Origin of the sequence: Roseobacter denitrificans OCh 114 (genome assembly GCF_000014045.1) — a bacterium.
Classification (GTDB): Bacteria; Pseudomonadota; Alphaproteobacteria; order Rhodobacterales; family Rhodobacteraceae; genus Roseobacter; species Roseobacter denitrificans.
In genome coordinates this window covers 114,749-342,811 of record NC_008209.1, presented here as the reverse complement: position 1 = coordinate 342,811, position 228,063 = coordinate 114,749, and the positions used below count along the sequence as shown (strand labels likewise).

The 228,063-nt window shown below is 58.5% G+C and carries 219 protein-coding genes, 1 tRNA gene and 3 pseudogenes (2 of these 223 only partly in view); 101 read left to right on the top strand and 122 right to left on the bottom strand.

The window, feature by feature from the left end; translation table 11 throughout:
• Positions 1–606, top strand: the 3' portion of a protein-coding gene (locus tag RD1_RS01640; protein ID WP_011566694.1) for a hydroxypyruvate isomerase family protein. It extends 156 nt beyond the left edge of the window; 606 of the gene's 762 nt are visible here — the last part of the coding sequence; the start codon falls outside the window, past its left edge; its stop codon occupies positions 604–606.
• A 91-nt stretch (positions 607–697) separates the two neighbouring features.
• On the opposite strand, the gene polA is transcribed toward RD1_RS01640, so the two are convergent.
• The 12 genes from polA to RD1_RS01585 all read right to left on the bottom strand — a co-directional run bounded on the left by polA (position 698) and on the right by RD1_RS01585 (position 11,387).
• Entirely contained in the window at positions 698–3,499 is a 2,802-nt protein-coding gene (gene polA / locus RD1_RS01635) for a DNA polymerase I (RefSeq protein ID WP_011566693.1), read from the bottom strand.
• Positions 3,500–3,596: 97 nt separating this feature from the next.
• Positions 3,597–3,773 carry a zinc-finger domain-containing protein gene (locus tag RD1_RS20590; protein ID WP_074958561.1) on the bottom strand — a complete coding sequence of 59 codons (177 nt, stop codon included), beginning with the start codon at positions 3,771–3,773 and terminating at the stop codon, positions 3,597–3,599.
• Between the two features lie 167 nt (positions 3,774–3,940).
• Positions 3,941–4,309, bottom strand: coding sequence for a hypothetical protein (locus RD1_RS01630; RefSeq protein WP_146120767.1), 369 nt, complete (start codon positions 4,307–4,309; stop codon positions 3,941–3,943).
• A 23-nt stretch (positions 4,310–4,332) separates the two neighbouring features.
• Positions 4,333–4,827 carry a phage virion morphogenesis protein gene (locus RD1_RS01625; RefSeq protein WP_011566692.1) on the bottom strand — a complete coding sequence of 165 codons (495 nt, stop codon included), beginning with the start codon at positions 4,825–4,827 and terminating at the stop codon, positions 4,333–4,335.
• 5 nt (positions 4,828–4,832) lie between these two features.
• On the bottom strand, positions 4,833–5,198 hold the full coding sequence (locus RD1_RS01620) for a helix-turn-helix domain-containing protein (protein WP_011566691.1): 366 nt from the start codon (positions 5,196–5,198) through the stop codon (positions 4,833–4,835).
• 184 nt (positions 5,199–5,382) lie between these two features.
• Positions 5,383–6,303: a phage protease gene (locus RD1_RS20405; RefSeq protein ID WP_050759039.1), complete on the bottom strand. Its 921-nt coding sequence runs from the start codon at positions 6,301–6,303 to the stop codon at positions 5,383–5,385.
• A gap of 2 nt (positions 6,304–6,305) precedes the next feature.
• Positions 6,306–7,202, bottom strand: coding sequence for a Mu-like prophage major head subunit gpT family protein (locus RD1_RS01610; RefSeq protein WP_044032882.1), 897 nt, complete (start codon positions 7,200–7,202; stop codon positions 6,306–6,308).
• 452 nt (positions 7,203–7,654) lie between these two features.
• Positions 7,655–8,065, bottom strand: coding sequence for a regulatory protein GemA (locus RD1_RS01605; protein ID WP_011566688.1), 411 nt, complete (start codon positions 8,063–8,065; stop codon positions 7,655–7,657).
• Positions 8,062–8,385, bottom strand: a complete 324-nt coding sequence (locus RD1_RS01600) for a hypothetical protein (RefSeq protein ID WP_011566687.1) — start codon at positions 8,383–8,385, stop codon at positions 8,062–8,064. Before RD1_RS01600 ends, RD1_RS01605 begins: the two co-directional genes overlap by 4 nt.
• Positions 8,382–8,720, bottom strand: a complete 339-nt coding sequence (locus tag RD1_RS01595; protein WP_011566686.1) for a hypothetical protein — start codon at positions 8,718–8,720, stop codon at positions 8,382–8,384. Before RD1_RS01595 ends, RD1_RS01600 begins: the two co-directional genes overlap by 4 nt.
• Positions 8,720–9,484, bottom strand: a complete 765-nt coding sequence (locus RD1_RS01590; protein ID WP_044032881.1) for an ATP-binding protein — start codon at positions 9,482–9,484, stop codon at positions 8,720–8,722. Before RD1_RS01590 ends, RD1_RS01595 begins: the two co-directional genes overlap by 1 nt.
• A 34-nt stretch (positions 9,485–9,518) precedes the next feature.
• Positions 9,519–11,387 carry a transposase domain-containing protein gene (locus RD1_RS01585; RefSeq protein WP_044032880.1) on the bottom strand — a complete coding sequence of 623 codons (1,869 nt, stop codon included), beginning with the start codon at positions 11,385–11,387 and terminating at the stop codon, positions 9,519–9,521.
• A gap of 348 nt (positions 11,388–11,735) precedes the next feature.
• Between RD1_RS01585 and RD1_RS01575 the strand changes: the two genes are divergently transcribed.
• The 5 genes from RD1_RS01575 (at position 11,736) to RD1_RS01555 (ending at position 19,592) form a co-directional block, all read left to right on the top strand.
• A complete protein-coding gene (locus tag RD1_RS01575) occupies positions 11,736–12,248 on the top strand; it encodes a hypothetical protein (protein WP_143090237.1) in 513 nt (170 codons plus the stop codon).
• 302 nt (positions 12,249–12,550) lie between these two features.
• Positions 12,551–15,526: an error-prone DNA polymerase gene (locus RD1_RS01570; RefSeq protein ID WP_011566682.1), complete on the top strand. Its 2,976-nt coding sequence runs from the start codon at positions 12,551–12,553 to the stop codon at positions 15,524–15,526.
• Between the two features lie 74 nt (positions 15,527–15,600).
• The gene (gpmI, locus tag RD1_RS01565) at positions 15,601–17,118 is read left to right on the top strand and encodes a 2,3-bisphosphoglycerate-independent phosphoglycerate mutase (protein WP_011566681.1); all 1,518 of its coding nucleotides are present in this window, start codon (positions 15,601–15,603) and stop codon (positions 17,116–17,118) included.
• Complete coding sequence (locus RD1_RS01560; RefSeq protein WP_011566680.1) at positions 17,103–18,245, top strand: murein hydrolase activator EnvC family protein; 1,143 nt, start codon at positions 17,103–17,105, stop codon at positions 18,243–18,245. The genes gpmI and RD1_RS01560 overlap by 16 nt, the downstream gene beginning before the upstream one ends.
• A gap of 6 nt (positions 18,246–18,251) precedes the next feature.
• Complete coding sequence (locus tag RD1_RS01555; protein ID WP_011566679.1) at positions 18,252–19,592, top strand: S41 family peptidase; 1,341 nt, start codon at positions 18,252–18,254, stop codon at positions 19,590–19,592.
• 299 nt (positions 19,593–19,891) lie between these two features.
• On the opposite strand, the gene ilvD is transcribed toward RD1_RS01555, so the two are convergent.
• Entirely contained in the window at positions 19,892–21,655 is a 1,764-nt protein-coding gene (gene ilvD, locus RD1_RS01550; protein WP_011566678.1) for a dihydroxy-acid dehydratase, read from the bottom strand.
• A 203-nt stretch (positions 21,656–21,858) separates the two neighbouring features.
• On the opposite strand from ilvD, the gene RD1_RS01545 reads away from it, so the two are divergent.
• From RD1_RS01545 to RD1_RS01530, 5 genes are read left to right on the top strand one after another with little or no spacing between them, the layout of a single operon-like run.
• Entirely contained in the window at positions 21,859–24,801 is a 2,943-nt protein-coding gene (locus RD1_RS01545) for an ABC transporter transmembrane domain-containing protein (protein ID WP_011566677.1), read from the top strand.
• 9 nt (positions 24,802–24,810) lie between these two features.
• Positions 24,811–24,981, top strand: coding sequence for a hypothetical protein (locus RD1_RS21425; protein ID WP_011566676.1), 171 nt, complete (start codon positions 24,811–24,813; stop codon positions 24,979–24,981).
• 9 nt (positions 24,982–24,990) lie between these two features.
• Complete coding sequence (locus tag RD1_RS01540) at positions 24,991–25,890, top strand: CPBP family intramembrane glutamic endopeptidase (protein WP_011566675.1); 900 nt, start codon at positions 24,991–24,993, stop codon at positions 25,888–25,890.
• 58 nt (positions 25,891–25,948) lie between these two features.
• A complete protein-coding gene (gene accD, locus RD1_RS01535) occupies positions 25,949–26,893 on the top strand; it encodes an acetyl-CoA carboxylase, carboxyltransferase subunit beta (protein WP_011566674.1) in 945 nt (314 codons plus the stop codon).
• A complete protein-coding gene (locus tag RD1_RS01530; protein ID WP_011566673.1) occupies positions 26,890–28,164 on the top strand; it encodes a bifunctional folylpolyglutamate synthase/dihydrofolate synthase in 1,275 nt (424 codons plus the stop codon). The genes accD and RD1_RS01530 overlap by 4 nt, the downstream gene beginning before the upstream one ends.
• Positions 28,165–28,169: 5 nt before the next feature.
• On the opposite strand, the gene zapE is transcribed toward RD1_RS01530, so the two are convergent.
• Complete coding sequence (gene zapE / locus RD1_RS01525; RefSeq protein ID WP_044032877.1) at positions 28,170–29,228, bottom strand: cell division protein ZapE; 1,059 nt, start codon at positions 29,226–29,228, stop codon at positions 28,170–28,172.
• Positions 29,229–29,361: 133 nt separating this feature from the next.
• Here zapE and RD1_RS01520 point away from each other — a divergent pair, with 133 nt between their 5' ends.
• Entirely contained in the window at positions 29,362–30,603 is a 1,242-nt protein-coding gene (locus RD1_RS01520; RefSeq protein ID WP_044033303.1) for an MFS transporter, read from the top strand.
• On the opposite strand, the gene RD1_RS01515 is transcribed toward RD1_RS01520, so the two are convergent.
• The 6 genes from RD1_RS01515 to RD1_RS01490 form a co-directional block, all read right to left on the bottom strand.
• Positions 30,600–31,523: an alpha/beta fold hydrolase gene (locus RD1_RS01515; protein WP_011566670.1), complete on the bottom strand. Its 924-nt coding sequence runs from the start codon at positions 31,521–31,523 to the stop codon at positions 30,600–30,602. The two genes, RD1_RS01520 and RD1_RS01515, sit on opposite strands and share 4 nt — an antisense overlap.
• The gene (locus RD1_RS01510; protein WP_011566669.1) at positions 31,520–32,443 is read right to left on the bottom strand and encodes an ornithine cyclodeaminase family protein; all 924 of its coding nucleotides are present in this window, start codon (positions 32,441–32,443) and stop codon (positions 31,520–31,522) included. The genes RD1_RS01515 and RD1_RS01510 overlap by 4 nt, the downstream gene beginning before the upstream one ends.
• Entirely contained in the window at positions 32,440–33,072 is a 633-nt protein-coding gene (locus tag RD1_RS01505; protein WP_011566668.1) for an HAD-IA family hydrolase, read from the bottom strand. The genes RD1_RS01510 and RD1_RS01505 overlap by 4 nt, the downstream gene beginning before the upstream one ends.
• 20 nt (positions 33,073–33,092) lie before the next feature.
• A complete protein-coding gene (locus RD1_RS01500) occupies positions 33,093–33,548 on the bottom strand; it encodes a YaiI/YqxD family protein (RefSeq protein WP_011566667.1) in 456 nt (151 codons plus the stop codon).
• Positions 33,545–34,375 (bottom strand): S-formylglutathione hydrolase, encoded by an 831-nt coding sequence (gene fghA / locus RD1_RS01495; RefSeq protein WP_011566666.1) that lies wholly within the window; start codon positions 34,373–34,375, stop codon positions 33,545–33,547. The genes RD1_RS01500 and fghA overlap by 4 nt, the downstream gene beginning before the upstream one ends.
• Before the next feature lie 69 nt (positions 34,376–34,444).
• Complete coding sequence (locus RD1_RS01490) at positions 34,445–35,374, bottom strand: AEC family transporter (protein ID WP_011566665.1); 930 nt, start codon at positions 35,372–35,374, stop codon at positions 34,445–34,447.
• 280 nt (positions 35,375–35,654) lie between these two features.
• Here RD1_RS01490 and RD1_RS01485 point away from each other — a divergent pair, with 280 nt between their 5' ends.
• The 3 genes from RD1_RS01485 to RD1_RS01475 all read left to right on the top strand — a co-directional run bounded on the left by RD1_RS01485 (position 35,655) and on the right by RD1_RS01475 (position 38,434).
• A complete protein-coding gene (locus RD1_RS01485; protein WP_011566664.1) occupies positions 35,655–36,272 on the top strand; it encodes a TetR/AcrR family transcriptional regulator in 618 nt (205 codons plus the stop codon).
• Between the two features lie 83 nt (positions 36,273–36,355).
• Positions 36,356–38,017 (top strand): DNA polymerase Y family protein, encoded by a 1,662-nt coding sequence (locus tag RD1_RS01480; RefSeq protein WP_011566663.1) that lies wholly within the window; start codon positions 36,356–36,358, stop codon positions 38,015–38,017.
• A 69-nt stretch (positions 38,018–38,086) separates the two neighbouring features.
• The gene (locus RD1_RS01475) at positions 38,087–38,434 is read left to right on the top strand and encodes a DUF2794 domain-containing protein (RefSeq protein WP_011566662.1); all 348 of its coding nucleotides are present in this window, start codon (positions 38,087–38,089) and stop codon (positions 38,432–38,434) included.
• A 12-nt stretch (positions 38,435–38,446) separates the two neighbouring features.
• On the opposite strand, the gene RD1_RS01470 is transcribed toward RD1_RS01475, so the two are convergent.
• The 3 genes from RD1_RS01470 to RD1_RS01460 all read right to left on the bottom strand — a co-directional run bounded on the left by RD1_RS01470 (position 38,447) and on the right by RD1_RS01460 (position 41,064).
• Positions 38,447–39,241, bottom strand: a complete 795-nt coding sequence (locus RD1_RS01470; protein ID WP_011566661.1) for an NlpC/P60 family protein — start codon at positions 39,239–39,241, stop codon at positions 38,447–38,449.
• A complete protein-coding gene (locus RD1_RS01465; RefSeq protein WP_011566660.1) occupies positions 39,238–40,620 on the bottom strand; it encodes a leucyl aminopeptidase family protein in 1,383 nt (460 codons plus the stop codon). Before RD1_RS01465 ends, RD1_RS01470 begins: the two co-directional genes overlap by 4 nt.
• Before the next feature lie 63 nt (positions 40,621–40,683).
• A complete protein-coding gene (locus RD1_RS01460; protein ID WP_044032876.1) occupies positions 40,684–41,064 on the bottom strand; it encodes a hypothetical protein in 381 nt (126 codons plus the stop codon).
• 145 nt (positions 41,065–41,209) lie between these two features.
• Here RD1_RS01460 and RD1_RS01455 point away from each other — a divergent pair, with 145 nt between their 5' ends.
• The 6 genes from RD1_RS01455 to RD1_RS01430 all read left to right on the top strand — a co-directional run bounded on the left by RD1_RS01455 (position 41,210) and on the right by RD1_RS01430 (position 46,201).
• Entirely contained in the window at positions 41,210–41,860 is a 651-nt protein-coding gene (locus RD1_RS01455) for a carbonic anhydrase (protein ID WP_011566658.1), read from the top strand.
• An 81-nt stretch (positions 41,861–41,941) separates the two neighbouring features.
• A complete protein-coding gene (locus RD1_RS01450) occupies positions 41,942–42,919 on the top strand; it encodes a sodium-dependent bicarbonate transport family permease (RefSeq protein WP_011566657.1) in 978 nt (325 codons plus the stop codon).
• Between the two features lie 4 nt (positions 42,920–42,923).
• Positions 42,924–43,235, top strand: a complete 312-nt coding sequence (locus RD1_RS01445; RefSeq protein ID WP_011566656.1) for a P-II family nitrogen regulator — start codon at positions 42,924–42,926, stop codon at positions 43,233–43,235.
• A gap of 36 nt (positions 43,236–43,271) precedes the next feature.
• A complete protein-coding gene (locus RD1_RS01440; protein ID WP_011566655.1) occupies positions 43,272–43,682 on the top strand; it encodes a hypothetical protein in 411 nt (136 codons plus the stop codon).
• A 126-nt stretch (positions 43,683–43,808) separates the two neighbouring features.
• A complete protein-coding gene (locus RD1_RS01435; RefSeq protein ID WP_044032875.1) occupies positions 43,809–45,650 on the top strand; it encodes a glycerophosphodiester phosphodiesterase in 1,842 nt (613 codons plus the stop codon).
• Positions 45,647–46,201, top strand: a complete 555-nt coding sequence (locus RD1_RS01430) for a hypothetical protein (RefSeq protein ID WP_011566653.1) — start codon at positions 45,647–45,649, stop codon at positions 46,199–46,201. The genes RD1_RS01435 and RD1_RS01430 overlap by 4 nt, the downstream gene beginning before the upstream one ends.
• Before the next feature lie 74 nt (positions 46,202–46,275).
• Here the strand turns inward: RD1_RS01430 and RD1_RS01425 are convergent, their stop codons facing one another.
• The gene (locus RD1_RS01425; RefSeq protein ID WP_011566652.1) at positions 46,276–47,298 is read right to left on the bottom strand and encodes an aspartate-semialdehyde dehydrogenase; all 1,023 of its coding nucleotides are present in this window, start codon (positions 47,296–47,298) and stop codon (positions 46,276–46,278) included.
• 152 nt (positions 47,299–47,450) lie between these two features.
• Between RD1_RS01425 and RD1_RS01420 the strand changes: the two genes are divergently transcribed.
• On the top strand, positions 47,451–48,602 hold the full coding sequence (locus RD1_RS01420; protein WP_011566651.1) for a DUF3095 domain-containing protein: 1,152 nt from the start codon (positions 47,451–47,453) through the stop codon (positions 48,600–48,602).
• On the opposite strand, the gene RD1_RS01415 is transcribed toward RD1_RS01420, so the two are convergent.
• From RD1_RS01415 to RD1_RS01405, 3 genes are all read right to left on the bottom strand, one after another.
• Positions 48,599–49,369 carry an HpcH/HpaI aldolase family protein gene (locus RD1_RS01415; RefSeq protein WP_011566650.1) on the bottom strand — a complete coding sequence of 257 codons (771 nt, stop codon included), beginning with the start codon at positions 49,367–49,369 and terminating at the stop codon, positions 48,599–48,601. The two genes, RD1_RS01420 and RD1_RS01415, sit on opposite strands and share 4 nt — an antisense overlap.
• A gap of 78 nt (positions 49,370–49,447) precedes the next feature.
• A complete protein-coding gene (locus RD1_RS01410) occupies positions 49,448–50,122 on the bottom strand; it encodes a winged helix-turn-helix domain-containing protein (RefSeq protein ID WP_044032874.1) in 675 nt (224 codons plus the stop codon).
• A gap of 1 nt (position 50,123) precedes the next feature.
• Positions 50,124–50,411: a hypothetical protein gene (locus tag RD1_RS01405; protein ID WP_044032873.1), complete on the bottom strand. Its 288-nt coding sequence runs from the start codon at positions 50,409–50,411 to the stop codon at positions 50,124–50,126.
• 173 nt (positions 50,412–50,584) lie between these two features.
• On the opposite strand from RD1_RS01405, the gene RD1_RS01400 reads away from it, so the two are divergent.
• The 3 genes from RD1_RS01400 to RD1_RS01390 all read left to right on the top strand — a co-directional run bounded on the left by RD1_RS01400 (position 50,585) and on the right by RD1_RS01390 (position 53,085).
• Positions 50,585–51,070, top strand: coding sequence for a hypothetical protein (locus RD1_RS01400; RefSeq protein ID WP_011566647.1), 486 nt, complete (start codon positions 50,585–50,587; stop codon positions 51,068–51,070).
• Positions 51,071–51,268: 198 nt separating this feature from the next.
• Entirely contained in the window at positions 51,269–51,898 is a 630-nt protein-coding gene (locus RD1_RS01395; protein WP_044032872.1) for a ribonuclease HII, read from the top strand.
• Positions 51,899–51,984: 86 nt separating this feature from the next.
• On the top strand, positions 51,985–53,085 hold the full coding sequence (locus RD1_RS01390; RefSeq protein WP_044032871.1) for a site-specific DNA-methyltransferase: 1,101 nt from the start codon (positions 51,985–51,987) through the stop codon (positions 53,083–53,085).
• 113 nt (positions 53,086–53,198) lie between these two features.
• Here RD1_RS01390 and mutY read toward each other — a convergent pair whose 3' ends face one another.
• On the bottom strand, positions 53,199–54,266 hold the full coding sequence (gene mutY, locus RD1_RS01385; RefSeq protein ID WP_011566644.1) for an A/G-specific adenine glycosylase: 1,068 nt from the start codon (positions 54,264–54,266) through the stop codon (positions 53,199–53,201).
• Positions 54,267–54,350: 84 nt separating this feature from the next.
• Here mutY and RD1_RS01380 point away from each other — a divergent pair, with 84 nt between their 5' ends.
• On the top strand, positions 54,351–54,860 hold the full coding sequence (locus RD1_RS01380) for a DUF721 domain-containing protein (protein WP_011566643.1): 510 nt from the start codon (positions 54,351–54,353) through the stop codon (positions 54,858–54,860).
• A gap of 13 nt (positions 54,861–54,873) precedes the next feature.
• Complete coding sequence (locus RD1_RS01375) at positions 54,874–55,545, top strand: DsbA family protein (protein ID WP_011566642.1); 672 nt, start codon at positions 54,874–54,876, stop codon at positions 55,543–55,545.
• Positions 55,546–55,608: 63 nt separating this feature from the next.
• Here the strand turns inward: RD1_RS01375 and lpxK are convergent, their stop codons facing one another.
• The 6 genes from lpxK to RD1_RS01345 all read right to left on the bottom strand — a co-directional run bounded on the left by lpxK (position 55,609) and on the right by RD1_RS01345 (position 61,868).
• Complete coding sequence (lpxK, locus tag RD1_RS01370) at positions 55,609–56,604, bottom strand: tetraacyldisaccharide 4'-kinase (RefSeq protein ID WP_011566641.1); 996 nt, start codon at positions 56,602–56,604, stop codon at positions 55,609–55,611.
• Positions 56,591–57,838, bottom strand: a complete 1,248-nt coding sequence (locus RD1_RS01365; RefSeq protein WP_011566640.1) for a 3-deoxy-D-manno-octulosonic acid transferase — start codon at positions 57,836–57,838, stop codon at positions 56,591–56,593. The genes lpxK and RD1_RS01365 overlap by 14 nt, the downstream gene beginning before the upstream one ends.
• 6 nt (positions 57,839–57,844) lie before the next feature.
• Positions 57,845–58,087 carry a DUF4170 domain-containing protein gene (locus RD1_RS01360; RefSeq protein ID WP_044032870.1) on the bottom strand — a complete coding sequence of 81 codons (243 nt, stop codon included), beginning with the start codon at positions 58,085–58,087 and terminating at the stop codon, positions 57,845–57,847.
• A gap of 60 nt (positions 58,088–58,147) precedes the next feature.
• Complete coding sequence (locus tag RD1_RS01355) at positions 58,148–58,942, bottom strand: 3'(2'),5'-bisphosphate nucleotidase CysQ (protein WP_011566638.1); 795 nt, start codon at positions 58,940–58,942, stop codon at positions 58,148–58,150.
• Positions 58,929–60,275 (bottom strand): TldD/PmbA family protein, encoded by a 1,347-nt coding sequence (locus RD1_RS01350; RefSeq protein WP_044032869.1) that lies wholly within the window; start codon positions 60,273–60,275, stop codon positions 58,929–58,931. Before RD1_RS01350 ends, RD1_RS01355 begins: the two co-directional genes overlap by 14 nt.
• A gap of 84 nt (positions 60,276–60,359) precedes the next feature.
• Complete coding sequence (locus RD1_RS01345) at positions 60,360–61,868, bottom strand: DUF2125 domain-containing protein (protein ID WP_011566636.1); 1,509 nt, start codon at positions 61,866–61,868, stop codon at positions 60,360–60,362.
• A gap of 133 nt (positions 61,869–62,001) precedes the next feature.
• On the opposite strand from RD1_RS01345, the gene RD1_RS01340 reads away from it, so the two are divergent.
• A complete protein-coding gene (locus tag RD1_RS01340) occupies positions 62,002–62,751 on the top strand; it encodes an SDR family oxidoreductase (RefSeq protein ID WP_011566635.1) in 750 nt (249 codons plus the stop codon).
• On the top strand, positions 62,748–63,356 hold the full coding sequence (locus RD1_RS01335; RefSeq protein ID WP_011566634.1) for an enoyl-CoA hydratase/isomerase family protein: 609 nt from the start codon (positions 62,748–62,750) through the stop codon (positions 63,354–63,356). The genes RD1_RS01340 and RD1_RS01335 overlap by 4 nt, the downstream gene beginning before the upstream one ends.
• An 18-nt stretch (positions 63,357–63,374) precedes the next feature.
• Here RD1_RS01335 and RD1_RS01330 read toward each other — a convergent pair whose 3' ends face one another.
• A complete protein-coding gene (locus tag RD1_RS01330) occupies positions 63,375–64,091 on the bottom strand; it encodes a VIT1/CCC1 transporter family protein (RefSeq protein WP_011566633.1) in 717 nt (238 codons plus the stop codon).
• Positions 64,092–64,272: 181 nt separating this feature from the next.
• Between RD1_RS01330 and RD1_RS01325 the strand changes: the two genes are divergently transcribed.
• From RD1_RS01325 to RD1_RS01285, 9 genes are all read left to right on the top strand, one after another.
• The gene (locus RD1_RS01325; RefSeq protein WP_011566632.1) at positions 64,273–65,610 is read left to right on the top strand and encodes an MFS transporter; all 1,338 of its coding nucleotides are present in this window, start codon (positions 64,273–64,275) and stop codon (positions 65,608–65,610) included.
• A 35-nt stretch (positions 65,611–65,645) separates the two neighbouring features.
• A complete protein-coding gene (locus RD1_RS01320; protein WP_044032868.1) occupies positions 65,646–67,118 on the top strand; it encodes an NAD(P)-binding domain-containing protein in 1,473 nt (490 codons plus the stop codon).
• A complete protein-coding gene (locus RD1_RS01315) occupies positions 67,115–67,594 on the top strand; it encodes a hypothetical protein (RefSeq protein ID WP_011566630.1) in 480 nt (159 codons plus the stop codon). Before RD1_RS01320 ends, RD1_RS01315 begins: the two co-directional genes overlap by 4 nt.
• Complete coding sequence (locus RD1_RS01310) at positions 67,594–68,181, top strand: peroxidase-related enzyme (protein ID WP_011566629.1); 588 nt, start codon at positions 67,594–67,596, stop codon at positions 68,179–68,181. The genes RD1_RS01315 and RD1_RS01310 overlap by 1 nt, the downstream gene beginning before the upstream one ends.
• Complete coding sequence (locus RD1_RS01305) at positions 68,178–69,284, top strand: NAD/NADP octopine/nopaline dehydrogenase family protein (protein ID WP_011566628.1); 1,107 nt, start codon at positions 68,178–68,180, stop codon at positions 69,282–69,284. The genes RD1_RS01310 and RD1_RS01305 overlap by 4 nt, the downstream gene beginning before the upstream one ends.
• A 44-nt stretch (positions 69,285–69,328) precedes the next feature.
• Complete coding sequence (locus RD1_RS01300) at positions 69,329–70,435, top strand: ABC transporter substrate-binding protein (protein WP_011566627.1); 1,107 nt, start codon at positions 69,329–69,331, stop codon at positions 70,433–70,435.
• Positions 70,436–70,512: 77 nt separating this feature from the next.
• Positions 70,513–71,490 carry an ABC transporter permease gene (locus tag RD1_RS01295; protein ID WP_011566626.1) on the top strand — a complete coding sequence of 326 codons (978 nt, stop codon included), beginning with the start codon at positions 70,513–70,515 and terminating at the stop codon, positions 71,488–71,490.
• Positions 71,487–72,278: an ABC transporter permease gene (locus tag RD1_RS01290; protein ID WP_011566625.1), complete on the top strand. Its 792-nt coding sequence runs from the start codon at positions 71,487–71,489 to the stop codon at positions 72,276–72,278. The genes RD1_RS01295 and RD1_RS01290 overlap by 4 nt, the downstream gene beginning before the upstream one ends.
• A complete protein-coding gene (locus RD1_RS01285) occupies positions 72,275–73,360 on the top strand; it encodes an ABC transporter ATP-binding protein (protein ID WP_011566624.1) in 1,086 nt (361 codons plus the stop codon). Before RD1_RS01290 ends, RD1_RS01285 begins: the two co-directional genes overlap by 4 nt.
• A 556-nt stretch (positions 73,361–73,916) precedes the next feature.
• On the opposite strand, the pseudogene RD1_RS21235 reads toward RD1_RS01285, so the two are convergent.
• From RD1_RS21235 to RD1_RS01255, 6 genes and pseudogenes are all read right to left on the bottom strand, one after another.
• Positions 73,917–74,185 (bottom strand): annotated as a pseudogene (locus tag RD1_RS21235) (integrase core domain-containing protein); the annotation flags it as partial.
• Between the two features lie 700 nt (positions 74,186–74,885).
• On the bottom strand, positions 74,886–77,141 hold the full coding sequence (locus RD1_RS01275) for a hypothetical protein (RefSeq protein WP_011566621.1): 2,256 nt from the start codon (positions 77,139–77,141) through the stop codon (positions 74,886–74,888).
• The gene (gene motA / locus RD1_RS01270; RefSeq protein WP_011566620.1) at positions 77,138–78,007 is read right to left on the bottom strand and encodes a flagellar motor stator protein MotA; all 870 of its coding nucleotides are present in this window, start codon (positions 78,005–78,007) and stop codon (positions 77,138–77,140) included. Before motA ends, RD1_RS01275 begins: the two co-directional genes overlap by 4 nt.
• A gap of 66 nt (positions 78,008–78,073) precedes the next feature.
• Positions 78,074–78,667 (bottom strand): MotE family protein, encoded by a 594-nt coding sequence (locus tag RD1_RS01265; RefSeq protein ID WP_011566619.1) that lies wholly within the window; start codon positions 78,665–78,667, stop codon positions 78,074–78,076.
• A gap of 11 nt (positions 78,668–78,678) precedes the next feature.
• Positions 78,679–79,047, bottom strand: a complete 369-nt coding sequence (locus tag RD1_RS01260) for a hypothetical protein (RefSeq protein WP_011566618.1) — start codon at positions 79,045–79,047, stop codon at positions 78,679–78,681.
• 10 nt (positions 79,048–79,057) lie between these two features.
• Positions 79,058–79,549, bottom strand: coding sequence for a flagellar basal body-associated FliL family protein (locus RD1_RS01255; RefSeq protein WP_011566617.1), 492 nt, complete (start codon positions 79,547–79,549; stop codon positions 79,058–79,060).
• A gap of 122 nt (positions 79,550–79,671) precedes the next feature.
• Here RD1_RS01255 and fliF point away from each other — a divergent pair, with 122 nt between their 5' ends.
• From fliF to fliP, 4 genes are read left to right on the top strand one after another with little or no spacing between them, the layout of a single operon-like run.
• Positions 79,672–81,294, top strand: coding sequence for a flagellar basal-body MS-ring/collar protein FliF (gene fliF / locus RD1_RS01250; protein WP_011566616.1), 1,623 nt, complete (start codon positions 79,672–79,674; stop codon positions 81,292–81,294).
• Complete coding sequence (locus RD1_RS01245) at positions 81,294–81,893, top strand: hypothetical protein (protein ID WP_011566615.1); 600 nt, start codon at positions 81,294–81,296, stop codon at positions 81,891–81,893. Before fliF ends, RD1_RS01245 begins: the two co-directional genes overlap by 1 nt.
• Positions 81,886–82,179, top strand: a complete 294-nt coding sequence (locus RD1_RS01240; RefSeq protein WP_011566614.1) for a FliM/FliN family flagellar motor switch protein — start codon at positions 81,886–81,888, stop codon at positions 82,177–82,179. Before RD1_RS01245 ends, RD1_RS01240 begins: the two co-directional genes overlap by 8 nt.
• Before the next feature lie 2 nt (positions 82,180–82,181).
• Positions 82,182–82,913, top strand: coding sequence for a flagellar type III secretion system pore protein FliP (gene fliP / locus RD1_RS01235; RefSeq protein ID WP_044032866.1), 732 nt, complete (start codon positions 82,182–82,184; stop codon positions 82,911–82,913).
• A 380-nt stretch (positions 82,914–83,293) separates the two neighbouring features.
• On the opposite strand, the pseudogene RD1_RS20580 reads toward fliP, so the two are convergent.
• The 11 genes and pseudogenes from RD1_RS20580 to RD1_RS01175 form a co-directional block, all read right to left on the bottom strand.
• Positions 83,294–84,107, bottom strand: a pseudogene (locus RD1_RS20580) (IS3 family transposase).
• A gap of 102 nt (positions 84,108–84,209) precedes the next feature.
• Entirely contained in the window at positions 84,210–84,434 is a 225-nt protein-coding gene (locus tag RD1_RS21100; protein ID WP_011566610.1) for a hypothetical protein, read from the bottom strand.
• Positions 84,435–84,495: 61 nt separating this feature from the next.
• On the bottom strand, positions 84,496–84,996 hold the full coding sequence (locus RD1_RS01215; protein ID WP_011566609.1) for a hypothetical protein: 501 nt from the start codon (positions 84,994–84,996) through the stop codon (positions 84,496–84,498).
• A gap of 9 nt (positions 84,997–85,005) precedes the next feature.
• A complete protein-coding gene (flgH, locus tag RD1_RS01210; protein ID WP_011566608.1) occupies positions 85,006–85,737 on the bottom strand; it encodes a flagellar basal body L-ring protein FlgH in 732 nt (243 codons plus the stop codon).
• Between the two features lie 9 nt (positions 85,738–85,746).
• Complete coding sequence (flgA, locus tag RD1_RS01205; protein WP_011566607.1) at positions 85,747–86,169, bottom strand: flagellar basal body P-ring formation chaperone FlgA; 423 nt, start codon at positions 86,167–86,169, stop codon at positions 85,747–85,749.
• A complete protein-coding gene (gene flgG, locus RD1_RS01200; protein WP_011566606.1) occupies positions 86,166–86,951 on the bottom strand; it encodes a flagellar basal-body rod protein FlgG in 786 nt (261 codons plus the stop codon). Before flgG ends, flgA begins: the two co-directional genes overlap by 4 nt.
• 29 nt (positions 86,952–86,980) lie before the next feature.
• Positions 86,981–87,694: a flagellar hook-basal body complex protein gene (locus RD1_RS01195; RefSeq protein WP_011566605.1), complete on the bottom strand. Its 714-nt coding sequence runs from the start codon at positions 87,692–87,694 to the stop codon at positions 86,981–86,983.
• 2 nt (positions 87,695–87,696) lie between these two features.
• A complete protein-coding gene (locus RD1_RS01190) occupies positions 87,697–87,966 on the bottom strand; it encodes a flagellar biosynthetic protein FliQ (protein ID WP_011566604.1) in 270 nt (89 codons plus the stop codon).
• Between the two features lies 1 nt (position 87,967).
• Positions 87,968–88,294 (bottom strand): flagellar hook-basal body complex protein FliE, encoded by a 327-nt coding sequence (fliE, locus tag RD1_RS01185; protein ID WP_011566603.1) that lies wholly within the window; start codon positions 88,292–88,294, stop codon positions 87,968–87,970.
• 53 nt (positions 88,295–88,347) lie between these two features.
• Positions 88,348–88,737, bottom strand: coding sequence for a flagellar basal body rod protein FlgC (gene flgC, locus RD1_RS01180; protein WP_011566602.1), 390 nt, complete (start codon positions 88,735–88,737; stop codon positions 88,348–88,350).
• 13 nt (positions 88,738–88,750) lie between these two features.
• On the bottom strand, positions 88,751–89,149 hold the full coding sequence (locus RD1_RS01175; RefSeq protein ID WP_011566601.1) for a FlgB family protein: 399 nt from the start codon (positions 89,147–89,149) through the stop codon (positions 88,751–88,753).
• 81 nt (positions 89,150–89,230) lie between these two features.
• Here RD1_RS01175 and RD1_RS01170 point away from each other — a divergent pair, with 81 nt between their 5' ends.
• Positions 89,231–90,580 carry a FliI/YscN family ATPase gene (locus RD1_RS01170; RefSeq protein WP_011566600.1) on the top strand — a complete coding sequence of 450 codons (1,350 nt, stop codon included), beginning with the start codon at positions 89,231–89,233 and terminating at the stop codon, positions 90,578–90,580.
• 543 nt (positions 90,581–91,123) lie between these two features.
• On the opposite strand, the gene RD1_RS01165 is transcribed toward RD1_RS01170, so the two are convergent.
• From RD1_RS01165 to RD1_RS01105, 13 genes are all read right to left on the bottom strand, one after another.
• Positions 91,124–92,329, bottom strand: a complete 1,206-nt coding sequence (locus tag RD1_RS01165; protein WP_044033298.1) for an acyl-CoA dehydrogenase family protein — start codon at positions 92,327–92,329, stop codon at positions 91,124–91,126.
• A 180-nt stretch (positions 92,330–92,509) separates the two neighbouring features.
• Positions 92,510–93,538: an AraC family transcriptional regulator gene (locus tag RD1_RS01160; RefSeq protein ID WP_044032865.1), complete on the bottom strand. Its 1,029-nt coding sequence runs from the start codon at positions 93,536–93,538 to the stop codon at positions 92,510–92,512.
• A gap of 243 nt (positions 93,539–93,781) precedes the next feature.
• Entirely contained in the window at positions 93,782–94,660 is an 879-nt protein-coding gene (locus RD1_RS01155; RefSeq protein ID WP_011566597.1) for an AraC family transcriptional regulator, read from the bottom strand.
• A 215-nt stretch (positions 94,661–94,875) separates the two neighbouring features.
• Entirely contained in the window at positions 94,876–97,059 is a 2,184-nt protein-coding gene (locus tag RD1_RS01150) for a xanthine dehydrogenase family protein molybdopterin-binding subunit (protein ID WP_011566596.1), read from the bottom strand.
• Positions 97,060–97,062: 3 nt separating this feature from the next.
• A complete protein-coding gene (locus RD1_RS01145; RefSeq protein ID WP_011566595.1) occupies positions 97,063–97,524 on the bottom strand; it encodes a (2Fe-2S)-binding protein in 462 nt (153 codons plus the stop codon).
• Positions 97,525–97,733: 209 nt separating this feature from the next.
• On the bottom strand, positions 97,734–98,504 hold the full coding sequence (pxpA, locus tag RD1_RS01140) for a LamB/YcsF family protein (protein WP_011566594.1): 771 nt from the start codon (positions 98,502–98,504) through the stop codon (positions 97,734–97,736).
• 12 nt (positions 98,505–98,516) lie between these two features.
• Positions 98,517–99,539, bottom strand: a complete 1,023-nt coding sequence (locus RD1_RS01135) for a biotin-dependent carboxyltransferase family protein (protein ID WP_011566593.1) — start codon at positions 99,537–99,539, stop codon at positions 98,517–98,519.
• Positions 99,536–100,273, bottom strand: a complete 738-nt coding sequence (locus RD1_RS01130) for a 5-oxoprolinase subunit B family protein (RefSeq protein ID WP_044032864.1) — start codon at positions 100,271–100,273, stop codon at positions 99,536–99,538. The genes RD1_RS01135 and RD1_RS01130 overlap by 4 nt, the downstream gene beginning before the upstream one ends.
• Position 100,274: 1 nt before the next feature.
• Positions 100,275–101,204 (bottom strand): hypothetical protein, encoded by a 930-nt coding sequence (locus RD1_RS01125; protein ID WP_011566591.1) that lies wholly within the window; start codon positions 101,202–101,204, stop codon positions 100,275–100,277.
• The gene (locus RD1_RS01120) at positions 101,204–102,514 is read right to left on the bottom strand and encodes a TRAP transporter large permease (protein WP_044032863.1); all 1,311 of its coding nucleotides are present in this window, start codon (positions 102,512–102,514) and stop codon (positions 101,204–101,206) included. Before RD1_RS01120 ends, RD1_RS01125 begins: the two co-directional genes overlap by 1 nt.
• 4 nt (positions 102,515–102,518) lie before the next feature.
• Positions 102,519–103,043 carry a TRAP transporter small permease gene (locus RD1_RS01115; protein ID WP_011566589.1) on the bottom strand — a complete coding sequence of 175 codons (525 nt, stop codon included), beginning with the start codon at positions 103,041–103,043 and terminating at the stop codon, positions 102,519–102,521.
• Between the two features lie 63 nt (positions 103,044–103,106).
• The gene (locus RD1_RS01110; protein WP_011566588.1) at positions 103,107–104,096 is read right to left on the bottom strand and encodes a TRAP transporter substrate-binding protein; all 990 of its coding nucleotides are present in this window, start codon (positions 104,094–104,096) and stop codon (positions 103,107–103,109) included.
• Positions 104,097–104,116: 20 nt separating this feature from the next.
• Complete coding sequence (locus tag RD1_RS01105) at positions 104,117–105,358, bottom strand: NAD(P)/FAD-dependent oxidoreductase (protein ID WP_011566587.1); 1,242 nt, start codon at positions 105,356–105,358, stop codon at positions 104,117–104,119.
• Positions 105,359–105,492: 134 nt separating this feature from the next.
• On the opposite strand from RD1_RS01105, the gene RD1_RS01100 reads away from it, so the two are divergent.
• Positions 105,493–106,008 (top strand): winged helix DNA-binding protein, encoded by a 516-nt coding sequence (locus RD1_RS01100; protein ID WP_011566586.1) that lies wholly within the window; start codon positions 105,493–105,495, stop codon positions 106,006–106,008.
• A gap of 31 nt (positions 106,009–106,039) precedes the next feature.
• Entirely contained in the window at positions 106,040–106,741 is a 702-nt protein-coding gene (locus tag RD1_RS01095; protein WP_044032862.1) for an aspartate/glutamate racemase family protein, read from the top strand.
• Between the two features lie 99 nt (positions 106,742–106,840).
• Here RD1_RS01095 and RD1_RS01090 read toward each other — a convergent pair whose 3' ends face one another.
• From RD1_RS01090 to RD1_RS01075, 4 genes are all read right to left on the bottom strand, one after another.
• Complete coding sequence (locus tag RD1_RS01090; protein WP_011566584.1) at positions 106,841–108,052, bottom strand: winged helix-turn-helix domain-containing protein; 1,212 nt, start codon at positions 108,050–108,052, stop codon at positions 106,841–106,843.
• Positions 108,049–109,026, bottom strand: coding sequence for a LacI family DNA-binding transcriptional regulator (locus RD1_RS01085; protein WP_245897158.1), 978 nt, complete (start codon positions 109,024–109,026; stop codon positions 108,049–108,051). Before RD1_RS01085 ends, RD1_RS01090 begins: the two co-directional genes overlap by 4 nt.
• 268 nt (positions 109,027–109,294) lie before the next feature.
• Positions 109,295–109,371, bottom strand: a tRNA-Arg gene (locus RD1_RS01080).
• 109 nt (positions 109,372–109,480) lie between these two features.
• A complete protein-coding gene (locus RD1_RS01075) occupies positions 109,481–110,692 on the bottom strand; it encodes a HAMP domain-containing protein (protein ID WP_011566582.1) in 1,212 nt (403 codons plus the stop codon).
• Between the two features lie 218 nt (positions 110,693–110,910).
• Here RD1_RS01075 and RD1_RS01070 point away from each other — a divergent pair, with 218 nt between their 5' ends.
• Positions 110,911–112,551, top strand: coding sequence for an ABC transporter substrate-binding protein (locus tag RD1_RS01070; protein ID WP_011566581.1), 1,641 nt, complete (start codon positions 110,911–110,913; stop codon positions 112,549–112,551).
• A gap of 258 nt (positions 112,552–112,809) precedes the next feature.
• Here RD1_RS01070 and RD1_RS01065 read toward each other — a convergent pair whose 3' ends face one another.
• The 8 genes from RD1_RS01065 to RD1_RS01030 all read right to left on the bottom strand — a co-directional run bounded on the left by RD1_RS01065 (position 112,810) and on the right by RD1_RS01030 (position 121,160).
• The gene (locus tag RD1_RS01065; protein WP_044033296.1) at positions 112,810–113,799 is read right to left on the bottom strand and encodes a DMT family transporter; all 990 of its coding nucleotides are present in this window, start codon (positions 113,797–113,799) and stop codon (positions 112,810–112,812) included.
• 126 nt (positions 113,800–113,925) lie between these two features.
• Positions 113,926–115,032 (bottom strand): 3-isopropylmalate dehydrogenase, encoded by a 1,107-nt coding sequence (gene leuB / locus RD1_RS01060; protein ID WP_011566579.1) that lies wholly within the window; start codon positions 115,030–115,032, stop codon positions 113,926–113,928.
• A gap of 72 nt (positions 115,033–115,104) precedes the next feature.
• Complete coding sequence (locus tag RD1_RS01055; RefSeq protein WP_105880373.1) at positions 115,105–116,337, bottom strand: endonuclease/exonuclease/phosphatase family protein; 1,233 nt, start codon at positions 116,335–116,337, stop codon at positions 115,105–115,107.
• 65 nt (positions 116,338–116,402) lie between these two features.
• Positions 116,403–117,008: a 3-isopropylmalate dehydratase small subunit gene (gene leuD / locus RD1_RS01050; protein WP_011566577.1), complete on the bottom strand. Its 606-nt coding sequence runs from the start codon at positions 117,006–117,008 to the stop codon at positions 116,403–116,405.
• Between the two features lie 218 nt (positions 117,009–117,226).
• Positions 117,227–117,862 carry a Crp/Fnr family transcriptional regulator gene (locus RD1_RS01045; protein WP_011566576.1) on the bottom strand — a complete coding sequence of 212 codons (636 nt, stop codon included), beginning with the start codon at positions 117,860–117,862 and terminating at the stop codon, positions 117,227–117,229.
• Positions 117,863–117,994: 132 nt separating this feature from the next.
• Positions 117,995–119,128 (bottom strand): Gfo/Idh/MocA family protein, encoded by a 1,134-nt coding sequence (locus tag RD1_RS01040; RefSeq protein ID WP_011566575.1) that lies wholly within the window; start codon positions 119,126–119,128, stop codon positions 117,995–117,997.
• Between the two features lie 13 nt (positions 119,129–119,141).
• Entirely contained in the window at positions 119,142–120,038 is an 897-nt protein-coding gene (locus RD1_RS01035; protein ID WP_011566574.1) for a TIM barrel protein, read from the bottom strand.
• An 18-nt stretch (positions 120,039–120,056) separates the two neighbouring features.
• Entirely contained in the window at positions 120,057–121,160 is a 1,104-nt protein-coding gene (locus RD1_RS01030; protein ID WP_011566573.1) for a Gfo/Idh/MocA family protein, read from the bottom strand.
• 117 nt (positions 121,161–121,277) lie between these two features.
• Between RD1_RS01030 and iolD the strand changes: the two genes are divergently transcribed.
• The 5 genes from iolD to iolG are packed head-to-tail and all read left to right on the top strand — an operon-like array spanning position 121,278 to position 126,832.
• Positions 121,278–123,143: a 3D-(3,5/4)-trihydroxycyclohexane-1,2-dione acylhydrolase (decyclizing) gene (gene iolD, locus RD1_RS01025; RefSeq protein WP_011566572.1), complete on the top strand. Its 1,866-nt coding sequence runs from the start codon at positions 121,278–121,280 to the stop codon at positions 123,141–123,143.
• Positions 123,143–124,141: a 5-dehydro-2-deoxygluconokinase gene (gene iolC, locus RD1_RS01020; protein WP_105880297.1), complete on the top strand. Its 999-nt coding sequence runs from the start codon at positions 123,143–123,145 to the stop codon at positions 124,139–124,141. Before iolD ends, iolC begins: the two co-directional genes overlap by 1 nt.
• Positions 124,142–124,145: 4 nt before the next feature.
• A complete protein-coding gene (locus tag RD1_RS01015; RefSeq protein WP_011566570.1) occupies positions 124,146–124,988 on the top strand; it encodes a 5-deoxy-glucuronate isomerase in 843 nt (280 codons plus the stop codon).
• Positions 124,985–125,833, top strand: coding sequence for a class II fructose-bisphosphate aldolase (locus RD1_RS01010; protein WP_011566569.1), 849 nt, complete (start codon positions 124,985–124,987; stop codon positions 125,831–125,833). Before RD1_RS01015 ends, RD1_RS01010 begins: the two co-directional genes overlap by 4 nt.
• 3 nt (positions 125,834–125,836) lie before the next feature.
• Complete coding sequence (gene iolG, locus RD1_RS01005; protein ID WP_011566568.1) at positions 125,837–126,832, top strand: inositol 2-dehydrogenase; 996 nt, start codon at positions 125,837–125,839, stop codon at positions 126,830–126,832.
• 39 nt (positions 126,833–126,871) lie between these two features.
• Here the strand turns inward: iolG and RD1_RS01000 are convergent, their stop codons facing one another.
• Together RD1_RS01000 and RD1_RS00995 are read right to left on the bottom strand one after the other, a co-directional pair.
• Positions 126,872–128,311 carry a UdgX family uracil-DNA binding protein gene (locus tag RD1_RS01000; protein ID WP_011566567.1) on the bottom strand — a complete coding sequence of 480 codons (1,440 nt, stop codon included), beginning with the start codon at positions 128,309–128,311 and terminating at the stop codon, positions 126,872–126,874.
• Between the two features lies 1 nt (position 128,312).
• Positions 128,313–129,548, bottom strand: a complete 1,236-nt coding sequence (locus RD1_RS00995) for a putative DNA modification/repair radical SAM protein (RefSeq protein WP_011566566.1) — start codon at positions 129,546–129,548, stop codon at positions 128,313–128,315.
• 172 nt (positions 129,549–129,720) lie between these two features.
• Between RD1_RS00995 and RD1_RS00990 the strand changes: the two genes are divergently transcribed.
• Complete coding sequence (locus RD1_RS00990; protein WP_011566565.1) at positions 129,721–130,434, top strand: cytochrome c biogenesis CcdA family protein; 714 nt, start codon at positions 129,721–129,723, stop codon at positions 130,432–130,434.
• A gap of 21 nt (positions 130,435–130,455) precedes the next feature.
• Complete coding sequence (locus tag RD1_RS00985; protein WP_044032860.1) at positions 130,456–130,866, top strand: thioredoxin family protein; 411 nt, start codon at positions 130,456–130,458, stop codon at positions 130,864–130,866.
• Between the two features lie 95 nt (positions 130,867–130,961).
• On the opposite strand, the gene gyrB is transcribed toward RD1_RS00985, so the two are convergent.
• The 9 genes from gyrB to mutM form a co-directional block, all read right to left on the bottom strand.
• Positions 130,962–133,376: a DNA topoisomerase (ATP-hydrolyzing) subunit B gene (gene gyrB, locus RD1_RS00980; RefSeq protein ID WP_011566563.1), complete on the bottom strand. Its 2,415-nt coding sequence runs from the start codon at positions 133,374–133,376 to the stop codon at positions 130,962–130,964.
• Positions 133,377–133,454: 78 nt separating this feature from the next.
• Positions 133,455–134,075 carry a LysE family translocator gene (locus RD1_RS00975; RefSeq protein ID WP_011566562.1) on the bottom strand — a complete coding sequence of 207 codons (621 nt, stop codon included), beginning with the start codon at positions 134,073–134,075 and terminating at the stop codon, positions 133,455–133,457.
• On the bottom strand, positions 134,072–135,172 hold the full coding sequence (gene recF, locus RD1_RS00970) for a DNA replication/repair protein RecF (protein ID WP_011566561.1): 1,101 nt from the start codon (positions 135,170–135,172) through the stop codon (positions 134,072–134,074). The genes RD1_RS00975 and recF overlap by 4 nt, the downstream gene beginning before the upstream one ends.
• Positions 135,173–135,229: 57 nt before the next feature.
• Positions 135,230–136,348, bottom strand: a complete 1,119-nt coding sequence (gene dnaN / locus RD1_RS00965) for a DNA polymerase III subunit beta (protein WP_011566560.1) — start codon at positions 136,346–136,348, stop codon at positions 135,230–135,232.
• Positions 136,349–136,489: 141 nt separating this feature from the next.
• On the bottom strand, positions 136,490–137,854 hold the full coding sequence (gene dnaA, locus RD1_RS00960) for a chromosomal replication initiator protein DnaA (protein WP_011566559.1): 1,365 nt from the start codon (positions 137,852–137,854) through the stop codon (positions 136,490–136,492).
• Positions 137,855–138,361: 507 nt separating this feature from the next.
• Positions 138,362–138,625, bottom strand: a complete 264-nt coding sequence (gene rpsT / locus RD1_RS00955; RefSeq protein ID WP_011566558.1) for a 30S ribosomal protein S20 — start codon at positions 138,623–138,625, stop codon at positions 138,362–138,364.
• 171 nt (positions 138,626–138,796) lie between these two features.
• The gene (locus tag RD1_RS00950) at positions 138,797–139,204 is read right to left on the bottom strand and encodes an META domain-containing protein (RefSeq protein ID WP_011566557.1); all 408 of its coding nucleotides are present in this window, start codon (positions 139,202–139,204) and stop codon (positions 138,797–138,799) included.
• A gap of 28 nt (positions 139,205–139,232) precedes the next feature.
• Complete coding sequence (locus tag RD1_RS00945; protein WP_011566556.1) at positions 139,233–140,009, bottom strand: enoyl-CoA hydratase; 777 nt, start codon at positions 140,007–140,009, stop codon at positions 139,233–139,235.
• A gap of 64 nt (positions 140,010–140,073) precedes the next feature.
• Positions 140,074–140,925, bottom strand: a complete 852-nt coding sequence (gene mutM / locus RD1_RS00940; protein WP_011566555.1) for a bifunctional DNA-formamidopyrimidine glycosylase/DNA-(apurinic or apyrimidinic site) lyase — start codon at positions 140,923–140,925, stop codon at positions 140,074–140,076.
• A 217-nt stretch (positions 140,926–141,142) separates the two neighbouring features.
• On the opposite strand from mutM, the gene ubiE reads away from it, so the two are divergent.
• Together ubiE and ubiB are read left to right on the top strand one after the other, a co-directional pair.
• Positions 141,143–141,895, top strand: coding sequence for a bifunctional demethylmenaquinone methyltransferase/2-methoxy-6-polyprenyl-1,4-benzoquinol methylase UbiE (gene ubiE, locus RD1_RS00935; protein WP_011566554.1), 753 nt, complete (start codon positions 141,143–141,145; stop codon positions 141,893–141,895).
• Positions 141,896–143,443 carry a 2-polyprenylphenol 6-hydroxylase gene (ubiB, locus tag RD1_RS00930; protein ID WP_011566553.1) on the top strand — a complete coding sequence of 516 codons (1,548 nt, stop codon included), beginning with the start codon at positions 141,896–141,898 and terminating at the stop codon, positions 143,441–143,443.
• A gap of 9 nt (positions 143,444–143,452) precedes the next feature.
• On the opposite strand, the gene RD1_RS00925 is transcribed toward ubiB, so the two are convergent.
• Complete coding sequence (locus RD1_RS00925) at positions 143,453–144,631, bottom strand: acetyl-CoA C-acyltransferase family protein (RefSeq protein WP_011566552.1); 1,179 nt, start codon at positions 144,629–144,631, stop codon at positions 143,453–143,455.
• A gap of 121 nt (positions 144,632–144,752) precedes the next feature.
• Between RD1_RS00925 and RD1_RS00920 the strand changes: the two genes are divergently transcribed.
• The 3 genes from RD1_RS00920 (at position 144,753) to tdh (ending at position 147,638) form a co-directional block, all read left to right on the top strand.
• Positions 144,753–145,316 carry a helix-turn-helix domain-containing protein gene (locus tag RD1_RS00920; RefSeq protein ID WP_011566551.1) on the top strand — a complete coding sequence of 188 codons (564 nt, stop codon included), beginning with the start codon at positions 144,753–144,755 and terminating at the stop codon, positions 145,314–145,316.
• A gap of 94 nt (positions 145,317–145,410) precedes the next feature.
• A complete protein-coding gene (locus RD1_RS00915; RefSeq protein WP_011566550.1) occupies positions 145,411–146,598 on the top strand; it encodes a glycine C-acetyltransferase in 1,188 nt (395 codons plus the stop codon).
• Entirely contained in the window at positions 146,595–147,638 is a 1,044-nt protein-coding gene (gene tdh, locus RD1_RS00910; protein WP_044032859.1) for an L-threonine 3-dehydrogenase, read from the top strand. The genes RD1_RS00915 and tdh overlap by 4 nt, the downstream gene beginning before the upstream one ends.
• Before the next feature lie 64 nt (positions 147,639–147,702).
• Here the strand turns inward: tdh and serA are convergent, their stop codons facing one another.
• Positions 147,703–149,298: a phosphoglycerate dehydrogenase gene (serA, locus tag RD1_RS00905; RefSeq protein ID WP_011566548.1), complete on the bottom strand. Its 1,596-nt coding sequence runs from the start codon at positions 149,296–149,298 to the stop codon at positions 147,703–147,705.
• Between the two features lie 42 nt (positions 149,299–149,340).
• Positions 149,341–150,504: a phosphoserine transaminase gene (locus RD1_RS00900; protein WP_011566547.1), complete on the bottom strand. Its 1,164-nt coding sequence runs from the start codon at positions 150,502–150,504 to the stop codon at positions 149,341–149,343.
• A gap of 323 nt (positions 150,505–150,827) precedes the next feature.
• Here RD1_RS00900 and serB point away from each other — a divergent pair, with 323 nt between their 5' ends.
• A complete protein-coding gene (gene serB, locus RD1_RS00895) occupies positions 150,828–151,703 on the top strand; it encodes a phosphoserine phosphatase SerB (RefSeq protein WP_011566546.1) in 876 nt (291 codons plus the stop codon).
• 7 nt (positions 151,704–151,710) lie between these two features.
• Here the strand turns inward: serB and RD1_RS00890 are convergent, their stop codons facing one another.
• Positions 151,711–152,691 (bottom strand): asparaginase, encoded by a 981-nt coding sequence (locus RD1_RS00890; protein ID WP_011566545.1) that lies wholly within the window; start codon positions 152,689–152,691, stop codon positions 151,711–151,713.
• A 173-nt stretch (positions 152,692–152,864) separates the two neighbouring features.
• Between RD1_RS00890 and RD1_RS00885 the strand changes: the two genes are divergently transcribed.
• The 3 genes from RD1_RS00885 to RD1_RS00875 all read left to right on the top strand — a co-directional run bounded on the left by RD1_RS00885 (position 152,865) and on the right by RD1_RS00875 (position 155,430).
• Complete coding sequence (locus RD1_RS00885) at positions 152,865–153,395, top strand: invasion associated locus B family protein (protein WP_011566544.1); 531 nt, start codon at positions 152,865–152,867, stop codon at positions 153,393–153,395.
• Between the two features lie 110 nt (positions 153,396–153,505).
• On the top strand, positions 153,506–154,690 hold the full coding sequence (gene rlmN / locus RD1_RS00880) for a 23S rRNA (adenine(2503)-C(2))-methyltransferase RlmN (RefSeq protein ID WP_011566543.1): 1,185 nt from the start codon (positions 153,506–153,508) through the stop codon (positions 154,688–154,690).
• A complete protein-coding gene (locus RD1_RS00875) occupies positions 154,690–155,430 on the top strand; it encodes a DsbA family protein (RefSeq protein ID WP_011566542.1) in 741 nt (246 codons plus the stop codon). Before rlmN ends, RD1_RS00875 begins: the two co-directional genes overlap by 1 nt.
• 92 nt (positions 155,431–155,522) lie before the next feature.
• Here the strand turns inward: RD1_RS00875 and RD1_RS00870 are convergent, their stop codons facing one another.
• On the bottom strand, positions 155,523–156,359 hold the full coding sequence (locus RD1_RS00870) for a TIGR00730 family Rossman fold protein (protein ID WP_011566541.1): 837 nt from the start codon (positions 156,357–156,359) through the stop codon (positions 155,523–155,525).
• Between the two features lie 171 nt (positions 156,360–156,530).
• Between RD1_RS00870 and dapD the strand changes: the two genes are divergently transcribed.
• The 6 genes from dapD (at position 156,531) to rnr (ending at position 162,807) form a co-directional block, all read left to right on the top strand.
• Positions 156,531–157,358, top strand: a complete 828-nt coding sequence (gene dapD / locus RD1_RS00865; protein ID WP_011566540.1) for a 2,3,4,5-tetrahydropyridine-2,6-dicarboxylate N-succinyltransferase — start codon at positions 156,531–156,533, stop codon at positions 157,356–157,358.
• Between the two features lie 137 nt (positions 157,359–157,495).
• Positions 157,496–158,374 (top strand): hypothetical protein, encoded by an 879-nt coding sequence (locus RD1_RS00860; protein WP_011566538.1) that lies wholly within the window; start codon positions 157,496–157,498, stop codon positions 158,372–158,374.
• Between the two features lie 9 nt (positions 158,375–158,383).
• A complete protein-coding gene (locus RD1_RS00855; RefSeq protein ID WP_011566537.1) occupies positions 158,384–158,737 on the top strand; it encodes a hypothetical protein in 354 nt (117 codons plus the stop codon).
• Positions 158,738–158,804: 67 nt separating this feature from the next.
• A complete protein-coding gene (gene dapE, locus RD1_RS00850; RefSeq protein ID WP_011566536.1) occupies positions 158,805–159,950 on the top strand; it encodes a succinyl-diaminopimelate desuccinylase in 1,146 nt (381 codons plus the stop codon).
• The gene (locus tag RD1_RS00845) at positions 159,947–160,546 is read left to right on the top strand and encodes a TIGR04282 family arsenosugar biosynthesis glycosyltransferase (RefSeq protein WP_011566535.1); all 600 of its coding nucleotides are present in this window, start codon (positions 159,947–159,949) and stop codon (positions 160,544–160,546) included. Before dapE ends, RD1_RS00845 begins: the two co-directional genes overlap by 4 nt.
• Positions 160,547–160,551: 5 nt before the next feature.
• Complete coding sequence (gene rnr / locus RD1_RS00840) at positions 160,552–162,807, top strand: ribonuclease R (protein ID WP_011566534.1); 2,256 nt, start codon at positions 160,552–160,554, stop codon at positions 162,805–162,807.
• On the opposite strand, the gene RD1_RS00835 is transcribed toward rnr, so the two are convergent.
• Positions 162,804–163,499, bottom strand: a complete 696-nt coding sequence (locus tag RD1_RS00835; protein WP_050759038.1) for a glutathione S-transferase family protein — start codon at positions 163,497–163,499, stop codon at positions 162,804–162,806. The genes rnr and RD1_RS00835 overlap by 4 nt on opposite strands.
• A gap of 193 nt (positions 163,500–163,692) precedes the next feature.
• On the opposite strand from RD1_RS00835, the gene RD1_RS00830 reads away from it, so the two are divergent.
• Entirely contained in the window at positions 163,693–165,048 is a 1,356-nt protein-coding gene (locus RD1_RS00830) for a lytic murein transglycosylase (protein ID WP_011566532.1), read from the top strand.
• A gap of 91 nt (positions 165,049–165,139) precedes the next feature.
• On the opposite strand, the gene RD1_RS00825 is transcribed toward RD1_RS00830, so the two are convergent.
• From RD1_RS00825 to RD1_RS00795, 7 genes are all read right to left on the bottom strand, one after another.
• On the bottom strand, positions 165,140–166,318 hold the full coding sequence (locus RD1_RS00825) for an ABC transporter permease (RefSeq protein WP_044032858.1): 1,179 nt from the start codon (positions 166,316–166,318) through the stop codon (positions 165,140–165,142).
• A 3-nt stretch (positions 166,319–166,321) separates the two neighbouring features.
• Positions 166,322–167,962, bottom strand: a complete 1,641-nt coding sequence (locus RD1_RS00820; RefSeq protein ID WP_011566530.1) for an ABC transporter permease — start codon at positions 167,960–167,962, stop codon at positions 166,322–166,324.
• A gap of 3 nt (positions 167,963–167,965) precedes the next feature.
• Positions 167,966–168,253 carry a DUF1330 domain-containing protein gene (locus tag RD1_RS00815; RefSeq protein WP_011566529.1) on the bottom strand — a complete coding sequence of 96 codons (288 nt, stop codon included), beginning with the start codon at positions 168,251–168,253 and terminating at the stop codon, positions 167,966–167,968.
• A gap of 72 nt (positions 168,254–168,325) precedes the next feature.
• The gene (locus RD1_RS00810; protein ID WP_011566528.1) at positions 168,326–169,432 is read right to left on the bottom strand and encodes an extracellular solute-binding protein; all 1,107 of its coding nucleotides are present in this window, start codon (positions 169,430–169,432) and stop codon (positions 168,326–168,328) included.
• A gap of 119 nt (positions 169,433–169,551) precedes the next feature.
• Positions 169,552–170,652 carry an ABC transporter ATP-binding protein gene (locus RD1_RS00805; RefSeq protein ID WP_044033294.1) on the bottom strand — a complete coding sequence of 367 codons (1,101 nt, stop codon included), beginning with the start codon at positions 170,650–170,652 and terminating at the stop codon, positions 169,552–169,554.
• Between the two features lie 252 nt (positions 170,653–170,904).
• The gene (locus tag RD1_RS00800; protein ID WP_011566526.1) at positions 170,905–172,302 is read right to left on the bottom strand and encodes an aspartate aminotransferase family protein; all 1,398 of its coding nucleotides are present in this window, start codon (positions 172,300–172,302) and stop codon (positions 170,905–170,907) included.
• Between the two features lie 77 nt (positions 172,303–172,379).
• A complete protein-coding gene (locus tag RD1_RS00795) occupies positions 172,380–173,039 on the bottom strand; it encodes a GntR family transcriptional regulator (RefSeq protein WP_011566525.1) in 660 nt (219 codons plus the stop codon).
• A 188-nt stretch (positions 173,040–173,227) separates the two neighbouring features.
• On the opposite strand from RD1_RS00795, the gene RD1_RS00790 reads away from it, so the two are divergent.
• The 5 genes from RD1_RS00790 (at position 173,228) to RD1_RS00770 (ending at position 178,579) form a co-directional block, all read left to right on the top strand.
• Complete coding sequence (locus RD1_RS00790) at positions 173,228–174,310, top strand: polyamine ABC transporter substrate-binding protein (RefSeq protein ID WP_011566524.1); 1,083 nt, start codon at positions 173,228–173,230, stop codon at positions 174,308–174,310.
• A gap of 79 nt (positions 174,311–174,389) precedes the next feature.
• Entirely contained in the window at positions 174,390–175,517 is a 1,128-nt protein-coding gene (locus tag RD1_RS00785; protein ID WP_011566523.1) for an ABC transporter ATP-binding protein, read from the top strand.
• A gap of 37 nt (positions 175,518–175,554) precedes the next feature.
• Positions 175,555–176,430 (top strand): ABC transporter permease subunit, encoded by an 876-nt coding sequence (locus RD1_RS00780; RefSeq protein WP_011566522.1) that lies wholly within the window; start codon positions 175,555–175,557, stop codon positions 176,428–176,430.
• The gene (locus RD1_RS00775) at positions 176,427–177,245 is read left to right on the top strand and encodes an ABC transporter permease (protein WP_011566521.1); all 819 of its coding nucleotides are present in this window, start codon (positions 176,427–176,429) and stop codon (positions 177,243–177,245) included. Before RD1_RS00780 ends, RD1_RS00775 begins: the two co-directional genes overlap by 4 nt.
• Entirely contained in the window at positions 177,245–178,579 is a 1,335-nt protein-coding gene (locus RD1_RS00770) for an NAD(P)/FAD-dependent oxidoreductase (RefSeq protein WP_011566520.1), read from the top strand. Before RD1_RS00775 ends, RD1_RS00770 begins: the two co-directional genes overlap by 1 nt.
• Here the strand turns inward: RD1_RS00770 and RD1_RS00765 are convergent.
• A complete protein-coding gene (locus RD1_RS00765) occupies positions 178,576–179,256 on the bottom strand; it encodes a flagellar hook capping FlgD N-terminal domain-containing protein (RefSeq protein WP_011566519.1) in 681 nt (226 codons plus the stop codon). The genes RD1_RS00770 and RD1_RS00765 overlap by 4 nt on opposite strands.
• Before the next feature lie 9 nt (positions 179,257–179,265).
• The gene (locus tag RD1_RS00760) at positions 179,266–180,603 is read right to left on the bottom strand and encodes a flagellar hook-length control protein FliK (protein ID WP_011566518.1); all 1,338 of its coding nucleotides are present in this window, start codon (positions 180,601–180,603) and stop codon (positions 179,266–179,268) included.
• Between the two features lie 116 nt (positions 180,604–180,719).
• Between RD1_RS00760 and RD1_RS00755 the strand changes: the two genes are divergently transcribed.
• The 6 genes from RD1_RS00755 (at position 180,720) to RD1_RS00730 (ending at position 184,443) form a co-directional block, all read left to right on the top strand.
• Positions 180,720–181,001, top strand: coding sequence for a rod-binding protein (locus tag RD1_RS00755; protein WP_044032857.1), 282 nt, complete (start codon positions 180,720–180,722; stop codon positions 180,999–181,001).
• Positions 180,994–181,353: a flagellar protein FlgN gene (locus RD1_RS00750; protein WP_011566516.1), complete on the top strand. Its 360-nt coding sequence runs from the start codon at positions 180,994–180,996 to the stop codon at positions 181,351–181,353. Before RD1_RS00755 ends, RD1_RS00750 begins: the two co-directional genes overlap by 8 nt.
• Before the next feature lie 208 nt (positions 181,354–181,561).
• Positions 181,562–182,812 (top strand): flagellin, encoded by a 1,251-nt coding sequence (locus RD1_RS00745; protein ID WP_011566515.1) that lies wholly within the window; start codon positions 181,562–181,564, stop codon positions 182,810–182,812.
• A gap of 70 nt (positions 182,813–182,882) precedes the next feature.
• Complete coding sequence (gene flaF, locus RD1_RS00740) at positions 182,883–183,254, top strand: flagellar biosynthesis regulator FlaF (protein WP_011566514.1); 372 nt, start codon at positions 182,883–182,885, stop codon at positions 183,252–183,254.
• Positions 183,251–183,655 (top strand): flagellar biosynthesis repressor FlbT, encoded by a 405-nt coding sequence (flbT, locus tag RD1_RS00735; RefSeq protein ID WP_044032856.1) that lies wholly within the window; start codon positions 183,251–183,253, stop codon positions 183,653–183,655. The genes flaF and flbT overlap by 4 nt, the downstream gene beginning before the upstream one ends.
• Entirely contained in the window at positions 183,655–184,443 is a 789-nt protein-coding gene (locus tag RD1_RS00730; protein ID WP_044032855.1) for a DUF1217 domain-containing protein, read from the top strand. The genes flbT and RD1_RS00730 overlap by 1 nt, the downstream gene beginning before the upstream one ends.
• An 881-nt stretch (positions 184,444–185,324) precedes the next feature.
• Here RD1_RS00730 and RD1_RS00725 read toward each other — a convergent pair.
• Positions 185,325–186,439, bottom strand: a protein-coding gene (locus tag RD1_RS00725; RefSeq protein WP_076611555.1) for an IS3-like element ISRde2 family transposase whose coding sequence is annotated in 2 segments (ribosomal slippage) — positions 185,325–186,184 and positions 186,184–186,439 — 1,116 coding nt in all. Because the reading frame shifts where the segments join, the coding sequence is not laid out codon by codon here.
• Here RD1_RS00725 and RD1_RS00715 point away from each other — a divergent pair.
• Positions 186,386–187,438: a hypothetical protein gene (locus RD1_RS00715; protein WP_011566511.1), complete on the top strand. Its 1,053-nt coding sequence runs from the start codon at positions 186,386–186,388 to the stop codon at positions 187,436–187,438. The genes RD1_RS00725 and RD1_RS00715 overlap by 54 nt on opposite strands.
• 96 nt (positions 187,439–187,534) lie before the next feature.
• Positions 187,535–188,755 (top strand): annotated as a pseudogene (locus tag RD1_RS00705) (IS3 family transposase).
• 195 nt (positions 188,756–188,950) lie between these two features.
• Here RD1_RS00705 and RD1_RS00700 read toward each other — a convergent pair.
• The 11 genes from RD1_RS00700 to RD1_RS00650 all read right to left on the bottom strand — a co-directional run bounded on the left by RD1_RS00700 (position 188,951) and on the right by RD1_RS00650 (position 200,623).
• A complete protein-coding gene (locus RD1_RS00700) occupies positions 188,951–189,346 on the bottom strand; it encodes a hypothetical protein (protein WP_011566508.1) in 396 nt (131 codons plus the stop codon).
• Positions 189,343–190,431, bottom strand: coding sequence for a flagellar type III secretion system protein FlhB (gene flhB, locus RD1_RS00695; protein WP_011566507.1), 1,089 nt, complete (start codon positions 190,429–190,431; stop codon positions 189,343–189,345). The genes RD1_RS00700 and flhB overlap by 4 nt, the downstream gene beginning before the upstream one ends.
• On the bottom strand, positions 190,428–191,198 hold the full coding sequence (locus RD1_RS00690) for a flagellar biosynthetic protein FliR (RefSeq protein WP_011566506.1): 771 nt from the start codon (positions 191,196–191,198) through the stop codon (positions 190,428–190,430). Before RD1_RS00690 ends, flhB begins: the two co-directional genes overlap by 4 nt.
• Entirely contained in the window at positions 191,195–193,279 is a 2,085-nt protein-coding gene (flhA, locus tag RD1_RS00685) for a flagellar biosynthesis protein FlhA (RefSeq protein WP_011566505.1), read from the bottom strand. Before flhA ends, RD1_RS00690 begins: the two co-directional genes overlap by 4 nt.
• A 2-nt stretch (positions 193,280–193,281) precedes the next feature.
• A complete protein-coding gene (locus RD1_RS00680; protein ID WP_011566504.1) occupies positions 193,282–193,992 on the bottom strand; it encodes a transglycosylase SLT domain-containing protein in 711 nt (236 codons plus the stop codon).
• Positions 193,993–194,454: 462 nt separating this feature from the next.
• On the bottom strand, positions 194,455–194,985 hold the full coding sequence (gene idi / locus RD1_RS00675) for an isopentenyl-diphosphate Delta-isomerase (RefSeq protein ID WP_011566503.1): 531 nt from the start codon (positions 194,983–194,985) through the stop codon (positions 194,455–194,457).
• Positions 194,982–196,160, bottom strand: coding sequence for a geranylgeranyl diphosphate reductase (locus tag RD1_RS00670; protein ID WP_011566502.1), 1,179 nt, complete (start codon positions 196,158–196,160; stop codon positions 194,982–194,984). The genes idi and RD1_RS00670 overlap by 4 nt, the downstream gene beginning before the upstream one ends.
• A gap of 4 nt (positions 196,161–196,164) precedes the next feature.
• Positions 196,165–197,463: a BCD family MFS transporter gene (locus RD1_RS00665; RefSeq protein ID WP_011566501.1), complete on the bottom strand. Its 1,299-nt coding sequence runs from the start codon at positions 197,461–197,463 to the stop codon at positions 196,165–196,167.
• Positions 197,463–198,362, bottom strand: a complete 900-nt coding sequence (gene chlG, locus RD1_RS00660) for a chlorophyll synthase ChlG (RefSeq protein WP_011566500.1) — start codon at positions 198,360–198,362, stop codon at positions 197,463–197,465. The genes RD1_RS00665 and chlG overlap by 1 nt, the downstream gene beginning before the upstream one ends.
• Positions 198,363–198,416: 54 nt before the next feature.
• Positions 198,417–199,844 carry a transcriptional regulator PpsR gene (ppsR, locus tag RD1_RS00655; RefSeq protein WP_011566499.1) on the bottom strand — a complete coding sequence of 476 codons (1,428 nt, stop codon included), beginning with the start codon at positions 199,842–199,844 and terminating at the stop codon, positions 198,417–198,419.
• Entirely contained in the window at positions 199,841–200,623 is a 783-nt protein-coding gene (locus RD1_RS00650) for a cobalamin B12-binding domain-containing protein (RefSeq protein WP_011566498.1), read from the bottom strand. The genes ppsR and RD1_RS00650 overlap by 4 nt, the downstream gene beginning before the upstream one ends.
• Before the next feature lie 313 nt (positions 200,624–200,936).
• Between RD1_RS00650 and bchF the strand changes: the two genes are divergently transcribed.
• The 16 genes from bchF (at position 200,937) to RD1_RS00570 (ending at position 217,329) form a co-directional block, all read left to right on the top strand.
• The gene (bchF, locus tag RD1_RS00645; protein ID WP_011566497.1) at positions 200,937–201,461 is read left to right on the top strand and encodes a 2-vinyl bacteriochlorophyllide hydratase; all 525 of its coding nucleotides are present in this window, start codon (positions 200,937–200,939) and stop codon (positions 201,459–201,461) included.
• A complete protein-coding gene (locus RD1_RS00640; RefSeq protein ID WP_011566496.1) occupies positions 201,458–202,744 on the top strand; it encodes a ferredoxin:protochlorophyllide reductase (ATP-dependent) subunit N in 1,287 nt (428 codons plus the stop codon). Before bchF ends, RD1_RS00640 begins: the two co-directional genes overlap by 4 nt.
• On the top strand, positions 202,741–204,282 hold the full coding sequence (gene bchB / locus RD1_RS00635) for a ferredoxin:protochlorophyllide reductase (ATP-dependent) subunit B (RefSeq protein ID WP_011566495.1): 1,542 nt from the start codon (positions 202,741–202,743) through the stop codon (positions 204,280–204,282). The genes RD1_RS00640 and bchB overlap by 4 nt, the downstream gene beginning before the upstream one ends.
• Positions 204,272–207,844, top strand: a complete 3,573-nt coding sequence (locus RD1_RS00630; RefSeq protein ID WP_011566494.1) for a magnesium chelatase subunit H — start codon at positions 204,272–204,274, stop codon at positions 207,842–207,844. Before bchB ends, RD1_RS00630 begins: the two co-directional genes overlap by 11 nt.
• Before the next feature lie 52 nt (positions 207,845–207,896).
• Positions 207,897–208,796, top strand: coding sequence for a ferredoxin:protochlorophyllide reductase (ATP-dependent) iron-sulfur ATP-binding protein (gene bchL, locus RD1_RS00625; RefSeq protein ID WP_011566493.1), 900 nt, complete (start codon positions 207,897–207,899; stop codon positions 208,794–208,796).
• Positions 208,796–209,524 (top strand): magnesium protoporphyrin IX methyltransferase, encoded by a 729-nt coding sequence (gene bchM, locus RD1_RS00620; protein WP_011566492.1) that lies wholly within the window; start codon positions 208,796–208,798, stop codon positions 209,522–209,524. Before bchL ends, bchM begins: the two co-directional genes overlap by 1 nt.
• The gene (locus RD1_RS00615) at positions 209,521–210,954 is read left to right on the top strand and encodes a PucC family protein (RefSeq protein WP_011566491.1); all 1,434 of its coding nucleotides are present in this window, start codon (positions 209,521–209,523) and stop codon (positions 210,952–210,954) included. Before bchM ends, RD1_RS00615 begins: the two co-directional genes overlap by 4 nt.
• A gap of 22 nt (positions 210,955–210,976) precedes the next feature.
• Positions 210,977–211,744 (top strand): photosynthetic reaction center subunit H, encoded by a 768-nt coding sequence (puhA, locus tag RD1_RS00610; protein WP_011566490.1) that lies wholly within the window; start codon positions 210,977–210,979, stop codon positions 211,742–211,744.
• An 87-nt stretch (positions 211,745–211,831) separates the two neighbouring features.
• On the top strand, positions 211,832–212,470 hold the full coding sequence (puhB, locus tag RD1_RS00605) for a photosynthetic complex putative assembly protein PuhB (RefSeq protein ID WP_011566489.1): 639 nt from the start codon (positions 211,832–211,834) through the stop codon (positions 212,468–212,470).
• A 5-nt stretch (positions 212,471–212,475) separates the two neighbouring features.
• Positions 212,476–212,943, top strand: coding sequence for a photosynthetic complex assembly protein PuhC (gene puhC / locus RD1_RS00600; RefSeq protein ID WP_011566488.1), 468 nt, complete (start codon positions 212,476–212,478; stop codon positions 212,941–212,943).
• 20 nt (positions 212,944–212,963) lie between these two features.
• Positions 212,964–213,260 carry a hypothetical protein gene (locus RD1_RS00595; RefSeq protein ID WP_011566487.1) on the top strand — a complete coding sequence of 99 codons (297 nt, stop codon included), beginning with the start codon at positions 212,964–212,966 and terminating at the stop codon, positions 213,258–213,260.
• Positions 213,257–214,372, top strand: coding sequence for a magnesium-protoporphyrin IX monomethyl ester (oxidative) cyclase (gene acsF, locus RD1_RS00590; protein ID WP_044032854.1), 1,116 nt, complete (start codon positions 213,257–213,259; stop codon positions 214,370–214,372). The genes RD1_RS00595 and acsF overlap by 4 nt, the downstream gene beginning before the upstream one ends.
• A 1-nt stretch (position 214,373) precedes the next feature.
• Entirely contained in the window at positions 214,374–215,195 is an 822-nt protein-coding gene (gene puhE, locus RD1_RS00585) for a putative photosynthetic complex assembly protein PuhE (protein WP_011566485.1), read from the top strand.
• Complete coding sequence (gene hemA, locus RD1_RS00580) at positions 215,185–216,399, top strand: 5-aminolevulinate synthase (protein ID WP_011566484.1); 1,215 nt, start codon at positions 215,185–215,187, stop codon at positions 216,397–216,399. The genes puhE and hemA overlap by 11 nt, the downstream gene beginning before the upstream one ends.
• Positions 216,400–216,472: 73 nt before the next feature.
• Positions 216,473–216,892, top strand: coding sequence for a cytochrome c551 (locus RD1_RS00575; RefSeq protein WP_011566483.1), 420 nt, complete (start codon positions 216,473–216,475; stop codon positions 216,890–216,892).
• A 203-nt stretch (positions 216,893–217,095) separates the two neighbouring features.
• On the top strand, positions 217,096–217,329 hold the full coding sequence (locus tag RD1_RS00570) for a hypothetical protein (RefSeq protein WP_011566482.1): 234 nt from the start codon (positions 217,096–217,098) through the stop codon (positions 217,327–217,329).
• A 155-nt stretch (positions 217,330–217,484) separates the two neighbouring features.
• On the opposite strand, the gene bchO is transcribed toward RD1_RS00570, so the two are convergent.
• From bchO to crtA, 4 genes are read right to left on the bottom strand one after another with little or no spacing between them, the layout of a single operon-like run.
• Complete coding sequence (gene bchO, locus RD1_RS00565; protein ID WP_011566481.1) at positions 217,485–218,357, bottom strand: alpha/beta fold hydrolase BchO; 873 nt, start codon at positions 218,355–218,357, stop codon at positions 217,485–217,487.
• A complete protein-coding gene (locus tag RD1_RS00560; RefSeq protein ID WP_011566480.1) occupies positions 218,358–220,016 on the bottom strand; it encodes a magnesium chelatase subunit D in 1,659 nt (552 codons plus the stop codon).
• Complete coding sequence (gene bchI / locus RD1_RS00555) at positions 220,013–221,017, bottom strand: magnesium chelatase ATPase subunit I (protein ID WP_011566479.1); 1,005 nt, start codon at positions 221,015–221,017, stop codon at positions 220,013–220,015. The genes RD1_RS00560 and bchI overlap by 4 nt, the downstream gene beginning before the upstream one ends.
• Positions 221,014–221,730, bottom strand: coding sequence for a spheroidene monooxygenase (gene crtA / locus RD1_RS00550; protein ID WP_011566478.1), 717 nt, complete (start codon positions 221,728–221,730; stop codon positions 221,014–221,016). Before crtA ends, bchI begins: the two co-directional genes overlap by 4 nt.
• Before the next feature lie 105 nt (positions 221,731–221,835).
• Between crtA and RD1_RS00545 the strand changes: the two genes are divergently transcribed.
• The 3 genes from RD1_RS00545 to RD1_RS00535 are packed head-to-tail and all read left to right on the top strand — an operon-like array spanning position 221,836 to position 224,905.
• Positions 221,836–223,383, top strand: a complete 1,548-nt coding sequence (locus RD1_RS00545; RefSeq protein WP_011566477.1) for a phytoene desaturase — start codon at positions 221,836–221,838, stop codon at positions 223,381–223,383.
• Entirely contained in the window at positions 223,380–224,399 is a 1,020-nt protein-coding gene (crtB, locus tag RD1_RS00540; RefSeq protein WP_011566476.1) for a 15-cis-phytoene synthase, read from the top strand. The genes RD1_RS00545 and crtB overlap by 4 nt, the downstream gene beginning before the upstream one ends.
• Before the next feature lie 23 nt (positions 224,400–224,422).
• Positions 224,423–224,905 (top strand): tryptophan-rich sensory protein TspO, encoded by a 483-nt coding sequence (locus RD1_RS00535; RefSeq protein WP_011566475.1) that lies wholly within the window; start codon positions 224,423–224,425, stop codon positions 224,903–224,905.
• Between the two features lie 19 nt (positions 224,906–224,924).
• Here RD1_RS00535 and RD1_RS00530 read toward each other — a convergent pair whose 3' ends face one another.
• From RD1_RS00530 to crtD, 3 genes are all read right to left on the bottom strand, one after another.
• Positions 224,925–225,647 carry an outer membrane beta-barrel protein gene (locus tag RD1_RS00530; RefSeq protein ID WP_011566474.1) on the bottom strand — a complete coding sequence of 241 codons (723 nt, stop codon included), beginning with the start codon at positions 225,645–225,647 and terminating at the stop codon, positions 224,925–224,927.
• 133 nt (positions 225,648–225,780) lie between these two features.
• A complete protein-coding gene (crtC, locus tag RD1_RS00525; RefSeq protein WP_044033291.1) occupies positions 225,781–226,653 on the bottom strand; it encodes a carotenoid 1,2-hydratase in 873 nt (290 codons plus the stop codon).
• On the bottom strand, positions 226,650–228,063 hold the 3' portion of the coding sequence (gene crtD, locus RD1_RS00520; protein ID WP_011566472.1) for a 1-hydroxycarotenoid 3,4-desaturase CrtD. Its footprint extends 137 nt past the window's final position; only the last 1,414 of its 1,551 coding nucleotides appear in the window; its start codon lies off the right edge, out of view; the stop codon is at positions 226,650–226,652. Before crtD ends, crtC begins: the two co-directional genes overlap by 4 nt.

Genomic DNA, 228,063 nt, shown 5'->3' with positions numbered 1-228,063 from the left:
GGCCTGCCCGTTGTGCATATCTGCGCACCGCCCCCCAATTATACCGGTGGGGAGCGTGGGTTTGCCGCCGTACCGGGCCTGGAAAAGCGGTTTGAATATGATCTGCGCCGCGCGCTGCGCTATTGTGAGGCGCTGCGGGTGCCAGTGCTGCACATCATCGCGGGTGTCGCCTCTGGCGCGGCAGCGCGCCAAACGCTTGTGGCAAACCTGCGCCATGCCTGTGACGCAGCACCCGACGGGATCATGCTGACGCTGGAACCCAAGGCACAAGCCGATGCATTTCTGTCCGATTTTGAGGTCACGGCGGGGGTGATCCGTGATGTTGGTGCGCCCAACCTTGGTTTGCAGTTTCACAGCCAACACGCCGCAGCTCTGGGCGGCGATGCCGTGTCGGTGTTCGAGACCTACGCCGACCTCATCCGGCATATCCAACTGGCGGACACAAACGGCGCTGCGCCCGGCAGCGGCGCGATGGATTTCGAAGCCCTCGCGGCTGCGATCAGCCGCGCGCAATATGCCGGGTGGCTGGTTGCCGATTACACCGTTGATGGGCGCACCGAAGAACATCTGGACTGGATGGCCCTGTTCCAGACCCAGAACGTCTGACCAAATACCTGAAATACCGCGTATCACGTTACGCATTGAAATCATTTTTTTTCAGTCAGTGCTATGTAAGTCAGGTTTTTGCCATGACGTATTAATGCGCGACGGCCCAGTTCGGCCCCTGCCCCGCATCCACGGTCAGTTTCACGTCAAGGTGTACAACCGGGTCGGCGGCGCTTTCCATGACGCTGCGTGCAGCCTCGATCAACGCGTCCTGCGCCCCCTGATCGACCTCAAACAACAGCTCATCATGCACCTGCAACAGCATCTTTGCGGGCAATTCCGCGATGGCGGCGGGCATGCGGATCATCGCCCGGCGGATCACATCGGCGGCGGTGCCCTGTATCGGGGCGTTGATCGCAGCGCGCGCGGCAAACCCGGCCTGCGGCCCCTTTGCCCCGATATTGGGCGTGTGAATCCGGCGGCCAAACAGCGTCTCGACATAGCCGTGTTCTTTGGCAAATGCCTTGGTGTCGTCCATATAGGCGCGGATGCCGGGGAATCGTTCGAAATACCGGTCGATAAAGCCCTGCGCCTCGCTGCGGGGGATACGCAGGTTGCGCGCCAGACCAAAGCCCGAGATCCCGTAAATGACGCCAAAGTTGATCGCCTTGGCCTGCCTGCGAATCTCCGGTGTCATTTCATCGAGCGGCACGTCGAACATCTCAGACGCGGTCATGGCGTGGATGTCCTGCCCGTCGTCAAAGGCGGTTTTCAGGGCCGGAATGTCGGCGATATGCGCAAGGATGCGCAATTCAATCTGGCTGTAGTCGAGCGCTACCAGCGTTTTGCCTTCCTCGGCGACAAAGGCTTCGCGGATGCGGCGGCCTTCTTCAGAGCGAATGGGGATATTCTGCAGGTTCGGGTCGGTTGAGGCGAGCCGCCCCGTCGAGGCCCCGGCAATCGAATAAGACGTATGCACACGGCCCGTATCCGGGTTGATGTGGTCCTGCAGCGCGTCCGTATAGGTCGATTTCAGCTTGGACAGTTGCCGCCAGTCTAGGATGCGGCGCGGCAATTCGTGTTCGGTCGCCAAATCCTCAAGCACATCGGCACCGGTTGCATAGGCCCCGGTCTTACCCTTCTTGCCGCCCTGCAATCCCATCTCGTCAAAGAGGATTTCACCCAATTGCTTGGGGCTGCCCACATTGAATTTACGCCCGACCAGCGTGTAAACCTCATCTTCCAGCGCCGCCATTTTCTGGCTGAACGCATTGGACATCCGGCTGAGCGTGTCGCGGTCCACCTTGATACCGGCACGTTCCATATCCGCAAGCACGGCCACCATCGGACGCTCAAGCGTTTCATAGACCTTCGTGACCTGCGCGCGGTGAAGCGCCGGTTTGAACTGCTGCCATAAACGCAGCGTGACATCTGCATCCTCGGCGGCATAGGGCACCGCCTCGCTGAGCGGCACCTTGTCAAAGGTGATCGCGGATTTTCCAGAGCCCAACAGCGGCTTTATGGGCAGCGGCGTGTGGCCCAGATACCGTTCCGACAAGGCGTCCATACCATGCCCGTGCAGACCACCGTGCATGGCGTAAGACATCAGCATCGTGTCATCAATGGGCGCAACGGTGATCCCCACCTGCGCGAATACCTTGGCATCATATTTCATGTTCTGCCCGATCTTGAGGATGCTCTCATCCTCCAGAACGGGTTTGAGCATTTCCAGCGCCGTCTCCAGCGGCATTTGCCCTTCCGCCAGATCATCGGAGCCGAACAGATCGTCGCTGCCAGCCGCTTTGTGGATAAGCGGGATATAGCAGGCCGTGCCCGGTTCAACGCAGAGCGAAATGCCGACAAGCTCTGCGGTCATCTCATTCAGACCCGTCGTTTCGGTGTCCACGGCGACATAGCCACGCTCGTAAATCTGATCTATCCACCCTTGCAGGGCCTCTGCGCTGTCGACCTGAGAATATCCCGCCTTGTCAAAAGGCACATCGGCGATTTCAGGGGCGGCGGGCGCATTTGCGGGCGTGTCGTTGATTTCCGGCATCTCGACCTTGAGCTGGTCGGCAATGCGTTTGGTCAGCGTTCTGAACTCCATTTCGGCCAGAAACGGCATCAACTGATCCGGGTCGGGGGTGCGCACCTCAAGGTCTTCCAGCGTGAAATCCAGCGGCGTGGCCTCGTCCAGCAGAACCAGCCTGCGCGACAGGCGGATCTGATCGGCATGGTCGATCAGCGTCTGGCGTCTCTTCGGCTGTTTTATCTCCGCGGCACGCTCCAGCAGCGCATCCAGATCGCCAAATTCATTGATCAGCAGTGCGGCGGTCTTGATGCCGATCCCGGGTGCGCCCGGTACGTTATCGACAGAATCGCCGGCCAGCGCCTGAACATCTACCACCCGTTCGGGATAAACGCCGAACTTCTCAAAGACCCCATCGCGGTCGATCCGCTTGTTTTTCATCGCATCCAACATCTCGACGCCGTCCCCGACGAGTTGCATCAGATCCTTGTCGGAACTGATGATGGTGCAGCGCCCGCCAGCGGCCCGTGCCTGAACGGCCAGTGTCGCGATGATGTCATCCGCCTCATAGCCTTCCTTTTCCTTGCAGGCGATGTTGAAGGCTTCGGTCGCGCGTCGTGTCAGGGGGATCTGCGGGCGCAGGTCTTCGGGCATGGCGTCCCGGTTGGCCTTGTAGAGATCATACATGTCGTTGCGGAACGTATGGCTGCCCTTGTCGAAAATAACGGCGACATGGGTGGGCGCATCAGGGCCGGTGTTTCCTTCGACATAGCGGTGCAGCATGTTGCAAAACCCCGACACCGCCCCAATGGGCAGCCCGTCTGATTTGCGCGTCAGAGGGGGCAGCGCATGGTAGGCCCGAAAGATAAACGCCGACCCGTCGATGAGGTGAAGGTGATGCCCTTTGCCAAAAGTGTTTGTCATCGAACCGCTCCCTCAAGATGTCTCAAGACATGACAAATGCGTCACATGTCCTTGGCTTGCACATAGCACCGATTACAGGTGCAACACATGCAGGCGCTCATGTTTTTTCTGCGTAGTCCTCGTGGATATATTTGCAATCGCAATAGCCACATTCCACCCAGCCGGTGTCTTTTGGAATCTGCAGCCAGACGCGCGGATGCCCAAGCGCACCTTCGCCGCCGTCGCAGGCAATACGAAAGCGATCGACAATCTTTGTCTCGGGAGGCTGCTGCATGGGGAGGTTTCCTTGACTCGACACGGCTGCTTTATGGCCAAACCCGCGTCGCGGGGCAAGCCCATCTGAACAGCGATCCGCAATCCCGTGCCTGCTAGTAGTGTTCACATGGTTTGGATGGGGTAATCACTTGGTTTGGTATCCGGAAGTGGACGGGTGTCTCCGGGCTATTCGGGATCAGATTTGGGGATGCTTTTCAGATTGCGTTCCCACCAGTTGTGAATGGCGCTTTTACCGATCCTTCGATCCGGGGGAAAAGCCTCGGCAACTTCTCTTTCCAGCGCCGTGAATGTCGTCGTGTTGATCCTCGCGACGATGAATGCTCGTAGTTCCGGGTCGTTGTCAATCTTAGATGGCCGGCCGGGGCGGTGTTCGCGCAGATGCTGGGCAGCGTTTGCAACCGGCTTTAAAGGGGTTTCAAATGGTGTTTGAACGGGCCTCTCAGTGCCGTTCAAAAGGCTTAGGGACCTGTCAATCTCGGCAAGCAAGTCGATACTTGATTTGATCTGTCGTTCAAGCTCTTCAAGTGCTGCCACCCGGACGCTTATTTCATTCCCAGTCACGTCGCGACGTCCAGCCATTCTTTCAGGTCGGCCAGAATGTTGTGTTCATCCTCGTCACTTACGCCCAGAAACGGTCGCGCAGGAATATCACCCCAAGGAACGGAGCTTGCCGATCCGCTTTTTGTAAACTCCCCTTTTTGCGCACCGAACTGCATTGCGGCGGAGTATGCTTGACCAGTCGCTATCTCGGCATAGTCAGGACCGGCTTGAAAGAACAAACTATCTCTCAAAGCGGTGCCTTTAGGGTTCGTGCCCCAGAGCGGACGGAAGTCCACTGCAAAGCCTTTGGCGGTATAGGCATCGATGGTGGTTTGAGATTTCGGTGCCCAAGGAACACCGTCCGGCGAAACGCCTTCCCGAAAGCGATCCTCCGTACTGGCAAGCAGAGCTTCTCCGATGTTCTGAAACACAGGCGTCATATCATTGAGTTTTTCACCCAGATCCAATAGAGCCTCGCGAATTTCATCTTGGTCAATTTGGATTTCAATCATGGCAGCTACCTTTTCATTGACCTTGGCGTGTTGGTGCCCCTGAGATACTTGCGCACCGTCGTGTCGGAACGGCGCACGCGGCGGGCGATGGCCGCGATTGAAAGGCCTTGGCAGTAGAGGCATTGCGCCAGCCATTTGTTCGCCAGCGGCACACGGTGCTTGCTGTTGATTGACACTTCTACAAGGCGCTTGGTTTTCTCGTAGCCAATGACACGTTCCACCATCCCTCCGCGGCTCGGCTTCGTCGTGAGGTGGATTTCTGCCCCGCCGAAGTTCAGCAGGAATTCAATCGCCGTCTCAACACCCATAGCATTTACATAGGTTGCGACATGCGCTGGCGGCAGTGGGCAGAGAGGCTGGATTTCCGACATTGGGCAAACCTTAATCTAACACAATAGAGGTATTATAATACCTCTATTTGAAATGTATATGGCCAGCGTTTGAAATGCAGCCCTCTGACGGAATGAACGAACGCCAGAGGGCCGGGGTGCGGGGCATGAGTGAACACGCCGCACACATCGCCGGGGCCGTCACCAACAGCAGCCCCGGCGAATGTCATGAATTCAGAGCCGTTTCTTCCAGCCCCAGTTGGCGGCAGATCGACACCGCCATCTCGCTTTCGGCGCGCGCGGTGCTGGTCTGAACACTGGGCGGGTGGGCCGTGGTGTGTGTCGGTTCCAGCAGCTTGGAAAACACCTTGCCTGAGCGCTCAAGGAAGGCGTCAAAACTGGCCTCGTTCTGGCGGCAAAGCGACGTGGCCCAGTCTTTCATCCCCGGCGTTATGTGGCCCTTTTCAAGCGCGTCCTCGACCTTTGCCAGGGCACGGCTTTCAGACATGGCAGTAGCCGTCTGGGCACGGTCATCCATCAGGCTTTGCATCGCCGCGATGGGCACATATTTTTCCGGGTCAGGCGTCTTGCCAAGCGCGTCTTCGAGCGTCTGCATGATCTCGTCTTCGCTGGCACCATCCGCAAGGCCGAGACGCTTTGCAATCTTGTGCATGAAAGGGCGTGTATCGTCCATGGTGTCCTCCTGAGACGCAAGAGCGGTAAGGGTAAGGTTGGGGTGATGCACAAGGCCCGCGCCCTTCAGACGCAGCACTTCTTTGTCATCCTTGCGGTGCATCATCACCGGGCTGAGATAGCGATAGGCTTTCTGGCTGATCAGGTCGCGCGCGGCTGCGGTCCATTCAACACGGCCCCAGATGCCATCCGCGCGGGCCTTCATGTCCTTGATCCAGCCCGCCACAGGCACCGGCCCGACGCGCGTTTCCTTGTGCGTCTCGGATTGATGCTCGTAGTCGATGGGCAGATCGACGCCACGGGCGTGAAAGGCCGCGACCAAGGCGTCCGGGTTGCTCACGGTGTAGCTGCGCCCATCGCGCCCGGATATGGCACCCGATGGCATCAGATGCACCCACTCCGGTGCCTCCGCCGCCAGTGGTGCGGCCTGCAAGCTGGTGCTCAGGTCAGCCACGATCAGCCCGCCAGAAATGGGGTGACGATCAATTCAGCGGTGCCGCGCCAAGGGTTGGTGCCGCCGCCCGTACTGAATTCAGTGTTGACGATCTGAAGCGCTCTTTCTTCCAGTTCCGGCGGCACGACCAGCATCATCGGTTTGACGCCCAGAATGCGTCCACCATCGCTGCGAAAGCCCATCATGGCGGCACGGGCAGCGGCATAGTTATCGCTGCCCAATATGTCTTTACTGCCATAGGCCAACTGCCATAGACCGAAGCCCGCGTTGACACGCGCGCGCACCCCATAGATGTATTCGTTGTGAAAGAACGCATTGTAGTCACCCGGGCGGTCCAGCGCCTCGAATTTATAGCTTTCGCGTTCTTGCCAGATGATGGGTCGCACAGCGCGAGAGGTGTCCAGCAGGAACCACGCGGGTCCGGACCCATCCTGCATGTTGCTGACGCTGGTGGAACTGCCATCCGGTGCCTTGATCTGGTGGTCCGTATCAAAAAAATTCTGCCCGTCGTAACATGGCGTATCAAACCCGGAGGCCAACAGGTTGAAGATCAGTTCTTCGGGATGGTTGCGGGCCAAATGGCCCATTTCAGAAAAGGCGGGCTTGAAGATGCCCAGCTTGTCATCTGCAAGGTGACTGCGGCCGACTGAAACTGTGCTTTCGAATTCGCGGTTGAGTATCTTGAAGCTGTGCGCCTCCAGACCGTTCACGATACGCGAGCCAAGCCATTCGCGTATCTGCGGAAAATCCCCAAGCCAGCCATAGGTTTCTTCCGCGCTGGCGCTTGGCACCTGCATGGCAATCTTGTCCCAATGAACAGTCGCCTTGAGATAGGCGTCTGAATAGACTGTTTGGAAGCCTTTGAAGACAAGTTCGAGTGTTTTTGTATCTAGAAACAAGGTGCAATTTCCTGACGTGATGTTGAGCCTGTCGGAAGCGTTCCGGGCGAATACCAACAATCTAGGAAAGTGCCGGAAGTCGGTACATCCGCAAGCCTCTTGCGGAGGGCCATGCAGCACGGTGTTTCAGAGTGCTGATCGTCCCACAACGAAACGTCCGAAACGAGCCACAACCGAACTGCGGTGTCTTATGCCCGACCAGCGCCGAATTGGTAGCATGCCATTATTTTACGGTCAAATTGAGCTTCGTTCTGGGAACGTCACGAAGCCCGGATGGATTTAAAGGCCGTAGCTCAATTCTTAAACGGTTTTGCGGGCCGTTAGGCGGTATCGTGGGGGACCGGGGCCAATTGGGCTTTAAAGGCGCTCAGCGGGCCGTTTTCCCGCCCCTGTTCAAAAGCAAGGGGCGGCACGCACCGCGCACCGCCCCTCTGCATCCTTGCTCAGGCTGGTCAGGCCGCGCGGGCCTTCATGGATTTCAGCGCTGTAATGGCCTTGGGTGCCATGGCTTTGCTCAGGAACCGCAGGCTGGATATTTTCCACGTCCGCAAAAGCCATTTGTTCAACTCGGCTTCCCCCGCCTTGCCGCCCGTGTATTCGTGCCACAGGGCCAGTATCAGCTCGATCTGCGCAAAGCTCGCCATGCCGGGGCGGGTGCCGTAGTCCTTGGCGCGCGGTGTGAGCGGCGTAAAGCCAAGATACTCGAAAAAGCCCATGATGGCGTCAAAGCCGTCCTGATCCAGTTCGGTGGCGCTGGTCACCTCGGCGATCTGCACCAGCGTGGCGCGGTATTGATGCTCCGACAGGTCCAGCTTGGACTTGGCCACGTGCAAAAGGGCCATCTGTTTGTTCGTCAGCTTCATTGGTCTTGCCCCTGTCCTATGTGATCGTTGAAATTGATGGCTTCCCTGACCTGTGAACTCATAACGATCAGCAGCTCACCATGTTGATGCATGATCTGTTCAAGCCCGATGGCGCACAGCTCGGCGGTTCCGGCATATTTCCAGATTTCGGGAGGTGCGTTGTCCTCGTCAGATGTTACGTCGTGTATAGCCGCTGAAATCAGGCGCAGCACCTCAGCCGCACGCACAAGATAGTAAGGGCTTTCGTTCATCGCATCATAGAGCGCAGCAAGCTTATCGGCGGGAACGGCAACTGCAACGTGGTGTGTGGATACGTTCATTGCAGTCTCTCCCCGTTCGATCCGGGCTTGATGAAATGCGCCTGTCCTAAAAACTTCATGAGCCCCTCGAACGCGCCCAGCACCTTGCGGGACGGGTCGCGCAACTGTCCGATGGTTTTGGTCAGGTCCGTTTCGCCGGCGCCACGGGTTTCCGCGATTTCGCCCAGTGTGTTAAGGTTCTGATGTGTGAGGCTCAGAAACTCATGGGTCTGACCCATGGTGGCGCTTATCGCCGCGCGCTGATCATCCGACACAAACAAAACCATGATCTGCTTGCCGACTGTTTTCTGTGCTTCCTCGTCCGACATCGGGATGGATATGATGACTTCCGGCATTACACACCCTCCATCATTTTAATCGCGTCCCGAACGTTCTGAGCGGATACCGGTGCTGCACCCGACAGCGTTCCCGCCATGCGGTAGGCCTGTGCAATCGCCCGGACGTTGCTACGCTTGCGCCCGTATTTCCGCAGTTCTGCCAAGGCGTTTGCATCATGCGGGCAGAAACTTTGCGCGATACTGTCCAACTCCGCGGTGTCAGGCGCATCAAGACGGACTTTCATGGTGAGACGGTCGCGCAACGGGTGCAGGTCCATTTCACGCACGATACCGCTTCGGTTCAGGAAGGTATTGTTGCCGCAAAGCAGCATCGCAAAGGCTGTTCCCTTGCCGTTCAGTCGTGCGGGATCGCCAATATCCCAAAGCTGGCGCAACATGGTCAGAACCGGCGCACGCATCCCCTGACATTCGTCCACGATTAAGATGGAAGGCTGCGGAATATAGCCGTGCGGGTTGCCCATTATCAGGGTCTCGAACGCCTCCATGCAGTCCACTATGCCTGTATGGTAGACGTTGCGTTCTGCAAGAATGGTCTTCACGAAAGCCTGATAGCTGCCTTCCGTGCTGGGCGCGCAGGTCGCCAAGATGACTTTCACGCCTTCCGCTTCCAACTCATCATGTAGCCGGTTGATCGAATAGCTCTTTCCGATGCCGACCGGGCCGCGCGCAATGCCAAGCCCGGCCGTTTTAAGCAGGTTCCTGACCTGCCAATCCAAAGTCGTGTAGACCGTGGTGTCGATGGGTTGTATGGTTTCTCTCATGTTATCGTGATCCTTTGCTAAGGTTTGGTGACATTCAGAAAGGCTGGCGGGTGCCACCGCTGGCCTTTCGTTCATTCTGTTCCGCCTTCATGCGGACCAAGAATTCCTGACGTTCCGCGCGTTCCGTTGCCTCAGATTTGGCATTGGCTTTCGCGCGGATCGGGTCTTTAAAGTTGGGTTTGACGACATTGGCGCGGGCCGGATCATCCAAGCACCCAAGGTCCCGGCCGTCGTTCAGATCGGCGTAGAAATCGGACAAGTCGCGGCTGTGCCGGGTTTCAATCTCGCGGGTGATCTTGCGCAATCGCGCGCGTTCCTTGCTGGCCTCACGGGCACCGTCCTGATCCATGTAGTCACCTTCCAGATCGGGCTGGATACCGGCCATGATCTCGCGCCTTGTGTCCATATCGAAGGCAATCGCGGGCGCTGCATAGTTCGACGGATCCGTGCCGATCAAAACCGGCAGGCCTGCATAGGGCAAAAGCCGCTCTTGTGAGCCGTCCAGGCTGTCCTTGCCATAAACCCAGCCGTTGACCCTAATCTGCCCCAGACGATCCACGGTGCGCACCTGATAGAGCAAGGATGCGCGCCAGCGCTGCTTGGGTTGCATGGGCCTGTGAATGCGGCTCTGCAACAGCCGATTAAAGGTCTGGTCATAGCTCTCACCCTTGCGCGCATTCTGCGTGCGACGGCCCGCCTTGGCATTGTCGCGGGCCATCTCGCGTGCATAAATTTCACGCACCAAAGCGATTGGAACCGGTGTTTCGTTGCCGTTAGGTTTGTCGAGCGGGTTGTGCCCTGAATGCGCACCGGCAAATTCAGGCCGGGTGTCAATGCGACGTGACCATTTTGCGAATTTGCTTTCCGGTATCTTAGCACCCGGATTGTGCGGCAAGGTGAACTTCAATTCGATGCCCAAGTGTTCACAGACACCGGGCGGTTCCCACTCAGGCAAGCGAGACCCGGAGTTGCGGAACTTGTGCTTGACGCCACCGGCGACCAAAAGGCCAGAAAATGAGCGGCTGTTATCCGTCAACAACTGATCAAAAATGCCATAGCGATCACAGGTTTCAAGGATAAGGTCGCGGGTAAGCAGGGCCGTTTCGCCCTTACCAATTACGAAGTGCAGGCCCTTGAAAGAGGCGCGATCCACCAGCGCGATCATGGTGGGGCGCGCTATCGTGCCGTCCTCGAACTCCGCCCAGATATCCAGCGTTCGGCCATCCATTTCAACGACTTGCATGGCCTGAACCTTGGCAACACTGCGCCGTTGCGGCTGATAAAGCTCTTTGGCTGCGTGCTTGCCACCGTGGCGAAGGGTAGTGCGCTCGATCTCTGGCAAGGCGTTCCAGCGCCGCAGGATCGTCGGGTAGCTGGGCCATGCCAGCCCCTTCTTGTCTGCAATCAACTGAACATCGTCATAAACCGCCGTCAGCGCATGGGAGGGCGCGGACTTCTGAATGATACCAAGCCACAACTCCCAAAGTTCATCCGCGATATCAGCCTTGACCGTGCGACCCTTATGGCCTTGCAGTAACGCAGGCGCGAAGTTGATCGGGTCAGTATTCTCGACCTCTTTGAACAGGCGTTTAAGGCTCTGGATCGAATTGCCCTTGGTGCCGAACTCTTTGCAAACCAGCGCGCGCCGGTCTTTCCAACTCACACTGTCACCCAGCTTTACCAGCAGCCGTGTAATGGCTGCGCGCCGTTCTGCGGCGGTCTGCATCGACGCAGGGGCCGCGCGCAACTGGTCATGCGCCGCTTCATCATAGGTGCCAGTATCAAGCCCAGCCAGTTCGATTTGGCGGGTCAGGTACGCGGTGCGGATATCTTCGGGCAGGTCGCAGAGGTTGAATACAAATCTCTTGCCTTGCTTCTCATGTGCAACGTTTCTGCATTTCAACCACTTTCGTGTCCCAAAAGTAGTTGTTGGCATTCCCGGCAAGCCGACAATTGATGTAACAGAAAGGTTCATTCTATGGACGTCGCAGCGGCCAAAATGCGCTGTACCAGATTGCTGGCCTTCTCACCCTGCCATTGCCCAAGTAGCGCCTTATCGGCGTTTTGCCGTTTTACACCTGCGCTCCTGCACCACTCTTGAAGGCTAGTGCCCTGAACGATAAACCCCGCACGGACTTGCCTATGGCGTTGCCGAAGGTGATCTGGTATCTTTACATCAGACATTGCGCATCCATACAAAACTTTACATGCAAAGTATGAGCGCTGCATATAACGAAGTCAAGAGGGCTTGATGGAAAACGTAGTTGATGAAACGATTGCAGGCTTAAGGTCTGTGCTAAGCGCCCAAAATAATGCCGAGTTGGCTAGAAAATTGGGTATTGATCAAAGCACAATATCGTCTTGGCGTTCGCGGGGTCGTGTACCAAACCGATTTGTTCAAATGCTTGAGCCTCCAAAAGAGGGCGTGTCAAAGAACGCTACACAAAGTTGGCCAGAACTTGAGGAGCGGGGCCAGTCTATTGCTTTAGTGCGCTTCACAATTCTTAGACAAAAAATAGCTTCCAGCGGTGACGTAGATACAGCGCTACCAGTCTTTTTGGACTTGCTGCCGTTTTGGTTGGTGATGCATCGCGCGGTGCATGAGCTAAGGCTAAAAATGGAGGCGTTGAAGGTAGACTTGAAAACTGCGCAGGCCCTTTTGATGCAAGAGGATTTGCGTGATCCACAGGCTACTCTGGATAGGGTGGCCAACCAGTTGGAAGAAGACCTGAAAGACAATCCACATCTCAAAGAATGGAAGTAGCAACTGGCAACTATTGAGTTGCTCTTCCGCTATGTCCCACATTGATTTTATTAGATAATTTTCCGCCTGATTTGCACCAAATCCGCATTTGACGCCCAAACGCACCAAACCAAGTGATAATCACCCCACATAACCCATTGAAATCATTGCATCTGATTTTTCAGAGTTATCAAACCATGTGATCGCGCTCACCTGCATGGGCCTGACAGGGCGGGCGTCATTCTTTTTGATGAAATCTGTTTTCGTGGCTCGCAAATGAGACTCCAAATGAGAACAAAAAAAGAATATGATGATCTGTAACCATGTTTGCTGAACTCAATATCACCTCTAATTTTTCCTTCCTCAAAGGGGCGTCCCACCCGGAGGAATACATGTCCCGTGCAGCGGCACTGGGTATCGAAGCCATTGCGATTGCGGATGAAAACACGGTTGCAGGCATTGTCCGCGCCTATGCGCAGGCGCGTGACATTGCCCGGCAGGTGCGCGAGCGGCAGGCGTGGGAGGCCGCAAATGATCAGATCGGCCCGGCCCTGCCGGCGGGGCTGCGTGTGGCGCCTGCGACCCTTTACGCAACGCCGCGCCTGATCCCGGCAGCCCGGCTGGTTTTCGCGGATGCTTGCGACATCACGGCCCTGCCGGAAAACCGCGCAGGATGGGGCGCCCTGTGCCGCCTGCTTTCAACGGGACGGCAGCGAGCCGAAAAAGGGGCCTGTGACTTGCGCCAGCAAGACCTGCTGGAAGGGGGATGCGGGCTGCAATTGATCCTCTGGCCACAGGCGCAGGGGGTGCCGTGCGGCGCGGGTGGATGGGTGCAAACCGCGCGACAGCTGACGCACCGTTTTGGCGGGAAAATTCATATCGGCCTTTTCCCACAGTATGATGGCCGTGACCCTCAGCGCTTTGCAGACCTCACCGAACAGGCGCGGCGTCTCGGCTTGCCGACAGTGGCCAGTGCGGCTCCTGTCATGCATCACGGTGCGCGCCGCAAGCTTGCAGATGTTGTAACCGCCATCCGCGCGGGCTGCCGCGTTGATGATCTGGGCCGCGACGCCTTGCCCAACAGCGAGGCACGCCTGCGTTCAGAGGCCGAGATGCGCCGCCTTTTCAAAGGGTTTGATTCCGCCGTGGACCGCGCCCACACCCTTGCCCAAAGCCTGCAATTCTCACTGGATGAACTGCGCTATGAATACCCGTCAGAGATTGCGGAGAATGAAACCCCATCGGGCCGGTTGCGCCGTCTGGCCTATGAGGGGCTCGCATGGCGCTACCCGGCAGGGGCCTCCGACAAGGTTCACCGCTTGCTGGAACATGAACTCACCCTCATCGGCAAGTTGAAATACGAACCCTATTTCCTGACCGTGCGCGACATTGTGGCCTTTGCCCGGTCGCGTGACATCCTGTGTCAGGGGCGCGGGTCCGCGGCCAATTCGGTGGTTTGTTATTGTCTGGGTGTCACCTCCGTCTCCCCCGAAATCGGCACGATGGTGTTTGAGCGTTTCGTGTCAGAGGCGCGCAACGAACCCCCGGACATCGACGTGGATTTCGAACATGAGCGCCGCGAAGAAGTCATCCAGCACATCTATGAACGCTATGGCCGCCACCGCGCGGGGCTTTGCGCGACGGTCGTGCACTACCGGGTCAAACGCGCCATCCGCGAGGTGGGCCGCGCCATGGGGCTGAGCGAAGATACGATCTCTGCCCTCTCCTCACAGCTTTGGGGGTTCTTTTCCACCAAGGGGATCGAAGCGGAACGCATGGCCGAAATCGGGCTGGATGCGAATGACCGCCGCCTGCAGCAGACCCTTGCACTCGTCCATGAGATCAACGGCTTTCCCCGCCACCTCAGCCAACACGTCGGCGGATTTGTCATCACCGAAGGGCGGCTTGACGAACTGGTCCCCATTGAAAACGCCACGATGGAAGGGCGCACCGTTATCTGCTGGGACAAGGATGACATCGAGGCGCTCGGTATCCTCAAGGTTGATGTGCTGTCACTGGGCATGCTCACCTGTATCCGCAAGGCGTTTGATCTGATGCAGATGCACCATAATGTCAGCCACACGCTGGCCTCGCTGCCGCCCGAGGATCCAGCAGTTTACGATATGCTGTGCCGCGCGGACAGCATCGGGGTGTTTCAGGTGGAAAGCCGCGCGCAGATGAATTTCCTGCCGCGCATGCGCCCGCGTTGTTTCTATGATCTGGTGATTGAGGTCGCGATCATCCGCCCCGGCCCCATTCAGGGCGATATGGTGCATCCCTACATCCGCCGCCGCAATGGCGAAGAAGAGGTCTCCTTTCCTTCCGACGAGTTGGGCGAGGTGCTGGGCAAGACGCTGGGCGTGCCGCTGTTTCAGGAACAGGCGATGCAGATCGCCATTGTCGGCGCGGGCTTTACCCCCGATCAGGCGGACCGTCTGCGCCGTTCGCTGGCGACCTTCAAGAAGCACGGGAACGTCAGTGAATTCAAGAACCTGTTTCTGCGGGGCATGAAACGCAAAGGCTATGATGATGATTTTGCCGAACGCTGCTTCAGCCAGATCGAAGGCTTTGGATCCTATGGGTTTCCCGAAAGCCACGCGGCCAGTTTTGCGCTGTTGGTCTATGCTTCGTCCTGGATCAAATGCCACCACCCCGGCATCTTTGCCTGCGCGCTGCTGAATTCGCAGCCCATGGGGTTTTACGCCCCCGCCCAGATCGTGCGGGACGCACGCGAGCATGGGGTCGATGTGCGGCCCATCTGCATCAACGCCAGTTTCTGGGATAATGTGATGGAGCCGGACGGGCGCGGCGGTCTCGCCCTGCGGCTGGGGTTTCGGCAGATCAAGGGCATCAGCGAAGAGGACGCCACGTGGCTGACAGCGGCGCGCGGCAACGGCTATCGCTCCGTGCGCGATGTATGGCGACGGGCCGGGCTGCAGCCAGTGATGATCGAACGTCTTGCCGAGGCAGATGTTTTTGCCGCCCTCGACCTTAATCGCCGCGCTGCCCTCTGGGAGGCCAAGGCGCTGGTGCCGGGCGCGCCGCTGCCGCTGTTTGCAGGCGATATCGACGGAGAAGCCATTGATGAACCCGCAGCCCTGTTGCCCGAAATGACATTGGGCGAAGAGGTGGTCGAGGATTATGTCGCCATGCGCCTGACGCTCAGGGCGCATCCGATGGCGCTGCTCAGGCACCGGTTGACCCCACAGCCGGGGGCCAGCCCCGCGCCCCTTGCACCCGCAGAGGGCAAAGCACCCGATCTGTCCAAACTCAGCTATACGCGCGGTAATCCGGACTAGGGCATCTGCGCCCTTCACCCCGCGCCCGCCAAGCGTTACAAGGCCCGCAACAAGGCAGAGCAGCAGGCGCAGATATGACCAGACCCAAACCCGTGGCACTATGCATCCTTGATGGCTGGGGGCTGAGCGAGCGGCGCGAAGGTAACGCACCCTTGCTGGCCGATACCCCCAATATGGACCGCCTCATGGCGACCTGCCCGCACGCGACGCTGACGACCTTTGGCCCCGATGTCGGGCTGCCCAGCGGGCAAATGGGAAATTCCGAGGTCGGTCATACCAATATTGGCGCAGGCCGCGTGGTGGCCATGGACCTAGGCCAGATTGACCTGGCGATCGAAGAGGGGCTTTTTGCGCAAAACTCCCGTCTCAGGGCCTTTATCGTGACCCTTCAAGACAGCGGCGGCACGGCGCATCTGATGGGCGTCGTCTCGGACGGTGGGGTGCATGGGCACATCAACCATATGATTGCCGCCGCCAAGGCCCTCGCTGATGAAAATATTCCCGTGGTCATTCATGCGCTGACAGACGGGCGCGACGTGGCCCCACGCTCTGCCCTTGGGTATTTTGAGACTCTTCAGGCGGCTTTGCCGGACGGCGTCGAGATTGCAACCGTCACCGGGCGCTATTTTGCCATGGACCGCGACAATCGCTGGGACAGGGTATCCAAGGCATATCAGGCCATCGTCACGGGCACAGGGCGCAAGGCCGCGTCCGCATCGGATGCGGTGGATCAGGCCTACGGGCAGGGTGAAAACGATGAATTCATCTCACCCACGGTTCTGGGCGGGTACACAGGTGCAAAAGACAACGACGGGTTCTTTTGCCTGAACTTTCGCGCCGACCGCGCCCGCGAAATCATGGCCGCAATCGGCGATCCCGATTTTACCGCCTTTGAAACGGGGGCCCGCCCGAAATGGGCCAGCTTGATGGGCATGGCGCAGTATTCCGAGGCGCATGCCAACTATATGACGACAATGTATCCCAAGCCGGAAATCGTGAACACCTTGGGGGATTGGGTGGCGCAACAGGGCTTGCGCCAATACCGGCTGGCGGAGACTGAAAAATACCCGCATGTGACGTTTTTCCTGAACGGCGGCGAAGAGGTCTCTTTCGACGGTGAGGACCGTTTGATGCCGAAGTCCCCCGATGTGGCGACCTATGATCTACAGCCTGAGATGTCATCCAAAGAGGTCACGGATGCCTTTGTCGCGGCGATTGAGGAAGGCTATGACCTGATCGTCGTGAACTACGCCAACCCGGACATGGTCGGGCATACAGGCGATTTGCAGGCCGCGATGAAAGCCTGCGAGGCGGTTGATCAGGGGCTTGGCCGGGTTCTGGCGGCGCTGGAAAAGGCGGGTGGTGCGATGATCGTCACGGCGGATCATGGCAATTGCGATGTGATGATTGACCCGGAAACGGGTGGGCCGCATACCGCCCATACCCTGAACCCTGTGCCTGTGGTCGTGGTTGGCGCGCCTGACGGTGCGACCCTCCGTGACGGGCGGCTGGCCGATCTGGCCCCCACCATCCTGCATCTGATGGGATTGGAATCACCAAAGGAAATGACCGGCAAATGCCTCATTTCATAAAACTGCTGGCCCTTTTGACGGCGCTATTGCTGCCTGCATTGGCTGTCGCACAAACCGCGCCTGCGGAGCGTGCGCGGCTGGCCGTGCAAATGCTGGATGAGGCCAGTGAAAAACTGGAAACCGCCCAATCTGCGCGTGACCGGGTGCGCGCCCTGAGCGAAACCGTTATCGCGTTCGAAGAAGGCCTTGGTGCCTTGCGCAGCGGTTTGCGGCAGGCCACAGCCCGTGAGGCGCAGTTATCCGCGCAACTCATCGCGCAGGAACGCGAGATCGCGTCGCTCTTGGCGGTATTGCAGCGGGTTGGGGGCGCGTCCTCGCCGGTCATACTGCTTCACCCCGGTGGCCCGACAGGGGCGGCACGCGCCGGGATGCTGGTGGCCGAAGTGACCCCGGCGCTCAGCGCCAAGGCGGCTGAGGTGCGCCGGGACCTTGAGGAGATGCAGGCGCTGGCGGCCCTTCAAACGGATGCATCTGCCCGCCTGGAAGCGGCCCTGCAACAGGTGCAGGACGCACGCGCCGCGCTCAATCAAGCCATGGCAGAGCGAACCGAATTGCCCAAACGATTTGTCAGCGATCCAGTCAATGAGGCCATTCTTATCGACACGGCTGAAACGCTGGATGACTTCGCGGCAGGTCTTGACCGCGTTATCCTCGAAGAGATCGCCATCGTCCCGCCCGATCTGGTCGGGGAGAAAGGCGCGCTCGATCTGCCCGTCCGGGGTCACCTTTTGCGCGCGTCCGGCGCGGCGGATGCGGCTGGTATCCGCCGCCCGGGCATCATTTTGGCCACGCGGCCCGCCGCCCTTGTCACCAGTCCCGTGCCTGCCACACTCCGCTATGTCGGGCCTTTGCTTGATTTTGGGCAGGTGGTGATTCTCGAACCGCAGGCCGACGTTCTCTTTGTCTTTGCGGGGCTCGAAACCGTCTATGGCGCCGCGGGTGATGTGATCGAAGCGGATGCGCCACTGGGCCTTATGGGTGGTGTTGACGATAAAATTGCCGCAGAGCTGTCAACAGATGGTGATCAGACTGGTACAGGGCGTTCAGAAACGCTCTATATAGAGGTAAGAGTGAACAATACGCCTGAGGATCCGAGCGATTGGTTCCGGACATATAAGGATGGATAGAGATTTATGAAAAAATTTGCCATGGCGGCATTGGGTGGAACCCTTGCAGGTGTTGTCGCGACAACCCAGATCGCAGGTCCCTTGCTTGCGCAGGACTCCGCAAGGTCGAGCAACGTTTACGAGCAACTTGATCTTTTCGGTGATATTTTTGAACGCATTCGTGCGCAATACGTCGAAGAGGTCGATCCCGGTGAACTGATCGAAGCTGCGATTGATGGTATGCTGACCTCGCTTGATCCGCATTCCAGCTATCTCAGCCCGGATGATGCGGCACAGATGCGGGTGCAGACACGCGGTGAATTCGGTGGCCTTGGGATTGAGGTCACACAGGAAGAAGGCTTTGTCAAAGTGGTCTCGCCGATTGATGGCACCCCTGCGGATGAGGCGGGCGTCGAAGCGGGCGATTTCATCACCCACGTGGATGGCGAATCCGTGCTGGGCCTGTCGCTGGACGAAGCGGTCACCATGATGCGCGGCCCCGTCGGGTCCGAGATCATCATCACGCTGGTGCGCGAAGGCGAGCCGGAGCCGTTTGATGTCTCCATCATTCGTGACACGATCAAACTGACCGCCGTGCGCACGCGCACCGAAGGCGATACGGTTGTGCTGCGGGTTACGACCTTCAACGACCAGACCTACACCAACCTGCAATCCGGCCTCGAAGAGCAGATCGCAGAAGCCGGTGGCATTGATGAGATCAACGGCATCGTTATTGACCTGCGCAACAACCCCGGTGGCTTGCTGACCCAGGCGATCCGCGTGTCGGATGCTTTCCTTGAAAAGGGCGAGATCGTTTCCACCCGCGGGCGAGAAATTCAGGACGGTGAGCGGTTCAACGCAACCGCTGGCGATCTGGCGCAGGGCAAACCGATTGTGGTTTTGATCAACGGTGGCTCTGCCTCTGCCTCCGAGATCGTTGCCGGTGCTTTGCAGGACCACCGCCGGGCCATCGTTGTCGGCACCAAGAGTTTCGGCAAAGGGTCGGTGCAGACCGTGATGCCCCTGCGCAGTGACGGCGCGATGCGCCTGACAACCGCGCGGTATTACACGCCATCAGGTCGCTCGATCCAGTCGCTCGGGGTTTCCCCTGATATCGTTGTCGAACAGCCGCGCCGCAGTCTGGCCGATGAAGAAGAGGATGAGTCGACAAACCGTCCGTCCCGCTCCGAAGCGGATCTGCGCGGATCTTTGAACAACGACAGCCTGTCGGAAGATGAGATCAAGCAGATCGAAGCCGACCGTGCCAAGGCCGAAGCCGCAGCAGCGCTGCGCGAAGAGGATTACCAACTGGCCTATGCCATTGATATCCTGAAAGGCCTGTCGGCCATCGGCACCAGCAACCGATAGGTCACTGAACTGCCCCGCCTTTTCAGGCGGGGCGGTTCAGGCGCATTATACAGCGCAGATATTGGACCTGTGATTTTGCGAGAAACAGGTTTCGACGCATTGAGTGTTGAGTTGGCACATTGTTTTGCCGCAATACGCCGGATTGAATCCTGCTGTTAACCGGCCCTGATCCCTGAAAAAGCCTCACGCAGCACCGGGCCGCGTGAGGCTTTTTCGTTGTATCCTGGGCATTCGTATCGCAAGACGCGCGCCCGAAGCGAAAGGCAGCCACCTGTGATCGAGATCACAGGCAAAGTGCTTTACAGTTCCATGTACGCGTGGCCTTCGTCTTTACCGCCCGGATGGGTCACGGCCCCGAGATAGGTTGGCCCCACAAGTTGCGCGTATTTCCACAAGGCACCAGCACCATAGATCGTTGGACGCGCCCCTTTCCAATTGGCTTTACGCTCGGCCATCTCCTCGTCGGACACATCGACGGTGATGGTCCCCTCGATCGCGTTAAGCGTGATCATATCGCCATCCTTGAGCAAGGCGATGGGGCCTCCGTGCGCGGCCTCGGGACCCACATGGCCGACGCAGAACCCGCGTGTCGCCCCCGAGAAACGTCCATCCGTGATCAGCGCGACTTTCTTGCCCATGCCCTGACCCGAAAGCGCCGCCGTCGTTGCCAGCATCTCGCGCATGCCGGGGCCGCCAGCAGGGCCCTCGTTGCGGATGACAAAGACATCGCCCTCTTTGTAGGTGCGGTTCTGGACGGCTTCAAACGCGTCCTGCTCACACTCAAAGATTCGCGCAGGGCCGGTGAACAGCAAATGCTGCGGCTCCATTCCGGCGATTTTCACGATGGCTCCTTCGGGGGCAAGGTTGCCCTTGAGGCCGACGACGCCACCGGTTTTCGACAGCGGTGTTTCAATCGGATAGACAACTCGGCCATCCGCCTCAAGGCTGACCTTGTCCAGTTCCTCGCCGATGGAATAGCCGGTGACGGTCATGCAGTCCTCGTGCAACAGGCCTGCCTTGCGCAGCTCTTTCATTACCACGGGCACGCCGCCGGCTTCGTACATGTCCTTGGCGACATACTGCCCGCCCGGTTTCAGATCGACGAAATAGGGCGTGTCGCGGAAGATCTCGCAGACGTCTTCGAGGAAGAAATCGATGCCCGCTTCATGCGCCATGGCAGGCAGGTGCAGACCGGCGTTGGTCGACCCGCCCGTACAAGCGACGATGCGCGCGGCATTCTCGAAGGCCTCCCGCGTGCAGATGTCGCGCGCACGGATGTTCTTTTCGATCAGGTTCATGACCGCCGCACCCGAGGCTTCGGCATAGGCGTCGCGGGATTCGTACGGCGCAGGTGCCCCGGCGGAATTGGGCAACGCCAGACCGATGGCCTCGGATACACAGGCCATGGTGTTGGCGGTAAACTGCCCGCCACAAGCCCCGGCAGAAGGGCAGGCGACGCGTTCGAGCACTTCGAGTTCTGCCTCGCTCAGGGTGCCGTTCTGTTGATGCCCAACAGCTTCGAACATGTCCTGAACGGTCAGGTCGCGGTCGGCGTATTCGGCAGGCACCGACGCCCCCTTGGGCGCACGTCCCGGCAGGATTGACCCGCCATAAAGGAAAACCGATGGCACATTCAGACGGATCATCGCCATCATCATGCCCGGCAGGGATTTGTCGCAGCCCGCCAGCCCCACAAGTGCGTCATAGCAATGCCCGCGCATGGTCAGTTCCACCGTATCGGCAATTGCCTCGCGTGACGCCAGTGACGACCGCATGCCCTCGTGGCCCATCGCGATGCCGTCGGTGACGGTGATGGTGGTGAATTCACGTGGCGTGCCGCTTTCGCGTTTCACGCCCATCTTGACCGATTGCGCCTGGCGGTTCAGCGCGATGTTGCAGGGGGCGGCCTCGTTCCAGCAAGTGGCCACGCCAACAAGCGGTTGATGGATTTCTTCCTCCGTCATGCCCATCGCGTAATAGTAGGACCGATGCGGCGCCCGTGAGGGTCCCTCGGTCACATGGCGGCTGGGCAGCTTGGATTTATCAAAGCGCTGGCTGGACATGGTGTTTCTCCGTAACAAAAACCTCTGTCAGGCATAGCCAACCGCCCTGCGGGCCGCAAGGCTCAAGCGTATCGGCAGCGCGCAGATGCGTCCTTGTATTGATCTGCCCGCAGACCTAAGTTGCACCTCAGGCAGAGGCAATCACTGCCGTCGCCCTGCGGGTCCAGTCGGCCTGTCCTCAGGCCTATGACGAAAGCCGGTTTATGGAACCCTCGATTTTCTCATTCATCTGGAAGTATTCCAGACGACAGCAGATTGTTCTGTTGTTTTTCACCATATTCACGTTCCCGTTTCTTTACGCCACGCTGGAACTGCCCAAGCGGATCATCAACGATGCGATCGGGGCGACGTCTTCGATCGTTGAAATCTGGGATGGAATCGAAGTTTCGCAAACCGAATTCCTGATGATCCTGTGCGGGCTCTACCTGCTGTCGGTGCTGGTCCATGGCTTGCTCAAGATGCGGCTGAACACCATGAAAGGTGTGCTTGCCGAGCGGCTGTTGCGCCGGTTCCGCTATCAGCTGGTGGGCCGCATGATGCGCTTTCCGCGCGCCTATTTCCGATCGACCTCGCAGGGGGAGCTTGTGTCGATGGTCACCTCCGAGGCCGAGCCGATGGGCGGGTTGATGGGGGATGCCGTCGCGCAGCCGGTCTTTCAGGCCGGGCAGATGCTGATCATCGTGGCATTCCTTTTTGCGCAAAGTGTCTGGTTCGGCCTTGCCGGAATCGCGCTGATCCCGCTGCAGGCATGGTTGATCCCCATGCTGCAACGGCAGATCAATCAACTGAACAAAAAGCGGATAGTCGAGGTGCGCCAGTTCGCGGCGGAAATCGGCGAAACCGCTGCCGGTGTGACGGATTTGCGAACCAACGGGGGCTGGCGTTTCCGTCTGGCAGGGTTCACCGACCGGCTCGGTCGCCTGTTCGACATCCGCTTTCAGATCTACCAGAAAAAGTTCTTCATGAAGTTTCTCAACAACTTCATCACGCAACTGACGCCGTTCTTTTTCTATTCGGTCGGGGGGCTTCTGGCCATTCGCGGTGACATCACCGTCGGCGCGCTGGTGGCGGCGCTGGCCGCCTACAAGGACCTCAGCTCGCCGTGGAAGGAACTGCTGACTTATTATAATCAGGTGCAGGACATGTCCTTGCGCTGGGAAATCGTGGTGGAGCGTTTTGCGCCCAAGGGCATGATCGAGGAAAGCCTTTTCGAGGGCGAACCGGATGACATGCCCCGTCTGGATGGCGCGATTTCGATGAAGAATGTGACCGTGCGTAACGCAGATGGCAATGCGGTGCTGGAAAACATCAACCTTGAAATTCCGGCAGGTGCGCGCGTCGCGGTGAAATCCACCAACCAGTCCGAGCGCATCGCCTTTGCCGAACTTTTGACGCGGGAGGTCATCCCGACGCGCGGCGATATCACCATTGCGGGCCGGCGTCTGAACGACCTGCATCAGGCGGTTGTCGCAGCGCGTATCGGGTATGCCCATTCGCGCCCCTACCTGTTTAATGGCACCTTGGGTGACAATCTGTTCATGCCGCTGAAGACCAGTCCCAAGACCGTCCTTTGGGACCCGAAACACAAAGACAAAGCGGCTATCGAGGCGCAACGCGCCGGCAACAGCCCCGACAGCACCAAAGCGGACTGGCTGGACCCGCAGCTTGCCGGCCTGAATACTGCCGATGAGATACGCGGATGGTGGTTCCACCTCGTCGAGGCGATGGGCACGGATGACATCATGTTCCGCCGCATGCTCGATGCGCGTATGGACCCTGAAAAACATCCGCAACTGGCACAGCAACTGGTGGATTTGCGCGACGAGGTGCAGGTGCGCTTGCAGGAACGGGGGCTTGCGTCCATGGTCAATCGTTTTGATCCGGATGAGTTCAACCCTTCCATCCCGCTGGGCGGTAACCTGATGTTTGCTGCACCCAGAAGGCACATCACGCAGGAGAGCCTCGCGTCGGAAGCCAACTTTTTGCGGCTGTTCACAGAGATTGGCCTCGCAGAGCAGGGGATCGCCATTTCCCAGACGCTGATCGAAACGCTGCACCAGACCTTTGGCATGGATGGCACCAGCCACCCCTTGTTTACCGCATTGGGCATCGAAGAAGAGCTTTATGAAAAGCTGGTGGATATTGCCATGCGCCGTAAGGACAGGGGCGATCAGGCGATCAGCGAAGATGAATTCGCGCTGTTGCTGACGGTGCCTTTCGCCTTCACCGCAGAGCAGATTGGCCCCGGCTTTCCCGAAAGTTTCAAAAAGGAAATCGTTGAAATCCGCAAAACCAAAAGCGAGGAAATCCGCAACCGGCTGAAGGACCTGTTCGTTCCCGTCGCGCCCGAGAATTACCTGCCGCGCATGACGCTGATGGAAAACGTGCTTTATGGGCGGGTTGCGGGTATCGCCGGGGTTCAGGGTGAATTGATCGAGGATATCGTCGCCGACGTGCTCGCGGAAAAAGGTCTGAAACGGCTTGTCGCAGAGACGGTTCTTGATGTGCCGACGGGTCTCGGTGGGGCCAATATGGCGAATATCTTTCAGGAACGCGCAGCCTTCAGCAGAGCGGGCATCAAACGGCCCGATGTTCTGATCCTCGACACGGTTCTGGCCAGCCATGATGCGGCGTCACGCCAGCGCACCCGCGCGCGCCTGCAGGAGTTGCTGCCCAAGACGACCATGATTTTCCTTGAGGATAATTTCGAAAACCCGCAAGCCTATGATCTGCACATCGAAATCAAGAATGGCCGGATTGATGGCGAAGATGACGTGGAAGAGGTCGAGGATGATGCCTCGGGCTCGGATGATCTGCGGCGCAAGATCCGGGTGATCTCGCGCACAGAGCTTTTTGCTGACCTTGAGGCGCGCAGCCAGCGGCTGCTGGCCTTTGCGGCACAGTGGTATGATGCGCCCAAGGGCAAGCGGATATTCTCGATGGGGGAGCGGGCGGATGCGGTGTATCTGTGTCTCTCCGGCACTGCGATGATGAGCTATGTCGACAACAACGGGACCCGCCAGGATGTCACGGCAGTCGAACCGGGACGCTTGATCGGGGATCTTGCGATTATTCTGGATGAGCCGCGCCAGCTTGATCTGATCGCGCAGACAGACAGCCAGTTCCTGCGGATCGGCGCAGAGTAGTTTCGCGCCGTGATCGGGGATGACCCCGATGTGCTGATGAGCCTTTTGAAAACGGTGGCAAGCCATTTGTCCGGGGCTGCGGAAGTGTTGCGTGCGTCGGGTGTGAGCATTCGCGAAGTGGCCGAAGAGCAGCGCGCTGCAGGGCGCGCTGCCCCGCAGCCATCAAAAGCGATGGAATAGAGGACGCGCATGTCCCTGTTCAGAGCATACCGCGCGCATGAGGCGCTGGTTGCACCGGCGCGGCCCAAGGCGCAGGTTTGGCGGCTGATCATTGGCGTGATCCTGATCGCAGGTGTTTTCCTGTTGGCCAATCAGTTTTTGCATCAGTCGCTTTTTACGCTGCTTGGCTCTGAAACCTATGGGGCTTTGACGGGTCAGGATGGCCGCATGTCGCAGCTGTCGGTTGTGTTTCTGCTGCTGTCGTTCGGTTTGCTGGCGGTGGCGGTCATGGTTGCCCTGAAGGTCGCGCATAACCGCGGCATCACCGCCGTATTCGGAGACGCCGCCGCGTTTCGCAGCCAGTTTGTCGCGGTTTTGCTGATGCTCGTGATCCTGAATGCGGCGGTGTTCGCGCTGCCGCCCTGGGATATGGGGGCGCCTTTGGTGCCCAATGTCACTGTCGGGGCGTGGCTTGTCGTGCTCCCCTTTGCGCTTGTGGCGATCATGGTGCAGGTCAGTGCCGAGGAAATCCTGTTTCGCGGGTATCTGCAGCAACAACTGGCCGCACGTTTCAAATCGCCGCTGACCTGGCTGTTGGTGCCATCCGTACTCTTTGGTCTGGGCCATTACATGCCGGAAGAGGCCGGGGAAAACGCCGACATCATCATGGTCTGGTCGGTGATTTTCGGCGTTCTCATGGCGGACCTGACGGCGCGTGCAGGGACGCTGGCACCTGCCATCGCTGTGCATTTCGTCAATAATGTCGTGGCGATCCTTTTTGTCTCCATGCCTGACAGCCTGTCTGGTCTATCGCTGTACCTCAGCCCTTTTGCGCTGACGGATACCGAGGAATTGCGCGCTTGGCTGCCGGTGGAATTTGCGATGATGGTGGTCACATGGCTGGCGGCCCGATTGGCGATCCGGCGCTGATTGCACTTTCCTGCGCGGGCGATTATCTAAAGCTGAACAAGGCCACAGGGGCGTCATTATGAACTGGATCACCAATTACGTCCGCCCGCGGATCAACTCGATTTTTTCGCGCAGGGAAACACCGGACAACCTTTGGACCAAATGCCCGGAATGCGGCACGATGCTGTTTCATCGTGAAGTGTCGGACAATCTAAATGTCTGCACCAACTGCGATCACCACATGAACATCACCGCCCGCGATCGGTTGACCGCGTTGTTCGATGGCGGTATTTTCACGGAAGTCGATGTCACGCCGCCTACCGCTGATCCGCTTGGTTTTCGGGATCAGAAAAAGTATCCGGATCGTCTGAAAGCGGCCCAGAAAGAAACATCAGAGGTCGAGGCGATGCTGGTGGGCTGCGGGGAAATCGGCCGCACGCCGATTGTTGCCGCCGCGCAGGATTTTTCCTTCATGGCCGGGTCGATGGGCATGTATGTGGGCAATGCCATCATTGCCGCCGCACAGGAAGCGGTCCGGCTCAAGCGCCCGTTGATCCTGTTTTCCGCCGCCGGTGGTGCGCGCATGCAGGAAGGTATCCTGTCGCTGATGCAGATGCCGCGCACGACGGTCGCGGTGCAGATGCTCAAGGAAGCGGGCTTGCCCTATATCGTTGTATTGACCCATCCGACCACGGGCGGTGTCACGGCCAGCTATGCGATGCTGGGCGATGTGCATATTGCCGAACCCAATGCGCTGATTTGTTTTGCCGGGCCACGTGTGATCGAACAGACAATCCGTGAAAAGCTGCCCGAGGGGTTCCAGCGCGCGGAATACCTGCTGGATCATGGCATGCTGGACCGCGTGACGCATCGCACAAAGATGCGGGATGAATTGATCACGATCACGCGCATGTTGCTCGGCCTGCCGCCGGCTGTGCGCGGGGATCTACCAGCGCCGCAACCGGACGATGCTGCGCCAACACAAGATGCGACCGAAACACCTGTGGATACTGCCGAAAAATGAACAGCACATCGTCCGACGTCATTCTTGAGCGGATGATGGCGTTGCACCCCAAGGTGATCGACCTGACGCTCGACCGTGTGTGGCGGCTGCTGGATGCGCTGGGCAATCCGCAACGCAACCTACCGCCGGTGATCCATATCGCAGGCACGAACGGCAAGGGTTCGACACAGGCGATGATCCGTGCCGGGCTGGAGGCTGCGGGCAAATCCGTGCACGCCTATACCAGCCCGCATCTGGCGCGCTTTCACGAACGCATCCGTGTGGCGGGGGATTTGATTTCCGAAGCAGACCTCACGGCAGTGCTCGATGAATGCTACGCCGCGAACGGGGGTGGCGACATCACCTATTTCGAAATCACAACCTGTGCCGCCCTGCTGGCGTTTTCGCGCACACCCGCCGATTTTACGCTGCTTGAGGTTGGTCTGGGCGGGCGGCTGGATGCGACGAATGTGGTGGATGACCCGGTGCTGACCATGATCACGCCGGTCTCCATGGACCACGAGCAGTTTCTTGGGGATACGCTGCGCAAGATTGCTTTTGAAAAGGCGGGCATCATCAAACCGGGCGTGCCCTGCATCGTGTCACGTCAGGCCGATGATGGCATGGAGGTTATCGAAGAGGTCGCACAACGTCACGCAGCGCCGCTGCTGGCCTATGGGCAGCAGTGGCACGTGGGGCCTGATCGCGATCGGATCAGCTATCAGGATGATGCCGGCTTGCTGGATTTACCGATGCCCAACCTGCCCGGCGCGCATCAGATTATGAACGCGGGCGCGGCACTGACCGCTCTGCGCTATCTCGGGTTTGACGAACACGTCGCCGAAGCTGCGGTCACAACCGCCTTCTGGCCCGCCCGTATGCAGCGCCTGAAAACCGGGCCTCTGACGGATGCCGCACCGCAGGCGGAACTCTGGCTGGATGGGGGGCATAACCCCGCTGCCGGTGAAGCACTGGCCGCGCATCTGCACAGCCTGCCCGAGCGGCCAACGCATCTGATTTGCGGGATGTTGAACACCAAGGATATCGACGGGTATCTGCGCCCGCTGGCCGCTGTGACGCAGGATCTGACTGCCGTGTCGATCCCGGGTGAAGCCAGCACCTTACCCGCCGAGGCCACCGCCGAAGCGGCCCGCAATGTGGGGTTTTCGGCGGATGTGGCGGATGATGTGGGGGCAGCGCTGGCAAAAATCGTCGCAACCACGCCACAGGCGCGGGTGTTGATTTGCGGCTCGCTCTATCTTGCCGGGGCGATCTTGCGCGAGAACGGTTAGGGGCGCTATTGCCCCCAGTCGCTCCCCTGCATCTCGCGCAGTCTTGAGGCCGTGCGTTCGAACTCAAACGTGCCCTCGCCCTCGACATATAGCATTTCCGGTTTCGCCGCTGCCGAGCAGATCAGGCGCACCTTGGCCTCGTAAAGCGCATCAATCAGCGTCACGAACCGCTTCGCCTCATTGAAGTTCGAACGGGACAAAGTGGGGATGCCGTCGATCATCAGCACTTTGACAGCTTCGGCCAGCGTCAGGTAATCGGCAGGCCCCAATGGCTTGCCGCACAGGTCGTGAAACCCGGCGCGCGCTACGCTGTTGCGGAAGGCTGGAATTTCGACATCCCGCCCTTTGACCTTGAGGACAAGCGGCGTGCCCGCCCCCCCGGCCAGATCGTCCCAAACCGCATCCATGGCCTTGCGTGCGTCAGAATTGACCGGGGTGAAATAGACCTGTTGCCCCCCGAGCCGGTCCTGTCGGTAATCGGTCGGGCTGACCAGTTCATGAATGACCATGCGCTCTTTGATCAGGGCGATGAACGGCAGGAAAAGATCGCGGTTCAACCCGTTCTTATAAAGCTCATCCGGGTGCCGGTTGGATGTGGTGATAACCACAACGCCCGCGTTGAACAGCGCCTCAAACAGACGTCCGACGATCATCGCATCGGTAATATCGCTGATCTGCATTTCATCAAAGGCGAGCAATCGCACAGAGGCGGCGACATCGGCGGCAACTGGGCTGATCGCGTCTTCGACGCCGGATTTGCGCACCTCATGCATGGCGGCATGTATCTCCTGCATGAAGGCATGAAAATGCACGCGGCGCGCTGGAATGCCGTCAAGGTGCTCCACGAACAGATCCATCAACATGGATTTTCCGCGTCCCACGCCCCCCCAGAAATAGACACCCTTTGGCGGTTCCGGTACCTTGCGGAACAGCCCTTTTTTGACGGGCTGCAACAGGGCGTCATGCACGCGCTCGAACTCGGGCAAAGCCGCAATCTGCGCCGGATCGGCGATGAGCGTGCCGTCCTGCGTGAGGCTCATGTAGTGTTGCGACAGGCTGGTCATAATCCCCAATAGCGACTGTGGCTGCGCGAGAAAAGAGGCGGCACATATCAAGGATTGTGCGGCGGGCATAAAAACTCCTGAATTGACGTTTCGATCCGAGATCGTAGTGTGCCCACACATCAAGGATCACATTTTGCCCAAATCCGCCCCACTTTTCACGCCGGTTTTGATTGTTGGCTGCGCGATCATCATCGTCAGCTTTGCGATCCGGTCGACCTTTGGCGTGTTCCAGATTCCAATTGCGGACGAATTCGGGTGGCTGCGGGCCGAATTTTCCCTTGCGATAGCGATCCAGAACCTCGCCTGGGGGATCGGCCAGCCGCTTTTCGGTGCGCTGGCGGAAAAGATCGGTGACAGAAAGTCGATCGTGCTCGGTGCGGTCATTTACGCGCTGGGGCTTTTGCTGTCGGCAGGGGCCAGCACGCCGATCGAACATCAGCTTTATGCGTGGCTCCTTGGTTTCGGGATTGCGGGCACCGGGTTTGGCGTGATCCTTGCGGTCGTGGGGCGTGCGTCCTCTGCCGAAAACCGGTCCATGTCGCTGGCGATTGTCTCTGCGGCGGGCAGCGGTGGGCAGATATTCGGACCGCCCATCGCGGAATGGCTGCTTTCATTCATGTCGTGGCAGGCGACTTTCGTGGTTTTTGCGATTGCGATCCTCGCCATTCTTTTGACGCTTCCGATGATGCGCGCACCGGCCATGGCCACAAAAACCGACCTTGAAGAAAGCCTCAAGGAGATCCTTGGCAAGGCCTTTCGGGACCCGTCTTTTACCTTCATCTACCTCGGCTTCTTTTCCTGCGGGTATCAGCTGGGGTTCATCACGGCGCATTTGCCCGCCTTTGTTACCGAGTTGTGTGGCCCGATCATGCCGGGTGGGATGCTCGACAATATGGGGATCAGCACGACCTCTGCATTGGGGGCGGTGGCGATTTCCCTCATCGGCCTTGCCAATATCGCGGGGACGTTGCTGGCCGGGTGGGCCGGCAAATACTATTCCAAGAAATACCTGCTGGCTGGAATTTATACGGCGCGAACGGTTGTCGGGGCGCTGTTCATCATGTTCCCGATTACACCGACGAGCGTCATTCTTTTCTCGCTCGCCATGGGGTCATTGTGGTTGGCCACCATTCCGCTGACCTCGGGGCTGATCGCGCATATCTACGGGCTGCGCTATATGGGCACGCTTTATGGTATCGTGTTCCTGAGCCACCAGTTGGGGGGCTTTCTGGGCATCTGGCTGGGTGGGCGCATGTATGATGTCTACGGGGATTATACGCTGGTGTGGTGGATCGGTCTGGCCGTCGGGGCCTTCAGCGCAATCATCCATCTGCCGATCCGCGAACGGCGGCTGGAAGGGTTGCAGACCGTTTAGGCATCCTTTGCAAGAAAAGGCGCAAGCAGGGCGTCAATTTCATCGCAATGGGTATAGGTCAGCCCATGGCCCGCGTCCGGGATCACCTGTTGTTGCGCGTTTGGGTTCCATTCAGCAAGCTGATCCTTGGCGGCCAAGGGGATCACATCATCCGCTGCACCCCAGATCGCCATGACCGGAACCTTCCGCTGCGCCAGTGAGGCATGTTCCGCCGCAAGGCCATCGCTCAGCATACCAAGCAGGCTGGAGTGGACCGCCGGGACAAAGCCGCGCCACGTCAATTCGGCGTGCTGCAGCGCGTTGATCCCCGGTACGCTGGATGGCACATGCGCCTCTGCGCGCAGGCCCTTGCGCAGGATCGACGGGTAAAGGGCCAGCATGACCCAGCGTCCCAGAACGGCGTTTTGCACCGCCGCTTTGAACAGGCCCGATCCGACCGGGCGCATCCCGGCAGGGGCCAACAGGACCATCTGTCGGATATCCTGCGGTCGATCCGCCGCAAAAAGGGTCGCAATCGTCCCGCCCATCGAATAGCCGACCACGGTTACATCCGTTCGCACGTCTTGGCTGGCCAGCAGGTCGTTCAGCTGTTGCAGGAAAAATGCCGGGTTCTGCACGCCTTTGGGCCGGTCGGAGTAGCCGCGCCCGTATAGGTCATAGGACAGGATACGAAACCCCCGCCGCTCAAGCGCAGGGCGCAGAGCCTGCCAGACAAAGCTCGGCGTTGTCAGCCCGTGGATGCAGACGATGACAGGGCCCTCTGCCGGGCCGGACCATTGATAATGCGTGACCCCTTGCGACAGATCAACAAACGCGCCGGGGGCCGATTTGCGCGCGGCGGCGTTCATGGGGCGGCGCAGGGCCTCGATCACAAAGGGTGCTGCCGCAATGCCCGCCAGTAGCAGCAGCGCCCAGATCATGCGGACTGCGCCTGCCAGCGCTCCAGAATAAAGCGGCTGGTCATGAGGTCCAGATGCGCGCCACCGCCATTCTTGAACAGGGTGATTTCATCGTCGCCTTGGCGTTTGAACGATTCCGGCGCATAATAATCCGCTACGATCTGATCGGCGCTGAACGCGCCTGCCGCAATCGGAATTTTCAACTCGCCAATGTGATCGACGGTCGTATCAAGGCTGTCGACAAAAACGCGGGTCCGCTGCAGGGCGTCATCGTCAACCTCGCGCATATCGGGACGATAGGCCCCGATCAGATCAATGTGCTGACCCGGTTGTAGCCATGCGCCATGGATCAGCGGCGTGGTCGTCATGGTCGCCGCCGTGACGATATCTGCGGCCCTGACGGCTGTTTCCAGATCCTCAGCGATGGCAATGCCGGGGATCTCGCGGGCAAGCTGCTCTGCATTCTGCGCTGTGCGGTTCCAGACGGTAAACTGCGCGTGCGGGAACAGCGCCGAATAGGCGCTGTGCAGTGCACGCGCCTGTGTGCCTGCGCCCACGATCAGAATGGTGCGGCTGTCGGCCCGTGCCAGACGGCGCGCCGCCAACAGGCTGTCTCCGGCGGTTTTCCATTTGGTCACGAGGTGGAAATCGACAATCGCCTCCAGCGTGCCGGTCCTGTCACAATAGAGCGTGACGCCGCCATTGACGCTCGACAGCCCCTGCGCCGTGTTGCCCGGAAAGATCGTGGCGGATTTTACCGCAAGGCCCAGACCGTCGATCCACGCCGCGCGGTTCAGCAGCGTATCCGGATCGCGGTACAAAAACGTGTCGGCAATTTCAGCCTTGGGCAAAAGGTGGCCTGCGGCCAAGGCATCCGTTAGACCGATCCAGTCCAGCACTGCCTCGCCTTCAGAAAAGGGTATGATGGGAATGGGGCTCATGCGGCTTCTGCGCGGGTCAGGAGCCCGGATGCCACCAGCCGGTCGGCCCAGCCTTGCGGCCCTTCAAACAGATGGGTTTGCCAGCCAAAACCCTGTGCGGCGGCGATATTGTCATCGCGATCATCCGTAAACAGCAGCGCGTCGCCCTTGATGCCTGCGGTCGCCTCAACCTGCGCATAAATCGCAGGATCAGGCTTGATCATGCGCATATGGCCCGAGATGAAATCGCGGTCAAACGCGCGCAGGAATGGGTAATGCGTTGCTGCCAAATCATAGCTTTCCACGCCGAAATTCGTCAGCGAAAACACCGGCACCCCCTTGTCCTGCAGTGCCTTCATCAACCTGACGGAATGGTCGATCACGGGTGAGGCCATTTCGATCCACCGATCGTGCCACATCCGGATTTCCGCCCGCCAGTCGGGGTATTTCTCAGCCTCGGCATAGACCGTGTCGGTGAAATGTGCGCCGAGGTCGATACGCTCGTTCATCGCATGCAGGTCCAACGCCTCGAACATGGCGCGCCGGCGGTCCTCGCCGATGGCACCGTCGTAAAATCGGTCGGGATCCCATTCGATCAATACATTACCCACGTCGAAAATGACGGCCTGTGGTGTTGGGTTATCGCTCATATCCGCATTCCTTCCTTGGATTAGCCAAGCGTGGCGGCCTTGCGCAATGTGCGTTCCAGCCCGTCGAGAAAGCGGGACCGATCCGCCTTGCCAAAGCTTTTGCCACCGCCTTGCCGGAAGGGATCAGCGGCGCGCAGGTCTGCCATCAGATCGCGGCTGGCCAGCACGTTGCCGATATTGGCGGAGGTAAGCGCTTCGCCATTGTGTTTCAGCACCAGCGCGCCCGCCTCGATGCACTTTGCGGCCAGTGGAATGTCGCCTGTCACGACCACATCCCCGGTGCCGCAGCGGTCCGCGATCCACATGTCTGCCACATCCGGCCCGTCCGGCACGATCACGGTTTCCACCAGCGGGTTTTGCGATGGCCTTAACCCGCCGTTGGACACGATATACATCTTGACCCGGTGCCTTGTGGCAACGCGCTCGGCTTCGGATTTGACCGGGCAGGCATCCGCGTCGATGTAAAGCGCCGTCATGCGTAAAGCGCGTCGGCGTGAAAGGCGATGTGTTCCTCCATGAAGGTGGCGATAAAGAAATAGCTGTGGTCATAGCCCGGTTGCAGCCGCAGCACCGCCTGTTGACGGCGTGTATTGACCGCTTCGGCCAGCGCTTCGGGCTGGAGCAGGTCAATGAACTGGTCCTTGGTGCCGGTATCCACCAGCATAGGCCCGTCAAAGCCTTTTTCGCGCATCAAAAGCGTCGAATCATGTGGGGCCCATGTGCTTTGATCATCGCCAAGGTAGGCGCTCAGCTGTTTGCGGCCCCAGTCACTGGCGGTCGGGTGAGAGATCGGCGCAAAGGCAGAGACGGAGCGGAATCGCCCCGGCAAGGACATCGCGATGGTCAAAGCGCCATGCCCGCCCATGGAATGGCCCGTGATCGCCTGCCGCTTCATGTCGAGCGCAAAATTCTGCTCCAGCAAATTTGGCAGTTCCTCGGTCACATAATCCCACATCTTGAAATGCGACGACCAAGGGGCTTGCGTGGCGTTCACGTAAAACCCCGCACCCTGTCCCAGATCATAGGCGTCATCATCGGCCACACCCTCACCGCGTGGTGAGGTGTCGGGAAAGACCAGCGCGATTCCGTGCTCTGCCGCCCAGGACTGCGCACCGGCCTTGATCATCGCGTTTTCATGCGTGCAGGTCAGGCCCGACAGAAACCACAACAGCGGCACAGGGCCGTCCTGTGCTTCCTCCGGCAGAAACAGACCGAACGTCATGTCACAATTGCAGCTGGCCGATGTGTGAGAATAGACACCCTGTGTGCCGCCGAAACAGGCGTTTTCAGAAATCGTTTCCATTGCGGGTCTCCCTTTTGTGTTCGCTCATTGGCTATCGCGTGATCGGTCTGTCGGCAAGCCCTTCAGCACTCAGAGCGGTGCCACAAGGCCAATGACAAAGCTAACGGACACGATGCTGATCGCGGTAGACACCAGAATCGCGGCGGATACCCGGTGCGATGCAACACCGTAATGCTGCGCCAGAATATAGACATTGCCAGCCACCGGCAGCGCGGAGGCCGAGATGACAACGGCGGCGGTGTAGGGGTCGACCGGGAACAGGATGATCACGCCGATAGCCACGAAAAGCGGGTGCAGCACCAGTTTGCAAAAGCTGAGCCAGCCCGCGATCACAAGCCGCTCTGCCGATTTCGAGGCCAGAGAGGCACCGATGGCAAACAGGGCACCGGGGGTCGCGGCCCCACCCAATATGGTCAGAAAGTCGTTCATCGGTGTGGGGATCGGAATGGCAAGCGCGGACCACAATAGCCCGGAGGTGATCGCGAGGATCATGGGGTTTTTGACAAGCCCCAGCGCAATCGTGCGCAGGATGCGCAAGCTGAAGCGCCCGTCGCGTGACCCGGTGATCAGGATGACGATCAGGCTGGAAAACACGATCAGATCAACGGCAAGCGCCATCATGATGACGCCAATCGCAGCCTCGCCCAGCAACAAAGCGAGCATGGGAATGCCAAGAAATCCGACATTGCCGATGGCTGCGCATTGCGCCTCGACCGCGACCGTTGCCACATCAAGCCGGCGGATCATGCCCACGATGGTCGCGATCAGATAGACAGCAACGGTGCCCAGCAGATAGCCGCTGACAAGGTTCGTGTCCCAGACATCCGCGAAAGAGAGATTCGCGGAAAACCGGAACAACATCGCACTGAGCGCAAAGTAAAAGACGAATTTCGTCAGATAGGCGGTCGCCTCTTCGGTAAAGAACCGAATGCGACCGGCCCAATAGCCCAGGCCGATCAGCGCAAAGAACGGGACTGTCTTGAAGAAGATTTCAATCATACCGACACGCCGGGCGTGTTTCCCTTTCTGTGGTCCGGTCAGGCAAACTGCTTTCTGTGTCTTATCACTTGATGCGTGATGCGCCAGAACGATGTGCGCATTTTTCTGACCACATCCAACGGATTGTCCCAAACATAACGGGCGCACAGGGTCCAGAAACGGCGTTGTTCATAGACACAAACAGGTCGCCAGACATTCAGACACCAAAGCAATCTGCATTTTCTCCTTGGGAACTGAACTGTTCGGTTTATAGTTGGGGCCTCTGGCATCTGAGGGCCCCATGACTGTTGCAACTCTGGCGATCCGCAAGGGACGAAAATTTGATCAGGTTTTGGATGGCGCGCGCGACGTCTTTATGGCGGATGGCTTTGAAGGGGCCAGCGTGGATGAAATCGCGCGCGTGGCGAATGTGTCCAAGGCAACCTTGTACAGTTACTTCCCGGACAAACGGCTGCTCTTCATGGAGGTCGCAACCGCCGAATGTCAGCGTCAGGCCCGCGGCGCGATGGACAAGATTGATATGGAGGCTGCGCCACAAGATGTGCTGGCGCAGACGGGGCAACATTTCCTGCGGTTCATCACGTCAGATTTCGGGCAAAAGATTTTCCGGATCTGCGTCGCTGAGTCCGAGCGGTTCCCGGATCTGGGGCAGAAGTTCTATAATTCCGGCCCGGCTGTTTTCCGCACCGAAATGGCGGCCTATTTCAAGCAGGCCGAAGCGCGCGGGCAATTGCGCATGTCTGACCACCTCATGGCGGCGGATCAGTTTGGCGAATTGTGCAAATCCGACGTCTGGCCGCGTCTGATCTTTGGTGTGATTGACAAGGTCAGCGAGGCGGAAATCATTCGCGTGGTGGACAGTGCCGTCGAAACCTTCATGGCACGATACGGCACCTGAACGGACTCGACTCGTTCCTGTCACAGGGCTAGTTATGTTTAGAACAAAATAAGAACAAACGAATCTGCCTGATCGCTGCTGCCATGAAAACCCGACGTATCCTCTCCATCTGGTTTCCGCATTTCGGGGCGGATCGGCTTATGCGGCGCAATCCGCAACTGGCCACTGTGCCTTTGGGTGTGGTCGAGGAACAGCATAACAGCCAGGTGCTGACCTCTTTGAACGCCGCCGCCGCGCAGGCCGGTCTGCGTGTGGGGCAGCCGGTGCGCGATGCCCATGCCATGTGTGAAAAGCTGGTGACACGCGCGCGCAGCCAGCCCGCCGAGGCTGCATTTTTAACTGCATTGCAACGCTGGGCCGGAAAATTCAGCCCATGGGTTGCGCCCGAAGGGCATGACGCGCTGGTGATTGACCTGACCGGATGCGCGCATCTTTTCGGGGGCGAGGAATCGTTGCTGCAGGTGGTGCAACAGGATTGCGAGGATTTGGGGCTGTCAGTGCGGATGGGGCTTGCGGATACCCGTGGGGCGGCATGGGCACTGGCGCGCTTTGCCGGGCAATCCGCAGGGTCGCACCGCACAGGTGACGCCATTGATCAGGAAGCCCGCGCCACGCGTTCACGCGCCAGCAAGCGCCGGCGCTGGACAAAGGGGGGTGCGGCCCCTGTTGTCACACCGGGACCTGCGGCAGGGGCACACCAGATTTCGGCCCCGGGGCAGACCTATTGCGCGCTGAGTCCTCTGCCTGTGGCGGCGCTGCGACTTGATACAGAGATCACGGCACAGCTTTCCCGCCTTGGTATCCGGCGCATCGGTGATCTGCTGGGCCAACCGAGGGCCGTGCTGGCCCGCAGGTTTGGCCGGGGTCTCGTGATGCGGATGGATCAGGCGATGGGCTCTGCCCCCGAACCGGTTTCGCCCGCCCGCGCGCCTGCGCATTTTGCCGTCCGCATGACCCTGCCGGACCCCATCGGGCTGGAAAGTGATTTGCTGGCTGGGCTTGACCGCTTGCTGCCCCGGCTGTGCGAAAACCTTGAGAAAAAGGGGCGCGGGGCGCGCCGTGTTCTGTTTCAGGCCTATCGGACGGATCACGACATACAATCGGTTGAGGTGGGGCTGGCGCGTGCCGCGCGCGATCCTGCGCAGATCAAACCGCTGATTGCGCTCAAGCTGGGCAGTATCGACGCAGGCTTCGGGATCGACATGCTCCGCCTCGAAGCGGTGCAGACCGAACCGATCCACGCCCGCACCCCGGTGGGGCATCTTGAGGCGGGCGCGGTGGTAAGCACCCGTCTGGCCAGCAACACGTCGATGGACGATCTGATCGGGCGTATCGGGGCGCGCGTCGGGCTTGAGGCGATCACGCGGCTTAAACCCGCCTCCAGCCATATCCCGGAAAAGACCTCAACCCTCCATGCAGCGGCATGGTCGACCCCTTTTGACGGGCAATGGCCGGACCCGCCCAACCCGAGGCCCCTGCTGATCTGGCAACCTGAACCCGTACAGGCCCCGGACAGCCCGAAACTGCCTGATGTCTTTCTTTGGCGCGGGCAGCGTTTGCGCGCTGTCCGGGCGATCGGGCCAGAACGCATCGCGCCCGAATGGTGGCTGGATGACCCCAACTGGCGCAGTGGTGTGCGGGATTACTGGAGCACCGAGACCGAAGACGGCCAGCGGCTGTGGTTGTTTTATGCCCATGGGCATCTGATGTCTTCGGGCTGGTTTTGCCATGGCAGCTATGCCTGAGGTCATGTTCTGACGCATCTCTGCATATCAAAGCTTGATTCGCGCGGCAAAGGGCGCAACTCTAACCCTATGAATTACCAAGTCCCCCCGACCAGCACCCTTCATCAGATGCCACCCAGTCAGGTTGCTTTTCACCGTACAGAGCTCTCCGTGATCCTGTCGCTTTACGGGCGATTTGTGGCAGCGGGAGAATGGCGCGACTACGGCATTTCGTGTCTCAAGGATGTCGCCGTCTTTTCGGTGTTCCGCCGCACCGCCGAGACGCCGCTTTATCGTATCGAAAAACGTCCAAGGCTGCGTGACAAACAGGGCATGTATGCTGTTGTTGGGATGGATGGTCAGATCATCCGCCGTGGCCATGACCTAAAGAAGGTGCTGCGGGTGCTGGAACGTAAACTTATTCGCGCCGTCGAGTGAGCATTGCCCCCGTCAGGTTGGCATTTCCAGCCTTTTGAACCCTGTCGGGACCCCGTCGCCCTGCATTTCAATCCGCGCCAAGGCGTCTGCGATGGGTTCGGTTGTCACCAGCATATGCCCGGCATTTGCATGGATCAGGGTATCCTTGTCCAGAACCAGCGCCACATGACCTTTCCAGAAAATCACGTCATTGCGTTGCAAGGCTGCACCGGACGGCAACGCTACGCCAAGCTGTTCCGCCTGTTGGTCGCTGTCACCGGGACAGGCAATGCCACAGGCCAGACAGGCCGCCTGCACCAGACCGGAACAATCAATCCCGAGATGCGCGTTTCCGCCCCAGAGATAGGGCACCCCTAAAAAGAGTTCCGCGATTGTGGCCGGGTCGGTGGCGCGTGCTTCTGTGGGTCGCACATGTTGCCTTGGGATAAACCCCTGCGGCGTCTCAACAAAGGTTGCGGTTTCTGCAACGACATTCAGTCCGGCACTAAACCCCAAATGCATGAGGTCCGGCGATTTGAAATTCGCTTCCGCATAGACATGCGTGGCACGGCTCGTGACGCGGTGCGTCACCGGATGCACCGGCCCTAAAGCCGCATCAGATACCCACCCGCAGTATCCGTCCTTCTGCGCGCGGATCAGGCTGTGACCCTCCATACGTCCTAGTATGGCAGCCCGATCCCCAAACAGAACCTGCCTGTCGCGCGGTCCCGCAGGGCTTTGACGCAAGTCGGCGATGGGCCCAGTAACTTGCGCCGGTATGTCCAGCGTCACATGGGTCGGATCAGGCGTCACCCGCCGATCCGTCATGACGTCTGCATGGCTTCGATAACCCCCAGCAAGGCGCGGGTTGCCTGACCTGCGCCACCCTTCGGGCGTCCCGGCGCATCGCTCGGGTTCCAGCCATAGACGTCAAAATGTGCGTAGACGCTTTCGTCCACAAACCGTCGCAGGAAAAGCGCTGCGGTGATGGATCCGGCAAATCCGCCCTTTGGCGCGTTGTCCAGATCCGCGATCCCCGGTTCAATCATCGATTCATAGGGCGTGTGAAACGGCATGCGCCAAACCGGGTCGCATTGATGCGTAGCAGCGTTTTCGAGCGCTGTGACAAAATCAGGATCATCGCAATAATAGGGCGCCAGATCAGGACCAACCGCAACGCGCGCGGCCCCCGTCAGCGTCGCCATCGAGATGATGAGGTCTGGTGCGTCTTCCTGTGCATAAGCCAATGCGTCGGCCAGAACCAGCCGCCCCTCTGCGTCGGTATTGTTGATCTCGACGCTCAGACCCTTGCGCGACGGCAGGATATCGCCCGGCCGGAATGCATTGCCAGCCACCGAGTTTTCCACGGCCGGAATAAGAACGCGCAGACTGATCCGGGGTTGCAAGGCCATTATCATATGCGCCAGCCCCAGAACATTGGCCGCCCCGCCCATATCCTTTTTCATCAGCCCCATCGACGCGCCCGGTTTCAGATTCAGCCCGCCAGTATCAAAGCACACGCCCTTGCCAACCAAGGTGATCTTGGGGCCCCTGTCACCCCATTTCATGTCGATCAGGCGCGGCGCGCGATCCGCAGCGCGCCCGACCGTGTGGATCAACGGAAAATCCTGCGCCAGCAGATCATCGCCAAGAACAACCTCGATCGATGCACCATGCTGTTGGGCGAGATCCTGCGCTGCGGCTTCAAGATCCGGGGGTCCCATGTCATTTGCGGGCGTATTGATCAAATCACGGGTCAGCGTCTCGGCTTGCGCGAGGATTTCCAGCCGTGCGGTATCCAGCCCTTCGGGCCGCGCGAGCCTTGCTCCCATCGCGCCGGTCTCGCTGTAGCGGCCAAACCGATAGGCGGCCAGCAGCCAGCCCAGAACTTCCATGTCGGACTGCGCCTGCGGCAGGCCCGAGGCAATCGCATAACAGGCAGCGGGCAGTTTACTGGCAGCCGCCGCAAGGTGAAACCGCCCCCGTGCCCGCGATTTCGCTGTGCCAAAGCCTGCAAGCGCCATCACCGGCAAACCTGTATCAGACGGGACCAGCAAGGCCTGACCGATCCGGGCCGCGAACCCATTCGCGCGCACCCATGCCTGAACCGTCTGCGACTGGTCGCCCAGCCACGCCTCAAGCGAGTCTTCATCTATGATGTGCAGCGGAATTGTCTGATCGTCAGCATCAGCAAACAGGGAAGTCATAAGAGGGCGCCTTTCACAAAATCGCCCTCGCAGCCTAGTCTGATCTGATGGCGGTGCAAGGCATCAGATCGTGATGTCTTGCAGGTCCCATATAGCGCTTAGCGACTGCTCGCCGATCCGCAACAACCTGCTGAGCGTCGCAGCCACGGCCGGGCCGTCATTGCCATCCAGCGCTTCAATCACATCGGCGGCGACGCGCGCCAGCACCAACATGCCGATCTGTTCCGATATCGCGATGAGGGAGCGTGCGCATTTGCGCAGCTCATCAGCTTCGCCCGCTGCATGCAGGCGGCTGCAATGCGAAAGCCGCAATGCCAGCTCCTCCATGGCGCGGCAAACGACATCTTCTGCGCCGGCCTCGCCAAGTTGCGCATAAAGCGCGCTGAGCCTGTCCTGACAGACATGCACTGTTTCATTTAGCCTGATCTCCAGGACATGGTTCATTTTTCTCACCCTCATTTGCCCCCACGGCCTGAGTGTTTTCGCGCGAATTTCTGACTAAAGAGTTGAGACAGATCAATGTTTCCCCTCGAATTTACGGATAATTGCAGCTAAAGCTTTCGGGGCAACGTGTGAAAGTCGTAAGAATATGGATCAGGCCAAACCGCTTCCAGGCTATCTGGTACAGCGCTATCATGGTTGGAAGGCCACCGGATATCAGGAAAATCAATCATGGTACAAACAACTGGCGCGCGGCGGTCAACACCCCCGTGCGATGGTGATTTCCTGCTGTGACAGTCGGGTACACGTCAGTGCCCTTTTCGGTGCCGATCAGGGGGAGTTGTTCATCCACCGCAATATTGCCAGCCTCGTGCCGCCCTACGAACCGGATGGCGATCCCCATGGGACGTCGGCGGCGGTGGAATATGCTGTCACCATGCTGAATGTGGCGCATGTGATCGTTCTTGGGCATTCAGGCTGTGGTGGGATACAGGGCTGCATCGACATGTGTCAGGGCAATGCCCCCGACCTTGAAGAAAAATCCAGCTTCATCGGGCGCTGGATGGATATTCTCAAGCCAAGCTATCCTCTTGTCGCAGCGGAAAACGACCCTGAAATTCAGGCGCAGGCGCTGGAAAAGCAGTCGGTGCTCGTCAGTTTGCGCAACCTGATGACTTTTCCCTTTATCAACAGCCGTGTGGATGGCGGTTTGCTTACGCTGCATGGGCTTTGGACCGACATCGGCGAGGGGAGCCTTGAGGTGTTCCACTCCAAGGATCAGGCCTTTCATGCGATTTGACAGACCGTGAACACCGATCAGGACCTTGATCGTCCCGGCAAACAGTCCTAAACGCCTCGGGACCAGCAACCGGGGGCGCGCGTGGACCAAATCTTATCACTGGCAGCCAACAACCTGTTGTCTCCGATCATATTGTCATTTGTGCTCGGCGTCGCCGCCTCTTTGGCGCGCTCGGATCTCAGTGTGCCAGAGGCTGCGGCCAAGGCCCTGTCGATCTATCTGCTGTTCGCCATCGGCTTCAAGGGCGGGGTCAGCGTTGCGGCCCACGGGGTCGATGCGAAGCTTGGCCTCACCCTGCTGGTGGGGATCATCCTTTCCGCGGGCCTGCCACTGATTGCTTTTGGGTTGTTGCAGGTGATGACCGGGCTCAGCCGGCTGGATGCCGCTGCGGTTGCGGCGCATTACGGATCGATCTCCATCGTGACCTTTGTAGCCGCCACCTCGGTGCTGCAAAGCAGTGGCATCACGTACGAGGGGTATATGGTGGCGGTTGCCGCAGCCATGGAAGCCCCGGCGATCCTGTCGGCGCTCTGGCTGATCTCGCGCGGGGGGTCAGAACGCCGCATGGACAGTGATCTGTGGCGCGAAATCCTGCTGAACGGGTCCATCGTGCTGCTGGTCGGCGCGTTTTTCATCGGATGGATCACGGGAGAAGAAGGTCTGAGCGAGATCTCAAGCTTTATCGTTGCACCGTTCAAAGGGGTGTTGTGCCTCTTTTTGCTGGATATGGGCCTTGTTGCGGGGCGTGGTCTGCGCAGCCGCAGCGGCGTGCTCAAACCCGGTGTGCTGGCGTTTGGCCTGCTGATGCCTGTGGTCGGAAGCAGCCTTGGCGCGGTCTTTGGCCTGTTGCTCGGGCTGTCGACTGGCGGTGTCGCGCTGTTGATGGTGCTGTCTGCCTCGGCATCCTACATCGCCGTGCCCGCCGCCATGCGCGTCGCCTTGCCAGAGGCCAACCCCTCCATCTACCTGACGCTTTCCCTCGGCGTCACATTCCCCTTTAACCTTACGCTGGGCATCCCGTTGTACGTGGCCGTTGCTTCGGCGCTGACAGGAGCCTGAGAGCGTGAAAACACATCAAGCAAAACGCGTCGAAATCACGATAGAAGCCATCATGCAATCGCGTCTCACAGATGCGCTGAGCGCTGCAAAAGTCACGGGCTACACGGTGCTGCCCGTTCTGGGCGGGTCCGGGCGGTCCGGCGAATGGGTACGTTCCGGTGAGATCGGTCGCGCCAGCGGGATGGTGCAGGTTGTGTGCATCATCCGACCGGAGCGTCTGGATGGGCTGCTCGACGCAGCATTTGGTGTAGTGGACAAGCACATCGGCGTTGTTTCGATAATGGATTGCGACGTCGTGCGCGCGGAGCGTTTTTAACCCTTTTTAAACCAAGTTTAAGCAAGTCTGCCCGCTATGACGAAGCACGCCATTACTCTCCAGCTTTCTGATGATCTGTTCAAAGCCGTCCATGACCTTGCCACCGAGCAACAGGGGACAGTTGCAGAGGTCGTTGAAGATCTTGTGACAGAACATCTGGGGGGGCCGAAAAGCGCTGCCCGTCGATTGCCGCGTGCTGGTGAGAAACTGATTTTTGCCCTGCAAAAGCTGCTGTTTCGTGACATGGCAGAGGCCCGCGACTGGGCTGATCTGGATGACCGGCTGCGCAAGCATGGCTACTTTATGAAGATTACCCTGGGCGGTTTGGCCCTGCATACCGAAACCAGTGGCAAGCGGGTTTGCCACACCCATGACCTCGGTTTTTCCTATGGAACCTTCGTGCGTCGATTCGGGCCGGGCAAGCCCAAGGATCCGCGCGAGTTGTAGATAGGCGCCTGCATCACTGCATATGGCGATGAATCGAGGTACATTCCGAGACAACGCTTGCCTGTCGCGCCTCTTCCTGTTGTGCTGTTTGCAACCTGAGGAATAATAACTGCGTGGGGTGAGACCTTGGTTTGGGATGCTGTCATCAGCTACAGGCAGGCGCTTGCACTGTGGTTTCCGCTGCTGTGTGTTCATATGTTCGTGCGCCTGATCATCGCGGCGGTCTTGGTCCCGTTGATTGCGGCACTGCTTGCGATCACACTGTCTTTTTCCGACCAGTCCGCGCTGACGGATCAGGATATCGCCCGGTTCCTGCTGACGCCGGTCGGGGCGATTGGTGCTGTCTTTATCGCGTCGCTGATCATCGTTGCTGCAACGATTGATATCGCCGTGATGACCGCCGTGCTGCGCTCTGATCAGAGGGGCGCGGGCAAGGCACTGGCGGCTGCTTTCGGGTTCCTGACGAGATCACTCCCGCGACTGGCTGTATTTGCCGGCCATCTGCTTGTGCGCGTGTTGGTCATATCGCTGCCCTTTTTGGCGGTCGCCGGGGCTATCGCACTGTTTCTGATGCGTGATTTTGACATCAATTACTATCTGGCCAACCGTCCCCCTGCCTTTATGGCCGCCATTGCCAGCGGTGGTGTGATCGCTGTCGCGCTGGCTTTGGTGCTGTTGGAGCGCTTGTCCGCATGGGCGGTCGCGCTGCACATGAGCGTCTTTGATCTTGTGCCGACAAGAACCGCCTTTCAGGTGAGCCGTGAAAAGATGCGCGGCCATCGGCTGGACCTTCTGAAGCGACTGCTGTCCTGGCTCGCCCTTCGTGCTGCCGTGGCCTTTGTTCTGGTCGGCACCATCGGGTTTCTACTTGCAGAAATCCCGCCATTTTTCAGCGGGAACCTCGCCCTGTTCTTTACTGTCACGGCGGTTTTGATCGGCATCTGGGTGTTCGTGAATTCTGCCTTGAACGCCATTGCCAATGGGGCCTTGTCCGACATCCTGAACGAGGAATTCGACCGCTGCCTTGAAGCGCGCGTGGCCAGGGGTGATCCCGGACCCGAAACCCATGCGCCCCGGCTTGCGTGGTTGTCTGGCTTGGCGGCGCTTTTCGCGGTGGGCAGCCTGTTTGTCGGGGGCACTGCCTTCAATCAGGTCGGAGGCGCTGAACGGGTGGATGTGATCGGGCACCGCGGTGCTGCGGCGAGCCGCCCGGAAAACACGATGGCGGCCGTGATCAAGGCGATTGAGGACGGGGCCGACTGGGTCGAGATCGACGTGCAGGAGACCGCCGACGGCGAGGTCCTGGTGGTCCATGACAGCGATTTCATGAAAGCGGCAGGTGTTGATCGCAAGGTCTGGGACGTAACCATGGAGGAGGTCGCGCAGATTGATATCGGCACGTGGTTTGATCCCATCTATGCGGATGAACGCCCGCCCCTGCTGCGCGATGTGCTTGAGGTGGTCAAGGGCCGCTCCAAGCTGATCATTGAGTTGAAGTATTACGGTCATGACGTCGATCTGGAAAACCGCGTGATCGCCTTGGTCGAGGCGGCGGGCATGCAGGATCAGATTGCAACGATGTCGCTGAAATACCCCGCCGTGCAGAAAATGCGCAGATTGCGCCCGGACTGGCGCAGCGGTGTTCTGGCGGCGACCGCAGTGGGTGATATGTCCGGCCTTGACGGCGATTTTCTGGCCGTGAGCGCGGGGCGCTTGTCAGCGCGTTTGCTGGCGCAGGCGCAAAGCGTGGGCAAGGATGTTTACGCCTGGACGGTCAACGACGCGGCGTCGATGTCGCGGATGATCTCGCTGGGTGTGGACGGGCTGATCACGGATAAACCCAAGCTGGCGCGCGAGGTCATCGCCTATCACGAAACGCTCAGCACCCCGGAACGTCTGATGCTGCGCCTAGGCGATACGATCGGATTTGCCTTTGACCTCACCCCCGAGACCGGAGCCGAAATGTGAGAACCGCTGTTTTGATCCTGACCCTGATCGTGCCGCAGGTTGTGCAGGCGCAGGACGACAGCGCAATGATCAAGGTGCAGCGCGGGCTTGAGATGCCGGCCCACCGGGCGCTGCAATCGGTGATCTCTGAGTCCGATTTGGCTGTTTTTGAAACGGATGGGTGCAGCGGTGGCATGTCGTGGAGCTGGCGCGTGGTGGCCGATCTCTTTCCCGACTTTGAAGCGGCGCAAGGCGCGCATCCTCCTTGGGAGCAATGCTGCGTTGTCCACGACCGCGCCTACCACAACGCCGCCGGGGCCACGTCCGCAGACCAGAGTTTCGAGGCGCGCCTATCGGCAGATCAGGCGTTGCAGACCTGTGTCGTCGAACAGGGTGAGGCGCAGGTCAAAGACCTCGCCCTGCGCTATGATGTCGACGAAGATAACATCCGGCTCGCTTATGACATGATTGCCACGTCAATGTTCAACGCCGTCCGTTTCGGGGGTGGGCCGTGTTCCGGCCTGCCGTGGCGTTGGGGGTTTGGATATCCGGGGTGCATTCCGGGGCTTTGATCCGGTGTGCTGGGCCGCCGTTGGCAAAAAAGCCGCCGGTGTGACCCGACGGTTTTCCAAATGCCTTGGGTCAATCAGCCCTTTTTCAGGACCCGAGTGCCCAGCAGTTCCGCGATCTGCACCGCGTTGAGCGCCGCGCCCTTGCGCAGGTTGTCGGACACGCACCACAGGTTCAGACCGTTATCAATCGTTGAATCCTGACGGATACGGCTGATGAATGTCGCAAAATCACCGACGCACTCGACGGGCGTCACATAGCCGCCGTCCTCGCGTTTATCGATCACCATGACGCCCGGTGCTTCGCGCAGGATTTCGCGGGCCTCGTCCTCGTCAAGGTGCTCTTCGAACTCGATATTGATCGCTTCGCAGTGGCCCACGAACACGGGCACGCGCACGCAGGTTGCGGTGACCTTGATCTTGGTGTCGATGATCTTCTTGGTTTCAACGACCATTTTCCACTCTTCCTTGGTGGTGCCGTCTTCCATGAACACATCAATATGCGGGATCACGTTGAATGCGATCTGCTTGGTGAATTTCTTCGGCGGCTTGTCATCGGTCGGATTGTAGATGGATTTGGTCTGGTCCCAAAGTTCATCCGCGCCTTCCTTGCCCGCGCCTGAAACCGACTGATAGGTCGAGACAACAACGCGTTTTATGGTCGCGCGGTCATGCAGTGGCTTCAGAGCCACCACCATTTGCGCAGTCGAACAGTTCGGGTTGGCGATGATGTTCTTGTTGGCATAGTCCATGATCGCATCGGCGTTCACCTCGGGCACGATCAACGGCACATCCGCATCGTACCGGTAAAGCGACGAGTTATCAATCACGACACAGCCGGCTTTGGCCGCCTTGGGTGCAAATTCCTTTGTCGCATCCGAACCGATTGCGAAAAGCGCCATGTCCCAGCCCGTGAAATCGAATGTCGCAAGATCCTTCGTCTTGAGCGTTTTGTCGCCAAAACTGACTTCGGTGCCCAGGGATTTGCGTGATGCAAGCACGGTAATGTCATCCACCGGAAAGTGGCGTTCAGCAAGAATGTTCAGCATTTCGCGGCCCACATTGCCTGTGGCACCCGCAACAACGACGCGGTAACCCATCTAAATACTCCAATGTGTTTGATGTGATGGTGCGCGCGTCTTATACCGGTCAGCCTCTTGAGGAAAGGGCCGTCATGCCTGTGCGGGCTGCGGCATAGAGTGCGCGTGCGCTTTTGTGATAGGTGGATCATGACGCAACAGGGTGCAAGGTCATGAAATCTTTCCATCAGCCAGACGATTTTTACGACTCCGTGCCGCGTGAAACGAGCTTTGACCACCTGACGGACCTTGGCCGATACACGCCGTTGCCGGATGATTGGCAGATCGGCGTTGCCGACATCGTGAATTCCACCGGAGAAGTCGCCGCCGGGCGATACAAGACGGTCAATATGGTCGGGGCGGCGGTGATCTCGGCTGTCATGAACGGGTTGAATGGGCGTCCATTCCCCTTTGTCTTTGGCGGGGATGGGGCGGGATTTGCCGTTGGACCGGATGCCGAGCCGGCGGCGCGAGAAGCGCTTGCCGCGATTTCGGTCTGGGCGCGGGCGGAATTTGCTATCGGCATGCGGGTGGCTTTGGTGCCGGTGGCTGATGCGCGCGCGGCGGGTCACGATGTAAAGGTCGCCCGGTTTCAGGCCTCACCGGGGGCGGATTATGCGATGTTTTCCGGCGGCGGGCTGCTCTGGGCGGAAACGGAAATGAAAAGGCGGCGCTATGTCGTTGCCCCTGCCGCTGAGGGGACGATACCGGATTTGACCGGCCTGTCGTGCCGGTGGGCGCATATGAAGGCGCGCAACGGCACAATCCTGTCTCTCGTGGTTGCCCCGATACCCGACGCGGACGCCGCAGATGTGGCGCAGGTCTATAAGCGGGTCATTGACGTGGCAGGGCAGTTGGATCGGGGCGGTCATCCCGCACCTCAGGTCGGTATGGTCTCACGCTGGCCACCGGCGGGTGCCACACTCGAAGCGCATGCCGCGCGCGGGTCGGGATCGCTGGGTGCCGCACGGCGCAAGGCGCTGTTGGAATCACTGCTCGCTTGGGTGTTGATCCGTACCGGTTTGAAAATCGGGGGCTTTGATGCACGACGTTATGCGCGGGTTGTTGCGGATAACGCTGATTTCAGAAAACTGGATGATGGTTTGAAAACGACGCTGGACTGTGACGCTGAAACCCAGTCGCGCCTGACGGCGGTGCTGGCGCAGGGGGCAGATCAGGGGATCGTTCGTTTTGGCATGGCCACCCAGGAGGAGGCCATGATGACCTGCATCGTTCCGTCGATTCTTACCGACGACCATCTGCATTTCATTGATGGGGCAGCGGGGGGATATACGCAGGCGGCCGCGCAGATGAAGACGCGTTAACCCTGTTTCCACTTGGCGGCGATGGATTTCCCGGTGTTCAAAAGCATCGCGATGTCCATGGCCACGGCAACAAACCGGGCACCGGCATCCAAGGACGCTTGGATCATACCGTCATCCGTGGTCAGGATACCGGCGGCCTTGCCGCTGTCGCTGATCCGCTTGATGGTTTTCAGGATTGTCGCCTGTATGTCCGGGTGCATGGTCTGCCCGAGGTATCCGAGGCTTGCAGACAGATCCGCCGGGCCAATGAACACACCGTCAACGCCATCGACCGCAAGGATCGCGTCAAGGTTATAAAGGCCAGTTTTATTCTCAACCTGCACCAGCAGGCACGTCTGTGCATCCGCGGTCGGACCGTAGTTGTCGATCTGGCCAAAGCCTGACGCACGCCCCACCGCATAGCCCACGCCACGCCTGCCCTCCGGCGGGTATCGGCAGGCGCGCACGAGTTCCTGCGCCTGCTCGGCGGTTTCCACCATGGGCACGAGAATCGTCTGGGCCCCAAGGTCCAGCATTTGCTTGATGATCCACGTCTCGCCCACCGGCACGCGGATGATCGGGTGGCTGTCACTGCTTTTCAGCGCGATCATCTGGTCGCGGATCGAACGCACGTCATTGGGCGAATGCTCGCCATCAATCAGCAGCCAGTCAAAGCCCGCATTGCCCAATATCTCTGCGGTATAGCTCTCTGCGATGCTCATCCAGCAGCCAAAAAGCGTCTCCCCTTCGGACAGGGATTTTTTGAACGTGTTCAGTGGCGCGGGCATGTCTGGTTTCCTCTTTGGGGTCTCTGCGCGGTCAGTTTTGGACGCTCACGCCGTGAAACACCAGTGCAGTGCGCGGTTTCAGATGACTTTGATGACGTCCTTGTCGATGGCGAGCATATAGCCACGCCGCGCGATGTTCTTGACCAACAGCTCTGATACGATCTGGTTGCCAAGCGTGTCGCGCAAGCGTTTGATCCGTGTGGCGCCTGCGGCCTCTTCGCAATCGACCGCCTTGCGCCCTGAAATCATACCTTCGATCTCTGAACCGGACAGAACATCGTCATCCATACGCGCCTCCGCAAGGACCGACATCGTTTCCATCGCGGCGTCGGTCAGTTTGAAGCCCAGATTGTTGAGGTAGACGGTGTTTTCCTCGCGGCTGATCAGCAGCGAATTCACCTGTATGCCGACCCGTTCGATCTGCGCCATGCGTCGGTTGAACCCGACCAGCATCACCAGAAAGACCAGTGCCGCGATCAACATTGCCGTGGCAAAGACCAAAAGCACGAATATCACCACGCGGTAACTCATCAGGGTTTCGGAAAACGCGGTGCCGGATTGTGCGAGTATCTCAAGCAGTTTGATTTCCGCCTGCGTGGTCAGATCGTCATTTTCCACAAACAGCTTTTCAACCCGCGCATTGAATGCATTCGCATCCGGCAAGGCCCAGAACAGCATGGCGACCCCAACCGCAAGAATGGCGAGGATTCCCGCAATGCCATACCCAACGATCCGCCCACCCGAGCGGCGCATGTCAGTAGCGGAGGTAGTTTGGTCCTGCACTCTCTTTCCTTTCCGCCAGCCCGCTTTGGTCGAAGACCGATATTACGTTCAGCAGCGTCCACCCCTTTGGCGCAAGCCGGGCAGTCAGTTCCGCGCGGGCCGCTTTTTTGGAACATTCAGAAACCTGCGCAACCCCGTAATGCAGTCGCAGCGGATCGTCCTGTTTCGCCTTGTAATCGGCGTAGCATCCGGCGGCCATGCCGGGCTGCGCCAGACTGAAGGTGACAAGGGCCGCTGCGATGAAAACAGAATATCTCATGGCATGAACCTGCGCAGGATCACCGTGACATTCAATAACAAAAGGGGTTTGGGGCCTGTGATATCGGATAACCATCGCGCGATATTGTCTGTCGGCACGGGTCCGTCCCAGTTTGTTGTCAGAACGGCAGCACCCAAAGGCTGCCCCATGCACAACAGATAAGGACCTGCCCCATGACACGTAGATTCATTGCCACAGTGGTAAGCGCGGCGATCGCCGTTGCGGTGATCGGAAACACACCAGCGCGTGCGGATGAAGCGCTGGCCCGCGCACTGGCGGCTGTCGTTGGAATCGCGGTCGTCGGGGCGGTCATCCAGAACCGGCTGGAGGACGATAGAAAGGACAAGCAGGCAAATCGTGTCACCCACACCCGGTCCGGGGTGCATCACTCAAATGCGCGCTACAGGGACCACGGGATCAAACGCGCAAATCCGCGTCATACAAATCGCAGGCTGCTACCCGGGGATTGTTTGCGCAGTTTCAACACCGGCTACGCACGCTACAGGGTCTTTGGCAAAACCTGTCTTGAGCAAAAATACGGCGCGACACGCCAGTTACCGCAGGCCTGCAAAGTGCAGTTTCGCACGAATAGTAAAAACCGCGTGGGCTATGGCGCCCGCTGTCTGCGCCGCGCGGGATACCAATTGGCCCGCAGCTGAAGCGGGTCAGTCCAAGGCCGTATCGGTCCCTTCACACCGGCCTTGCACCTGAGGGAGGGCGTTCGGGCGTCTTCCCTCCTTTTTAACGAGTTCTGCGCCTCCGCTTGCCGGGGGCGTTTTTTCGCATCCGCCCGGTAAGTGGGACCCAAGCGGCAGACGGGGCCTTGTGCTGTGTGCCGAGACGTTGGAAAAAAGCCCATGGAACCGAATTTTGAGATGGAAGAGGCCGCAATGGCGCTGGGCGCGCGGCGTGTGGCAGGCGTTGATGAAGTCGGGCGCGGCCCGCTCGCGGGGCCTGTCACGGCGGCAGCGGTGGTGCTTGATCCGGCCAATATCCCTGAGGGGTTGAACGATTCCAAACAGTTGAGCGTAAAGCGGCGCAACCTGCTGGGCGACGCACTGGCCAGCAGCGCAGATATCAGTGTTGGCCACGCCAGTGTCGAAGAGATCGAGCAACACAACATCCTGCGCGCCAGTCACATGGCGATGTTGCGCGCGCTTGCCGGCCTCCGGCTGCGACCGGATTTCGTGCTTATCGATGGCGCCATGGTGCCGCAGGGGCTCAACCTGCGCGCACAACCTGTGGTCAAGGGGGACACAAGATGCCTGTCGATTTCCGCAGCCTCTATCATCGCCAAGATCGCCCGCGATAAGATCATGGTGGATTTGGCGCAACAGCATCCGGGCTATGGATGGGAGACGAACATGGGATATGGATCAAAAAGCCACATATCTGCGTTGCGAAATCTTGGGGTAACCCCACACCATAGACGTACCTTCAAGCCGGTACACCATATGTTGTATCAAGACAAAAACGTAAAGCCTTGATTCAATAAAGAATTTGACCGCGAATCGACTTTGACTCATCTTGTTCCCAACGAACGAGTGCAAAATGCACCGGGACCAGAGGCAGAATGAAGATGACAAAGACCAAGGGCGCTGCGGCGCTTCCTTTGAACACGATTATTGATGGTGACTGCATCGAGGTGATGAACGGTCTGCCGGAGGCATCCGTCGACCTGATCTTTGCGGACCCGCCCTATAACCTGCAACTCAAGGGCGATCTGCACCGGCCCGACAACAGCCGCGTGGATGCGGTGGATGATGAATGGGATCAGTTTTCCAGCTTCAAGGCCTATGACAATTTCACCAAGGCTTGGCTGAAGGCCGCGCGCCGTATCCTTAAACCTGATGGGGCAATCTGGGTCATCGGCAGCTACCACAACATCTTTCGCGTGGGTGCCGAACTGCAAAACCAAGGCTATTGGATTCTGAACGACGTGGTCTGGCGCAAATCCAACCCGATGCCGAATTTCCGCGGCAAGCGGTTCACCAATGCCCATGAAACGATGATCTGGGCGGGTCGTGACGAGAGCAGTAAATACACATTTAATTATGAGGCGCTCAAGGCGCTGAACGAGGGTATTCAGATGCGCTCTGACTGGGTGCTGCCAATATGTACCGGTCATGAGCGTTTGAAGGACGAGAATGGCGACAAGGCCCATCCGACACAAAAGCCGGAGAGCCTGCTGCATCGGGTACTGGTGGGGGCCACGAACCCCGGCGACGTCATTCTCGATCCTTTCTTTGGCACCGGAACGACCGGGGCAGTGGCCAAGATGCTGGGCCGTGATTTCATCGGCATCGAACGCGAAGCGGCCTATCGCAAGGTTGCCGAAAAACGCATCGCCAAGGTGCGCAAGTTTGACCGCGAAGCCTTGCAGGTCAGCGTATCCAAACGTGCAGAGCCGCGCGTGCCCTTCGGGCAGTTGGTCGAACGCGGCATGCTGCGCCCGGGCGAAGCGCTTTATTCCCCCCGTGGCCAGGTTGCAAAGGTGCGTGCTGACGGCACATTGATCGGGAATGATGTCAAAGGATCGATCCATCAGGTCGGAGCGCATCTCGAAGGCGCACCCAGCTGCAACGGTTGGACCTATTGGACGTTCAAACAGGACGGCAAGAAAATCCCGATTGACGTTTTGCGCCAGCAAATCCGCTCGGAAATGAGCGGCTAGACATCCAATTCTTTGAACACCGCCGGTGCCTGTGGCCTTTTTGAACAAGGCTGCCTGTGATGGGCACCCCCCTTGACCCCGCCCTTGTTGGCGGGGTTTTTTTGTCCAACGGATCACCTTGCGAGGTCAAAGGCCTTGCGCATGACCGTGGGCAGGTCGGTGGGTTTGAATTCTGCAGCGTCGCGAAAACCCCCCGTTTCGGGTTCGGTCCCAATGGCCACCTGCGCGCGAAACACATGCAGGATCAGGTGAAAATGCGTGAACGTGTGACGCACTTCGCCGTCGATCAACTGCCACTCGGCCGCGCAAGGCGGTGGGGCCTCGGGCAGGGGGTGGCTGACATCGATCCAGTCAGACCCGGGCCAGCCCAGCATGCCACCGAGCAAACCCTTGTCGGGCCGCGTCTCCAAAAGCCACGCGCCATCCGCCCGTTGGGCCAGAAAGACCGTGCCATGACGGGTTGGCTTGGCCTTTTTCGGTGTCTTTTTCGGCAGATCAGCGGCGGTCCCCTCTGCACGCGCTGCGCAAGGGTCACGCCATGGGCAGATGCCGCAGGCGGGTGATTTGGGTGTGCAGATCGTCGCGCCCAGATCCATGACCGCCTGCGCATAATCGCCGGGGCGATCCACGGGTGTCAGCGCGTCCGCCTTTTCCATCAGGATCGGTTTGGACGCGGGTAAGGGAACATGAATGTCATGCAGACGCGCCATCACGCGTTCGACGTTTCCATCAAGAACCGTATGCCTGAGATCAAAGGCAATCGAAGCGATCGCCGCTGCGGTATAGGGTCCGATGCCGGGTAGTTTCAGCAATTCGGCATGATCGGCGGGAAAGGTGCCGCCATAGTCCTGATCGACAGTGCGCGCGCATTTCAGCAGGTTGCGGGCGCGCGCGTAATATCCAAGACCTGCCCATTCCGCCATGACGTCGGCGTCCTGGGCTGCCGCCAGGTCGCGCACCGTCGGCCAGCGCGCGGTGAACCTCTCGAAATAACTTTTGACCGTGGCGACCGTGGTCTGTTGCAGCATCACCTCGGACAGCCAGATCCTGTAGGGATCAGGCGTCTGCCCTGCGCGGCGCGCTTGCGGTGGCACGCGCCACGGCATATCGCGCGCATGCACGTCATACCATGCGAGGATCGCATCGCTCAGAACCTGTGGATCATCGGGATTTTCACGCAATGTTTATATCCTTTGGGGTGCAGTAAGGCTGGCTGCGCAGCATTTCCGGCGCTATGTTAGGCGGACGTTTCAGGGAACATAGCGATGCCGCCTCGCCGCGCCAGTACAAAAGGATTCACCCGGACTTCGAGCCTGCTCACGCAGCGTATTCGCACGGCGTCCGAGAGCCGTGGTTTTGCGCAAAGCCGTCTGCTGACCCATTGGAGCGAAGTGGCAGGCGAAGAGATGGCCCGCATTTCCCGTCCGGTTGAGGTCAGCTATGGCCGTGGCGGGCTGGGGGCGACGCTGACGCTTCTGACGACCGGGGCCAACGCGCCCATGCTAGAGATGGAAAAGGAAAAGCTGCGCGCACGGGTCAATGCGGTCTACGGCTATAATGCCATTGCGCGCGTGCGGGTGACACAGACCGCAGCGACCGGATTTGCCGAAGGGCAGGTGGATTTCATGCTTGGTGATGCCAAGTCAAAGACCGCCCCAATCGACCCTGCGCTGCGCCAGAAAGCGGCTGACACCGTGCAACCTGTCGCGGACGAAGGGCTCAGAAGTGCGCTGGCGCTTTTGGGCGAAAACATTCTGAACAAGACAAACCGATGAAAAGGGAAACGCCATGTCGCGTATGATGATTATTTCGGCTGCCGTCGCAGTCATCGGCCTTGGGGCCTATTTCGTAACATCGCCGGGGACAAATCCGGTGACGCCTGCAAACCCTCTGGGGGCTGCAAACGCGCAGGAGGCGGCTGATATTGATACGTCTTCGATTATGGATATGACGCTTGGCAACCCTGATGCGCCGGTTACCGTGATCGAATACGCAAGCTACACCTGCCCGCATTGCGCGCGCTTCCATGAGGGGCCGTTCAAGCAACTCAAGGCAGATTACATCGACACGGGCAAGATCAACTTTGTCTACCGGGAGGTGTATTTTGACCGCTACGGCCTCTGGGCGTCAATGATCGCGCGCTGTGCCGGCACGCCGGAATCGTTCTTTGGGATGAGCGATCTGATCTATCAAAAACAGTCCGAATGGTCGCGCGCCGGTGATCCTGCGGCCATCGTTGATGAGTTGCGTAAGGTCGGCCTGCTGGCGGGTCTGGATCGCGACACCATGGAAGCCTGCCTGCAAAACGGTGAAAAGGCGCAAACCCTTGTGGCCTGGTATCAGGAAAATGCCACAGCCGACGGGATCGAAAGCACACCCAGCTTTCTGATCAATGGGCAGCGCTACAGCAACATGTCCTATGCCGAAATGGCCGAACTGATCGACGCCGCGGCGGAATGATCCGGGGCGCGGCGATTTCAGGTACTCACGAATTTGCTTGGGCTGGCGGTGACGCTGGCCCGATCAGGATTTAACAACGGGTCGCAACAAGTCTGCCAGCGCGTTTTCCTGACCGTCAAAGCTGAGACGAACGGGCAGTGTTATCACTTTGGTGCGGAAACTGTTCGGCAGGCGCGCGGCGTCTTTTTCGGTTGTCACCAGTTGGGCGTTCTGCCTTTTGGCATCTGCTTCGAGGCGGCTCATTAGTGCCGTGCTCAGCGGTTGGTGATCATCCAGCGGCTCACTGTGTACCACATTGGCACCCAAGGCGCGCAGGGTCGCAAAGAACTTTTCCGGATGCGCGATACCCGCAAAAGCAATTGCACGCATATCAGACCAGTCCATACCCGTTTGCAGCGGCGTCAATGCGCCCCGGATATGCGGCAGATCGGTGGGCAGGGTGCTGCTATCAAACCGAGCCTGTGCCTCAGCCGCCCCGACAGACAGCAAGGCATCCGCGCGTTTCAGGCCTATATCCACCGGTTCGCGCAGGGGGCCGGCCGGCAGGCATCGTCCGTTGCCAAACCCCTTTTCGGCATCCACGACGATCAGGCTGAAATCCTTGTGGACGGACGGGTTTTGAAACCCATCATCCAGCACGACTACACTGGCCCCGCCTTGCGCGGCAGCGGCGCAGCCTGCGGCACGATCACGCGCAACCCAGACTTCGGCAAAGGCGGCGAGCAGCAAAGGTTCATCCCCGACCTGTTTGGCCGTATGTTTCGATGGATCAACCCGAACCGGGCCTTTGAGCGAACCGCCATAGCCACGGGTCACCACATGGGGCGTTTCTAACATATCCATCAGCGTCGTCAGAACGGCAATGACCGTCGGCGTTTTCCCGGTTCCGCCTGCGTTCAGGTTGCCGACGCATATCACGGGCACATCCAGTTTCACGGGGGTGCCTTTCGCGAGCCGCCGGGCCGTCGCCATGCCATAGATTTTGCCAAACGGTTGCAGGAGCCGGGCCAGCAAAGCGGGCGCCTGCGGGGGCGTATACCAGAAGTCAGGCGCGCGCATGTGCGGTCTCCAATTCCCCGTCCAGTGCGGCCTGCACCAAATCAATGACGCGGTCCGTCACATCTGCACCTTCGCTGACGACATCCCAGCCTGCGTGCGCCATGGCAGCGGCCTGATCAGGCGCTATGAGTTGGGTGACAGCGGCACCCAGTGTTTCGACATCCTTAACGATGCGCGCCGCGCCCGCCTTGGCCAGCCGTGAATAAAACGGCATGAAGCGGCTGACATGCGGGCCATACAGAACCGCTGACCCAAGCGCGGCCGCTTCGAACGGATTGCGCCCGCTATAGCCCGAAACGAGGGAACTGCCCATGAAGGTCACAGGTGCGACGCGGTAAAACAGACCAAGATCGCCGTGATCTTCGGTCAGTAAAACCTGGCTGGCGTCATCCGGGTCCTCTCCTGCGGTCCAATCCGCATGCCGCAGGTCATCCGTTGCGATTTTCTCGGCAAAACCATCGGACAGCCCCCCATGGGCCGGGTGCAGCACCAGCAGCAAACGGTGCGACAGTCTGAGCGACTGGCGATGGGCTTGCAGGATGACGGGCAATTCTTCTTCCTGAATGTTATTGGCCAGCCACACGGGTCGACCGCGCAGGGTTTCGGTCAAATCCGCCAGATCCGAGTCGCGGCAAGCCAACGCATTTCCACCCGCCTGCAAGGGGGGTTTTCTGTCGATCCGCGCACTCTCGATCCCCAGTGTTTGCAATTTCTGGACAGCGGCGTTTGAGCGGACCATGATGGCGACAAAGGGTTCGAGCAATTGGCGCGACAGTTCCGGCAGCCATCGCTCGCGCTTGCCGTCAAACCCGGCCGCATCCGCATCAATCAATGCGATCGGGCATCCGGACTGATGCACCTGGTCCACCAGATTTGGCCGCAGACCACCCCATGCCCAGATCGCAACCTCCGGCATCCAGTGCCGCCAAAAGGATGTGACCGCATGCGGGTGTTCACTCGGGACCTGTTCAATCTGGATCAGATCGTGGGGCACCCAGCTTTGCAGGGTTTCCTCGTAGGATGCGGGGTCAGGCAGCGTGATCAGAACATGCACCCCAAAGCGCGTGTTACACAACCGCTGTGCGAGATCCTGAACCGCCAGCATGTTCTGCGGCTCACCCGCGTGTATCCAAACCAGCGTACCACGCGGCCGTTTTCCACGCGGCTTGTACGCCCGCTCGGTTGAACGTTTGGACAGAGCACGATAGGCCGTCAGCCCGATGGAACGGGCCATGGTGAATTACTCCAGTTCTTCCGTGGAAGAAGCGGCGGTTTCCTCGTCACGCAACCGGTGAATATGCGCGATGAAATAGCGCATATGCGCATTGTCCACCGTGCGTTGCGCCTCCGCTTTCCAGGCGTCAAAGGCGCTGGCGTAATCCGGGAAAATGCCGACGATGTGCAGATCATCAACGTTCTTGAAGGTGTTTTTGCCGGGATCAACCAATTCACCGCCAAACACGAGATGTAACCTTTGTGCCATGCAAGCAGTCCTCAAAACAAAAAGCGAGTGAGAACAGCGTTGCCGATCCACCCGTCAGGGTCAAGCGCCGCTCCCGCCCTCGCGCGCGAGCGCTTGCATCAGGCTATAGTGCAACGGCTTGCCTGACGCCACCATACCGTTGAGCCGTGGGTCGCGATTGTTGAAAAGCAGCGGCTTGCCGCCTTTGTCCGTGGATGTCCCTTGGGCTTCCTCCACGATCAGGGAGCCTGCCGCAACGTCCCATTCCCAGGTGGGCCGAAACGTCAGCATGGCATCGAAACGTCCCTGCCCAACCAGCGCCAGTCGATAGGCCAGCGAGGGGCGGTGTGATCGGTTGAAACCGGGCACCCCGTTCGGCCAATGATCCGGCGCAATCATGGGTTTGGCGGCCAATACGTCCGCGTTTTCAAGATCATCTTTCGCGGAAACGGTGATCGGCGCACCGTTCAGCATCGCACCCTTTCCGCGCGCCGCCGTGTACAGCAATCCGCGCAGCGGCAAATAGACGGCCCCTGCGGTGATGCGGCCCTTGTGCGATATGGCGACCGAATGGGCCCATGTGCTCGAGCCATCCACGAAACTGCGGGTGCCGTCTATCGGATCGATGATGAACACCGTATCACGCGACAGACGATCGCCGGTGTCCTCGCTTTCCTCAGACAGCCATCCGTAGTCTGGCCGGGCCAGCCGCAACACGGTTTCGAGATAGGTGTTCACGGCCAGATCGGCTTCGGTCACGGGGCCTGCACCGCCGGGCTTGTCCCAGCTTTGCGTGCTCTGGCCGGTGAAGCTGGTCGCAACCCGGCCCGCCATGACGATTGCGTCCGTGATCAGATCAAGGTCAGACGCCTGCAAGTGTCATCCCCGGTACAAGAAGCGAGGGCACGACCCGGCTCAGATGCGCGCGCGCGTCGTTTGCGGGGACAATGTTCAGCAGCATGTCCCGCAGGTTGCCCGCAATCGTGCATTCGTTGACCGCATATGTCATCTCACCATTTTCGATCCAGATGCCTGCGGCCCCACGGGAATAATCCCCGGTGTTGGAATTGATCGTCGACCCGATCATCGAAGTGACGAGCAGGCCCGTACCCATGTCAGCAATCAGGTCTGCGCGGCTTTGATCCCCTTGGGTGAGGGTGACGTTCCATGATGTCGGGCTTGGCCCCGAAGAGGCACTGCGCGCGGCGTTCCCTGTCGAGGACATGCCCAGTTTGCGCGCCGTTGCAAGGTCCATGGTCCAGCCGGTCAGCACACCATCTGCCACGATGTCACGCGCCTTGGTTGGCAATCCTTCGGCATCAAAGGGGCGGGAGCCGGAGGTGCGCGGCCTGTGAGGCAGCTCATGCAGACTGATGCCTGATGGCAGAACCTGCTCGCCTTTTGCGTCACGCAGCCAGGACGCACCCCGCGCCACGGAGGACCCATTTGCCGCCATCAGCAAGTGACCGATCAGCGTTGAGGAAACACGCTCGTCAAACAGGACCGGATAGCTGCCGGTGGGCGGTTTGCGAGCACCTGCGCGTTCGACGGCACGCGCCGCGGCACGGGTGCCGATGTCTTCGGGGCTGCGCAGGTCCGATTGAAAAATCCGGCTGTCGCTGTCGTAATCGCGCTCCATCTCGGTGCCGGTGCCGCAGATCGCGACGCAGGACAACCCGCGGTCGGTGCGCGCATAGCCCCCCCGAAATCCATTGGTGGCCGCAAAATGTACCTCGCGCGATGAATACCCGGCGGAGGCGGATTGCACCTGACTGACCTGCGGGTTGCCAAGGGCTGCGGCCTCGGCGCGGGCTGCGTCCTCTTGCAGCGCGGCGGGCGATGGTTCCGGTGTGGGGTCGTATAATTCCAAGGCGGCGATGTGGTAGCCTTGGGTGATCTGATCGGCGTTGGCAAGCCCGGCGCAGGGGTCTTCGGGGGCTTCTTTTGCCATGGCAACGGCCCGCTCGGCCATATCTTTAAGCGTATCAGAACGTGTGTCAGAGGCTGAGACAATCGCGCTGCGCCGGCCCAGAAAGACGCGCAGACCGATGTCTATACCTTCCGAACGTTCAGCCTGTTCCAGCGCGCCGTGACGCACTTCGATGCCAAGGGACGTACCCCGAACGGCCATCGCATCGGCATCATCAGCCCCCGCGCGCCGGGCGGCCTGCAAGAGTTGTTCGTTCAGATCGCTGAGGGCCTGCGTCATCATATGCTCCGTTAGAGGTGGGGTTGAGGTAGCGGCCTCGCTCCCCCTCTGCAAGGGCTGCGCTCAAAAACTGCGTCGCCGCGGTTACTGGATGCGCTGCCCGTTTGCCATCACATGGCCCTGATCGTTGATTTCGATCTTTGAGTTGAGCGTATCCGGTGCGTTGCCGGGCACGGCAAGCAAGCCCATCATCATGCGCGCGCCCATGGCCTGTTCCTCGGGCAACAAGCCGCCCGCCACGAGTTTGTCGATCAACCCATTCGCACCCGTCAGAGTCAGATCAACCGCGCCCGCAGGCTTGGGTGCACCCTCCGCGCTATTGTCGAACTCGAACGCGCCGTTGCCGACCAATTCAGCGCCAGCGACTGTGATCTGCACACGGTTTATGTCGAGCTTGTCGATTTCGGCCGGTGCCGTGCCGGGGTCGATCTCAGCGGCCACTGACGGGTCGAGAAAATTGAACATCAGACGCGCTTTCCCGGCCAGATCAAGCGCGATGGTTGCAGGGTCACGGGGCAGTTGCCCACCGGGATCAAAAAGCCCCCAGAGCATGTCGGACATGGTGAAGCCATCAAGCGTAAAGCCCAATGCAAAATCGTCCGGTGCCTCGGATTTGCGAATGGGCATCGCGATATTCATCGCTGTCTGGGCCACGTTGAAATTGATCGGCAGCGGGAACTGAGGCGAGGTCATTTCCACCTGCATGTCGTCCTGGGCCACATCATAGGTGAGCCCGTCCTGACCCAGTGTCACCCCGATGCGACCTGACTGACCGATCACCGATGCATCCGACGGCCCGGTCGGAGATGTGACGTTCAGGGTCAGCGCGTTTGCGGCAAACCCAAATGTCCCTCCCGCCGTGAACCCGGCGGCCAGCATCGCTTCGAGGTCGTTTGTATCAACCGCGCGCAGGGGCAGGGTGCTTTGCCCATCAAATGTCAGGGACTGCATCTGCCCAGACATGTCGCTGCTACCGCCAGAGGCGGCATCGGTTGCCTTGAGCGCGTAGCGCGCCGCGCCAATTTCCAGATCCTGCGTGTATCGCCGATGGGCATCCAGCACCATATCGGTGGTGCCCGAGATATCATCCAAAGTGATCACAAACGCATTGCTCTGCGCGGGCAAAACCTGCCCATTCACTTCAAAACCAGTTGATTCCAGTGAAATCGTCTGCGCTGAATACTCATACTGCAGGTCATTCGGGGTGCCTGACGCCACGATGCTCAGGCCGGTTTGTCGGTAGTCCGCAGAAACGCGGGTGGTACTGCCGGTGTCGTTCGGGGTCGCCATCTCAAATGGCATCACCGTGGGCAGGGCAACCGTCACCGTGCCATCGTCACGTTCCGTCAGCACAATCCGATCCATTGAAATGCGGCCACCGCCAAGGCTTGCATCACCGCTTGTGATCGCCACACCGGTGACGGTCAACACATCGCCCGCGCGCGCTTCCTGACCGGTCACGGAATACCCAAGGCCGCTGATATAGGTTTTCCAATCGCTCCAGACGTCATCTGCCGAAAGCTCTGCAAAAGCGGCGGGTGCGATCAGAACAAGGGCAGTGCTCGCCATGAAATGGCGCGTGATACGGGGCATAAAACGATCCTTTTTACACGGTTAAGCGCACATGGTCTGCCAACGTCCTGCGATGGTCAAGAGCCGATGGGCTGGACGCTTAACAGTTGGGGGTTTACCACAGCAATAACAACCTGAGCGGAGGTGCGGTAACATGAATATGACAGGAAAAACGGTGATGATCACGGGGGCGAGTCGCGGGATTGGTGCCGAAGCGGCCCGTGTTTTCGCGCAAGCGGGGGCCAATGTCGCCCTTTTGGCACGCAGTCAGCAACAGATTGCGGATCTGGCCGGTGAAATTGGGGAGCGGGCAGTTGCCATTCCCTGTAATGTTGCACGCTATAGTGACATGGCCAAAGCCGTCGCCGCGACGCAAGAAATGTTCGGCAGTCTCGATGTGCTGATCAACAATGCGGGGGTGATTGAACCGATTTCTCATCTGGCCGAGGCTGAGCCGGATGCCTGGGCTGACGTCGTTGATGTGAACCTGAAGGGTGTTTTCAACGGCATGCATGCGGCCTTGCAAGTGATGAAGCCCGCAGGCGGCGGGACCATCATCACCATCAGTTCGGGTGCCGCGCATGGGCCGGTCGAAGCCTGGAGCCACTACTGCACCTCGAAAGCCGGGGCGCATATGCTGACCCGTTGTCTCGATCATGAGGAATCGCAGCACGGTATCCGCGCCATGGGCCTGTCGCCCGGCACAGTCGCCACGCAAATGCAGCGCGAGATCAAATCGAGCGGCATAAACCCGATCAGCCAACTGGAGTGGGAAGTGCATATCCCTGCCGACTGGCCCGCCCGGGCCCTGTTGTGGATGTGCAGCCCGGAGGCGGACGAATGGTGTGGGCGCGAAATATCGCTGCGCGACGAGGACATCCGCCGGAAGGTCGGTTTGACATGATCGATGTTGATCGCACGGGCGATATCTGGACCGTCACCCTGAACCGCCCGGAAAAGGCGAATTCCCTGACCGAACAGATGTTGGTCGACCTGAGGGACACGATGCGCGCCGCACAGGCAGCCCGCGCCGTGATCCTATCGGGCAGCGGCAAGGTATTCAGTGCGGGGGCCGATCTGGAAGCGGCGCGCGCCGGACTGGCCACATCGCCGCTGTGGGAGGAGGTATCGCAGGCCGTGGCAAGCCTGCCGGGGTTATCGGTGGCGGCGCTGAACGGAACGCTGGCCGGTGGTGCCTTTGGAATGGCGCTGGCCTGTGATCTGCGCATTGCCGTGCCGGGTGCGAATTTTTTTTATCCTGTGATGAAACTGGGGTTTTTACCGCAACCGAGCGATCCGGGTCGGCTGGCTGCCCTGATCGGGCCGTCGCGGGCCAAGCTGATCCTGATGGGCGGTCAAAAGATCGCGGCGGATGAGGCGCTGGCGTTTGGATTGATCGACCGGATCGTTGCACCGGATGATCTGATGGCGGTCGCGCAAACGCTGGTCGCGGATACGGTCGCTGCGGACAGTGCAATCGCGACCGGCATCAAGGACATGTGCCGCTAAGCCACGGATAACCAGGCGTCATCCGGGGTGAAAAAGGCTCCCGACGGAGAAGGCGAGCAATGCTGCGACGCCGCCTATCAACAGTGTCTCAAAACCTGATTTCCACCATTTGGACAAGGACCACCTGCTTTTTCCGGTGCCAATCAGAAAGAACGTCAGCAACGTCGCAAAAATCGAGATCGAAAAGGCGTCATCAAGGTTCAGCAAAAAAGGGATCAGGGGGATGCTGCCCGCCACGAGGAAGGCCGCGAATGTTGCCAGTGCTGCTTTCATCGGTTCCGGTTCAACACGCGACAGGCCGTATTCGTCTGTCAGCATCATATCAATCCAGTTTGTCTTGCTTTGGGAAATGGCGGTTGTCGCTTCTTCAAGCACGTCGCCCGACAGGCCGCGCATCTGCAAAATCTGGCGCAATTCTTCCAGTTCGCCATCCGGGTGCTGTTCGATATGGCGCTCTTCGACCTGAATAATGCGTTTCCGGTCGTCAAGTTCCGCCTTGGTGCCCGAATAGTTGCTGGCCGCCATTGAAAAGCCGTCAGCGATGATGTTCGCCACACCCAGAGCTACGATAATGTGGTGCGACAGGCCTGCCCCTGCGACGCCAGCGACGATGGCAAAGGTCGTGACCGCCCCATCGATGCCGCCGTAGATCATATCCTTGAGATGCCCCGCGCGCTGACCGGCTGAAAGGCGTCGGGCGACTTCTGTCGGGCTGTGTCCGTGTTCCTGTGTCATGAACGCAATCTACACGATTGGAACCCGCCGTACTTGAGCAAGATCAAGGGACTGCCGGTCAAATGCTGCGCATTGCGCACCTGATCCAGTGGGGCTGCGGGACACCTGCGCCGCCACTATCATGTTGATCGCACAACGGTAACTTCTATGCTGGGCCCTGCATCCAAGGGGATTTCATGTCTTGAGCAGTCCGTTGTCCAGCCCGACGTTTCGTCGCCTATTCACCGCGCAGATCTGTTCCCTGATCGGGGTCGGATTGCTTACGGTCGCTTTGTCGCTTGCGGCGTTTCGGATCGGCGGCGCGGCTGCGGGCGGACAAATTCTGGGGCTGCTGCTGGCGCTGAAGATGGTGGCCTATGTCTTGCTCGCGCCACTTGCGGAAACCCTGCTGTCAGGCGTGTCGCGCAAGCGCGCCATGGTGTCCCTGGACGTGGGGCGCATGCTGTTGCTGCTGCCCATGGCTTTTGTTTCGCAGCCCTGGCTTGTTGCCCTGCTGGCCTTTGGCTTTTTCGTGCTTTCCGCCGGGTTCACGCCGCTGTTTCAATCGGTCATCCCGGACATCCTGCCCGAGGAGGCGACCTATACCAAAGCCCTTGCATGGTCACGGGTTGCCTACACGATGGAAGCGGTGATGAGCCCTGTGATTGCGGCTGCCATGCTCAAGATTGTAACGGGCGAGTCCCTGTTTTACGCCGCAGCGCTTGCTTTTGCGGGTTCTGTACTGGCGCTGTTGCTGGCGCGCCTGCCGCAGTTTCGGGACGCTGCGCGCGAGGGACCGTTCCTGAAACGCGTCGGCCATGGGTTTTGGATATATCGCCGCACGCCGCGTCTGCGGGGGTTGTTCCTGTTGAACCTGTCTCTCTCCCTGTCCATGGCATGGGTGCTGGTCAACTCGGTGGTCTATGCGGGTGCGCGGCTGGGCGATTCCGAACATTATTTTCCGATCCTGATGGCGTGTTACGGCGCGGGGGCCGCTTTGGGGGCCGTGATCGTGCCGAAGCTGCTAACCCGCATGAGCGAACGCAGTGCGATGATCATCGGGGCGTTGGGTTTTGCCGCTGTCGGTGCGCTCTTTGCAGTTTTGCCTGCGGTGCCCATGCCCTATCTGGGTGCGGTCTGGGTCGCTTTTGGCGTGGCCTCGTCGCTTGTGCTGACGCCGGGCGGATTGGTGATCACCCGGTCAGCGGCTCAAAAAGACAGGGCGTCGGTCTTTGCGGCGCAGTTTTCGGCCAGCCATGCCGGATGGCTGGTCGCTTACCCCCTCGCCGGGTGGTTGGGCAGCTTGCTGTCGCTTGAAACGGCGCTATTGTCTCTGGCATCATTATCGACCGTTCTGGTGTTGGTTGCGCTGAGAGTCTGGCCTGCTGATGATCCCGTGGATCTGGCGCATTGTCACCCGGAATTGCCGGACGATCATCCGCATCTTGAGCAGGTGCCCGCTTCAGGCGCGCAGCACCGCCACATACATGCTTTTCGCATCGACGAATTGCATCCGATCTGGACAGAGCGGTCGATTTGATGCTGAAATAACAGGGTTTTTGCAGGAAGAGGGTTATGACGGTTCAGGATTTCGCGCCCATTGATGGCATGGGCTTGCCCGCGCTTGAGGGTCGTCTCAAGGAAGATCTGGCGTTTTTGTGCTATCCGGGCAAAGCTTGGGTGCCAAAACGTGAGGGCGTCACCGATGTTGTCATCATCGGGGGCGGCATGTGCGGCATGGTCGCGTGGTTTGGGCTGGCGACGGGCGGCATCCGGAATGTGCGTGTTCTTGACCGGGCAGAGACCGGGCGTGAGGGTCCGTGGCTGAGCTATGCGCGGATGGAAACGCTGCGCTCGCCCAAGATGCTGACCGGCCCTGCGTTCGGGCATGGCGCCTTGACGTTTCAGGCGTGGTATCGCGCGCAATTCGGGGCTGCGGCATGGGAGGCGCTGGATAAAATCCCGCGCCCGATGTGGATGGAATACCTGCAATGGTATCGCACCGTGCTGGAGGTTCCGGTGGAAAACGGCATCTCGGTTGATCATGTGGAGCCAGAGGGCGATTTGCTGCGCCTCACCGTCACGGGGGCCGAAACACCGACGATCCTGACCCGCAAGCTGATCTTTGCGACGGGACGGGATGGAACGGGGGGGCCGAATATCCCTGACTTCATCAAAAACCTGCCGGGCCATCTCTGGGCGCATAGTGCAGATGAAATCGACTTTACCCGGCTTGCGGGTAAACGGGTTGCGGTCATCGGTGTCGGGGCCTCTGCCGTGGACAATGCCGCCGAAGCGTTGGAGCATGGGGCCGCCGAAGTGCGCCACCTGATCCGCCGCAAGGAAATGCCCACGATCAACAAGATGATGGGCATTGGTAGTTTTGGGTTCACAGCGGGGTTTGCCGATCTGCCCGATGAATGGCGTTGGCGCTTTATGCAGTACAGCTTTGCAACCCAGACCCCGCCGCCGCATGGCTCAACCCTGCGGGTCAGTCGCCATGACAACGCTTATTTCCACTTCGGCAAGGCCACGACCCGGGTCGACCCACAGGGCGACGGAGCGATCATTCATTTCGCCGATGGCACCTTTTACGAGGCGGACTTCGTCATTCTGGGCACCGGTTTCGTGATCGACCCCATGGCGCGGCGCGAATTTGGCAAAACGGCGGGTGACATCCTGCTGTGGCAGGACGTCTACACCCCGCCGGAGGATGAACAGTCCGGTGACCTTGGCCGGTTCCCCTATCTGAACCCGGATTTTACGTTTCGCGAAAAACAGCCCGGCACGGCACCGTGGCTCGCCAACGTCTATTGCTTCAACTACGGGGCATCTGCCAGTCTGGGCAAGGTCAGCGGGGATATTCCCGGTATTAGCGAGGGCGCGGCGTGGTTGTCGCGCGCCGTGGCGGCAGAGTTATATGCCGAGGATATCGAGGCGCATTGGGAGGGCATGCAGGCCTATGACACGCCCGAACTCAGAGGCGACGAGTGGGAGGCGACCCCCCTTGAAATCCAGCCGGAGCCGCAAAAAGGGCGCGTTGCATGAGCATATTCGAGACGACCAGCCTGCGCGTGGCGGGTGTTGAGGTCGATGGCAAGACTGCCAAAGCGATCAGCGGTCGGCACAACATCATCGAAATGACGCAGGCCGCCGAGGATGCGGTTTTACGTCCGCGCGACAGCGGTGCTTTTGGCCACAATCTGCGGGCGGCATTGGCCGCGCGGGTCGCAAGGCTGGCGCAGGATGACGTGCTGGCGTCCCACTACCTTGCAAGGGCAGGGGACAAGGCGGCGCTGGCTGATCCGACTGAAACCGGGGCGGCGCAGGGATTGTCCGCCGTTCTGGCCTTTATCGACAAGGTGGCCAATCAGACCCGCGATATTGCGGCTGAGGATGTGTCCGGCCTGCAGGCGGCGGGCGTTGAGGATGCGGATATCGTGCGGCTTTGCGAACTGGTGGCGTTTCTGGCCTATCAAACCCGCCTCATCGCCGGGTTGCGTCTGATGCAGGGGGCCGCGTGATGGCCCGTGTCATTCATAAATTCACCCGCAACGTGCCCCATTGGCAGCCGCGCCTGACGCCGGTCAAACTGGCCGAGGCCACGCCGGAACAGCTTGAGGCGCTTCAGGTCACACCGTCAAATACCAAGGTCTCGGATTACGTGCTGACGCTGGCGCATGATGTGGAAAGCCTCAAGGTGCGTTCGCCTTTGTTCAACGCGATCATGTATGACGCTGGCGGGCTGTCGCGCTCGGAGCGCGAGTTGGGCGCGCTGGCGGCATCCATGGTCAACCGCTGCATCTATTGTGCGGCGGTGCATGCGGATCGTCATGCCAAGATCGAAAAAGACACGACGACAACGGATGCCCTGTTCGCCGCGGGCGAAAAGGCCGATCTGAATCCCCGAGACCGGGCGATATTCGACTTCGCCCGCAAGTCGGCAGAGGCACCGCCCACCGCCGGCGCGGCGGATATGGAAGCGTTGCGGCAGGTGGGTTTGTCGGATGCGGAAATCCTTGATCTGATCCTGTCGGCGGCTCTTTTTGGCTGGGCCAACCGGTTGATGCATGTGCTCGGTGATCCTGTGCGCAAAACGGAGGACGCATGAGCGATGCGGTACGCATAGGGATCGCCGGGGCAGGTTCGGTTGCCTTTGGCACCGCTGCATTGTTGCACCAGCAAGGGCACGACCCGATGCTCTGGTCCCCTTCCGGTGCCGGGACCGAGGCGCTGAAATCTGCACCACTGCGGGCTTCGGGCGCAATTGAGGCCACGTTCGAACCGCGCATCGCGGGTTCTGCCGCGGAACTGGCGCGGGACAACGATATTCTGCTGCTGGCCCTGCCGGCTTATGGGCACAAGGCGGTCATGGACGCGCTGGTGCCGCATATCCGCGATGGGCAGCATGTCATCATCTCCTCCCATGCATCCCTCGGGGCGGTCTATCTGATGCAACTGCTGGCGGCGCGCGGCATCAAAGCGCCCATCACCGCTTGGGGGACGACGGTCGTGACCGGCAGGCGGCAGACCGGCAGTGCCGTGCAGGTCAATACCGTGCGCAAACGCGTTGACCTCTGCACCGTGCCTGACACGCAGTCGGATCGCGCCCTTGATGCGTGCAAACGGCTTTTCGGCGACCGGTTCCAGCCGCGTGACGGGTTGCTGGCGATTTCCCTGTCCAACCTCAACCCGCAAAACCACATGGGCATCGCCCTTGGCAACATCACCCGGATGGAGCGGGGCGAGACATGGAGCCAGGGCCAGAATGTGACCCCGACCATAGGGCGGTTACTGGAGCAGCTTGATCTGGAACGGCTTGCCATTGCCGAGGCGCTGGGGTTGCAGGTCAAGACCATATTCGAGCACTTCCATCTGAGTTTTCATGTGCCTGTGGCCTCGATATCCGAGATGAACCAGCAGATGCACGCGCAGGGCAATGGCGGCACCGGACCTGCCACCGCCGACAGTCGATATGTGACCGAAGATGTGCCCTATGGCTTGCAACTGACTGCTGTTCTGGGCCAGCTTGCAGGGACACCCGCACCGTTGCACGAAGCAGGGATCGCGATATTTTCCGCCATGTATGGCCGTGATTTCAGCAAGGAGAATGCGCTTTTGGCAGCACTGGAGCTGGAGAACTTTACCCTTGATGACCTGACGCAGGCCGCCCGTACCGGCCTGCTCGGGACGGCACCATCGGTGCCACAATAAAAAACGATGCGGAAATCACTTCACCCAACAAGGAGACATGACACATGACGAAACTGATTTACGACCGCCGCCGCTTTCTGGGCACTGCTGCGATGACGGGTGTGGCGCTTGCCAGCCCGGCGTATCTGCGCCGTGCCTCCGCTTCGGGCGGGGAGGTCAACATCTGGACCTATAACGATTTTGTGCCCGCCGCCTTCAAGGATCAGTTCGAGGCTGAAACCGGCATCAAGGTGAACGTGCGCCTCGTGGACGATCAGGGCAAGCAGTTCAACTTGCTGGCCGCCGAAGCCCCGAACCCGACCGTCGATATCATGACGGTTGCCGGGCACCGCTTCCTGCAGTTCATTGACAGCGAATTGCTGGCACCGCTGGATACCGACCGTCTGGCGAATTGGGGCAACATCAACCCGACGTTCTCCGAAAGTGACTGGGCGACGATCAATGGAAACAAATGGGGTGCGCCGATCCTGTCGGGCATGGAAGTTCTGTCCTACAACACCGAGCTGGTGAGCCCTGAGGAAGTCACAAGCTGGGACGCGCTGTTCTCCGAAAAGTTCAAGGGCCAAACCGCCTATATCATTCAGGATATGATGTCGATCATCATGCTCAAGATGGGCTATGACGGCAATATGGTCGCTTATATGGACGATCCGGAAAAAGCCGCCGCCATCGTCGAGGAGGCCAAGCAATTCCTGATCGAGCATAAACCGCTGGTGCGCAAATACTATGACAGCGGTGCCGAAATTCAGCAGATGTTCGTCAATCAGGACATCGCGCTTGGTCATAGCTGGAACGGCCCTGCGGCGGCCTTGATCAACGATGGCTTCCCGCTGGCCATGACCATTCCCGAGGAAGGGTCCTATGGCTTTGTCTATACCTACAACATCGCCAACAACGCGCCGAATGTGGACAACGCCTATACGTTCATCAACGCCATCCTCGCCTCGCCCGAGATTGGCGCGGCGATGACAAGGGCATCTGGCTTTATCTCGACCTACAAGGATGCGTCCAACTACCTGACGGATCTGGAAAAGAAATCCACCGCTTTCCCGGATGAGGAACTGGCCAGATTGCAGTTCTTCCGCGCCGAGGCCAACAAGATGAAATACGAACTGGTTGATCCGGCCGTCGAAGCGATCAAAGCCGCCTGATCCTTTTGTAATACCGCCCCGCGCGCCCATTTGCGGCGGGCGGGGCCTTTGAGCTTTTCCACCAAAGGAGCCTGTCCATGCGCAACGAGGCCGCGGCCCAAGGCAGCATCCCGCAAAACGGGGCCGACCGCACGTTCTGGGGGCGTCTTTCCGGCTGGACAGCGTATCGCACGGTGATGGGCATCGCCACCGCATCGCCCCGGCGGCAGTTCCTCATTCTGGCGGCTTTTCCAATCCTTTGGGTCTTGACCCAGCATTTAGGCCCCATGGTGCAGATGCTGCGCGTCAGCCTGATGGATGCCTATCCCGTCGCCCCCGGCGTGGAACAGAGCTTCACACTGGACAATTATGCGCGCTTTTTTGGCGATCAGATTTTCTGGCAACCCTTCTTTCGCACGCTGAGCTTTGCGGCGGTTTTTACCTTTTGCACGCTGATCCTGACCTATCCGGTGGCCTATTTCCTTGCGCGTCACGTCAGCCGCAAGAACCGGATGTTATTGTTATTGTTGCTCCTTATTCCGTTCTGGGTGGGGGAGATCGTGCGCACCTATGCGATCATGATCCTCTTGGGCAATACCGGAGCGGTCAATCTGGTGCTGCAATGGTTTGGCCTGATCGACCGGCCCATCCCTTTCATGTACACCAGTTTTTCCATGGGGGTCGGCATCGTTTACCTGACTGCGCTCTATATGCTTTTGCCGCTTTATTCCGCGCTGGAAAAACTGCCCGACAGCTACAACGAAGCCGCCGCTGACCTTGGTGCCGGGGCGTGGACCCGCTTTCGTCGCGTGACATTGCCCCTGACGCTTGAGGGAATATCGTCGGGCTGTACGCTGGTGTTCCTGATCTCGACCGGGTTTTACGCCACGCCGGTGCTGTTGGGCGGGCCGTCCACCACCGTCTTTGCCCAGACCATCGCGGGGTTCTTCCACGTGGCGGGGGATGAATGGCCCACGGGCGCTGCCTTTGCCACAATCATGTTTGCGGGTGCGATCGTGCTGACGGCTGTGTTCCAAAAGCTGATGTATGCGTTGCGCAAGGGAGACACCAAATGAGACGCGGCAATCGCATCCTGTTGTCCTGCATCTATTGGGCTTTTGTGCTCTATGTCTTCGTGCCGCTGCTGCTGATGATCCTGATGGGGTTCAAGGACAGCAAGTTTATCGGTTTTCCCATCCGGTCCTGGACATTGGATTGGTATATGGGTGTTTTTGTGGATGCCGAATTGCTCTCGACGCTGGGGTATTCGGTGACAATTGCGATCTTGTCGACACTGATCTCTGTTGTGGTGGGCACGTGGATCGCGGTGCTGCTGGAGGGGCGCAAGTTTATTGGCCGGGCGGCGGTCTTTGGCCTCACGCTGCTGCCTGCACTGGTGCCCGGTATCATCTCCGCCATCGCCTTTCGCATTTATGCCCGCTGGCTGGGAATCGAGCCGGGGATGGGCGCGATCATCTGGGCACATGCGGTGCATAACGTGCCCTTTGTGGTGCTGGTTGTCATGGCGCGGCTGTCAACCTTGCCCAAAAGCCAGATTGAGGCGGCGCGCGATCTGGGCGCGGACCCGATCATCGCCTTTTTGCGCATCACCGTGCCTTACCTGATCCCCGCGATCCTTGGGGCCAGTATCTTTTGCCTGCTGCTCAGCTTTGATGATTTCGTGCGGTCGTTCTTCTTGGGCGGCTACGAACCAACGCTCCCCGTTCTGATTTTCGCCATGTTGAGGTCGGGCATGTCACCCGAGATCAACGCCATCGCAACGGTTGCGCTGGTCCTGACAGCTGCCATTGGCATCTGGGCAGAACGCTTCACCCGCCGCATGAACAGGGATACAAACCCATGACTGACGCCCCCCCTCTTGTCCGTATCGAAGGTATTTCCAAGAGCTTTGGCAATACCGTTGCGCTGGATAATCTGACGCTGGACATCGCGCGCGGCGAATTCGTGACCTTTCTGGGCCCCTCGGGCTGTGGCAAGTCGACGACGCTGCGTATTCTTGGCGGGTTTGAACGACCCGACAAGGGCCGCGTCATTCTGGATGGTGAGGACGTCACGACGCAGCCGCCCGAAAAGCGCCACGTCAACATGGTGTTTCAGGACTATGCGCTTTTTCCCCACATGACCGTCCGGCAGAACATCTCCTTTGGGCTTGAACTGAAGGGTATGGACAAGGCGAACATCAAACGCCGTCAGGACGAGATCATGGCTTTTCTCGAACTGGATGGATTTGGCGACCGCTATCCCGGCCAACTGTCGGGGGGGCAGCGTCAGCGGGTGGCGCTGGCCCGCGCGCTTGCGCCTGATCCGGCCCTTTTGCTGTTGGACGAACCCCTGGGCGCGCTGGATGCCAAGTTGCGCGGGCAGGTTCAGCAGGAGTTGAAATCGATCCAGCAACGCACGCATAAAACCTTTTTCTTTGTCACCCATGATCAGGAAGAGGCGCTGACCATGTCCGACCGCATCGTGGTGATGAACAAGGGTCGGGTTGAGCAAGACGGCACACCCGAAGAGTTGTATTTTCACCCCGCAACCCGCTTCGTTGCCGAATTCATCGGAGAGACGAACCTCTTGTCCGGTCAGATGCGCGCGCGCGACGGCGACAGGATCGTGATGGATTGGTTCGGGCACACCCTGAGCGGTCAGGCACCCGCCGGGCCTTTACAAACGGGCGATGCGATAACCGCCTCCGTCCGGCTGGAGAAACTGGGGTTTCATACGACACGCCCAAATGCAGCCAATGCCGTGCAAGGCAAAGTTGTCGGCAAAACTTTTCTCGGCAGCCGCATGGCGCTCGATCTGGTCATTGAAGAGACCGAGGGTGCGGTTCTGCGTGCTTTTGTGGATGCAGAAACAGGGCAGGCCGTTGGTGCGGACCCGATCTGGATCGGCTGGGACAGCGACAGTATGGCAGTTTTGCAAGACTAGGTCTCTTCGAGCAGACAATAAAACCTGAAATACATCTGATTGATCCGGTTTTTTTGACGGAGGTGCGTCTGTTTCATGGATGCTGCGTTATCTCGTTTTCCTGACATTTTTGGATCGCAGGATACGTTCGACCGAAGAGCGCTTCATCTTCTAAAACGAACCTGCCAAAAGGGGGCGATCAAAGAATAGGAAGCGGACCTTAAGACCCCAGAGTCAAGCTGGAAGTTTCCTTCGGTCGATCGGCGGCATGAACGTGTCTGACACGAAGAGGTTGCGGGCGCTTGAAGGTGAGAACAATCGCCCGGAGCGGATGTTGGCTAATGCCATGTCGCACAGTGCTGCGCTGGGTGACACGCCGGTGTTCCGACATTTTCCTATTGCTGCTGACCTGAGACCTAACTCTCTTCCAGTCGTTAGGCGCATCTGCGTCTTGATTTCCGGCCTCATGCGGCCTGCTTTTGCAACTTCGTTTTGGCTGCGAACGCGTTTAGCGTGGGGTTGGCTGGTTTTGGTTGTGGTCGTCTTTGCACTTTGCGATCTCTGACCGTGCGTCAGCGAGGGACGAGAACAAATGCTGGTTCAGAAAATCATCCCGCATCCTGCCGTAGAAGCTCTCGACGAACCCGTTCTGTGGCGGTTTTCCAACGGCGATGCAGTGCCAATCCACCTTAGCATACTGGTACCAGTTGCGCGCAGCTGAATGATCTGATCCAGCTCGCGTGTCTGCCGCGCGCCAGACAGTGACCTGTCGGGCACAAGCACCAAACACTCCCGGCTGCAATCGTCTATGATGGCCAGAACACGGAACTTCCGGCCATCCATTACCAGGCAGTCGTTTGCGTCGCAAAGGATGAGAGGGTGTGAAGGCGTCTGAAACGAAGCCCGGCCTCCACCACTGATGGATCGTTTCTGGCAGGCCGATCGGGCGGCGCGTGCCTCTCTTGCGCACCTGACCCGGTCATCCAGTTTCCGAGTCACCCGTTGCCCGGATATGTGTCGGTTCACCACTGTCGCCTGAGCTTCGCGGGTTCAATCCTCCATGATACACAGAACGTGGAACCGCTGATCATTCAACAGGGCGTCCGAGACGAAATCCGAGCACCTGCGTTGGTCGGTCGTTTCTCGCGCCAAGATCAGACGCCGCGTCGCTAGGCATGCTTGTAACCGCCCTGTTTACGGACTGCTACCCGTTCTTTCCGATACAGGAACGGCTTCTTGTGGTTCAATTATACGTCTTCGCGCTTCAGCAGGATATGGAGCCGCCGATACACAAAGCTAGGCGGCACGCTGAGAGGCCCTCTTGGAATTCATCACCGGCTTCTAAACTCCACATCGTCGCCACTCAGCACTGAGATTGAAAAGCCTTGCCGCATTCAAACGAAAGGTGGATGAGGCGAAAACTGGAAGCGTTACTAAAACTGGGCAGATCAAGAACTATTCGTAAGGTCGATGGAACTTCAGTTTGGAACAGAAATGAAGCCATGGATTGGTTGTAGGAATGCTATTCACCCTCGCGACTTTTGTTTCAATTTTGCACCTCAAGCTCTGTCAGAAGCCCTTCCAGCGTGAGCCTTGCGTTGGCACTCGAGGCTATTGCTTGGTTGCTATTGTTAATCATTTCATTGTTCTGCGGTATCCGGTCAGTTGGTTCATTTACGATCGCACGCAGTTGTCCAAAAACCATATCGTCTTCGGTCAACAAATTGTTCCAATCGTCAGAGAGCCATGCCGAATCTCTTGCATCTGTTTCGGCTTCTGCCACTGAAAAATACTGAGCGGCAATCTCGGGTTTTCCTAGACCCTGCATCGCCTGCCCTTTGATCAATGCTGCATCGGTTCCATTTAAGTCACTAATCAGGTCATAGCTTTGTTGATAGTCGTTTTCTAAAAGAGCGAGCCTGGACTTCAGCAGTCTTGCGTCTGGTGACAAGGGTTCGATAGGACGATTGAGAAGCACCGAAGCAGCTTCAGTGTGAAAACCCAGATCAAACAGTCTTTGGGCAGTTGCCACTATTGCTTTCTGATTGAGGTCGTCTTTCTTGCCTGAGAAAAGATCAAAGTAAGCTTCCAAAAAGTCTATATCAGTTGCACCATCAGCCAGTTCGGTAAAAGCAAAACTTGTGAGTTCAGTTCTCGTTTGGACATCAAGCGCTGAGTTTTGAGTGTCCAGCGTCTCAAACGCCTTTGTGTATTGTCCTGAACTTGCAGCAGCGAGTACAAATGCACGAAGCATCACTGGACCTTTTTCGGAATTCCTCAGTTCAAGCGCATAGGTCTCTGCCAATAGAGCTACGTCAGCTTCTACTGGCGTTTGCGCGGCGACTTGCCGGTCGATAAGTTCGATAATGGCTTCAGCTGTTTCGCTAGTTTCGCTATTCACTATGTCGTTTATAACTGCCTCTGCTTGTGCAGCCTCATTTCGCAGGTCGGCCAACTCCGCATGCACCAATCTTGGTTCGTCATCACCGTCAGTCAGCCTTTGATAACTTCGCAGCGCGATACTTGCGTTTGCTACATCACCGCGTGCCGCCAAGCGCTCACTTACTTTTTGGGCAAGAAACGATTTGAGATGGCTCGGCAATTTATCCAAGCCGCGCAAAGCCGCGAGTGCGTTCACCGTCTGGTCTGGAGGGATCTCACTCGCTGCCAAAAGAGCCCACAGTGCCAAGTCAGAGTCGCAGTCCGCGAAGCGATGCAAACTGCGCGGGTTCTGAGCATGTCCAAACTCCAAAACACTAGCAATATCCAATAATTCTGGATACTGGGCTTTCAGGCTCGGAGCCATTTCAAGGGTCTGTTTCGCTTCCTGCCCGAGGCCAAAGTAAAGCTGCAAACGCGCGTGCGCCAGTACTTTTTCTGGCATTAACCGACCTGACGGATCATATAGCCCAAGAACCGATGTGCCGATCTGCTTCCCCATGTCTTCTTCATGACCCCAGGATGCGACGTCAACGACAGCTGGATCCATGCATACCGGGCTCGAAGCGACTGTGTCTCGCTCTAGCCCGCTTTCTGGTATGTCACTACTGTTTGATATCCTCATGTTCCCAGCCAACGGTGTGGCGATGATCGGTATTTGTTCCGACGAGTCGAATATTTCAGCAGGTGGAGTTTCCGCATTTCTTGGCGGGTTAGAAATCGAAACATCGGGCTTTGGTGTCAATATTCCCCTGGACGCTGCAGACGAAAACGCTGCGAGCAGCCTTTCCTGAGTTTCAGAAACAAGCTCACTCTCCATCGAAAGGCTCTGTTCGTCTGTTACAATGCCCGCCTCACTTGATCCGTCTTGCACAACACTTTCTGAAGACTGAGCGATCTGTTGATCCGATTGTGACCAAAGCAATTCACCGTATGAAAAGCCTGATGCTGGGATGCTAATTGCCTCTGTTTCACTACCAGCATCCACAACGTCCTCCAAAACAGGTCGGTCCGAATTCGTGATATCAATGACCAAAAAACTGTTTTGTTCCAAGAACGCATCAACAACGCAGTTGCACGCCAGTTGCAGCTCCAACTGCGAAGCTTTCGCGACCAAAGCCTGCAGGCGCGTGCGTGGGATAATCTCAAAGGCAACGCTCAAGTCAAAGCCACCGTCGTAGTTTTCAAGCTTGAGAATGGGATTCTTCTCAGCTTGCGCAATACTCCACTCGACATCTGTGGGTAGTTGCATAACCAGCCGCGTAAATGTGTTGTGTTCGCCAGAGCGAACTACGATTGGCTCTGCCATCAATCGTAGCGGAAATAGAACCGCCACAAAAATCAGAAGTGTGAGCTTTCTCATGCCGCGTTCTGCTTGACGGATTTCAGTGCCTCTTCCAACTCCGCAAAGCTCGGGCGATGGTGCGATGGCGTGTTTTGGCGACCGACTTCAATACAAATGTTCGTTGCATGTGCATGCAAATTCGCGACCAAGACCTCCCTAATGAGCTGGTAGAAGTGACCGTCTTCTTCGGTAACGCTTTTTACTTTCGCAGCAAACGGTCCTACGAAGCCATATGCCAAGAACACCCCGAGGAACGTGCCAACAAGAGCACCACCGATAAGTTTACCCAATACCTCTGGCGGTTGGTCAATCGAGCCCATCGTCTTAATGATTCCGAGAACAGCAGCAACAATACCGAGAGCAGGAAGCCCGTCGGCCACCGTTTGCAAAGCATGACTGGAGTGCATCGCATGGTGCATGTTTGCTTCCATACGTTTTTCGAGAACTTCTTCCACTTGATGCGGGTCATCGTAATTCATTGACGCAGAGCGAAGGGTGTCACAAATCAGGGCCACTGCTTCCTTGTCCTTTAGAATTTTCTCGTACTTTGAAAAAATTGAGGATTCTTCTGGCGCTTCAATGTGTTCTTCGATCGCGACCGGATTTTGGCGCGCCAGCCGTATCAGCTCGAACAATAGGCATAGGAGATCCTTGTAGTCTTCATGGGACCACTTCGGCCCCTTGAAGACGCGACCGAGGTCACGCATCGTGTGCTTGATCGCTGACATGTCGTTACTGATGAGGAACGCACCGACAGCCGCTCCACCAATCATTGTCATTTCGAATGGTAGAGCCTTGAAGATGATACCCATCTTGCCCCCGGCAGCCAGGTAGCCGCCAAAGACCATTGCAAATACGGTGATTATGCCGATGATTCCGATCATGCCGTTCCCCAAAAAATCGTTACGTCGGTATATTTGCAAAAGGAGGTTAAAAAACCTTCACGAGAGTCAGCCTTTTGGCGCCTCTGCATTTCTTCCTGCAAGGATTACACTGATCGTGTACGCTTTGTTTGGAGTGAGACCGGACATTATCCCTGCCGCAGCATCAGGCCGCATGCGCCCAAGGAATCCTGCTGCGAAAGCCGGCTCCATTTCTTCGAACAAGGCCGCGGCAACTTTTGGCTTCATATTTTCATAAACGGATGTGAGCCTGACGACATCGTCCTCTGCTGCCGTATCAGCGATGGCGAGCATAGACCTCAAAGCGTTCTCTGCATCTTGAAGCACCTGCAACCGTTTCTCGATTTCAGCATCGGCGACTTCCAAAGCCTTTTGTCTCCTATCAATCTGACGTTCGAGACGCTCAATGCGCGCTTCACGCTCCTGAAAGGCGATCAGCATTTTTGAAAAGTCCGCCTTGGTTTCTTCGGAACCGGCTGACTCTTCTTTGGCCTCTGAAATGGCCGGCGCGGGGAAAGGGTTCTCTGTTGCGACTGCTTTCCCGGCCTCGCTGCCGATGCGTATCGCTGCAGAGCCGATCAGCAAACAACAAATCAAAAGTACAGAGCCGCGCCCATTACGGCGTAACATGTTGATTTTCATGAGCTCACTCCTTAAGCGCGGTGCCTGATGAACATCGGTTCAGCCGTGGTTTGCTGCACTTTGCTGGTTTCCGCAGCTGCCACTGTGCTCTCTTGCGGTGGGATGTCATGCAGCGAAGCCATCTGCAGTTCGAGCCGCTGTGACATCGCTTCGGCGCGCACGGTGAGTTGCGTCAGCGTTTCAGCCGAAACAGAAGCTGTACTCTGGGCCGCTGCGAGCGTTTTGGTCAAATCGTCGACCTGCGCAGACAGAACCGCGACGGCCCCTCCAACCCCTTTTTCCAGATCATTGAATTTGTTTAGGCGCCTGCCCAAAATGTAGCAGTAGATACCGGCACCAAACGCTCCGGCAGCCAGAAAGATGTCAGCAATAACGTCCATATCGCTCTCCTCAGTTTAAAACAAATTCCATGATCAGCAGGTCATTCACGCGTCCAGGACCCGCAACGATCTGAATGCGGCGCAGCATTTGCGATCTCAGCCTTGTCAGCGATGCGGGTTCTTCGATATCTGCAACCTGCAGGGCGCGCAGATAGCCATTCAACACATCTATGATGCGTGGCGTGACCTTCTTGATATCTTCCGCATACTCCTTGGGCACTTCAAGCTCACCGCGAAAACGCAGGTGTTTGTAGGCGCTGTCACGCGGCATGGATATCGTCATTGGTTCCAGTGGCAAAAACGAAATATCGCTGAACTCGTTGGAAGTTTCCTTTTCTTCTTCCACCGTTTCCTTCTTTGATTCGGTTGCAAAGATCATCCCGCTGCTGGCAGCGTAAAACCCACCGCCGCCGCCGATAATCGCCAGAACAGCGCCAACGATTAAAGGCAACTTGCCCGATTTTGGCGCTTCTGCGCTTTCTTCATTGGTTGCGTCAGTCATATTCGTCCCGTCAATGTTTACGAAACTTGTTATAGACGCATTTGCACTAACCGATTGTTAAGGCAGATGGTTCATTGCTGATGTCACCGTTGAACAGAAAGTTCATCTGAACGGAGGCGAAAGTGCAGCAGATAGTTACGGCTTGGACAGGCTTGCCATTGCGGCGACAAGTGATTGTTGCCTTGGCAACGGGGGCAATGTTTTTTGCTATTTTGGCCATGTCCAGAATGGCCACGGCGCCGAACATGACGCTTTTGTATGCCGGATTGGAAAATGGCGCTGCAGGCGATGTTGTAGCTGCGTTGGAACAGCGCGGTGCCGTGTTTGAAGTGCGCGGTGGGTCAATTTTCGTTGATTCGAGTCAAAGAGATGAGTTGCGCATGACCCTTGCCAGTGAAGGGCTGCCAGCAAATTCCACACAAGGATATGAGTTGCTTGATACGCTGTCCGGGTTTGGTACGACCTCACAGATGTTTGACGCCGCGTATTGGCGTGCAAAGGAAGGCGAGTTGGCGCGCACCATCGTCTCCAGCCCACATATCTCAATGGCGCGTGTGCATATCGCAAGCACGGGATCCAACCCATTTCAACGCGGTGTTACGCCTAAAGCTTCCGTTTCGGTAACACCAAGCGGCGCAGCGATCACGCCGCAGCAGGGAAAGGCTATTCGGTTTCTCGTGTCCTCGGCGGTGGCAGGGCTAGCGTCTGAAGACGTCGCCGTGATTGACGCCAACGGCGCCCTGATCGGCAACGCGGATGAAGTTGCGCCAACAATTGGCGGTGAGGATAAAGCTGACGTTTTGAAGGCACGGGTTCAGCGCCTGCTGGAAGCCCGGGTAGGCTTTGGCAACTCGGTTGTCGAGGTAAGTGTAGATACGGTGACCGAAAGTGAAGCGATTCGAGAGCGTATTTTCGACCCAGAGAGCCGCGTGGCGATCAGTACTGACACAGAAGAACGCAACACATCTTCCTCCGAAGCCGGTGGCGGAGATGTAACGGTGGCGTCCAATTTGCCGGATCAAGATGGTGCTGGTGGTGAAAACAGCTCGTCCCAGAACAATGAAACGCGCGAGCGTGTCAACTATGAAGTTTCTGAAACAGAGCGGGAAATCCTGCGTGAGCCTGGCGCCATAAAACGCGTTACTGTCGCCGTTCTGGTCAATGAGATGACAATCACGGATGAGGCTGGTCAGGAAACCGTTACACCGAGAGATGAAAGTGAGTTGGAAGCGCTGCGCGATCTTGTCGCGTCTGCTGTAGGTTTTGATGAGGCCCGAGGCGATATAATTACAATTAAATCAATGGGTTTGCAGAGCGTACCTCTGCAAGGCACTGCGGCGGGCACATCTTTGATGAGCAATTTCAACATCGATGTCATGTCTGCAATTCAGATGGCGATACTCGCCCTTGTGACGCTCATACTGGGGCTTTTCGTCGTGCGACCCTTGCTTGCCCGCAACGATCTCAATGACGCGCCTGCTGTCGCGGCTTTGCCCGGTGCGACAGATGGTGAAACGGATGGTCTGGGCCTTGATGGTGAAATTGACGGGGATGACTTTCAATTGCCAGATCTCCCCGTGATTTCCGATTTTGGCGACGCAAGTGGAGAATTGCCAGACCTGAACATTGGCAGCGGGATGTCGGAAGACCCGGTAGATAGGCTCAGAACAATGATCGGTGAGCGGCAGGATGAGACTGTTGAGATCCTGCGCAGCTGGTTGGAAGACAAAGAGGAGAGCGTGTAATGGCTGTTTCACACCGATACAAGAATTTTGCCGACGCCAAACAAACATCGCCTGACAAGCTGAACTCGAATTCGGAAGCAGTCGAAGACCAGAAACTTCAAGCGTTTGAGGCCGGTTATCAAGCTGGATGGGATGATGCGACAAAAGCTCAGACCGATGAAAAGGAGCGGATCACCGCGGAATTGGGACAGAATTTGATCGATATGAAATTCACATATCAAGAAGCGTTGTCTGAACTGACGGTTTCTATTGAACCAGTAATGAAAGCTATCGTTGAGAAACTGTTCCCCGAAGCAATGCGTGCCGCTCTGAGTGCGCATATTCTGGACCAAGTGGCTTCAATGGTTGATGCAAAAACGGACCGGTCAATTGAGGTCGTTGTGAGCACTGGGAACGTCGAACGCGTCACGAACCTTATCGGGAGTACGTCAGAGCAGCCCATGAATGTGATCGCAGAGCCGACCTTGGCAGATGGGCAGGCCTTTGTACGACTGGGTGAAACTGAGCGACAGATCGACCTCAATTCACTGATGGAGGGTGTATCCAAAGCGATAGAAGCCTTCTTCCATGAAGCACACCGGGAGAGCGACAATGGATGATGGTCCCATGGAGAGCGTCGGCGGTCTTGACGCCAATAATCCGTTTACATCCGTTCCCATTGAAGTGACCGTCTGCGTCGGCAAAGCGCGCCCACTGATCCGGGATTTGGTAACGCTTGGCGAGAACGCGGTACTATCATTGGACAAATCGGTTGAAGATCCTGTCGATTTATACATAGGTGACCGTCTCATCGCCCGCGGAATGCTCGAAGAAAAAGATGATGATCAAAGTGGTCAGCTGATTGTGCGGTTGACGGAAGTGATTGACCTCAAATCCGGCCTTTGAAAATGACCCGCATCACACTGCTGGCCGTTGTTCTGATCGGGTTATTCACCCCGTCCGTCAGTCTTGCCCAAGACCTGTCAATCTCTCTTGGGGATGACGGCTCGCTCAGTGCGCGGACCATCCAACTGTTCATTCTGATTACCGTGCTGAGCCTTGCGCCCGGCCTGGCAATCATGATTACCTGTTTTCCTTTCCTTGTCACAGTGCTTTCAATATTGCGCCAGGCAATCGGCTTGCAGCAATCACCGCCAAACATGTTGATCGTCAGTCTGGCCTTATTCCTTACGTATTTCATAATGGAGCCTGTCTTTCAGGCGGCATGGCAAAACGGGATTCAACCGTTAACTGATAACGCAATTGATGCAGAGACTGCGTTCGTGCGCACGCTGGAGCCGTTCCGTATCTTCATGGCAGGCCGTCTCGATCCGGATACTTTCTTTGCGATGGCGGAGTTGAGGTCAGAAACTATTGATGCAGCTCCCACGGCGGAGGCCCCTTTATCTGTTCTCGTCCCAAGCTTTCTGCTGTCCGAAATTTCAAGAGCTTTTCAGATCGGGTTTTTGGTATTTTTGCCGTTCCTGATAATCGACCTCGTCGTCGCTGCCGTTCTTATGTCGATGGGTATGATGATGGTGCCGCCGGTTATCGTGTCACTGCCATTTAAGTTGGCATTCTTTGTATTGGCCGACGGATGGAACCTGATTGCCGGAAGCCTCGTTCAGAGTTATTTTTGATTGCCCGACATCGCCACCAGCAGGCCGGCAGCATCTGGCGCACACGTATCGACCCGCTCCCCTGAAATGCCCGTGACGCTGACCTATCCTGCTTGAGTGTCGCCCTTTTGGCATCATTTTGTGCCGCAAAAAATGAATGATGGGACTGAAGCGGATGTATGTATTCCGCCAAGACGCCGTGTCTGTCGCAGTGACCAGTGGGTTGGCCGCAAGCAGGCGGGCGAAGATCCAGATCTTGGCAAGCCAGCGCTGAACGAATGGAGCATACCCATCCAGATACTGATGTCGTTTCAAAAGTGGGTTGTGGACTGCTCCAATAGAATGACCCGCTTCGACGCGAGATCGGGCGCCCGACCTGCTCCCCTGAGAGTTCGCGTTTTTCAGTTAGCTCTGTTCAGGTTTTGGTCCTCTCTTGACCGTTGGTGATACTCCCACGGGGTGAGCCCGTCGAGGCTTGAATGTGGGCGTTGGTGATTGTAGCCGGCGCGCCTTGCCGCAATCATGTGGCGGGCATGGCGCAGAGACGGGAACAGGTGCTCGTTCAGGCACTCCTCGCTCATCCGTGCGTTGAAGCTTTCCACCAGGCCGTTCTGCATGGGCTTTCCGGGTGCGATATAGTGCCAGTCGACCTTGCGATCCTCTTGCCATTTGAGCATCACGTTCGAGGTCAGCTCCGCCCCGTTGTCGCTGACCACAAGGCATGGATAGCCTCGCAACTCGGCGATCCGGTCCAGCTCACGGGCGACATGCGCACCGTCAATGGATGTGTCGACTACGGCGGCCAGGCATTCCTGGCTGAAGTCGTCGATGACATTCAGCACCCTGTACCGCCGCCCGTCTTCATGCGCGTCCAACATGAAGTCGAGCGACCACCGTTGGTTTTGGTCGTCATCGCCCAATCCACAGCATTCCTCCTCGAATTGGGCTTCAGAGGTTTTTTCCAAGCATTTCCTTGAGCGTGGCCACATCCATCATCTGCTCGGCCAGCATCTTCTTCAGCGTGGCGTTCTCAGATTCCAGCGTCTTCAGCCGCCGCGCATCGGACACTTTCATGCCGCCATACTTCGACCGCCACTTGTAGAACGTAGCATCGCTGATCCCGTGCTTGCGGCACAGCTCCCTCGCGCCAAGCCCAGCCTGGTGCTCCTTCAAAATCCCAATGATTTGTTCTTCGCTAAAACGGCTTTTCTTCATCGTCTGTCTCCTCAGTTGGAGAACAGGCCAACCAAAATTCGAGGACATTACAGGGGAGCAGGTCACGCAGCACAGGTGCGTCGAGTGCTTGATGATGTGACGCTACCTAGTCACACCCGCCAGCTCACGTTGCAAATGCCGGTTCATGGCTTGTTGCTCTATGCTGATCGCTTGACGAACCGTTTCGCCGAACCGCGAAATCCATTTGAACGGAGAATGTGCGCTGTCGGTCAAAAGCTCGGAAGCTTCCCAAACCGGATTACCGCGAACCGTAATCCCGTGCACGGCATCACGTGTGAAATCGTCGCTGTAAATGCTTGTTCCCATGTCGGCCTCTTTGCCTCAAAGCTAGGGAGAAAAGTGTCTACAAATCTAAAAGCACTTAAACCTAGTAATCCTGACGGGCAATTTCAAAGATAAGGACATCGCTAATGAGGTCTTCCCCAAATGTCTTGATGGCTCCATCCCGCAGATTTCGACGCACGACGTCAAGGTTCTCGTTGTTAATGAAAGCACCTCGAAATCCACCTATTGCGGCATGATCAAATAGAATTCTGAGGAACACATCGCGTATTTTAGGCTCGAGGTCGTAAATCACTTCCCCCTGACCCTGTGGCGCCTCGACACTTAACGTCATCACAATCATCGATGAAACACGATCTTTTTCAACGATTGGTACAACAAATTGATTGCTTAGCTTGACATATTCTTTACCGGCAATAGGCAGATCATCTTGTGCTTCTTCTTTTTCAGTGGCAGCACTGCCCTCTTCCGCAGTTTCTTCCGGCGCAGCGGCCTCTTCTGTTGGTGGCGGCCTAAGGTATACACCTGCGCCCACACCTGCAGCAGACCCAAGCAGTAGCATCAAGACAGGGAGGATCTTTTTCATACTGTGACCTCAATAAGGCAATACGATATCAAGGGCTTGCTGACCCCAGCGCGGCTGTTGAACATCCGTGATCTGGCCGCGACCACCGTAGGAGACCCGTGCTGTCGCGATTTTATCATAGGTGATTTCATTCTTGCGGGAAATGTCTTCGGGTCGCACGTACCCCGACACCAACAACTCACGCATTTCGAAATTCACCCGTAATTCCTGACTTCCCGCGATCGAGAGTACGCCGTTGGGCAGCACGTCAACGATCGTTGCGGCGACACGAAGAGTGAGTTTTTCATTCCTTTTGACCGATCCATCCCCGGACGAATTACTGGAAGAGTTTATTGAAACCGCGTCTGAAAGTGTCGCGCCCGTCGGCAGTTCTCTGTCTATTCGTTGAGGCAGACCAAACAGGCTCGGAATCCCCAAACTCTCCGATCCGGATCTCGATCGATCTGTCGCGTTGGAGATCTCCGCCTCTTCATCGATTTCGATGACGACTGTCAGGATATCACCTTGCTGTACAGCCCTGCGATCGCCGAACAAGGATTGCCGTGCCCCTGACCACAAGGACGCGTCATCGGTTGGTGTTGAAGTGTCTACGCGAAGCGGCAGCCCTGGAGAAAGCATCGCTGTATGTTCTTTTGTAGCACTTGCGGGGCTGAACGAGGGTGGTTTGCCCAAGTGGTCCAACCTTGCACAGCCTGACATTACCAATGCAGCTGTCATGACGCATAAAAAGACGTTTTTCATTGAGTTTTCCTAATTTGATACTCTTACCGAACCGTCAGCCTGTACTTGGCCAAAGAGTGTTGCACGCGAGTCAAGATTCATGATGCGAACTCTGTCACCAACACCCCCTCTTTGAAGGGCACGCCCCTCTGTCAGAATTTTCAGCCCGGATGATTGATAGCTCAGCAATACAATCTGGTTTCGCGACACGATGGCAGGCGGACCAATGTCATCAAAGAGTATCGGCCGGCCGGCATATAGCGTTGTTCGTGCCTCTTGACCCACAACATCGGCCATAAGCGTATAGGCGTTTTCATTCTGGATGGGCTTAAGGGTGATGTCGCTTGCGGTTATGGTCGCATTCGCCCGGATTGTTTTGGCAGGGACGACCACCTCGGCAAACAGAGCCAAAGGCAAACACATCAACCATGAAATGAGGGCCAATCTGATCATCGGATCTGCGTGGTTGCGCCCATCATCTGATCGGCTGCTGATATGACTTTGGCATTCATCTCGTATCCGCGCTGTGCTTCGATCAACTCAGTGATCTCGCGCACGGCGTCTACCGAACTGCTTTCGAGATAGCCCTGGCGGACGGTGCCAAGTCCGTCTTCACCGGGTGTGGAAACGATTGCGGCTCCGGATGCTTCGGTCTCTGCAAATAGATTACCGCCCAAGGCTTCAAGCCCTTTGGCGTTCGTGAAACCTGCAAGATTGAATTGGCCAAGCAGCTCTGCATCTGTTGCATCTGAAAAATAGGCGAAAACTTCGCCGGATGTGTTGATGGAGATGCTTCTCGCATCATCGGGAATGACAATTTCGGGCTCAACCGGATACCCGTCCGATGTCACGATGAGCCCTTCAGCATCGCGCTTGAGACCTCCGTCACGGGTGTAAGCCGTTTGTCCGGACGGTAAAGTAACCTCCAGAAACCCGGTGCCCTCAATCGCCAGATCCAAATCGCCACCAGTCGCAGACAGGGACCCTTGTTGCAACTGGACAGAAACCGCCGATGGCCGGACCCCAAGACCAAGCTGCACGCCCGTGGGCAGCACTGTGCCATCGGTCGCATTCACAGTTCCTGGCCGTGACATTTGCTGATAGTGCAGGTCGGCGAATTCGGCGCGGCGTGCATTGTAGCCTGTCGTGCTCATGTTGGAGAGGTTGTTCGAGATCGTCTCGACGCGCATCTGCTGGGCGCTCATGCCCGTTGCTGCAATTTTTAAGGCTCGCATGTTTCTATCCTGATTTGATCGTTAAACTACTACTGTGACATGGTCCGCATGGCTTGTCGGACACGCTCATCTTCTGCTTCCACAAAACTGGCACCGAGCTCATATGCGCGTTGAACCTCAATCATACGGGTCAGCTGCAAGATCGGGTTGACGTTCGAGTTCTCGACGAAACTCTGCAGAATTCGACCTTGCTCGGCTGCTTCATAGCCTTCATCGGCACGGAACATCACACCGTCCTCGCGAACAAGCCCCTGTGGGTTGCGCGGTTGAACCAAGCCCAGCTGGCCAACAGGGTCACCATTTGTCGAGATCGTGCCATCTGCGGAAACCGCAATATCTGCGGCACCGGGGGGAATGAACACCGGCGCTCCCCCTGCGTCCAGAACGCGATAACCGTCGGGCGTGACCAAATCGCCATCTGCGTTCGGTGAAAAGGCACCGGCTCGCGTGAGACGTTCGCCCAAAGGCGTTTCCACCAGAAAAAATCCGTCACCTTCAATGGCAAAGTCAAACTGCCCACCTGTTTGGGTGAGTGCGCCCTGGGCAAAAGATGTCTGCCTTGCATCTGCCTGACCCATAGACAAGCTCGAAGCGCCATCCACGGATTTTACATATTCCGAAAAAATGACCCCTTCTTGACGAAAGCCGGAAGTCGCAGCATTTGCGATATTGTTTGCAACGACGCGCATCTCTTTCATAAGACCAGACTGTCTTGTGATCGTGGTGTATCCTGAGTTTTCCATCGTTAACCTCCTACAATCAGCGGGATTATCTGTTCATGAAAAAATGACACCAGTGTTTGTGTCATGAAGCCCATCGACATCCAGAAAACGAGGACGATGGCCGCGAGTTTCGGAACGAAAGTGAGTGTCATTTCCTGAATGGACGTCAGGGCCTGCACCAGGCCAATGGACACACCAGTGACCAAAGCCGCAGTGAGCACCGGTATCGAGATCAATACCGCGATCCAGAGCCCATGCCGAAGCGTATCAAAAAAGATGATCTGATCGGCCATTTTAAACCGGCATCCTCAAGATTTCCTGATACGCTTCGACGACTTTGTTACGCACTCGGACGGCGGCTTCTACCGCCAGTTCCGTTTGTGCCAACGCTTGTACCAGCGCGTGTGGATCTGCGTCGCCCACCATGGATGATTTCGCGATTTCTTCGCTTTCGGCCAACGTTGACGCAAAGTCCTTTGCAACACGGCCCAGGGTTTCAGATGCCGAGGATTCTTCCGGCAATGGTTCAGTCGCGGGCCGGGCCTGCTGATAGCTCTCTATCGCAGATGCCGCACGCGCGTTTGTAAAGTTCTGGATCGCTGAAACTGCTTTCATATCCATTCTGGATCTCCTTTTGTTCTACCAATTGCTTTGCCAAAGGCAGCCGTTACGTTTTACTTGCGCAGCAACTCCATCAAGCTGCTGGACATTTTCCGTGTTTGTTCAAAGACTTTCAGGTTAGCTTCATAGCTGCGCTGCGCTTCCCGCGCGTCGCTCAACTCGATGAGAAGGTCGACATTTGACCCATCAAAATACCCGCTTTCATCCGCCATGGGGTGCGATGGGTCATAAACCCTTTCCAACGTGCTTTGGTCCAACCGCACGCGGCTCGTCTCAACCGTCGAAACGCCCTGTCCACCAAAGGCTGTCTCAAAAGACACCAGTTTGCGCCGATATCCCGGCGTGTCTGCATTTGAAATATTCTCTGACAGATGACGCAACCGTGTGGCTTGAGCCTTCAGGCCGCTGGTCGTTACATCCAGAGATTTGGAGAATTCACTCATGATTTTGCTCCCTCTAGCTTCTACTCAACGTGGCACGCAAAATGCTCAGTGACGATTTGTAGATTGCGAGTGCGCGATCATGCTGCCGCTTTGCATCCAGTGATTTCAGCATTTCATTTTCAAGCGATACGGTATTGCCGTTGGGCGAACCAACGCCGTTCTCGTCAATAATCGGATCGGGTGTCTGGCCAGCAGCCGCACCGTTTATATGTGTCTGGCGCGTCGCTTTTTGCGACCCCCACCCACCATTGGCAGGATCGCGGCTATACGTGTCGGAAAACGGTATTACGTCGCGCGCCTGATAATCAGGCGTGTCCGAATTCGCCACGTTCTGCGCTGTTACCGCCTGCTTTTCGCCGGCGTGAACCGCCATGGCATGCGCCATTCGGAAGACTTCTAATTTTTCAAACATCCGGGCTTCTCCCTCGTGTGATTTCATCAAGGCTTAACTCTGATTCCTTTAGAAAGAGTGTGCAGAAAGCAAAGGAATGACATGAACCAGCCGATTCCCTTCGACGGTCTCACTGCGCAGATCACTGAATTGAACCCTGTGCGGTCAATTGGTCGCGTTTGCCGTGTCGAGGCCGGGGTGATCCATATATCCGGGCTCGCGGGAAAGGCCCGGATTGGTGATCTGGTCGTTGTATACCGTCAAGGTGAGCCGCTTTCTGGCGAGATCCTGCAGCTGGACGGGGACACTCTGGTTATCCTGCCGGATCAGGATGCAGAGGGTGTCGCCCTTAATGACCGCGCAGCACTTCTGGAGGCGCGCGGCATCGCGCCATCGCAGGGTTGGATTGGCCGAATCATTGACCCGTTCGGAAATCCAATTGACGGAAAACCGCTGCTGCGCGGCGCAGAGGCAAGGAGCCTGCGGAGCGCGCCCCCCGAGCCCGCCTTGCGTCGCCCGATGGGTACACGCCTTAACACCGGCATGTCCGTTTTGAACACCATGCTACCGGTGGTAAAAGGTCAGCGTGTCGGACTTTTTGCAGGATCGGGTGTGGGAAAGTCCAGTTTGTTGGGGCATCTTGCACAGAACATGACTGCAGATGTTGTGGTAGTCGCCCTCATCGGAGAGCGTGGTCGCGAGCTACGTCATTTCGTAGAGGAAGTATTGGGGCCGGAAGGCCTCAAACGCTCCGTCGTGATCTGCGCCACATCCGATCAGTCGCCCCTCATCAGAAGGCGGTGCGCCTGGGCTGCCATGTCGGTTGCCGAACACTTCCGCGACATGGGCCTGTCGGCTCTTATCCTTGCAGATTCCATCACGCGTTTTGCAGAAGCGCACCGCGAAGTCGCTGTCGCATCAGGCGAAGCACCTGTTCTGCGCGGCTATCCGCCATCCACTGCACATCTGATAATGTCGCTGTGTGAACGCGCGGGACCCGGAGAAGGCGCGCAGGGCGATATAACGGGCATTTTCAGCGTTCTGGTCGCAGGCTCGGATATGGAGGAGCCCATCGCTGATATCCTGCGCGGGGTCCTCGATGGCCATATCGTGCTCAACAGAGAAATCGCAGAACGCGGCAGATATCCTGCCATTGACGTGCTCAAGTCGATTTCGCGCAGCCTGCCAGCAGCCGCAGATGACATAGAAAACGAGCTGATCTCAATTGTCAGACGCTATTTGTCTATCTACGAGCAGAATGAGATGATGATTCGGGCCGGTCTTTATTCGCAGGGCTCGGATCCGGATATCGATGCGGCAATTCAGGTCTGGTCGGACTTGGATGCCTTCTTCGCAAAACCGGAGAAGCAAGATGTCTCGAACAGTTTCTCACAACTTGAGCTGCTATTGAGACGCAACAAGATACAGACGCGACCGACCATGGTGCAGTGACAGCGTGAGATGGGCGACCGAAGACAGATCCGTCAATGAGCCGCCCGAACCTGCAAGAACCGGTTTTTCTTAAGGTCTTTTGACCGGTCTTTGGTTAGCCTCACAGCACCCGGACAGTATTGCCGTGCGTAATCACGGCGCGTGTCACCGCGCATGCAACATCTGGAAAACCCAGGCTATAACATAGGCTCCATACAATCCTTCGGTGCCTCATTGGCGTACCAAAGCGAAAATACTGCGAGCAAAACCACCGCAGAGCGTCCCAGCCGTTTCGCAAGGAGGGTGTCGCCAAGGTCCAACCAGAGCGCCTGACGAAATACCTGAAACATCAAGTAGCACGCAACGCCTTGAAACCCTTGATTTCAGGTGGCGTTACGTGATCGAGGTTTCTCGCATGGCGCTTTAATGCATGCGCAGACCAGCCCGGACACCATAAAAACTACGGACCACGCCCCACTGCATACCGGATGAACAAAACCAGCCGCTCAGGTGCGGCTGGCCAGGGGGGCGATCACCTGCTCCTCGACATGGCGGCGAAGCAGTTTATTCAGCGGCGACAGGCACAGCGTCTGCTGCTTCCTCGCCAAACCCCTTGGGCACTGGTAAATCCGGCAAGCCAGCCGCCCGCTTTTGCAAAGCCCGCCCTATGACCACACGGCTGATTTCCGTTGTACCGTCCACGATCCGCAGCATCTGCGCCAGACGTGAGAGGCGGTCCAAGCCATAGGGTTGCAACAATCCCATGCCCCCAAGGACCTGCGTGCAGGTATTCGTGGCCTTAACGGCTGCATCCGGCACAAAACGTTTTGCATGTGCGGCCATCAACGGCCCTTCCGGTGTACCCAGCGCCTGTGCGGCTTTGCGATAAAGCAGCCTTGAGACCTCAAGATCGGTCGCAACCTCGCCCAGCATCCACTGGATTCCATCCAGGTCAAGGTTTTTGCCCCCAAACATCTTGCGGTTCTTCGAATAGGCCAGTGCCGTGTCAAGCGCCGCCTGCATCAAGCCACAGCAGCCTGATGCGATGGACACGCGCGCGATGTCGATGGCCATCAAGGAGCCCTGCAACCCCTGTCCAATCGGCAAGATGATATTGTCAGCGCTGACCACTACCTTGTCGAGATACATCTCGGACATCGGCAGGTAGTTGTAGGACGGCGTTTCATAAGGCTTCCCAAAGCTGATCCCCGGAGCATCTGCGGGAATCGCGATCATTGCCATATCTTTGTGACCCGGTGCATCGCTGGTCTTGACGACGGTGAAATAGATGTCCGCTTCGGCCGCAAGGCTCACCCATGCTTTCGACCCGCTGATCGTCCATGTCCCATCGTCATTTATGGTCGCACGGGTGTACATCTTCACCGGGTCGGACCCGGATTGCGGTTCCGTAAGAGCAAAATTCGCCAACTTGCGGCCTGACGTGAGGTCATGCGCCCATTTTTCCTTGAAGGCATCGGTGCCATACCCGCAGCCCGCAAAGGTGCAGATGTTGTGCATCGACAGGGCAAAGGCATAAGCGCCATCGCCGAGGCCGAGTTGTTCATAGACCTGTATCCCTTCGGACAGCGGCAGCCCTTCGCCGCCCCATGCCTCGGGCGCATAAAGCCCCATCAGCCCAGCCGCACCGGCCTTGTCGGATGCATCGCGCGGCCATGCCTTTGCGGCGTTCCATGCATCGACATTCGGGGTAACGACCTGCGTGGCGTGATCATGGGCAGCGGCGAGGATGGACTCCAGCTTGTCTGACATATGTTCGGTCCTTCTTTCTAGCATGCATTGTCGCTTCTTGCCGCGCGCAATAAGCGCAAAGCAAGACGTGACAATCGCAGCCCGGTTGGTGTGAAACATCTATTACTTGGGTTTACTAGCCATCTGGCTTCTTTGGCGCTATCTCGTGAGGTGACAGCTTATTGTCTGAAAGTGACAATATTACCTCTTTCCCGCATTCCGTCGTCTGTAGGAGCTGGGCGTGTTGCCCGTCCATCGCTGAAACGCTTTGTGGAAGTTTGCCGCCGAGGAAAAACCGACCTCATGAGCGATGGCTTCAATGCTGTGCTGACCCGTTTGCAAGTGACGGATCGCAATGTCACGGCGCAAGGCGTCCTTGATCATCTGAAACGAAGTGCCATCCGCTTCCAGCTTGCGGATCAGCGTGCGCGGTGTCAGATGCAGTGCGCGCGCAGCCCCCGTCAGGTTTGCAGTGTCCCAGCCTGCTTGGCTGAGATAGCTGCGCACCCGCAAGGATTGGGTGTGCACTTCAGAGCGCGTAAAAATCCAGTCTCTGGGCGCATTCTGCAAGAAGACATCCAAATCGGCCGTGCTGCGTAGTTGAACCGGGCCCTGAAGGCTCAGATCGAATGTAATCGCCGTTGCAGACTGGTCGAAGCGGACGGGCGCGGGAAAGATAACGGCATAGTCTTCGTCAAAGCGGGGGCGCGCAAATGCGAAATCCACCGCCGTGACGGGCACCTCATCGCGCGCCAGCCATGAAATCAGACCATGCGCCAGTTTCAGGATCAGCATATGGCCGAACCGTTGGGGTTCGTGATCGCCGCGCGGCGTGAGCCTGAGGACAGATCCGGTTTCATCCTCAGAGAACGTAAATTCATAGTCATCCAGCAAGAGGTTCCAGAACGTCGAGAACCGGTAGAGCGCAGAGGACAAAGAGGTCGCTTCGCGAACAGATGTCAAAAGGTGCTGCAAGGCGCGATGCCGGATCGGACGCGACCAGAGGCCCATCATTTCATCCCCTGTCTCGACAGCCGCCAGTTGATAAAGACAGACAATCTGATCAAGCGTCACCCGGCCATTTTGAACGTCCTCGCCGGATTGCAGATCGGAGCGCTGCAACAGGTCAGTAAAGTGATCCGCACTGCACAGAGGCCGCAACGCCGCCAGCCAGTCCGCAATGAACTGGCTGGAAACGGTCGATAGGTGCGGCAGTTTATCAATGGTCATCTCAAGGCAGTCGCTATCATCAAATGTTAGTGCGACAAACACCTTAAGCCAAGTGCAGCACGCGCTGTCGAAACGTCCTGCCCCACCTTGCGATGGCGGCAGCGTCAGACTGCGCAACGGCGGGCGGCTGTGTCAGGCGATCCCAATGGTCCGCCGGATGACGGCTCGGCCAGCCTGCATCGTTCCACTGTTTGCGTCGATTGCGCGCCGTTGATATGGCGCATGGGTCTCGCGCGACCCAGTTCAGCGGGCGCGATATTGGCGCGGCGTCTGACCCATGACCTGTTTGAAACTGCGCGAGAAATGCGCCTGATCCGCGAATCCGCAATCCAGCGCGATCATGCCCAGGGGACGGCCTGCCTCTTTCATCATCTCGATGGCTTGTTCGATCCGGTAGGCGAGAACATATTGCATTGGCGTCTGGCCCAGCGTTTCCTTGAACACCCTGCCGAAATGCGACGGCGACATTCCGACCTCAGCCGCCAGATCATCCACCGTGATCGTACGGTCCAGATTGGCGCGGATAAACGCGAGCACCTGACCATAGTGATCGGTCGTGAAACGGGCAGACAAAGCCAGCTCTTCCGGACGTTTCTGACCGTATCGTTGCAGCAGCTTGACCAGCAAAACGCGGCTCATCGCTTCGAACATCACTCCGGAGGTCAAATCGTCATTCTCAAGCGCGTCACGCAGCATTATGCCCGCAGCGCATAAATCAGGGTCATTGAACTGGGGGAGATCGGCGAACTGCTGCCTGTCCAGGATGATGCCCAATTCGCTCTGCGCGAACTTCTGCACCTTTGCCGGGTCCAGCGTCACGACGATCACATCGGATTTGCCGAACCAGCGCCAACCGGATTTCATTCCTGCCGGCGTCACGATGATCTCGTCTTTGTGAAACATGAAATCGCGCAACTCGCCATCGCGTCTGTTCTGAACGCGGTGGGGCGTCTCGCACAGGTTCAACAGCACATGATGTTCGGCGAAAACCTCTTCTGGCATGCTGTCGGGTTCGGCCTGAAAATAACGCACGGACATCAGGGCGGCTGCTGAGACATGTTGCATGGCATCGCTGTTGAGCAGTGGCGAGGACGGGTAGATGTCAGCGTATCGTCGGGGCATGGTGTGTTTCTACCAGACCTCGGGTGAACATCACAGGTCTGGTTAACTTGGCCAAACTGATGAGTTATACGCCGTTATTCGCACCTCCAAAGTGCGGGTAACCCCCCCCCTGAGTAAAGCGGGAATTCCGCGTGCCAAACGTCGCGTGAGCCAAAACTCGACCCACCGCCACCAAGGCACTGCGCGCTTTGCCTTGGTGTTATGGTTTTGCGCGACTATGCCCCGATGATCGGCAGCCGTCGCGGAGTTTGTCCGGTGTGGGCGCGCCAGGCGTTGCCGACCGCAGCGGCAATCGGCGGTGTTCCGGGTTCCCCGACGCCGGTGGGCGCCACTTCGCTTGGCATGATATCCACCATGATCTCGGGCATCTCCTCCAGCCCAAGCACACGGTAGGCGTCAAAGTTACGCTCCCGCACGGTGCCGCCAGCTTCCAGCGTCAGCTGCTCGAACAGCGCCGCGCTGAGGCCAAACCCAATGCCGCCTTCCATCTGCGCGCGCACAACATCCGGTGTCACCGCCACGCCGCAATCCAGCGCGCACCAGACGCGGGTGACGTGCGGGGTCCCGTCCCGGTTTTCCACTTCCGCAATCTGTGCAACGAAACTGCCAAAGGAACGATGCAAGGCGACGCCATAGCGACGCTCGCCTGTGCCGGGGCCACTCCACTGCGCCATTTCAGCGACACGTTCCAGAACCGCGCGATCGCGCGGACGGTCCTGCGTGATCAGATCAAGCCGCCCTTGAACCGGGTCGCGACCACCGGCGATCAGCAATTCGTCAAGAAAAGTCTCGGTCGCATAGGCGGTGTGCGTGTGACCGACCGCGCGCCACCACAGAACGGGCACACCGGTCTGCATCTGCGCCCAGGACACCCGCCGCGCCGGAAGCGCATATGGCAGATCGGTCGATCCCTCGTAAGAGGTGCGATCAAGCCCATCGCCCATCAGGGCTTGTTCAAACATGGTGCCAGCCATAATAGATTGATTTGCAACCGTATTATCCCAGCCAGTAATGTTGCCATCGGCATCAAGACCACCGCGGAAACGGTGCACCGTGAGGGGGCGGTAGTACCCTTGGGTCATATCATCTTCCCGGGTCCACTGCAGCTTGTAGGATCCCGGACCTGCCGCCGCTGCCACTTGCGCCATTTCATTTTCAAAGTGATTGGTCGCTGTTGCCCGATGCCCAAAACTGCCGCCTGCGTACATCGTGTGAAGCGATACGGCTTCGGGTGCCACGCCCAAGGTTGAAGAGAACACCGGTGCTGCGATGGTCGGGATTTGTATCGCGGACCAGACATCGACACGGTCCGGTGTCCATTCAACGACGCCGTCCAGGGGCTCCATTGCCGCATGCGCGAGGTATGGAAAGATGTATTCCGCCTCAAAAGAGCGTTCCGCCTGGTCGAAAGCCGCATCGACGTCACCGATGTTTTCTGCAACGCGGGCCGGACTGCGCGCCGCTTTCAGGAACTCTTCTTCGATTTCCTGTGATGAGCGCGTTTCGGCGTTTGTTTCATCCCACTGTACAACCAGCGCATCTCTGCCACGCAAGGCTGCAAATGTATCCGCGCCGTAAACGGCAACGCCGCTGGCAATCTGGTGCACTGCCGTCACGCCGGGCACGTCAAGCGCCGCCGTTGCATCAAAGGATGCCAAAACAGCGCCGAATTTCGGGGGGTGAAGCACCGTCACCACCTGCATTCCATCCCGCATGACATCAATGCTGAAGGTCGACTTGCCGCGCGCTTTGTCCGCCGCATCAAGTCGGGTGATCCCTTCGGCGCCGATCAGCTTGAATTCAGAGGGGTCTTTCAATGTCACATCCTGCGGCATGGGCAGTGTCGCTGCGCGCTCTGCCAACTCACCGAAGGTCGCGGTTTGCCCTGTCGCGTCGTTGGAGACCACACCTGCCGAGACAGAAACATCACCGGCCGGGATACCCCAAGTCTGTGCCGCAGCTTCGATGAGGAGCGCGCGCGCCGTGGCCCCGGCCTCGCGCATTGTCATATAGCTGTTCGACAGGCCGGTGGACCCACCCGTGCCCTGTACCCCAAAGGCGAGATTTGCGTAAAGGGACGGGTCGTCGGGTGCCTGCTCTGCGCGGATCTGGCTCCAATCGGCATCCATTTCCTCAGCGGCAAGAATCGCCAGTCCGGTGTTTGCACCTTGCCCCATCTCAACGTGTTTGATGAGCACTGTGACGATATTGTCCGGCGACACCCGGATAAAGGCATTTGGCGCGAATGCGGCCTGCGCCGTTGCGACAGCCTGTGCGCGCCCTTTGATGGGAAGCGCCATGGCAACGACAAGACCCGTGGCACCGGCCAGAAAGGCGCGGCGCGAGGGGCCTGTTGCATCTGCGTTCGACTTTGAATGCGCGGGTTTGATGGCGTGCATGGTTTATGCCTCCAGGCTATCGGAAGCGGCGCGAACGCCCTTGCGAATACGCGCGTAGGTCGCGCAACGGCAAATATTGGCCCCCATGGCGGCGTCGATTTCTTCATCGGTCGGCTTGGGCGTATTCTCCAGCAATTCAGTTGCGACAAGGACCTGACCGGACTGACAATAGCCGCATTGCGCAACATTCAGGGTCGTCCAAGCTTGCTGTACCGCGCGGGCGGCGGCGCTTTCCACACCCTCGATTGTCTGAACCTGCGATCCCGCCACATCCCCGACGGTTGTAACGCAGGACCGCGCCGCAAACCCGTCAAGCATTACGGTACAGGACCCGCACTGGGCAATCCCGCAGCCATATTTCGTCCCAGTGAGCTTCAGATGATCCCGCAAGGCCCAAAGGAGTGGCATGTCTGGATCGACGTCCAATGTTACCGGGTTGCCATTAACGTTGAATGTGGTGGGCATGGGGTGCGTCCTTTCAAAGCCGGGGCGATTAACCTTTTGGTTACGTCATAAACTTGGCCGGTTCGTGGCAAAGTCAAGCCGGGCAAGGGCGGGACGCTGGAGGCTTGGGGCTGATGACATGAGCGGCGATTTGCGCAGTGCGCGCAAAAACGATCCCAGCCCTGCAGGTGACCGGTAGTCAACCAAGGATCATCGCGTGCGCTGCGGCGTCAGTGCCTGCGGCCGTCAAATTGCCGGACCGCGATATCGGCGCCTTCAAGTGCTGTGCGCACAGAGCGGGCGATTTCCACAGCCGTCGGTGTGTCGCCATGCAGGCAAATCGTGTCGATGGATGTTTTGATCCGCTTGCCTGATTCCGTGATGATGGCCCCGGCCTGCACCATCTCCACCATCCGTGGCCCGGCAATCTGCGGGTCGTGAATGACCGCTCCGGGCAGGCTGCGGTCGACCAGCGTGGCATCATCGTTATAGGCGCGATCGGCAAATATCTCACCTGCATAAGAACACCCTAGCGCGCGCACGGCCTCCTCCTGTGCAGTGGCGCAGAGCACCATGACGATCAGATCGGGATCAACCGACAATGCGGCCTCAAACAGATCACGGGCCAGCGTGTCATCTTCGGAAGCCATATTCGCCAAAGCGCCGTGCAATTTCAGATGCCGCACGCGCGCACCGATGGATTTCGCAACACCGACGGAGGCCGCAACCTGATAGCGGATCGAATTTTGCAGGCTCGCGCGGGGGACAGACATGCGCCGGCGTCCAAAGCCTTGCAAATCGGCAAATCCGGGGTGCGTGCCAATCCCCACACCGTTTGCGTGGGCCGTGCGCATGGTGGCAACCATCACATCCGGATCACCGGCATGCGCACCACAGGCGATATTGGCGGAGGTCACGGTTTTGAGCAGGGTTGCATCATCGCCCATTTTCCATGGGCCAAAACTTTCGCCCATATCGGCATTCAGATCTACGCGGTTCATTTGGCTCTCCTGTTAGTCGGCAAAAGGGTCCGTGGTCGCGGAAATGGCGCCACCGATCAGTTGATAGCTCAGCAGGTCGGACATCTCATGCGGGTTGCGCACCAGTGGCTGGGCGCGCCCGGCAAGGGCCTTGATCTCTGCACGTGCCTTGAGTTCGATCTCGCGTGCCTCATCCATCGTCACGAAACGAAAGCGTAGCGGTGCGCCCACGGGGGCCTGCGCAACGCGTGCCAGATCGCAGGGCAGCACGGTGCCGATCCTCGGATAACCGCCCGTTGTCTGACACTCGCACATCAACACGTAAGGGGCGCCGTCGCCAGTGATCTGAATATCGCCTTCGGTGATCACTTCGGACACGATGCTCAGGCCGCCATCCACAAAAAAGCCGTCGGTGTCCGCATCCATGCGCACGCCTTGCCGATTGCCACGCGCATCGCGGCGAAAGGTTGTCTGCGTGAAGCGCGCCAGCGTCTCCGGCGAAAACTGGTCCGTCTGAACGGACGGCACGATGCGGATATCCCCCCCGGCAAAGCGACCACTGGCATGGATGACAAACCCGGCTCGCTGGGTCGGTGTCACCCCGATGGGCAAGGACTGCCCCGCTTCCAGGGCACCGCCGATCCCGGCTTTGAAATGGGTCGAACGCGCACCCATGATCTGCGGCGCCTCGATGCCGCCCGCGACGCTGAGATACCCGTAGGTCCCCTTCAGCGCCCCGCCGATCTTCAGCTTGGCGCCTTTGGGCAGGGCGTGGCTGGCGTGCCAAACCAAGGCAGAGCCATCAATACTGGCCGACATTTCGGCACCAGTCAGGGCAATGACCGTGTCCACGTCGCTTTCGAACGTGCCCCCGACGCCGACCATTTCAATCGCGCCGAGCGTCGCGCTTTGTCCCAGCAAGGCCGCCGCTTCGTGCAGAGCCATCTGGTCTGCCGCCCCGCCGCGCGTCAGACCATAGGCCAGAAAACCCGCCCGCCCCATGTCCTGTACCGATGATCCTGGACCGGCGGCATGAATGGTGAGATGTCCGCTCACGGCAGTGTCTCCCGCTCGGCACCACCATTGCCGGATGTGTCGGATTTCATGATGTCCATCAGAGCTTGCCGCGAGACCTGCGGAAACAGAAGCTCATCGCCGGGGGTCAGGGCAAAGGGCTGATCGGCGGTCTGGCGAAAGTTCTCGAACGCGGTTTGCCCCACGTGTCGCCAGCCTGTTGGGGTGGGGGCCGTGAAAACGACCAGCTGCCGGATGGCCGCCACAAGTGCCCCCGCTGGCACGCTTTTGGTCAGGTCCTGCTGACGTGGGATGTTCCAGTTTTCGCCCAACTCGCCCATATAAGGCTGTCCCGGGGCAAAGCCGATTGTCAAAACGCGCATGCGGGTCGTCGAAAGCTGCTGAATGGCGGTGTCGGGATCAACGCCTGCAAGCTCTGCGGCCTCCTCCAGCTGGGGGGCGAGGTCGGTGCCATAGACGGTCGGCACATGCCAGAGCCTGCGCCCCTCGGGCAGGGGTGCTGCGTACCAATCGGTCTGGGACAGCAGGTTTTCGAGCTTGGTGATCAGTTTTGGGATGTCTTCGCTCACCAGATCCGCAACCACATAGACCGACACGAGCGACATGCTGGTCTCGCGCACCTCCGGCCAGTCTGCGGCAACGACGGCGGCGCGAAATGCGAGGGCTGCACGGTTTGCCGGGCTGCTCATCTTTTCGGCGAAAGTCACCAGTAACCCGGACAGGCCAACGGTCTTGATCTGTGGATAGGACATCATCTCACCCTTCCGGCTTGTAGAGCCAGCGCAACAGGATCGGCGTCATGTACATGGGCAATTGCCAGCAGCCGATGAACACCATCAAGGGGGCCATGACCTGTTCGGGCAGGGCCACCAGAAACAGGGCGATATTGCGGTTGCCTGCGCCAATTGCAAGGGGTCCTGCCACAGGTCCGAGGCGCGAGCGGCGCAGAAACAGATAGACCACTATTTGCGCGCCATAGCTGATGGCGAATGCGAGCAGCGCCCACATTGCGACCTCTGGCGCGTTGTTGCGCAAGGCGGGGTTGAGCGCGGCCATCAGCCCGACGACGATGGCCGAAAATGCCAGTACCGACAGCCCATCGAGCGCCTTGACCTGCGCTTCGGTCGGATTGGGAAAGACGATGGCACGCAGCCCAAAGCCCAGAGAGGTCGCGGCGATGATCACCCCCAGCAGCGACAGTGCCGCGCGCAACACCTGATGCGGGTCGCCAAGCTGTGGCGTCATCCACAGCAACGGCAGGACCGTGATGGGAAACAACGCCGTGCCCAATACGAGGATCTGCATCATTCGTCCGCCGTTCTGACCCAGCATCAACGCGAGGTTTGGCGCGCCCGATATCGCAGGCGCTGCGGTTGCCAGAACGGCAGCCAGTGCGATCGGCGTGCCCGCAAGGCCAAGGCTCCAGCACAGGGCGAACAGGCAAAACGGCAAGAGCAGTTGCAACACCACGACCGACCCGATCCCCCAGCGCAGGTCCGCCAAGGCCCCCGAGGCCGCGCGATGTCCGATCCGCAGCGCCGTGATGGCGAGCAATACGGCCACCATCTGCGGCAGCCAGGGTTGCAATGCAGCGGCAAGGCCCGGCAAGGTCAGCCCCGCGACCAGTCCGACGATCAAGGCCAGCCTGCCGTTTTCCGAAATCCGCCATAACAGAACCTTCAGCACTAACTGGCGTTTTGTCTGAGGTTTTCAGGCAGCCAGGTGGCAATCTGCGGGAACCAGATCAGCACAAAGACCATCAGAACCATGATCAGGAACATCGGCAAGGCCGCCTTGGTGATATACCCCATTTCGTGTCGCGTCATGCCTTGGAGCACAAAGAGGTTGAACCCGATGGGCGGTGTGATCTGCGCCATTTCGACGACAACCACCACAAAGATGCCAAACCAGATGAGGTCGATGCCTGCCTCTCGCACCATGGGTTCCACGATGGCCATGGTCAGCACAACGGCAGAAATCCCGTCCAGAAACATGCCCAAAATGATGTAAAACACCAGAAGCGCCATGAGCAGTTGAAAGCGACCCAACTCCATCGCGGCGATCCCGTCCGCCAGCGCGCGCGGCAACCCGGTAAAGCCCATCGACAGTTTCAGAAACGCCGCGCCTGCTAGGATCAGGGCGATCATGGCAGAGGTGCGCATTGCGCCCATCAGGCTGGCCTGAAACGACGCCATGGTCAGCGAGCCCTGGGTCAGTGCCAGCAGCAGGGAGCCGATGACCCCGATGGCGGCGGCTTCGGTCGCGGTCGCGTAGCCCAGATACATCGACCCGATGACCACGGCGATCAGTGCAAAGACAGGCGCGAGGAATTTCGAATTGCGCACCTTTTCGCCAAAGCTCATGCCCCGTTCAACGGTCGGATTCCAGTCCTTTGACGTGAACGAGACAATTGCCACATAGGCCATGAACATGCTGGCGAGGATCAGGCCTGGAAACACACCCGCGAAAAACAGCTTTGTGATGCTTTCATTCACGGTCACACCATAGACAATCAGCGCCAGCGAAGGTGGGATCATAAGGCCAAGGGTGGCCGCTCCGGCCAGCGTGCCAATGACCATTTTCTCGGGGTATTTGCGCGCGCGCAGTTCCGGGATCGCCATTTTGCCCACGGTGGTCAGCGTGGCCGCAGACGAACCTGACACGGCAGCAAACACCGTGCAGGACACGATATTGGTATGAACCAGCCCCCCCGGCAGCCGCGCCAGCCACGGGGACAGCCCTTTGAACATGTCTTCGCTCAGGCGGGTGCGATAGAGGATTTCGCCCATCCAGATAAACAGGGGCAGGGCCGTCAGCGTCCAACTGCTGGAAGACGCCCAGATCGTCGTGATCATCGTATCGCCCACGGGCCGCGTGGTGAAAAGCTCCATGCCGACCCAAGCGACACCCATCAGCGCCAGACCCACCCAGACGCCCGTGCCAAGAAGCAAAAAGAGGACCGCGAGGAAAATGGCAATTGCATATAGTTCGGTCATTGCTTCACACCTCGAAATGATCATCGACGGTATCGCGCACGATCCGGTGATCCCCTTTGAAAATGACGTGGAACAGGTTGTCGGTCAGGGAGATCGCCAAAAGCCCGCCGCCGATCACCATGACGGATTGCGGAATCCAAAGCGCGGTCGCGTCCTGTCCCTGACTGACTTCGTTGAACTTCCACGACCAGTAGACGAACCAATAGGCGTAATAGGTGAAATACCAAGCGATGGCCGCACCGATACCGAAACACCAGATTTCCAACAGCCGCTTTGGCCCGGCGGGGAGCGCATTCAGCACAATCGACACGCGGATATGCGCGCCGTGGTTCAGCGCATTTGCAAAGGCAAGGAAACTCGCCGCCGCCATGGCATAGCCTGCGTAATCCGGCGCGCCGGGAAAAATTTCGCCGGTCCAGCGGGCCACCATCTGCGCCACGATCAGCAGCAGAATGGATATCAGGCAAATCGCCGCCAGAACCCCGGCCGCATGGTATAGAAAATCCAGTGTCTTGCGCAGTGCTGTCATGAAAGGCTCCCGTGCCCGGTTCCTTGGCGAACGGCGGCCCGTTGTTGGGGCCGCCGCCGAATTTTATTGAGCCGCTTTGTAGGCATCAACGAGAGCAGCACCGGTCTCGCCCGCGGCCTCAAGCCATTCGGTCGTCATCGTCTCACCGATCGCGCGCAGTTCCGCCATCAGTGCATCGCCCGCAGGCTGCACCGTCATCCCACCAGCGGCCAGACCATCCATGGTGAATTGCGTATAGGCTTTGGACGCTTCCAGACCACGGGCTTCTGCTTCGGTGGCACAGGCACGGATTGCGTCCTTGTTGGCGTCCGACACATCGGCCCAGACATCCTGATTGACCATCACGTAATTGCGCGGCAGCCATGCGTCGACTTCGTAGAAATGGGTCAGGCTTTCCCAGACCTTGCGGTCATATCCTGTGGCCCCCGACGACACCATTGCTTCCGCAACGCCGGTGGCAAATGCCTGGCTGATTTCTGCGGCTTCCACGGTGACAGGCAACATGCCCGTCAACTCGGCAAGACGGCTGGTTGTATTGTTGTAAGAGCGGAATTTCACACCGGCCATATCGGCCACACTGTTGACTTCCTTCTTGAAATAGAGCCCCTGAGGCGGCCATGGCACGGCGTAGAGCAGTTCGAGGTTTTGCTCATCCAGCAGAGCTTCGATGGAAGGTTTGGCCGCCGCATAGAGCTTTTCGCTGTCCTCAAATGAGGGTGCGAGGAACGGAACACTGTCAAACCCGAACACGGCGCTTTCGTTCTGGTGACCAGACAGCAAACGCTCGCCGATCTGAACCTGCCCGGTCTGGATCGCGCGTTTGATGTCGGCACCGGCAAAGAGCGACCCGCCCGCGTGCACTTCGATGGTGATCTCGCCATTCGTGCCCGCGCCCACACATTCCGCAAAGGCGACGCCGTTTTCGGAATGGAAGTTGGACGCGGAATAGGCCATCGGCATGTCCCATTTTTCCGCCGCAAAAGCCGGGACAGCAGAGGTTACCGTCAGCGCCACTGTCGCGACGCTTGCCATCAGTTTTCTTTTCATTTTCATTGTGTTCTCCATGTTGGTTTTTAGTTTTGGAATCTCTGTGGTGCATAGGCGGTGAGATCCTGATTGGCAGGGTGCTCCATCACAAGCCCCGCCACAAGCCGTCCGGTCTTGGGGCCACCGGTCAGGCCGATGTGGTGATGCCCAAAGGCCGTGAACACGCCGGTTTTGCCGATCTGCCCGATCAGTGGCAGACTGTCCGTCGGCGCGGGCCGGTGCCCCAGCCATTCGACCTCTGCGGTGGCATTCAGGTTGGGAAAGGTCTCTTTGGTCTTTTTGCGCAGGAATTTCAGTGGCGCATCGGAAGGTCCGGCATGCAGGCCACCCAGTTCGACGATACCGGCGCAGCGCACACCCTGTGCCATGGGCGTGGCCACAAATTTGCCCGATGCGATCATGGTGGGGCGCGCGGGTCCGCCTGTCGCGTCTTCATATACGATGTGATAGCCGCGCTCTGACTCCAGCGGGATGTTGAGGCCGAGCTTCTTCATCAGGGGTTTTGACCAGACGCCGGTTGCAAGCACCGCATCATCGCAGTTAATCCGCCCGGCGGTGGTTTCCAACCCGCTGATACGGCCCCCGCTCAGGTCGAAATCCTTGACCTCGGCTGTGATGACTGTGCCGCCCATCCCGTCGAATGCCTTGGCCAGCGCCTGTACGTATCCGCCGGGATCACGGATGAAGCCGTGGTCTTTCAACGCAGCGATCAGACCCACGCTTGGGCTGATGTTGGGCTCATAGTCCTGCACGTCCCCGCCGCGGATCAGTTCGGGCTCAAAACCCGCATCCCGCCGCAGCGCCCAAACATAGGCCTCGCTTTTAAAGGCCGCCTCATCGGTATAGGCAAAACAGTAATCGCTTTCAGTGACCCACGCATCCAGCCCCAGTTCGCGGACCAGAGACTTGTGCTGGCTCACGCTGTCCGTCACAATCGGCGCCAGATCGCGCGCGATGCGCCGGGTGTCCGCATCATTTGCGTTCGACAGGTATTTCACCAGCCACGGCGCGATTTTCGGCAGATAGGACCAGCGCAGATACAGCGGGAAATCAGGGTTGAACAGCATGCCCGGTGCTTTCCTGATCAACCCGGGCGTGGTCACGGGCACCATGGCCGCCGCGGCCAGCACACCGGCATTGCCGTGAGATGTGCCTTTACCCGGTCCTGCCCGGTCGATGATTGTCACCTGCGCGCCCGCGCGTTTCAGCCAGATCGCCGTCGACACGCCGACGATGCCCGCTCCTATGACCACCACGTTTTTGGTCAACGCGGCATCTTTCTACTGACGCAGGAATAGGACAAGACGCACCTCAGGGCTGATTCTTGGCCCCATTAGGAACAATCTTTCACAACACGTCAACAAAATGTTGACAAAATGTCAGTGATGCGCAGGCTGGCGTTATGTCTGATAGCTTCCCCGGACCGGTCGTGTCATCTGCCCATCTTGCCAGCGGCTCTTTTGCCGAAATATCGGAGTTGGAGTTTGGCCTGACGCTGGCGGGAAACGCGTTTCACCGCTGGATGGTGCGCGCCATTGCGATGGCGGGCTATCCCGAACTCGGCGCGCTCGATGTGCTGGTTCTGCATTCCGTCTATCACCGCGAACGCCCAAAGAAACTGGCTGATATTTGTCTCGTCCTGAACGTGGAGGACACGCATACGGTCAACTATGCGATCAAAAAGCTGATCAAGGCGGGGCTTGTCAAAGATGGGCGGCAAGGCAAGGAAAAAACCGTTGTCGCGACAAAGAAGGGCGCTGAAACCTGCGAAAGATACCGCGACATCCGCGAGGGTTTGCTGCTGCGCGCGGTGGGTGACTTGGGGTTGGAACCCGAACAGGTCAGCCGCGCGGCAACCCTGCTGCGTTTGATGTCCGGGCAGTATGATCAGGCGGCCCGGGCCGCCACGACCTACTGATGATCGGTTGTTACACGGGCAAACTGACACAATGAGCAACAAGGGCGCGGATAAACTCGGCATTCTGATGCTGGACACAAGGTTCCCCCGCATCCCCGGAGATATCGGCAACCCGCAGACATGGGATTTTCCGGTGCAATACGCGGTTGTACCGGGCGCGTCGCCACAGGCTGTCGTATGCGATGACACGGCCCCTTTCGTGCGCGCCTTTGTCAGGGAAGGGCAGCGTCTGGTCGCAGAAGGATGCACGGGGATCGCCACGACATGCGGATTTCTGGCATTGATCCGCCCGCAATTGGCACAGGCCCTCGGCGTACCGGTTGCCGCCTCCGCGCTTGAGCAGGCTGCGCAAATTCAGGCGACACTCGCGCCCGACAAGAATCTCGGCATCATCACGATATCGAAAGCCAGCCTGAGCCCGTCGCATCTGCGCGTTGCCGCCGTGCCAGAAGACTGTGCAATCGTGGGGATGGAAGGGTCGGATTTCGCACGCTCGATCCTTGAAAATCGCGCCGATCTTGATGTTGCGCGTGCAAGGCATGAGCTTGTTGCAGCGGGCCAGACGCTGGTTGAAACGGCGCCGCAAACGGGCGCGATCCTGCTCGAATGTACCAATATGGTACCCTATGCCGCAGACCTCAGACGCGCGACGGGGCTGCCGGTCTATTCGATCTACACCTACCTCAACTGGTTCCATCAAAGCCTGAACCCCAAGGTTTTTCCACCCGGTTAAAGCGTCATGCGAAAAACCTGAATCGCGTAACGCTGCCTGAAATCAAGGATTTCAACGCGTTACGTGATACTCGATGTTTCAGGTATTTCGTCAGACGCTCTAGGCCCGCAGCCAGCCGTCTTCGAATCCGACCTTGCTGACGCCGGCAAGTCGGGTCAAACGGGTCAGTTCCCCCTCGAATGCCGATTGGCGACCCTTGCCCCAGCGCAGGCCGGGCTCGGGCCACAGGGCTTTGACCCGGAGCACGTCCTCATTGCGGAAGGCCTTCATATCGACGCGGGCGATGATTTTGTCACCCTGAAGAATGGGGAAGACATAGTAGCCATATGTGCGCTTTGCTTCAGGCACAAACACCTCAATTCGGTACGTAAACCCAAACAACCGCTCCGCCCGTTTGCGATCCCTCAGAGCCGGATCAAAAGGGCTGAGCACGCGCAATCGCTTGCTCGCCCGGCGTTCAAGCGCGGGATCGGCGGCGAGATCCGGGCGCGCAAAACTGTGACGCGCACCCCCGTCAGCGCAGGTGATCTGAACAGGCTGCAAGCACCCCTTGGCCAACTGCGCCGCACACCATTCCTTTGCCTCTGCCAAGGTGATGTGGTCCCAGAACGCGGCCAGTTCGGTCGGGGTCGCAAACCCCAAACGGTCCAATGCACCGGTGCAGCACCAGTCAATCGTTGCTTTCTGCCGGTCCTGCGACAGGGGCGCATCGCGCAGGGCGGCGTCCACCACGCGCTCCGTCAGGTCATAGCGTTTCCGGAAGCCGTCCCGCCCCACGACGCACAGCGCCCCGCTGCGCCAGAGGTATTCCAAGGCGGTCTTGGACGGGTGCCAGTCCCACCACCCGCCTGAACCACGTTTTTCACCGGCCCCGACATCGGATGAGCTGACAGGCCCTTGCTCGCGAATTTGATCGAGGATTGTTTGAAATTGCGCCTCGAACCCGCCACGCCGCCCGTTTTTCCACTGTTTGCGCAGCTTTTCCGCGTCGCGCTGCCGTCGCAGTTGCCACCAAGAATAAAATTCCATCGGAATGACTGCAGCATCATGTGTCCAATGCTCAAACAGGGCGTGGTCTGTTTCATAAAGCGACTTGAGCGCCTCAGGACGGTAGCGGGGCCGTCGCGCAAAAAGGATCAGGTCATGCGCCCGCGCCACGGTGTTGATGCTGTCCAACTGGACAAACCCAAGTCTGCGGATGAGGTCCAGAAGCGCATCACCCTGTGCCGCACCGGCAGGCGTTTCAGCAAGGGCATGCCGGTCCAGAAACAACTGCCGGGCGTCTGTATTGCTCAGGGTGAGCGTGTTCATCCCTGCCCGTGGCGACGCAGCGTCTGACCATAGGAAATCTTGGGCGCAAGGGTGATATGTTCGGGCTCGAAACTGTCTTCGGTATCCAGCGCGGCACTGCGGTCCAGAATGATTTGCGCGGCTTTCTCGCCGATCTCGGCGCGGCAGGCGTCCATCGTCGCCAACTGGCGTGGCAAACCCTCCAGCAGTTCGACGCCGTTGAACCCGGCGAGGCCGACCTCTCCGGGGATATCGACGCCCTGATCCATCAGCCAAAGCATGCCGCCCGCACCGATCATGTCATTGGAATAATACAGGAAATCCAGATCAGGCGAACGTTCGAGCATCGTTTGTGTCATCTCGCGCCCCTTGGCCAGCGCAGAGCCGCCGTTATAGAATTCGCGGTCTTCGATTTCGATCCCGGCCTTGGTCAGCCCTTCGGTGAACCCCTCAAACCGCTTGCGCGCGCGGTGGTCCAGCGGCATCTTCGTGCCCAGAAACCCGATCCGGCTAAAACCTTGTTTCAGGATCGCTTCGGCCATTTTCCGCCCCGCCCGCCGGTGCGAGATACCAACCATTGAATCCACGGGCGTGCCGTCGGTATCCATGATTTCAACCACGGGAATACCGGCATTGGTGAGCATGGCGCGCGTGGCGTCCGAATGCTCAAGCCCGGCAATGATCACCCCCGATGGTCGCCAGGACAGCATCTCATAGAGGACCTGTTCCTCTTTCTCCGGCAGGTAATCCGTCACCCCAACGACAGGTTGCAGCGGTGTGTCATCAAGCGTCCGGTTGATCCCCGTCAACACTTCGGGAAAGACCATATTCGACAGCGACGGGATCACGACCGCCACCAGATTGACCCGTTGCGAGGCCAGTGATCCGGCGATCTGGTTGGGCACGTAGCCAAGCGCCTTTGCCGCGGCCAGAACCTTTTCGCGGGTAGCTGCAGAAACATCGCCGCGGTTGCGCAAAACCCGGCTGACCGTCATCTCTGACACTCCACAGGCTTCAGAAACATCTCGGAGCGTCAACGGTCGGTGTTTGGGTCTGGTCACTGCTAATTCCTGTCCTGTTGCGCATTGGTAGCCTACGAAAGGCCTGCCTATCAAGCACTGTCGGAACCATGCGAGTTCATGCGCTAACAGTACGGTGAAACGGCGGGCTGGCAATGCGCTAAATCCGGTGCTTCAACCTGTCGAAAAAGCCGCGCGCATCGTTAAGTGCCGTTGACCAGCCAAGAACGCATGACAACCAAAGTGGCGACCCCGGCAGGAATTGAACCTGCGGCCCCCAGATTAGGAATCTGGTGCTCTATCCAGCTGAGCTACGGGGCCGGACCGGTAAGATCGATACCAAATGGGCAGGCGTTGTAAAGCTCTTTGCTGCTGCGCTTTATGCCCGGACTGCCCTCGCTGAGCGCTGACGCGGGTGAACGGGGCGGGATCATTTGCCTTCGGGCTTCAGTCTGCGCACCAACCCACCACAGGTTTCGATGATGGATTTCAGGCGTTCTTCCAGCCGCGTCATTTCCAGTGTCGAGGATTTGAGCGTTTCGCTCTGATCGCCCAGATCGGCGAGGTTCTTGTAGATTTTCTCGCTCGTCTCGGTCTGACCTTCGGCATTCGCGACCACCTGCCTGAGAGCGTTGAGAAGATCGGTCGCGGCGGTCGCGTCCTGCGCCCCGTCGAGGGCTGCATCCAATGCGTTGATCGACCCTTTCACAGCGTCAAACCATTCGTTTGACAGCCGCGGTTCCCGTTTCGCGCTGAGCATCGCGTCACGTTCCAAGCGCCGGATCCCCGAAACTACATCGTCCACCGTCTCACGCAGGCTGCCTTGCACGGAAATGATGTCGTCATTGGCCCTCACAACCTTCGCCAGCACCAGATCCAGTTCGGACACAATGCCGGTGATCCGATCCAGAAACAGGTTCAAATCCCGCGCCAGTACACCAAATTCGTCGGAGGTTCTGATCTCGGCACGGTGGTCAAGTCGCCCGTAAGCCCGCGCAAGGTTGCTGATCACAGAGCGCAATTCCATCAGCGGTTCCAACCGTGCCCGCAGGATCAGGAACAACAGCAGGGAATGCAGAACGATCTTGCCCGCAGACAGGATGGCGGTCAGGCGGACATCTTTGAACCAGATGCTGAAATCACGGTAGAGATAATTGCGCACCGTCACCGTGCCCAACACATCGCCTACCGACGCCTGCGTATGACAGGCGAGGCAGAAGGTTTCGGCGGTGATATCGATCTGGTGGACCTGAAAACGCCCGTCGGGCCAGTTTTCCGCCGGGATGCCTTTGGGTGTGAAACCAAAACCTTCTTCGATGGATTCCACGGTGACCGGGGCCGGTTCAATCGCGATCACATAGCCCAGATCGGACCAGTTTTCTTCGAGGATCGGATACATCGTGCGGGCAGCGACCGGGCCTCCTTCATTGCGCATGATCGAGCGGACATTGTCGGCAAGGTCCTCGGCGACAAGCTGCGCCTGCTCCACCCCATCGACGTAGTAACTGTAAAAGACCAACGCAGCCTTCAGGGAAAACTCAACCACCGTCACGATCACCAGCACGATGAAAAAGTCTCGGATCATGTGGACAAGAAACGACTTGTCGAACCGGCCGATGGAGGGGTTGTTCTGATCAATCATGCAGGTGCCCCGCTGCTACTCGAACAACGAGTTAGCGCTGACACCCGCCATTTAAAGGAGAAACGCGCATGGCGTCGGCCTGCGGGCATGCGGCAAGCCTGTGCAGAGGCGCCTTTCCGCTGCCTTGAAAATGCTGCCCGTGAACTATCTGTTTGCGGTACACCGTCCCGCGTGTTTGTCTCATGTGGAATGTCCATGACAGCCAGAGAGAGAGTTCAATGAAATTTTCTGACACCATCCACCCCGCCGCCCGCACCTATTCTCAAGAGGTGGCTGCGGGCACGTTGTCGCGCCGGGAGTTTCTGACCCGTGCGACATCCCTGGGTGTCAGCGCTGCGGCGGCCTATGGTTTGCTGGGCCTTTCAAAGCCCGCGAAAGCCGCAAGCCCCGCGCTATCCGGCGGCACATTGCGCATTGAATCATTGGTAAAGGCACTTAAGGACCCGCGCACCTATGATTGGCCGCAGATGTCGAATTATACGCGCGGGTATCTTGAATTCCTCGTTGAGTATCAGATCGACGGGAGTTTCGAACCCATGCTGCTTGAAGGGTGGGAGGTGAATGCGGATGCAACCGAATACACTCTGTCCGTCCGTCAGGGCGTGACGTGGAATAATGGCGACGCATTCACCGCAGAGGATGTAGCGTTCAACATCACAAGGTGGTGCGACAAAGGCGTTGAGGGTAATTCAATGGCGTCGCGCATGGACGCGCTTGTCGATCCGGATACAGGCGTCGCCCGCGAAGGCGCGATTGTCGTTGAGGACGCAGCGACCGTGCGGTTGGTACTTGAAAAACCCGACATCACGCTGATCGCGGGCTTTTCGGACTATCCCGCCGCCATCGTACACCAAAGCTTCAACGGCGACCCGCTCGACAACCCGATCGGCACCGGCCCCTACATGCCAGCAGAATTCGAAGTCGGCGTCAGAGCAGCGCTTGTCAGGAACGAGGCGCACAACTGGTGGGGCGAGGGCGCGTATCTCGACCGCATCGAATACCTGGATTATGGCACCGATCAGGCGAGCATCGTGGCAGCCGTTGATGCGGATGAGGTCGATATGGTCTATGAATCCCTGGGCGATTTCATCTTTATCATGGATGATATCGGCCTTGCGAAGTCCGAAGCTGTCACCGCCAACACCGTTGTCATCCGGCCCAATCAGGCGGCCGAAGTCGATGGTATCAAACCCTATGCCGATGCGCGCGTGCGCCGTGCTCTGGCGATGGCGGTAGACAATGCGGTCCTGCTGGAACTTGGGTTTTCAGACAACGGGCGTCTAGCGGAAAACCACCATGTCTCGCCCATCCATCCGGAGTACGCCGAACTGCCTGCCCCGGTGTTTGACCCCGCAGGCGCCATGGCCCTGATGGAAGAAGCTGGCATGGCAGACTACGAACATGATCTGATTTCCATAGACGACACGTGGCGCAAGGATACCACCGACGCCGCAGCGGCCATGCTGCGTGATGCCGGCATGAACGTGAAGCGCACCGTGTTGCCCGGTTCCACCTTCTGGAATGACTGGTCCAAGTATCCGCTGTCCAGCACCGACTGGGCGCAACGCCCCTTGGGTGTGCAGGTTCTGGCGCTGGCCTATCGGTCCGGCGAGCCATGGAATGAAAGCGCCTTTGCCAATGCGGAGTTTGATGCGCTGTTGTCGGATGCGATGGCGATTGCCGATGCGGACCAGCGCCGCGAGGTGATGGCCAAACTGCAAAAGATCATGCAGGACGAAGGCGTGATCATTCAGCCCTACTGGCGCTCAATCTATCGCCATCACAAAGAGAATGTCGTTGGGGCCGAAATGCATCCGACGTTTGAAATCCACGTTACAAAACTGGGTTTAGCGGCTTAGGCCACCGAACAAGAGCATTGCGTCCGATCCGCCAAATGCACGAGCGGATCGGAAGGCGCACAGCGGCCACGGGGAGATGGGCAGGTATTACAAGACGTCGCAATTCTGTGACGTCACCCATCACAGTGTCATAACCCGCCGTAACGACGGGCAGCCAGGTCGATTGGGTCATGGACAGTAATCCGACACAGGTGCCGAGGTCGCCAAGTCGACTGCTGATGCCCGCCCTTTAAAGAATGTGCCAAACCGCCGAAAAGGTTACAGATCATCTGGCTTGGATGTGTCCTTTTTGCGCGACCTGCCCCACTTGCGGTCGGGCGACAGAAAGGTGGAAACCCTCGGTGAGGTGCCGGTTTCGGCCCGTGATCGCGTGCGTTGAACGGGACGTTCGGACCCCGGCGCGCTGCTTTCGCGCAGAACGATAAACAAACCGCTGGCAATGATGACCGCGGAACCGGCTATCGTGGGCAGATCCGGCACCTCATCAAAGAACAAGACACCGTAGAATGTCGCCCACAGGATTTGTGAATACTGCATCGGGGCAACAATGACTGCTTCACCCGAATTATACGCAGCGATCAGAAAACGTCCGGCGACCCATGCAAGCACGGCAATGACACCCAGCTTTCCAAGATCGGCAAGCGGCATCGGCTGATACACAAGCGGCAGCAGGGCCGCCATCACGACAAAATTCGCCATCATCGGATAGAGCATGATCACCACCGTGCGCTCCTCACGCCCGATCTTGCGCACGATGATGGAGGCGAATGACCCGCAAATGGCAGAAACCAAGGCCGCCAGATGGCCCAAGGCAAGCTCTTGTTGCCCGGGGCGCAGCACGATCAGAACGCCGCACAGCCCGATAAAGACGGCAAGCCAGCGCTGCCATCTGACCTGTTCGCCAAGAATCGGGATGGCGAGAATTGTAATCAGCAGGGGGGCGGCAAATAGAATGGCGTAGACCTGCGCAAGCGGCAGTACGGAAAAGGCGTAAAACGCGCAAAACCCGGTAATGACTGCCGCGACCGTGCGCGCCGCCATCCACCACGGGTGCACCGGCAGCAATGTGCCGGATGTCGTGTCGCGCAACAGGTAAAGCATCGCCAGCGGAAAGCTGAACACCACGCCGAAAAACACGATCTGAATCGGGGAATAGCTGGACCCCAGCACCTTGATGATCACGTCATGCAACGCAAAAACGGCGAAAGCGATCAGCGCGAAGGATGCGCCTTTCACATTGGGGTTCATGGGTCCGCGTGCCATTTCGGTGACCTTTTCATACGCGTGGAAGCGGCCCGCAAAATGCGGGCTGCCCAGACGCTTTAGGCCGATGACCCTGATCCAGCAAGAGCGCTGGATGCATAGCTGCTGTGCTTAGAGGCTCGCGTCCAGCGCCTTCAGGATCGCATCACCCATTTCGGTGGTGCTGATTGGTGTGCCGCCTTCTTCGCCCATCAGGTCTGCGGTGCGCGCGCCATTGGCAAGCACCGTCTCGATGGCAGCTTCAAGCCGTGCGGCCTCATCGCCCTGATCAAAGGAATAGCGCAGCGCCATCGCAAAGCTCAGGATGCAGGCAATCGGGTTGGCCTTTCCCTGCCCGGTGATATCGGGTGCTGACCCATGCACCGGCTCATAAAGCGCCTTGGGCCGACCATTCGCCGCCGGCGCGCCAAGGCTCGCCGATGGCAACATGCCCAATGAGCCGGTCAGCATCGCGGCGCAATCGGACAGAATATCGCCAAACAGGTTGTCCGTGAGGATCACATCGAACTGCTTGGGCGCGCGCACCAGCTGCATGGCGCCGTTGTCGGCGTACATATGGCTCAGTTCAACATCGGGGTAATCCTCGTCATGGACTTTCTGCACAACCTCACGCCAGAGGATGCCGCTTTCCATGACATTGGCTTTTTCCATCGAGCACACTTTGTTGTTCCGACGGCGCGCCAGTTCGAATGCGGAGCGTGCGACGCGGTCAATCTCGGATTCCGTATAGCGCTGTGTGTTGACGCCGACGCGCTCATTCCCCTCTTCAAAAATGCCGCGCGGCTCACCGAAATACACACCCGACGTCAATTCGCGCACGATCATGATGTCGAGTCCCGCAACGACGTCTTTCTTGAGGGATGAAAAATCCGCCAGCGCATCAAAACACTGTGCAGGCCGCAGATTGGAAAACAGGTCCATTTCCTTGCGCAGGCGCAGCAAGCCGCGTTCGGGTTTCACGCTGAAGTCGAGATCGTCGTATTTAGGTCCGCCAACCGCACCCAGCAAAACCGCATCAACCTGCAGCGCGCGCGCCATCGTTTCGTCATGCAGCGGTGTGCCATGTGCGTCATAGGCAGCACCGCCTACGAGGTCTTCACTGACGTCAAACGCAAGGTCGCGCTTGTCGCCGAACCATGCGATCACGCGCTTGACCTGCTCCATCACTTCGGGGCCGATTCCGTCACCCGGAAGAATTAAAAGGGAAGGGTTGGCCATGGCGGTTCTCCTGAAAAGTGGTCTGTAGCGCCCTACCGTGTGGGCGATGCAGGGTCAAGAAGGCCAAAGGCTTCAACGCGCCAGATCAACCCAGACAAGGCGATGGCGACTGGCGGTTTGCGCCACAACCCCCGCCGGGCCCGAGGGCCAGTAAACCCCCGCTTCCTGCACGCGCCAGTCGGACGAGGGAAAAACGTAATCAACCCGCATGTTGCCGGGCACCGGGTCATCCCAATCGGCGGTATCGAACGGGTCGCCCGTGGCTTCGGCGCTACCGGTGCTGGTCGGTTCGACATCCTGCAAACGCGGGTCGCTGATAAGGCTACGAATCGCGTTCTTGAGACCTTCGCCATCAACAGGATCCTGATTGAAATCCCCCAGCAGGACGAACTGACGATCCGGTGCCGGGCCAAAACTCCCGTCCAGATACCGCTGCCAAAAGACAATCTCATCATGGTTGCGTTTGCCGTTGCGATCCTCTGGCCCATCAAACACCGGCGGGCTGGCATGCAGTGTCATGAGCGTCACGCGACCAAGCCCGGGCACGTCGACGGGCACAACCCAGTGCCCGGTTGTCGACAAACGCTGGATCGCTTGCGCCTGCTCGGACGGAAAGGGTCCTGCCGCCGTTTGAGGCAGCAGGGCGCCTGGGAAATCCCGCCAGAGCATTGACGAAAAGTCCTGCACCTCATCCGTGACAATCGGGTATTTCGACAGGATCGCCATGCCGCCCTGACCCGAGAAAAAACCATAGCCCTGCGCATCCCGCGCCTCGGCACGGCGACGGTTTCCGTCCATATCAAGGTCGGTGCGCATGCCCGTATTCGGCAGCGCCGCAAACTGATAAGGGTAATCGAGGCCGACATCACGCAATACCTTGCTGAAAGCGGAAAGTGCCGCTCCGGTCAGGTCATAGTCGAAGCTTTGCAGGGCAACGATATCGGGTGCGATTGTGGTCAACACCGACGCCACCGCTTCAATTTGCGCGTCCTCTCCCCGGACGATGTCACGCAGCAAAAGGGCGGGCCCTTTCCGCTCCAACCCCGTGTTGAACGTGGCAACGCGCAGGGTTTCAGACCAGGCGCAGGCAGCATTCAGGCTGATCGCAGCCGTTAAAAGTAAACTGCGGGCGCTGACTGCGATGCGAACGCGCGACCTGCGCCTCGCCCTGCCCAAATGCGGATTTTCTTGTTTCGACAGCGCACGTTTCGAAATCCCGCGACTTTCCGGATACGCATCCGGCAGATCACGGGTCTTTTGAAACCAGCCCGAACGCAAACGGGCAGCATGCCGCAGAAACATCATATCGTTAACCATAAAGGCCAAGAACCTTTAACAGTGGTTAACGCATGGACGATATTACGTGGTGATCAGACCCAAGGGCGGGCTTGTGCCGCGCTTTGCTCAAAACTGTCGATCGCGCTGATCTTTTCCATCGTCAGACCGATATCGTCGAGACCTTCCATCAGGCAGCGCTTTTTGAACGGGTCCAGATCAAAGCTGAACACCTCACCGTCAGACGTGGTGACGGTCTGCGTCTCAAGGTCCACGGTCATCCGCGCATTCGCACCTTTTTCGGCATCCTTCATCAGAACATCGACCTGCTCTTGCGGCAGGGCAATGGGCAGGATGCCGTTTTTAAAGCAGTTGTTATAGAAGATATCCGCAAAAGACGGGGCAATCACGCAGCGGATGCCAAAATCCTTGATCGCCCAAGGCGCATGTTCGCGGCTGGACCCGCAGCCGAAGTTATCCCCGGCGACGATGATCTCTGCCTTCCGGTACGCATCTTGGTTCAGGACGAAATCGGGGATCTCGTTGCCGTCGTCATCATAGCGCATTTCGTCGAACAGATTGACACCAAGCCCCGAGCGTTTGATGGTTTTGAGAAACTGCTTTGGGATGATCATGTCCGTGTCGACGTTGATGAGCGGCAGCGGTGCCGCGATTCCGGTGAGTGTTGTGAACTTGTCCATCTGTTTTTCCTCGCTCCGCAGGGGGCCTTGGGTCGTTGGCGCTGATTAGGCCATTCGTTTGGCGCTGTGATGCCGTATTTCACCACAGTTTGCAATCACCAGAGGGGTGAGTTTGACCGCCGAAAAAAGAAAACGACACCAGCAAAGATCAGTGATCGCCCGGTTTGGCGCCTTCTGATTGCAATTATGCCGGTGCTGTGGATTGCTCGCGGCACCCGTCACGCCCCCGGTGCGGGTTCCACGGTCTTGCCGACATTCTCGATCAGGCGGTGCGTGATGATCCGCATCACTGCGATTCCAAAGCTGGGGTCTTCGAATTGCAGACGCATGAAATGCTTTTCATCAATGCTGTAGACCTGCGTGTCCTCGGTGCAGCGTGCCGTCGCGATGCGCGTGGCGGTATTGGTGAAGAAGGCGATTTCGCCAAAAATATCGCCAGCACATAAATCGACCTGCATCTCTTCGATGGAAACCCGGCCTTTGGCGATGAAGTACAGTTGATCCACCGGATCACCGCGCTGGAAAACCACCTCACCGGCCTTGATCGTCTTCCGCTTTCCATAGGCCTTGATGATGGAAAAATCCGATTCTGTGGACACAGTTGCGCGGCTCAGTTTTCCACGCAACGCAAGAACCTGCCAAAGTCGGTAGATGTTGATGGGCAGCAATATCAGCTCCATCGCCAGCAGCGGCCAAAGCTGCAGGGTAAAGGCATAGGCCGCGAAACAGACAGATGACGCGATCGCCAGCAGTCGAAGCGGCAGCATCGTGGCCACCGAATAGGACGCGACCGTCAGGATGGACGCCAGCCAGCCAACCGCTTCAATCCAGTGAAGGTTTGCAAAATGATCCATCAGCTTCCCCTGTTATACGCATGGGAGATGCCAACGCGACGACGGCATCATACGTCTACGTACGGTAAATTCGACCCCCAACAAACAGGGAAACGGCAGCGTGAATCGAGCGCCGGTGCGACACTGTCTTGTTCATCGCAGGCTTGGTGGGCGGGCATCCACCCATTTGCCATCCTGAACGGCAGAGTCCACCGCAGCATAAACCGCCGCCATGGAGCGCAGGCCATCCTCGGCCGTGGGCAAGCTGTCGCGTCGCTGCCCGCGGATTGCGGCGGCCAGATCAACATAGATATTGGCGACGGCCAGCGGGAACCCTTCGGGATGCGCAATGGCGACACGGCTCAGGCGCGCGGCTTCGTCAGACAGACCTGCTTCGCCTTTTTCCATGATCTGCGTGCGCCCGCCAACGGGGGTGTAGAAAACCTGGTTCGGCTGTTCGGACGCCCACCGCATGCCCCCGGTTTCGCCAAAGACCTGAATGTCAAACCCGTGCTGGCGACCAATGGCGACCGAAGATGACCACAGCCGCCCGACCGTGCCGCCTTCCATGCGAAAATTCACCATCGCATCGTCCTCAAGAACCCGGCTGTCGATGGTCGAAGCGAAATCCGCCGACAGGCTGCGCACCTCATCCCCGGCAATGAAGCTGGCCATATGCAGCGCGTGAATGCCGCAATCCGCAAATTGCCCCGACACGCCCGCCATCGCCGGATCATACCGCCAGCGCACGCGCGGGTTATCCGCATCCGTCGCATCGCCGTGGTGCCCATGGCTGAAGTTGGTCACGATCAGCCGCACCTTGCCGATCTCACCAGCGGCCACCATCTGCCGCATCTGGCGCACCATCGGGTAGGCTGAATAGCAGTAATTGACCGCGCAGATCTTGCCGGATGCTTTCGCCACGCGGACGATCTCTTCGCCCTGATCTACGGTCATGGTCATGGGCTTTTCGCACAGCACGTTGAACCCGGCCTCAAGAAAGGCCTTTGTGATCTCAAAATGTGTGGAATTTGGCGTGGCCACGGTGATCAGGTCCAGCCGATCCGGGTGGTTCTTTTCCCCCTCCAGCATGTCCTGCCAATTGGCATAGGAACGCTGCGCCGACACGCCAAGGCTTTGCGCATAGGCTTTGCCTTTTTCCGCGTCCACGTCCAGCGCGCCCGCCGCCAGAACGAAATTGCCATCAGCCTGCGCGCCGAGACGGTGCGCGGGGCCAATCTGGCTGCCTTCGCCGCCGCCGATCATACCCCAGTTCAATCGTGTCATATCCGCTTCTTTCTCAGCTAAAACCGATGGTTTCGAGATAGGCCCGGTTCAGCTTGGCATCCCGCAGCGAATCCGTATCGGGCAAGGTCGGGTCGCAATCCTGTTCGACGGTGCACCAGCCGTCAAACCCGCTCTCCAGCAGGATTTCGCGCACCCTTGGGAAATCCACATCCCCGTCCCCAAGGTTGCAAAAGATACCCTGCCCGCAGGCGTCATAAAACCCGGTGCTCTTGGCGATGACATCCGCTTTTACAACCGGATCGATGTCCTTGAAATGCATGTAGCTGATGCGGCCGATGTGTTTTTCCATAAAGGCGACGGGGTCAAAGCCCGCGTAGGAATGGTGGCCGGTATCAAAACATATCTTGAGCGTGTTCTCGTCGATCTCGTTCATGAGCCGCTCAAGTTCGGGTTCAAAATCGAGAAAGCCTGCTGCGTGCGCATGCATGCCGACGGTCAGCCCGTAGTCTTCGGCACCGATGCGCGCGACGGCGGCGATGCGATCCCGAAACGCGCTCCATTCCGCCTTGTCCATCTGTTCGGCATCATTCGCGCGGCCCGCAGTGCCAGCCCGTCGCGGCGAGGTGGAATCGATCAGAACCAGATGCTCCGCCCCATGCGCCTTGAGCGCTTTGCAGGTGCGCACCGCGGCATCCAGCACATCATCCCAGGCCGCCGGGTCATGAAAGGGGCGGAACACCACGCCACCGATCAGGCTCAGATCATACTCCGCCAAAGCGTCTGCCAGTATCGCCGGGTCCTCCGGGACATAGCCCACAGGACCAAGTTCGATGCCCTTGTATCCGGCTTCGGCGTTCTCACGCAGAACATCGCGCCACGCGGGGTTGCGCGGGTCGTCCGCAAACTCCACACCCCATGAACAGGGGGCATTGCCTATTTTGATGGTCATTTGTCTGCTCCCTTCGGGTTAGCCGTGGTTGACATCTTGCCATGCGCGCGCCGCATGAGATCGGCGCGCCGCCTCTACGATATTGGAAACCTCAAGCCCGTCACGAAACGTCGGCCAACGCGATTTGCCCGCTTCGATTGCAGCAAGAAAGTCTCGCGCCTCGATGATGATCTGGTCCTGATACCCGGTGCCGTGTCCCGGTCCCTGACAAAAGGGTTCGTAATCGGGATGCGCGGGGCCAGTCAGGATCTTGCGAAAACCGCGCTGCGCCTCAGGGCCTTCGGCTTTGTAGAGCCACAGCGCATTTTGATCCTCCTGATCAAAGCGGATGGCTCCCCGGGTGCCGGTGACCTCGTAGATATAGCCCATCTTGCGCCCTGTCGCCGTGCGGCTGAAAAAAAGATGGCCCATCGCGCCATTCGTGAAACGGCACATGATCTGGCCCTGATCGTCATTCGTGACGGGCGCGCCGCCGCGGGTTTTGTGCACCGTTTCGATCTCGGCCATTACCGACCCAATCGGTCCGATCAGCGCAAGGGCCGCGTTGATCATATGCGGGGCAAGATCGCCCATGCAGCCATTGGAATCCCCTTGTGCGCGCCATGTCGCTGGCGCATCAGGATCGGCGTAGAAATCCTCTGTATGTTCGCCCCGAAACCATGTGATGTCGCCAATTTCGCCTTCGGCGATCAGCGCGCGCGCATATTGCGACGCTGGCGTGCGGATATAGTTGAACCCGATCATATTCACCGCGCGTGCCGCCTCAACGGCTTGCACCATTTCCTTGCCGTCTTCGACGGAGCGACCGAGCGGTTTTTCACAAAATACCGGTTTGCCCAAAGCCGCCGCAGCCCGCGTTATTTCAAGGTGTGTTTCGGGCGGGGATGCGATCACGATGGCTTGCACATCCGCATCCGCCACCAACACGCGCCAGTCCCCCGTGCTGCGCGCAAAACCATATGATTTTGCATAACTTGCAGCGGAAGATTCGGTTGAGGCCGCGACCATTTCCAGACGGGGACGTAGGGTTGTGTCAAACACTGCCCCGACGGCGCTGAAAGCCACCGCATGCGCTTTGCCCATATAGCCACCGCCGATAATGCCTATTCCGATCTCGGCCATGACTGTCCCCAAAAAAGATATTGCAACCGGTTGCAACACGGGTATCTATAAATGACGCATCAGGTCAAGCGTCAATCAGCGCTGACCTGTCATAATGCATTCATGGGGGCTCGGACGATGACGGACAAGACCATTCGCCTGACAACGGCACAGGCGATCATTCGCTATCTGAACGCACAGTTCATTGAGATTGACGGTGAACGCGTCAGGCTTTGCGGCGGGGGTTTTGGCATTTTTGGGCATGGTAATGTGACCTGTCTGGGCGAAGCGCTTTTTGACGTGAAAGACACGCTGCCTCTTTATCGCGGCCAGAATGAGCAGGGCATGGGATTCGCTGCCGCTGCCTATGCGAAATACCACCTGCGTCAGCGGTTCATGTTTTGCACCGCCTCGGCGGGTCCGGGCACGTCAAACCTGATGACTGCCGCCGCGCTGGCCCATACCAACCGCTTGCCGATGCTGATGCTGTGCGGGGATACGTTCCTGACCCGCCTGCCTGATCCGGTGCTTCAGCAGATCGAGCACTATGGCAATCCGGCCTATGGGCTGAACGATGGTTTCCGCGCGGTTTCACGGTATTGGGACAGGATCACCCATCCCGCGCAGGTGATCCAATCGCTGCCCGCAGCCATCGCGACCATGCTGGACCCGGCAGATTGCGGCCCGGCCTTTATCGCACTGCCGCAGGATGTGCAGGGCTGGGCCTATGATTATCCCGAGGCTCTGTTCGAAGAGAAGACGCACCGCATCCGCCGTCAAACCCCGGACCCCGACGAGATCGCAGACGCAGCGGCCCTGTTGCGTGCGGCTGAGCGCCCGGTGATTATCGCAGGGGGCGGCGTGCAATATTCGCGGGCCGTGGCAGAACTCACCGCCTTTGCAGAGGCCCATGATATCCCCGTCATAGAAACCATTGCCGGTCGCGCAAACCTGCATGACACGCATCCGCTCAATATCGGACCGGTGGGCGTCACGGGGTCGGACAGCGCCAATGCCGTGGCCGAAGCGGCGGATGTCATCCTCTCCGTCGGTTCTCGGTTGCAGGACTTCACCACCGGGTCATGGACCGCCTTTGCCAAGGACGCGCGCATCGTATCTCTGAATGCCGCACGCCATGATGCAGGCAAACATATGTCGCTGCCCGTGGTCGGTGATGCAAAGCTGGGGATTGCCGCACTCGGCACCGCATTGGCAGGCTACAGAGCGCCAGAAAGCTGGACAGGGTTTGCCAAAGAAGAACGCCAGAAGTGGAACGCCTATGTGGCGGAAAACGTAAAGCCGGGCAACCGGCCAAACTCCTATGCGCAGGCAGTTGGCGTCGTCAATGCGCTCTGCGATAAACGCGACCGTGTGGTTGCCGCAGCGGGTGGTTTGCCCGCCGAAGTCACCGCAAACTGGCGCACGCTTGATATCGGCACGGTGGATGTGGAATTCGGATTTTCCTGCATGGGATACGAAATTTCCGGCGGTTGGGGCGCGCGGATCGCCCAGTCCGAAAAGGAGCCGGATCAGGACACGATCGTCTTTTGCGGGGATGGCTCCTACCTGCTGATGAATTCGGACATTTACTCGTCCGTCCTGACGCAGAAAAAGATGATCTTGCTGGTGCTCGACAACGGTGGCTTTGCCGTCATCAACAAGTTGCAGAACAACACCGGCAATCAGAGTTTCAACAACCTGTTCGAGGACACACCGACCATACCTGAAGCCTTTGCCGTGGACTTCGTGGCGCATGCGGCGTCCATGGGCGCGCACGCGATGCGCGCCGATAATGCAGCTGAATTGGGCGCGGCATTCAAGGCCGCCAAGGCAGCGGACAAGACAACGGTGATCGTGATGAATGTGGACGCCTATGACGGTTGGACCACCCAAGGCCACACGTGGTGGGAAGTCGGTACGCCCGAAGTATCCGACCACCAATCCGTGCGCGAAAAACATGCCGAAATCGAGGCCAGCCGCGCCAAACAACGTAGGGGCGTCTAGTGACAGGCATCAGCCAGACCGAGTTGCGCGAGGGTATCGCGCAAAAGAACTTTGTCATTCTGGGGCGCGCAGGCATGGATATGTTTGCCCATCCCCCCGGCGTCAAAAGCGAAGAGGCCGAGGTGTTCCACGCCGACCTCGGTGGCTCATCCGCCAATATCGCGGCGGGCTTGTGTAAACTGGGCTGTGCCGCGTCACTGGTCACATCGGTATCCGATGACGCGGTGGGGCGATTTTGTATAAACAGGATGAAACACTACGGGGTAGGGACAGAATATGTGCGTTCCGTCGCGGGGGAGTTCCGCAATTCGCTGGCGATTTATGAAAGCTGCATCGAGGACTTTCAGAACGTGATCTACCGCAACGGCGCGGCGGACTTTCAGGTCACGACCGACGATATGGCGGCGGTCGATTTCTCGCCCTTCGGGGCCCTCGTCACCGCAGGCACGGTCTTTGCGGCGGAACCTTCACGTTCGGCCACCTTTGCCGCCTTTGAAACCGCGCGCGCCCGCAAGTTGCCCGTGATCTTTGACATCGACTATCGCCCCTATTCCTGGCCCTCCCCCGAGGTTGCCGCGGATGTCTTGTCCCGCGCGGGTGCTGCCAGCGACATGATCGTGGGCAATGACGAAGAATTCGGTTTCATGGCAGGCGACATCGCCAAGGGTCTCGAAAAGGCGCAGTCGCTGGCGGAAAACGGCGTGGCCATCGTGATCTACAAGATGGGCGAAAAGGGGGCTGTGACCTTTGCCGGCGGTCAGGAAATACACACCGGCATTTATCCGGTCACAGCGGTGAAACCCAATGGTGCGGGGGACAGTTTCATGGCCGGGTTGCTCTCCGGCATCGCCGAAGGGTTGGATTTGCAAGACGCCGTGCTGCGCGGATCGGCCTGCGCGTCCATCGTTGTCGCCAAACCCGGCTGCGCGCCCGCCATGCCCACGCACGATCAACTGGCCGCGTTTCTGGCCGAACACCCCGGCCCAACGAAAGGCTAAGCCCATGCATATCGCCCCTTTTGACAATCAGAACAAACCCATCGTGGATGCGGGCGACAGCCTTGTCCCGCTGAATTATTTCAACATCGTCAAGCTGAAAAAGGGCGAAAGCTTTGGATACGCGGTGCCCGGTTATGAAACCTGCATTGCCCCCGCCACGGGCCTGCTGGATGTCGCCACCGGCGGGTTCGAGGCCAAGAACCTCGGTGGGCGCGGTGTCGATGTCTGGGATGGTGAGCCCGAAGGTGTCTATGTCCCCAGCGGACAGGAGGCGCGTTTTACCTGCCTGTCGGACAGCGCCGAGGTCTTTGTCGCGGGCGCCAAGTTTGACGAGGTCTTGGAACCATTTGCCGTGCGCGCCGATGAGATTGATCTGGTGCAATATGGGTCGGACGACACCAAGACGCACCGCAAGATCAAACATATCCTTGGTGCCAACCAGCATGAACGCGTGGGGCGACTGCTGGTGTCAGAACTGTTCACCGTCGGTGCGGGCGGGTGGTCCGGATTCCCCAGCCATAAGCACGACACGGACCGCCTGCCGGATGAGACACGGCATGACGAAACCTATAACTTTCGCTTCAAGCCGAACTACGGGTCTGGCCTCCAGATGCTGCAGCGCGAAGATAACGAACCGGGCGACGCCTATCATATCGTCGACGGCTCGACGATCTGCATCGACAAGGGCTATCACCCTTGTTGTGTGCTGCCGGGGTATGAAATGTACTATTTCACCATTCTTGGCGGTCTGAGCCAGCGCAGCCTGAAACAGTATTTCCAGCCCACCCATGCCGAGCAATTACACACCATCCCCGGCATCATGGATATGGTGGCAAAGTTCAAATGACACTCGCAACCCTTACGGATGTCCTGCGCCCGGCCTTGCGCGATGGCTACGCCGTCGGTGGCCTTGTGACCCTTGGCTGGGAAGACATGCGCGCCTACGTGCGTGCCGCCGAAGCCGAGGGGCTGCCCGTGATCCTTCAGGCGGGGCCGTCGTGCCGCAAACACACGCCCCTGCCGGTTTTGGGCAAGATGTTCCGCCATCTTGCCGATAGCGTGTCCGTTCCGGTCGTGGCCCATCTTGATCACGGCTACACCTTTGATGAATGTCGCGAAGCACTGGATAGTGGCTTTACCTCACTGATGTTTGATGGCTCCCGGCTTGGCCTGTCTGAAAACATCGACCAGACCGCGCGCATTGCCGAGATGGCCCATGCGGCCGGTATCTCTTGCGAAGGGGAGATCGGGTTCGTGGGCTATGCTGAGGGCGAAAACTCGCAAGGGACGGACCCTGCGGAAGCTGTCAAATTCGCCAAGGACAGCGGCGTCGATGCGATGGCCATATCGGTGGGCAATGTCCATCTGCAGCAAAATCAGGAAGGCGGATTGGACGAGGCCCGCATCCGCGCCATCGAGGCGGTAACCGATGTGCCGCTTGTAATTCACGGCGGCTCTGGCGTGCCACCCGAACAGCGCAGCGCGCTGGCCCGGAATTCCAGCATCTGCAAATTCAACATCGGAACCGAGTTGCGCATGGTCTTTGGTCAGGCCCTGCGCGCGGCTGTGGCAGTTGATCCTGACCGCTTTGACCGCGTGCAGATCCTGAGCGATGTCGAAGCCCCCATAGAGGCGGCTGCCCGCACGGCCTTGCGTGCCATCGGACCCGCGCAAGACACCAACAAAGGATAGAAGATGATCTCAATCGGTTTATTGGGCTGCGGGCGCATCGGTCAGGTCCATGCAGGTAGCATCGCACGAATGGGCAATGCCCGTCTGACTGCTGTGGCGGATGCCGTGCCAGAGGCGGCGCAAAAGCTGGCCGAAACCTCTGGTGCACAGACGCGCACCGCCGAGGATATCATCGCCGCGACGGATATTGACGCGGTCATCGTCGCCACCCCCACGTCACTGCACTATGATCAGATTCACGCGCTTGCCGCCGCCGGAAAGGCGATCTTCTGCGAAAAGCCGATTGATCTGTCCTCGGACCGTGCCGCGGAATGTATGGCGGCGGTTACCAAGGCAGGCGTGCCCTTCATGACCGCGTTCAACCGGCGGTTTGATCCGCATTTCGCGCATCTTCAGGCGCAGGTGGCCGATGGGGTGATCGGGGATGCGGAACTGCTGGTCATCACATCGCGGGACCCCGCGCCACCCCCTCTGTCCTATATCCGCCAATCCGGTGGGCTGTTCCGGGACATGATGATCCATGATTTTGACATGGCCCGCTTTATTCTGGGCGAGGACCCGGTCGACATCTACGCCGCTGGCGCCTGCCTAGTTGACCCCGGGATTGCCACCGCTGGCGATATCGACAGTGCCATGGTCACGCTCAAGACAGCGTCGGGCAAGCTGTGTCAGATCAACAATTCACGCCGCGCGACCTATGGCTATGATCAACGCCTCGAAGTACATGGATCAAAGGGCATGTTGCAGGTGTCAAATCAGGTTGAAAATCTGGTGACCCACGCCGCCACAGCCGGGTTTGCATCCGCGCCCAACCAGCATTTCTTTCTTGAGCGGTATCAGGCCGCCTACCTTGCGGAGTTGCGCAGCTTTGTGGATGCTTTGACCAAGGGTGCCGCACCGCAGCCGTCGGTCGCGGACGGGGTCGCGGCACAACGCATGGCAGACGCGGCAGCAGAATCGCTTGCAACGGGCAAGCCTGTCAAACTCGCCATGTCATAACGCAGGTTGCTGGAATTTCCGCGGCTGATCGACAAGGGATTAACGCGCGGCGAGGGCTTTGCCTTTGTACTCTAGTGCCATGCGCAGATCGCACGCCAGTTCCTGCGTTGCCGCCATGCGCTGGGTGTCATCGCGCAGGCGCAACAGATATGACGGATGCCAGGTGATCAGCACCGGTATCCCTGCCTCGCCCGTTTCAATCCTGCCGCGCCGCGCTGAAATCGCCTTGCCCGAACCGGTCAACGCAGCGGCTGCAGTTGCACCCATGGCCACAACCAGATCGGGCGCAACCTCGCGCAATTCAGCGTCCAGCCACCACTTGCAATGGGCCACTTCACCCTGATTGGGGCGCTGGTGGATACGTTTGCGCCCGCGCGGTGTGAATTTGAAATGCTTCACGGCATTGGTGATGAACACCTTCCCCCTGTCCAGCCCGGCATCCGCCGCAATGCTGTCAAAAAGCTGACCCGCAGGCCCGACAAAAGGCCGCCCGATCAGATCCTCCTGATCGCCCGGCTGCTCGCCGACAATCATCAGCCTTGCATCCAACGGTCCCTCCCCCGGAACCGCTTGCGTTGCCGTCTTGTGCAACGGGCAGCGCGTGCATCCGGCGATGGCCTTCGGGAGCGATCCCGGCGGGCCGTCCCATACACTTTCATGGGCCGCTTGTTGTGCCTGAATGGCGCTGATGCGCGTGGGCGGCAGAGTGGGCGCGGCCAGTGCCATTTGGCGCGCCCGTTCGGGGGCAGAGGCGATCAGATCCGGAATTGCCGCCGCCTCAGGCATGTTTTTCCAGTACTTCTTGGGCATTTCAGACTGCATCGCCTGCACCTTGAGCCGGGCAGGGTTAAAGATATTGCGGAAATAAGTGACCCATAGCGTTTCGCTGGCATCCTCGGGGAGGTCTGGTTTCGGGTGATCTTCCAAAAACCGCAGCGCCCCGTTCTCGAAAAAGACCGAAACATCCGGCGTCAGGATACGCCAGTCCATATCCGCAAATCGGCGGACGAAAAACTGCGCGGTGGGTTCGATGGTATGGTGCGTCGGCTCAAACCATGCGGCAAAGGACCGCCTGTTATCGCCGGGCGCGCCGATTTCGCGAAACCGAACAAAGGCTTTCATCTTGTGCTGACACCGACGCACGTTTTTTTCCATGCTCCGCAGTTTGGCAAGCTGCGCGTCACCCCGGTCCGTCATCAGGTGCGGTGCGTCTTTCAACCGCCACAAAAACGCGTAGAGTCGGGCAAAGCGGGATGGATCACTATGCCAGACAACGGTGTTGGCCATCGACACGAAAGACCGCGGCACAGTCACCCTGCCCGGCGCGACGAGTGGCGCAGGCGTTTCGAAAAGACCCGGTTCGGTTGTGCTGTCGCCCCACGTGATCTGCGCGGGCGGGACAGCAGCGCTAAGAAATCCGCGTGCGGCATCACGCCATGCCTCTGCGGTGCCTATGCGCGGCAAGCTGACGTGGGGCACGTCAGAAAAGGCTCATCTGTTGCGGCGGCGGCGCAAAGCGGGCGCGCAGCGTGTCACTGTCGGTGAGGTTGCGCGGCGTCCACCCGAGAGCCGTGATGAAAGGCTGCGCCTTTTTCATCGACGCCCCCATACGCGCAAGGTCTTCGTAGCGCAGCGTGCGGTGTCGGCGGGTCGAAAGAATGCGGCCAACGGTTTTCGTCCCGAAACCGGGGACGCGCAGCAGCATGTCACGACTGGCCGTATTCACATCAAGTGGAAACAGCCCACGGTGCGCCAGCGCCCATGCCAGTTTCGGGTCAATATCGAGATCCAGATTGCCATCCTTGCGATGCCCGGTAATCTCCTCCAGATCGAACCCATAAAACCGCAACAACCAATCCGCCTGATACAGCCTGTGTTCACGCTGCAACGGCGGGCTGATCAGCGGCAACTTAGCCGATGCATCCGGGATGGGTGAAAAGGCGGAATAGTAGACGCGTTTCAACTTGTAGCTCGAATAGAGCCGCGTTGATTGTCCCAAAACGGTGCTGTCGGTTGCATCATCCGCGCCGATAATCATCTGCGTTGACTGGCCAGCAGGCGCAAAGCGAGGGGGACGGCGGCCCGTATGCGTGCGATCCTTTGCGACCTCTTTGCGTAGGCGCACATCTGCCATGGCGCGCCGGATCTGCTCGGGGCTTTTCTCAGGCGCATGTTGTTTGACGGCTGCATCGGTCGGCATTTCAACATTGATCGACAAGCGATCCGCCAGCAGGCCGGCCTCCTCGATCAGTTCAGGAGCGGCGTCGGGGATCGTCTTGAGGTGGATGTAGCCACGAAAATTCTCTTCCTTGCGCAGTTTGCGCGCGATTTGCACCATGTCCGACATCGTCGCGTCGGGCGACCGGATGATCCCCGAAGACAGAAACAGCCCCTCAATATAGTTGCGGCGGTAGAATTCGATCGTCAGTTTCACCACCTCATCCACAGAAAACCGCGCGCGCGCGACATTGGATGAGGCGCGATTGATGCAATAGGTGCAGTCATAGATGCAGAAATTGGTCATCAGTATTTTCAACAGGCTGATGCATCGCCCATCCGGCGCATAGGCATGGCAGATACCGCTGCCTTCATTCGACCCGAGGCTCTTGCCGCCGCGCGAATCCCGTTTGGTCGAGCCAGATGACGCGCAGGACGCGTCATATTTTGCCGCGTCGCTGAGAATCGCCAGCTTTTGTTCCAGTGATAATCTCGCCATTTGTTCTGTATATGTTCTCCCTTGCATTCCCGCAATATGGTTTTCACCCCTGCGACAAACGGACAATGCGAAGCCTGACGACCCGTGTGTGTCACAAAACCCACGACCATGTGAAACCGCGTCACCGGATCGTTTGATGACAGCGCGGTGCTGCACGCCTTAAGTGGCCGTCATGGAATTACTCTTTGCATATGGAGCGGGTTTGCTGACCCTGATCAACCCCTGCGTTGTGCCGGTCTTGCCCATCGTGATCGCCAGCGCTTTTCAGTCCAGCCGTTTTGGGCCAGTCGCCCTGTCCGGGGGGTTGAGCCTGTCGTTCGTGACCTTGGGCGTGGGCGTCACGGCCTTTGGACAGGCGCTTGGGGTCGACATCGATACGATCTCAAAGATCGGGGCTGGGTTGATGGTGCTATTCGGTCTTGCGCTGCTGGTGCCACAGGCCGGGGCGGTCATGGCTGGGGCAACGGCGGGCCTGTCGTCGCAGGCTGATGCACGCATCGACACGCTGGATCGCGGCGGACTGCGCGGGCAATTCCTCGGTGGATTGCTGCTCGGCGCGGTGTGGAGCCCCTGCATCGGTCCAACGCTGGGGGGTGCGATCTCGCTCGCGTCACAGGGCGAAGGGCTGCTGCGCGCGACCACCATCATGGTGTTCTTTGCCGCCGGTGTCTCGACCCTGATCCTTGGCCTTGCTTACGGCACACGCGGTGCAGTCGGACGCTATAATACACAGCTACGCGCCCTTGCCTTGCGCAGCCGCCCCATTCTCGGCGTGGCGTTCGTCGCCGTTGGACTGGGCCTTTTATTCAACTTGCATCACATGATCGAAGCCTGGATGATCGGCGTTCTGCCGGCCTGGCTGATCGACCTTTCCGTTTCACTGTAAGAACAACCTTAGGAGACCCACATGGATCGTCGTCATTTTCTTTTGCTCACCGCAGGGGCCGCTGCGCTGCCCTTTGCTGCCAACGCCGCCCCGCTCGCCTATGAGCCGGGACTGGTGGAAAAGCACCTGAAAGCTGGTGACACCGTCTTTCTGGACTTCAAAGCCAGCTGGTGCAGCACCTGCGCGGCGCAAGAGCGGGTTATCAACGCGCTGAAAGCGGAAAACCCGGAATACGAGGCCAAGATCACCTTCATCGACGTTGATTGGGACGACCACGGCAAATCGGATCTGGTCAAACGTATGAACATCCCACGCCGCTCAACGCTTGTGGTGCTGAAAGGCGATCAGGAATTGGGACGCATCGTCGCCCAGACCGGCAAATCGCAGATCAAGGCGTTGATGGATTCCGCTTTGGGTGCAGCGTCGGCCTGACCTGAACACCCGGCACAAACAGTGTCGGCCAGAGGGAACAGTGAAGTATGGTTTCTCCTCTGGCCGCAGCTGTTGAAAACCAAGCCTACAGCTGGTCAGAAATCGAGGTTCTCAACGCTTAGTGCGTTTTGCTGAATGAACTCGCGGCGCGGCTCCACAACATCGCCCATGAGTTTGGTAAAGAGATCGTCCGCCTCGGCCATATCGTCGACCTTGACCTGCAACAGTGTGCGCGCATCCGGGTCCAACGTGGTTTCCCACAGCTGGTCCGGGTTCATTTCACCCAAACCCTTGTAGCGTTGCAGGGATAGCCCTTTTTCGCCTTCTTGCAGAATGGCATTCAACAGGTCCATCGGACCATGGATCAATTGTGTCCGATCCTTGCGCACCAATGTCGCGGGCAGGTTGTAGACCTCCTGCAGGTGCTCTGTGAAGGAACCACTGCGGCTGGCTTCACCGCCGCGCAGGATGCGCCCGTCCAGTGTGCGCACTTCTTCAACTCCGCGCAGGATACGCGCCAGACGGATGCCGTGATCCTGCGTGATGCGCCCTTGCCAGCCCCGTTCGTATTCAAGCGCAATGAGGTTCAGCCGTGCCGCGACCTTGTCCGCCACGCCCTGCAGGTCTGCATCCACGGCACCGGGTGTAAAGGCACCCGCAATCGCGGCCTGTTCCAAAATGTGGCGCGGGTAATGTGTCGGGAAAGCGTCAAGCACACGGCGCATCTGGCGGGCCAGTTCAACCACGCGGGCGAGGTCTGCACCGGAGATTTCTTCGTTGTTGCCCTGACGTAGCATCGCGCCATCAATCCCCTGTTGGATCAGGTATTCCTCCATCGCGGCCTCATCCTTGAGGTAGACCTCGGACTTGCCACGGCTGACTTTGTAAAGCGGCGGCTGCGCAATATAGAGGTGCCCCTGTTCGATCAATTGCGGCATCTGCCGGTAAAAGAAGGTCAGCAACAACGTCCGGATATGCGCGCCATCCACGTCCGCATCCGTCATGATGACGATCTTGTGGTAGCGCAATTTGTCGATGTTGAATTCGTCGCGACCGATCCCTGTCCCGAGCGCCATAACGAGGTTGCCAATCTCCTGACTGCCCAGCATCCGGTCAAAGCGCGCACGTTCCACGTTCAGGATCTTACCCTTCAGCGGCAGGATCGCCTGTGTCTGGCGGTCGCGGCCAGTCTGCGCAGAACCGCCCGCTGAATCCCCCTCGACAAGGAAGACTTCGGTTTTGGAAGGGTCCTTTTCGGAACAATCCTTGAGCTTTCCGGCCAGAAAATTCACATCCATCGCCGTCTTGCGACGCGTGAGGTCGCGTGCCTTGCGGGCCGCTTCACGCGCGTGCGCCGCTTCGATGATCTTGCCCACGACGATCTTGGCCTCGGCCGGATTTTCTTCGAACCATTCGGCCAGCTTTTCGTTGACCAACCCTTCGACAGCGGGGCGCACTTCGGAGGATACCAGCTTGTCCTTGGTCTGCGACGAGAACTTCGGATCAGGCACCTTGACCGACAGCACGCAGGTCAACCCCTCGCGTGCATCATCGCCGGTAAAGCTGACCTTTTCCTTGCGTGCGATACCGGAGGACTGCGCATAATTGTTGATCGTGCGCGTCAGCGCCCCGCGAAAGCCCGCCATATGGGTGCCGCCGTCGCGTTGCGGAATGTTGTTCGTAAACGGCAGGACGTTTTCGTGATAGCTGTCGTTCCACCACATGGCGACTTCGACGCCGATGTCGTCTTTTTCCCCGGTGATGAAAATCGGCTCGGGCATAACCGAGGATTTCGAACGATCGAGGTATTTGACGAATTCCTTGACGCCCCCCTCGTAGAACAAATCGGACCGCAGTTCTTCGGCAGGGCGCTCGTCGATCAGAATGATGCGCACACCGGAATTCAGAAAGGCCAGTTCGCGCAGGCGCTTTTCCAGCGTCTCGAACGAATAGTCGAGGTTGGAAAACGTCTCGGTCGAGGCCATGAAGCGGACCTCGGTGCCCGTGCGGTCGGTATCGCCGACCACTTCGAGGTGCCTGGTCGTAAACCCGCCTTCAAAGCGGGCGACGTGCTCTTTACCCTCGCGCCAGATGCGCAGTTCCAGCCAGTCCGACAGCGCGTTCACAACCGAAACGCCGACGCCGTGCAAACCGCCCGACACCTTGTAGGAATTGCTGTCAAACTTACCACCCGCATGCAGCTGTGTCATGATGACTTCGGCGGCGGACACGCCCTCTTCTTCGTGGATGCCCACAGGAATGCCGCGCCCGTTGTCGGACACTGACACCGAACTGTCGGCGTGGATTTTGACCGTCACCGCATCCGCATGGCCCGCCAGTGCCTCGTCGATGCCGTTGTCGACAACCTCATACACCATATGGTGCAGACCGGAGCCATCATCCGTATCGCCAATATACATACCGGGGCGTTTTCGGACAGCCTCTAACCCCTTGAGAACTTTGATGGAATTCGCGCCATATTCTTCGGGAGTCTGATCGTTTTCGGACATGTCGTCATACCTTCGTATTTTGACCGAGTTATACGGTTTTTCTCTCCGGTTGTCACGCCGCCGACACAATATTTTGTGTTATAATACAGGGATCAACACACCAACCAGAATAAGCGAGCAGCCAGAGATGACATTGATCCGTGCCAGCGTCTGGGGCCGCGTGATAACGCTGCGGATGCGCCCGACGCAGGCCGCTATCATCAGATTGCCGATCAGCGGAATACACACGGAAGCCGCGATGATCACGGTGACATCAACACCCGTTACATCGCGCAGATCAAAAAACCCGGGCAGCACGCCCATATAGAACAAGACCGCCTTGGGATTGCCGAGGATCGCAATGACCCCCGCGGCAAAGCCTGCCGAAACGCCGGGTCTGGTCAACCGGCTGTCAGCACTGATGGAGTGCCGCGCATGCCGGATCAGCGCGATGCCCATCACGATGAACACGCCGCAAGCCACCCAGCGCAGCACGAGCATGAAGACATCAAACACAGAGACGATCCACGATATCCCCAGCACCGCAACCAAGGGCCAAAGGATGTCACCCACGGCCACACCGAACGCCAGTGGCCAGGCAGCCGCAAACCCACCCGACAGCGCACGCGCCATCAGTGCCAGCCAGACCGGCCCCGGTGTCAGAAACAAGATGATCAATGCACCCGCGTAAAGCAACAGGTCGGCGGTGGAGATTGTCATCCGTCCTGCACCGTTGATGCACCGTCCGTTTCGGTGATTTCGAAATACTGCGCGCCGTCGCCCAGCGTATCAAACAGGCTCTTTTCCGTGCCCGTCATCCAGGCCTGCGCGCCGAGTGCCGTGATTTCATCGTACAATGCGGCACGCCTGTCCGCATCCAGATGCGCCGCCACCTCATCTAGCAAAAGCAGTGGTGCGGCACCGGAGTCCTGTGCCAGCGCGCGGGCATTGGCGAGGATCAGAGAGACCAGCAAGGCTTTCTGTTCGCCTGTCGAGCAATCCCTGGCCGCAACGCCCTTGGCGCGATAGGTGCCGATCAGATCCGCGCGATGGGGCCCGACTAGTGTGCGACCCGCCGCGAGGTCCCGGCTGCGGCTGTCTGCAAAAGCATCGCGCAGGGCGGTTTCCCCATCGGGCAGGGGCGCATCATTGTGGATCAACTCAAGTTCAGCCGCAGGAAAGGCGGTGGTCGCATCTGATTGCGCTGCTGCCAGTTGGCGCAGGGCCATCCGCCGGTTCTGGTCAACCACCACGCCTGCCTGTGCCATTTGCAACTCAAGCGCCTGGTACCACGACGGCTCCCGAACCATATTCTTGAGCAAACGGTTGCGCTCGCGCATTGCCTTTTCATAAGCCAGCGTGGCATCTGCATGGCCCGGCTCGAAACTCAGCGTCATGCGGTCCAGAAAGCGCCTGCGCCCCTCCGCCCCTTCGATCCACAAACGGTCCATGGAGGGGATCAGCCACAGAACCCGCGATACGCGCCCCAGCGCGGTCTGTGCAGCGGTCTTGCCGTTGATCCTGACCTGACGGGCGGCCCCTTCCTGCGACCATGTCTCAACCTCCTGATGCTGGCCCAGCGACATTACCTGTGCCGTGATCTTCCAGCCCAGAGCCTCTGGCCGCCGGGTCATGTCCTGCGCGCTGGCACGACGCAGACCTCTGCCGGGGGACAGAAGAGAAACCGCTTCGAGGATGTTCGTCTTGCCCGCACCGTTCGGCCCGAACAGGGCAACGGGCCGCTGGTCCAGCGCAAAACGTGCCACGCGGTGGGACCTGAAGTGCGAGACCATGAGATCGGTCAGATGCAGGGCCATGAAATGCCCCCCAGCTCGTTCGTGGCTATCCCGGCCAAGGGCAACAAGAGCAAGGCATCAGACGCGCATCGGCATGACGACATACACGGCAGACAGGTCATTGCCTTCACGCATCAGAGTCGGATCGCCCGATGAATTGAACAGAAAGACGGCGTTTTCACGATCCACCTGACTGGCGATCTCCAGCAGGTATTTCGCGTTGAACCCGATTTCCAGCCGCTCATCGCCATAGGCCACGGCCAATTCCTCTTCGGCGGCACCGCTGTCCGGTGCGTTGACGGACAGAACCAACCGGTCTTCGTCCAGTTGCAGCTTGACCGCGCGCGAGCGTTCAGAGCTGACGGTTGCCACCCGGTCCACCGCACGGGCAAAATCCGCCGCATCCACTTCCAGCTTGCGCGTGTTGCCTTGCGGAATGACCCGCGTGTAATCGGGGAAGGTGCCATCAATCACCTTGGACGTCAGGGTGATATCGGGCGTGGCAAAGCGCACCTTGGTTTCCGACACGGAAACCGCGATTGTCATCTCGTCATTGTCGAGCAGTTTGCGCAGCTCTCCAACCGTTTTGCGCGGCACGATCACGCCGGGCATATCGTTTGCGGCCTCGGGCAGGTCCGCGTCAATGCGCGCAAGCCTGTGCCCATCCGTCGCCACGCAGCGCAATACGTGCCCGCCGTCGGCATCCGCCACATGCATGTAGACGCCATTCAGATAATACCGCGTCTCTTCGGTCGAGATCGCGAATTTCGACTTGTCGAAAAGACGTCGCAGCACGGGTGCCTTGACAGAAAAATTCGACTGATACTCGGACGTCGCCATCACCGGGAAGTCTTCCTTGGGCAGGGTTGCCAGCGAAAAGTTTGACCGACCGGCCTCAACCGTCAGGCGGCCGATGGCACTATCCGCGGTCAGGGTCACAAGCGCGCCGTCGGGCAGTTTGCGCACGATCTCATGCAGGGTAGTGGCAGAAACAGTCGTCGCCCCGGCGCGTTCCACCTGCGCGGGGGCCTTGTCGACAACTTCGATATCAAGGTCGGTGGCGCGAAAGGTCACATCGCTGCCTTCAGCTTCGATCAACACATTGGCAAGGATCGGGATGGTGTTGCGACGTTCCACAACCGACTGTGCCTGAGACACCGCTTTGAGCAGGGCCGCGCGTTCGATGCTGATTTTCATTGTGCCACTTCCTAATCCACAGTCGGGACAGGCAAATTACCCTGTTTGGCCGACTTCACAAGCGTTTTGTGGATTTGTCGTAGGATAACGGCAGGGCGTCAAGGTCTGCAGGCCAGATGAGGGCGCGCAGACCTCTTTTTGTCACTCTTCCAGCGCGCGGCGCAGCAATTCGAGGTCTTCGGCGATCTGCCCGTCCTGAATCTTGAGCTCTTCGATGCGTTTTACACCATGCATGACCGTCGTGTGATCGCGCCCGCCAAAGCGGCGGCCGATTTCAGGCAGGGAGCGCGACGTCATCTTTTTGCTCAGATACATGGCAACCTGCCGGGGCCGCGCATATGAGCGCAACCGCTTGGGTCCGATCATGTCCGACAGGCGGATGTTGTAGTGATCCGAGACCTTGCGCTGAATTTCCTCGACGGTGATCTTGCGCTCGGAGGCGCGCAACACGTCAGACAGACAATCCTGCGTCAGTTCCATGTCGATCTCGCGCCCCACCAGGGACGCAAAGGCACACAGGCGTGTCAGCGCGCCCTCAAGCACCCGCACATTGGTCGAAATCCGATGCGCAAGGAATTCCAGAACCCCGTCCGAAATATCAAGGCCGGGGTAGTTCTTGCGTTGCTGTTCCACCTTGCTTTGCAAAATGCCAAGCCGCAATTCGTAATCGGTCGGGTGCAGATCGACCACAAGCCCACATTGCAGGCGCGATTTGACACGCTCTTCCATGTCCTTGATTTCACCCGGTGCGCGATCGCCCGAAATGATGATCTGCTTGTTCTGATCCACAAGCGCGTTGAAAGTGTGAAAGAACTCTTCCTGCGTGCTGCCTTTGCCCGCGATGAATTGCACATCATCGACCATCAGCACGTCAACGGATCGAAAGATTTCCTTGAAATCCATCATCTTGCGGTCGCGCAGGGCCTGAACGAAGCGGTACATGAATTGTTCTGCCGACAGGTAGAGCACATTCATTTCCGGCCGGCGCAGGCGCAATTCATGCGCAATGGCGTGCATCAGGTGCGTTTTACCCAAGCCCACACCGCCGTAGAGGAACAACGGATTAAAGGTGACGGGGCCGCCTTCGGCAACGCGCTTGGCGGCGGCGTGGGCCAGTTCATTCGGTTTGCCGACAATGAAGTTGTCAAAGGTGAACCGCGCATCCAGTGGCGCCGTGCTCAGCGTGCTGCGCGGTGTTTTCTCAGCCGGCGCGCGCGGGGCGGTCGCCTGTGCCGGACGCGCGGGTTTCGTGGTGGCATTCACATGCGACGGCACCGCAAAGCGCAACCGACGCACCGCCGGATCCTCCTGCCGGACCTCATGCAAAATCAGATCCGCGAAATTCTGGCTGACATAATTGCCCAGAAAATTTGTTGGCACCTCAAAAGTTGCCACACCATCCTGTGTGCTGCCGAACTCAATCGGTTCGATCCAGTTTTTGTAATTGTTCTGACCAACCGTTTTGAGCAGTCTCTGCTGTAACTGACCCCATTGTTCTTTCGTCATCTTCGACCTGCGTTCCTTAAGCTTTTCTATGCCACAGCCTTTCACCGAAAGACCGGTCCCCACACACCACTCATCGCCCAAGGCTCCGCCAAGCCCTTCCCACAAGGAAAAGGCGTCGCCCTTCGGACAATTTACAGAGAATCCCCAACCCGTCTTGGGCCCGACAGCCCACGCTCAGATCGGATCAGGTGACCCCAACCGTACTCAATTCAGACAGGGCAAATCGCTGCCGTGGCAGTACTTGCAGACTGAAGATAGCTTGGTGCTATCTTATCCAGTTCTCGCTGTTCATGATGTCGGTGCAAACGACGAAAAGCGAGGCCTGTCCCCCCATGCGACGTGAATCGCTGTACTGTGTTAGCAACTTCCAAAGTGGTCGGGCAACAGAACTTCATTGTTGACTCAGGGTATTGGGTAAAAGAATCCCTAAGGTCGCAAAAATGCCATTAATCGGCATAAAAAAAACGCCGCTGAGCGACGTTTTTATTAACCATAGTTAACAGAAAGTTAACCGAGGACCTTAACCCGTGCAGCAAGACGGGACATCTTCCGTGCGGCCGTGTTCTTGTGAAACACACCTTTTGTTACACCGCGCATGAGTTCAGGCTGCGCTGCGCGTAAAGCCGCCGTTGCTGCCTCTTTATCACCGGAGGCAATCGCCTCTTCTACTCTGCGCAGGAATGTGCGGATGCGCGAACGGCGTGCTTTGTTGATCTGAAAACGTGCTTCGTTCTGACGGGCGCGCTTCTTGGCTTGGGGCGAATTTGCCATGCGTGAAAAACCTTTCCTGGGTTTGTTGTCTCAATTCATATCGCGCGACGGCAAGCCCAGACGTGAACGGTCTGTCCACTGGTGATTCTAGCCTGAGCGGGCTGCACGCGCATGTCTGCCGCGTGCTATAGGCGGTTTGACCGGGTTTGCAAAGCCGAAAATAGACGCTGTTCAGTCCCAGTCGCGCTGGCGCAACCGCATGACCACGCGCGCCGCCGCATCCGACAACGTCAGTTCAGTGCCCGAGCGGTCGAATTGTCGGACACTGTCCAGTGTCTGCAAAAACCCGAATTCCTGCTGCATGATCTCTTCCGGGCAGGCCATCATCGTCGCTGCAGCAGGACCGAGCAGAATCGCATCACCATTCGTGACGAACCGGCCCCGTATGGAGTTGCACCCGCCGTTGCCAAAATAGCGTCCATCCTGTTCGAACCGGATGAAGACGTCACGCGCGCTTTCAAACGGCTGTGCCTGCATTTTGGTTGGTTCCCATTCGGAGCCCGGCAGCATTTCCGCCTGCGCAGCCCCGCCCAGAGCCAGCAAGGTCGCAGCCATCGCATGTTTGATAGGGTGAGCCATCGTGCTGTGTCCTTCGCTATTTCTGTAATCAGCGGTCGCGGAACTGTGCTTCGCGCTTTTCGACAAAGGCGGACATGCCCTCTTTCTGATCCTCGGTCGCAAACAGCGAGTGGAACATGCGCCGCTCAAACAGCAGACCTTCGCGCAGGGTCGTTTCATAGGCCCGGTTCACGGCTTCCTTGACGACCATGACCGACACCATGGATTTTTCCGCGATGCGCTGTGCCGCGCCATGTGCTTCATCCATCAGTTTCTTGCAGGGCACGACGCGGCTTACCAATCCGGAACGCTCTGCCTCTTCGGCGTCCATGAAGCGACCGGTCAGATTCATATCCATCGCTTTTGACTTGCCCACCAGACGGGTCAGCCGCTGCGTGCCGCCAAGGCCAGCCACCACGCCGAGGTTGATCTCGGGTTGTCCGAACTTGGCCGTCTCTGAACAAATGATGAAATCACACATCATCGCCAATTCGCACCCACCACCCAAAGCATAGCCTGAAACAGCGGCAATGATCGGCTTGCGCACGCGCATGATCTCTTCTGTCTCTGCGGTGAACAAATCACCCGAGAACACTTCGACAAAGCTCTTGTCCTTCATCATCGAGATATCAGCGCCCGCCGCGAAGGCTTTTTCTGATCCGGTCAGGATTATGCAGCGGACCTTGTCGTTATTCTGTGCAGCTGTGAGCGCATTTGCCAATTCGCTCATCAACTCATCATTCAGCGCATTGAGCGCATCGGGACGGTTCAGTGTGATCTGTGCGACGTGGTCTTCTACGTCTACGATGATCGTTTCATAAGCCATGAAGAAAGCTCTTTGTTGTTGACCTGAATGCGCAGTCTCTACCACTCCATTGGGCTGGTTCAAGCTATCTTTGGCATTGCGCGCAATAGAAAGATGAGCGTCCTGACTGCACGATTCGCTTGATTTGTCCCGTGCAACCCTCCCCCTTGCAGGGCGCGCCCTCCCGTCCGTAGACATCAAAGCTGTGCTGAAAATATCCAAGCTCGCCATCGGCTTGCTTGAAATCACGCAAGGAAGACCCCCCTGCCTCGATGGCCTCTGCGAGGACCTCGCGGATAATTGGCACAAGCGTGGCGACGCGTGCGCCAGAAATCTTGCCCGCTTTGCGTATGGGGTGAATTTTTGCGCGAAAAAGCGCCTCGCACACATAGATATTGCCCAGACCGGATACGATCCGCTGATCCAGCAGGACGGATTTCACCGGCGAATTCCTGTTTTTGAACGCCTCAATCAGATGTGATTCATGAAAGTCATTGCCCAGCGGTTCCGGCCCGAGCACCGACAGCAGCTTATGCGTATCTGCACTGGCTGTCTCCATCAGGTCCATCGCGCCAAAACGGCGCGGGTCGTTAAAGGTGATGCGCGCGTTATTGGCCATATGGAACACCACATGGTCGTGTTTTTCCGGCGCCGGATGGCTGTGGACAAACTGCCCGAGCGGATCCCCCGATACCAGCATACGGCCCGACATCCCAAGGTGAACCAGCAGGGTTTCCCCGCTATCGAGGTCCATGAGAATGTATTTCGACCGTCGCCGCAGCCTCTCCACCCGTTTGCCCGTCAGCCGCGCCGCCATATCGGCAGGAAAGGGCCAGCGCAGATCAGGGCGATTCACATCCGCCCGGGCGATCACGACGCCCTCCATCGCCGGGGTCAGGCCACGGCGCACGGTCTCGACTTCGGGGAGTTCAGGCATGTTCGGTCAGCTTTCTTGTGATGGCGGGGGCAGGCTTTGCAGCGGGATCAGGCGCGGCAGTGACTTCAAGGCACATTTTTGCAACTTCCCCTTCCCCGTTCTTGCCAAGTTTCTTCGGGCGTCCTACGCATTCGGACCGCTGTGACGAAAGGGACGCATTGTGCCCAGCCCTTCGCGCTCTATAACAAAGCTCGAAAGCCAAGGACCACAAGTGCCGATGACCGACGACAGCAACAAAACCACCCATTTTGGATTTGAAACCGTGCCTGAGGGCGAAAAGGCCGGGCGCGTGCAGGGCGTCTTTTCCTCGGTGGCCAGCAAGTATGACATCATGAATGACGTCATGTCCGTCGGCATTCATCGTTTGTGGAAAGAAGCGATGATGGATTGGCTGGCGCCGCGCGCGGGCCAAAAGCTGCTGGATGTGGCGGGGGGAACGGGTGACATTTCGTTCCGTTTTCTCAAGCGCGCCGGTTATGGCCACGCCACCGTGCTGGATCTGACCGAATCCATGCTGGTTGAGGGGCGTAAACGCGCCGAAGCCGCCGCCATGGCTGACCAACTTGATTGGGTCACGGGCGATGCCATGGCGCTGCCCTTTGCGGACAACACTTTTGACGTTTACACGATCTCCTTTGGCATTCGAAACGTCACGCGTCCGCAGGAGGCTCTGAACGAAGCCTTTCGCGTATTGCGCCCGGGCGGGCGTCTGATGGTGCTGGAATTCAGTCAACTGCCCAATCCCGCGATGCAGAAAGCCTATGATCTTTACAGTTTCAACGTGATCCCGCGCATGGGGCAGGCCATCGCGGGGGATCGCGACAGCTATCAGTATCTGGTTGAATCGATCCGCAAATTCCCGGATCAGGACACGTTCTTGAAAATGGTGCGCGATGCCGGGTTTGAGAATGCGAAATTCCGCAACCTGAGCATGGGCATCGCCTGTCTGCACTCTGGCTGGAAACTCTGAATGCGCGGACCTCACAACATCTGGCGACTGATCCGGACAGGCGCCACGCTGGAACGCACCGGCGCGATGAAGGTTGTCCTCGACGCCTTTGAAGCGCCGCGGGCCGTGCGTTTTGTCGCCCGCGCCTTGGGTATACCGTTCAAGTTTTTGGGTTACTACGGTGATCCGTCCATGCCCCCGGCCACACGTGCGCTGACGGCCCTTGGCCCGGCATACATCAAGTTCGGGCAAATCCTGTCGACCCGCCCGGACGTTGTGGGCGATGAACTTGCCGTGCAACTGCGTGTCTTGCAGGACAAGCTGCCGCCTTTTTCCGTCGCAGTGGCCAAGGCTGAAGTGTCAAAGGAACTGGGCGTTCCGGTGGATCAGGTATTTTCAGAATTCAGTGAACCGGTCGCTGCGGCGTCGATTGCGCAGGTCCACCGCGCAAGGATCGCCAGCACGGGCGAAGATGTGGCGGTCAAGGTCCTGCGCCCGGGCATTGAGCGGGCGTTCAACAAGGACGTCGATGCCTTTTATCTGGCGGCGCGCATGGTTGAACTTTTTGCTCCCGGTGCGCGACGCTTGCGCCCGATGGACGTGATCGAACATTTTGACGGGGTCGTGCAGGGGGAACTGGACCTCCGGCTGGAATCCTCTGCCGCGTCGGAATTTGCCGCGACCACCAAAGACGACGAAGGTTTCCAGCTGCCCGAAATCAAATGGGATCTGTCCGCGCGACGGGTCATGACACTTGGCTGGGCGGCGGGCGTTCCCTTGGGCGATAATGACGCGATAGATGCCGCCGGACACAACCGGGTCGAACTGGGCAATCGCGTCTTGCAGCTGTTCCTCAATCACGCGCTGCGGGACGGGTATTTCCACGGGGATATGCATCAGGGCAACCTGAAGGTCGCGCCCAATGGTGATATCGTCGCCTATGATTTCGGCATCATGGGCCATATCGACGAATACACCCGCCGGGTTTACGCCGAAATCCTGTTCGGGTTCATCCGCAGGGATTACAAGCGTGTCGCCGAAGTGCATTTCGAGGCCGGTTATGTCCCGGCAGACAAGGATGTGGATGAATTTGCCCGCGCCCTGCGCGCAGTGGGCGAGCCGATTTTTGGCATGGACGCATCGAAAATCTCAATGGGTCGTTTGCTGAATTACCTCTTTGAGGTAACAGAACGCTTTGGCATGGAAACCCGCACTGAGCTGATCCTGCTCCAGCGGACCATGGTCGTCGTCGAAGGTGTTGCGCGCTCACTGAATCCCCAGATCAACATCTGGGAAGTCGCAAGCCCGGTGGTGAGCAATTACATCTCCCAATCCATCGGACCGCGCGCGACACTCAAGGATCTGGCGAAAACCGCCCGCGTGCTGGCGCGCTTTGGCCCGCGCTTGCCCGTGATGGTCGAGAACGCCCTGATCCGCACGTCCAATCCGCAGCCCGTGCGCAGGGAAAATAGCTGGGGCAAGTGGATTGTGGGCGGGCTGATTCTCGGGGTCACGATCGGGGTATCGGGGTCCCTGACCCTGATCGCGGTTGATCTGATGTTCTTTTGAGCGCGGCGGTTAAAGTCGCTCAATCGCGAGCGCGATGCCCTGACCACCGCCGATGCACATGGTAATCAACGCCCGTTTGCCGCCGATCCGTTCCAATTCATACATCGCCTTGAGGGTGATGATCGCGCCTGTCGCTCCAACCGGATGACCCAACGCGATTGCGCCGCCGTTCGGGTTCACCTTGGCAGCACCCAGGCCCAGTTCCTGACTGACGGCCAGCGCCTGCGCGGCAAAGGCCTCGTTGCTTTCCACAACGTCAAAATCCGCGACCGACAGGCCCGTGCGCGCCAGCAGGTTCTGAACCGCGGGCACCGGGCCGATGCCCATCACTTCGGGGCGCACGCCTGCATGCGCATAGCCCAGAACGCGCGCCTTTGGTTTCAATCCGGCCTTTTGCGCAGCGTCACCCGTTGCCAACACAATCGCGGCAGCACCATCATTGATGCCGCTGGCATTGCCTGCGGTCACAGACCCGTCTTTCTGGAACACGGCGCGCAGCCCCGACAAGGCCTCAAGAGTTGTCGCCTTGGGGTGCTCATCCACCTCGAAGGCCACCATGTCCCGTTTTACCCGGACCTCAACGGGCGTGATTTGCGATTTGAAATACCCCGCCGCGATGGCATCTGCTGCCCGCTGCTGGCTTTGCAGGGCGAATGCGTCCTGTTGAGCACGGGTGATGTCATGCTCTGCCGCGACGTTTTCAGCTGTGACGCCCATATGCCCCGTTCCGAACGGACAATTCAGCGCGCCCAGCATCATATCCAGCGTCTTGACGTCCCCCATTTTTGCACCCCAACGCTGTTGCGGGATGATGAAGGGCGAACGCGACATGTTCTCGGCGCCACCCGCAAGGGCGAAATCCGCATCACCCAGCATAAGAGACTGAATGACCGAGACAATCGCCTGCGCCCCTGAGCCGCACAGACGATTGACGTTCATCGCCGGGACCGTTTCAGGCACGCCCGCCTGCATCGCGGCCACACGGCTCAGGTACATGTCCTTCGGTTCGGTGTTGATGACATGACCAAAGGCAACATGCCCGATCTGCGCCCCCTCGACGCCTGACCGTTCCAATGCCGCCTTGCTGGCCACGGTGGCGAGATCAATGGGGGACGTTGCGGCCAATGCGCCACCAAACGTGCCGATTGCCGTGCGCGCGCCGTCCAGAATTACGATCTCTTTGGTCATGATGCCCTCCGCTTGCTTGTGGCGGCCACTATGCGGGTGTCACATCGGATTGTCAGCAAGGAGTTATGCTGATGTTACGTCATTTGTTGACATCGTCCTGTATACAAGTGAATTATCCAATATGGCGGACGACAGAGACGATATCCTCGGGCAGTTGCCGGCACGGTTGAAAGACGCGCGCCGGGTGCAGGGCCTGTCACTGGATGCGGTTGCCAAGCTGTCCGGGGTGTCGAGGTCCATGGTCAGCCAGATCGAGCGCGGGGAAAGCAGCCCGACCATTTCGACCCTGTGGAATCTGACGCGGGCCCTGCAGGTGGATTTTGCCGGATTACTCGACGTTGCATCGACGCAATCCAAGATCGAAACACTGCGCTCAGCTGATGTTCCAACCATCGAAAACCTCGGCAAAGGTCTGCGTATCAGGATTTTGTCGCCTCCCGAAGAGGCGGGTAATCACGAAGTATATGAATTGGTCTTCTCGCTGGACGGTGTGCTTGACAGTCAGCCGCATACCCGTGGCGCGCGTGAACATCTGACCGTGATCGAAGGGGTCGTTGATGTCACCAGTGCAGATAACACCAGCCGACTGGAGGCTGGGGATACCGCCCGCTACAGCGCTGACGTGCCGCATCAGATCAGGGCAATCGGTGCCGCACGCGCCTTTTTGGTGGTTCAGAACGCATAAATCCGTAATAACAGATTAATTCCGTAATAGTGTTATTCCCCTATTTCGGAATCACATCCGATATGGTAGACATGGCCCAAAGGAGAGTTCAGCCATGACACAAGCCTATCTGACGCATATCAGTGCCACGCTCGATCAGATTGCAAACGACGGCATGATGAAGAAAGAGCGTGCGATCACCTCGCCGCAGGCCGGGAACATCGATGTCGGGCCCAAATCGGTCATCAATCTCTGCGCGAACAACTACCTGGGGCTGGCAGATCACCCTGAGCTGATTTCTGCCGCGAGGTGCGCGATGGAACCGCGTGGGTTCGGCATGGCCTCGGTGCGCTTCATCTGTGGCACGCAGGACCTGCACCGCCAGTTGGAAGCGCGGTTGGCGCAATTCCTGCAGATGGATGATGCGATCCTTTTCGCGGCCTGTTTTGACGCGAATGGTGGCCTGTTCGAACCGCTTCTGGGGCCGGAGGATGCCGTCATATCCGACGCGCTGAACCACGCCTCGATCATTGACGGTATCCGGCTGTGCAAGGCGCGGCGCTATCGCTACGCCAATTCCGACATGCGTGATCTGGAAGGCCAGTTGCAGTTGGCGCGCGATGAGGGTGCCCGCTTTATCATGATCGCCACGGATGGTGTGTTCAGCATGGACGGGTATCTCGCAAAACTGTCCGACATCAAGGCATTGGCCGATAAATACGACGCGCTGCTGATGGTTGACGATTGTCACGCGACCGGGTTCATGGGTCCTCAGGGGCGTGGCACGCCGGCGCATGCCGGTGTGTCGGCGGACATCCTGACCGGCACGCTGGGCAAGGCATTGGGCGGGGCCATCGGGGGTTACATCGCCGGGCCGCAACCGATTGTTGATCTGTTAAGGCAGCGCGCGCGGCCTTACCTGTTTTCCAATTCCTTGCCGCCATCAATTGTTGCGGCGGGTCTCAAAGCACTTGATCTGGTCGAGGCCGGGGATGATCTGCGCGCGCAGTTGTTTGAAAATACGGCATACTGGCGCAACGGCCTTGAGGCGCTGAATTTCGATCTTTTGCCCGGCGCGCATCCGATTGTTCCGATCATGCTGGGCGAAGCGCAATTGGCGCAGGATATGGCGGCGCAGCTTTTTGATGAGGGCGTGTTCGTTTCGGGTTTTTTCTATCCGGTTGTGCCGCGCGGGCAGGCCCGGATCAGAACGCAGATGAATGCCGCGTTGAGCAAAGATGATCTGGACAAGGCGCTGGAGGCATTCGCCGTGGTTGGACGCAGGCTTGGAGTGATAAAATGAGCAACGAAATGAAGGCCTTGGCGAAACTGCATGCCCGTGAAGGGATCTGGATGACCCAAGCGCCGGTCCCGGAAATCGGACCCGACGACGTGCTGATCAAGATCAACAAGACCGGGATCTGCGGCACCGACATTCACATCTGGAACTGGGACGAATGGGCGGCGGGCACCGTTCCTGTTCCCATGATCACAGGGCATGAGTTTGCCGGTGAAATCGTTGAAGTCGGCCGCAATGTGACCGACCTGTCTATCGGACAACGATGCTCCGGTGAGGGGCATCTGATCGGCAAGACCTCGCGCCAAAGTCGGGCGGGGAAGTTCCACCTCGATCCGGCGACACGGGGCATTGGCGTGAATGAGCAGGGTGCCTTTGCACAATTCCTCAAGTTGCCCGCGTTTAACGTCGTGCCGCTGCCGGATGATATTTCCGATGACATCGGCGCGATCCTCGACCCGTTGGGCAACGCTGTGCATACCGCCCTGAGTTTCGATCTGATTGGCGAGGATGTGCTGGTCACGGGCGCAGGCCCGATCGGGATCATGGCAGCCGCGGTGGCCCGTCATGCCGGCGCGCGCCATGTCGTGATTACGGATGTGAATGCCGACCGGCTTGCGCTGGCCTCTCGGGTGGCGGACGTGGTGCCGGTCAATGTGGCGCAAGACGATCTGAAACAGACCATCGCGGACCTTGGCATGAAACAGGGGTTTGACGTGGGGTTGGAGATGTCGGGCAACCAGCAGGCGCTGGATCAGATGGTTGATGCCATGACCATGGGCGGGCGGATTGCCATGCTCGGTATTCCACCCGGAAAGTCCCCGGTCGATTGGAGCCAGATCGTTTTCAAAGCCATCACCATCAAGGGTGTCTACGGGCGCGAGATTTTCGAGACATGGTACAAGATGATCGCCATGCTTCAAAATGGGCTGGATGTGTCGCAGGTGATCACCCACCGCTTTGCCGCGGACGAGTATGAGGCCGGATTTGCAGCGATGAAATCGGGCAAGTCAGGCAAGGTTGTGCTGGACTGGACGACCGCTTGACCCGCAAACCAATGGGCAAGGCAAAGGCATCAAAGCGCCCCTGCCTCACCCTGAAACGCGCAATTTATGCGACGTCAAAAATCAGCGGTTTCACCTGCGTGAACATGCCCGTTTTTTCCAGCTTTTTGATGACCGGCGCCGGCACCTGATCATCCACATAGAGCAACGCAATGGCTTCGCCCTTTGCTTCGGCACGCCCCAGCGTAAAGTTCGCAATGTTCACGCCGTTTTCGCCCATGGTCTGGCCCAGCGTGCCGATGATACCCGGCACGTCCTCGTTGGTGGTATAGAGCATATGCGCACCGACTTCGGCGTCAATCTGAATGCCCTTGATCTGGATAAACCGGGGCTTGCCGTCCGAAAACACGGTGCCTGCGATGGAACGCTCGCGCTTGTCGGTAACGACCGTCACCTTGATGTATCCATCAAATACGCCGGACTTGCTTTGGTTCGTGGTCGAGATCGTGATGCCGCGTTCCTGTGCGATGACGGGGGCCGACACCATGTTCACATCCGGGTTCGCCTTTTTCATGATGCCCGCAATCACACCGCAATTCAGCGCGGAGAGGTTCATTTCGGCCACGGACCCGTCATAGAGGATGTTGATCGCCTTGATCGGCTCATCCGTCATCTGACCGATAAACGCGCCCAGATGCCCGGACAGTTTGAGCCAAGGGCCCATCACCTTGGCCTCTTCGGCGGTGACGGATGGCATGTTGAGCGCGTTGCTCACCGCGCCGGTCAGCAGATAGTCGGACATTTGTTCGGCCACCTGAAGGGCGACGTTTTCCTGTGCCTCGCTGGTCGCCGCGCCCAGATGCGGGGTGCAGACGACATTGGGCAGATTGAACAACGGGTTTTCCGTCGCCGGTTCCTGCGAGAACACGTCAAAGGCGGCCCCTGCCACATGGCCCGATTTGAGGGCTGCGGCCAGCGCCTCTTCATCCACCAGACCGCCGCGCGCGCAGTTGATGATCCGCACACCGGGTCTCATCTTCGCTATCGCTTCAGCGCTCAGGATATTCGCCGTCTGGTCGGTGAATGGCACATGCAGGGTGATGAAATCCGCGCGTGCCAAAAGCGCGTCAAGTTCAACCTTTTCTACGCCCATCTTCTTGGCTTTTTCCTCGCCCAGAAACGGATCGTAGGCGACAACCTTCATCTTGAGGCCCTTTGCGCGGTCGCAGACGATGCCACCGATGTTCCCGGCCCCGATCACGCCAAGTGTCTTGCCCGTCAATTCAACGCCCATGAATTTCGACTTTTCCCATTTGCCCGCGTGGGTCGAAGCGGAGGCCTCGGGAATCTGGCGCGCCACCGCGAACATCATCGCAATGGCGTGTTCGGCCGTCGTGATCATGTTGCCGAAGGGCGTGTTCATCACGATGATGCCTTTCTTGGAGGCTGCATCCTTGTCGATGTTGTCGGTGCCGATCCCGGCACGCCCGATCACCTTGAGGTTGGTTGCCGCGGCGATGATCTTCGCGGTCGCCTTGGTCGCAGAGCGGATGGCGAGGCCGTCGTAATCGCCGATGATCTCGGCCAGCTTGTCCTTGTCTTTTCCAACATCCGGTTGGAAATCCACGTCAATGCCCCGGTCCTTGAAGATCTGAACAGCGGCGGGTGACAGTTTGTCGGAAATAAGTACTTTGGGAGCCATCTTGTTGGTCCTTTTTTGAAGTCTGGAATGGTGTTGCGCGCGTTACGCGTTGATTTCGGCTTCGAAGGCCCACGCGAGCCAAGGCAGCATTGCGGTGATGTCCGAGGTCTCGACCGTGCCACCGCACCAGATACGCAGCCCGGCAGGCGCTTCGCGATAGGCCCCGATATCAAGCGCCACGTTTTCATCCGCCAGACGCTTTGCCACGGCTTTCGCGAATGCTGCGCCATCCGTGATACGAGCGTCGGTAAACCTCAGGCAAACGGAAGTGTTCGACCGTGTCGCCGGGTCTTTGGCCAGAAAATCGATCCAGTCATGGGCCGCGACGAAGTCAGCGATTGCGCCTGCATTGGCGTCCGCCCGCGCGATCAGACCTTGCAGACCGCCGACCGACTTGGCCCAGTCCAAGGCTTGCAGATAATCCTCGACGCATAGCATGGAGGGCGTATTGATCGTGGCACCGGTAAAAATACCTTCGATCAGTTTGCCGCCTTTGGTGAGGCGAAAAATCTTGGGCAAGGGCCAGGGCGGTGTATAGCTTTCCAACCGCTCGACAGCGCGCGGGCTCAGGATCAGCATGCCATGTGCCGCCTCGCCTCCGAGCACCTTTTGCCAGCTGAATGTGGTCACATCGAGCTTGTCCCACGGCAAATCCATCGCGAATGCGGCCGAGGTGGCATCGCACAGGGTCAGCCCGGCGCGGTCCGCCGGAATCGCATCACCCGACGGCATGCGCACGCCAGAGGTCGTTCCATTCCACGTAAAGCAAACGTCGTGATCGTAGTTCAACGCGGCCATATCCACGATGTCGCCATAGTCTGCCGTGTGAACCGTGTGGGCAATCTTGAGTTGCTTGACCACATCCGTGACCCAGCCCGCGCCAAAGCTTTCCCAGGCAACCATTTCGGCATGGCGTTCCCCCAGAAGCGACCACATGGCCATTTCGTAAGCGCCGGTGTCTGACGCCGGGACGATGCCGATGCGATAGTCGTCGGGCACGCCGAGGACTTCGCGGGTCGTCTCAATCGCCTTGAGCAGCTTCGCTTTGCCCTCAGATGCACGGTGCGACCTGCCGAGCGGTGCATCCGCCAGCTTTTTCAGATCAAATGTCGGTGGTTTGGCGCAAGGGCCTGAAGAAAAACGCGGATTCGCCGGAACGGCGACAGGTTTAGGGGCCGGCCGTGTTGCCGGTTGTTGTATAGCCATTGATGCTATCCTTCCAGATAATCGCCCTTCGTTGGGGAAGGGTGTCCCACTTGCGTGAATAGTTGACGCAGCGCAGCGGCACAACAGCATACCTGACGGATAATCGTGTAAAACTGCGCTTTAGGCTGCACGCCTGTTTACCATCGGAAACAAGGTATCCCGGGATGTGCCTGCTTACCGTGGGGCGCAAAACCAAGAAATGCGCGCATTGAACGTGGCGCATGTTGATGGGACGTTTGAAAAATAACGCGCTGCGTGGTTGCGTTGCAGGGGCGCACCTGTGTACTTCGGCGCGGACTTCGACCCGATGGGATGGCACGCGTATGTTTTCAATCACCCTTATCGCAAAACCCGGAACGCTGGCGCCGGCTTTGGCTGATTCCCTGCGAAACGCCTGGGGTGGTGGCGATGTTGTGTGGCTGTCCCCGGGTGGGGCGGCAGAGTTTCAGGTTGCGCAAAAGCCGGAGAACCTGTGGGAGGTCTGGGCTGAGATGCAGGGCCTCGGGGTTGATCTGGTCGCACAGCCTGCGGCAGGGCGGCGCAAGAAGATGCTGCTGGCGGACATGGACAGCACCATGATTGAACAGGAATGTATCGACGAACTTGCTGACGAGGCAGGCGTCGGAGAGCATGTCAAAGGGATCACCGCGCGCGCCATGAATGGCGAACTGGATTTCGATGCAGCCTTGCGGGAACGCGTCGGGCTTCTCAAAGGTCTGCCGGTTGCAACCATTGAGCATGTGCTATCATCGCGCATCACCCTGATGCCGGGCGGTCCAGTGCTACTGGCTACGATGAAAGCCAATGGCGCGCATGCCGCGCTGGTGTCCGGTGGATTCACCGCGTTCACGCAAGCCATCGCCAGCAAGCTTGGCTTTGACGAAAACCGTGCCAATACATTGCTGGCCAAGGACGGCATTCTTACTGGTGAGGTCGGCACGCCAATCCTGGGTCAGCAAGCCAAAGTCGACGCCCTGCACGACATCACGCAGCGCCTGAGCCTTGCGCCAACTGACGTGCTGGCCGTTGGGGATGGCGCGAACGATCTGGGAATGCTGAAAGCTGCGGGCACCGGTGTCGCGCTCCATGCCAAACCGAGCGTTGCCGCCCAGTGCGATATCCGCATCAATCACGGGGACCTGACCGCGTTGCTGTACCTGCAAGGCTACGCGGAGCAGGATTTTGTGCACCCCGCGTAATGGCCCGTTACAGCAGCGCGGGCGCGGCGCGCATATGGCCTGTGGTGACTCCCCTGCGGTTCAGAATGGGGGCATTCACATATTTCATCGTCGCGGGGTGATCCGGTGCCAGAACGCCCAGTTTGACCAAAATCGCCGCAATCGCGCATTCGGACGCGCGCGTCGTTCCATCGGTGATCTTCAGCGCGATGCCGATCTTCTGTTCGGGGATTATCACATTGAAGAACCCTTCGGCCCCGGTTTTTATGGCAACTTTACCGTCGGTCGCCCGCATCAGGTCCGTACAGGCACGGTTTTCACCCGCCACCAGTTCAGGATGCAGCCGCATCGCCTGATGCAGGCGTGCCTCGGCGCTGTCTTCTGGACTGGCCGCAAACCGGGCCATCGCACGGGCCATTCCATGCAGGCTGCTCGCAAAATTCGGGGCCGAACATCCATCAATGCCAAAGCCGGGCGATGTTTCTGACGTGAGCCTCTCAAACGCCTCCAACACGGCTTTTTGCACCGGATGATCCGTGTCGATGTACCCGCTGTCACCACCGAGGTGTTTGGACAGGGTCAAAAAGCCGGCATGCTTGCCCGAACAATTGTTGTGACGCTGGCACGGTTTCTCACCCGCGATCAGCATCTGGTCATGCGTCACCGGATCATACGGCATATGCGCCCCACAGCGCAGCGCATCATCTGTCAGATCAAGGGTCTCCAGCCATGCCTGAACACGCTGCGTATGCATGGGTGCCCCGCCATGCGATGCACAGGCCAGTGCGAGATGTTGCGGGGTCAGGCCCATGGCATCTGCGGCACCGGAGTCGATCAACGGCAGTGCCTGTATCATTTTGGAGGAACTGCGCGACAACACCACCTGATCCGGGTTGCCCCACGCCTCGATGATCCCACCTGCTGCGTCACAGATCACGGCATGGCCCGTGTGCATGCTCTCCAGAAACGGACCGCGCCAGATTTCGACCATTGGGACCGGTTGAGACATTTTTTTCCTCACGTTTTAGCGAATTTTTGCCAATCAGGCTTTCGCCTCCTGCATAATTTGGGCTACTGTCTGTTTCATCGAGAAACAAGGTCGTCTGTCGGAAAGAGTGGTATAAAATAGCCACCACAGCAGGCTGGTAAATTGAGGTTATGACAGCTGGAGGCTGTAAAAGCATGCGAATTTCGAAGAGTTTCCTCGGGTTGGTCGGTGCATTGTCACTCGTGGGGTCATTAGCCGCCGCGCAAGAGGTCAGCAACAACCGCGTCGCTGCCAAGACCGACTGGAGCGTCTTTGTCGAAGACAATCCGAAAGAATGCTGGAGCGTTTCTGTCCCGACAGAAACGGTGAACACCCGTGACGGGCGCGTTGTGGCGGCCAACCGGGGCGAGATACTGCTGATGGTCTTTTTCCGACCCTCCGCCAACGCGAATGGTCAGGTGGCCTTTACCGGCGGATATCCGTTCCGGGATGGCAGTCAGGTCTCGGTGGAGATTGGCGGCACGGAATATTCCCTGTTTACCGATGGCGACTGGGCGTGGCCTGCGACCGCTGCGGATGATGCCAAGCTGGTCGCCGCGATGAAGCGTGGGGCGGATGCGGTTGTGACTGGCATCTCCAGCCGGGGAACGACCACCAAGGATACGTTTTCCCTTCTCGGGTTTACTGCCGCAACCGAAGACGCGGAAAAACGCTGCGCGGGTTGATCCCGGTCCGGACGTGGCGCAAGGCCCGGCCCGGCGGGCGGTGCTTTTTCTTTTGATCTGATCCAAAAACCCTATATAGAGCGGCATTCAGCCAATTGAGAGTCGTTCCCATGCCCGCCAACGCGCCTATCACGCAAGATGTCCACACCATTCCGCGCAAATTGCCCGATGGCCCCGTCAATCTGGTGGGTCTGACCCGTGCAGCCATGCGCGATGCGTTGATTGCCGAGGGCACGCCCGAAAAACAGGCCAAGATGCGGGTGGGGCAGATCTGGCAATGGATCTATCAATGGGGCGTGCGCGACTTTGATCTGATGACCAACCTGTCCAAGGCCTATCGCGCGCAGCTCAAGGAAAAATTCGTCGTTGAAGTCCCGGAGGTCGTCACCCGTCAGGTCAGTGAGGATGGCACGCGCAAATACCTTGTGCGCATCGCCGGCGGGCACGAGGTGGAGGTCGTCTATATCCCCGACGAGGGGCGCGGGACGCTATGCGTTTCCAGTCAGGTGGGGTGCACGCTGACCTGTTCGTTCTGTCACACAGGCACGCAAAAGCTGGTGCGCAACCTCACCGCTGCCGAAATCATCGGTCAGGTGATGGTTGCACGCGACGATCTGGGTGAGTGGCCCGAAATCGGGGCGCCCAAGGACGAGACGCGGCTGCTCAGCAACATCGTCCTGATGGGCATGGGGGAGCCGCTTTATAATTTTGAAAACGTCCGTGACGCGATGAAAATCGCCATGGACCCTGAGGGGATACAATTGTCCCGACGCCGCATCACCTTGTCCACATCCGGTGTCGTGCCGGAAATCGCGCGCACCGCTGTTGAAATCGGCTGCCAGCTCGCCGTGAGCTTTCACGCAACCACCGATGACGTGCGTGACACGTTGGTCCCGATCAACAAACGCTGGAACATAGAGGTGCTGTTGGAGGCTTTGCGGGCCTATCCCAAAGTGTCCAATTCAGAACGGATCACCTTTGAATACGTGATGCTGCACGGCGTTAATGACAGCGACGAAGACGCCCGCCGCCTCGTCAAACTGATTGACGGCATTCCCGCCAAGATCAATCTGATCCCTTTCAACGAATGGCCCGGCGCGCCCTACAAACGCTCGTCCAACAATCGCATCCGCGCCTTTGCCGATATCATCTACAAGGCCGGGTACGCATCGCCCATCCGAACGCCGCGCGGTGAAGACATCATGGCGGCCTGCGGGCAGTTGAAATCTGCAACCGAACGCGCGCGCAAGTCCCGCAAACAGATCGCGGCAGAGACGGGTCTGGCGGGCGCATAATGCGCCGTCGCGACCTGCTTGTCGGGGGCGGTATCGTCGCCGTTGCCGTTGCGATTCCCCCGATACTGCGACGTATCCCGACCGATTTCGAATTCGAACCGCTGCCCGGATTTGCCGGGTTTCGCCGGATCACCGGGGGCAGTGTTTCCGCGGCCAGCAACCCGTTTCTCGGGCTTGAGCCGCCAGACCCATCAACACCAGCGCCGCAACGGGCGGGATCGCCCTGCGTGGCGCTTTTCGGGCCAGAGGGTTGGCAGACGGGAGTCGTGCCAATTGCGATCTTCAGCGATTTCAATTGTCCCTATTGCAAGGTCCTTGAAAACCGCCTGATGGAGCGCAGGGATGCGGGCGCGCCTGTCCGGCTGATCTGGCATGAAATGCCGCTGTTGGGGGCGGCGTCACGGCGCAGTGCGCAGGCCGTTCTGGCGGCACGGTTTTTCGACGCAGAAGAGGCCGCGCGCGCCTATCTATCACAGCGGTTCCTGCGTCCCGGTCCTGTGGCGCTTCGTGCTATGGCGCATGAATTGGGCTTGCCGCCGGACGCTTTCGCGCAAGAGGTATCAGGACCGCGCGTCGCGCAGGCCTTGGCCACCAGCTTGGATCTGGGTCGACGGCTCGGCATACCGGGCACACCTGGCACGGTGATCGGGCGGACACTGGTGATCGGCGCCACCAATGACGCGGACCTCACCAAGCTGATCGAGATCGAAAGCGCACAGCCCCAGATGGTGTGCGCCTGAAGCGTCACGCGAAAACCCTGAGTCATGCAAGCGCTGCCTTAGTTTTACTATTTCAACGCGTTACGTGATACTTGATGCATCAGGTACCGCTATTAACGACCAGGCATGGCCTCGCGGGTCGGCATGTCCTGCCAGCGGTCAATTATTTCCATCGCTTCCGCAGCACTTTCCACAAAGCTGAATAACTCAAGGTCCTCGGCGGAAATCGTGCCCGCATCGGCCAGCGCATCCCAGTTGATGATACTGTCCCAGAACTTGCGACCAAATAGCAGAACCGGGACGGGCTGCATGCGTCCGGTCTGTATCAATGTGAGTGCTTCAAACAGTTCATCCAACGTGCCAAAGCCGCCGGGAAAGACGCAGATCGCGCTTGCCCGCATCAGGAAATGCATTTTGCGGATGGCGAAGTAGTGGAAATTAAAGCAGAGTTCAGGCGTCACGTAGGAATTGGGCGCCTGTTCGTGCGGCAGGACAATGTTCAGTCCGATGGACCGCCCGCCTGCGTCCAATGCGCCGCGGTTGCCCGCCTCCATCACGCCGGGGCCGCCCCCGGTCACGATCACATTTTCCTTGCCCTCGGCTTCCATGCTCTTGAGGGTCATCAGCCGCGCAAACTCCCGCGCTTCGTCGTAGAAATGCGACAGATCAGCCAGTGTTCTAGTCGCAGCGCTATCCTTGTTCGACGGGCTCGGGATGCGGGCGCCGCCAAACAGGACGATGGTGCTGTTGATGCCAAGTGCATCCAGATGCATCTGAGGTTTCAGCAGTTCCAGTTGCAGCCGGACCGGGCGTAACTCCTCGCGGCACAGAAAGTCATCATCCGCAAAGGCGAGCCGATACTCCGGTGCGCGGGTCTGCGGTGTGTCCGGGACCTCGCGAATGGCTTTTCGGTCGGCAGAGGCGTGGCGCAAAGGGTGGCGTCGGTTCATGGATAGTCCTCTTTGATCAATCGCTTTGCGTGCAGGGGCGCATGATGTGCGCCGATATGCAACGGCCTTTCCTACCTAACCCGAGGTTGTTCAACTTTCGTGAACGCATTGCACGGGCGCTGCGTGGCTAGTATAGGCGCGTGGAACACTGTCACCTGAGGGGAGAATCCGATGTCTAATGCTGAGCTGGAAACCGCGATCGAGGCCGCATGGGAGGCGCGCGACAGCATTTCGCCCGCAACCAAAGGGGCCGAGCGCGATGCAATCGAAGCCACGCTTGCGGCACTTGACGGCGGCGGTTTGCGCGTGGCCGAGCGTCAGGCGGATGGCAATTGGCATGTGAACCAATGGGCCAAGAAAGCCGTCTTGCTGGGATTCCGGATCAAGGACATGGAAATGCAATCCGGTGGCGCGCAAGGCGGCGGCTGGTGGGACAAGGTGGACAGCAAATTCGCCGGTTGGGGCGAGGCCGACTGGAAAGACGCCGGCTTCCGCGCCGTGCCGAACTGTGTCGTGCGCAAATCGGCCTATATCGCGCCGGGCGTTGTCCTGATGCCGTCCTTTGTGAACCTTGGTGCCTACGTGGACGAAGGCACGATGGTTGACACATGGGCAACCGTCGGTTCCTGCGCGCAAATTGGCAAGAACGTGCACCTGTCGGGTGGCGTCGGCATTGGTGGTGTGCTTGAACCGATGCAGGCAGGCCCGACGATCATCGAAGACAACTGTTTCATCGGTGCGCGTTCCGAAGTTGTCGAAGGCTGCATCGTGCGCGAAGGCTCTGTTCTGGGGATGGGTGTTTTCATCGGCAAATCCACAAAGATCGTCGACCGTGAAACCGGCGAGTTCACCTATGGCGAAGTGCCTGCAGGATCTGTGGTTGTGGCCGGGTCCATGCCATCGAAAAACGGCGTGAACCTCTATTGTGCCGTCATCGTCAAAAAGGTCGATGCGCAGACGCGGTCCAAAACATCCATCAATGAGTTGCTGCGCGACTGATGTTTACGCCGTGTTATTGATTGGGGCGGTTTCGCCCCAATTATTCCAGCGTGTTGTCCAGATTCCGATACAATCCTGCCCGGATGGCCGTATAGTCCGATGCCATGAGGAAAATCGCAGCACCAAAAAACTTCACGATGCTTCAGGTCCTGTCTGACCTGCAAAGCGCTGCCGTGGCGGGGTGTTCCGAACTGGCTTTGCAGCTTAGCCCGCGCCTGCGCGAAGACCTCAAGCGTGTGGTCTTCGACCAGGAATGCAAGATGACCGCAGCGGATGTCGAAGCGCTGCATGCCGAACTGATGATGGTTGCGTCGATGCCTAACCAGAACCACCCGGCTTTCATGACGGCAACGATCATCCTGCTGGCGGATCGCCTGAACTACGGCGCCGGAGAGGATGATCTCTTCTGGAACTGGAGCGCCTTTCGCGACCGGTTCCGCGAGGCGCCCTCCCCGGTGCGTGCGGCGTTGATGAATGGGTTTCGCCGGGCGGATATGCTGGGCCTTGTTGCGCTGGATCAGCGCCCCAAAGGCACGGACCTGCGCACCTATGAGGAAACAGACCTGACGCGGCTGTTGAAAATCATCGCCCGGTCCATGACGGAGGATATGCGCGATGCCGTCTGCACACTGGCACCCGAGGAATTACGCGACGTGCACCGCAAGGCGCTGGACAACTGTTTGAAAAGCAGCTGCATTCTGTCGGAATTCGGCGGCTGGTTCCCCTCCGAGGTGGTCGAACAGGTGTCACTTGATCCGGTGCATCCCTCCTATGCGGCAGCTACTGCCCTCATGATCCTTGATGCGATTGCCACGCGTGATGCCAGTGGCAAGATGGCGGCCCGTTATGAGGAGCAGGCGGATGACTATATCTTGCTGCCCACTGATGTGCGCGTCCCCCTGATGGCCGGTTTGCGGCATCTGCACGAGATGGAAGAGGATTGGGAACCCTATGCCGATTGGCCCGTAGAACAGCGCCTTGATAAAGCCATTGTGATGCCCTTTGCCAAGCCCTAACTAGGGAACATGACAAAGGAAAAGAAACCCTCGCGCCAGCAGGTCTATACGCTTGTCGTCCAGATTGGCCGCAAGGAAGGCGACGGGCTGCCGAAAAAAGCGACCGGCGCGGCCCTTGTGATCTATGCCAGTGGGATCGACGAAGCGGAAGCCGTGCGCGAAACCGTGGCCATTCTGAAACAGGCGGACACGGCCCCACTGGATGTGACAGGGTACGGCACCCTGCAGGAACGCCTGGCCGAAGGCCATGAAATCAGCGATGAGGAACGCATGCTGATGCAACGCGCACTTGATGAAAACGCCGTCATTGTCGCGCAGATGGAGCCGTTTTACGGGACGTTTCAATCTGAGGAGGCGCAGTGATCTGCCGCCCTTGCAGCTTTCGCCCGCACCTGTAGAAATGGGCCTTTGTTAGATACGAGAATATGCCATGCCCGCTGTTGATCCTGTTCGTCTGACCGCTGATCTGGTCCGTTGCGCATCCGTGACGCCTGCCGATGAGGGCGCGCTCGATATCCTCCACGACGTGCTCAGCGACGCGGGGTTTGACTGCGCATGGGCCGATCGCGGTGGCATTCGCAACCTCTTCGCGCGCTGGGGCCGCAAGGGGCACCCAAAGACCTTTGGCTTTAACGGGCATACGGATGTTGTACCAATCGGGAATGCCGATGATTGGTCCATGCCCCCGTTTGGCGCTGAGGTCAAAGATGGCATCATGTATGGGCGTGGCACCACGGATATGAAATCAGGCGTTGCGGCTTTTGCCGCCGCTGCGGTGGATTTCGTGCGCGACACGCCCCCCGATGGGGCGATTGTGCTGGCCATCACCGGGGATGAAGAAGGCGATGCAACAGATGGCACGACCGCGCTGCTGGCCTATATGGCGGCGCAGGGCGAACAGATGAGCGCCTGTTTGGTCGGCGAGCCCACGTGCCCGGATCGCATGGGCGAGATGATCAAGATAGGCCGCCGTGGATCAATGACCGCATGGATCACATTCATCGGCAAGCAGGGGCACGCTGCCTACCCGCACCGCGCATGTAACCCGCTGCCCGCACTTATGCGCCTGATGGATCGGCTGGCCAGCCATAAGCTCGATGAGGGCACCGAGTTTTTTGACCCCTCGACGCTTGCGATTGTCACGGTGGATACCGGGAACCCGGCCACGAACGTCATTCCCGCCAGTTGCTCCGGCACGGTGAACATCCGGTTCAATGACGCTCATAGCGGTGCATCCCTGACCGAGTGGATCAAGACAGAACTGTCCAGGATCGAAGGTGAATTCGGGGTTCAGATCGACCTGCGGATCAAGATTTCGGGGGAGAGCTTCCTGACCCCGCCCGGCCCCCTGTCCGCGCTCGTCAGCAAGGCCGTCAAGGCGCAAACCGGGATCGAACCGGTGCTCAGCACCACGGGGGGCACATCGGATGCGCGCTTTGTCAAAGATCACTGCCCTGTGGTTGAATTCGGTCTGGTCGGTCAATCCATGCATCAGGTCGATGAGCACGTCAAAACCGATCACATCGTCGAGCTGAAAGCGATCTATTCGAGAATTCTCACCGACTATTTTGCATGAGACGTACCCTTGCGATCATGCTCAAGGAGCCGCGCCCGGGGCGGGTCAAGACCCGCTTGGGCCACGAGATCGGCATGACGAACGCAGCCTGGTGGTTTCGCCATCAGGCAACCGCGCTGATCCGACGGCTGCAGGACCCACGCTGGGATGTCGTTCTGATGGTCTCCCCCGATGGCGAAGGGCTAAAGAGCCGCGTCTGGCCTCGTGGCCTGCGCCGCATCCCGCAAGGTCATGGCGATCTGGGCATCCGCATGAAGCGCGCGTTGCGGGGGCAAATACCCGGTCCGGTCTGTGTCATCGGTGCCGACATTCCGGGGATAGAGCGGCGTCACATTGCGCGGGCGTTCAAAGCGCTTGGCCATGCAGATGCAGTTCTGGGGCCTGCCTATGATGGCGGCTACTGGTTGATCGGTTTGAAGAATGCGCGCCCTGCACGGCGGCAATTGTTTCAATCGGTGCGCTGGTCAACGGAATTTGCGCTGGCCGATACGGTGCGCTCGCTTGGTGATTTTTCAGTGGCTTATGTGGATAAACTACAGGATGTGGACACAACCGCTGATTTGCGCATGACGGCACGGGGGCAGCGTGCTACCTGACAGGCATGAGCAGCCTGCCCACAAAAAACGACATCCTTGAATGGATTGAGCAAAACCCGACCCTGACCGCCAAGCGCGACATCGCCAAGGCGTTCGGCATCAAGGGGGCCGCACGGATTGATCTCAAGCGCGTGCTCAAGGAACTGGAAGCCGATGGCCACCTTGAAAAGCGCAACCGCAGCTATCAGGACCCCGAACGCCTGCCGCCGGTCAGCGTCTTGCTGGTCACGGGGCCGGATGACGACGGTGATCTTTACGCCAAACCCATGGAATGGCACGGCACCGGGCAGGAACCCGTCGTTCTGCTGATACCGCGTGCGTCCGACCCGGCGATGGGGGCAGGAGATCGTATCCTCGCGCGCCTGACGCTGGTCAAGAACGATACGCATCACTACGAGGCGCGCCTGATCCGCCGCATCGGCACGAACCCGCGTCGTGTTGTCGGCGTGTTCCGCCAGACGGCGGAGGGTGGGCGAATCCAGCCGATCGACAAGGGTTCAGACAAGGAATGGCAGGTTGCCAGCGGCGCGACACATGGCGCCAAGGACGGCGAGTTGGTCGAGGCAGAACAAGCCGGACCCAAAGCCCGCTTGGGATTGCCACGCGCGCGGGTCGTTGAACGCCTGGGCGATCCATCCGCGCCCAAGGCGGTATCGCTGATTGCGATCCACCAGCACGGTATCCCCGACAGCTTTCCCGATGATGTGATCGCAGCGGCAGATGCCGCAAAACCCGTTGGTCCTGAAGGTCGCAAGGATTTGCGTGACCTGCCGTTGATCACCATCGACCCGTCGGATGCGCGGGATCATGATGATGCCTGTTTCGCGCGTGCAGATCACGACCCGAAAAACGAGGGCGGGCATGTGGTCTGGGTCGCGATTGCGGATGTTGCAGCCTATGTGACGCCGGGCAGCGCGCTGGATCGCGAGGCGCGCAAGCGGGGCAATTCCACCTATTTCCCGGACCGCGTGGTGCCGATGTTGCCGGACCGGTTGTCCGGTGATCTGTGTTCCCTGCACGAAGGGGTGCCACGGGCCTGCATCGCGGTTGAAATGGTCCTTGATGCTGACGGAAACAAACTGCGCCACCGCTTTTACCGCGCCTTGATGCAATCGCCTGCCTCCCTGCATTACGAAGAGGTCCAAGCCGCCATCGACGGCACAGCGAATGACCGCACACAGCCCCTGTTGGAGCTTGTTTTGAAACCGCTTTACGCCGCTTACGCTGCCCTTGTGTCGGCGCGTGCCCGGCGTCAACCGCTTGAGCTGGATTTGCCAGAGCGGCGCATCGAATTGGCGGAGGATGGCACCGTCACCTCCGTCAGCTTCAAAGAGCGGCTGGATGCCCACCGCCTGATCGAAGAATTCATGGTGCTGGCGAATGTCGCCGCCGCCGAGACGTTAATCGAAAAGAAATCCCCGCTGCTGTTTCGCGTTCATGAAGAACCAAGCCCCGAAAAACTGGATGCGTTGCGCGAAACGGCCCGCGCCAGCGGCTATAATCTGGCCAAGGGTCAGGTGCTCAAGACGGCGCATCTGAACCGGTTGTTAAACGAGGCTGCGGGGACTGAGGAGGCTGAGTTGATCAACATCTCCACCCTGCGGTCGATGACGCAGGCCTATTATGGGCCGATCAATCTGGGCCATTTCGGTCTGGCCTTGCCGCGCTATGCGCATTTCACGTCGCCCATTCGGCGCTATGCCGATCTGATCGTGCACCGCGCTCTGATTTCTGCCCATGGGTGGGGCAAGGACGGGTTGCGGCCCGAAGACGCAGACGGGCTTGACGACACGGGCACGCATATTTCGGATACCGAGCGCCGTTCGATGGTTGCGGAACGCGACACGACCGACCGCTATCTTGCCTCCTACCTGAGCGAACGTGTTGGCAGCGAGTTTACCGGGCGGGTCAGTGGCATCGCGCGCTTTGGCATCTTTGTTAAGCTGGACGAGACGGGGGCGGATGGCTTGGTGCCGATGCGCTCCATCGGCAACGAGTATTTTCATTTCGACGCGGAAACTATGACCCTGATGGGCGCAGACAGCGGGCAGATCATTGGACTTGGACAGCGCGCCACCGTCCGTCTGGCAGAGGCGGCACCCATCACCGGCGGCATCGCGCTTGAACTGCTGGAGCTTGAGGGCGCGAAACTGGCGCGAGGCCGCAGATCACCCGCCGGGCGCACGCCGCGCAAGCGCGGTGTCAAAGCCAAGCGTAAGGCGGATAAGATCAAACGCAAGGTGAAACGCAGCCGCCGTTAGCCGCAGCTTTCATCGACCCGTGCGATATAGGCCATCAAGACCTCATTCCCTTCGATCATCCGGCCCATCAGCGTTACTCCCGGCGATGCGGTTGCGGCCGCCAACATAGGCGCGACCGAGGCATCGGCGGCCGTTGGCTGGTCCCCAAACAGGAAATGACTGTGCCGTAAGCGCATGGTGATCGCATCAATATCAGGCTCTATTCTCGCCAAACGTTCCTCCTGGCTGAGCCGACCGAGACCTTGGCTGTGCAGCCCGCTCAGGGTTTTTCTGCGCACACCGGCGGCGATGACATGGCGCAGGCCGGGCGGAACCTGAGAAAAATAGACATCGCGCACCTTGGGCCAAATGGCATCATCGGCCCATCGGTCGAGCACCAGATGAAAATACAAATGTTCCTCGGACATGCGAATGAACGCACGGGCATTGGCCTTGTCGAGGTCCGATAACCCTTTGTTGAAATCCGCACCTTCGCTTTCAAGGTATGTCTGAATACGGTCGCTGTCTGCAATCAGCCGCTCCCCTGCGCGGATGGCAGGCAGTTTTCCGTAGGGCATCTTGCGCGGGTCCAGCATATCCTCACGCTCCCACTTCTGGCCGGACATGTTCAAGAGATAGGCAGCTTTTACACAGAAGGGGCTCGCCGCAAAGAGCCCGAACGCCGGTGGAAAGGTCAGTAGTTTGATCATCATTCAATCCTGCGTGACGCGCGATGCTCAGCGCATGTTAGACAACACATCTGTACGGTTGCAACAAGCGCTGCGTAGAACGGCCAATCGCTTTCACCGTCGGCGACAGGCCGCGATAGAGACACAGAGTTCTTTTTCCGAAAGCAAAGTCGCGCTACACTGTCACTAATAATAAAAATCGTAGCAGGATGTTTTCATGAAACGCATGATCTTTTGGTCGGGTATGCTTGGCTTGGTGTTGGGGGTAAATGGTGCCTATGCCCAGACCTCCGGGCAGTCCTTGCGGCCCGTGGTGCGCCCGGCCGTTGCGCCGCCGGTGAACCTTGTCGATGTTGCCGCGTCAGGCACGGCGATTGAGCGGGCGATTCGACCCAAACTGAGGACGGATGCCATCAAGGGCGAGGCCGAAATGGCACTTGCGCTGGCCACTTCCGCCGCCGAGTTTGACGCCTGGGTGGCGGGGTTCAAGGACCGTGCGGCGCGACAGGGGATCAGATCGGCAACGTTGGAATCTGCCTTTCAAGGTGTGCGTTTTGACAGCGATGTGATCCGGCGGGACAGAAACCAGTCCGAATTCACCAAGACGATCTGGCAGTATCTTGCGAGTGCGGCCTCGGATCGGCGCATCGCGAATGGCAAGGCGGCACTGGCCAAACACCGCACAACGCTGGAGGCGATCGAGCGGCGCTACGGCGTTGAAAAGGAAGTCGTCGTCGCGGTCTGGGGGCTGGAAAGCGGCTATGGTGCCTATCGCGGCTCAAATGATGTGATCCGCTCTCTGGCGACTCTGGCCTATGAAGGACGGCGCGGCGCGTTTTTCGAAGAACAATTGATCGCGGCACTGAAAATCCTGCAAAACGGAGACACGGCCCCGCGCAATATGACCGGCAGCTGGGCCGGGGCCATGGGACATACGCAGTTTATTCCCACGTCTTACCTTGCCTATGCCGTTGATTTCACGGGCGATGGGCGGCGCGACATCTGGTCGGAGGATCCTACTGACGCGCTGGCCTCTACGGCGGCCTATCTGAAAAACGCAGGTTGGAAAACCGGCCAGCCCTGGGGCGTTGAGGTACAACTGCCGCAAGGGTTTGACTATGCGCAGGCCAACCGGATCACCAGAAAGACACCCGGTGCTTGGGCGCGCTTGGGTGTCAGAGACATGAGTGGTCGCAAAGTGGCCAATCACGGGCGTGCGGCCATCCTGCTGCCCGCTGGCGCAGAGGGTGCGGCCTTCATGATCTTCGATAATTTTGCCGCCATCGAACGGTATAACGCGGCGGATGCCTATGTCATCGGAGTGGGCCATCTGAGCGACCGTATCAAAGGCGGCGGCCCGATCCGGTCAAGCTGGCCCACGGACGAACGGGCGCTGACCTTTGCGGAGCGTAAGGAAATACAGCAGCGGCTGACCCATGCCGGATTCAATACCCAAGGGGTCGATGGCCGCATCGGGCCCAAAACAACGGATGCGATCCGTGCTTTTCAACGCAACCGGGGTCTGGTGGCGGATGGCTATGCCTCCTCCGCCTTGTTGCAAAAACTGCGATGATCTGTGCCGCGTGACCGACCCCCCTTGCGCTGATCCGGCAGCAAGGGGGGCGCGTCAACGCTTTTGTGCAAAACCGGTGACGTGGTTCATGTCACGTGGGGCTCATCCCGCGCAGACGCTCGGAGCGGCGGCGCAGCAGTTCCACCACCGTCAGCAGCGCAATTGACACCAGCACAAGGATCGTCGCCACGGCGAGAATCGTCGGGCTGATCTGTTCGCGCAGACCTGTGAACATCTGCCAGGGCAGCGTTTTCTGACCGGCTGAACCGACAAAGAGCACCACGACCACTTCGTCAAAGGACGTGATAAAGGCGAACAACCCCCCCGATATGACACCGGGCAGAATAAGCGGCATCTGCACCCGAAAGAATGTGGTGACCGGGTTTGCGCCCATATTGGCCGCCGCACGGGTGAGCGAGTTGTCAAAGCCCACCAGCGTTGCCGTCACCGTGATGATGACAAAGGGGATACCCAAGGCCGCATGCGCGAGCACAACGCCCATATAGGTGCCCTGCAGGCCGATGCGGCTGTAGAAGAAATACATGCCCGCAGCGGAGATGATGAGCGGTACGATCATCGGTGAGATCAGGATGGCCATGATGGCGCGGCGGAACGGAACATGCGGTTGGCTAAGGCCGATGGCCGCCAGCGTGCCAAAGGTCACCGAGAGCAGCGTCGCCGCCGGGGCGATCTTGATGGAATTGGCCAAGGCACCCTGCCAGTCCGAATTGGTAAAGAAATCCTCGTAATGTTTCAGCGAATAGCCCGCCGGATCAAAACGCAGCATCTCAGGGGTGAAGGTAAAGAAGTTCTCCGCGTTGAAACTCAGCGGCATGACCACAAGGATCGGCGTGATGAGAAACACAAGGATCGCACCGCAGATCACGCGGAAGGTATAGTGCCACAGGACCTGCCCGGGCGTGAGGTAGGGCACGAGATGCTGACGATAGCGCGACTCGTAGAGCCAGAAGCTCAGCCAGGCGAAAAACCATCCGAATCCTGCCCCGATCAGTCCCGCCGGAATACCGCCCATCAGAAAACCGGCGATGCCCAGCAGAATGACAAGGCCCCAGAGACCGAGCCGTTCGTCCTTGATCACCTTGGTCAAGACAAAGGCGACCGCCCCCATCAGCGCCGCGCCAATGATCAGGCCAAGCAGTGAACTGCCCTGTGCTGTGCCGACAAAAAGGCCTGCAAAGGCGCCGAACGCAGCGACAACAGGGACATAAAAGGACGGCTCCGTCCGGGATACAGGTGTCAGAGCTACCATGTGTCAGCCTCCCAATTTCACGTTGTCGATGCCAACAATTCTATCATATGCCCAGTAGAGCGCCAGAACGACCGCCAGCAGGATGGCCCCGAGTGCGGCGGCAAGGCCCCAGTTGAGCGAGCTGGAAATGTGATAGGCGATCCGGTTGGAAATGAACGTACCCGTGGTGCCCCCGACGATTTCAGGCGTGATGTAATAGCCGATGGACAGGATGAACACGAGGATCGACCCCGCGCCGATCCCCGGCACGGATTGCGGGAAATAGACCCGCCAGAAGGCTGTCCAGTTCGTGGCCCCCAATGACTTGGCGGCGCGCAGATAACTCGGCGGGATCGTCTTCATCACCGAATAGAGCGGCAGGATCATGAACGGCAGCAGGATATGCGTCATCGCGATGATCGTGCCGGTCTGGTTGTTTATCAGCGCAAGGCGACTGTCATCGGCCACAATCCCAAGCCAGACAAGGGTATCATTCACGACGCCCTGTTGCTGCAACATGACCTTCCATGCGGATGTGCGCACCAAGAGCGATGTCCAGAAGGGCAACAACACGAGGATCATCAACAGGTTCGCCGTGCGCGCGGGCAGGTTGGCCAGGATCCACGCCACGGGATAGCCGAGCAGAATGCAGCTTCCGGTGATCACCAGAGACATGAACAATGTGCGCATGAACAACATGATGTGCAGCTGTTCGTTTTCCGGGCGCATTTCCGGGCCGTCCGGCGATTTCTTCATATCAACCGCGTTGAGGAAATAGCCGGAGGTGAAGTCGGGGGTATAAGTCTGGATGGTCTGCCAGACGTCGATGTCGTGCCAATCCTCGTCAACCTCATAAAAGGCGGCGGTATAATCGACCGTCTCAAACGTCGCTGCGGCTTCAGCGGCGGCCAGAAGCTCAGCACTGCCCGCACCGGAGATGCCCGACAGGTCCGCGCCGCCTGCCATATCCTCATAGAGCGCCGCATAAACAACCGCCCAGGGGTCTTCGGTGGTGAGGCGTTCTTCTTCCTCGATCTGAACGAATGTTGCGAATTCCTCATAGATGGCAGTCGTTTCCGGCAAGGCGGCGGCGATGTCGTCGCGCACCTCGAAGACCGGCTGCGCCTGTCCGCTATCCTCATTCCAGCCGTTCATCGCGGTGAGCCACGAAGCCGAGCCCATCAACTGGCTCCAGTTTTCGCCCTCTTTCCAGAAGTCGTTGAGGTCTTCGAACTGGTCCTGATAGACCTCCGCCATGTCATCGACGCTGCGGCCTGATTTGCGAAACAGGGATGACACACCCGTCAATTCATAGTTGAGCCGGGACCCCAGCCGCGTATGCGCTTTACGCTCCGCCGCGATAAAGACGTCCTTGAACAGCGCGTTGAACGTTTCCTGCGACGGGATTTCACCGCTATCCGCATCCCATGTCGCCAGCTCGGTCGTGGTGCGGGGCAATGTGTCGGATACAATCTGGTTTTCGACAGAGCGGAACAGCATGTCCGCAATCGGCGCGATGAACGTGACCAGCACGAACAGCAACAGCGGCGCAATCAGCAAGAGCGCGCGCATCTTTTGGCGGCGCAACGCACGGTTCAGGCTTGCCTTGAGCGGACGGCCGTCCGCGGCAAGCATCGGGCCGGAGTGTTCAGCGGTATCGGTCATGGCTCAAACGCCCTCCACAACGAGTATGGATCCGTCGGCGTTTGCCTGTCGGATTTTCATGTTTTCCTGATAGTCGGGGTCATTGTAGAACGCGAGCGCGTCCTCATAAGACGGAAATTCGATAATGACCTGGCGGTCATGGCTGTCACCCTCAAGGATTTGCGACCGACCGCCGCGCGCCAGAAACTTGCCGCCGTGGCGTGGAACGATTTCATCATTGCGCAGACTGTAGGGTTTATATGCGTCTGCATCCCTCAAGCTGATGTTGCCGATGATGTATCCCTTGGGCATTTTCCGTCCCCTTTTATTCTTGTGGGAAGGGCGGATGCACCGCCCTTCCTGATCTCAGTCACGCAGAGGCGCTTATTGTGCCAGCCACGCCTGGAACTTCGCGTCGATATCGTCGCGATAGTCAGCCCAGAACTCGTAGTTGTAGAGGAACGTGTTCTTGGCGTTTTCCGGATCGGTTGGCATGTGTGGTGCCATTTCGATGCCCAATTCGGCATGTGTGCTGACCAATGGTGCAGAAGACGCACGTGCAGGGCCGTAGCTAATCCACTTGGACTGGTCTGCCAAACGCTGCGTGTCGGTTGCGAAATATACATAGTCAAGCGCACGGGCCAGACGGTCTTCAGGCAGACCTGCGGGGATGATCCAGCCGTCCAGATCGAACACCTGAGCGTCCCAGAGCATACCAACTGGCTGTTTCTGCTCCTCGATGACCGAGAACAGACGACCGTTATAGGTCGAACCCATGACGATTTCGCCATCCGCCAGAAGCTGTGGCGTGTCGGCACCGGCGGACCACCAGATCACGTCGTCTTTGATCGTTGCCAGCTTATCAAGCGCCTGCTGCTGACCTTCGTCCGTTTCCAGCACGTCGTAGACGTCGTCTTTTGCAACACCGTCACACAGCAGCGCCCATTCCATGTTGTTGATCGGGCGCTTTTCCAGCGCGCGCTTGCCGGGATAACCCTCAGTGTCAAACAATGCGCAGATGGACGTGGGCGGTGTGTCACCGACCATATCCGTGCGGTAGCCGACGGTGGTGGAGTAGACGATCTGCGGGATGAAGCAGTCACCCACCAGCAGGTCGCCGAAATCCTCGGAAGCCGGCGTGCCATCCGGTGCCGGCGCCAGCATTTCGTCTGCGTCAATTTCCATCGCCAGACCTTCGTCACACAGACGCAGTGCGTCCGCGGCAACCACATCCACCACATCCCATGTGATGTTGCCCGCTTCGTTCATCGCGCGCAGCTTTGACACCGCTTCGGCCGAGCTTTCATCGTTGATGATGGTGACCCCGGTCTTTTCCATGTAGGGGTTGTGATACGCTTGCTGTTGCGAGTTGGAATAGGCGCCGCCCCAGCTTACGATTGTCATTTCGTTCGCCATTTCGACTTCCGCAAATGCCGATCCCGCAGCCAATGTCAGCGCGGTTGAGGCCAAAAGCAATTTGGTCAGTTTCATTCGTCGTCTCCCAATTTATCTACCCGTTTCGAATGTGAGGCGCGTGTCAACGGGCTTATACACCGCCTCTTTGAGATCGTGACCCGAACGGGCACGATATGTCGCGCACCAAGAACCTGTCAGGCGTCCAAGGCGCGGCAATCTTCCGGCAGCCAACCGATTTCGATGGACTGGCCGGGTTTCAGGCGGTCAACGTCCGGTGCGTTGCGGGTCTTGATCACGAATTCATCAATGCCCGCTACCCTCAGGCGCGTCCGGAAAATGTCGCCCATATAGATGAACTCCAGCACTTCGGCATGCAGCGTATGCGCATCGGGGCTCAGGCGGTCCTTGTTGTATTCGACCCGTTCAGGCCGGATGGAAACGCGGGTTCGCTCGCCAACCGCCGATACGTTGATCGGCTTGGCATCGATCAGACCACCATCGTCCAGTTGTATCAGGCAATGATCGCCCTTGATTTCCTTGACCACACCTTCAAGCGTGTTGTTCTCGCCGATGAACTGCGCCACGAAGCTGTTTTCGGGCTCTTCATAGAGCTTGTCCGGCGGGGCGAGTTGCTGAATGCGCCCATCGTCAAACACCGCAACACGGTCCGACATCGTCAAGGCTTCGGTCTGGTCGTGCGTGACATAGACGACCGTGATCCCCAGAGCGTGGGCAAGGTTGGTAATCTCAAACTGCAGCGTTTCGCGCAGCTGTTTGTCCAGCGCACCCAGGGGTTCGTCCATCAAAACCAGTTCCGGCTCGAACACAAGCGCCCGGGCCAGGGCAATCCGCTGCTGCTGACCCCCGGACAATTGTGCGGGACGGCGCCCGGCGAAATCGCCCATCTGCACCATGTCGAGCGCGCGTTTCACTTTCGCCTCGCGGTCCGATTTGCCCATCTTGCGCACTTCCAGCGGGAAGGACAGGTTCTCCGCCACCGTCATATGCGGGAACAACGCGTAATTCTGGAACACCATCCCGATCCCGCGCTTGTGCGGCGGAATGTTGTTGATCGACACCCCGTCAAGGCGGATATCCCCATGCGTCGCGGTTTCAAAGCCGGCCAGCATCATAAGGCATGTTGTCTTGCCGGAACCCGATGGCCCCAGCATCGTGAGAAACTCACCTTTCGGCATGAACAGGTTCAGATCTTTTACGACCAGATTTTCACCGTCATAGCTTTTCTGCACGCGGTCGAATTCGACGAACGAGTCGTTTGAGCTTTTTTCAGCCAAGGTTTGGCTCCCCATTGTTCTTGTGGCGGTTAACCGCGCTTGTTGACTCAATGTAAAACTACTGTGGCACCTGAGTGCAAGCAGTTAAGTGCGTATCACGCCAAATTGCTCTCCAACGTTTGATTTTGACGTAAAATCAGGAGATGCGCGGCAAACGGCCCGCATGACGTGGATCATGCAGGCTGTCGGATTATCCGCACGGGATACATATTAGGCGGCTTGCTATTTCTATGTAATATCAAGTTGCTGATGTCAGGAAGCGGCTTTCAGAAGCCCTTCGGATTTGATTTCGGAATAGGCTTCATCAAGCGCTTTGCCTGCGCGCTCAACCAGCGTGTCGATATCGTTCTGCTGGATGATCAGCGGGGGAGATACCACCATTCGGTCGCCAACATGGCGCATGACGAGGTTATTCGCGAAAGCTCTCTCGCGGCAGATCGTGCCAATCGTGCCGCGCTCTGATGCGAACTTTGCCCGACTCTCCTTATGAGGGGTCAGCGCCAGGGAGGCCATCAGGCCCTTGCAACTCACGTCACCGACCAGCGGATGATCGGCAAGCGTTTCAAGCCCCGCCTTCAGCGCAGGGGCCGCCACGGTGCGTACATGTTCGACGATGTTTTCTTCCTGCAGGATGCGCAGGTTTTCCAACGCAACGGCTGCGGCGACAGGGTGCCCGGAATATGTATAGCCATGATTGAATTCGGTTTGCCCGATCACTTCGGCCACCTCGTCACAGACGATCGACCCGCCGATGGGTTGATAGCCTGACGACAGACCCTTCGCGACGGTCATGATGTGCGGTTTAATGCCCATCACCTCAGAGCCGAACCACGCACCTAGGCGCCCAAATCCACAGATGACTTCGTCGGCGATCAGCAGGATTTCATATTCATCGCAGATGCGCTGGATTTCAGGCCAATAAGTCTCAGGTGGCACGATCACGCCGCCCGCGCCCTGCACAGGCTCTGCGATAAAGGCGGCGACGTTATCTTCGCCCAACTCGTTAATCTTGGCTTCAAGCTCTTTGGCCCGCGCGACGCCGAATTCCTCGGGCGTCATATCGCCCCCCTCGGACCACCAGTCGGGCTGGTTGATGTGATGAATGCCGGCAATGGGCATGCCGCCCTGCTCGTGCATGTAGGTCATACCACCGAGGCTGCCCGATCCGACGGACGATCCGTGGTAGGCGTTTTTGCGGCTGATGATGTGGGATTTCTGCGGCTTGCCCTTTTGCGCCCAGTACGTGCGCACGAGACGGATGTTCGTGTCGTTTGCCTCCGACCCGGAGCTGGCAAAGAAGATGTTGTTCATCCCCGCCGGCGCAAGCTTGGTGACCTCTTGCGCAAGGGCAATTGCGGGGACATGCGTCGTCATGAAGAACGTGTTGTAATAAGGCAGCTCTTTCATCTGCCGCGCGGCTACCTCTGCGAGTTCCGGGCGGCCATAGCCGATGTTGACACACCACAGACCCGCCATGCCATCCAGAATGCGGTTGCCGTCGCTGTCCGTCAGATACACACCGTCAGCGCGCGTTATGACCCGCGCGCCCTTTGTGGCCAACACCTCGTTGGATGTGAAAGGGTGCATGTGATGTGCTGCATCCAACGCCTGCAACTCGGCAGTTGGCATATGATTCGAGATAGCGGACATAGGGCACCTGCCTTTGTTGAAATGTACAATAGGGTTTCGATTTCAGAATATGATCAAATTACGAGGAGTCAATCGAATCAATCCGGTTTCATTGTCGCATCAAGAGCTTCCCGGATTTGAATGATGCCCTGATGGACGTCCTCAGCCATCGCTTCACGGACGCATCTGGCGTCTTTGCTGTCCAATGCGGCAAGCAGATCTGCGTGTTTATCAGGCAGGTTCATGGTGCCATGCCGACCACACACAACCCGTAAGGAAGGTCCGAACCGCAACCACAGTCGATCCACTGTGGCGGTCATGATGGGGGCCTGTGCCGCTTGGTACAGGATCGCATGAAAGTGGTAATTATGCGTCAGATACCCTTTGATATCGCCCTGCGAGATGGCTGAATTCAGCGCGTCGTCATGGGCATGAAGCATCTCTTTCGCAGCATCCGTAATTTTCGAAACAGCGCGGAAAGCCAGTTCTGGTTCCAGCGTTTTTCGCATGAATTCAAGCTCTTCAAGGCATGTGTGCGTGATAACCGGCACGCTCACACGTCGATTGCCAGTCATGTTCAACGCCCCGTCAGAAGTCAGCCTGCGTATGGCCTCACGCACTGGTGTCATACCCGCCTTGAGTGTATCAGCCAGCCCCTGGATGGTCACCGGCTGCCCCGGCGCCATGTCACCAAAAAGGATCTGGTCGCGGATATCCTCATAAACGGATTGATGCGCCGGGAGTTTTACGTATTCCATAAGACGTCCTTTTGCCTTTTTTTCAAGCAGCGCCAGCGCAACTGTGTCTTCCTTTGTTTGTGCAAAACATGCATCGCTTGCACAAGCTCATCTCGCATGAAAGCATAATGTATCTTGCCGAGTTGGGCAAAACTTGATCAAATTATGTGTAATCGGGAAAAACCCGGCCGCATCAAAGGGAGAATGCAATGAACAAGCTAATGATCACCAGCGCCGTGGTCGCGCTGTGTGCCACGACAGTGCTTGCCGATGAAGTACGCGTTTACAACTGGTCCGATTACATCGACGAATCGCTTCTTGAAAAGTTTGAAGAAGAAACCGGCATCAATCTGATCTACGACGTGTTTGACAGCAACGAAGTCCTTGAGACCAAGATGCTGGCCGGCGGTTCCGGCTACGACGTGGTTGTACCGACCGGCACCTTCCTGCAGCGGCAGATCTCGGCGGGCGCGTTTCAGAAACTCGACCAGTCCAAGCTGCCCAACCTGGAAAACATGTGGGATGTGGTGAAAGCGCGGACCGAACAATATGACCCCGGCAACGCGTATTCGATCAATTACATGTGGGGCACCACGGGCATTGGCGCCAACATCAACAAGGTTCAGGAAATTCTGGGCGCGGACGCACCGGTTGCCTCACTCAGCCTGATTTTTGACCCCGCCAGCATGGAAAAACTGTCGGAATGCGGCGTTCACTTCCTTGATGCACCGACTGAAATGATCCCGGCGGCTCTGAAGTACATCGGCGAAGACCCCGACAGCCATGACCCGGACGTCATCGCCAAGGCCGAGGCTGTGTTAGCGGCGATCCGCCCCTACGTTCAAAAGTTCCACAGTTCCGAATACATCAACGCGCTGGCAAACGGTGACATCTGCGTCGCGTTCGGCTGGTCCGGTGATATCCTGCAATCGCGTGACCGCGCGGCCGAAGCGGACAACGGTGTTGAAATCGTCTACAATGCCCCGACCGAAGGGGCGCTGATGTGGTTTGACCAGATGGCCATTCCAACGGATGCGCCGAACCCTGAAGGCGCGCATGCCTTCCTGAACTTCATCATGGATGCGGAGAATATCGCGGCGGCGTCAAACTATGTGTATTACGCGAACGGCAACGCAGCCTCCAAGCCGTTTCTGGTTGATGATGTCATCAACGATACCGCAGTCTACCCAGATGAAGCGACCCTGGAAAACCTGTTCACAGTCACGCCCTACCCGGCAAAAGTGCAGCGGGTCGTCACGCGGATGTGGACCAGAGTTAAATCCGGAACCTGATCATCTAACCCTAAAAGGCGGCGCAATTGTGCCGCCTTTTCAATCTGCCTGACCCTTGGGGCCCAAGTAAGGACAAGCCGTGAACCAAGCCGTTTTTGAACCTTGGAGCGATCCAACGCAGAAACCATTGATCCGGTTCAAATCGGTGACAAAGCAGTTCGGCAGCTTTACGGCGATTGACGATCTGACGCTCGATATTTTTGAGAAAGAATTCTTTGCCCTTCTGGGGCCGTCGGGCTGCGGCAAGACGACGATGATGCGCATGTTGGCCGGCTTCGAAACGCCGACATCCGGCGTGATCGAACTGGCCGGGGCGGACATTGCACCCCTGCCGCCCAACAAACGCGCCGTGAACATGATGTTCCAGTCCTATGCGCTTTTTCCGCACCTCAGTGTGTATGAAAACATCGCCTTTGGCCTGCGCCGTGACAAGGTATCGGGTGATGCGCTGGATGCACGTGTTTCGGAGATGCTCAAACTGACACGGCTGGAGAAATTCGCAAGACGCAAGCCACATCAGATTTCAGGCGGGCAGCGTCAACGCGTGGCCCTTGCGCGCAGCCTTGCCAAGGCCCCCAAGCTGCTTTTGCTGGACGAACCGCTTGGGGCGCTGGACGCCAAATTGCGTCAGGCGACGCAGTTTGAACTGATGGACATACAGGAAAAAACCGGCACGACTTTTGTCATCGTCACGCATGACCAGGAAGAGGCCATGACCGTCGCCAGCCGCGTCGCGGTGATGGATGAAGGGCGCATCATGCAGGTTGAGACGCCAGAGCGGATATATGAAGCGCCCAACAGCCTCTATGTGGCTGATTTCATTGGGGAGGTGAACATCATCTCCGGAACGGCGCGCGCCATAGGGGACGAACAGTTTCACATCGACTGGGCAGAGGGGAACGCCCCTTTCCTCGCCACCTCAAGCAGACCTTTTTCCGAGGGGCAACCCTGCCACCTTGCGCTGCGCCCGGAGAAAGTCGGCATTCACGCGGAGCGGCCAGAGGCTGCAGAAAACGCGGTGCAGGGCAAAATTCTGGACATCGCATACCTCGGTAACTTGTCCACCTACCACGTGGCATTGCCGGGTGGGCAAATCATCAAGGCGCAGACGGCAAACACCCGGCGCGTCTCGCGGCGCAGCTACACCTGGGAAGACACGGTGTGGCTCAGCTGGACGTCGACTGCCGGCGTACTCCTGCCGGAATGAGACACGCACCCGGCATACCACGGGGAGGTTCCTAATCATGCAGCGCCTTTTTCTAATCGCCATCCCCTACGCGTGGTTGTTTGCGCTGTTTCTTGTGCCTTTCGGTATCGTCTTCAAAATTTCTCTTTCGGACATTGCTCTCGCGATCCCGCCTTATACGCCGACACTCAAAGACGGATTCTCGGCGTTCATCGCAGGGTTGGATTTTGAGAACTTCGCATTCCTCGCGTCGGATGATCTGTATTGGAAAGCGTACCTCAGCTCGCTCCAGATCGCGGTTCTGTCGACTTTCATGACGCTGTGCGTGGGCTATCCAATCGCCTATGGCATGGCGCGCGCGCCCGCGGAGTGGCGCGCGACGTTGATGATGCTGGTCATTCTGCCTTTCTGGACATCCTTTCTGATTCGCGTTTACGCTTGGATGGGTATCCTCAGCCAGGAGGGGTTTCTTAATCAATTCCTGCTCTGGACGGGGATGATCGGTCAGCCCCTGACAATCCTGAACACCAACACGGCAGTGTATATCGGCATCGTCTACACCTACCTGCCGTTCATGATCCTGCCGATCTACGCGGCGCTGGATCGGTTGGATGGCTCGCTGATCGAGGCTGCGGAGGACCTTGGCTGCTCACGTCTTCAGGCGTTTTGGCTGGTCACGATCCCGCTGTCGAAAAACGGCATCATCGCCGGCAGTTTCCTCGTGTTCATCCCCGCCTTGGGTGAATTTGTCATCCCGTCCTTGCTTGGCGGGTCAGGCACCCTGATGATCGGCAAGGTTCTTTGGGAAGAGTTCTTTAACAACCGCGACTGGCCGGTGGCCAGCGCTGTCGCCATCGTTTTGCTGTTGATCCTGATCATTCCAATCGTTCTGTTTCAGCGCAATCAACAGCGACAGGCGGAGGAAGAGTCATGAACAGGCTCAGTTGGTTCAATGTCACGTCGCTGACGCTGGGGTTTGCGTTTTTGTATCTGCCGATGCTGATCCTCATCATATTCTCATTCAACGAGAGCAAACTGGTCACGGTATGGGCCGGGTTTTCGACGAAATGGTACGGCGAGTTGCTTCAGAACGAGGCTTTTCTGGATGCGGCATGGGTCACGATAAAGGTCGCGGTCCTCTCCTCAACCCTGGCCACAATTCTGGGCACAATGGCGGCCTATGTGCTGGTGCGGGGCGGGCGGTTCCTGGGCCGGACGCTGTTTTCGGGGATGATCTATGCGCCGCTTGTCATGCCCGAAGTGATCACCGGGTTGTCGCTCTTGCTGCTGTTCATTGGCATCGGTCTGGACCGCGGCGTTCTGACGATTGTGTTGGCGCATACTACCTTTTCAATGTGCTTTGTCTCGGTCGTGGTCTCGTCGCGGCTGCTGACTTTTGACCGTTCACTGGAAGAAGCCGCGCTGGATCTGGGCTGTTCACCCTTTGACGCCTTCCGTCTTGTGACGCTGCCGATTATTGCCCCCGCCGTCATTTCAGGATGGTTGCTGGCCTTCACGCTCAGCCTTGATGACCTCGTCATTGCGTCCTTCACCGCCGGGCCGTCCGCAACAACCCTTCCGATCAAGATTTTTTCTGCGGTGCGCCTTGGCGTATCCCCTGAAATCAACGCGCTTTCGACAATCATGATTGCGATCGTCACGGTTGGCGTCGTGGTGGCATCGTTGGTTTCAAAACGCAATATGGTCCGCCAGCAGAATGATGAACGCGCCGCCGCCGCCCAAACGTGATGCAACGAATTCTTAGTGCATATGCCTATGGCGCAGGGCCACGTGCGGGATGCTGGTGGGACGAAACCTGTGATCTGCCAAAGCTCAATGCGCTGCAGGGTGACCTGAGCGTTGATGTCGCGATCATCGGCGGCGGGTTTACTGGTCTGTCCGCGGCGCTGCATTTGGCGACGCAAGGTGTCAAAGTTACCCTGCTGGAGGCGCAGGATATCGGATGGGGTGCCTCTGGTCGTAATGGTGGGTTTTGTTGTCTGGGTGGCGGCATCGCCGGTGATGACGCGCTTGACTCCAGATATGGCCGCGATGCGCGGTTGGGGTTTCGAAACGCCGAAAAGGCGGCAGTCCTTTTTGTGGAGGAGACGATCAACCGTCTGGGCCTTGATGTTGATCGCCACTCCAAAGGCGAAACCGAATTCGCGTGTCGCCCCAAGGATATGGCAGGGCTTGCCAAAATGGCAAAGCGGACGCACGAAAACTATGGGGTTGAAGCAACAGTTATTGATCAATCAGACCTCGCCGGCTTGGGTATGACCGGCGGTCCGGCGTTTTTCGGGGCTTTGTCGATACCTATTGGATTCGGGCTGAACCCGCGCAAGTTGCTTGCTGGCTTTGCTTTGGCGGCTATCGATGCTGGTGCAGATCTTTTTGCCGCCTCGCCAGTTCTGGGGGTTGCCCGCAATGGCCATGGCCACGCGTTGAAATGCCCGCAAGGCGTCGTGAACGCGCAACAGGTAATCGTCGCAACCAATGGGTACTCATCCGAAGACATACCAATCTGGTTGGCGAGCCGCTTCATGCCGGTACAATCGACCGTTCTCGTAACGCGGCCTTTGAGTAACGCCGAACTTGATGCTCAAGGCTGGACGACGGAGCAGATGGGGTATGATTCGCAGAACCTGCTGCATTACTTCCGTTTGATGCCAGACCGGCGTTTTTTGTTTGGCATGCGTGGTGCTATACGTTCAGGTCCACGTGCCGAAATGAAAGCGCGACAAAGAACCCAAGCGGACTTTCGCAAGATGTTCCCGGCTTGGTCCACCGTTGAAATTTCGAATATGTGGTCCGGAATGGTAAGTCTGGCGAGAAAAAAGCTGCCGTTCGTCGGGGAAATACCTGCTTCAAACGGTATCTGGACGGCCATGTGCTATCATGGAAACGGCGTTGCGATGGGCAGTTACGCTGGCAAGCTGGTCGCGGACATGGTGCTTGGGCGCGCGACTGGCGAATGCCCCGAAGTAATGACCAAGCCGCTGACCAAATTCCCATTGGGGCGTGTTCGTCGCATGCTACTGCCCCCGGTCTATGGCCAGCTGATGCTGCAGGACCGCTTTTAAGTGCTGCTTTGCAAGGACGCTTCGCGCAGCGCTGATACATCCGCAGCAGAAACAGGTGATCCGCCATTCAGTATGAATACGGTATCAGAGCCTTCGCGTCGCGCTTCGGTAATTCGGCTGTATGTCTCGGCAGGGGACGTCCCGATCGTTTGACCGACTGCGCGACTTTCGACCACAAAGCTGTAGTTTCCAATTGGCAAGGCCGCGCCATTATCATCCAAACCGAGCCATTCGATCGGATCGGTACCGGGTGTGACCTGTTGCCTTTGCACTTCGGAACCGTCCGGTCCATAGGCAATCAGATAAGCTTCATCGGCACCGGCTTCAGATTTTGGCAGCACTGTAATCGGCGAGCCGTCAAAGGCCACAGGCGCGGTTGTGCGCGCTTCCATGCCGATCCATGCAGCCATCTGGCCGATACTGTTTGAGCCGAGTTGAGCGCCCAATTCGGTAAGCAGATCATTTGACAACACTTGCTGTTCCACCATCGAGAACTGCGCCAATTGGGCCGCATATTCGGAGGAATCGATAGGCTCCAGAGGGTCCTGAAACCGTGCCTGTGCCGTCAGCATTTTCAAAAAAGTTTCAAAATCAGAAGACAAAGCAGCGCTGTTTGATGCCTGTGCCGTCCCGAGTTGTCTTGTCGGCTGTGTTGCCTGAGCGTTCAAAATATCCATGTCTTATCCTTAAAGTCGAATGTCCACGCCAGTCTGCGCATTCAGGGTTGTGTCGTTGGACTCGGCGGTCTCCTCCGCTTGCAACAACTCTAGCTGTGTGGCTGCCGCACCGTTTCGCTCGTCCGAAGTTTCAGCAAAACCCTGCTGTGTTTCTCCTTCGGAGAATGCAAAATTTATGTCGTTGTACCCGATCGCCTGAAACTCACGGACGAGTTGATCAATGTTGCGACGCATCAAATCCAGTGTTTCCGGACGTTCGGTGACAATGGTTACAGTGATTCCAGCCTCGGCCGCGGAAATGTTCATGCGAACACGACCCAGTTCTTTTGGATTCAGCGAAATTTCAACGGGCCGGTCTGGCAGTTTTTGTAAGGCTTCTGCCATTTGCCGCGCAATCGCCGTGGGCGTTTCTGCACGCGCTAAAAGCTGGTTCAGCGGCGTTGTCGAAGTAGAAGACGCGCTGCGGGTTTCAGCTGCACTCAGCGCTTCGATACTCAGTGCGCTTGTTGAATCCAACGCCATTTTTTCCTTGCCGATGTCGATCTTGGAAAGGGCTGTCAGCGGCATCAATTTTGCGGTTTGCGCAGGACTGGAGACCATCGGAGGCGCTGGTTGCGCTTGAGAATCAGAACGCAGCGATACTGCGCGCGCTGCCAATTCGTCACTGAGTTTCAACGACTTGAGTTTCTCCGATGGTTGCTCGCCGGAGATCGGAGCACTCACCAAAGCGGTTGCTGTATTCGCTTGTTTCAACACCGATGTGCGTGGCGGTTGTGGGTCCACTACCGCGCTTTTTTCAGCATTTCCTGCCATGCCCGGCGAAGCCGACAGCGCCGCGTTTTCAGCAGCCTTGGCCGTCACAAAAGCCTCTGCGGCCGAGGTTGCTGAAACCGCTGTCTTTGTCACGCCCGGCTTTTGGGCCGGTTGCGCCGCATCCGCTGGCATTGTCGGCGCAGATTCTTGCATATTCGCGCGTTTAGCACTGCTTAAATCAGTTGGGGATGTCTTGCTTTCCGCCTCTGGCGTTTTCGCCGCCTTGCTGCCTTGCGCAATGGCAAAGGCCGGTTGCTCTTCTACGGTGACATCACTGTTTTGCGCATTCGGCTCCGGTGCGGTATCCGGAGAGGTGTCATCACTGCTCTTCGTTTCCGCTTCATCGGCTGATTGTTGATCAGCGGCCTGTGATTCGTCGGTTTGCTGCTGTTCAGTCCCTTCAACATCATCGCCGGTTGCGGCATATTCTTCGTCGAATGCTTGTTCTTTTGAATCTGCATTCTCGATCTTTTTGTTTTGGGCCGTCTTGCCCATCTGCTGGGGGGCTGTCTGTGTCGTTAGTATATCAAGCATGGCGCCTCCGGGAGTTCTTCCACGTTTCTGCCACTGTTGTTACATAGGTTGGTTACCGCTTCTTTACTGGTCTCGTGCAATATCGCTGAAAGTAATTGCAATTGGAGCTAGTTAGAATGACAGAGCTTTCATCGGTGGCGGGCAAGCCATCCAATCCGGCAGCGCGCAACGATAAGGCGCTGCGAGAAGCTGCCAACAAGATGGAGGCGAGCTTCCTGGCAGAAATGCTCAAATCAGCAGGTTTGGGTAAATCAAGCAGTGAATTTGGCGGTGGCGCTGGTGAGGATCAGTTTGCATCCTTTCTGGTCCAGGAACAGGCCATGATGATGGTGAAAGCTGGCGGGATCGGCCTGTCCGAAGCGCTTTTCGAATCCCTGAAGGAGAAGAGTAATGAGTAATGTAGTAGGTAGCGATGTTATCGGCGCGTTGGATGATGTGCTTGAGAAAGAACGCGAAGCACTCTTGAGCGGTAACCTTGAGGCAATCGGTCGCTTGCTGGAACAAAAAGAAGCGCTGATCGAGGAGTTATCTGTGCTGGAAGAAATCGAAGCTAAAGCCCTGCATGACCTTACCGGAAAAATGAAACGAAACCAGGACCTGCTTGATCATGCACTGGCGGGCATCCGGTCAGTCGCAGGGCGCCTTGCTGCAATGCGCCGCGTGCGCAGTTCTCTGGACACCTATGATGCCAACGGGACCAAGCGCTCTGTAGATATGACAAATGACACGTCATTGGAAAAGCGGGCTTAAGCCGGATTTGCTTAAAAACGAGCATACTCAAAACAGAGCGCTTTAGAACTCATTAGGGTTTTTCGCGGCATAGTGTTCATGCATCCGAGGTCGGGTGGCGCATTGCCTGATAGTGGGCGAATGCATTGGTCAGAAAGACATATTTTGCCTGGGGTCACTTCCCCGGGCGTAATCCACGCAAAGCGTGATTGATCAAAGGAACATGCTTATGTCAAGCATTCTTACCAACAACAGTGCAATGGTGGCATTGCAAACTCTGAAGTCCATCAACAGCGATCTGGGCAAGATTCAAAGCGAAATCTCAACTGGTAAAACAGTGGAAAGCGCCAAGGACAACGCCGCAACCTGGGCGATTTCCAAGGTCATGTCATCGGACGTGGAAGGTTTCAGGGCAATTTCTGACTCTTTGTCTTTGGGCCAGTCCACCGTAGGTGTGGCATTGGATGCGGCTGAGGGCATCACCGACCTGTTGACAGAGATCAAAGGCAAGATCGTCAATTCTCAAGAAGAGAACGTTGACCGCGGTAAGATTCAAACAGATATCGTGGCGCTTCGCGACCAGATTTCGAGCATCGCCGGCGCTGCTCAGTTCAACGGTCTTAACCTGCTCAGCAATACTGACAATACAGAAGGCTCCGGTACAGCAAGCATCCTGTCTTCGCTGGATCGTGCAGGCGACGGGACCATCTCTCCAAGCAACATTGACGTATCCAAGCAGGACCTTGGCACAGGGGCTGCAGAATTTGGTGCTACTGCAGTAGCAAGTGCGGGCGATCTGATTGCAGTCTCAGCGGCGAGTGCGGTCGGCCCAGCCGGCGCAACTCCAGTGATCAGCTTCACTGCTGATGGCGCAGCAGGTGGCGCATCCTATCGCATCACGCTGACTGGTGCGGCAGCAAACGAATGGGGAACAACTGCGGTTAACTTCGAGTATGTAGCGCGGGATGGCGATACAGAAATGGACGTTAGCAACAACCTGCTGAAGCAAATGAACGATTATGCTACCGCCAATGAATTCACCAATACAACGTTCACGCAGGACGCAACAACAGGTGCAATCACCGTTGCCAACACCGGTGCGGCTGCGGACACACTCGGGGTTGCTGTTGCTGAAAATCTCGACGGCACAGCAGCGGGCGGTCTTGCCGCACTAGCTGACATCGACGTATCAGACGCCGATGGTGCTGCAGCCGCTTTGGCTTCGATCGAAGGGCTAATCCAGACGTCTATTGACGCGGCTGCTTCGCTTGGTTCCGATGGAAAGCGCATCGAAACCCAGAATGAGTTCGTCGGTAAGCTGATGGATGGTCTGAAATCCGGTATCGGTTCTCTTGTCGACGCCGACATGGAAGCGGCATCCGCCAAGCTCCAGGCTCTGCAGACACAGCAGCAGCTTGGTGTTCAGGCTTTGTCGATCGCCAATCAGGCACCGCAGACAATCCTGTCTCTCTTCCGCTAAAACTATTTCAGGGGCGCGAACATTCGCGCCCCTGATCCCAATTCTCTGAAACTTTCATGAAGGTTGCAACGTGAACTCATTTGCTCAGGCTCAACGCGCTTATGCGCCAACACAGGCCCCGATAAAAACGGCGCGCAGCACTGAGTATGAGGTGATCGCACGCATCTCGCACCGCATGAAACGTGCAATGCAACAAGACGATTTCCCAGCCTTGGCAGAAGCTTTGCATGAGAATAACAAATTATGGACAACGCTGGCCATCGATGTAGGAAATCCCGACAATCTTCTCCCCGATGAATTGCGCGCAAGGATTGTTTATCTGGCGGATTTCACACGGCAGCATTCTCATAAAGTAATGCGCAAGACCGAGACAGCAGTGCCTTTGCTGGAAATCAATGCAGCGATTCTCAAAGGACTAAAACACGAGGTATCAGGCAAATGAGCGGATTGGTTTTAAAGTTAAGCCCGAAGGAGCGCGTGCTTATCAACGGTGTCGTAATTGAAAACGGCGACCGCCGAAGCCGCCTTGCCATTATGACGCCTGATGCGCATATCCTGAGGCTAAGAGACGCAATCCACCCAGAGGATGCTAAAACGCCCGTACGCCGCGCGTGTTTCGCAATGCAGTTGGTATTATCCGGCGACAAAAGCCCCGATGATGCTCACTTGCCTTTGTTACGTCAGATAGAAGAGCTGAGCCAAGTTTTTACAGATCCCGATAGCCGAAACGTATTGGCTGATGCAACGCGTGGACTGGTCGAAGGGCAACATTATCGAGCACTCAAGGCCTTGCGAGCACTGCTGCCCCGAGAAGATCGGTTATTGGCAGCGCGGCCTAACTGATGTTTTCTCCAATAATTCCATCCACCGGCCTTACCGGTTGGCGGTTTCTGCAGCGGACCTACGACAGTCAGTTTGCAGCTTTTAATCAGTCGTCGCAATTGACGCGTGCAACAGAATACTTTGAAGAGAAAATCACTAGTATTAATTCGGCCGAGGAGCTCGTGTCTGACCGTCGTCTGAGAGAGGTCGCCTTGGGCGCATTCGGGCTTCAGGACGATATAGACAACCGTTTTTTCATCCAGAAAGTGCTCGAAGAGGGTACGACCAATGAAGATTCGTTGGCCAACAGGTTTTCAGATAGTCGCTACAAAGACTTTTCAGCCGCTTTCGGTTTAGGGCAGGGAGAAAGATCGAAGGTCCAAGACCCTGGTTTTGCGGAAGATATAATTGCAAAATACCGAGCAAACAGTTTTGAAATTGCTACCGGGAACCAAGACGACTCCATGAGGGTTGCCCTATTTGCGCAACGCGAAATGCCTGTTTTGGCAACAGAAGATACTTCTAACGACGCCAAGTGGTTTGGGATCATGGGGCAGCCTCCCTTGAGGGCCGTTTTTGAAAAAGCCTTGAACCTGCCATCGGCCTTTGGACAGATTGATATTGATCAGCAATTGGTGGTGCTTAAAGAACGCTCTCGCGCGGTTTTCGGTACTGACGAAGTAAGCCAATTCGCAAGTGATGAGGCCGTACAAGACCTGATCACGAAGTACATAGTCCGTTCGCAGCTCGATAGTTTCAATGCAACTACTTCATCGGCTTCGATCGCTTTGACTTTGTTGCAATCCTGAAAACGTGAGTGTTGGCTTGATGGCGGTTTGCACCATCTCGTCAATAGGTTCTCTGAATCCAGAAGCGCTCGCGAAAATTCGGACGAGGAGTTGAGGTCAATCGCGTGGCGAAAGAGGTGATCTAGAATGAAGAAGCGAAAGAACCACTAGCTAGAAGCTAAAGACAAGGTTGCGCTTGAGAGGAGGCGCGTTCAGGATACTGACGTCGGAATAGGTTGAAAGTGGATATGCGGATTTACTGAATATGGAGCAGAAGCGCCAACCACGCCTTTACAAATCCGGAGGCATCTCATTTCAACGGTTTAGGTTCTGATCATCATGCCGCTCTCGATGTAAGGGTGCCATTCAACAGCGCTACAGCTGACAGTCCTTCAGATTTTTAGCTGACTGATTTTCCCAATTTCTGGTTGTTTTTGTGCGCCTGAGAACCATTCAGAACAAGTCCACCTCCACGGGAAAAAAAGTATCTGAGCACTAAGGACAGTATGCGACCCAGTCAGAACATAGTGAGATAACTTTGGGTTAACCATTTATCTGAATATGTTTTTGAATTAAGAAAGATGGATCAAACGAGGAGAGGGCGTCCGGGTACAGTTGCGGCTCAGCCAATATTGTTTTGGGATGAATTCGCCCGCCAGATTAACGACAATGAAGGCAATCAGTCTAATTGCAACTGGACACAAACCCGTCTGTCGAGCCGGTTTGGTCTGTGTCGCAGCGCTCTCTTTCGGCACGTCATCCGATGCCAACCCAGACATCGTTGATGACAACATTTCATCTGTGCGTACGACGCAGGAAAAAACCGACTTTGGCATCGGGAGCGGCTCTGTTCTGGCTGTGCCGGTACCTTTCTCCAATTGACCTGCTCCCCTGAGAGTCCGCTACTTTAGGTTAGCACTGTTCAGGTTTTGGTCTTCCTTTGACCGTTGGTGATACTCCCACGGCGTGAGCCCGTCGAGGCTCGAATGTGGGCGGTAGTGATTGTAGTCGCCGCGCCATGCCGCAATCATGCGGCGGGCATGGCGCAAAGACGGGAACAGGTGTTCATTGAGGCATTCTTCGCGCATTCGCCCGTTGAAGCTTTCGACAAGACCGTTCTGCATCGGCTTTCCTGGCGCGATGTAGTGCCAACCAACTTTGCGGTTTTCCTGCCATTTCAGCATCGCATTGCTGGTCAGTTCTGTGCCGTTGTCTGAGACCACCATGCAGGGATAGCCACGGAGTTCTGCGATGCGATCCAGCTCACGGGCAACACGCGTGCCTCCGATGGATGTGTCCACCACAGCGGCCAGGCATTCCCGGCTGAAGTCATCGATCACATTCAAAACCCGGAACCGGCGACCATCCTCCAATGCATCCGACATGAAGTCGAGTGACCATCGCTGGTTCGGCCCCTGCGGGATCGCCATAGGCGTCCTGGTGCCCACAGCACGCTTGCGCCCGCCCCGTTTGCGAACGGTTAACCCTTCTTCGCGGTAGAGCCGGTACAGCTTCTTCCAGTTCACTTGCCATCCCTCGCGCTTCAGTAGGATATGCAGACGGCGATATCCGAACCGTCGCCGCTCGGACGCCAGTTCCTTCATCCTGGCCCGCAATTCCGTGTCGGCGGGGCGCTTCGACCTTCGCCGATAAACACGCGGATCGATCCCGGCCAAGGAACAGGCCCGTTTCTGATTGTAGCCCTTGGTCTTCATGGCCCAGTTCACAGCATTCCTCCTCGAACCGGGCCTCAGAAGTTTTTTCCGAGCATCTCTTTCAGCGTCGCCACGTCCATCATCTGCTCGGCCAGCATCTTCTTCAGTTTGGTGTTCTCGCTTTCAAGCGTCTTGAGCCGCCGTGCGTCGGACACTTCCATGCCGCCATACTTGGATCGCCACTTGTAAAAAGTCGCATCGCTGATCCCATGCTTGCGGCACAGCTCTTTCGCGCCAAGCCCGGCCTGGTGCTCTTTCAAAATGCCAATGATCTGCTCTTCGCTGAAACGGCTTCTCTTCATCGTCTGTCTCCTCAGTTGGAGAACAGGCTAACCAAAATTCGAGGACTTTTCAGGGGAGCAGGTCACAATCCGGCAATCGGGTCCGGTCTCTCCCTTGGTGCAGGATATCTCTTTCAGCTTTCACCAGAGGCTGACACATCCTTTATCGGCCTTGGCACAATGCGCTCAGACAACGGAAGTGAAGCTTACGGGGCTGCTGCAAACTTGAGTTTTGGAAACGGATGGGGTTTCAACATTGCCTTGGCCAGAGCGGAAATGCGCTACGATCTGTTCTTCGACGCTACGAAACTGCCAATCGAACAAGATGGAGAATTGGTGTCGGGCGGCCTTTCATATGCGGTCTCGCGACAAAGCACTATCGGTATCAATGCCCGATATCTGAACACCACAATCGGCTTAAGAACTTCTGACACCCCCATTCCGGACGATTTGCTGCCTGATCTGGAATTGGAGTTGGGTACTTTGGGTTTGACCTATGAATGGGACTTGCGGGACGACGGCGATTATCCAACTGACGGATCGCTTTTGACGCTGGCGTTCAGCCGTGGGTTTTCGCTGGCCGACACATCGCGCAGTTATGATTTTGCATCAGCAAACTTCGACGTCTACAGAACCGTCGGTTCGGAAAAAGTCGTCGCTGGCAGAGTGTCGGCCTGCTCGGCTTCGTCGAACGCACCGTTCTTTGACCAGTGTTCCATTGGCTTTACGGATGGTTTCAGAGGCTTCACGCCAACTCAGTTCTACGACACCCGATTGATTTCCTTGCAGGCCGAGTATCGCCAACGACTGGGAAGCCGGTTCGGGTTTGTGGCATTCGGCGGTGTCGGCTGGACTGGAGAAACCTTCAATGCTCTGACAGATAACGGTGACCGTATCGCCGGAGGTGTGGGTTTAAGGTATCGCGTATCAAAACAGTTCCCGGTCGATTTGTCCGTCGATGTGTCGACCAACAATGATGATGAGGAATACTTATACATCTATGTTGGCCAGCGATTTTAGAGCGCCCGACGTAATCCCTGAAACATCAAGTATTACGTAACACTCTGAAGTTAGGCCAGAGAGGTGTTAGTAATCCGTCCAAGCAAAGGATGGAATATGAAATGCAGATTTAGTGACGAGCAGATCATTTGCATGATCAATGAGTTCGAGACTGGCATGAAAGCGCAGGAACTGTGCCGGAAGTATCGGATCAGCGACGCCACATTTTACAGGTGTAAAGCTAAGGGCGGCGGCATAAATATGTCTGGTGCAAAGAAGCTGAGAGCTTTGGAAGACGAAAACAATCGTCTGAAACGGATGCTTGCGGATGCGATACTGGACAACGCCGTGCTTAAGTATCTTGCGACAAAAAACTACTGACGGTTTGGTATGAGGCCGCCATCGGCTCGAGGGCCATGCCGGACACGTGAAGCGCAGGGCCGTGTCGGATGTTATGGACCGGTACGGCCTGTCTGAACGTCGGACGTGTGAGTTGACTGACGTCCATGGATCGGTCCTTCAGTACAAGAAGCAGGATCAGGGTGATGAGGCCCCTCGTAAGCGGCTGCGTTAACTGGCGAATAAGCGTCGCCGGTTCGGCTAGCGTCTTTTGGGCATCTTGCTGGCGAGGGAATGCTTTGAGGTGAACCACAAGAAGCTGTTCCGGCTCTACCGCGAAAAAGGGTTGGCAGTCCGTCGCAGGCGGTCGCGCAAGCGGGCTTTGCGAACACGCAGGCCAATGCCGGTAGCGGATCGCGCTAGTAAACGCCGCCTCTCGGCAGATTTTGCGTTGCAAAATCGCCTGCCGGGCAATGGGATCACTGGACTTCGTGTTTGACGCCTTTGCAGATGGGCAACGGTTCCGGGTGTTGTGCATTGTGGATGATTGTACGCGCGAAGCGCTGGCAACGGTCGTGGATCGTTCCTTGTCCGGGGCAAGGATGACCCGTGAACTGGAAAATCCGATCCGACGGCGCGGTCAGCCTGACATGATCGTCTCTGACAACGGAACTGAAATGACATCCCATGCTGTACTGAGGTGTTGCAAGGACACTGGCGTCGGCTGGCAATACATTGCGCGAGGAAAGCCAATGCAGAACGCCTTTGTGGAAAGCTTCAACGCTATGCTGCGCAACGAACGTCTAAATGAACACACCCTCGGCAATCTCGCCGAGGAAGATTATTGAAAACTGGAGGATCGACCGCAACACAGAACGACCACACATATCGCTTGGCGGGCTGCCACCAACCGTCTACGCTAATTTCAACTGTGCCACCCGGCCTGCCTCGCTTGAACTCCGCAAGGGCTCCCCTCAGCAGGCATTGACCGCAACCTAATCACGAGAAAGAAACAAGAACGGATTCTACACCTGAGCGGCACGGATCAGGGTGCTGGTCCTCTCCGCACAAGCGCGTCGAGTGCTTGAGCAATTTACAGGCGCCGCCAGACGCGCATGCCCAAACCAACGATGAAGACTGTAAAAAACAGACCCGCGAACACTCACTATGACAGAGGAAGCCTTGAGGGGCAGGTCAAGACCCCTTAATTGCTGCGGCCAATAACCTTGCCTGCGTTTGAGTGCGCTCAGTGTTTTTTAATGTCGAATAAAGTTCACGGCTTACGAGCAGTCTTCCATAGTCCTTTTTGACATTGACCAGCAGCGTTTCCTTTTGCGCCAGAACCTGCGCCAATTCCAAATTCAGTGATTTTTTGCTGCGCTCAACCCACGACTGCCAAATGACGTCGGCGCCAATGGCTTGCATATTCTGGTGCTGGTCCATTTGCGAATTGCGCAATTGGGTGTCCAGTTTTTTGAGTTGCGCGCGCAGTTGTTGTTCCTGCTGGAGCACAGCCAGAAACGCGCCCTGTTTCTTTTTGAACTTCAGCTCAAAGACTTGTTGTATCGTTTGCAGCTGCTGCTTGCTCAAGTCACTTTCCCTTTTGATTGTTTTCTCATGTTTTCTGCAAACCTGATGGCCGCCGCGACAGCCTTGTAATGCTCCGGAGCGATCTGATCTCCGATATTGGTCGTGGCATGCAGCGCTCGCGCCGCCGGTGGGTCACTGTGAATCGGAACCGCGTTTTCTGTTGCGATTTCACGAATGCGCAATGCAGTTTCATCGACGCCTTTAGCCACACATACAGGGGCCTGTCCGGGAGTTCTGTCCCATTTCAGCGCAACTGCGAAGTGTGTCGGGTTCACGATAACGACATCTGCGGCGGCGACTTCGACGGCGACCTGCGTGCCAGCCAGAGATTGAGCGCGTTGTCGGCGCTCCTGTTTCATGTACGGATCACCCTCGCTGTTTTTCGTCTCATCCATGACTTCTTTGCGCGACATTTTGTTTTTGCGCAGGTGCTCGAAATGCTGCCATATCGCATCTATGCCGCCAATGATCGCTGACACGATCACAACATAAATCAGGAATTCGATGCAGATCTTGGCCAGCAGAATAACCGTGTATTGCGGCGTGGTTTGCAGGGCGGCGACCATCTCGTTTGTGCGATGATACAGAAACACGGCCAATATGGCGGAGTAGATTATCAGCTTTGAAAAGCTCAGGACAAACTGGAATAATCCCGTCCGCCCGAATTTGTTTTTCGCATTTGAAATTACGGAAATTTTTGACAGTTTCGGTTGCACCTTGGTCGGGGCAAAGACAATCCCCCGCGTTGCAAACAACACCAACATCACGGCCAGCGCAGGATATACGAAAATGGGCAGGAGCGCTGAGCCAGTTGACTGAATGATCCCCCGCGCAGGAACGGTTCCAGCGCCCTCAAAAAACAGCGGCGCGATCTGTGCCGATTGGCCAATGATCACAGCCATCGTCGATCCCAGTTCCAACAAGCCACTTTCGCCAAACAAAAGAAGCGCGAGCAGAAAACCTGCATAAGAGGCGGCAGTCAGAAGTTCAGTCGAACGCGCAATTTCGCCTTTTTTTCGCGCCTCCAGCAGTTTCTGTGGTGTCGCCTCAAAAGACTTGTCTGCCTCTTCGTCAGGCGCGCTCACGGTAATACTCCGAAAGGATCTGCCAGATAGCGATCCATCGCGCCCAACCAGACGGTCAGCATATATGGCGCTGAAATCAGTAAGAGCGCCAACCCACCCAGAGTAATCACCGGGGCACCGACGAAAGCGACCATGAGCTGCGGCATCGCCCTGTTAATTGCACCCAGCGCAAAATTGTAAAGGACTGACAGTATGACGAATGGCGCGGCCAGGGTGAAGGCCAGGGAAAAGGCATGCGCAACCTGGCTTGTCCCCCATTCCGAGAGGTCGGCGGCATTGGCGAAACGCCCGACAGGCATGAAATCATATGATAATATGATCAGCTGGGCGACTTTGACATGTAGGCCGGCCATGACCGCCAGTGCCAAACCGGCGATGACAAGAATATACCCCATTGCTGGCAGGGGATCGACTGCGGCCCCTCCGAGAACCTGCGATAGGGAGGTCGATTGCGCCGCGATCGACCCGGCGGTTTGTAATGCGAGTACGAAGAGACGCAGACCAATACCGATCGCCAGCCCGGCAACCACTTCGGTGAGAATGACAAATGACACCGCGCCAATCGATCCCGGCGCAGGGATGATCGGCAAGGCCGGTGCCACGATCACAGTGAATGCCAGAGCCGCAGCGAGTTTGACGCGGGCGGAAAGTGTCTGCTCGCCAAAGGCGGGTAAAACAGCGGCCAAAGCGGCCACGCGACAAAACACGACAAAGCCATGCCAAATGGCCGAGTTCAGGAATGGAAAGAACTCCTGCAGTGCGATCACTGGGCGACGACTCCAACCAAAGAGGGGCGCGCATCCAGTCCGATTTCTTCAAATGAGAAAACGGGATTGTTGATGCCTTTGGCGCGCATGACTGTCTTCAGGAAACGGCGGCGCTTCGTGTTTGTAACGAGCGCTGCGTTTATGCCGTTCTGGTTCGCCGTCTGCAGTTTTTCCGATACATTTTCCGCGAGCTTGTTGAACAAGTCTGGTGGCAGGGCAATGTCCAAACCTCGATCTGCCTCGACCTGATACATGGTGAACGTATCTTCCCATTCCGGCGCGAGCTGGATCAGTGGCAGCGTCCCATCTTCTCGACGCATTTCAGCGACCAGTTGGAAGCCCAGGCGCTGACGCACATGTTCGCAAATTGCTTCGACCTGCGAGTTTCGCCCGCGCGCTTCCGCGGTTGCTTCAAGGATCAGTGGCAGATTGCGAATGGAGACCTGTTCGTCCAGAAGCAGGCGCAATACCGAATGCAAAACGTCGATCGGCACCTTGTCCGGTATCATTTCATCCAGAAGTTTACGATTTGCCTCCGCCCGCGCGGGGTTCGAGATATTGGTCATCTCTGTAAGCAGTCGCCTCAGTGATTTCAGTGTCAGCAGGCGGCTGAAGTTGCGTTTGACGGTCTCCAGCAGATGTGTCGCGAGGATTTCCGCGGGCGTTACCAACGTCAGACCGTCCAGAGCAGCGCTTTCCTGATCCTTTCTGTTGATCCAGCGCGCCGGTGCGCCATAGACCGGTTCGTTCGTATCTGTGCCGCTTGGCAGATTTACCGGGTTTTCCGGGACAAGCGCCAATACCTGATCGGGGTTCAGTTGCGCTCTTGCCTGCTCAACGCCTTGTATTTTCAAAACATAAGTACCAACTGGCAGTCCGGCATTATCGGTCAGACGTATTTCGGGCAGGATCAAACCGTAAACGGTCGCCACATGTGTTCTCATATTGGAAATGCGTGCGTCGAGACCCGTGCCGGGATCCAACACCATGTTGACCAGGTCTTGGGAAAACTCCACGTGGATGTCATCAATTTCAAGAATGTCGCCCAAGACGGCCTCTTTCGGTGTCTCGCTTTCATCTTGCAAGGCCAGCACTTCCTGCGGCTCCGCCTTTTGCTTTACATGCAGACGGTACGCCACAAATCCGAGCGCCAGACTCCCCACGATGAAGGGCACAAACGGCAGCCCCGGGAAAAAGGCAAAAAGAGCCATCAGAACGCCAACGGTGGCCAGAGCAGAAGGATGCCGTCCCAACTGCGCGAAAACCGCAAGGTCTGTTGCACCCTGTGCGCCGCCGCGCGCCAAGAGAAGAGCCGAGGCAATGGAAATGACGACGGCGGGAATCTGTGATACCAGCCCGTCACCGACCGTCAGGATTGCATAGGTTTCGAACGCCTGCCCAAGCGGCATTCCATGCACGGCGATGCCCATGATCAGTCCTGCAACCAGATTGAGCAAGGTGATCAAAAGACCCGCAATTGCGTCGCCTTTCACGAACTTTGACGCGCCGTCAAGGGAGCCGAAAAACGTCGTTTCCTGTTGTTCGCGCTCTCTGCGCTCTTTGGCTTCCGTGTGCGTAATGGCGCCCGCGGCCATATCGCTGTCGATGGCGAGTTGTTTGCCGGGCATACCGTCCAATGCGAAGCGTGCGCCGACTTCCGCCATGCGCGTGGCCCCTTTTGTGATGACCATGAAGTTCACGATCAGCAAAACAGAGAAAACCACCAATCCAAGGAACACGCTGCCCCCCATCACGAATTGCGCGAACCCCTCAATGACTTCACCGGCGGCATCAGTGCCCGTGTGCCCCTGTCCAATGATCAGTTTGGTTGATGAGACGTTGAGGGACAGCCGCAGCATCAAAGATGCGAGAAGAATCGTCGGAAAGGCCGAAAAATCCAAAGGCCGTTCGATGAACAAGGTCACGGTAAAAATCAGGATTGCCAAAGCGAATGATGCGGCAAGCCCGGCGTCCAATACCCAGGACGGGACAGGCAGGATCATCATGACAATCACCGTCATCAGAGCGATCGCCAGCAGGATGGTGGGGTTGAACAGGGCCTTGACGGTCAGGTTTTCCATCTTCAGTTCTTTCTGCCGGAGGAAACGAGCAGGTTGCCTCGGGATGAAGCCGCCAACGGAAACAAAGAGCCTCGCGTTGAGTCGGCGGGTTGACCAATCAGCAATGGAAATGAGTTTGCTTTCGTTACGCTTTGTTTTTGCGCACCGCTCAGCCTGCCCGTCTGGTCAAGCTGCTCCAGAATTGGAATGTACTTTGCAAGATAAAGGTCGGAATGCTCTGTATTTCGTGAATGATACGCGCCGGCGGCCTTGGTCCAATCCTCAAACTCATTGTAAAGAGAGGTCAGAAAATTCGCGGCATAAAGCGCATTTTTGTACGGGTTGAACATCTCCTGAACGGATGAAAAGTTCGCCCCATGCCATTTGTAGTTTATCTGAAAACAACCGATGTCGATGTTGCTCACGCCGCGCTGACGGTTCAAGCCAACGTATTCAATGGCTTCTTCAGCCGAGGAGAACCTGACCCCGCGTCCTTCTGAATTTACCGTCCAGGGCCAGGGGGCAAACTGGTCATCCACCGTGATCCCGCTTTCAGTCCTCGCGATGGCTTTGAGCACGCTCAAAGGCACATCCGAACTGCGTGCTGCTTGAACAGCAGCTTGGTCACAGACATGTCGTGCGGCAGAATTTTGCGTTGATGCTTCTGCCTCAAAAGCAAATCCCGACGAAAGAAAAACCCAGAAAAGGTAAACGAAACGTTTGCAGTTGTGCATTGAGCCTCCGAGCGCCGCGTTCTGCGGTGTCCGAGGGTTATGGGAATTGCGTTTATTTTGAGTAACCAAAACAAATTAATTCAATACCCGGAGGTCGTCGCTCATCTGTGAGGTGTTCAATGACGCCAATAGCAAGGTGCAAGACGCAATCTGATATGAAGCAGCGAGTACCACGCTCATTCCGATATCCGGGAGTCTGCATCGTACTGCCTTTGCACAAGGCGCAAAACCATTACCCGGTCCCGCTTGGGCAGGGCGATAGTGCAAAGCTGCAAGCGCTTGGATTTTTACAGGAATGCCGCTGTCACAGACGAACGGTCGATGAAGTCTGGAAACGAGGCGTTCCACGCCACCGCAGTCTAAAGCGTCATGTGAAAAACCTCGATCACGTTACGCTGCCAGAAACCAAAGATTTCAACGCGTTACATGATGCTTGATGTTTGAGGTATTTCGTCAGACGCTTTAAAGCAGGGCAAGTTCCCCGAAAATCGTGGCCGCGTGATCCCTCAGGTAGATGCGAAGCCATGGCGTATATCTGTCGGGGTGTTGCGCGACCTGATCGACCAGATCATCAAAGTGCACCCATTCGACTGCCATGACCTCATCCGGATTCGGCAACACGACGAGGGTTTCATCCGCCTCCGCGACAAAGACGTCGACCACTTCATGCTCAATCAAGCCGCCGCCCACATCCGCGCGGTATTCGAGGTGATGGCGGTGTTGAGGGATCAAGCCGCGCACCCCAAGCTCTTCATCCAGACGGCGGATCGCGCAAACCTCGGGGGCCTCATCCCATTCGGGATGCGTGCAACATGTGTTCGTCCACAGCCCCGGCGTATGGTATTTGCACATGGCGCGTTGTTGCATCAACACCGCGTCCCCCTTGAGCACAAAAACCGACACGGCTTTGTGGCGCAGCCCTTTTACATGGGCCTCTAGCTTTTCAACGGATGTCAGCGTGCCATTTACCCAGGCCGGGATCATGATCGTCATACGCGCGTCGTTGCCACAAGGCCTGTCAGATGCGCAAGGTTTTTTATCCCGATCTTGAGGTGGGCCATGGGCCGGGCGCGCACGAGCTTCTTGTTCATATAGGCTTCGAACGTGAGGCGCTGGACGTCCACATCATGACACAGCGACACGAAACGCTCGCGGCGTTCGTCGCTGCGATAATAGGCGTTCTGCATGGAGCCGAGGACCCTGAACACCATCTTGTGCTCTTTCATGAACAGCTGACGCGCCAACCGCAGATCCTTCACACGGCCCGATGCCAGTGTTGCGGCACAAGCGGTTGCCGCCACGCGCCCCCCCACCATCGCGTAATAGATACCTTCGCCGGAACTGGGGGCCACGACGCCTGCGGCATCCCCTGCCAACAGCACGTCCTTGCCATTGTCCCAGCGGTCGAGCGGACGCAAGGGGATGGGTGCGCCTTCTTTGCGGATGGTTTCACAGTCGGACAGCCCGGCGGCATCGCGCAGAGCGGCGGTGGCTTCCTTGAGGTTCACGGATGAGAGTTCCGTTCCCATGCCGACACTCGCGCTGTTGCCATGGGGGAAAACCCAGCCATAGAAATCCGGCGAAATCGCCCCGTCATAGATCACGTCACAGCGTTCCGGATCATAGATCGCGGATTTTGGCGGTGCCTTGATGATCTCGTGATAGGCAAAGACCAGCGGCACCTTGTCCGCATCCTTGACCTCGGCCAGCCCGACGCGTGATTTCGCGCCATCCGCACCGATCACCAGCTTGCAGGGCAGTTCGCGTTCCTCCTGCGTGGCCTTGTCGCGGTAGATCACGACCGGTGTGCCCTCGGGCCGTTCGATCCGCACGAAGGTGCCGGTGAAGTAATCAGCCCCCGCATCGGCCGCGCGTTGGCGCAGGAACGGGTCGAAATCCTTGCGATCCACCATGCCGACAAAGCCATTTTCAATCGGGATATCCACTTTGCGCCCCGTGGGCGAAATCATCCGCGCGGTGTTGACCTTGGCCAGCAGCTGATCATCACCGATGTGGAAATCCTGCATCAGTCGTGGTGGGATCGCGCCACCACAGGGCTTGATCCGCCCTTTGCGGTCCAAAAGCGCAACCCTGTGCCCGGAGTGAACCAGATCAAGGGCGGCTGTGGCCCCCGATGGGCCTCCGCCAATCACAACTACATCATACATCCGTTTATTCTCCCGGCATCATGGCGGGCCGCGCGCGTGCGTCCGCGTGAGGTGAAGTCAGCCGCAGGGCGAGCACCGCTGCGACCAAGAAAACAAGTCCTTCAATGGCAAACACACTGCCATAGGCGACCGCGTCCTGAGAGGTGATCCATCGCATCAGATCAACCATGGCCGTTCCCGCAAAGGAGCCGAGGCCAAAGGCAATGGCCTGTGCCGCGCCGAAAAGCCCCATGCGGACCCCTTCGCTCCCGCCGCCGCCCTCGCGGGCCAGACCCATCATCGCGCCGATCGCGGCCACGGCAAAGGCGCCATTGGCCAGACCCAGCACAAAGATATTCGCCCCAATCGGCCAGCTTGCTGCGTGCAGACCGCCATAGGCCAGCCCGACGAGCGAGACACCTGACAAAAGGCAGCCGCCCACAACCCAGACCCGGGTCGGCACAATGAACCAGCGTGCCAGCACTGTCCCGCCGAGCAAAACCGCGATCATACCCATGAGGGCACCTGCGTGGTGCATGCCTCCCAATTTGGTGCTTTCCCCGACGGTCAGGCCAAAGACATGGCCTGCGAAGGGTTCGAGGATTAGATCCTGCAGGTTATAGGCCAGCATCGAGGCAAAGACGAAGATCGTGAAAATACGCACCCTTGGGTCAACCCAAAGCTCGCGCAGAATGGCGCGGAAATTTCCGTTACGTTTTTCAACGACGCGCTTTTCGCCGCGTTCCTGACCCCAGATGCCAAGGCAGGTCAGCGTCAGCGCGACAGCCGACACACCCAGCGTCACCGCAACGAGGCGACCATGCGAGTAGGGATCAAGAAGCTGGCCTGCGGTGATCCCGGTCACTGCAAGCCCGAAGATCATCATGATCCAGACAAGGCTGCCTGCCGGTGCCTGTCGCTGCGCACTCACACGGGTGGACAGCAGCGCCAGCAGGTTCGTACCCGCCGCCCCGATGCCAAGCCCGATCAGCAGAAACGACGGGATAGCGGTGGCAATACCGGCCCACGCGATCCTTTCCATCAGCCCGACGGAGAGCGCTGCGCCAATCGCGCCTGCAGCCAGCAAAGCCACTCCACCGATGACCCAGGGCGTGCGTTGACCGCCCTGATCCGCACTATGGCCAAAGCGCGGGCGCAAAAACTGCGTGCCGTAATAAATGGAAACCAATAGCCCCGGCAGAATCGCGGGCATCGCCAGTTCAACCACCATGACCCGGTTCATGGTCGCCGTGGTCAGCACCACAATCGCGCCCAGCGACATCTGCACGAGGCCCAGCCGCATAATCCCGAACCAACTGAGCATCAGGCGAGCCCCCTTAGTGCAAAGGCTGCAATCATCATGCCACTGATATAGAGCAACACGCCGGTGCCATTATACCATGGCGCTTTGGCCTTTGGATCCTTGAACATGATCGTCATGGCCCAGAACTGCACAAACAGCACGGCGCAGACCCCGGCAGCGTGCAGCGGCTTGCCCCACGAAAACAGCAGGAAGACGACAACCACCTGCGGGGCGGACATGACGGCGCAGGCAACCTGCGCTGCGCGTTGCGGGCCAAGGGTGACGGGCAGGGAGTTGACACCCATCTGCCTGTCACCTTCCAGGGCCTTGAAGTCATTCAATGTCATAATGCCATGCGCGCCGATACCGTAAAGGACGGCAATCACGATGACGGGGAGGCTCGGCGCGCCCGCACTCAACACGGCAGCGCCTGTAAACCATGGTAGTGTCTCATAGCTCAGGCCGACCAGCCCCGGACCCCACCAGCCGGACCGCTTGAGCCGGACCGGTTCGGCGGAATAGGCCCAGGCCGCGAGCACGCCGACAACCGTCGCGCCAAAGCCCCAAGGGCCGAGTTGCCAGCCGACGCCAAGCGACAGAACCGACATGGCCAGCGCAATCCAAAGGCCCCAACGGCCCGGGATGCGACCCGACGGGATCGGCCTGTGGGGTTCGTTGATGGCATCTACATGGCGGTCGCACCAATCATTTGCAGCCTGGCTCATCCCGCAGACGATGGGACCGGCCAGAACGACGCCCAGTAAGACCAATGTCCAGTTCCCGACCGGCGACACACCGGAGGAAACAACACCGCAAAGATAGGCCCACATCGGCGGAAACCATGTGATCGGTTTGATCAGCCGCAGCGCGGCGGCGGGCTCGGGGAATCGACGGGTATGTATGCTATCAGTTACAGCCATGTGTAAACTATGCCTTACACTTTGAGTCGGTGCAAGGGCCAGGACTGCGTCACACTAACCGTTTTTGTTGAGGAGTCCGTACTTGCGCAATTTCACATAGAGGCTCTGGCGCGACAGGCCCAGCATTTCGGCGGCGGCAACGCGGTTGTTGTTGGTCAACTCGACCGCCGTTTCGATGCACATCTTTTCGACAACATCCGTTGTTTCCGCCACGATATCCTTGAGGGCAGCCGAGCCGACAAGATCCATGACATTGCGCGCAGGCTCCGCCGGAGCGGCGTTTGATATCGTCCCGCCACTGCCCCCGCGTGCGGTTTCCGTCCGGCTGACATCGCGGATCATGCAGCCAATGGCTGCAACATCCGCATCCGCCAGATGCGTGGCGGAGATTTCGACCGCCAGACGCGTGCCCAGATCATTCACCAGTTTGGTGGCATAGATGCGCATATGACCCGACCGCTGCGGCTGCTCTGTCAGAACTGCCAGATCAATCTGCCCGCGCCCGAGGAAATCCCCGAAACTACGCCCAACCACATCAGACAGATGCGCCGCGCCGACGAGATCCAGAAAACTTTCGTTTACCGAGATGATCACACCATTGGGTCCCATGAACAGCATGGCGTCACTGCCAGCGCGGAACATGGCCAGCGCGTGGTCCGCCGCTGCATCCGGGGTCGCGGCCTTGCTTTCCTTTGTTTCCAGGCGGCACATCAATACGCGCTGCCCACCGGCGCGGAACACAACCGGATGCGCGATCACGGTGGCTTGCGTACGCGTGGCGGTCAATGTCACCTGGCCTTCTTCTTCGGCCAGCGTTGCATTCATCAGGCTTTCGGTCAGTTCGACATTCGAGCGATCCATGAAATGCTGCGCAAAGCTGCTGGAGCGCAGCGCATCCGCATTCAGGCCCAAGAGGGCCGCAGCGGCTTCGTTTGCATCCTCAACGCGCCCGCTCTGGACCGAGACAAAAACCACGGCCTGTTTGGTGTTGGCCAGCAAAACACGGTAGCGCGCGTCAAATTCACGCCGTGCTTCATAGCCCTGTTCCAGCGCGATCTGCGCCTGGACCAACTGTTGTTGTGTTTCGGCAATGGGCCGCAAGTCGCGCCCCAACAGCAGTGCCGCGTTTTCATGCCCGAACCGATGAAACGTATAGCGCACGGGGTATTGCCACACCGCGTTGTCACTATGATTGAGCTCAAGCTGCTTTTTGGGAACCTCGCCCAAGAGATAGGCCGCATGGGCCTTTTCAAACTTCGGGATGGATTCCCGCGTCAGGAACTCCGAAACGGGGCGATCTTCCCAATGCTTGAGGTTGCCAAAAGACTCGCTGTGAGAATTCACGACAACAGAAAGAATTATGCCTTCAGCAGATACCACCAGCGCAATGTCCGACGCAGCGGCGATAATACTGCTCAGAAACTCGGGTTCGATCAGCGGTACTGCCCCACTGGACCAGAAGGTATTTCCGCCGGTTGTCATGAAGTGCTTGGTGAATTGACGTATTTCAGGCAGTGCGCCACAGCTTCTTCTGCAACACTGGTCACGATATCAGCACCTGTTATTTCCATCACGCGCTGTTTATTGACCTGACAAGCCCCACCAACTGCAAGCGTTGGATCGTTTCCGACAGCTTTCCGCACAACCTGTATTGTATTGGCAACACTTGGCAGGGTTTCAAGGCGGCCACATGTGACCAGCACGAGGTCGGGAACATCGTTGATCAGGCGGGCCGTCAGGGCACCGTGATCCTCGTCATAGGACATTGCGACTTCGCAGCCCAAACGGCGCAATTGCGCAGCCACAACGCTGGCGCCGAGAAAATGCTGTTCATTCTGGGGGATCACCACGAGGGCGTTCAGCCGCACCGCACCGACCTTGTGGTCAACGCAGCTTGCTCCGGAGGCATCGGCCAGCAGCGCTTGCAAGCGCATCGTTCCGATTGTCACATCGGCAAAACTGATTTTGTCATCGACCCATTGCTCACCCAGCATGCGGGCGGCGGCTGGGACATAGAGATCAATGATGGCATCCACCGACAGACGATAGCCGCGCAGTTCTGCCAGCACAACATCGGGTGCAAAGTGTTTCTTGCTCAGAACCCGCGACGATATCTGGTCCAGCACGAACTGGCGCAATCCCTCACAGGACACAGCTTGCCGGTCACGCAGCACGGAGATGACTGTCGATGCCAAAACATCCACACTGTCGGGCCGGTTGCGCATTACGCCACGCGGGTCTGTTTGATCATCCGTCGACATGGCTCTTTCCTAACGACCCTTCACCTTTTGCATCGCGAGGGCAGGGGCCCCCGCAGAGTCGATATATATACAAAAGGTCTACCCTTGGCAGCAAAATGTCAAATCAAATTGACAGTCTGTGCCGCTTAAAACAGTCAATTTACAGGAATTCAAACCCAAATAGCATTGTTTTTATGGCTTGCGCTGGGCGAGGGGTGATTTCGGACGACATTCTGAATGTAAACTATGCGTTTCAGGTGTGTAAGTTTTAGTTGACACTTTTCGCTGAAAGCCGCTAGTTTCGGTGTAGATGGCAAGAAAGGCGACTCCCCAAATGAACGGACATGCGTCCAGAACATCGGCCCCAACCGGCCTTTATTCAGCGGAAGAGCGCGCCCGGCGTGACGAGACCGTCTGGACGACCATTCAGGGCGTGCTTGCGCCGCTGCAATTCGCGGTCTTTCTGGTCTCTCTGGTGCTGGTGGTGCGCTACCTCTGGAACGGCGAGGGGTACGTCATTGCCACATGGTCCATCGTGCTCAAGACGATGCTGCTCTATCTGATCATGGTCACCGGTGCGATCTGGGAAAAAATCGTTTTTGGTCAATATCTTTTCGCCCCTGCCTTCTTTTGGGAGGATGTGTTTTCCTTCGCGGTGATCGCGTTGCACACGGCCTATATCTGGGCGCTTTTCAGTGACGCGATGAGCACCACAAACCTGATGATTTTGGCGCTGACGGCCTACGGTGCCTACGTGATAAACGCGATCCAGTTTATCCTGAAACTCCGCGCAGCAAGACTGCAGGCCGCCGCAGCTTCCGACACGACTTCCGATACGACGCCAGAGGTGGCCGCATGACAGAACTTCCCCGACTTCCAGCCCAGGGCGGATGCAGCAACGCACCGATTCTCAAGCAACGTGGCCAGCGCGAAGTCTTTTGCGGGCTGACCGGTATCATCTGGTTGCACCGCAAGATGCAGGATGCGTTTTTCCTCGTCGTGGGCAGCCGCACCTGCGCACATCTTTTGCAATCCGCGGCAGGGGTGATGATTTTTGCCGAACCGCGTTTTGGCACCGCCATCCTCGAAGAAACCGATCTGGCCGGTCTTGCCGATGCGCAGGCTGAACTCGACAAGGTCGTGGATCAACTGCTCGCCCGGCGCACGGATATCAAGCAATTGTTCCTCGTCGGCTCCTGCCCCTCTGAGGTCATCAAACTGGACCTGTCGCGCGCCGCCGAGCGTATGACCGAGAAATACGCCCCCTCCGTGCGGGTGCTGAACTTCTCCGGCTCCGGCATTGAAACCACCTTTACGCAAGGCGAGGACGCCTGCCTCGCTTCCATGGTGCCGGTCCTGCCGAAAACGGATACACGCCAACTGCTTCTGGTGGGCGCTTTGCCTGATGTGGTCGAGGAACAAGCGGTTTCCCTGCTCGAACAGATGGGCATTGGCCCGATCAAGGTGTTGCCAGCCCCGCGTGCCGATACCGATCTTGGCATTGGTGAAAACACGGTTTTTGCGCTCACGCAGCCCTTTCTGGGCGATACACATGGTGCGCTTGAACGGCGCGGTGCACGGCACTTGCCGGCCCCCTTCCCCTTTGGTGAAGAAGGCACGACCGCGTGGCTGCGCGTCATTGCCGATGAATTTGGCGTCGATGCCGACACATTCGAACGCGTGACCGCCGCCCCCCGTGCCCGCGCGCGCAAGGCCATTTCGCAGGCATCTGAGGCCCTGCGGGGCAAGACGATTTTCTTCTTTCCTGACAGCCAGCTTGAAATCCCGCTGGCCCGCTTTCTGACCCGCGAGTGCGGGATGGAGGCGATCGAAGTCGGCTCGCCTTTCGTGCACAAAGGCATCATCGGGTCCGACCTTGAGATGCTCGCGCAAGGCCCCGTGATATCCGAAGGGCAGGACGTTGATCTGCAGCTTGACCGCTGCCGCGCGGCCCGCCCTGATCTGACGGTCTGTGGGCTTGGTCTTGCCAACCCTCTCGAAGCTGAGGGGCTGGCCACAAAATGGGCCATCGAGCTCGTGTTCACCCCTGTGCATTTCTACGAACAGGCCGGTGATCTTGCCGGGCTCTTTTCCCGTCCGGTGCGCCGCGCCGGATTGCTTAAAGTGGAGGCCGCCGAATGAAACTGACGGTCTGGACATATGAGGGCCCGCCCCATGTCGGCGCGATGCGCGTCGCCACGGGTATGAAAGGTCTGCACTACGTGTTGCATGCGCCGCAGGGCGATACCTATGCGGATCTGCTGTTCACCATGATCGAGCGGCGCGACCACCGCCCGCCCGTAACCTACACGACCTTTCAGGCGCGTGATCTTGGCTCTGATACGGCCGATCTGTTCAAGCAAACGCTGCAGGACGCCTATGACCGTTTCCAGCCGGAGGCGTTGATTGTCGGGGCCTCCTGCACGGCGGAACTCATTCAGGATGACCCCGGGGGCATGTCCGAAACCATGGGCATTCCGATCCCCGTGATCCCACTGGAACTGCCCAGCTACCAGCGCAAAGAGAACTTTGGCGCGGATGAGACCTTTTTCCAGATCGTGCGGACACTGGCGAAGCCGATGGCGCGCACCAAGCAGATCACCTGCAACCTGATTGGTCCGACCGCTCTTGGTTTCCGGCACCGCGACGACATCACCGAGTTGACAGGTCTGTTGTCGGATATGGGCATCAGCGTGAATGTGGTGGCCCCGATGGATGCCACGCCCACGGATATCGCCCGGATCGGTGCGGCGCATTTCAATGTTCTGATGTATCCCGAAACGGCGGAAACCGCTGCGCGCTGGATGGAACGCGAACTCGGCCAACCCTACACCAAAACCGTCCCGATTGGTGTCGGTGCGACACGCGATTTCATTGCCGAAGTGGCACAGATCGCTGGTGTCGCCCCCTATCTCGACGACAGTCGGTTGCGCCTGCCATGGTACTCCAGATCGGTCGACAGCACCTATCTGACAGGCAAACGCGTGTTCCTCTTCGGGGATGGTACGCATGTCATCGCCGCTGCGCGCATCGCGCGTGATGAGATGGGGTTCGAGGTCGTCGGCCTTGGCTGTTACAACCGCGAAATGGCCCGTCCGGTCCGAGCGCTGGCGCGTGACTTCGGGATCGAGGCACTCATCACTGACGACTATCTCGAAGTCGAAAGCCGGATCGAAGCGCTGCAGCCCGAAATGATCCTCGGCACGCAGATGGAACGCCATATCGGCAAACGTCTGGGCATTCCCTGTGCCGTGATTTCGGCGCCCGTGCATGTGCAGGATTTCCCCGCCCGCTATTCACCCCAGATGGGCGTTGAAGGCGCAAATGTCATCTTTGACACATGGGTCCACCCGTTGGTCATGGGGCTTGAAGAGCATCTGCTGCACATGTTCCGCGATGATTTCGAATTTCATGACGCCGCAGGTCCCTCCCATCACGGCGGGCATTCCCCCAAGCCGCAAGCCGCCGAACCTGCACCGCAGGCCGCGCCACAGCCGGAAAACACCGGCACCTCGGTAGAAGTCGTGTGGCTGGCGGATGCGGAACGCGAGTTGAAAAAGATCCCCTTCTTTGTGCGCGGCAAGGCACGGCGCAACACCGAAACCTTCGCCTCCGAACGTGGCGTCGGCGAAATCAGCGTTGATACGCTGTACGAAGCAAAGGCCCATTATGCGCGATGAGGTTGGCATAAACGGGCAACTGCCCGGCTATCGCGTGGTGGTTGTCACGCTGGACAGCCATGCGGCGGGTCCGGCCATGCGCGCGGCAGAACGTCTGTCTGCGGATTACCCCGGGCTGGATGTGTCCATTCACGCAGCGGCGGAATGGGGCGAAACACCCGGCACCTTTGAAGCGGCCAAAGCAGCGGTGGAAACCGGCGATATCATCATCGCCAATCTGCTGTTCCTCGAAGAGCATTATGCCCGCATTCTTCCCAGCCTTGAGGCCCGCCGCCCGCATTGCGATGCGATGATCGGCGTGATTGCCGATGCCTCCATCGTCAAGCTGACCAAGATGGGCGCGCTCGATATGATGGCGCCGAAATCGGGTGCCATGAAGCTGATGAAAAAGCTGCGTGGCTCCTCCAAACCGTCGAGTTCATCGGGGGCGGACAAGATGGCGCTCCTGCGCCGCTTGCCAAAAATCCTGAAGTTCATTCCGGGCAAAAGCCAGGATTTGCGCGCCTGGTTCATGAGCATGCAATACTGGCTGGGTGGTTCGGACGACAATGTAGAAGCGATGATGCGCTTTTTGCTCAACCGCTACGCCAGGAACCCCGGATGGGCCAAGGCACCAGAGGCCCCCGCGCCCATCGAGTACCCCGATGCCGGGCTTTATCATCCCGACCTGCCGACACGGATTACCACCGATCTGAACGACCTGCCCCGCCCCGAAGGTGCCACGGCGACGGTCGGGTTGTTGTTGATGCGCTCCTATGTGTTGTCCTCGGATACGGCGCATTACGATGCTGTCATTCGCAGCTTTGAAGCGCGTGGCATTGCGGTGCGCGCTGCCTTTGCCGGGGGCCTTGATGGGCGACCCGCGATTGATGCCTATTTCCGCGATCAGTCCGGCACGCAGATTGACGCGATGGTGTCTCTGACCGGTTTTTCGCTGGTCGGTGGCCCTGCCTATAATGACAACGACGCCGCCATCGCGGTCCTGAAAGACCTTGATGTGCCCTACCTTGCCGCGCATCCGCTTGAGTTTCAGACGCTGGAGCAATGGGCGTGCTCGACGCAGGGGCTTGGACCCATAGAGACGACGATGCTTATCGCGCTGCCTGAACTTGACGGTGCAACCAACCCGACCGTTTTTGCCGGTCGCCACGGCACAGCAGGGTGTCACGGCTGCAATCATGACTGTGAGATGAAGTCTGATCACAAGGCCATGGCCCCCTGCATCGAACGGGTCGACAGCCTTGTCGAAAAGACCATCCGCATGACCACTTTGCGGCGCAAGACCAACGCGGAAAAGACGCTCGGGATCGTTCTGTTTGGTTTCCCGCCCAACGCGGGGGCCGTGGGCACTGCGGCGTACCTCAGCGTTTTTGAGAGCCTGTTCAACACGTTGCACCGCCTTAAGGCCGATGGTTATGATGTCGAGGTCCCGGAAACCGTCGATGCGCTGCGCGACAAGGTACTCGCGGGCAACGCCAGGCAATACGGTCAGGAAGCCAATGTCGCGGATCACGTAACCGCCGACACCATCGTGAAAACCACACCCCCGCTGGCTGCGATCGAAGCGGTCTGGGGCCCGGCACCCGGGCGCATTCAATCGGACGGGCGCGGTGTGTTCATCCTTGGTGCGCATTTCGGCAAGGTCTTTGTCGGCGTGCAACCGGCCTTCGGTTACGAAGGCGACCCGATGCGGCTGCTCTTCGAAAAAGGGTTTGCGCCGACACATGCCTTTACCACTTTCTATCTCTGGCTGCGCAATACACTGAAAGCAGACGCGATCCTGCATTTCGGCATGCATGGCGCGCTCGAATTCATGCCCGGCAAACAGGCGGGCCTTGGGGCGCGTGACTGGCCGGATCGTCTGATCGGTGAGATGCCGAACATCTACCTTTATGCGTCGAACAACCCGTCCGAGGCCTCGCTGGCCAAACGCCGTTCCGGTGCGGTGACCATCACCCATCTGACACCGCCTCTGGCGGCTTCGGGGCTCTACAAAGGGCTTTTGGACCTCAAGGACAGCCTGACCCGCTGGCGCGCGATGGATCAGGACAGCGACGAGCGGGACGAGTTGCAAGCCCTCATTGCCCAGCAGGCGGATGCGGTGGACATGGGTGATGTCACACCCGATCAGCTGTGGCTCAAACTGCTGGAAACCGAAGACGCGCTGATCCCGGACGGTCTGCACATTCTTGGCAAACCGCTCTCTGATGCGGCGCGGGCGGAATACCTCAGCATCATGGATCACGCAGATGACGCCACCCGCGCGCGGGTGGATGCGCTGCTGCAACAGGAAACCGAACTTGATGCGATCTGCCGTGCGCTTTCCGCGCGCTACATCGCACCCGTGCCGGGTGGCGATCTGATCCGCTCCACGGATATCCTGCCGACAGGGCGCAATATCCATGCTTTTGACCCCTTCCGCATGCCGACGGCCTTTGCCTGTCAGGACGGTGCGAAACAGGCGCAACTGTTGCTGGATACGCATCAGACGCTGCCGCGCACCGTGGCGCTGGTGCTCTGGGGCAGCGACAACATCAAATCCGACGGCGGCCCGATTGCACAGGCGCTGGCCCTGATGGGATGCGTGCCCCGCTTTGACAGTTTTGGACGGCTCGCCGGAGCGGATCTGATTTCATTGGAAGACCTCGGACGTCCGCGCATTGATGTGATCATGACGCTGTCGGGTATCTTCCGTGATCTCTTGCCCTTGCAGACCCGGATGCTGGCTGAGGCCGCACAGAAATGCGCCATGGCCGATGAACCGGTTGAGTTGAACTATATCCGCGCCCATGCGCTGGCCTATGCCGAAAAAACTGGCTGCGATATGGCAGAGGCATCCCTGAGGGTCTTCTCGAACGCCGAGGGTGCTTACGGATCCAACGTCAACCAGCTGGTGGACAGTTCCGCCTTTGGCGATGAAGACGAATTGGCCGATGCCTATCAGGCCCGAAAGAGCTTTGCCTATGGCACAGACGGCAAGGCGTCCTCCAATGCCGCGCTGCTGCAGTCCCAACTGGCCGAGGTCGATGTGGCCTATCAGAACCTCGAATCTGTTGAACTGGGCGTGACCACGGTTGATCATTATTTCGACACGCTGGGTGGCATCGCGCGGGCGGTTAAACGCGCCAAAGGGTCCGAGGCCGCCGTCTATATCGGGGATCAGACCCGTGGATCGGGCAAGGTCCGCACCCTGAAAGAGCAAGTGGCACTTGAAACCCGCAGCCGCAGCCTGAACCCGAAATTTTTCGAGGGCCTGCTGAAACACGGGGCCGAAGGCGTGCGCCAGATCGAGGCGCAGGTGACCAATACGATGGGCTGGTCCGCCACCACAGGTCAGGTTGATCCGTGGGTTTACCAGCGCCTCTCTGAGACCTTTGTGCTGGATGAAGACATGCGCCAGCGCCTTGCTGACCTCAACCCGACCGCGTCAAGCCGCATGGCCAACCGCCTGCTTGAAGCGCACGACCGCAACTACTGGAGCCCCGACGCAGAAACGCTGGCCGCCCTGCAGGATGCCGCCGATGCGCTGGAAGACCAACTTGAAGGGATCGCGGCACAATGATCCCTTCACGCCACATGAACAGGGCAGCGCGCCCCTTTGAAAGGACGATGACATGAGCCCATTGGACAGAACACCGCCCAGCCTGCGTGGTCAGGACGGCGAAGGATCCGTACAGGTCCATCAGGACGAAACCGCCAAGATCGAAGGGGCCAAGGTCTTTTCCGTCTATGGCAAGGGTGGTATCGGCAAATCCACCACATCCTCGAACCTGTCAGCGGCATTTTCCATGCTGGGCAAACGGGTGTTGCAGATCGGCTGTGACCCCAAACACGACAGCACTTTCACGCTGACCGGCAGTTTGGTGCCCACTGTGATCGACATTCTGAAAGAGGTGGATTTCCATCCCGAGGAACTGCGCGCCGAAGATTTCGTCTTTGACGGGTTCAACGGTGTGAAATGCGTCGAAGCGGGCGGCCCGCCTGCGGGTACCGGTTGCGGCGGCTATGTCGTCGGGCAGACCGTCAAATTGCTGAAGCAGCACCATATGCTGGAAGACACGGACGTCGTGATCTTTGACGTGCTCGGCGATGTGGTCTGCGGTGGTTTTGCCGCGCCCCTTCAGCACGCCGACCGCGCGCTGATCGTCACGGCCAATGATTTCGACAGCATCTATGCGATGAACCGGATCATTGCGGCGGTGCAGGCCAAATCAAAGAACTACAAAGTGCGCCTTGCAGGCTGCGTTGCGAACCGGTCGCGCGAAACCGATGAGGTGGACCGCTATTGCGACACCGTCGGGTTCAACCGCATTGCCCATATGCCTGACCTTGATGCGATCCGGCGCTCCCGGCTCAAGAAAAAGACGCTCTTTGAGATGCCTGACGATGAAGAGATCGTACAGGTGCGCAAGGAATACATCCGTCTGGCCGAAACGCTGTGGAACGGAACCGAGCCGCTGGCCCCGGCACCTTTACCCGACCGGGATATCTTTGAACTTCTGGGATTTGATTGATGCGTGACGAAGTAACCCTCTCCACCGGTGCAACACCCGCTGCGCAGCAGCGGTACAGTGCCACTTTGGGCAGGGTAGAGACATATTTCGACAAGACCGCGACCCGCACATGGGAGCGGTTGACCTCTGACGCGCCGGTCTCGAAAATCCGCCAGACCGTGCGGCAGGGCCGGGACCGGATGCGTGATCTGATGCTGAGCCGCCTGCCTGCCGATCTGACGGGCCACCGCGTGCTCGATGCAGGCTGCGGTGCCGGGCAGATGACGATCGAGCTGGCTGCACGCGGTGCCGAGGTGCTTGCCACCGATATCTCGCCCTCGCTGGTCCAGATCGCCGAGGCGCGCCTGCCCGAAGACTTGCGCAAACAGGTCACCTTCACATCGGGTGACATGCTTTGTCATACGCTGGGCCAATTTGATCATGTGATCGCTATGGACAGCCTGATCTATTACGACGAAACCGATATCGGGCGCGCATTGGCGGCCCTTGAGGCGCGCACCGGCGGATCGATCGTGTTTACCGTCGCCCCGCGCACCAAGGCCCTGATGGCCATGTGGTACGCGGGCAAACTCTTTCCCCGGTCTGATCGCAGCCCTGTGATGATCCCCCATGACGCCGGCAGGCTGGCCCGCGCGGCTCTCGCGCAAGGCGTGTCGGGGCAGGTTGCCCCCGTCGAACGCGTCACATCCGGGTTCTACATCTCGCAACTGATGGAGGTGCGGGTATGAATGTCGCCGGTCTGAAACGACTGTCGCTCAAGGCGATGCCCTTTGCCGATGCGGCGAGTGATGGATTGCCCCTGCCGCAATTGCTGCGCCTGTCGCTGTTCCAGATTTCCGTTGGTATGGCCGCCGTGATGCTTCTGGGCACATTGAACCGGGTGATGATCGTGGAATTGACGGTGCCTGCGATGGTTGTCGCGGTCATGATCGCCCTGCCGGTTCTGATTGCACCGTTCCGCACGCTTCTGGGCTTTCGCTCAGACACGCATCGCTCGGCGATTGGCTGGAAGCGGGTGCCCTACATCTGGTTTGGCACATTGTGGCAGTTCGGGGGTCTGGCCATCATGCCCTCGGCGCTTTTGGTCCTTGGGGGTGATGTCTACATCGACGTCCCCTTTGCCGGAGAAATCCTCGCCGCTCTGGCCTTTGTCATGACCGGTCTCGGCATGCATATGACACAGACGGCCGGTCTGGCGCTGGCCTCGGACCGTGCAACAGATGAGACCCGCCCGCGTGTCGTGGCGCTCCTTTACGTGATGTTCCTCGTGGGCATGGGCATTTCATCCCTGATCATCGGCTTTTTGCTGCGGGATTTCACTCCGCTCAAACTCATTCAGGTGGTGCAGGCGACTGCCGTGATCACCGCCGTTCTGAACCTGATCGCCCTGTGGAAACAGGAAAGCCTGCAACCCATGAGCCGCACGGAGCGCGAAGCACCGCGCCCAAGGTTCAAGGACGCATGGGATGATTTCATCAAGGGTGGACAGGCCGGACGGCTCCTCGCCTGCATCTTTGTCGGGACCATGGCGTTCAACATGCAGGATGTACTGCTGGAACCCTATGGCGGCGAGATCCTCGGCCTGTCCGTGTCCTCCACCACATTGCTGACGGCGATGTGGTCGCTGGGCGCGCTGCTCGGCTTTGCCTTGGCGGGCAAGCGGCTTGCCGAGGGCTCGGACGCGTTCCGGCTGGCGGCTGGCGGCATACTGGCCGGGGTCGGTGCGTTCTGCATGGTGATCTTTGCCGCCCCTCTGAATTCGCCTGCGTTGTTCTTTTCCGGCGCGGGCATGATCGGTTTTGGGGGCGGCCTGTTTGCGGTCGCAACTTTGACCGCTTGCATGACCCTGCCCGAAACCGGCATGGCAGGTCGGGGTCTGGCTTTGGGCGCATGGGGGGCAGCGCAAGCGACCGCTGCCGGCCTCTCAATCGCCATTGGTGGCAGCCTGCGTGACTGGACAGGTTCCATCGCAATGTCAGGAGCCTGGGGAGAGGGCCTGGTTTCCCCGGCTACCGGCTATTCAGTCGTATATCATCTGGAGATCGTACTTCTGTTCGTAACTCTGGTGATCCTTGGACCGCTTGTGCGCCGGCGGGTTTATCACACCACAAGAGAAAGCGGATCACGCCCGATGGGCCTGGCCGATTTCCCAACATGACCCCGTTTCAGGAGGAAACGACATGACTGCAGCGTTCTTTGGCGAATTCGATCTGGCGAGCTTGTCTCTCTGGCTCTTCTATATCTTCTTTGCTGGCCTCATCATCTATATCCAGCGCGAAAACATGCGCGAAGGCTACCCGCTCGAAGACGATGAGGGCAACCCTTCATCCAACCCCAGCATGTGGCCCGTGCCCTCGGACAAGACCTTCAAACTGCCCCACGGGCGCGGTGAGGTTACCGTGCCAAGCGGGCAGACACCGGAACGTGCCGACATCGCGCTGAAACGCACCGGACCCGGCAATGGCTTTCCGCTGGAACCCACGGGCGATCCGATGCTGGATGGTGTTGGTCCGGCCTCCTGGGCGCCGCGCCGCGACGCGCCGGAACTGGACGGTCACGGGCATCCCAAAATCGTGCCCATGTCCGCCGCTGAAGGCTTTATCGTCTCCGCCGGGCGTGACCCGCGTGGCCTGCCCGTGATGTCAGGTGACAAGGAAATCGTCGGCAAGATTACCGATATGTGGATTGATGAACCGGAACAGCTGGTCCGTTTCCTTGAGTTCGAACTGGAAGGCAAATGGGGTTCAGGCACCCGTCTGGTGCCGATGACATTCGCCAACATCAAGTCGAACCGCGTCAACATCGCGGCGCTTTACGGCGAACACTTTGCCAATGTGCCGACGATTGCCTCACCACGTCAGATCACCCTGCTCGAGGAAGACAAGATCGCGGGCTACTACGGGGGCGGCAAGCTCTATGCCGGCACCCGTCAGGAACCCAAACTCTGACGAACCCACCGCCACGCGCGCCCCTGCGGGACCATTACCCCGCCGGGGCGCACCCAAGTCAAAACCACAACCAAGGAGATACTCGCCATGTCTCATGACGATTTTGAAATAGAGCCCGTTGAGGGGCTCCCCGCCAAGCCCCCCAAGGGCGAGAATATCCTCTGGCAAGGCCGTCCCGATTGGTGGCGTCTCGCGGTGGAATCTCTGAACGTGAAATGGGTCGCGGGGTACTTCATCCTGCTGGCTCTCTGGCGGTTCGTCTCACAACTGGATCTTTTGCCATTGGGTCAGGCAATCGGTGCGGCAGTGCCCTTTCTGCTACTGGGCCTTGTGACCTGTGGCATGCTGACACTGGTGGCCGTCGCCCAGGCGCGCGCCACCGTCTACACCGTCACCGATGCGCGTGTCGCCATGCGCATCGGCGCGGCCCTGAATGTGACCCTGAACATCCCCTACACCCAGGTCGGCAATGCGATGCTGGATCTGCGCCCGGGCAAAACAGGCACGATCGCGCTTGAAACCATCGGTGAAACACGCCTGTCCTACCTGACCTGCTGGCCGCATGTGCGCCCCTGGCATTTCCGCGAAGCACAGCCTGCCCTGCGCTGCATCCCGGATGCGGAGCGTGTCGCGCGGCTGCTGTCGGAGGCCGCAGAGGCGCGCGTCTCTGTCCCCACTGTCACCCGTGCCCGGCCCCAAGCGGCCCAGGCCGTCGCAGCGGAGTAAAGCAGATGGCCACACACACCCAACCCCGTATCCACGCCAAGGAAGAAGACCTCGTCCCGCGCATCATGGTGCGCATCATGTTCGGACTGGTCCTGACCATTCTGGGCATCGTCACTGTCGCGACCCTGACCGGCCGTGCGCCCGACAGCCAGCCGCCCGTGGGTGCCCTGCTGAGCGAGCGCGCGATTTATCTGTCCGGGGATGCCTCGGGTGCTGCGCGTGTGCTCGATGAACACGGCACGCTGCTGGCCGATTTCACGCCGCAGAACGGCGGGTTCGTCGCCGGAATTGAACGCGTGATCGCCCGCGAACGCGGCAAGAGCGGTATCGACATGTCGGCACCCATTCTTCTACAATTACGGGAAGGCAACCGCCTTTCGATCACGGACCCCGTCACCGGATGGTCAGCCGAGCTTATGGGCTTTGGCGCCACCAACTCCCGCACCTTCGCCAGGTTGCTGGACAAACCCTAACCCAGAAAGGAAGCCACCTCATGGGACTACTGACAAAGGATTTCGAGCGTGCCCCCTGCACAGTTGAAATCAGCCACAAATTCGAAAGCCTGCATGCGCATGTGCGATTCAACAACGGGGCCGTGATCTACCCCGGCGACGAAGTGCAGGTCCATGGCGGCGAAATCATGGCCCCCTTCGGAGAAGTGATCTCTGAAGACCGCGAAGCCACGATCATCCGCGCCAGCAAGCTCGAACGCCTCTGGACCCGGCTCACCGGCGATTTCGAGGTCATGGAGCTTTGCGAATTTTCATTCTCTGAGGAGGTCAAGCTGTGAACGCCCCAGTTAAACACACATCCGAAATCACCGACGCCGAAGAAAGCCTGAAGCTGCAGGAAGCGCAATCCGTCGTGGACAGCGAAAGCGCCACCGAAGTCGCGATGCAGAACACGCTGCTGACGCCGCGCTTTTACACCACCGACTTTGATGAACTGGACGCGATTGATGTGTCCTCGGTACGCGAGGACTGGGACAAGCTGATCGCGCAGATGGTGTCCGACCCCAACAAGGGCCACTTCAAAAAGAATGAAGACTGGGACCATGTTGACTGGGAAAACATGGAGCCGACGCTGAAAAAGGAATTCCTCGATTTCCTGATCAGCTCCTGCACGGCTGAATTCTCGGGCTGCGTGCTCTACAAAGAGATGAAGCGCCGCGGCAACAACAAGGACATCACGCAGCTGTTCCAGCTGATGGCGAGGGATGAGGCCCGCCATGCCGGTTTTATCAACGACGCTCTGCGCGAAGCAGGCGTTGCCGTGAACCTCGGGTTTCTGACGCAGAAGAAGAAATACACCTACTTCCGCCCCAAGTTCATCTATTACGCCACGTATCTCAGCGAAAAGATCGGATATGCGCGCTACATCACGATTTTCCGCCATCTGGAAAAGCATCCCGAGCACCGCTTCCATCCGATCTTCAAGTGGTTCGAGGAATGGTGCAACGATGAATTCAGCCACGGCGAAGCCTTTGCCCTGCTGATGAAAACCGACCCCAAACTGACCAGCGGCAAGAACGTGCTCTGGATCAAGTTCTTCCTCACGGCGGTTTATTCCACGATGTATGTGCGCGATCACCAGCGCCCGGCCTTTCACAAGGCCCTTGGCGTGGACCCGGATTGGTACGCCCATGAGGTCTTTACCAAGACTTCCGAGCTGACCAAGCAGATCTATCCGATCACGCTGGACATCGAACACCCCCGCTGGCAGCGCGGCCTTGAGAAAATGCAAAAAGCCAACGCGGATCTCGCCGAGGCCACGCAGAACGGCAAGTTCTTTGCCAAGATCGGGGCACAGGCCCGTGCGGTCAGTGCGTTCATCTCGCTGATCACGATCCCGGCGAAAAAGCACAAGGTCCCAACCGAGACCCTCATGCGGCCTGCCTACTGAAATGAGCATCTGGTCCGCCTCCCTTCTTGCCCTCTTTGTGTGGTGGTTTTCCACCGGCGCGATCCTGTGGGTGGTCAAGGTGGCGGACCGTAGAGGCGGCAATGCAGGCACGCTTGCCACGCTCTGGGGCCTGCCCATGCTGGCCCTCGGGATATTCGGGTTCTGGAGCACTCTGGACGATATGTCGGCACAGGGCGCGGTTCTGGCGTTCCTCTCCGCACTGGCGATCTGGGGCTGGATCGAACTGGCGTTCCTGACGGGCGTCATCACCGGCCCAAACACCTACCCCCTGCCACCGAACACACCCGAATGGGAACGCTTCATCCGCGCCTGGGGCACATTGGCCTATCACGAAATGCTGCTGGTATTCACGCTGATCAGCATGTTTCTGGTGGAATGGAACATGATGGCGGGCAATAAATTCGCCACATGGACCTTTGCGGTGCTGTTTTTCGCCCGTATCTCGGCAAAACTGAACCTGTTCTGGGGTGTGCCTCGGATCAACGTGGATTTTCTGCCGAACGCGCTTGCGCATCTTGCGACCTACTTCCGGATCAGACCGCTCAACTGGTTGTTTCCGATCTCCGTTTCTGCCCTGACCTTCGCCGCCGCCTGCTGGCTGGAGCGGATGCACGGGGCCGAGACCCAAGGCCAGATCATCGGCTTTGCCCTGCTGAGCGTCATCACGGCGCTCGCACTTCTTGAACACTGGGTGATGGTTTTGCCGATCCCGGACGAAAAGCTCTGGCGGTGGATGTTACCCGCCCCAAAGCAGCCAACACCAAAAGCAACGACACTAAAAGGGGGACATCATGGACTTTGATGCACTGTTCCAAGCGCAGCTGGATACACTCAAAGAAGATGGCAACTATCGTATCTTCGCGGAACTTGAACGGCAGGCCGGGAAATTCCCGCAAGCCAAATGCCATAACGAAGACAGCCCCGATCAAGTGACCGTCTGGTGTTCCAATGACTACCTCGGCATGGGGCAACACCCCACCGTGATCAACGCCATGAAAGGCGCCATCGACGCCTACGGCGCAGGTGCCGGTGGCACGCGCAACATCTCGGGCACCAACCACGCCCACAAGCTGCTCGAAGCCGAACTCGCTGATCTGCACCACAAGGATGACGCGCTGCTCTTTACCTCCGGCTATGTCTCCAACTGGGCGGCCCTGTCCACGCTGGGCAGCCGCCTGCACGATGCGGTGATCCTGTCGGACGAATTGAACCATGCCTCCATGATCGAAGGCATCCGCCATTCGCGCGCCAACAAGGTTTTGTGGAAACATAACGATCCCGAAGACCTCGACCGCAAGCTTTCCGCCCTGCCTGCCAATTGCCCCAAGATCGTCGCCTTTGAATCGGTCTATTCCATGGATGGCGACATCTGCCCCATGAAAGAGATCGTGGAAGTGGCCGAAAAGCATGGTGCCATGACCTATCTTGATGAGGTCCACGCTGTTGGCCTTTATGGACCCCGCGGCGGTGGCATCTCGGAACGCGAGGGGTTGCAGGACCGCATCACCCTGATCGAAGGCACGCTGGGCAAAGCCTACGGCGTCGTGGGCGGCTATATCACCGGCTCAGAGGCGATGTGCGACTTCATCCGCTCCTTTGCCTCCGGCTTCATCTTTACGACCGCCCTGCCTCCGGCGGTTGCCACTGCGGCGCAGGCGTCGATCCGCCACCTCAAGCAATCGGATCAGGAACGCAAACTGCAACAGGAGCGTGTGGCATATCTGCGCAAGCGTCTGGACATGGAAGGCATCCCGCATCTGGAAAACCCCAGCCATATCATTCCGGTCATGATCGGTGATCCGGTGAAATGCCGCATGATCGCGGATTACCTGATGCAGCAATACGGGATTTACGTGCAGCCCATCAACTATCCCACCGTTCCCAAAGGCACGGAACGGCTGCGCTTCACGCCGGGGCCGCTGCACAGCATCGAGGATATCGAACATCTGGTGCTGGCGCTCAAGGAACTGTGGAAACAATGCGCCATTTCACATGCCGTCGCGTAATATTGCTGGGTTGTGAGTGTTGACTCTTGCCCGTAAGTCCTAGGATGTATGGCCAGCAACCTAGGAGATAACGATGACACGAACTTTAGCAGTAGTACTCGCAATGACATTCTCGGCAGCTCCGGTATTCGCCGAAGGTGACATCGAAGCAGGTGAAAAAGCATTCAACAAATGCAAGTCCTGCCACCAGATCGTTTCCGACGCCGGCGAAGAAATCGTGAAGGGCGGCCGGACCGGCCCGAACCTCTATGGGGTCTTGGGTCGTCAGGCGGGCACTGCGGACTTCAGATACGGCGACGACCTTGTTGCCGCCGGTGAAGCCGGCTTGGTCTGGGATGCGGACAACTTTGTGGAATACGTCACCGATCCGCGTGCGTTCCTGCGCGCCTATCTGGACGATTCCAAAGCGAAATCCAAAATGGCATATAAGCTGAGAAGCGGCGGCGAAGACATCGCGGCCTACCTCGCATCGGTGTCCGGCAGCTCAAGCTGATAGCCGACAAACTGAACCGAAGACGCCGTCCTATCGCGGGGCGGCGTTTTTGTTTTGGCAGACCCCGCACGAAGCAGGCTTCCAGCGGAAAACGCCGCTCGCCTTGTGCGCCAGCCGGGACCGACATGCCCCGTCAAATAGCCGTTGCCTTCCCCAACCGTTCAGCGACAATATACGCCCGACATTGAAAAGCAGGCCACCGGATGGACAATCGAAAACTCACGTCTCTCTTCGAAATCACGGGGTCTTTGTCTGCGATGGTCTATGCCGTGCTGATCGCCTCGAATACGGGCAACGAAATCCTTGGGTTTTCACTGTTGCTGATCTCCGCCAGTCTCTTTGCAGCCTGGGCGGTGATCGACCGGCGCTGGACCTTCCTGATGCTGCAAGCCTTCTACGGTGGCTCCGCGATCCTCGGTCTCGTGCGCTGGGGGTGACCACGCGCCTGAAGCGTTTCGAGTTCATCCTGCATCACCTGTTCGCGGCCTCTCTTTTTCGATATTCCTTGACGCCAAACACCGGCATCACCCACCGCTTCCCGGGGGCAAGGACATCAACGCGTGAGGTGGTACATGATGTGTCTGGTTTTTCGTCAGGCGCCATGATCGGACAGAAAGGCGAGGATGAGCCGGGCGATCTCTTCCGGGGCTTCTTCATGGGCGAGATGGCCGAGGTGTTCCAGATGGATGACGCGGGCATTTTGCAGTTTTTGGGCGGCCTTGTCCGACACGCTGGGCGGTACGGTGGCGTCCTTGTCCCCGACAATGAACAGCGTTTGGGCGGGAATGGTCGGTAAGTCGCGCAGCAAATCATCAAGGGACCATTGCGCCATCATCATCAGGGTGGCATCCGCGTGGTTCCTGTTGCTGATCAACCGTTGGTAATAAGATAGCCCCTGCGCGTCCAGTTCAGAGCCTGTGCTGCGTATGAGAGCCGCAATGCGCGCCGGTGAACTGGTTGCAGATGCAAAGATCTGCGCGGTGAACGGAACCGCGGCCAAGAGTTTTGCCAGAACGGGGAACAGGACCCCGGCGAGCCCTTTGAAGTTGTCCAAGGCAGGGTTGATACCGATGACCCTGGGGGTCTGTTCCTGCGGTGAAAAAACACGTTCGGACAGGCGCAAGGCAAGCGCCCCGCCTGCCGAGTGGCCGATGATGGCCACAGGCTGCCAACCCTCCTGCGCACATAACGCCACGATATCCTCGGTTGTCGACGCGAGGCCCGAACGGTGACGCGCACCCAGTTGCGTATATCCCTGTCCCGGCAGGTCAATGGCCACCACATGGTGGTTTTTGCTCAATGCGGTCGCGAGATCGCGAAACGAATGGGTGCTGCCGCCTGCACCGTGCAAGAGCAAAACCGTCGGCCCTGCCCCGAATTCCTGAACATGCCATCTGTGCGGATGGCAGAAAACCTGTCGTGAATGATCAGCGTGCGGCCAGTCTTTGGGCGGCGGCCAGCGCATCTAGGCGTCCAGTGCTGCGTTGACGGCCCCGGTAAGCCGCTCTGCATCGGCGCGGGGCAGAGCAAGATATGGCGCGCCAAGCCGCGCGGACAAAGCCCTGAGCGGCTCTTGCGGGCGTTTGGACATGTCAATCACCAATGCGGCGATGTTCTGGGTCTGAATGATTTGAGCCATCTGTTCTGAGTCGGCTTGTGCTGCCGTGCGATCCGGCGTGCCGTCCAATGCGATGTTGGCACGGCCGTCCGTCAGAACGACGACCGTCGGGGTCAGCCCTTTCGAGCGGCTTTGCTGCGCGAGCAGAGCGGCCTGTTGCAGGCCAGCGGCCAGCGGGGTGCCGCCGCCGCCGGGCAGGCTGGCCAGACGGCGCTTTGTTTGCACCAGTGATCGCGTGGGTGGCAACAGCAACTCGGCCCCCTCACCGCGAAAGGCCACAAGGGCCACGTGATCGCGGGCGGCATAGGCTTGTGCCAGCAGCAATTCGACAGCGCCCTTGGCTTCGTTCAGGCGCGACATGGCGGCAGAGCCGGAGGCATCAACCGTGAATATCAGCAGCCGGTCCGATTGCTCCTGATACCGTTTGAGGCGGATGTCCGAAGGGCGGATGTGCAGGCCGGTTCGTGTCGGGACAGCCCGTTGGCGCAGCGGTTGCCACGGGGCGGCAGCACGCAAAGTCGCCACCAGATCAATGCGGGCGCGCCCGTCAAGCCGCCCGGGTCGGGAGGGCAGAGGGCGACCCCGGCGGTTGCCTTTGCGTTTTTGCCCGGCCCCCGCGCCACTTGCCCCGCGCGATGTCCCCGCAGGGGCAAGACCCGCCAGCAGGTCGGGCGGCAACAAGGCTTTGACGGCTTCGACCAGCATGTCGCCTTCGGGCAGGGACAGGGTATCGCTGTCGCCTGCCGCGTCATCCTCGGGCGAATCTTCGGGCGGGGCGGGGGGATCTTCGGCGGCGTCGGGTTCTTGCGGAAGCCGCGTGGCGCGGTGTGGATAGGTCAGTTCGGCAGCCACATTGAGATCGCTGTCCGTCACCTTGTCGCGTCCGTTCAGCGCCGCATGCGCCCGCGCCACACGCAGCGCCAGCAAAGGCGCGCGCAAACTGTCGATGCCGAAAACCGCCGCGATCTCGGCAAGGGTTTGGATATCGCCTGCGCTCACTGTCACGTGGCGGGGGTCAAGCGCCGATGTTCCTGCGGGGGCAGGTTGCCACCCCTCCGGCATACGGCCTTCGGGTTCGATGTGCAGCGCAAGCCGGTCGGCAAGGGCAGGGGGTGCGTGCTCATCCGCTTCGGCACCTTCATCAAGCGCGATCAGCATATGGCCGGCATCCCTGTCGAGGATCTGTGCCAGCTTTGCGGCCAGCCCGGTGCCGCACCGCTCTGCCATCACCAGCAGGGCATTGGTTTTATCGTCAAAGAATGACGTGTTTTCAACAAGGTGCGAGCTTTCCAGCGTTGCGGCAAGGTCGAGGCCGCCAAACAGCTGGTCGTCGCTGATGGTGGGATGAATCTTGCGCAGTTTCAGCCCGCGCAGCGCGGCAAGAACGTGATCCCGCGCCGGACTGGCGCGCATCCGAATGACGGCACCACCGAGGTCCGCGTTTTCAACCGTCAAAAGCCGGAGCGCAAGGGCCGCGCGATCCCAGCTGTCGGACTCATGGCTCACCCCAGAACCTCGGCGACGATGCGGGCGACGCGCGCACCTGATCCGGCCTCGTCCAGCGGGTCGCGCCGCAAGCGGTGTGACAGGGCGGAGGGGGCGATATCGCGCAGATGGGCACGGGACAGAACCTTATCGCCCTGATAGGCCGCAAGTGCGCGCGCGGTGCGCAAGAGCGTCAACTCGCCCCGCAAACCGTCGGAGCCAAGCGCGATGCACAGGGCGGCGCAGTCATGCAAAATATCGTCCGGCGTTTTGATTTTCGCCAGCCGTTTGCGGGCCTTGAGGATCGTGTCGCGCACCTTGGTGTCTTCGGCGCTGTAATGGGCCATGAAAGCGTCGAAATCGCTCTCAAAGGCGTCGCGGCGCTTGATGACTTCGACCCGCTCAGCCACGTCATTGGGGGAGCGCACCTCGACGGACAGGCCAAAGCGGTCCAGCAGTTGGGGGCGCAGTTCGCCTTCCTCGGGGTTGCCGGAACCGACCAGCACAAAACGGGCAGGGTGGCGGATCGAGAGGCCCTCGCGTTCGACCACGTTTTCACCGGATTGCGCCACATCGAGCAGCAGATCGACGATATGATCCTCCAGCAGGTTGACCTCGTCGATATAGAGGTATCCGCGATTGGCACGCGCCAGCAGGCCGGGTTCAAAGGCCTTTTCGCCGCGTGTCAGGGCGCGTTCAATGTCCAGCGCGCCGACCACGCGATCCTCGGTGGCTCCGAGGGGCAGGTCAATCACAGGGGTGGGGCGCGAAACCAGTTTTTTCGAGCCTAACTCCGCCCATTCGGGGCAATCTGCGGCCCTTGATGAATTCACCGGGCAGCTTTCGACGGCGCGAATTGGCGGCAACAGGGCCGCAAGCGCACGCACGGCCGTGGATTTCCCGGTGCCGCGGTCACCAAAGACCAGCACGCCGCCGATACCGGGGTCCACGGCGGTGAGCACCATGGCCTGTTTCATTTCGCGCTGACCAACGATGGCGGAGAAAGGGAAGGGGGTCTTCATGCATGTAATTCCAATTTTTCAAGAGGGCTTGCGCCCTCCCAGGAGCCTGTATCGCCCAATATGGCGAAACGGGCGTAGAGTTCTTCGGCAAACCAGTCTTCGTCGCGCACTGCCCGGATGGCGGCGGCATGGGGTCCGTTCATACGGGCAAAGGCGGCCATCGCATTGGCGTCCGGCCAGAGCGAAAAGGTGACCTGATGCAGCAGTGGCACCTCTCCGATGCCGATCTTGAAGGCGACGTTCTCATCGCTGCCGATCATCTGGCTGATGTCGGGCACGCGTCGCCAGAACTTGAGCGCAAGGGAGGGTTTGACAGTGGCGCGGGTCAAGGCGGCAAGCGGACCCGTGATTTTCTGACCCGTCGGGTGGAACGGCGTGTCCCCGGACCAAACCCCGCGCACTGAGGCGGTTTCAAGGAAAATCGTCCAGCTTTCCGATGCTTTGCGGTGGTATTTGGCAAAGATCGGGGCAGTGTCAATTTGCTGGCGGGCCGTTTGCTCATCCGGCCAAGTGGCGAGGATTGCGAACACGGCGGTGTTGGGCAGGGGGGTGAAACCCTCACCGCTGCCCGATCCGCAGAGTTTCCAGAAACCGATTCCCGGAACCGATGGCAGGGACAGGCGCGCCCGCCCCATCATGTAAAGCGCCCAAATTCGGGCAGGAATCCGCGAAAAGCGGAAAAAGCTAATGCTTACAACGGGTCTTTCGGTCATTTCGCGCACGGGTTCTTTCGTGAGTGTCAACTTAGTCTGACACCAATTTGCGCAAAATGGAAGATCACAATTGTCAAGTCAACTAGACACATCTACTGTGGTTCCATGATGACACGTATTGAGACTATCGAATCTGTAGAGACCGGCGATCGCGCGGGTGCGCGTGCGATCGTCATTGGTGCGGGCCTCGGCGGTCTGGCGGCGGCGATGCGCCTTGGCGCCAAGGGCTACCGCGTTACGGTGATCGACAAGCTGGATGTTCCCGGCGGGCGTGGTTCCGCGATCTGGCAGGACGGGCACCGCTTTGATCTGGGTCCGACGATTGTCACGGTGCCGCAGCTTTATCGTGAATTATGGCAAGCCTGTGGGCGTGATTTCGACGCGGATGTGACGCTGAAGCCGCTCGATCCGTTTTACGAAATTCGCTGGCCGGATGGCACGAAATTTGTCGCCCAACAGGATACTGAAAAGCTGCGGGCTGAAGTGGCCAAGCTGGCGCCGGGTGATCTGGCGGGGTTCGACAAGTTTCTGGTGGATAGCTCGAAACGCTATTGGTTCGGGTTCGAAGACCTTGGCCGACGCTCCATGCACAAGCTGTGGGATCTGGTGAAGGTGCTGCCGACCTTTGCGCTGCTGCGCGCGGATAAATCGGTCTATGCCCATGCCGCAAGCCGGGTGAAGGACGAAAAGCTGCGCATGGCGCTGAGCTTTCATCCGCTGTTCATCGGTGGCGATCCGCTGCATGTGACGTCGATGTATATCCTCGTGGCCTACCTCGAAAAGGAATTCGGGGTGCATTACGCCATGGGCGGTCTGGCCGGTATGGCGCAGGCGATGGGGCGCGTGATCGAGGATCAGGGCGGTACGCTTTTGATGAACACGCAAGCGGATGAGATCGTGGTGCGCGATGGCACCGTCACCGGCGTCAGGCTGGAAAGCGGGCTGGAAATGGGCGCGGATGTGGTGGTGTCAAACGCGGATGCGGGCCACACCTATACGCGGCTGATGCGCAACCACAAAAAGAAACGCTGGACGCCTGCCAAGCTAAAAAAGACGCGTTATTCCATGAGCTTGTTCGTATGGTACTTCGGGACGAAGGGTACGCGCGGGGATTGGAAGGATGTGGGGCATCACACGATCCTGAACGGACCGCGCTATGCCGGATTGCTCAAGGATATCTTTATCAAGGGCAAGCTGTGTGACGACATGAGCCTCTATGTGCACCGCCCTTCGGTCACCGATCCGAGCGTTGCGCCTGAGGGCGATGATACGTTCTATGTCCTGAGCCCCGTGCCGCATCTGGGGCATGACAATGGGGTCGATTGGGCCGTGGAAGAGCCCAAGTACAAGGCCAAGATGCTGAAAGTTCTGGAAGACCAGTTGCTGCCCGGTTTGACTGCCAAGATCAGCACCGAGGTCGTCTTTACCCCCGAGACCTTCCGCGACCGTTACCTCAGCCCTCTGGGGGCAGGGTTCTCGATTGAGCCGCGCATCCTGCAAAGCGCGTGGTTCCGCCCGCATAATGTCTCGGAAGAGGCTAAGGGGCTCTATCTGGTGGGCGCGGGCACGCATCCCGGCGCAGGGGTGCCGGGCGTGATTTCGACCGCTGAGGTGCTGGGCAAACTGGTGCCTGATGCGGAGACAGTGAAATGATTGCGCCCGCGGATATGGAGCACTGCCGCGAGGCGATCCGTCATGGGTCCTTGTCCTTTCATGCGGCGTCCAAATTGCTGCCCGCGCATGTGCGCGACCCGGCCTTGGCGCTTTATGCGTTCTGCCGTCTGGCGGATGATGAGGTCGATCTGAAACAGGACAAGGTCGCGTCGGTTTTGCGGCTGCGGGATCGGCTGGATCAGGTCTATGCCGGGCGGCCGAAAGATGCGCCGACGGATCGTGCTTTTGCGGCCATCGTGGAGGAATTCGAGATGCCCCGCGCGCTGCCTGATGCCTTGCTCGAAGGGCTGGCATGGGACGCGGCAGAGCGTCGGTATGATACCCTGTCGGGCGTCAAAGACTATTCCGCGCGGGTGGCCTCGGCCGTTGGGGCGATGATGTGCGTATTGATGCGGGTGCGCGATGCGGATGCTCTGGCGCGGGCCTGTGATCTGGGCGTCGCCATGCAGTTGACCAATATTGCCCGCGATGTGGGCGAGGACGCGCTGGAGCGGCGTATCTACCTGCCGCTGGAGTGGCTGGAGGATGCCGGGATAGAGGTCGAAGTATTCTTTGCCGATCCCAGGGCCACGAAGGCGGTGCGGGGCATGGTCAAGCGGCTGGTGATGGAGGCCAACCGGCTCTACATGCGCTCCGAAGCGGGCGTTGGCGCGTTGCCGCGTGGGTGTCGTCCGGGGATTTATGGCGCGCGGTTCATCTATGCCGGTATTGGCGGTCAACTGACGCGCATGGGATACGATTCCATTTCCGCGCGGGCGCGCACGAATAAATGGCAAAAGATCGGATGGCTCGGTCAATCCATGCTGTTGAGCGGGGCGAGCATGATCATGCCGAAATCGTCAGTGCTCTATGCGCGACCCTTGCCGGAAGTGCAGTTTCTGGTGGATGCGACAGCCATCGGTGCGCCGCAAAGATCGCGCAGTGATGCGCTGATGTCAGTGCTCTCGACGCTGGAGGCGCGCCGTCAGGCACAACGTGCCGAGTTGACAGGCTAGGCCGTAGTCTCTAGCTGTCAGCCATGTTCTGGCTCTTATTCAGTTTGTTTCTGGTCGCCTGCGTCGGCGCGGGCCTGACGGGTGGGTTGTTCCCGCCCGGTCCGTGGTATCGTAAACTGCAAAAGCCGTGGTTTACCCCGCCCGATTGGGTGTTCCCCGTTACATGGAGCGTGCTTTATGTCTGCATCGCTGTGGCGGGCGCACGGATCGCGATGGCTGAAAACAACGCGGTGGCGATGGCGTTCTGGACTTTGCAGATCGCGTTCAACGGGCTGTGGACGCCGGTATTTTTCGGGATCAGGAACATCCGACTGGGCATGGCGGTTGTTTGCATGCTCTGGGTTATCGTGCTTGGCGGGATCATCGTGATGTGGCCGGTGGATCAGATCGCAGCGCTCTTGTTCGTGCCCTATCTGATCTGGGTAACGATCGCGGCATCCCTCAATGCCGGCGTGTGGTGGCTGAACCCGGAAGTGGCGCGCAATCCGCCGCATGTAGCGACCTGAGCGCGGCAACGGACGCTGGTCAGAACCTGTAGGAAACGCCCAACACCGGGCCTGATTGCTCAAGCCGGAAGTCATCATCGTCGTTGTCCACGTTCAGATACCGATACCCGGCGCGCGCCGTCCAGTTTTCTGCGAATTCATAGTCGAAAGTAACCGTGAACTGATAGGTCTCACGATCGTTGACGAAATTGCCGTAATCGGCAGAGATCGTGGTGCTCCATGTATCTGACAACTCGAAACGCCCCATCGCTGCGACAATCGGGTCGGTCCAGCTGTTGTCGTCGCCGACCGTCGTTCCGGGCTGGGTGCCGGGGCGCAGCCGCAAGGTTGTATCGGTGTTGAAATACCTGAAGCCGCCCCCGAGATGGAATGAATACGATGAGGCGTCGCGCATCTTGTAAAGGGCCAATGCGTTGAAAACGGTGGTCTTGGAGGACGTATCGAGGCGCGAAAACGCATCACCCGGTGTGCTGTTTTCAAAGCCGAGGTTGAAATACATCAGATCCGCGATGAACGTCCACTGACCATTGCTGGCAGTAAACGCGCCCATCCCGGCAAACTCCAGATTATCGAGCGCATCGGAGAAGCTGAGTTCGCCCTCGATCCCGCCGACATTCAGCGTCGTCTCTGCAGCGAAAAGGTAAAACGACCCCTCGTAGGTCCACGCACCGCCCTGCGCGACCACGGGCCCTGCGGAGAGGGCCAGCAATCCTGCAAGGGTGCCGGTTTTGATATGATACAAATGCTGGTCCTCAGGCTTGGGTCGGATCGTTTCAAACGATCCAATACACCCTGAGTAGAAATATTATGTTAAGAGCGCAACCTGAGAGTTTCCAGCACTACCGAACGCCTGTCTTGCCCCGAAGGGCGGTCGGTCAGTCCCAGCTCCAGTTTTTCCGCCGCGGCACGCGCACGGCAAGCATGGGTTTCAAGAGCGGCGATCGGAACCGGGTCAGATCAAGCGCTTCGTGCACGCCGGTTGTTTCCTCGCCGTCGATCCTGGTGCGTACGGCAGAGCGGGAGTAAAACGGAGCGTCGAGCATGCTCATCACCTGATGGGGTTTGTAGCCTGCATCGCTGCGCGTTTCGCGTTTGACCGCCCAGAGCGTGCGGCGAAACCCGGTTTTCGGGGGCATCTCGATCTTGCGCGCGGTTCCGTCATGATCAAAGGCGAAGCCTGCCGACAGTTCCGTACCATCAAGACGCGTCGCGTCGTAGAAACAGGTGGCACCGCCCGAGGTCGGAAAGCGGCCCCATGTCCAGTAGCTGAAATCTTCTTCCAGCGCGCGGGACCCGAAATTCGCGTCGAAATAGCCCTCGCCCTGCCATTGCCAGCCGGGGCGGTCGATGTTGACGCTGATGCGTGCGCGGGGCGCGAAGGGGCGCCAGACGTGGGCGCCATCCGGGGTCAGGGGCAGTTCGACATTGGTGATGGCCGAAGGGGTGACGCGGATTTCGCCTCTGATGCGGTTGATCAGCGGCGGGCTGGACACCTCGTTGATTTCGATAACCAGATCATTGCCATCCCAGCGCATCATCGACGGACCAACCTGCAGCCGGGAGGCGGTCTGGCGCAGCGCGCTTTGCCCCCGGTCCGTCATGGTGAACCGTCCGCCGGGCCCGTAGGTGGCGACATTGATGCAGACGTGATCCTGCGGGCATTTGCGCCCCGACCAACGATACCACGGCGAAAACACCGATCCGATAAACCCGATGACGGAGACCGCGCGGCTGCCGCAATCGCTCAGCCCGTCGACATACCACCAGGCGTAGCCGTTGGGGCCGACAGCGACGTTGAAGTTTGGGCGCGCAAGATCGCCTCTGCCGCGTGCCGGGCGGAGAGTGTCGCCATCGGGACCCCCGCCCCCGGATGGGTGCCGCCCCCCGCGAGCCATAGTCCCGCAATCGGCGTCTGCGCTGTCGGGCGCTGGAGTGCCGCTGTCAGCCCGTGCGGCGTCTGGCCGTAAAGCGCGCCGAGCGTTTCGGGAAAGAGCATCGCGAAATCCTGCGGCGTCGTGAGCGTCTCTGTTGTCGGCATCGGCGTGAAAGTCACGCCCATATCCGCCATCCGTTGCATGATCTGCTGGTGCCATTTTTCAATCTCCTGTGGGGGAGTGTGTGTCTCTGTTGCGGGCGCGTTCGAGATCATCTCGAAACGCTCAAGGGTGGGGATGTCGGCGCCGTGACCTCGGTCTTCGGCACAGAGGTATAGCGTGGGATCCGCGGGCATGCGCCCTGCCATCAGCTCTTTGAACTCGCAATCCGGGTCCGCAGCAAAGAAGACGTTGTGATGGGTCAGATCACGTCCCTGCGGGGTCGCGGCAAAGCTGTGCACGCGGGCGGAGAAGGATCGGGGCAGTTTGACGGTCTGCGGGGCCACGACCCTGAGGTCTGCACCCATGCTGCCGGTGGCGAGCGCGCGCGGATCGCCCGCGTAAAGGATCGCCTCGGCTTCCAAAAGATAGGTGCCGTCGATTTCTACGCCCACGGCGCGCCCGCCCACTGTTTTGATGCGGTCCACATGGGTGTTGTAGCGGATGTCGACACCTGCGTGTCGCGCCAGTTTGGCGATGGCGTGGGCCAGTTTGTGCATGCCTCCTTCGACGACCCAGACGCCTGCGGCCTCTGCCTGCCAGATCAGCGACAGGATCGCCGGGCTGAGGTGGGGCGCACCGCCCACATAGGTGGCATAGCGGCCAAATAGCTGCGCAAGCCTCGGGTCGCTGAAGGCGCGGCCCAGCGATGTTTTCAACGTCGACAGCGGGGCCATGGCGGCAATCAACTGCGGTTGCTTGAGCACATGCGGGACAAGGTCGCGCATCCTTGGGTTGGGGGCCTGCATCATCGGCGCATCAAAGGCATCGAACAGCTGTTGGGTGCGTCGGTTGAATTGCATGAACTCATCGGCGGATGTGTTGCCCGCAAAGGCGGCGATGGCATCGCGGCTCAAGAGCGGGTCTGCGTGCAGGTCCAGCTTGCTGCCGTCGGGCCAGAAATGCCGCGCGAGGATGCTTTGTGGCACAAGCGTCACATGGTCCTTGAGCCGCGTGCCCGCGCAGGCAAACAGATCGTCAAAAACATGACGCATCGTCAAAACGGTGGGGCCGGCATCGACGGGTCCGGCGGCGCTGCTCAGGGTTCTGATCTTGCCGCCGGGA

Bases quoted from the DNA above. Each gene is read 5' to 3' on its own strand.
- RD1_RS01040 (WP_011566575.1), bottom strand. From the start codon at position 119,128: ATGACACGATTGAACTGGGGTATGATCGGCGGCGGCGAAGGCAGCCAG.
- RD1_RS00665 (WP_011566501.1), bottom strand. From the start codon at position 197,463: ATGCTCAGTTGGTTCGGGATTATGCGGCTGGGCCTCGTGCAGATGTCG.
- RD1_RS01300 (WP_011566627.1), top strand. From the start codon at position 69,329: ATGACGAAACTGATTTACGACCGCCGCCGCTTTCTGGGCACTGCTGCG.
- RD1_RS01275 (WP_011566621.1), bottom strand. From the start codon at position 77,141: ATGAGAAAGCTCACACTTCTGATTTTTGTGGCGGTTCTATTTCCGCTA.
- RD1_RS01095 (WP_044032862.1), top strand. From the start codon at position 106,040: ATGAGCAACAAGGGCGCGGATAAACTCGGCATTCTGATGCTGGACACA.
- RD1_RS00575 (WP_011566483.1), top strand. From the start codon at position 216,473: ATGACACGAACTTTAGCAGTAGTACTCGCAATGACATTCTCGGCAGCT.
- RD1_RS01010 (WP_011566569.1), top strand. From the start codon at position 124,985: ATGACACTCGCAACCCTTACGGATGTCCTGCGCCCGGCCTTGCGCGAT.
- RD1_RS01155 (WP_011566597.1), bottom strand. From the start codon at position 94,660: ATGCCCCGACGATACGCTGACATCTACCCGTCCTCGCCACTGCTCAAC.
- RD1_RS01600 (WP_011566687.1), bottom strand. From the start codon at position 8,385: ATGAACGTATCCACACACCACGTTGCAGTTGCCGTTCCCGCCGATAAG.
- RD1_RS00570 (WP_011566482.1), top strand. From the start codon at position 217,096: ATGGACAATCGAAAACTCACGTCTCTCTTCGAAATCACGGGGTCTTTG.
- RD1_RS00595 (WP_011566487.1), top strand. From the start codon at position 212,964: ATGGGACTACTGACAAAGGATTTCGAGCGTGCCCCCTGCACAGTTGAA.
- RD1_RS01510 (WP_011566669.1), bottom strand. From the start codon at position 32,443: ATGAGCCCCATTCCCATCATACCCTTTTCTGAAGGCGAGGCAGTGCTG.
- dnaA (WP_011566559.1), bottom strand. From the start codon at position 137,854: ATGACGAAAGAACAATGGGGTCAGTTACAGCAGAGACTGCTCAAAACG.
- RD1_RS01035 (WP_011566574.1), bottom strand. From the start codon at position 120,038: ATGACCATCAAAATAGGCAATGCCCCCTGTTCATGGGGTGTGGAGTTT.
- RD1_RS01130 (WP_044032864.1), bottom strand. From the start codon at position 100,273: ATGATGTCCTATCCACAGATCAAGACCGTTGGCCTGTCCGGGTTACTG.
- RD1_RS01405 (WP_044032873.1), bottom strand. From the start codon at position 50,411: ATGAGATATTCTGTTTTCATCGCAGCGGCCCTTGTCACCTTCAGTCTG.
- RD1_RS00830 (WP_011566532.1), top strand. From the start codon at position 163,693: ATGAAACGCATGATCTTTTGGTCGGGTATGCTTGGCTTGGTGTTGGGG.
- dnaN (WP_011566560.1), bottom strand. From the start codon at position 136,348: ATGAAAATCAGCATCGAACGCGCGGCCCTGCTCAAAGCGGTGTCTCAG.
- iolD (WP_011566572.1), top strand. From the start codon at position 121,278: ATGACGGACAAGACCATTCGCCTGACAACGGCACAGGCGATCATTCGC.
- ppsR (WP_011566499.1), bottom strand. From the start codon at position 199,844: ATGACAACCGGCGGAAATACCTTCTGGTCCAGTGGGGCAGTACCGCTG.
- RD1_RS01350 (WP_044032869.1), bottom strand. From the start codon at position 60,275: ATGACGCAGGCCCTCAGCGATCTGAACGAACAACTCTTGCAGGCCGCC.
- RD1_RS01415 (WP_011566650.1), bottom strand. From the start codon at position 49,369: ATGCCCGCGCCACTGAACACGTTCAAAAAATCCCTGTCCGAAGGGGAG.
- RD1_RS00755 (WP_044032857.1), top strand. From the start codon at position 180,720: ATGACAGAGCTTTCATCGGTGGCGGGCAAGCCATCCAATCCGGCAGCG.
- RD1_RS00640 (WP_011566496.1), top strand. From the start codon at position 201,458: ATGACAGAACTTCCCCGACTTCCAGCCCAGGGCGGATGCAGCAACGCA.
- RD1_RS01065 (WP_044033296.1), bottom strand. From the start codon at position 113,799: ATGAACCCCAATGTGAAAGGCGCATCCTTCGCGCTGATCGCTTTCGCC.
- bchL (WP_011566493.1), top strand. From the start codon at position 207,897: ATGAGCCCATTGGACAGAACACCGCCCAGCCTGCGTGGTCAGGACGGC.
- RD1_RS01460 (WP_044032876.1), bottom strand. From the start codon at position 41,064: ATGAACCATGTCCTGGAGATCAGGCTAAATGAAACAGTGCATGTCTGT.
- RD1_RS01310 (WP_011566629.1), top strand. From the start codon at position 67,594: ATGGCCCGTGTCATTCATAAATTCACCCGCAACGTGCCCCATTGGCAG.
- fliP (WP_044032866.1), top strand. From the start codon at position 82,182: ATGACCCGCATCACACTGCTGGCCGTTGTTCTGATCGGGTTATTCACC.
- RD1_RS01260 (WP_011566618.1), bottom strand. From the start codon at position 79,047: ATGGACGTTATTGCTGACATCTTTCTGGCTGCCGGAGCGTTTGGTGCC.
- RD1_RS00990 (WP_011566565.1), top strand. From the start codon at position 129,721: ATGGAATTACTCTTTGCATATGGAGCGGGTTTGCTGACCCTGATCAAC.
- RD1_RS01215 (WP_011566609.1), bottom strand. From the start codon at position 84,996: ATGAAAAAGATCCTCCCTGTCTTGATGCTACTGCTTGGGTCTGCTGCA.
- RD1_RS01560 (WP_011566680.1), top strand. From the start codon at position 17,103: ATGCCTCATTTCATAAAACTGCTGGCCCTTTTGACGGCGCTATTGCTG.
- puhE (WP_011566485.1), top strand. From the start codon at position 214,374: ATGAGCATCTGGTCCGCCTCCCTTCTTGCCCTCTTTGTGTGGTGGTTT.
- RD1_RS01330 (WP_011566633.1), bottom strand. From the start codon at position 64,091: ATGACACAGGAACACGGACACAGCCCGACAGAAGTCGCCCGACGCCTT.
- RD1_RS00985 (WP_044032860.1), top strand. From the start codon at position 130,456: ATGGATCGTCGTCATTTTCTTTTGCTCACCGCAGGGGCCGCTGCGCTG.
- RD1_RS01255 (WP_011566617.1), bottom strand. From the start codon at position 79,549: ATGACTGACGCAACCAATGAAGAAAGCGCAGAAGCGCCAAAATCGGGC.
- RD1_RS01400 (WP_011566647.1), top strand. From the start codon at position 50,585: ATGACACGTAGATTCATTGCCACAGTGGTAAGCGCGGCGATCGCCGTT.
- bchO (WP_011566481.1), bottom strand. From the start codon at position 218,357: ATGCGCTGGCCGCCGCCCAAAGACTGGCCGCACGCTGATCATTCACGA.
- iolG (WP_011566568.1), top strand. From the start codon at position 125,837: ATGATCTCAATCGGTTTATTGGGCTGCGGGCGCATCGGTCAGGTCCAT.
- flhA (WP_011566505.1), bottom strand. From the start codon at position 193,279: ATGGAAAACCTGACCGTCAAGGCCCTGTTCAACCCCACCATCCTGCTG.
- flbT (WP_044032856.1), top strand. From the start codon at position 183,251: ATGAGCGGATTGGTTTTAAAGTTAAGCCCGAAGGAGCGCGTGCTTATC.
- RD1_RS00795 (WP_011566525.1), bottom strand. From the start codon at position 173,039: ATGGAATACGTAAAACTCCCGGCGCATCAATCCGTTTATGAGGATATC.
- RD1_RS00835 (WP_050759038.1), bottom strand. From the start codon at position 163,499: ATGATGATCAAACTACTGACCTTTCCACCGGCGTTCGGGCTCTTTGCG.
- RD1_RS01395 (WP_044032872.1), top strand. From the start codon at position 51,269: ATGGAACCGAATTTTGAGATGGAAGAGGCCGCAATGGCGCTGGGCGCG.
- puhC (WP_011566488.1), top strand. From the start codon at position 212,476: ATGGCCACACACACCCAACCCCGTATCCACGCCAAGGAAGAAGACCTC.
- RD1_RS01120 (WP_044032863.1), bottom strand. From the start codon at position 102,514: ATGACCGAACTATATGCAATTGCCATTTTCCTCGCGGTCCTCTTTTTG.
- crtB (WP_011566476.1), top strand. From the start codon at position 223,380: ATGATTGCGCCCGCGGATATGGAGCACTGCCGCGAGGCGATCCGTCAT.
- RD1_RS00775 (WP_011566521.1), top strand. From the start codon at position 176,427: ATGAACAGGCTCAGTTGGTTCAATGTCACGTCGCTGACGCTGGGGTTT.
- serB (WP_011566546.1), top strand. From the start codon at position 150,828: ATGTTTTCAATCACCCTTATCGCAAAACCCGGAACGCTGGCGCCGGCT.
- RD1_RS01420 (WP_011566651.1), top strand. From the start codon at position 47,451: ATGAAATCTTTCCATCAGCCAGACGATTTTTACGACTCCGTGCCGCGT.
- RD1_RS01145 (WP_011566595.1), bottom strand. From the start codon at position 97,524: ATGCCCACCACATTCAACGTTAATGGCAACCCGGTAACATTGGACGTC.
- RD1_RS01110 (WP_011566588.1), bottom strand. From the start codon at position 104,096: ATGAAAATGAAAAGAAAACTGATGGCAAGCGTCGCGACAGTGGCGCTG.
- RD1_RS00670 (WP_011566502.1), bottom strand. From the start codon at position 196,160: ATGTATGATGTAGTTGTGATTGGCGGAGGCCCATCGGGGGCCACAGCC.
- pxpA (WP_011566594.1), bottom strand. From the start codon at position 98,504: ATGAACCGCGTAGATCTGAATGCCGATATGGGCGAAAGTTTTGGCCCA.
- RD1_RS00975 (WP_011566562.1), bottom strand. From the start codon at position 134,075: ATGACAATCTCCACCGCCGACCTGTTGCTTTACGCGGGTGCATTGATC.
- RD1_RS01160 (WP_044032865.1), bottom strand. From the start codon at position 93,538: ATGACCATTGATAAACTGCCGCACCTATCGACCGTTTCCAGCCAGTTC.
- RD1_RS01335 (WP_011566634.1), top strand. From the start codon at position 62,748: ATGATCGATGTTGATCGCACGGGCGATATCTGGACCGTCACCCTGAAC.
- hemA (WP_011566484.1), top strand. From the start codon at position 215,185: ATGGACTTTGATGCACTGTTCCAAGCGCAGCTGGATACACTCAAAGAA.
- RD1_RS01465 (WP_011566660.1), bottom strand. From the start codon at position 40,620: ATGACTTCCCTGTTTGCTGATGCTGACGATCAGACAATTCCGCTGCAC.
- fghA (WP_011566666.1), bottom strand. From the start codon at position 34,375: ATGGAAACGATTTCTGAAAACGCCTGTTTCGGCGGCACACAGGGTGTC.
- ubiB (WP_011566553.1), top strand. From the start codon at position 141,896: ATGCGCGGACCTCACAACATCTGGCGACTGATCCGGACAGGCGCCACG.
- flgG (WP_011566606.1), bottom strand. From the start codon at position 86,951: ATGCGAGCCTTAAAAATTGCAGCAACGGGCATGAGCGCCCAGCAGATG.
- mutM (WP_011566555.1), bottom strand. From the start codon at position 140,925: ATGCCTGAACTCCCCGAAGTCGAGACCGTGCGCCGTGGCCTGACCCCG.
- RD1_RS01555 (WP_011566679.1), top strand. From the start codon at position 18,252: ATGAAAAAATTTGCCATGGCGGCATTGGGTGGAACCCTTGCAGGTGTT.
- RD1_RS01470 (WP_011566661.1), bottom strand. From the start codon at position 39,241: ATGACGGATCGGCGGGTGACGCCTGATCCGACCCATGTGACGCTGGAC.
- flgC (WP_011566602.1), bottom strand. From the start codon at position 88,737: ATGAGTGAATTCTCCAAATCTCTGGATGTAACGACCAGCGGCCTGAAG.
- RD1_RS01480 (WP_011566663.1), top strand. From the start codon at position 36,356: ATGAAAACCCGACGTATCCTCTCCATCTGGTTTCCGCATTTCGGGGCG.
- dapD (WP_011566540.1), top strand. From the start codon at position 156,531: ATGTCTAATGCTGAGCTGGAAACCGCGATCGAGGCCGCATGGGAGGCG.
- RD1_RS01490 (WP_011566665.1), bottom strand. From the start codon at position 35,374: ATGATTGAAATCTTCTTCAAGACAGTCCCGTTCTTTGCGCTGATCGGC.
- RD1_RS01515 (WP_011566670.1), bottom strand. From the start codon at position 31,523: ATGATCTGGGCGCTGCTGCTACTGGCGGGCATTGCGGCAGCACCCTTT.
- chlG (WP_011566500.1), bottom strand. From the start codon at position 198,362: ATGGCTGTAACTGATAGCATACATACCCGTCGATTCCCCGAGCCCGCC.
- RD1_RS00900 (WP_011566547.1), bottom strand. From the start codon at position 150,504: ATGGCTATACAACAACCGGCAACACGGCCGGCCCCTAAACCTGTCGCC.
- RD1_RS01055 (WP_105880373.1), bottom strand. From the start codon at position 116,337: ATGATGTTTCTGCGGCATGCTGCCCGTTTGCGTTCGGGCTGGTTTCAA.
- RD1_RS01540 (WP_011566675.1), top strand. From the start codon at position 24,991: ATGTCCCTGTTCAGAGCATACCGCGCGCATGAGGCGCTGGTTGCACCG.
- RD1_RS01190 (WP_011566604.1), bottom strand. From the start codon at position 87,966: ATGGCCGATCAGATCATCTTTTTTGATACGCTTCGGCATGGGCTCTGG.
- RD1_RS01075 (WP_011566582.1), bottom strand. From the start codon at position 110,692: ATGATTGATCAGAACAACCCCTCCATCGGCCGGTTCGACAAGTCGTTT.
- RD1_RS01590 (WP_044032881.1), bottom strand. From the start codon at position 9,484: ATGAGAGAAACCATACAACCCATCGACACCACGGTCTACACGACTTTG.
- RD1_RS01030 (WP_011566573.1), bottom strand. From the start codon at position 121,160: ATGGCCGAGATCGGAATAGGCATTATCGGCGGTGGCTATATGGGCAAA.
- RD1_RS01150 (WP_011566596.1), bottom strand. From the start codon at position 97,059: ATGCACGCCATCAAACCCGCGCATTCAAAGTCGAACGCAGATGCAACA.
- accD (WP_011566674.1), top strand. From the start codon at position 25,949: ATGAACTGGATCACCAATTACGTCCGCCCGCGGATCAACTCGATTTTT.
- RD1_RS00875 (WP_011566542.1), top strand. From the start codon at position 154,690: ATGCGCCGTCGCGACCTGCTTGTCGGGGGCGGTATCGTCGCCGTTGCC.
- flgA (WP_011566607.1), bottom strand. From the start codon at position 86,169: ATGATCAGATTGGCCCTCATTTCATGGTTGATGTGTTTGCCTTTGGCT.
- RD1_RS00680 (WP_011566504.1), bottom strand. From the start codon at position 193,992: ATGCACAACTGCAAACGTTTCGTTTACCTTTTCTGGGTTTTTCTTTCG.
- RD1_RS00870 (WP_011566541.1), bottom strand. From the start codon at position 156,359: ATGAACCGACGCCACCCTTTGCGCCACGCCTCTGCCGACCGAAAAGCC.
- RD1_RS01085 (WP_245897158.1), bottom strand. From the start codon at position 109,026: ATGACGGTCAGCCGGGTTTTGCGCAACCGCGGCGATGTTTCTGCAGCT.
- RD1_RS01530 (WP_011566673.1), top strand. From the start codon at position 26,890: ATGAACAGCACATCGTCCGACGTCATTCTTGAGCGGATGATGGCGTTG.
- RD1_RS00825 (WP_044032858.1), bottom strand. From the start codon at position 166,318: ATGGTAGCTCTGACACCTGTATCCCGGACGGAGCCGTCCTTTTATGTC.
- RD1_RS00765 (WP_011566519.1), bottom strand. From the start codon at position 179,256: ATGGATATTTTGAACGCTCAGGCAACACAGCCGACAAGACAACTCGGG.
- RD1_RS01290 (WP_011566625.1), top strand. From the start codon at position 71,487: ATGAGACGCGGCAATCGCATCCTGTTGTCCTGCATCTATTGGGCTTTT.
- gyrB (WP_011566563.1), bottom strand. From the start codon at position 133,376: ATGTCCGAAAACGATCAGACTCCCGAAGAATATGGCGCGAATTCCATC.
- RD1_RS01365 (WP_011566640.1), bottom strand. From the start codon at position 57,838: ATGGCCCGTTCCATCGGGCTGACGGCCTATCGTGCTCTGTCCAAACGT.
- RD1_RS01380 (WP_011566643.1), top strand. From the start codon at position 54,351: ATGCCGCCTCGCCGCGCCAGTACAAAAGGATTCACCCGGACTTCGAGC.
- RD1_RS01175 (WP_011566601.1), bottom strand. From the start codon at position 89,149: ATGTTTGAAAAATTAGAAGTCTTCCGAATGGCGCATGCCATGGCGGTT.
- RD1_RS00885 (WP_011566544.1), top strand. From the start codon at position 152,865: ATGCGAATTTCGAAGAGTTTCCTCGGGTTGGTCGGTGCATTGTCACTC.
- RD1_RS00800 (WP_011566526.1), bottom strand. From the start codon at position 172,302: ATGTCCGCTATCTCGAATCATATGCCAACTGCCGAGTTGCAGGCGTTG.
- RD1_RS01455 (WP_011566658.1), top strand. From the start codon at position 41,210: ATGGATCAGGCCAAACCGCTTCCAGGCTATCTGGTACAGCGCTATCAT.
- RD1_RS01485 (WP_011566664.1), top strand. From the start codon at position 35,655: ATGACTGTTGCAACTCTGGCGATCCGCAAGGGACGAAAATTTGATCAG.
- RD1_RS01475 (WP_011566662.1), top strand. From the start codon at position 38,087: ATGAATTACCAAGTCCCCCCGACCAGCACCCTTCATCAGATGCCACCC.
- RD1_RS01265 (WP_011566619.1), bottom strand. From the start codon at position 78,667: ATGAAAATCAACATGTTACGCCGTAATGGGCGCGGCTCTGTACTTTTG.
- RD1_RS01500 (WP_011566667.1), bottom strand. From the start codon at position 33,548: ATGACGGCGCTTTACATCGACGCGGATGCCTGCCCGGTCAAATCCGAA.
- leuD (WP_011566577.1), bottom strand. From the start codon at position 117,008: ATGGACAAGTTCACAACACTCACCGGAATCGCGGCACCGCTGCCGCTC.
- RD1_RS20590 (WP_074958561.1), bottom strand. From the start codon at position 3,773: ATGCAGCAGCCTCCCGAGACAAAGATTGTCGATCGCTTTCGTATTGCC.
- RD1_RS00790 (WP_011566524.1), top strand. From the start codon at position 173,228: ATGAACAAGCTAATGATCACCAGCGCCGTGGTCGCGCTGTGTGCCACG.
- rpsT (WP_011566558.1), bottom strand. From the start codon at position 138,625: ATGGCAAATTCGCCCCAAGCCAAGAAGCGCGCCCGTCAGAACGAAGCA.
- RD1_RS01390 (WP_044032871.1), top strand. From the start codon at position 51,985: ATGAAGATGACAAAGACCAAGGGCGCTGCGGCGCTTCCTTTGAACACG.
- RD1_RS01240 (WP_011566614.1), top strand. From the start codon at position 81,886: ATGGATGATGGTCCCATGGAGAGCGTCGGCGGTCTTGACGCCAATAAT.
- RD1_RS01195 (WP_011566605.1), bottom strand. From the start codon at position 87,694: ATGGAAAACTCAGGATACACCACGATCACAAGACAGTCTGGTCTTATG.
- lpxK (WP_011566641.1), bottom strand. From the start codon at position 56,604: ATGCGCGCGCCTGACTTCTGGTATACGCCCCCGCAGGCGCCCGCTTTG.
- RD1_RS00615 (WP_011566491.1), top strand. From the start codon at position 209,521: ATGAATGTCGCCGGTCTGAAACGACTGTCGCTCAAGGCGATGCCCTTT.
- bchB (WP_011566495.1), top strand. From the start codon at position 202,741: ATGAAACTGACGGTCTGGACATATGAGGGCCCGCCCCATGTCGGCGCG.
- RD1_RS01165 (WP_044033298.1), bottom strand. From the start codon at position 92,329: ATGTCAGACAAGCTGGAGTCCATCCTCGCCGCTGCCCATGATCACGCC.
- RD1_RS01100 (WP_011566586.1), top strand. From the start codon at position 105,493: ATGTCTGATAGCTTCCCCGGACCGGTCGTGTCATCTGCCCATCTTGCC.
- RD1_RS00925 (WP_011566552.1), bottom strand. From the start codon at position 144,631: ATGACCAAAGAGATCGTAATTCTGGACGGCGCGCGCACGGCAATCGGC.
- zapE (WP_044032877.1), bottom strand. From the start codon at position 29,228: ATGACCAGCCTGTCGCAACACTACATGAGCCTCACGCAGGACGGCACG.
- RD1_RS00780 (WP_011566522.1), top strand. From the start codon at position 175,555: ATGCAGCGCCTTTTTCTAATCGCCATCCCCTACGCGTGGTTGTTTGCG.
- RD1_RS00915 (WP_011566550.1), top strand. From the start codon at position 145,411: ATGACACAAGCCTATCTGACGCATATCAGTGCCACGCTCGATCAGATT.
- RD1_RS00815 (WP_011566529.1), bottom strand. From the start codon at position 168,253: ATGCCCAAGGGATACATCATCGGCAACATCAGCTTGAGGGATGCAGAC.
- RD1_RS00855 (WP_011566537.1), top strand. From the start codon at position 158,384: ATGACAAAGGAAAAGAAACCCTCGCGCCAGCAGGTCTATACGCTTGTC.
- RD1_RS01375 (WP_011566642.1), top strand. From the start codon at position 54,874: ATGTCGCGTATGATGATTATTTCGGCTGCCGTCGCAGTCATCGGCCTT.
- RD1_RS01605 (WP_011566688.1), bottom strand. From the start codon at position 8,065: ATGAAGCTGACGAACAAACAGATGGCCCTTTTGCACGTGGCCAAGTCC.
- ubiE (WP_011566554.1), top strand. From the start codon at position 141,143: ATGACCGACGACAGCAACAAAACCACCCATTTTGGATTTGAAACCGTG.
- RD1_RS00820 (WP_011566530.1), bottom strand. From the start codon at position 167,962: ATGACCGATACCGCTGAACACTCCGGCCCGATGCTTGCCGCGGACGGC.
- recF (WP_011566561.1), bottom strand. From the start codon at position 135,172: ATGGCCCTGCATCTGACCGATCTCATGGTCTCGCACTTCAGGTCCCAC.
- rlmN (WP_011566543.1), top strand. From the start codon at position 153,506: ATGCCCGCCAACGCGCCTATCACGCAAGATGTCCACACCATTCCGCGC.
- motA (WP_011566620.1), bottom strand. From the start codon at position 78,007: ATGATCGGAATCATCGGCATAATCACCGTATTTGCAATGGTCTTTGGC.
- leuB (WP_011566579.1), bottom strand. From the start codon at position 115,032: ATGGCCAACCCTTCCCTTTTAATTCTTCCGGGTGACGGAATCGGCCCC.
- bchM (WP_011566492.1), top strand. From the start codon at position 208,796: ATGCGTGACGAAGTAACCCTCTCCACCGGTGCAACACCCGCTGCGCAG.
- RD1_RS01340 (WP_011566635.1), top strand. From the start codon at position 62,002: ATGAATATGACAGGAAAAACGGTGATGATCACGGGGGCGAGTCGCGGG.
- RD1_RS00945 (WP_011566556.1), bottom strand. From the start codon at position 140,009: ATGGCTTATGAAACGATCATCGTAGACGTAGAAGACCACGTCGCACAG.
- RD1_RS00810 (WP_011566528.1), bottom strand. From the start codon at position 169,432: ATGAAACTGACCAAATTGCTTTTGGCCTCAACCGCGCTGACATTGGCT.
- RD1_RS01360 (WP_044032870.1), bottom strand. From the start codon at position 58,087: ATGGCACAAAGGTTACATCTCGTGTTTGGCGGTGAATTGGTTGATCCC.
- RD1_RS01620 (WP_011566691.1), bottom strand. From the start codon at position 5,198: ATGTCGGAAATCCAGCCTCTCTGCCCACTGCCGCCAGCGCATGTCGCA.
- serA (WP_011566548.1), bottom strand. From the start codon at position 149,298: ATGGCTCCCAAAGTACTTATTTCCGACAAACTGTCACCCGCCGCTGTT.
- crtA (WP_011566478.1), bottom strand. From the start codon at position 221,730: ATGACCGAAAGACCCGTTGTAAGCATTAGCTTTTTCCGCTTTTCGCGG.
- RD1_RS00745 (WP_011566515.1), top strand. From the start codon at position 181,562: ATGTCAAGCATTCTTACCAACAACAGTGCAATGGTGGCATTGCAAACT.
- fliE (WP_011566603.1), bottom strand. From the start codon at position 88,294: ATGGATATGAAAGCAGTTTCAGCGATCCAGAACTTTACAAACGCGCGT.
- RD1_RS00995 (WP_011566566.1), bottom strand. From the start codon at position 129,548: ATGGCGAGATTATCACTGGAACAAAAGCTGGCGATTCTCAGCGACGCG.
- RD1_RS01015 (WP_011566570.1), top strand. From the start codon at position 124,146: ATGCATATCGCCCCTTTTGACAATCAGAACAAACCCATCGTGGATGCG.
- gpmI (WP_011566681.1), top strand. From the start codon at position 15,601: ATGACCAGACCCAAACCCGTGGCACTATGCATCCTTGATGGCTGGGGG.
- RD1_RS00630 (WP_011566494.1), top strand. From the start codon at position 204,272: ATGCGCGATGAGGTTGGCATAAACGGGCAACTGCCCGGCTATCGCGTG.
- RD1_RS01090 (WP_011566584.1), bottom strand. From the start codon at position 108,052: ATGAACACGCTCACCCTGAGCAATACAGACGCCCGGCAGTTGTTTCTG.
- RD1_RS01285 (WP_011566624.1), top strand. From the start codon at position 72,275: ATGACTGACGCCCCCCCTCTTGTCCGTATCGAAGGTATTTCCAAGAGC.
- bchI (WP_011566479.1), bottom strand. From the start codon at position 221,017: ATGAAGACCCCCTTCCCTTTCTCCGCCATCGTTGGTCAGCGCGAAATG.
- RD1_RS00845 (WP_011566535.1), top strand. From the start codon at position 159,947: ATGAGACGTACCCTTGCGATCATGCTCAAGGAGCCGCGCCCGGGGCGG.
- RD1_RS01345 (WP_011566636.1), bottom strand. From the start codon at position 61,868: ATGCCCCGTATCACGCGCCATTTCATGGCGAGCACTGCCCTTGTTCTG.
- RD1_RS01410 (WP_044032874.1), bottom strand. From the start codon at position 50,122: ATGCGCCGCTCGGGTGGGCGGATCGTTGGGTATGGCATTGCGGGAATC.
- RD1_RS00535 (WP_011566475.1), top strand. From the start codon at position 224,423: ATGTTCTGGCTCTTATTCAGTTTGTTTCTGGTCGCCTGCGTCGGCGCG.
- RD1_RS00920 (WP_011566551.1), top strand. From the start codon at position 144,753: ATGGCGGACGACAGAGACGATATCCTCGGGCAGTTGCCGGCACGGTTG.
- RD1_RS00770 (WP_011566520.1), top strand. From the start codon at position 177,245: ATGCAACGAATTCTTAGTGCATATGCCTATGGCGCAGGGCCACGTGCG.
- ilvD (WP_011566678.1), bottom strand. From the start codon at position 21,655: ATGTCCAGCCAGCGCTTTGATAAATCCAAGCTGCCCAGCCGCCATGTG.
- RD1_RS00545 (WP_011566477.1), top strand. From the start codon at position 221,836: ATGATGACACGTATTGAGACTATCGAATCTGTAGAGACCGGCGATCGC.
- bchF (WP_011566497.1), top strand. From the start codon at position 200,937: ATGAACGGACATGCGTCCAGAACATCGGCCCCAACCGGCCTTTATTCA.
- RD1_RS01245 (WP_011566615.1), top strand. From the start codon at position 81,294: ATGGCTGTTTCACACCGATACAAGAATTTTGCCGACGCCAAACAAACA.
- RD1_RS00750 (WP_011566516.1), top strand. From the start codon at position 180,994: ATGAGTAATGTAGTAGGTAGCGATGTTATCGGCGCGTTGGATGATGTG.
- RD1_RS01575 (WP_143090237.1), top strand. From the start codon at position 11,736: ATGGAAAACGTAGTTGATGAAACGATTGCAGGCTTAAGGTCTGTGCTA.
- puhB (WP_011566489.1), top strand. From the start codon at position 211,832: ATGTCTCATGACGATTTTGAAATAGAGCCCGTTGAGGGGCTCCCCGCC.
- puhA (WP_011566490.1), top strand. From the start codon at position 210,977: ATGACTGCAGCGTTCTTTGGCGAATTCGATCTGGCGAGCTTGTCTCTC.
- RD1_RS00950 (WP_011566557.1), bottom strand. From the start codon at position 139,204: ATGGCTCACCCTATCAAACATGCGATGGCTGCGACCTTGCTGGCTCTG.
- RD1_RS01545 (WP_011566677.1), top strand. From the start codon at position 21,859: ATGGAACCCTCGATTTTCTCATTCATCTGGAAGTATTCCAGACGACAG.
- dapE (WP_011566536.1), top strand. From the start codon at position 158,805: ATGCCCGCTGTTGATCCTGTTCGTCTGACCGCTGATCTGGTCCGTTGC.
- RD1_RS01570 (WP_011566682.1), top strand. From the start codon at position 12,551: ATGTTTGCTGAACTCAATATCACCTCTAATTTTTCCTTCCTCAAAGGG.
- RD1_RS00860 (WP_011566538.1), top strand. From the start codon at position 157,496: ATGCTTCAGGTCCTGTCTGACCTGCAAAGCGCTGCCGTGGCGGGGTGT.
- RD1_RS01170 (WP_011566600.1), top strand. From the start codon at position 89,231: ATGAACCAGCCGATTCCCTTCGACGGTCTCACTGCGCAGATCACTGAA.
- rnr (WP_011566534.1), top strand. From the start codon at position 160,552: ATGAGCAGCCTGCCCACAAAAAACGACATCCTTGAATGGATTGAGCAA.
- RD1_RS01505 (WP_011566668.1), bottom strand. From the start codon at position 33,072: ATGAGCGATAACCCAACACCACAGGCCGTCATTTTCGACGTGGGTAAT.
- RD1_RS01070 (WP_011566581.1), top strand. From the start codon at position 110,911: ATGAAATTTTCTGACACCATCCACCCCGCCGCCCGCACCTATTCTCAA.
- flgH (WP_011566608.1), bottom strand. From the start codon at position 85,737: ATGAAAAACGTCTTTTTATGCGTCATGACAGCTGCATTGGTAATGTCA.
- RD1_RS01625 (WP_011566692.1), bottom strand. From the start codon at position 4,827: ATGATTGAAATCCAAATTGACCAAGATGAAATTCGCGAGGCTCTATTG.
- RD1_RS00760 (WP_011566518.1), bottom strand. From the start codon at position 180,603: ATGCTTGATATACTAACGACACAGACAGCCCCCCAGCAGATGGGCAAG.
- polA (WP_011566693.1), bottom strand. From the start codon at position 3,499: ATGACAAACACTTTTGGCAAAGGGCATCACCTTCACCTCATCGACGGG.
- RD1_RS01305 (WP_011566628.1), top strand. From the start codon at position 68,178: ATGAGCGATGCGGTACGCATAGGGATCGCCGGGGCAGGTTCGGTTGCC.
- RD1_RS00730 (WP_044032855.1), top strand. From the start codon at position 183,655: ATGTTTTCTCCAATAATTCCATCCACCGGCCTTACCGGTTGGCGGTTT.
- idi (WP_011566503.1), bottom strand. From the start codon at position 194,985: ATGACGATCATGATCCCGGCCTGGGTAAATGGCACGCTGACATCCGTT.
- RD1_RS01440 (WP_011566655.1), top strand. From the start codon at position 43,272: ATGACGAAGCACGCCATTACTCTCCAGCTTTCTGATGATCTGTTCAAA.
- RD1_RS01320 (WP_044032868.1), top strand. From the start codon at position 65,646: ATGACGGTTCAGGATTTCGCGCCCATTGATGGCATGGGCTTGCCCGCG.
- RD1_RS00890 (WP_011566545.1), bottom strand. From the start codon at position 152,691: ATGTCTCAACCGGTCCCAATGGTCGAAATCTGGCGCGGTCCGTTTCTG.
- RD1_RS01115 (WP_011566589.1), bottom strand. From the start codon at position 103,043: ATGACAGCACTGCGCAAGACACTGGATTTTCTATACCATGCGGCCGGG.
- RD1_RS01315 (WP_011566630.1), top strand. From the start codon at position 67,115: ATGAGCATATTCGAGACGACCAGCCTGCGCGTGGCGGGTGTTGAGGTC.
- RD1_RS00650 (WP_011566498.1), bottom strand. From the start codon at position 200,623: ATGTCGACGGATGATCAAACAGACCCGCGTGGCGTAATGCGCAACCGG.
- RD1_RS01425 (WP_011566652.1), bottom strand. From the start codon at position 47,298: ATGGGTTACCGCGTCGTTGTTGCGGGTGCCACAGGCAATGTGGGCCGC.
- tdh (WP_044032859.1), top strand. From the start codon at position 146,595: ATGAGCAACGAAATGAAGGCCTTGGCGAAACTGCATGCCCGTGAAGGG.
- RD1_RS01045 (WP_011566576.1), bottom strand. From the start codon at position 117,862: ATGGATCATTTTGCAAACCTTCACTGGATTGAAGCGGTTGGCTGGCTG.
- RD1_RS21100 (WP_011566610.1), bottom strand. From the start codon at position 84,434: ATGGGAACAAGCATTTACAGCGACGATTTCACACGTGATGCCGTGCAC.
- RD1_RS01595 (WP_011566686.1), bottom strand. From the start codon at position 8,720: ATGCCGGAAGTCATCATATCCATCCCGATGTCGGACGAGGAAGCACAG.
- RD1_RS01295 (WP_011566626.1), top strand. From the start codon at position 70,513: ATGCGCAACGAGGCCGCGGCCCAAGGCAGCATCCCGCAAAACGGGGCC.